Source organism: Agrobacterium sp. 22094 (genome assembly GCF_052046015.1).
GTDB lineage: Bacteria > Pseudomonadota > Alphaproteobacteria > Rhizobiales > Rhizobiaceae > Agrobacterium > Agrobacterium cavarae.
On the sequence record NZ_JBQEPX010000001.1, the window covers coordinates 56,539 to 281,385 of the forward strand.

Sequence of the window (224,847 nt, forward strand, 5' to 3'; positions counted from 1 at the left end):
CGATTTTTTCGAGTATGGACTCAACGGGAATACCCTCCGCGAGCTTGTCTTGATCAATCTCGTATATTCGCGCGAAAGCCACGTCAGCTGTCAGCAGGTTCGTTGCCAATGACCAGGAATAGAATCCCGCACCTTCCAACAGGCCTTTGATCAAACGTCTCTGCATCGTTTCCATGGTGACTCCACATTCCCTTGTCCTTATTAAAGACGATGAGATGGTCTTCGCCAATGGGTTGCGCAGGCAGTCTGCCGGATGTTGACGGTACAAATTCGATCACATTTGTGTGTTCTCTTTTGCTAAAATAAGGTGACTACCAATTGCTGACGGAAGGGGCCGTGATACTCTTACAAGAGAGCCAATCGAAAGTTCGGAGATGCCATGACGAAAGAGCCTGTGAAAGGTCCTGCTTCCTATTTTCCGTCCATTGAAGCCAAGTACGGCCGCCCCATAGCGGACTGGAAAGACCTCATCAAAAGTCAAAGCGGCAAGAAGCACATGGAGCTGGTTTCCTGGCTGAAGCAGGAGTATGGCTTGGGCCATGGTCATGCGAATGCGCTGGTTGCGGATACGCTTCGCGAGTAATCTGAAACTTCGGTTAATTGACCCGACCAGGCGCAGGACGAAACACGCCATGTGGGTTTTGACCGTTTCGTGCTAACAATATCCGGGTCGTCATACCCGGATGTGCCGAGCAAGAAGCATCCCAGTCCATACCAGGAGAGATTACCCCATGGCCCGAAAGAACAGGGATGAGCAGGCGTCGTGGGACGAGCCGAAGCCGGAGCCGGTGATCTGTGCGCTGTGCGAGCGCGTCATACCCGACGATCAGATGGACCAGCATCATCTCGTTCCCAAGAGCAAGGGCGGAAAGCAAACCGTGAGCCTGCACCGGATTTGCCACGACCAGATCCATTCGATCTTCACCGACGCCCAACTCGCCAAGAAGTTCTCCACGATCGAGGCCATTCTGGAGGAGCCTGCGGTGCAGACATTCGTCGCCTGGATCAAAAACAAGCCTCCGGGCTTTGCGGATTCCGCCAAGGGATCACGGCAGTCCTTCGGGCGAGGGCGCTAGTCTTAAAGCAAGGTCCACGCAAAAGTGGGCAGCGGTTTTGCGATAACGACATGCGACAAAACAAGGACTTGAAGCGTAGGGAGCGAATCTGAAAGATCGCGACACGCTTTAAAGCGGCGTGCGTCCTATTGGACGCACAAAGGAGGCTTGTCTTATGACTATCCTTGCCTCAGACGGATAGGTCGAAGATATCCGCCTCTTCCTGGGTCGCGAAAGTGAATGTCACCAGTTCGCTGTCGTCACTCTGGCGAATGCCGATGGCCGTCACGATCAGCCGGGCGATCTCGTCCTGCGCTTCGCTTCCCGATCGCGATGACCCGACCGCCTTCTCGATGGCGGGAGCGAAGAGTTCGCTGATCACACCAAGGCGCATATTGTAGCGCATGATGATATCGCGGTCCTCGATGATCGCGGCCTGTTCTTCCTTCGGGATATCGGCATTGTCCATGGCGGTGATCGTCGCATTCGTCGCCAGCTTGATCGGGCCTTCGGCCAGCCAGCGATCGACCATCTCATCGAACTGGCGCATGCGCTGCGCGGGGATTGTCTTCTGTACCGTGATCGACATCTGCGTTCCTTTGTTCGCTGCCATGCTTGCTGCCCCACGCTTCCCGATGAGGGGTCGGCGATCGCCAGCATGAGATCTTTTGCGAGCTGGCTTTATGGCGTCAGGCCACAAGCTTCAATGGTTTTGTGGCGAAAGCCTGCCCGCCGATAGGCGTGATCTTGACGAGTGAGCGCAGCGGCCGGACGAAGCCACGCCCTTAACGACCATCTTTCGCATCGTCATAGGTTTTTGCTGCCGCGTCGATCCTGTCGCCATTTTCAGCTGCCCATGCGCACAGGGCTTCGAATGGCTGCCGCAGGGAGTGGCCGAGCGGCGTGATGGCATATTCCACGCCGATCGGCTGCGTCGGCAGAACCGTGCGCGTGACCAGCCCGTTGCGCTCCAGCCTCTTCAGCGCATCGGCCAGCGCCTTGTGCGTGATGCCATCCAGACGCCGCTTGATTTCGTTGAAGCGCGATGGTTTGGGGCAGATCACCGTCAGGATCAGGATCGTCCATTTGTCGGCGATCTTGTCCAGCACCGGGCGGACTTTTGGCATATCGCAGAGCGCCTGCTGAGAGAGGGTTTCCAGGTCGGTATACTCGTCCATATCTAGGCTATCCAAGGTGCGTAATTGATATCAGATATCCACCGTATATCATGGCGGAACCATTGATTGAAAGGAATTACGATGGCTCGCATGAACAATAAGGTGGCTCTGGTCGTAGGCGGCGCGAAGGGCATCGGCCTAGCCATAGCAGAGCGGCTTTCTGCCGAAGGCGCAAAGGTCTTTCTCACCAGCCGCAAGCGGGAGGAGGCCGAAAAGGCAGCGCACGGCATCGGCAATGGCGCGGTCGGCATTGCCGCCGATGCAAGCTCTCCCGAAGACATGCTCGCGGCTGTCGAAACCGTCCGCCAAGCCCATGGCCATATCGATGCGCTGGTCTTGAATGCCGGTCTTTCCGAGTATGCACAGATTGCCGAGATCACGCCGGAGCATTTCGACCGCCACTTCGACGTCAACGTGAGAGGGATGGTCTTCGGCTTTCAGGCCGCTCTGCCTGCAATGAGAGAAGGAGGCTCAGCTGTCCTTATCGGGTCGATTGCCGGTAGCGCGGGCTATGCAGGTTACGGAACCTATTGCGCCACCAAAGCGGCCGTCCGCTCCTATGCACGAACCTGGACGGCGGAGCTCGCCCCCAAAGGCATCCGCGTCAACGTCGTCGCACCCGGACCGACGGATACGGACATGATGGCCTCAGTCGCAGACGACGTGCGCGCGGCCATCGTCGCGCCGATCCCCATGGGCCGCATGGGACGGCCCGCGGAAGTGGCCGCGGCGACGCTGTTTCTGCTGAGCGATGAGGCGAGCTATATCGCCGGCGCCGAGCTCTGCGTCGATGGCGGGTTGCGGCAGGCTTAAGCGCGGATGGAAGATGCTGCCCGACCGCGAAGGGGTCGGGCAGCCACGATCACCATCCCGAGCCTGCGGCTCACGATGGTTGGCGACGTGGAGCCGTCAGGCTGTGGTGTGGACTGGACGCTGCGGTGTCGTCTGCCGCCGGCTGGTCAGTGTCAGGATCAGGGCTCCGCTCAAACCGGACACGAGCGATCCCATCAAAATCCCGATCTTGACGTGATCCTGCACCGCCGGATCGTTGAACGCCAGCAAGCCGATGAACAGCGACATTGTAAACCCGATGCCACAGAGAAGTGCCGTTCCTGCCACCTGTCCCCAGCTTGCCTGCGCGGGAAGTTGTGCGAGACCGAGCTTCACGAGCACGGCGACGATGCCAAACACGCCGATGAGCTTGCCGAAGAAAAGGCCACCAGCAACACCCATTGTCAGTGGCTCGGTAAACACCGACAGGCTCAGACCCGAAAGGGAAACGCCTGCATTGGCGAAGCCGAAGATTGGCACGATGATGAAGGCAACAGGCTTGTGCAGCGCGTGCTCGAGACGATGAAGCGGCGACTCCTCCGGCGTCGCTTCCGGTGTGCCGGGCGTCAACTTGAGCGGGATCGTCAGCGCCAGCATCACGCCAGCCAGCGTTGCGTGAACGCCGGACGCAAAGACGAGCACCCAAAGCACAGCGCCAAGGACGAGATAGGGCCACAGCACCTTTACCTTCATCCTGTTGAAGATGAAGAGGTTGCCCCAAACGAGAGCGGCGCCGACAAGCGCAACCAGGTTCAGGTCTGCCGTGTAGAACAGAGCGATGACGATGACCGCACCGAGATCATCGATGATGGCGAGGGCTGCAAGAAAGATCTTCAGCGAGGTCGGGACGCGCGATCCGAACAGTGAGAGCACCCCAAGGGCAAAAGCGATGTCCGTCGCGGTCGGTATGGCCCATCCCTGCAAGGCGGCTGGATTGTCGCGGTTCAGCAGGACGTAGAAGAGTGCCGGAAACACCATGCCGCCCGCTGCGGCAGCACCCGGCAGAACCCTGCGGCTCCAGCTGGAGAGTTGACCGTCAAGCATTTCGCGTTTGATTTCCAAACCCACCATCAGGAAGAACACCGCCATCAGGGCGTCGTTGATCCAGTGCTGGATGCTCAGCGGTCCGATATAGACGTGGAGGATATGGAAATAGTCTTCAGCCAGAGGCGAGTTGGCCGTGATGATGGCAAGAAGTGCAACTGCCATGAGCACGAGGCCACCCGAGGCCCCGTTGTCGAGAAACTTGCGAAGTGTGGAATTGATGCGACCTGGATTTGATGTCGAAGACACAGGCTCACCCTCCCTTAGTTGGAAGTTGATCTTAGTCTCCGTCGATTTCGGGGGAACCCGCAGCGCACGCAGCACGCGCTGTCAGGTTCAATCATAGCGCAGTTTGGTGCGTTTTTCTACCAAAACCGGCATCGTGCGCGTCCGGTTTAAGGCTTTTTCGCCGGCCAAGTCGACGTTTCAGCGCCGCGCTTGTTCATCCTCCACCCGTCCGGCAAACCAGTTGGCGAGAAGTGCGCCGGATATGTTGTGCCACACGCTGAAGATGGCGCTGGGCACGGCGGCAAGTGGCGAGAAATAGGCCGTTGCAAGTGCGGCACCGAGGCCGGAATTCTGCATGCCGACCTCAATGGCGATGGCTTTGCGCTTGGCAAGCGTCAGGCCGAAGGCCTTCGCCGCAAAGAAGCCCAGCAGGTAGCCGAGGCCGTTGTGAAGGATAACGACGGCAAAGATCATCAGGCCGGATTGGACGATGGACGCTTTGGACGCGCCGACAACCGCCGAGACGATGAGCACGATGCCGATGACGCTGACGAGCGGCAGAGCAGGGACGGCGGCCTTGACGAAAGCGGGCAGAAGCTTCTGCAGGATTGCGCCGAGCGCCAGCGGCACCAGCACCACCTTGATGATGCTCATGAACATCGCCCAACCATCGACGGGCAGGTACTGGCTGGCAAACAGCCAGACGAGGAAGGGCGTGACGATGGGAGCCACAAGCGTGGTGACCGACGTGCAGGCAACCGAGAGCGCCACGTCTCCCTTGGACAGATAGGTCATGACGTTGGAGGATGTGCCACCGGGGCAGCAGCCCACCAGGATCACGCCGGCCGCTACTTCCGGCGGCATTGGAATGAACTTGGTCAAGAGAACCGCCAGAAGCGGCATGATGAGGAATTGGCCAAGAACGCCGATCGTCACATCGAAGGGCCGCTTCACGACCTCGCGGAAGTCATCAAGCGAAAGGGTAAGACCCATGCCGAACATGATGATGGACAGCAACGTCACGATCCATGGGCCGATCTGCTTGAACGTATCGGGAAAGAAGAAGCCGAGGACCGCAAACAGCACCACCCAGGCCGCGAATGTCTTGCCAACGAACGACGATATCTGCGCCAGTGCCTTCATGATCTGTCCCTCCAAAGAAATGCTAGCGGGACGTCTAGATGCGTCAGCTTGACTGTCAAGGTCAGTTTGGCAGGGTTGTTGCGTGTCTGCTAATATTGCGGTTGCCTGCTTTCAGAAGGCATGTGGACGCCAGCTGCAGTCGGAGACGACGCGCGTGCACCCATCGGCGAGCCCATCCGCCGCCCAGCAGAAGACATCAAGGGCGCGCTTTTGTCAGCCTGATTTGATCGTCCTAAACCTTTAAGTCTTCATCGCTCCTCAGCCATAATGTGTCAGCTTGAAATGTATCGTGGTAGATGGGCTGCAGTGTATTTTCCTCAGCGACGTGCTAAGAATCGATGTCGAAAACTCGCGCGCTAAAGCAACTTTGAGAAATTTACTTTCGATAATGAAAGATGCAAAATTCGAGAATACAATTTTGTATCAGAAGTCACGGTATGAGCTTCTGCCTGCCGACCAATGTGCGGGCGAGTTTCCCGATACTCGAATTTCCATTGAAACTATCGACGCAAATGACGAAAGACTAAAGCAAATTGGTTGGACCGGCGCGCATGTGCTCGCTTCGGTACCATGGCCGACAAAACCACATCTTGTAGAATTTCGAGGCTTCCAGTTATTTCTCTTGCCGTCTGACAAATCACTCCTGCCGGCAATTTTCGTTAGGGATTCAACTGGGACGGACGGCCTTGCTCGGTCAACGATTCTCAGGTTTTTGAGTATTTGGAGTTGGATTGAAGGGTATGGGATAAAAGTTGAGAGTTGGACGGCAGGTTCGCGTCCTTTCCGTGTACAAGGACAAAATATAAATTTAGTCTCAAATTTTCCTTTGAAGTTTTCCTTTTGGCCAAAAAATCTCTCTCGCGAAGCAGAGATCGCCATTGCACTATTTCGCGAAGCCAAAAGCCTGGGCCATATTCCATACAGCCTGCTAAGTTATCTCAAAATTATCAACCTCCTTGAGAAAGGACATAACGGTCAGCGTAAGGTTATAGAAAAGTACTTGAGGGAAATATCTGAACCTAGGGCTGTGAAGCGGCTTGATGAGCTTGGAGCGAACCCAGACGGTATGGCTCGCCCAGACTATATCCTGAATGCATGCCGACATGCGGTTGCGCATGCCAATCTTGATAAGGGATACATCTTCGACCCAGATAGTCCTGAGGACATTAGTCGACTAATCAAAGATGAGCCAATCATCGAGGAACTTGCAAGTCTAGTAATCAGGCGCGAGTTTGGTGTTCCGTCTCGGAGCGATAACTGGAAGTCGAAAACGCACTACATATCCGGGGTGATCTGGTGGATCGGCAACACGACCTATCAAAAAGTTCTCTCTTCGGGCTATGTCGGCCGACGTTCTCTTCGGCTACCAAAAAGTGTGGATTTATTGATCGAGGGAAAGCCGAGAAAGGAAGCACTCACGCACCTCCAAATGAGGGTGCAACAAGTAAAGGACGGCATCGCGACTTTAAGGTTGTCATCCGAGGACATGCTTTTACATTTGGAAGCCGCGATTGATTTCAACACCGGTCGACTGGTTTTCGACCCGATGCTACAGCGACATAGTTTTGACGACGGTACTGTTCGAGCGGCAGAAATTGCAGCCGACCTCAACGAATTTTGGGCTGAAATGTTTATGAATGGAGTCTGCCAGCTGTGGGACTCAGACAATTCTAGCTTACTTGCCGAAGCAAACGCCTACATACCGTTCAATTGTTTCTTTGATCCAGAGCGTCACCGAAAATCGGTGGAATCAATCCAGGCCGAAATAGCGCGTAGACGTCTCCTAGTCGCGCAGCTTGAATAAGCTGCCAACTCCGTGACGTTGAAGGCAATCCTTACGCAGTCCAAACCCCGACTTAATCGTTAACTAGATCCTCACGCCTGCAACGACGCTCCCAACAATGCCAGCCCCATCAACAGCACCACAAGCGCCCCGGCAATCTCAATACCATTGGCGATCCTTGAAGCGCGGCGGCTGCCGGTTCCGGCGTAGCGGATGGCGGCGTCCTTGGCGGTGACGGCGAGGATGGCGAGGAGCGAGACGGTGATGGCGGTGCCGATGGACATGGCGAGCACCGAGAGCATGCCGCCGAGCAGCAGGCCGTTCAGCATGGAAAAGCTCATGACGATGATGGCGCCGGAGCAGGGGCGTAAGCCCACCGCCACAATGGCCGACCAGGCTTCGGTGAGGCTGAAAGTGCGAGACTGGAAGAGCAAGGGGTCCGGCGCATGAGCCTTGCCGCAGGCATCGCAGAGATCGCCGCTGCCGCTTTGGGCGTGATCGGCAAAGACCGGTTGGCCCTGGAAGCGCAGGCCGCTGCCCATGCCGGTGCGGCGGGGCGCCGAGCTTGCGGGCTCTCCGAAGCCGGTCGTTCCGTTTTCGGCTGCCTTGAACGAGAGCGCGGGGCTGGCGGACAGGCTGGCGCTTGCGACAGGCGAGGCCGATGAGGATGCGGCAAGCGCCGGTGCGGGCGTCTGCGGGGATGCGAGCGCGTGATGATCAGAGCGCCGATGCAGCATGCTCCAGATCTTGCGCGCCAAGAGCCAGGCGCCGAAGAGCGCGACCATGGCGAAGCTGGCAATTTCCATCGCCTGCGTCGCCTTGGTCATGGTGATGGAGGTGCCGCGCAGCACGAAATAGGCGGCGACGACGAGGCCGATGGCGACGACGCCCTGGATCAGCGCCGAGACGAAGGAAATCAGGATGCCGCGCTTCAGCTGCGTCTCGTTGGCGATCATGTAGGAGGAGATGACGGCCTTGCCATGGCCGGGGCCGGCCGCGTGGAAGACACCATAGGCAAAGGAGAGGCCGATCAGCGAAGTCAGCGCCCATGGGTCTTCGCGCATGGCTTTCAGCGCGCCGGTCAGTGCGCGGTAGAAGCTCTGCTGGTGGACGTTGATCCACTGGAAGAAGGGTGCCAGCGGCCCGCCGACGGAAATGGAGGGTTCGGCCGAGCCGATGCCGAGCGGCGATTGGGCGTGGGCGACGCTGAGCGAGGCGAAGAGCAAGGTGAGGGTGGTCAGCGCGAGGAGAAGCTTGCTTCCCTCATTCCTGTCCTTGTGACAGGAATCCAGTCGTCGCGCGTCTGCGCGGCGGGAGGAGTCTTGCCGACCCAACGACCTCTCCGGCGTCATGGTCGGCCCCCAGGTCACTTCCGAGGGTGACCTGACCATCCATGAGCCGTTGAAAACATGGATCCTCGGGTCAAGCCCGAGGATGACCCAAAGCGAGCGTTTCAGGGTAATCATCAATCCCTCAGCCTGCCGGGCTCCCTGCGGTGAAACGCCATCCTCTAGCATTGCAGTTCCAGTCTTGTGGCAAAGAGCTTGGTCATGTCGGTGCCGGTCGGGTCGTTGAAGAAGGCGTCGGTCAGGCTGCTCTGGTTCTGGGCGATGATTTCATCCGGGTCCGGGCGCACCACCTTGTGCTTGCAGGCGGCCAGATGCGGACCCTTCACCACGATGTCGGTGTCCTTGGCAAAATCGATGGCCGTATACATCGTCGGGTCCCAGGCGCCGAAGGAGAGCTTGCCCTTCACCGGCAGCGGGTTCTTCGGCTTGACCGAGAAGAACATCAGGATCTGGCCGTCCTTGTAATCCACATGGATGACGTCCGGCTTGTTGAAGTCGATGTTCTTTCCGTTCACCGCGATGAAGGTGTAGTAGGAATATTCCGCCAGCGATTCATGCACCGTGTTGCCGATTTCGGCCAGCTCTTCCTTGTCGAGCTTGGCGTCGCTGTTCTTGTCGTAATCCAGCACGACGCTTGCGGAGAACATCTCGTCGAAGCGCCAGATGTTGCGCACTTCCTGCACATTGCCATCCGCGCCTTCGATGATTTCCATGCGCGCTTCGGCAAAGATATGCGGATGGGCGAAGGCGGTGAGCGGCGCAAGACAGGCGGCGGCGCAGGCGGCCGTTGGCAGAAGGAGTTTTTTCATGGGCCGCGTTTATCCTCGGGCGAATCTGCGGTTACTCTATAACAAATTGGGTCTGAATTTCGGCGGCCAGCCGATCAACCGTTCTTTCGGAACCAGTTGGACAGATAATCGACGAAGCTGCGCACCTTGGCCGGCAGATAGCGCCGGTGCGGATAGACGGCGTAAATGCCGCGATCGCGGGAAATATAATCATCGAAAAGCGTCACAAGCTCGCCCGACTGGATATGCGGGCGGGCAATAAAGTCCGGCACGATGGCAACGCCTAACCCAGAGCGCGCCGCACGCAGCGTCGCCTGCGGGCTGTTGACTTCGATCGGCCCGCGGGTTGCCACCGAATTGGTGCCGCCGCCCGGTTCGAAATAGCGGATGTGATTCTGGAAGCGGGAATTGGTATCGATAATGCAGGGGACTTTTCCGAGATCCTGCGGGTTTTCCAGCGGCCCATGGCGGGCGACGAAATCCGGTGTCGCCACCGCGTGGACGCGAAAATCCGACAGCTTGCGGGCAATAAGACCGGAATCCTCCAGCTTGGTGATGCGGATGGCGAGGTCGAATCCTTCCTCGATCAGATCGACGAAGCGGTCGTCGGCGACGATCTCCATCGAAAGCTCGGGGTTTTCGCGGGCGAAATCGATGAGGCTCTGGCCGACATCGGCATCGATGAAGGTGCGCGGTACCGAAAGTCTCAGCTTGCCCTTCAGATCGGAATTCTTCTCCCGCACCAGATCGGCGAGATTGTCGATCTCTTTCAGAATATCGGAGGCGGTGCGGTAATAGGTATGGCCGGCTTCCGTCAGCGAAAACTGCCTTGTGGTGCGGTTGAGGAGCAGCGCGCCGAGATCGTCTTCCAGTTCGCGGACATATTTGGACAGCAGCGCCTTGGAGCGTCCGGTCTTGCGCGCGGCGGCAGAAAAACCCTCCGCTTCGACGACGTCGATAAAGGCGCGAATGCGCGTCAGCGTGTCCATCCAAAAACTCCTGTTCGTTCCATATAATTGAACGATTGGAATCCACTGTCCAACAGGAAAAGCACTGCCGAAAAAATTCGCGACATGCTGAAAAAATCCTCTTGATTATGACGGCGAATATTCTTATCTCCCTGTCTGCCCAAAGTCGCACGTGCCCATGTGTGTCCGCCGACCCTCGATGTGGTGAGGAGTTCGGTAAGGTACCTGGAATTAACCCCTCCAGTCGCTGTTCCGGCCAACCGGATATGCGAGGACATACGAAGCAACGACGGTGCGGGCCTTTCTGGTTCTCTGCCGGCTTTCCATCAGCCGGGGTACTGAAGAGGCACACCATCATTGCCGTAAGTGCGGTTGGGTATGATTCCCTCCAATCCCATGGCAGACAAAGCCGAATAATGCTCCTGGCAGGGCGTTGTTCACATTTGCGCCTTGAGCGTATGCGAATGAATCTGCGCCTCCACCGGCTGATTCGTCTTGCATATCTCGAGCGTTCTTTGTCCTCCGGAATTTTCCGGAGCCGGATCAAGTTAGGGAACACAACGATGACGACTGCTCGCATCCTCGACTTCATCAATACCCGCCGTCCCGAAGGTCCCTGCCTTGTGGTCGATCTCGACGTCGTGCGCGATAATTTCCACGCGTTCCGTCACGCCCTGCCGAACAGCGCGATCTATTACGCCGTTAAGGCCAACCCGGCTCCAGAAATTCTGAAGCTGCTCGCTTCCATGGGCTCCAACTTCGATTGCGCCTCCGTGGCTGAAATCCAGATGGCGCTCGATGCCGGTGCGACCTCCGACCGCATCTCCTTCGGCAACACCATCAAGAAGGAACGCGATGTTGCACGCGCTCACGCGCTCGGCATCGATCTCTTCGCCGTGGACAGCCATGAGGAAGTCGAGAAGGTTGCCCGCGCAGCCCCAGGTGCCCGCGTATTCTGCCGCGTTTTGACCGATGGCGAAGGTGCCGAATGGCCGCTGTCTCGCAAGTTCGGCTGCGTGCCGCAGATGGCTGTCGACGTTCTGGTCTATGCACACCAGCTGGGTCTCGAATCCTACGGCGTGTCCTTCCATGTCGGTTCGCAGATGATGAACCTCGACGCATGGGATGCAGCCGTTGGCGATGCCAAGCGCGTTTTCGCCTCTCTTGCCAAGCAGGGAATCCACCTGCAGATGGTCAATATGGGCGGCGGTTTCCCGACCAAGTATCTTCGCGACGTTCCCGCCGCTGAAGAATACGGCCAGGCGATCGACACGGCGCTGCGCAAGCACTTCGGCAACCAGATCCCGAAGACCATCATCGAGCCGGGCCGCGGCATGGTTGGCAATGCGGGCGTGATCAAGGCGGAAGTCGTTCTCGTCTCTCGCAAGTCCGACAATGACAACCATCGCTGGGTGTTCCTCGACATCGGCAAGTTCGGCGGTCTGGCCGAAACCATGGACGAAGCCATTCGTTACCCCATCCGCACCACGCGCGATGAGGACACGATGGAGCCTTGCGTTCTGGCCGGTCCGACCTGCGATAGCGCCGATGTGCTCTACGAGAAGAACATGTACCCGCTGCCGGTCTCGCTGACCATCGGCGACGAAGTTCTGATCGAAGGAACGGGCGCCTACACGACCACCTATTCGGCGGTCGCTTTCAACGGCTTCGAGCCTTTGAAGGCCTATGTGATCTAAACCCGTCTCAGGGTTTTTACTGATCCAAAGCAATGTGATCTGCGCGAGACGCCACCCGTTGGGGCGGATGGCGTTTTCCCGGATCTTCCCGTTCCGGCCCGGCTGACGCCCGGGCCTGGCGCAAACCCTGCTTGCCAAGCCCTCTGTCCAGCCGAGGGAAAGCTTGCGGCGCGCGCCGGGCCGGAACGGTTCAATCCTTGTCGTTGCAGGTTTTGATCAAAAACGGGCGCGACATGTTCTTTCGCAGGTGCCGCTTTCGTGGGCGGCTTGGTAACGGGAGGCCGGGATGGCCGCTGTTCTCAATTCGGTTCGTGCATTCTTCACGCCGCAGACATTCTTCATCGATACCGAAAACGCCAGCGACGTCGTCGCGCGCGAAAACCTGCTGGACCGCGCCATGGGCCCTGGCCGCCGCCGCAAGTCTTCCGAGAAGCTGCGTGCTGGCCGTGTGCCTGCTGAAGGTCTGGCGCTGGTTGCCCGTGATGAGGATGGCCATGTCATCGGCACCGTGCGCCTGTGGAACGTCGAGGCGGGCGTGACCCGCGAAGGCCGCCCGGTTGCCGCCCTGCTGCTCGGACCGCTCGCCGTCGATGCCGCGCATGAGGGCAAGGGTATCGGCTCGGGGCTGATGCGCGCGGCAATCGCTGAAGCTGCCCGCCGCGGCCACGGCGCAATCCTGCTTGTCGGTGACGCGCCGTACTACGAACGCTTCGGCTTCTTCGCGAACAAGACCCAGCACCTCGTCATGCCAGGCCCCTTCGAGCGCAACCGCTTTCTGGCGCTGGAACTGAAGGCGGGTTGGCTGGATGGTGCCGCTGGCATGCTGGTGGCGAGCGGTCGTCGCTTTTCCTGATGGACAGGCAGTCTTTTGGGTCTGCCATGTAACTCTGTGAACCAAGAGAGCCGTTCCCGGTATGGGGGCGGCTCTTCTTATTTGCGGGTGGGCTGCTGCTTTCCGGCCAATCCTGCAATCTACTCACGAAACGATCGGTATCCAGATTTCCACCTCGCCGCGACCGGTGCGCCCATCGAAGCGGTGATCGTAGCGTTCGAAGTCCGGGGCCTGTGCGCTGTTCAGGCCAGCGTCGGGCAGTGCCTTGTTCCAGATCGTATAGACTGTCTTGGCAAAGTCCGAGATATGGCCGCTATGGGTGAAGACGGCATATCGGTGTGCGGGGATATCGATATGCTCCATCCCGGATGTCGAGCCTTTTGCCTCTACTCCCGCGATATAGCGGAAATTGCCGGCGCCGTCCCCCATGCAGCAGACCCCATATAAGGCTCCCGGCACGGCGTTTTCCACCTCGTTTTCGCGGGCGTTGAAGGCCTGCCAGAGTGCCGGTATCGCGCCGGTGTTGCCAAAGGCGCAGTCGATGCCAAGTCCCACCACCCGCAACGCGCCGCGTTCTTCCAGGCGGGGGGCTGCAACCGGAACAATCATATCCTTGTTCATTTCAAAAGGCTCCATGAGATCGAGAGTGGTGATGGATCGATGGCTTCGCAGAGCGCTTGGCGTGATGCCGAAGCAATGTGCGAAGGCACGTGTGAATGCCTCGTGAGAACCATAGCCAGCATCGAGTGAGATGGCGATGATGTTGTCCTGACCATGGGCGACGGCGCGTGCCGCCTTGGATAATCTGCGGGCGCGCGCGTAGCTCATGATCGACATGCCTGTGGCCAGTTGAAAGATCCGGCACATGTGATGGACATTGACCGCGCAACGCTCAGACAGCGAGGTCAGGGACAGGTCTGTGTGCAGATCCGTTTCGATCTGCCAGATCAGTCTTTCAACAACGGCCATGGGCTCTCCCGTGCTTCACCCGGTCCTTATCGCGGATCGGAGGCTGGTGCGCTTGATCGTATTTGACTTTGCGATGACGGCAAGGGTGCGTCGAGAGCGTGCTTTATGGGACGCAGAAAAGGCTGAAGCGTGTTGCGGCGTTTCAAAACCGCTCCACGCTTCAGGTCGATATCTCACTTGTGGGGGCAGGGCGGAGGGTGCCGCCATGCCATCATACCATCCGGATTACGCGGCGCGCTGGACCTGCGCCTGGTCGTTGCCGGCGATCTGGAACCGGCCTGCGAGCGAGGCGAGCGTGTGGGCGGCATCTGCCAGCGTCTGGGTGGCGGCGTTGGTTTCTTCCACCATGGCGGCATTGTGCTGCGTCATCTGGTCCAGCGTGTTGACGCTGGTGTTGATCTCGGCAAGACCGACGGATTGTTCGCGAGCGGCGGTTGCGATGGCGTCGATGTTGAGATCGATGCGCGATACCACGGCCTGGATTTCGGCCAGAACCGAACCGGTCGACTGAACGAGATCGACGCCGCCTGCCACTTCCTGGCTGGATCTGGCGACCAGCTGCTTGATTTCCTTGGCGGCGGCGGCAGCGCGTTGCGCCAGATCGCGCACCTCCTGCGCCACGACGGCAAAGCCCTTTCCGGCATCGCCCGCACGCGCCGCTTCAACACCGGCATTCAGCGCCAGAAGATTGGTCTGGAAGGCAATGCCTTCGATGACGCCGATGATGGAGCCTATTTCACCCGATGCCGTCTCGATGCGGCTCATGGCCGAAATCGCCTCACCAACGACAGCGGAGGAATGGACGGCGGAGTTGCGCGCATCCTTGACCAGATTGCGCATGTCTTCCACGCGCGATACCGAGGCCTTGCCGGTAGAGGTGACCTGCTCCAGGGCTGCGGCGGTTTCTTCCAGCGCGGCTGCCTGCTGCTCGGTGCGGCGCGCCAGATTGTCGGCGCCGCCACGCAGTTCCTGCCCCTGTCGGTTCAATTGGACGGTCTCCGACAGAACCTCCCGAAGCGTCGAGCGCAACGTTGCGACCGACTCGTTGAAATTCTGTCGCAGGGTATCGAAGCGCGGATGGAAGGGCTGTTCGAGATTGCGGCTCAGATCGCCATTTGCGAGCTGGCTCAAGCCACCGCCCAGTTGCTCGACAGCAAAACGAAGCGCGTCGGCATCGGCAAGACGCTCACGTTCGCGCTCCTGGCGTTCGGCATCGCTTGCCTGGCGCGCCTCCTCGGCTTGCGCTTCCAGCCGTCTTTTCTCCAACCCCGCATCGCGGAAGATGGCAAGCGCCTTTGCAATGGCGCCGATCTCGTCCTTGCGGCCAAGGTGCGGCGGAGCGTTCGTCAGGTCGCCACCTGCCATCGTCGTCATGGCGTGGGTCATGTCGCCCAGCGGGCGGATGGCGCGGCGTCTGGTAAAGAGCGTGGAGGCGATGCACAGAAGAATGAGGAAGAACCCAAGGCCATAGCTTGCGCCCTGTAGCAGGGTGGTCTGCGAAGCAGCATAGGCCTCCTTCTCCGTGCCGAAGACATTGCCCATCTCCACCAGTTGGTTGACGGCAGCTTCATGCAGATGGAATTTCGCCCGCAGCGCGCTCAAGGATGCGGTAATGGCCGCACGATCATTGGCAAAAAGGGCAGGGAGCGTTGTGGTTTCCATTTCGCGCCAGAAATCGTCGCCCTTGACCAGCACATCATCGAAAAGCTTGGCCTTCAGGGCATCTGGCAGAGTGGTCGTCTTCCAGTATTGGCGACGGTCTTCATATTGGTCTTTCAGAACCTTCATTCGTGCTGCGTTGGTGTTCAGCGTATCGGTATGCAAGGCGCTTTCATTGGCAAGCGCATAGCTTTCGATGACATACAGCGGCGGCGGCAGAATATCGGCGATCAGGTCCTTGCTGTAGATGATGTCCTGATAGATCGGGCCATTCACCTTCAACCTGTTTAGCGCCTCAGCGCCTGTCAGAAGTGTCAGAAGCACGCCTGCAATCAGGGCAATGCCTGTGGCTGTGATGGCCGCTGAAATGGAAACTCGCATGGTTGTCTTTCTCCGGGCCCTCGATCGCCAGATGCGGCATTAGGGTCATAGCTTGAGTCCGGGAAATAACGTCGCGAAGATAGGTTTAGATCGAACTAATTATAGTTAATAATAATAATCTGTTTTAGCGTGGTTAAAGGTTTCTTAAATCTCTGGCCTCCCAGAGCAAAAGGCGCCAGGGCTTGCGCCTTCCCATGCGATTTGATCCACCTCAAATGCCTCAGTCGTTCGAAGAGATAGGAAAGGCGCGACACACCTTCTCCGCTCTTTTGCGCCGAGTCCAAGCTTTGCGGGCGCGAAGCGAAGACGCGTGTTCATCGATCTGATCAAGGAGAGAAAACGTGTTTGCGACCATCCGAAAAGCCATCCTTCCGCTTTTGTGCTGCGCTCTGCCCGGCATTGCCTTCGCGGCGGACCTGGCACAAATTGCGCCGGCCCCCACGGCTGAAGAAGCGATCGCTGCGGCAAGCCCGTGGATGATCCGCGTTCGGGCGCTCGGTGTTCTCACCCATGACAGCGGCACGATCAACGGCGTGCCGGGTGCTGGGCTCTCCTATTCGGACACGGTGATCCCGGAATTCGATATCAGCTACTTCTTCACCGACAACATCGCTGCCGAACTCATTCTCGGCACGACCTTTTCCAGGATCAACACGACAGGCGCGCTCGGCGAAATCGATGTCGGCAAGACCTGGCTTCTGCCGCCGACCTTGACGCTGCAATATCACTTCACCGATTTCGGCGCCTTCAAGCCCTATGTGGGTGCGGGCGTGAACTACTCGCTCTTCTATCACCAGAGCGAAAAGCCGGGCTTCAGCAATCTCGACGTCAAGAACGACTTCGGCGCAGCACTTCAGGTGGGCTTCGACTATATGGTGACGAAGAACTGGGGCGTGAACTTCGACGTGAAGAAGATTTTTCTCGATACCAAGTGGACGGCGACGAGCGACGCCTTCGGTGACATCAGCGGCAAGGCGAAGATTGATCCATGGCTGGTGGGTGCGGGTGTGACCTATCGGTTCTGAGGCCTGGGAGGGCTGGGGGTGCCGCGCAAGTTCTGCGGCGCCCCTTCGTCATTCGGGTGCTCGACCAGACCCAAATTGACCGCTTCTCACAAATCGGCTAAACACTGCGGCAGGTTGAGAGTGCCTGCCGTCCGCGAGCATCATTGCTTTGGTGAAACTCTCTGTCAAACCTCCGATACGGTCATTCCTTTTCAGGCATGCAGACGGTGGCAATGTGGACCCCTCCTCGACACTGTATGCCGATGCAGGAGAACCGCCATGCGGAACACGACACCACCTCTACCCAGTCTCGATACGCTGAAGGATCAGGCGAAGCGTCTTCGCGCTGGCCTTGCTGACGAAGGCACGACAATCGGCCATTCACGCGCGCTGGAACTGATCGCGGCGCAATATGGCTACCGCGACTGGAACACGCTGCATGCCGCCGTCGGCAATCGCCCGCCCTTCAATCCTTATATGCTGGGCTCACGGGTCAGCGGCTACTATCTCGGCCAGCCTTTCACCGGTGCAATCCTTGGCGTGCAATCGCTTGGCGGCGATCCGGAGCGCTATCGTCTGACGATGCATTTCGACGATCCGGTGGATGTCGTCACCTTCGACAGCTTCTCGGCCTTTCGCCAGCGGGTTCATTGCAATGTGGATGCGAGCGGTCGCACCACGGAGCGGACCTCCGATGGACGGGCGCAGGTCGAGCTCACCTGGTAAAAGCGCAGGCGGGCGCATCTGGCGCTGATCTCAGCACCGGATGCGCCATTGCTACAGGCATCTTGCTTTTAAGCGGAAATATCGACGATGCCGCAATCGCCAGCCTCTGAAGCGAAGGCGAGCAGCTTGCCGGTGGCGCTCCAGGAGAGGCCGGAGATCGCACCCTTGCCGGGGCGGCGCAGCAGCGCTTCCTTGCCGTCGGCCATGCGCACGCCAAGGATCATGCCATCGATGAAGCCGATGGCGAGCACGTCGTCGCTGGGGTGGAAGGCCACCTGGGTGGCCATGATGTTGCCGCGTGTGCCGAGTTCTTCCGGCGGCTTGCCCATCGGGCCATCCTTTCCGGAGAAGGGCCATACGATGGCGGCCGGTGCGCCGGAAGAGGCAAGCCATTTGCCCTTGGGCGACCAGGAGAGCGATTTGACCTTGGCCGGATAGCCCGTCATACGCATATGGCGGGCGTCGGCACCTTTCGGCGCGTCGAGCTTCCAGCCGTGCAGCGCATTTTCCTGCATGGTGGTGACGAGGAAGCGGCCATCGGGGGAGTAGGTGACGCCGGTATGGGCGCCCTTCCATTCCAGATCGACCGGATCGCCGGCGGTCGCGACCCAGTGCAGCGTCACGCCATTGTAGCGGGCCGCGGCGATACGCAGGCCTTTTGGTGCAAAGGCAATCGCCTCGACCGTGCGCTCTTCCTTGAATTCCTTGGTGGTGCTGTCCGCAAGTTTGACGAAGCTTGATTTTCCAACGGCATAGGCCACGGCATTTTGCGGGCCACCTGCCACCACGCTGATCCACTTGCGCGGCACATGGGCGATTTCGGTCACCGCGCCATCATGACCGATGCGCAGCACCTTGCCGTCCTCGCCGCCCGTCAGAAGCGTTGCGCTATAGGGATCGCGAATGCAGGTGAGCAGGCCTTCATGGGCCTGCGTCACCTTTTCCCCGCCATCGAGGCGATGAATAGTACCGGCGGCGGTGGCAAACAGCGGGATATCGCCCAGAAAATGCGCCGCGACGACGTGGCCTTCAAGGTCAAGAGGAGCAACGGTTGGCATGGGCGATAAGTCTTTCGTCTGTATGGGTTTTGGCTGCGGTATGGGGTGGTGTGTTTTCGTCCACCCTGTGCGGCGTGGATCCTCGGGTCACCCTCGGGCTTTACCCGAGGGCCGAGGATGACGCGAAGGAGAGGGCGGAGCCCAAGCTTCCCTTGGTCGGCCCAGGTGGAACTTGACCGGCCCGGAAGGGGGATGCTTACGCCTTCGCTTCACACGCGTGGAAGCTCGCTTCCAGCTTTGCACGGTCCAACTCGCGGCCGATGAAGACGAGGCGGCTTTCGCGCTTCTCGCCGTCCTTCCACGGGCGCTGGTGATCGCCCTCGATGATCATGTGCACGCCCTGCACCACGTAACGCTCGGCGTCGCCCTTGAAGGCGATGATGCCCTTGAGGCGCAGAATGTTCGGGCCATCGGTCTGCGTCACCTTCTGGATCCAGGGGAAGAAACGCTCCGGGTTCATCTCGCCGCCGCGCAGCGAAATGGACTGAACCGTTACGTCATGGATGGGAGACGGTGCCGCATGGTCATGATCGTGATGATGGTGATCATGGTCATGCCCATGGTCATGATGGTGGTGATCGTGGCCGTGATGGTCGTGATCGTGCCCATGATGGTGGTGGTCATGATCGTGGTGGTGATGATCGCAATCCGGGCCGCAGGCATGGTCTTCATGGCCGTGCTCCAGGAAGTGCGGATCGTTTTCCAGCGCACGCTCCAGGTTGAAGGCACCCTGATCCAGCACGCGGGCCAGATCGACGCCGGAGCGTTCGGTCTTGTAGATGCGGGCGGACGGGTTGATGGCGCGCACGATGTCTTCGATGCGGGCCAGCTCTTCCTTGGTGACGAGGTCGCTCTTGTTGATGACGACCACATCGGCAAAGGCGATCTGGTCTTCGGCTTCGCGGCTGTCCTTCAGGCGCAGCGGCAGGTGCTTGGCATCGACCAGTGCCACGACGGCGTCGAGCTCGGTCTTGGCGCGCACATCGTCATCCATGAAGAAGGTCTGGGCAACGGGGACCGGATCGGCAAGGCCGGTGGTTTCGACAATGATGCCATCGAAACGGCCCGGACGGCGCATCAGGCCTTCCACGACGCGGATGAGGTCACCGCGCACCGTGCAGCAGATGCAGCCATTGTTCATCTCGTAGATTTCCTCGTCGGATTCCACGATCAGGTCGTTGTCGATGCCGATTTCGCCGAACTCGTTGACGATGACCGCATATTTCTTGCCGTGGTTCTCGGTCAGGATGCGATTGAGCAAGGTGGTCTTGCCGGCACCCAGATAGCCGGTCAGCACGGTGACGGGAATGGGCTTTGCAGCAGCAGCGGTGTTTGCTTCGGTCATTGTTTCGGTCATGGGAAACCTCGATATGCGGCGGGGTGCCGCGACAGACAAAAATGTTGCCGTTCATATAGGCTTGCGAAGAAGGCAGTTCAAAGAAATTCTGTTCAAGAATTTTGATGCTGGGGCCTCAAGACCGATCGAAGTCGCGCACATCGAAGGCGCGCACGTCTTCCAGAAGCGCGATCAGACCGCGCACCGAGTGGGCGATGATCTGCTCGCCCTTTTCGGCGGTGGCGGCGGCTGCGTTTCCGGCGACGCCCAATGAGTTCAGGTCGCTCATCATCCAGCCGAAGGCGTGTGGGCCGTAGGCGCGAAGATGGGTGAAGCGGTTTGTAAACTCGCTTTGGCGGGAGGGAAAGCTTGCTGCCTTGTCCATGGCGACGTCATCAGGGTTGAGCGCCAGCATGACCGACGTTTCAATATCGCCGCCATGAATATCGACCGCCTTGTCCTCCGGCGCGATCAGCCCTTCCGGCAGGCCAAAGCGCGTCCAGCTGGTGGCAACCGCCAGCATGGCAAAGCGCTTGCGCGCCTCGGTCGCGACGATCGTCATCAGCGGCGCATTGCCACCATGGGCGTTCAGCATGACGAATTTGCGGATGCCCTTCTCGTGCTGGGTGCGGGCGATCTGCAGCCAGCGATTGACGGCCTCATCGAAGGCGAGCGTCTTGGTGCCTGCCACATCCATATGCTCGATGGAGTAGCCGACCGGCTCTACGGGTAGGAAAGTAACGGGGAAGTCTTGCGGCAGGGCTGCCTTCAGGCGCGCGACGATGCCTTTGGCAATCAGCGTATCGGTCTCAAAGGGCAGATGCGGGCCATGCTGCTCATGTGCACCGAGCGGCAGAACTGCGATTATCTCCGACGGTTGAAATCCGGCTGTTATCGTTTCGTCGTCAAATTGCGTGTATGTGTTTGGCATATGGCGATCCGCGCCTGTATTCGTTAGAAGTTACAATATCATATAGTCGTTTCGCGATCTGGCAAAAGGCACGGGCTGAATGAGCAAGGACAAGGCCTCGAAAAAGGACAAGGCGTCCAAGAAGGACAAGTCGCAGAAGAAGAAGGATATTGCCTTCAGCCCGGAAGAGCTGGCGCAATCCATCACGCAGGCCGCACGCTCCATGCGCACGGCGCTCAGCCACAATCTTGCGACGAGCGGCCTTTATGCGGGCCAGGACGGCGTGATCCTGGCACTTGCCCAGGAAGGCAGCATGACGCCCGGCCAGATTGCTCAGAAGCTCGGCGTCAAGGCGCCGACCATGACCCGCACCATCGGTCGCATGGAAGCGCAAGGCTTTGTCGAGCGCAGTGCAGGCGAAGGCGATGGTCGCCTGACCATGGTGAAACTGACCGAAGCCGGCCAGAAAAGCGTCGATCACATCAATACGTCGCTTGCGGCCTGCGGTGCGCGCGCAGTGGAGGGATTGTCCGCCAAAGACGTCAAAAATGTCGTCAAGCTCTTGCGCGCCATCGACGCCAACCTGCAGTCTCTCGATTTAATCGATTAAAAATTCAAGTGAAAGCTTTCAACAGTTCGCAAAACCCTTAAACCTGTTGCGCGTGTTGTTTAAATTGTTTAATCACGATTTAAACGTCGCGGGGGTGCGACGCGCGATCTCGGGGAGGGGACATGGCGCAGAAGGTGAAGCTTTCAACGATTGCCGAGAGCCTGGGGCTTTCGACGGCAACGATTTCTCTGGCGCTGCGTGACAGCCCGTTGGTGGCATCCGACACCCGCGAGAAGATCAAGGATCAGGCCCGCGCGCTGGGCTATATCTATAATCGCCGCGCTGCCAGCCTTCGCACATCCCGCTCCGGCATTATCGGTGTCGTCTTTCACGACGTGATGAACCCGTTCTACGGCGAAATTCTCAAAGCCATCGAAAGCGAACTCGATCGCAGCCGCCAGACCTTCATTCTGTCCAACCATTACGACTCGGTGGAAAAGCAGCGCACCTTTCTGGAGACGCTGCTGCAGCTGGGTAGCGACGGCGTGATCATGTCTCCGGCGATCGGCACGCCGACGGAAGATCTGAAGCTTGCGGAAGAAAACGGCATGCCAGCCATTCTGGTGGCGCGCTCCATGGATGGTGTCGATATGCCGACCTTCCGTGGCGACGACAGCTACGGCATCTCGCTTGCCACCAACCACCTGATCAGCCTTGGCCACCGCACCATCGCCATGGTGGGCGGTACCGACCAGACCTCCACCGGCCGCGATCGCTATCAGGGCTACGTGAATGCGCTGCGCAAGGCCGGTATCGAGGTCGATCCGAACCTGCGCATTCCCGGTGCCCGCTCCAAGCAGGGCGGCTTCGAGGCGGCGGTGAATTTCCTGTCGCTGCCGCAGAAACCGACAGCTGCCGTCTGCTGGAACGACCTCGTCGCCATCGGCCTGATGAACGGCGTTTCGCGCGCAGGCTTCGTGCCGGGCAAGGATATTTCCGTGACCGGCTATGACGATCTGGAAGAAGCGTCGATTTCCACGCCTTCGCTGACGACCGTGTCCAACGGCCAGGCGGAAGTGGGGCGGCTTGCGGCCCGCGCGTTGCTCGACAGGCTGGCAGGCAGCCATGAGCCGGACGGCATTCACCTGATCAAGCCGGAAATGCGCATCCGCCAGTCCACCGGGCCGTGCATTCCGCGTCAGTAATCCACGACAGTACCAATCTCGTCTATTCGCGGGTTTCGGTTTCGTCTCGCATCGGTTAGCTTTGCCTTCCGCATCACGGAGCGGTCCCGCCGCTTCGACATTTTTTGCATTTCCGGGTCTTGAGAGCGACTGGCTCTCCTCTCTGGAAATGCGTCTGTAGGAGGAATGACCGCCCATGTCCGATCAAAAACCCGTCGTTCTCGTTCCGGGGAAAATTCATCCGCGCGTGCTGGAGCGCTTCCAAGGCAAGGTGGAGGTGGTGACCGCACCTGTGGGGGCAAAGCCTGCCATCTCCGCCGAGGTGGCGGAGCGCGTTCGCGCCGTTGCCGTCTCCGGCAGCGTCAATGCGGACTGGATCGATGGATTGCCGAACCTTGAGATCATCTCCAATTTCGGTGTGGGCTATGACGGCGTCGATGCCAAGCATGCGGCCAAGCGTGGCATCATCGTCACCAACACGCCGGATGTGCTGAATGACGAAGTGGCCGATACGACGATTGCGCTTCTGATCAACACGGTGCGCCGCCTCTATCAGGCCGAGAGCTATCTGCGGGATGGCAAGTGGGTGAAGGAGGGGCCGTTTGCGCTCTCGCCCTTTTCGCTGCGCGGCCGCAAGGTCGGCCTCTTCGGCATGGGCCGCATCGGCCAGGAAATCGCCAAGCGTCTCGAGCCCTTCAAGGTGGAGATCGGCTATCACACGCGCAGCAAGCGCGACGAGCTCTCATACACCTATTACGCCTCGCTGAAGGAGATGGCGAGCGCGGTCGATATTCTGATCTGCATCGTGCCCGGCACGCCGGAAACCCACAAAGCCATCAATGGCGAGATCTTCTCCGCACTTGGCTCGAATGGCGTCTTCATCAATGTCGGTCGTGGCTCGAGCGTGGATGAGGATGCGCTGATCAAGGCGCTCGAAGACGGCACGCTCGGTGGTGCCGGTCTCGATGTGTTCTATTCGGAGCCGAATGTGCCTGAAGCGCTGCTGGCCTTCGACAATGTTTCGCTCTTGCCGCACGTTGCCTCCGCCTCGGTGCCGACGCGCAATGCCATGGCGGATCTGGTGGCGGACAATATTCTCGGCTGGTTTGCGGAGCGGAAGGTTTTGACACCGGTGCCGGAAACACCGGTGAAGGGATAACCGGCGAAGCGGTAATCGATGAAGGGAGCGAGGCGTTTTACGCCTTGCTCGCCTGATACGCCCGCACCGCTTTGCCGAAGGCTTCGAACAGCGCCCGGGACGGGCCATCGGTTTCGGCCCAATATTCCGGATGCCACTGGACGCCAATGGCGAAGCCCTTGGCGTCGATGACGGAGACGGCCTCGATGGTGCCGTCTTCGGCGGTCGCTTCCACCTGCAGCCGGGGCGCGGTTTGCGCGATTGCCTGGCGGTGGACCGAGTTGATCTGGATTTCGCCGGACAGGCCAAGATGCTCCGCAATGCAGGAGCCTTCGCGCACATGCACCGGCTGGCGGATGCTGAACATCACGTCGCGCTCGGTGGTCTCCGGCTTGCGATGGTCCCAGCGTCCCGGCAGTTCCTGGATTTCGCTGGCAAGCGTGCCGCCAAGGGCCACGTTCAACTCCTGAATGCCGCGGCAGATGGCGAGCATCGGAATGCCGCGATCGATTGCGCGGCGGATGAGTTCGAGGCTCGTCGCATCACGCCCGGCATCGAAGGGGCCATCGGCATCGGTGGCTTGCTCGCCATAGAGCGAGGGGTGCACATTGCTGGCCGAGCCCGAGACGAGCAGCCCGTCCACCCGGTCGAGAATGGCGTCAACCTCATTGCCGGTCTCGAAGGCGGGCACGATCAAGGACATGACGCCGGCCACCTTCAGCGCGGCGTTGAGATATTGCGTCTGCGCCGCGTGCCACTCGGCACCGTCCACCTGTTTGATATCGGCAGGGATCGCGATGATGGGCTTCGACATGATGGCTCCGAATGTGATGCGGTCTTGAAATAAAGCATGTTGCGCAAAACTGTGCAGCGGTTTTGCGATAACGACATGCGAAAAAGCAAGGGCCGAAAGTGTGTGCGCGAATCTGAAAGATCGCAACACGCTTAAGGCTGCCGTCAGTGAAGCCGGAGGGGCGGATTCGTCAAGCATTCTCTTTGCGTAAGTGACGCAATTTATTGGTCTAAAGTATAAGACAATGCCGCTTGGACGATCGACTTTCCCATGCGGCGATCAATTTTATCGCTCCCAAGCATGTCATGGGATTTATTCTTCCACCGGCCGCTTGTCAGTTGCCATGGCCCATGCTTTTCTCAGTTGATGTCGTGTGCGTGGAGGGATGCGACACGATGACAGGTTCGTATCTGGGAGGATAATATGGATCGACGTTCATTCATTAAAAAAGGTGCGCTTGCGGGCACGGGTGCTGCAGCAGCAACGGTTCTGGCGGCACCGGCAATCGCGCAGGAAAATGCCAAGATCACATGGAGGCTGACCTCCTCGTTCCCCAAATCGCTCGATACGATCTTTGGCGGCGCGCAGGATATCGCCAACCACGTGAAGAACGCGACCGACGGCAATTTCAACATTCAGGTGTTTGCAGCCGGCGAAATCGTCCCCGGCCTGCAGGCGGCGGATGCCGTCTCCTCCGGTACGGTCGAAATGTGCCATACCTGCTCCTATTACTATGTCGGCAAGGACCCAACCTTTGCGATCGGCACCGCGATCCCTTTCGGGCTGAATGCGCGCCTGACCAATTCCTGGTTCTATGAGGGCAATGGCAACACGCTGCTGAACGAGTTCTACGCCAAGCACAAGCTCTATGGCATGATTTCCGGCAATACCGGGGTGCAGATGGGCGGCTGGTTCCGCAAGGAAATCAACACCGTCGACGATTTCAAGGGCGTGAAGATGCGCATTGCTGGTCTGGCCGGCAAGGTGGTTGAAAAGCTTGGCGTCGTGCCGCAGCAGATCGCCGGCGGCGATATCTATCCGGCGCTGGAAAAGGGCACGATCGACGCGGCCGAATGGGTCGGTCCCTATGACGATCACAAGCTCGGTTTCCAGAAGGTGGCGAAATATTACTACTACCCGGCCTTCTGGGAAGGCGGCCCGGTCATCCACTCCTTCGTCAATCTGGACAAGTGGAACGACCTGCCAAAGAACTATCAGGCCGTGCTGCAGGACGCCTGCTCGTTTGCCAACACCAATATGCTGGCGAAATACGACGCCAAGAACCCCAAGGCGATCAAGCAGATCGTCTCCGAAGGTGCAACGCTTCGTCCCTTCAGCCAAGATATTCTGGACGCCTGCTACAAGGCCGCTCTCGAAGTCTACGCGGAAATCTCCGCCGTCAACCCGGATTTCAAGAAGGTCTATGACGACCAGGTGGCCTTCAAGCGCGAAGGCTATCTGTGGATGCAGCTCGCCGAGTACACCTATGATACGTTCATGATGATACAGCAGCGCAACGGCAAGCTCTGACGTTATAAGTAGGATTGATAGGACGCCCGGATCGAAAGGTCCGGGCTTTTTCGTTTGAGCTTAAACAGGGCTCTCGCGCGTTTATGGACAAGTAACGACGCGTGATTATGATCGGCAGCGTCGAGCAGCGAAGCAGCACATTTCGGAGACCAGCCGGAATATCGGCGAGGATCGGCCACGCCGACCTTGGCAAAGGCCTTGCTGTTCAACTGGAGGTACAGCATCGGCCCGAAAATCGAAGTCGATTTTCGGAAAAGCACGATGCGTACATTCAAAAACTTCGAGCGTCCTTTGCGCGTCCTAGAGGACGCGCGGCGCTCTAGTGTGATGCGCAAACCGCTGAGCATTACGTTTATCGTAAAGAAAAACCGGACAGGCTGGTCAATAGCTGTCCGGTTCAATTTCTTCAGATAAGCGAACCGGAAGGTGGGGCTGCAACCCCCCTTCCACTCCGTCAATATAACGCTTTCACCCTTATCAAACAAGTATTGCCAATCAAGGATTGATCTTCGGCGGTTCGTTGAGGTTCGGCATGCCGGGAAGGCCGTTGCCGCCGCCCTGGCCGGGCGCGCCGTCCATGGGGGGCAGGCCGAAATTCGGCATGGTGTTGCCACCCTGGTTGCCAAAGGCGGGGACCTCGATCTTGATGGTGTTGAGATCGACCTCCGGGGCCTTGTCCAGCCAGTAGGTAACGGATTCCGGCCAGAAGATGACGATGGCGACGAGGATAAGCTGCATGCCGAGCCAGGGGATTGCGCCCATATAGATGTCCGAGGTCTTTACCGTGCGCGGCGCGATGGAGCGCAGATAGAAGAGCGCGAAGCCGAAGGGCGGGTGCATGAAGCTTGTCTGCATGTTGATGCACAGCAGCACGCCGAACCAGATCAGATCGATGCCGAGCGACTGGGCGATGGGCGCTAGCATCGGCACGACGATGAAGGCGATCTCGAAGAAATCGAGGAAGAAGGCGAGGAAGAAGATGAAGATGTTGACGAAGATCAGGAAGCCGATCGGGCCGCCTGGAATGCCCGACAGCATGTGCTCGATCCACAGCGAGCCATCCATGCCCTGAAACACCAGCGAGAAGCAGGTGGCGCCGACCAGAATGAACACCACCATGGAGGTGATGTGCATGGTGGAATGCATGCCCTGCTTGACCAGATCCCAGGTCAGGCGGCGGTGGGCTGCGGCAAGCGCCATGGCGCCGACAACGCCAAGTGCGCCGGCTTCTGTCGGTGTCGCAAGGCCGAGAAAGATGGTGCCGAGAACCAGGAAGATCAGCACGATGGACGGGATCATGCCGCCCAGAACCTTCAGCACCAGCGCCCGGTTCAGCTCTCCACGGGCTTCCGGCGGAAGTGCGGGAACATCCTTCGGCCGGAATACCGAGAGAAAGAGGATGAAGAGCATGAAGATTGCGACCTGCAGGAAGGACGGGCCGATGGCGCCGAGATACATATCGCCGACGGAGCGGCCGAGCTGGTCGGCGAGAACGATGAGAACGAGAGAGGGCGGAATAACCTGCGTGATGGTGCCGGATGCGGCAATCACGCCCGTGGCGACGCGCGGATTATAGCCGTATTTCAGCATGATCGGCAGCGAGATGACACCCATGGTGATGACGGACGCTGCCACGGTGCCGGTGATCGCGCCGAGAATGGCGCCGACCAGAATGACCGCATAGGCAAGGCCGCCCGGGATCGCGCCGAAGAGCTTACCCGTGCCCTCCAGCAAATCCTCCGCAAGGCCGCACCGTTCCAGGATTGCCCCCATGAAGGTGAAGAAGGGAATGGCGAGCAGCAGATCGTTGGAGATGATGCCGAAGATGCGCAGCGGCAGCGCCTGCATGAAGGCGGGCGAGAAATGCTCGGTGAAGATGCCGATGACGCCGAACAGAAGACCGACGCTGGCGAGTGAGAAAGCGACCGGAAAGCCGTAGAGCATGAAGATGATCATGCCCAGGAACATGGCCGGCGGAAGAATACCGTATTCGAACATCAGAATATCCTTGAAATGGCGCCGGCGTTACTGGAGCGGTTTTTCGTATTTGGTGTCGAGCTGATAGAGCCCGTTCAGCGCACCGATGCGCTTCACCAGTTCGGATATTCCCTGAAGGACGAGGAGGGCAAAGCCCGCAAAGATGATGAACTTGACCGGCCAGCGGATGAGGCCGCCGGCATTGGAGGAGACTTCGTTCTGTTGCCACGAGAGCAGGAACACCGGCCAGCTCAGCCAGGCGAGATAGAAGCAGGCGGGAAGCAGGAAGAGAACGAGGCCGATGATATCCACCCAGATGCGGGTGCGCGGTGCAATGGCGCCATAGATGATATCGACGCGCACATGCTCATTCATCCGCAGCGTATAGGACGCGCCGATGAGCACGATGAAGCCGAACATGTACCACTGGATTTCCAGGAGGCCGTTCGAGCTGTAATTGAACAGGTAACGCACGATGGCGTTGCCGGCGCTGACGAGGCAGCAGATGAGAACCAGGTAGCCTGAGAATTTTCCCAGCGCCTCGCTCAACATGTCGATGGCGCGGCTCAGTTTCAAAAGCGCGTGCATTGTTTTCCCCTTTCGATCCCTTTGCGGGTTTTCGAGGAGGAATGTTTATGGCGGAAACCCCTCAGGCGAATCGTCCTCCCACGCCTGTTGTCCCCACCAGAAATCCTCCCTGCGTCCATCGTTATGGGCAGGATTTACCAAATGCAACTAGGAAGAAGGTCGACCATGCGCCATCCCGGTCTTTCCTGCGCGCCGGTGGCGTCGATGTGACAAATGCCAAGGTTTTCCAGTGGCGCAAGCCCGGGATAAATTGCCCGAATTCAGAGCGATTTTGCCGGGCAAACAGCGCGTTACCCGCGTTGCGTCGGCTTCAAATTTTGTGTAGGTCTTGACGCGGAGCGTTCTGCCGCTTGCTTCGTTATCAGGGAAGACATCCATCGGATGATGGGACGATGACGGTGAGCGCAGATCAATAGAGGGGAAAAAAGCATGAGCGAACACCATAGCGGTCCAGTCGAAGTCGGTGCAAAGATGGACCTTGCCGAGCATCAGAAGACCTACAATCATTTTCTGCTGGCTTCGAAATACGGCACGATGCTGGTGTGCATGCTGATGATCGCCATGGCCGTTGGTTTCTTCACGACGGGCGGTTTCTTCGGCGGATTGCTGGTTTTCATCATCCTGTCGGCTGCGGGTTTCTTTATTCTGTAAGCCGTTTTGCCGTCATCCACGACAGCGCGGCATCCGTCCCGCTTCATCTCGCTCAACGTCATAAGACCGATGAGAGGCACGTGTCATGAAGGCTCTTTTCCTGTCGCTGTGTCTGGCTGTCTGCCTCTGGCAGGGTGCTGCGGCGCGTGAATTCACCGCCGAGGAAAAGGCTGACCTTCAGGCGCAGATCATGCGCTTCGAAACCGCGCTGAAGCAGGGCGACTTCAGCGTTATTACCGACTCGGTCCCGCCTAAGGTTCTCCAGCATATCGCCACGACGGCAGGGATCACTCTGGAACAACTTCGGAGCGCGATGCAAAAGCAGATCGCCCTCACCTCCGTCAAGTTTCTCGATGCCAAGTTGGATACCGACAACGCCACCTATAATGAGGCGCCAGATGGCACCTCTTATGTGTTGGTGCCGTCACGCAGCCTGATCGAAAGCCAAGGCCAGAAGATAGAAGTGAAGAGTACGGTTTTGGCGCTGATGGATGAGGGCAAATGGTATTTGCCCAGGATCGACGACGCACGGCAGATCAACCTCCTGCGTGAGGTTTATCCCTTCGTTACCACCATTGAGTTTCCGACCAGAACGGTGACGCCGGTGGAGTAAGCGGTGCTGCTATGGCGAGAGCGATGCGGGTGTTCAGCCAGTCAGCCTCAGCAACCTCTCATCACGCCGGCGTTGTGAGATCCTGAACCTTGGCGCGGTTGGCGTTGCCCCAGTCGCACAAGGGAACGAGGGCCTGGACCAGCGTATCCCCGAAGGGCGTCAATTCGTAATCGACCACCGGCGGCACGCACTGGTGATCGCGACGCGTCAGCACCTCCATGCCGACCAGATCGCGCAACTGCTGGATCAGTACCTTCTCGCTGATGCCGCCAACGCGTCGTTTCAATTCCGAGAAGCGGGTGGGGCCACCTTGCACATGGTAGAGGATCAAAGGTTTCCACTTGCCGCCGACGACCCTCAGCGACACGTCCAAACCGCACTTCGTCTCCATCCTGTCCATAAATTCACACTTACCTTTTTGTAGGTTCTACCCATAAGGTAATTGCTTGCCTATGTGGAGGTCAAGCTGCGGCGCGACAGCGTCTCGGCTACGACATCGGCCCTGTGAACAGAATCCGTTCAGGAACGCACGATGTGGTCAATTCCAACAGTTGGAGCAGCTCTCTCTTGCGTCAAATGCGATGAAGGGCGCTCTCATAACAACCAGAAGCAAAGGTTCAACCATGAGCGACAATATCCAGACAATCAGGAGCCTCTACGCCGCAGCCGAAGGGCATTCGCTTGATCTTGAGGGATTTCTCTCCTGCTTCTCCGAGGATGCCTACGTTCGCAACGTCCCGACAGGAACGGATTTCCGTGGTCCGGATATCGCGCTCGTTGCCAGCGGCATGGCCGATGCCTTTCCGGACATCCACCGAGAGATCTTCGATCTATACGCGATGAACGACGTGGTGGTCGTCGAGCTTGCCATTCGCGGCACGCAGGATGGGCCACTTTTAACGCCCGAAGGGACGGTCTCTGCGAGTGGAAAGACCATCGATGTTCCTTGCTGCGACGTCTTTCGCCTGAAGGACGGCAAGGTGACCTCCTTCCATTGCTACAACGCCGCATCCATCATGATGCAGCAACTGGGTCTCGCGGGCTCCAAGCCTTGATGATGCAGCCGCATCGGGCAGTCGGCGCAGGCTTCAATCAAACATTCACCTTCGTTCTTCATGAGATATCAAAACCTCTCATGCAAAAGTTCGACCCGGTCGGGGGCGACTAGAGCATCGGCTAAGCCGCTGCGTAGATTTTAAGAAGAGCGTCCTTTGTGCGTCCAGAGGGATGCACGGCGCTCTATCGCTCAAACAAGGGACCTGAAGGTCGATGCTTGCATTCGTTGAACGCCATATAAAGCAGGCATGCGCCACGGACCGCTTTGAAACGAAGAGCAAGGTCCTGTCCTTTGCCCTTCGCACGGCTTTGGTCGTGACGCTGATTGCCGACATATTGAATATCGTCGCCCACCATCTGATGAACGCATTTGGCTTGCTGCCCTACGACGTCTGGCAGGGGGCAACCGTTGGCGTGATCATATCGACCGTGGTGGCCTCGTCGTTGACGTTTTCCATCGTGTATCTCGTGGGTCTCGCCATCCATCATCTATCCATCTCGCGCGCGACATTCGAACGGCTGAGCCGCACCGACATGCTGTCTGGGCTCCTCAATCGTCGTGCCTTTATGGAAGAGGTGGCGAAGGCGGACGAGAATGCGTCGCTCATCCTGTTCGATATCGATCGCTTCAAGCGCATCAATGACGAGTTCGGCCACGATGTCGGAGACCATGCGATCGTGACGGTGGCACGGCACCTGATGTCTGCCTTCCCGCAACCCCATGTCGTCGCCAGGATCGGCGGCGAGGAATTTGCCGTTCTGGCGGTTCAACTCACCGCCCAGAAACGTTTGACGCTTGCACAGCGGTGCAATGAAATGCTGGCGGCCCGGCCCGTGAACCTCAAGGACAGGCTTGTTCATATCACGCTGTCGGGCGGTGTGGCCGATAAGGAATCCTACGCGTCCTTCGAGGATCTGTTCAACGCCTGCGACAGGGCGCTCTATCTGGCGAAATCATCCGGTCGCAATCAGATCCTCCATAGCGACCTGCTGCCGGAGGACTTTAAAGCGAAAGCCAGCGTGGCTGTGTAGCGCCTTGTATTATTGCGTGTTGCTATCGCAAAGCCGCTGCACATTTTTGATTGGACCATGCTTCCGGTGACTGCTATTGGCCCAAAGCCGTCATACCCGCCCTCTCAGGCCGCCATCATGGCCGGGGTGTAGCACAAGATAGCTCAAGGCAAACATCGGCGTAAATGTGCAATGAGTGCACCTTCCCCTTCTCGACTGCTACTTCAACACCGTGGGTTCCTGAGACCGGCGGACGACGCCCGTCCGAAACTGACAATTATCAAATCACTGAACTTCTTGATCTTTTCGAGAGATTTGATACCGATCAATTGGAATCTGAGGCGACAAGCCTCAATGTTGCAGGCGGACCGACGACATGAACCAATATGCGACGCAGCTCGGCGAAGGCCGCATGGGCAAGCTTATTGCGGCATACGACTGGACCTCGACGTCACTAGGGTGCCTGGAGACCTGGCCAGCGGCTCTTCGCTCTGTCGTGGAACTGATTCTGGGGCAAAGGCATGCGATATGCGTGTTCTGGGGACCTGACCTCACTCTGCTTTACAACGACGCCTATGCGCCGATCCTCGGAGCGAAGGAGGAAGGGGCACTAGGACAGCCTGCGGCAGAAATATGGTGGGATGTGTGGAATGACATCAAGCCCTTCGTGGATCAGGCGCTTTCCGGCGAAGGCACGTGGTCAGAGGAGCTTCCGCTCGTCATGACGCGGAACGGCTTCCCCGAGCAAACATATTGGACCTTCTCCTACAGCCCGCTTTACGACGGCGGCAAGATTGTCGGAATGATCAATGTCGCGTCGGACGCCACGCCGACGGTTGTCGCACGCGAAAGGGAAGCGGCGCTGCACAACGAGATGATCCATCGCCTCAAGAATACGCTCGCGGTCGCAAGCGCGATCGTCTCGTCGACATTGCGTAACGCCTCCGATCTCAATGAAGCACGAACGATCGTTATCGATCGGATCAATGCGTTGGGTCGAGCCCAGGACCTGTTACACGGTGATGCCAGAGAGGTGTCGATGCGCGAAATGATTGGCGTCGCCTTGAGTGCCCACATCGATCATCCCGGACGTGTCGGTATCCACGGACCCGACCTCACGCTCGCCGCCCAACAGGCAATCGGGTTGTCTCTGGCTGTGTACGAATTAGCCACGAACTCGGTGAAATACGGGGCTCTATCGAGCGACAAAGGAAAAGTCTTCGTTTCCTGGAATTGGAATGATGCGGGCGCGTTGCGCTTCGTCTGGCGAGAAACCGGTGGCCCACCTGTCAAAGCGCCGGTCCGAAAGGGATTCGGATCGCGGCTGACCAACAGCATAGTAGCGGGATATTTTGAGGGTACCGCTGCCACCCACTTCCATGAAGACGGCATCGAGTATGAACTCGAGGGTAAGCTCAAACCCCTTGCTGCGGGCTAGCGTGAGAGAGTGTAGCAAGGTTATTGGCGTGGAACTTAACATACGTGGCGGTCATCGATTGCGGCCGCGACGCCTCCACTAACTGTTGACTGTTCAAACTGTGTTCCGTGGCCCATTTCTGGCTTGTTAGACTAAACCTCGGTACGTCACCATGACCGCTTCTGACGCAAAGCCGCAGACAACTCACTGTCGGCCGGTGCAAACCGAGCTGATTGCCCCTCAACCGCAGGCCATGGAAGACGCTTTGGTCTCATATGGCGTGCAAGTCGAGCGGGCATTGGCGAGACACCAGACGGAGGTGGAAAAAACCTTGCGCGATCGCGCACGATCCGTGCTGCGCTTCACCCATTTCGACTATATGATGCTGTCGACGAAGTGGCGAAGCGTACAATATCTCAGAAACAGCTACTGGAAATTTGCGGGGCGATTCCCCCGCAGTGCAGCCTGGTTTTTCACGCTTATTTCCGGCGTGTGGTGAAGCGGTCAGTGTGTCTTCAGCGGCGAAGCCCCGAAGCAACCGATCTCATGAAGCGCGTCATCCATCCATGATGTCACGTTCGTTGAACGCGTCGTATTTTCGGATCTCGCCGCGCATCTTGCCGCTCCAGCGGCGGACGAAGGCGATAGTGTCGGCTGCCTGCAAATGCGCGCTGAGTGCTGCCTGATCGGCCCAGCGTTCCGATATCAGCAATCGCCCCGCGTGCGGATCATCCACCGCCGCATCATAGCTGATGCATCCTGATCGCTTTCGTGTTTCGGTTGCCAAAGCTTGGAGGTCTGCGGTGAATGGCGCCAGATCGGCCGGATCGACATGCATATGGCCGGTTATGATCAACATGGATATTGCCTTCCACAGGTGCCCCGACCGCGTGTTTGCGACGACCGGGGCATTGACTGGTCAAGTGGATGATCAGGCGGCGGCCAGCACGATCTTGCCCTGGATGCTGCCTTCGGACGCACGGCGATGCGCAGCGGCAGCCTCGGCCAAGGGGTAGGTGCTGTCGATCACCACCCGCACGGTGCCATCATCGAGCAGGCGGCCAGCCTCTGCCAACTGCGCTCCGTTCGAGCGCACCTGCGTCGTCGAGACGGTTATGTTGCGCCGGGCGGCTTCCTCGTGGGCTGAAAAGCCCAGCGGGTTGACGAGGAACAGTGCGCCATTCGGCTTGATCAAGGGGAGGAAGCGTTCCATGTTCGCGCCGCCCACGGCATCGAGCACCAGATCGACATCCTTCACCACGGTTTCGACATTCGTCTTCCTGTAGTCGATGAAGAGATCCGCACCGAGGTCTTTGAGAAGTGCCTCGTGCTTGCCGGAAGCCACGGCAATCACCTTGGCGCCTTGCCATTTGGCGATCTGGACTGCGAGATGCCCGACGCCTCCGCCCGCGCCATTCACCATCACCGTCTTGCCTCCAAGCGGAATGGGTGCGTGCGGGAAGGTCTGGAAGGGGTTCGGCACATCATGCCCGAGGTTCACCAGAAATTGCCAGGCGGTCAGCAGCGACATGGGTGCGCCGGCGGCATGGACATGGTCGATGCCCGCAGGTTTCAGCGCCAGGTCTGACGCGGGAATCCGGACATAGTCGGCATAGGCGCCGCTTCCGGTCATCAGATAATGCGGGAAGCGGACCATGGCGAAGACGGCATCGCCAACCTTGAACTGCGAGACCTTTTCACCCACCGCCGAGACGGTGCCGGAAATATCCGTGCCGAGGATCAGCGGGAAGATTGGATTGGGCTGCCATTCCGGCGGAAGTGCGCGATAACCGTCGCGCAAATAGAGATCCGGCGGGTTGAGGCTTGCGGCGTGGACCCGAACAAGCACCTCATCCGCAGAGATTTGCGGCCGTGGCGCATCCTCATAGAGAAGGACATCCGGTCCACCGAATGCGTGCAATCGCACGGCTTTCATCATCTCAGTCATCATTGCCTCACTTGGATTGTCGTCGTGTGAGGGAAGATAGGACTGCGGGTTTTATTTGAAAATCATGCGGTAATTCGCTTTAATAGTGCCATGAAGGAACAAATCGGAATTGACAGGCTGACGGGGCTGATTGCATTTGCGCGCGCCGGTTCGCTTGGAAGCTACACCGCCGCCGCCCGCTCCCTGGGCATCTCACCGTCCGCGGTCAGCAAAAGCATCCAGCGGCTGGAACAGCAGCTCGGCGTTTCGCTGTTTGCGCGCACGACGCGTTCTCTGACGCTGACGAGCGAGGGGCGTGATCTGCATGATCGGGCGCTGAGGCTGCTGCACGCCGCCGAAGAGATCGAGCAGGCGGCAAAGGCAGCGCGCACCGAGCCAGCCGGCACATTGCGCATCGCCGCATCCCTGCCGATCGGCCTGCATGTCATCACGCCGGTGCTGCCGCAGTTTCGCGCGCTCCATCCGAAGGTGACCATCGATCTGCGTTTGAGCGATCACATGGTGGATCTTATCGACGGCGGCTTCGATCTTGCAGTCCGCATCGGCGACCTCTCGGACTCGCGCCTGCTGTCCCGCCGCCTGATGCCGCACCGGCTATGCTGCTACGCCTCGCCCGACTATCTGGCGAGGCGCAGCCCGCCAACCCATCCGAACCAGCTGGAGGAGCACGAGACCGTCAGCCTCCGCTACCAGAGCAGCGGCCAGCTGTTTCGCTGGCCTTTCCGCATCGGGGAGAAGGAAGTGGAGATCGTGCCATCCTCCGGCATCATCGTCGATGCAAGCGAAGCCGTGCTGGCGGCAATCTCGGCGGGTGCCGGGATCGGAATGGCGACGAGTTTCATGGCCAACGCCTGGGTGAAGCGTGGCGCGCTCGTGCCGGTTCTGTCCGATTACGCGGTGGACCGGCACAATATCACGGCCCTATGGCCCGAAAGCCGACGGTCCAACCCCGCCATGCGCGCCTTCCTGAACGCGCTGGTGGAGCTGTCGTGAGGGGGGCAGGAGCCTTCGCAACTCGCGGAGGCTCCGCGTTCTATCAGCGATATCAGCCAGCCACCTTCTCCAGCTCCGACAGTGCCTCCGAGGGAAGCTCGATCGTCGCTGCTTCAAGGTTTTCCCGCAGATGGCCACGTGACGAGGTGCCGGGGATCAGGAGAATGTTTGGCGATCGCTGGAGAAGCCAGGCAAGCGCCACCTGCATCGGCGTGGCGTCGAGCTTTGCGGCCACGTCGGACAGGGCGGAGGATTGCAGCGGCGAGAAGCCGCCGAGCGGGAAGAACGGCACATAGGCGATGCCGCGGGCAGCGAGCGTGTCGATCAGGGCGTCGTCGTGGCGATGCGCCAGATTGTACTGGTTCTGGACGCAGACGATGTCGGTGATCTTTCCGGCATCCTCGATCTGCTTTGCCGTGACGTTGGAAAGGCCGATATGCCGGATCAGGCCCTGCTGCTTCAAATCCGCCAGCACATCGAGTGCTTCGTCCAATGACCCTTCCGCAGGGCCGTGCACGTCGAACATGGCGCGCAGATTGACCACATCGACCACATCGAGCCCGAGATTGCGCAGATTGTCATGAACGGCCTGTGTCAGCTCCGCACGTGAGAAGGCCGGCTTCCAGGATGCGTCCGCGCCTCTGCTTGCGCCGACCTTGGTGACGATCAGAAGGTCGCTTGCGTAAGGATGCAAGGCCTCGCGGATGATTTCGTTCGTGACATGCGGGCCATAGAAATCGCTGGTGTCGATGTGGTTGACGCCGCTTTCCACCGCTTCGCGCAGCACGGCTATGGCCTCTGCACGATCGCGCGGCGGCCCGAAAACGCCCTTGCCCGCAAGCTGCATCGCGCCATAGCCCAAACGGCGCACCGTGTGGTCGCCAAGCTTGAATGTTCCCGAATTTGTTATCGTGCTCATCGCCTGTCTCCTTGTGTTGCTGGAAAATAGGCAGGTGGCATATGTGCGACAAGGCGCTATAATCAGGACAGGTTGTCCGTCAGGCTGGACAATGGCGACGGGCGTCAGGAGAGCAGGGTGGCGGATTTAACGGATCTGAATGCGTTTCTCCTGGTGGCGCGATCCCAAGGGTTTCGGCAGGCGGCGCGCGAAAGCGGCATCAGTTCTTCGGCGTTGAGCGATGCGGTGAAGCGGCTGGAAGACGAGCTTGGGGTACGCCTGTTCAATCGCACCACAAGGAGCGTGCTGATGACGGATGCAGGACGTCTCCTCATGGAGCGCACCGCACCCGCATTCGCAGAGGTCGCCTCGGCGCTGAACGAGGTCAAGAGCAGCCGCGGCCGCACCTCGGGCGAGCTTCGGCTGAATGTGCCGATGAGTGCGGCAAAGCTGGTCCTGCCCGCGATCGTGCCACCGTTTCTCGCGGCCTATCCGGACATCAGCCTGGAAATCGTGACCGATGAGAATTTCGTCGACATCATCAAGAGCGGCTGCGATGCGGGCATCCGTTATGACGAAAGGCTGGAGCAGGATATGCTCGCCCTGCCGATCGGCCCACGCCAGCAGCGCTTTGCCCTTGCCGCATCGCCGGATTATTTGGCACGAAGAGGCACGCCGCAACACCCACAAGACCTGCTTTCGCATGATTGCATTCTCGGCCGTTTTTCAGGGCGCGCCATTCCGCCCTGGGAATTCGAACGGAACGGGGAAGAGGTCGTCATCAATCCAAAAGGCAACCTCATCGTCCAGTTCGGCGGCGGCACCGATCTCGGCATAGACGCCGCGATTGCCGGCTGCGGTATGTCTTACATTTTCGAGGATTGGCTGAGGCCGCACTTCGAGCGAGGCGATCTGGTGCCGGTGATGGAAGAATGGTGGCTACGGTTTCCCGGCCCGTTTCTTTATTACTCCGGACGGCGGCTTGTACCTGCGCCTTTGCGCGCGTTTATCGATTTCGTGCGGCAAATGAATAGGGATGCAGGGAAGGGTTTGGGGGCGGACCGGTGAAAAGCACCGAGAGGATTCTCAACATCATCTTTCCCGAGCATCCTCATGCTTGCTTACGAAGGTCGTCATTTATCGCACCAAGCCGAATGGGAATAAGATGTCGCCGTGAAGCGCCGATGCTAGACTAGTGAACTGGTGAAAATCTATCCGTTCTTCTTGTATCTGATGCGGAGGGGCGCAATTGTAAGTCTCAAGGAGACTAACAATGCAATTTGTCAAAGATGGGCCCGAAGTTCCGGAGCGCTTGCTGCTGGCACACGAAGAGGGGCGGGTCGTGTTCTTTTGCGGTGCGGGTATTTCTTATCCAGCTGGTCTCCCAGGTTTCGGCGGCTTGGTCGCAAAGCTCTATGACGAGCTTGGTACGACACCGACACCAGTTGAAGAGGTGGCGTTGAAATCCAAACAGTATGACACGGCAATTGGCCTTCTGGAAAGCAGGGTTGTCGGCAACAGGTTTGGCACCCGAACCGCGATTGCGAAAATCCTGACCCCTAAAAAACGCATGAAGAATGCCACTGCTACTCATGAGGCCCTTCTCACTCTCTCTCGTAATGGCGACGGCCGTATCCGGCTAATCACGACGAACTTCGACAGATTGTTCGTCAAGGAGATCGAGAGGCAGAAGCTGCCCATCCCTCATTTTTGCGCGCCGCTCCTGCCGGTTCCGAAAAAACGATGGGATGGACTAGTCTATCTCCACGGCCTTCTCCCAGCCAAGGCCACCGCCGGTGAACTAGACAGACTAATCGTTTCCAGCGGCGATTTCGGACTCGCGTATCTGACCGAGCGGTGGGCGGCACGATTTGTTAGCGAACTCTTCCGCAGCTACACGGTGTGTTTCGTCGGGTACAGCATCGATGATCCCGTACTGCGCTACATGATGGATGCTCTTGCCGCCGATCGCCTTTTGGGCGAAAGCCCACCAGAGGCATATGCGTTCGGATCCTGCAAGGTGGGAAATGAGACAGAGACCGACAGTCAATGGCGCGCGAAAAATGTAACGCCGATCCTTTATCCTGAGGAAGACGGCCATCCGCTTCTCCACGCGACTCTCAAAGCGTGGGCGGAAACCTATCGCGACGGCGTGCGCGGGCAAGAAGCAATCGTCAGCCGATATGCTGCTACCCGGCCACTCGGCAGCACGAAGCAGGACAATTTCATTGGACGGATGATCTGGGCTCTGAGTGACCCTTCCGGACTACCGGCCAAGAAATTTGCTGACTTCGATCCCCCGCCGCATATCGATTGGCTGGAGGCGCTCTCATTGAGCCGGTTCAATCAGCATGATCTGCCGCGCTTCAAGGTACTAGCAGAGAGTGAGGTTGACGATAAATTTTCGTTTAGTCTGACGAATCGTCCGAGCCCATATTCGCTTGCCCCGTGGATGTGTCTGGTTTCCCCAGCATTTGCGCGACGCGGTGGGCTCGACAAAGTCATGGCGCATCTTGCAAGGTGGCTAGTCCGTCATCTTGATGATCCGCGCCTTCTTCTCTGGGTCGCGGCCAGTGGTAGCAAGCTGCACGACAATTTCGCGTACATGATAGTCGAGGCATTAGGGGAGAATCCGCCGTCGCCGTTGACCCCGTTCTGGCGGATCGTGTTGTCCGGGCGCCTCAAGGACTCGTCGATCCACCCGGATCTTTTTTCGTGGCGCAAGCGGCTGGCCAATGAAGGCCTTACATCAAGCCTGAGACGCCAGCTGCGAGACAACCTTTCACCTCGAATACAGTTGCGAAAGGCACATCACTACGAGGAGGATGGTGATTGGGACATCAGGGATGAAATCCCGCAGATCGACTGGGAACTCGTGCTGGAGGCTGACCACGTTCACTCCCTTTTCAAGGATATTGCCAAAGGAGATGCATGGCAAAATGCCCTGCCGCTTCTCTTAAATGATGCAACTGATTTATTGATCGAGACACTGGAGCTCTTGCAGGAGCTTGGCAAAGCCGATGAAGATAGAGACGGATCGTTCTGGCAACAGCCGTCCATTAAGCGGCATCCCCAAAACCGCACCTACCGAGACTGGACTGCGTTAATTGATTTTGCGCGCGATGCCTGGTTGGCGGCAGCTGATCAGATGCCCGCGCGCGCTGTTCGCGAGGTCTTTCGCTGGAGCGAACTTAGATTTCCGTTGTTCCAGCGGCTGGTGTTTTTCGCAGCAACGGAAATGTCGGAACTCTTCAGCGTCGATGAAACACTGGATTGGCTTCTGGCTCGCGATCACTACTGGCTCTGGTCCGTTGAAACTCAGCATGAAGTAATGGAGCTGATTTCCAGGTTGGCCACGAGGATGAATAAGAAGCAGCGCGCTCGGCTTGAAGCAGCCCTACTCAAAGGCCCATCGGCGTCCGATGCTGACGCTGAACGACACATGAGGCGGACCAACAGAGAAGTCTGGCGTAGGCTTTTTCTATTAAAGAATTCCGGTGCCAACCTTTCGAAGAAGGGTGATGATCGAATCAACTCGATACTCTCGACAAATCCTGAATGGAGTGAACCGAGCGAAGAGGATTCGTTCCCGATCTGGATGTCGAATGGTGACATTGGCCGGACGTATCGGTCAGCGCCGGCGTTGAGACGGGACCTTGAGCAATGGCTTCTGAATAATCCCGACACCGATGATTTCGACAACGCCGACGATTGGCGCGACCGTTGCCGAAACGACTATCCCCGCTGTGCCGTGGCGCTGGTGTCGCTTGCCTCGCAGGGCCATTGGCTGACAGGCCGATGGCGGCAGGCTTTGCAGGTCTGGTCCGAGGAACAACTTTCCTCGAGGTCTTGGCGGCATCTCTCGGCGCAGGTCGTCAGGGCGCCTATCGAAGTGATCGATTCCTTGCTGCATTCTATCGCTTGGTGGCTCAAGGCGTGCGCAAAACATGTCTCAAACGACGATAGCATTTTCTTTATTCTTGTGCAGCAAGTCTTGCGATCTGCGGTCGTTGAGTCCTCCGAGCAAAGCACCGACACGATCTCTGCAGCCATCAACCATCCTGTCGGGTATGTGACCGAGGCATGTCTGACGTGGTGGTATAAGCAGGGCTTGGAGGATGGCCAGCGCCTTCGAAGCGAGATCTTTTTAGCTTTTTCTCTTTTGATTGATCCGACGGTCGCGGCGTTCCGGCACGGACGGCTGCTCTTGTGCGCCCACGTGATCACCCTGTTTCGCGTCGATCCCGAGTGGACGACGCTGCATATTTTGCCTCTGTTCGATTGGGCGGACGAAACGGAGGCACGCGCCGCTTGGAGCGGTCTCCTGTGGTCACCGCGTCTCTATTGGCCCTTGCTCAGAGCTATTAAAACCCCATTCCTCGCAACAGCGAGTCATTACGCCGCCCTAGATGATCTGAAAGAGCAATATGTCGGTCTACTCACATATGCCGCTCTCGAAGGTAACGGGGCGATCACGCAGAAGGAATTCGCCACTACATTCCTTGTGCTGCCTGCTGATGCGCTGGAGAATGCGGTGTTGAATGTAGCAGACGCCATCGAAAGCGCGGCTGACAAAAGAGAGGAATACTGGGAGAACCGAGCGAAGCCGTATTTTCAGAAGATATGGCCTAAATCACAGCAACTGCGAACTCCTAATATGGCAGCTAATTTTGGGAGACTGATTGTCAGTTGCGGCGAAGCGTTTCCGGATGCCCTGGCTCTCCTGAATGGATGGCTACAACCTACCGATCACATAGATATTGCGATCCATAAGCTCAATGAATCCGGACTATGCGAGCGCTTTCCGGACGAGGCTCTGACGTTTCTCTCACTGGTTGTCTGCTCCCAGCCTGTGTGGTCGGCGCGCGATATGCGGGACTGCCTTAACAAGATCATGTCTTGCAGGCCAGCTCTGACGACAGACTTAAAATATGTGAGGCTCGACACCTCTCTGCGTGGGTCGGGCCACTAGCGGAAGTCAGAGTGACCCACAAACGCACTCGCCTCAAATAGGCCTCATTACAGCTTTCGACTGCGGCGCATCTTTCGTCAGCGCGACCCTCTGCTGGCCGACCCGCCCTCAACCTTCCCCAGTCTTCTTCGCCAGAAGCCCGTTAAGAAGCAGATCGAGATGGGCGGCGCGGTAGCCTTTTATGTCGATGTCCATGGCTTCTTCGAAGATGATCCTCAGAACGGTGAGCGTCATCAGCGGCGCGATGACGAGTTCGGGGAAGGCGATGTAGTCGCTTTTCAGTTCTCCCGCTGCGGCACCTTCCTTGATGAGCTCGATGATCCTGTCGATCAGGGGCTGGAAGACGCATTGCTCATGCCGGGCGACGATGTCGGGGAACTTCTGGCCCTCGGCGATGATCAGCTTGAGGATTTCGCGGTTCTGGCGGTCTTCGTCGAGATGATCGTAGAGTGCGCCCAGAAGCGCCCTGATCTTTTCGGAGGCGGTGCCGGTGCGGGTGTCCTCGCTCTTGACGATGTCGGCGAAGGATGTCGAGGCGTGGCGGATGGTGGCTTCGAAGAGAATTTCCTTGGTTTCGAAGTACACATAAATGGTGCCCTTGGTGACGCCGACATGTTTGGCGATGTCCTCAACCCGTGTTGCGGCGTACCCGTTCTTGACGAATTCGGTAAAGGCCGCGTCCAGGATCTGCGCGGGGCGGAGCTCTTTCTGCTCGGCGCGCGTCAGTTTCTTTCCCGCCTTGGAGTGGCACAGCTTAAACATCGGTGATCGGCATCCCATTCCTTTGGCATCGATAGTGCTGAAGCAAGTCGCGCTCTTTCAGATTCGCGTCCCCGCTTCGTTCTTTGTTTTATCGCATATCGTTATCGCAAAACCGCTGCATAGTTTTTCGTGCAGCAGGCTTAAGAAGTTATCATTGACTTTCCAGTCAGTCAAATATACGCAATCACGATATCTCGATGATAAGGCCCACCCATGAAGCAGATTTTGAGCGTGCTCCTGATTGCGAGCGCCGGTTTTTTGACCGCGTGCAGTCCAAAGGAAGGCGAAGGAGAACCGGACTTGCGCCAGGTCCGGGTGGTGACGGTTGAGAACAGCCAGGTGGTGTCCGGCGGAGCCGTGACCGGCGAAATCCGCGCGCGTATCGAGACCGATCTGTCCTTCCGTGTGGGCGGCAAGATCATTGATCGTCAGGTCGATGTTGGAGACCATGTGAGAGCGGGCCAGGTTCTGGCGCGCATCGATGCGGAAGAGCAGCAGGCGGATCTGGCGGTTGCCGAGGCCAATCTCGAGGCCGCTGTGGCGCAGCGCATCCAGGCAGAGCTGGCCTTTGCCCGCCAGCAGAAACTTTTCGAAACGCAGGTGACGCCACGCTCGGCACTCGATCAGGCGCAGGAAGCGCTTTCCACCGCGCAGGGCAGTGAGCGGTCGGCGCAGGCGCAGCTTGGCAGCGCCAAGGAAGCGCTCTCCTATACCGAACTGAAAGCCGATCAGGATGGGTTGATCACCGCGCGCAATGCCGAAGTGGGGCAGGTGGCGCAGGCGGCATCGCCCATCTTCACGCTGGCGCAGGATGGCCCGCGCGACGCGATCTTCGAAGTGGTGGAAACGCTCTTCCTCGGCCGCGAGATTCAGCCGGAGGTGAAGATCACGCTTCTGACCGATCCCGACCGGCAGGTGATGGCCAAGGTCCGCGAGATTTCCCCCACCATCGATTCCTCCACCGGAACGGTGAAGGTGAAGGTCGGGCTTGGGGTGGACGTTCCCATGCCGCTCGGCGCTGCCGTGCAGGGCAATTTCCTCTATGAGCCACAGGCCGCCATGGTGCTGCCTTGGTCGGCGATTTCCTCCAAGGATGGAAGGCCGGCTGTCTGGGTCGTCGATCCCGCCTCGTCGAAAGTGGCGCTGCGCGCCATCGAGGTCGAAGATTATGAAACAGGTCATTTCATCGTCAAGCAGGGGCTGAAGCCCGGTGAGAGCGTGGTGGCCGAGGGTGGCAAGTTCCTGCGCCCGGATGAAAAGGTCGCTTTCGAGAAGGTGGCAGCACAATGATCAGAACCCAGATTGCTACCCTCCTTCTATCGGGGCTGCTGCTTTCCGCCTGCAGCGAGGATAAGTCCGAGGCCCCACCGCCGCCGCGCCCCGTGCTTTCGGTGGTGGCCAAGGAAATGCCCGTGCAGTCTCTCAGCTTTGCGGGAACGGTGTCTCCGCGCTTCGAGGCCGAGCTTGGCTTTCGCACGCTGGGGCGTCTCACCTCGCGCACCGTCAGCGTCGGCGATCTCGTGGAGAAGGGGCAGGTCATTGCCACCATCGATCCGACATCGCTGGAGCTTGCCGTGCGCAGCGCCCAGTCGGATCTTTCCAATGCGCAGGCGCAGCTTCGCAATGCGCAGAGCACGCAGCAGCGCCAGTTACAGCTTGCCGAAACGCGCTCCGGCACCCGGGCCGCACTGGAAGAGGCGGAACAAGGGCTGAAGACCGCAAGCGCCTCCGTGGCGCGGGCGCAGGCCAATCTCAACAAGGCCAATGAACAGCTGAGCTATGCGCAGCTTGTCGCCGAATTCGACGGCGTGGTGACGGCAACGTCGGCAGAACTCGGCCAGGTCGTGACCGTCGGCCAGGTGGTGGTGACGATTGCCAAGCCGGACGAGCGCGATGCGGTGATCGACGTGCCGCAGTCCATTGCCGAGCAGTTGAAGCTTGGCACGCCCTTCGACGTGGCGCTGCAGCTCGATCCGCAGGTGCGGGTCGCGGGAACGGTCCGCGAGATCGCGCCGCAGGCCGATACGGCCACGCGTACGCGCCGCACGAAGATCGCGCTGGACCACCCGGGTGATGCCTTCCGGCTGGGTGCGGTGATCCGCGCTTCGGCCAGCATCGCCTCCAAACCCAATCTGATGCTGCCGGCCACCGCCATCCGCACGCGTGACAGCCAAACTGCCGTGTGGATTGTCGATGAGGCCGCCGCCAAGGTTACGCTTCGCCCGGTCGTGCTGGAGGGTCCGCCGAACGCCTATGGCTATGTGGTTGTCAAAGAGGGCGTGAAGCCGGGGGAGCGCGTCGTTATTGCAGGCGTCAACTCGCTTGAGGACGGGCAGTCCATTCGCATCGATCAGGAGCGCGTACAGTGAAAAAGTTCAATCTCTCCGAATGGGCATTGGCGCACCGCTCGCTCGTCTCCTATTTCATGATCGTCTTCCTGATTGCGGGCGTGTTTTCCTATCTCAATCTCGGGCGCGAAGAAGATCCGAACTTCACCATCAAGACGATGGTGATTTCCGCCGCCTGGCCGGGGGCGACGGCCGAAGAGGTCAGCCGTCAGGTAACGGACCGTATCGAGAAGAAGCTGCAGGAGCTGGAATCGCTCGATTATACCCGCAGCGAAACGACCGCCGGCAAGACCACCGTCTTCCTCGAACTTCTGCCCACCACCAAGGCGCGGGATGTGGAGCCGACCTGGCGTCGCGTTCGCAACATGATCAGCGATATCAAGGGCGAGTTTCCCTCCGGCGTGCAGGGTCCGTTCTTCAACGATCGCTTCGGTGATGTGTTCGGCAACATTTTTGCCTTTACCAGTGACGGGCTGTCTCAGCGCCAGCTGCGCGATCTCGTCGAAGATGCGCGCTCCAAGATCCTGACCATCGAGAATGTCGGCAAGGTCGATATTATCGGGGCGCAGGACGAGGCGATCTATCTGGAATTTTCCACCCGCAAGATCGCAGCGCTCGGTATCGACCGCCAGTCGATCATCGCCACGCTGCAGGCGCAGAATGCGGTGACGCAATCCGGCTTCGTGACCGCCGGGCCGGAGCGCATCGCCATCCGTGTGGGCGGACAGTTCGCCTCGGAAAACGCGCTGGAATCGATCAATCTGCGCGTCAATGACCGCTTCTTCCCGCTGACGGATGTGGCGACGATCCATCGCGGCTATGTCGATCCGCCGACGGCACTCTTCCGCTACAACGGCAAGCCGGCCATCGGTCTTGCCATCGGCATGCGGGCCGGTGCCAACCTGCTGGAATTCGGCGAGGCCGTCGATGAACACATCAAGGCGGTCGTCGCAGACCTGCCGATCGGCGTCGAGGTCAACCGCGTGTCCGACCAGCCGGCGGTGGTGGAGGAGGCGGTGTCCGGCTTCACCCGTGCGCTGTTCGAAGCCGTCGCCATCGTTCTCGTCATCAGCTTCATCAGCCTTGGTCTTCGCGCCGGTCTGGTGGTGGCGGTGTCCATTCCGCTCGTGCTCGCCATCACCTTCGTCTACATGGAATATACTGGCATTTCGTTGCAGCGCATCTCGCTTGGCGCGCTGATCATTGCGCTCGGTCTTCTGGTCGATGACGCGATGATTGCGGTGGAGATGATGGTGGCGCGGCTGGAGGAGGGCGACGATCTGCGCAAGGCCGCGACCTATGTTTACACGTCCACCGCCTTCCCCATGCTGACCGGCACACTCGTCACCGTCGCGGGCTTCATCCCGATCGGCCTCAACAGCAGTGCGGCGGGTGAGTTCACCTTCACGCTGTTTGTGGTGATTGCGGTTTCGCTGCTGGTCTCCTGGATCGTCGCGGTTCTCTTCACCCCGCTTCTCGGCGTGTTGATGCTGCCCAAGACGATGAAGCAGCACCACGACAAGAAGGGCCGGGTTGCGACGATCTTCTCGCGTCTATTGACGACAGCCATGCGCTGGCGCTGGGTGACCATTCTGTTGACCATCGGCGTCTTCGGCGTGTCCGTCGCGGGCATGGGTCTGGTGCAGCAGCAGTTCTTCCCAAGCTCCGACCGTCCGGAACTGATCATCGATTGGAACCTGCCGCAGAACAGCTCGATTGCCGAGACCAACCGGCAGATGGCGAAGTTCGAGCAGGACAAGCTCGCCAACAATCCCGATATCGACCACTGGACCACCTATGTAGGGCAGGGCGCGCCGCGCTTCATTCTGTCCTTCGACGTGCAGAACCAGAACGTCTTCTTCGGCCAGACGGTGATCGTGCCGAAAAGCCTGGAAGCGCGTGACCGGGTGCGGGGCGATTTCCAAAAATATCTGAACGAGACGTTTCCCGGCACCGATGCCTTCGTAAAACTGCTCGATATCGGCCCGCCAGTCGGCAAGCCGGTGCAGTACCGCATCAGCGGACCCGATATCCAGAAGGTGCGCGATATCTCCATGCGCTTTGCCGGTGTCGTCGGTCAGCATCCGCTGCTCACCAACATGATCTTCGACTGGAACGAGCCATCGCGCGTGGTCAAGGTCGATGTGTTGCAGGACAAGGCCCGCCAGCTCGGCGTGAGCTCGGAAGATATCGCCACTGTGCTGAACAGCATCGTCGAAGGGGCGAGCGCCACGCAGGTGCGCGACAATATCTACCTCATCGATGTGATCGGACGCGCGGATGCTCAGGAGCGCGGCTCGATCGAGACGTTGCAGAACCTGCAGATTGCAGGCTCCGACGGAAAGCTCATCCCGCTCTCGGCGGTGGCAAACCTGCGCTATGATGTGGAACAGGCGATGATCGCATCGCGCGATCGTATCCCGACCATCACGCTGAAAGCGGCGATCAAGGGCCCGACACAGCCGGCGACGATCGTCACCCAGCTTCAGCCGCAGGTGGACGCTTTCAGCAAGACGCTGCCGGTCGGCTACAAGGTCGAGATCGGCGGCGCCGTGGAATCGAGCGCCGAAGCGCAGGGACCGATTGCCGCTGTCGCACCGATGATGCTGTTTGCCATGGCGACGATCCTGATGATCCAGCTGCAGAGCTTCAGCCGCCTGTTCCTGGTCTTTGCGGTGGCACCGACGGCGCTGATCGGCGTGGTCGCGGCACTGCTTCTCAGCAATGCGCCCATGGGCTTCGTGGCGATCCTCGGCATCCTGGCACTGATCGGCATCCTCATCCGAAACTCGGTCATTCTGGTGGTGCAGATCGAGCATCTGCGCATGGAGGGCGTGCCTGCCTGGCAGGCGGTGATCGAGGCGACCGAGCACCGCATGCGCCCGATCATGCTGACCGCGGCGGCTGCGACACTGGCACTGATCCCGATCTCGCGCGAAGTCTTCTGGGGGCCGATGGCCTATGCGATGATGGGCGGTATCGTGGTCGGCACGGTGCTGACGCTGCTCTTCCTGCCGGCGCTTTACGTGACGTGGTTCCGGATCAAGCCGGAGGAGAAGACGGCCGAGCCAGAGGTGAAGGCCGAAGGCGACGCCAAGCCGGTATGACAAAACAAGCTGGAGGCGATCCCTTTTAAGTTCTGAATCTGGGGCTTACCCCCCTCTGTCCTGCCGGACATCTCCCCCTCAAGGGGGGAGATCGGCAAGAGGCGCTCTTCGCGTTTCACATCTGACTGCAGTGTGGGGCAAGACGGAGCAACAGTTCGATCTCCCCCCTTGAGGGGGAGATGTCCGGCAGGACAGAGGGGGGTGGGACCTCTCGGGCAGGGCTATCGGAAAAAACCGAAGTGGGGCGACCGAAAGAGAAAGCCTCTTGCCCAAAAAAGGCTGTCTCAATTTAAACAAGACAGCAGGGGCTCGACGTCCTCACACCACTGAAAACCGCAATGCGATCTTACGACGCGCCGGCGCCGCGCATGCGGGCGAGGCCGTCGACGGCGGGCTTGTATTTGGGGTCGAGGCGGGCGGCGTGGTTGTAGGATTTCAGTGCCTTGTCGCGTTCGCCGCGGCGCTCGTACACCAGCGCCTGGTTGGCCCAGGATTCCGCCCGGCTGTCATCCAGCGCAATGGCGTGGTTGAAATCGGCAAAGGCGTTTTCGTCGTCGTTCAGCGCCACATAGGAAATGCCGCGGCCGTTATATGGCTCGGGCGAGTTGGGCGAGAGCGAGATGGCCTTGGAGAAATCTTCGATCGCCTGGCTGTGCTGGTTGCGCAGCTGGTAGATCAGGCCACGATTGTGATAGGCGCGGCCATCGGTGGTGTCGGTGTTGATGGCGGCGGTGAAGTCGTTGAAGGCTTCGTTGGTGCGGCCCGTCTGGCGGTAGAGATTGCCGCGACCGATCAGCGCCACGTCATAATTCGGGTTGATCTGCAGCGCGCTGTTATAATCCTGCAGCGCCTGCTGCTGCTGGCCCATATTACGATAGACGAGCGCGCGGTTGGCGTAAGCCTGGTAGAAGCGCGGATTAAGCTGCAGGGCCTGATTGAAGTCGGCAATGGCGCGCTTGGAGTCACCGGCGCGGCCGTAAGCGGAGCCACGGACGTTATAGCCTTCCGGATCCTGCGGGTTGGCATTGATGACCGAAGTCAGCGAGGCGATGTTCTGTTCAGACCCTTGCGCGCGGTCGATCTGGAACACGTCGTTCGTCGTGTTGGTGGTGGCGCAGCCGGCAAGAGCCGCAACCATGCCGCAAAGGATGAGAGTGGAAGAAAGCCGCATGGTTTTTCTCTGAGATACGCCGTGGAACAGGGCGATAGGACGTCTTGATTCACCGGTATCAACAGCGTTCATGCGGTATGGGTTCCCTCTCAAGGCTGATCATGCAGAGCCAATTATGCAGGCTCGATCGTGCAAAGCGAATTCAGACATGCTAAACCGTGTCGCGATCTTTCAGATCCGCTCCTTCACGCTTTAGGCCTTCTTCTTTCGCATGTCGTTATCGCAAAACCGGTCACCACTTTTGCGCGACATGCTTTAGAGCGCCGTGCGTCCTATTGGACGCACAAAGGACGCTCTATCTTCTTTGAGCTACGCATCGTGCTTTCCGAAAACCCTGTCCGATTTTTGGGCCGATGCTGTAAAACTCAAAGAGCGGCGGCGAAATAATCGCCCCCGCCCCATAAGCATTCAAAAACGTCGAAAAGACGGCCTATTAGCGGCTCGCAGCACGTGGAGCAGCAATCAGACCTTCGCGCTGCATGCGCTTGCGAGCAAGCTTGCGAACGCGGCGAACGGCTTCAGCCTTTTCGCGAGCGCGCTTCTGCGAAGGCTTCTCGTAATAATCGCGCATCTTCATTTCGCGGAAGATACCTTCGCGCTGCATTTTCTTCTTGAGAGCGCGAAGCGCCTGATCAACGTTGTTATCGCGGACTAGTACCTGCACGTGAATCCCGTTCCTTTAGGTTGGTTATCTTGCCATGCGAATAAAGGCATTCGCAGGCAAACAAAAAAGCGTTCGTGTGGCCGGGTTGGCCGCGCGATTGGTGTGGTGCAATATCAGATCGTTTCCTTGAAGTCCAGCCGTTAACTGTGTCTCTCGGTGAAAATACAAGGGGTGCCGAGAAAGTTATGACGCATGTCAAAACAATCATGTCGCGGCGTCGCAAAATGAACACTGAACACTGCGCATATTTGCCATTCATAGGTCTCAGCCGGAATAATCCAGCGTGTCTTCAGGGAGTTGCTTGCGAATGCGCAAATTTTCTGTTTTTGCCGTGGCTCGCGAGGCAATGCGGGCCCACAAGGGATGGGATGCCCAATGGGCGTCTCCCGAGCCGCGCAAGGAATATGACGTCATCATCATTGGTGGCGGCGGCCATGGTCTCGGTGCCGCTTATTATCTGGCCAAGGAACATGGCATCACCAACATCGCCGTTCTGGAAAAAGGCTGGCTCGGCGGCGGCAATACCGGCCGCAACACCACCATCATCCGCTCGAACTATCTCTATGAAGAGAGCATGGATATGTACGAGCATTCCCTCAAATTGTGGGAAGGCTTGAGCCAGGATCTGAACTACAACGTCATGTACTCGGCACGCGGTGTGATGATGCTGTCGCACAATGTGCATGACCAGCAGTCCTTCAAGCGCCATATCAATGCCAATCGCCTCTATGGCATCGACAATGAATGGCTGACGCCCGAGCAGGCGAAGGCCTACTGTCCGCCGCTCGATATTTCTGCGAACGCCCGCTACGCCATCAATGGTGCTGCCTTGCAGCGTCGCGGTGGTACCGCGCGTCACGATGCGGTGGCCTGGGGCTATGCCCGTGCGGCGTCCGATCGCGGCGTCCATATCATCCAGAACTGCGAAGTCACCGCGATCCGTCGTGGTCCCGATGGCGCAGTGACGGGTGTGGAAACCAATCGTGGCTTCATTGGTGCGAAGAAGATCGGCGTATCGGCGGCCGGTCATTCCTCCGTCATCATGAAGATGGCCGATGTGCGCGTGCCGCTTGCCTCCAACCCGTTGCAGGCGCTGGTGTCCGAACCACTGAAGCCGATCTTCCCTTGCGTGGTGATGTCCAACACCGTGCATGCCTATATCTCGCAGTCCGACAAGGGCGAGCTGGTCATCGGTGCCGGTACCGACCAGTACAACTCCTATTCGCAGACCGGCGGCCTGCAGATCATCACCCATACGCTGGACGCCATCTGCGAACTCTTCCCGATCTTCCGCCGTGTGAAGATGATGCGCCAGTGGGGCGGGATTACCGACAACACACCGGATCGTTCGGCGATCCAGAGCGTGACGCCGGTTCCGAACCTCTTCGTCAATTGCGGCTGGGGTACGGGCGGCTTCAAGGCGACGCCTGGCTCTGCGCATCTCTTCGCGCATCTGATTGCGCGCGGCGAGCCGCACCGGCTGGCGGCGGGGCTGAACCTCGACCGGTTCCGCACTGGACGGTTGATCGACGAGGCGGCAGCCGCAGCGGTTGCCCATTGAAGAAACCAGCCGCTCTCCTTGCAGCTGTGTGCATGGCCTCTGCGGCCGAGGCCGGTCCGGTTGTTCCCGAGGCTGGCGATTTTCGAGTGCAGGCCATCCGCAAGGTGCAGGGAGAGGACAACTGGCCGTTTCTGGCAGAAGAGGGCTTCCTGATGTGCGCTCCAAGCCTTGGCCAGAAGCTCGTCTATTTCGTGCCGAAGGGTGCGGATGGCGAGAATGAATATCCCGTCGCTCTCGACAGCAATCTGATGTCGATGGCGGTGGTCAATATCGGGCGCGGCAACGCGTTTCGGCCCTATGCGAATTTTGAAGATCTGACGAACAGGCTCTCCCCCTACATCACCATGGGAAAGCGCCTGTGTGACCAACCCGCCGGAACGGTGATTCCGGAAAGCTCTCTTTGAGGGAACATCATGCTGCTGATCCGTTGTCCATATTGCGAAGAAGAACGCTCCGAGCTGGAGTTCCGCTGGGCTGGCGAGGCGCATATTGCCCGCCCTGAAAATATTGCCGGGATCTCCGACGAGGAGTTTTCCGAATATTTCTTTATGCGCGATAACGACAAGGGCATGGTCTATGAGCGCTGGCGCCATATCCATGGCTGTGGCCGCTTCTTCAACGCGGCGCGCCATTCCGTGACCGACAAGTTCCACCTGACATACAAGGCGGGCGAGCCGAAGCCGGATGAGGCTTCGCTTCTCTCCTCCAGCGAAGGAGCAGCCCGATGAGTGGCGCTTACCGTATCAAGGGTGCCGGCCGCCTGACGCCCGCCCGCACCGCCCGCTTCAACTTCGACGGCAAGAGCTATACCGCGCTTCAGGGCGACACGGTTGCTTCCGCACTGCTGGCAAACGGCGTGCACCTGATCGGCCGCTCGTTCAAGTATCACCGTCCGCGTGGCTTTCTGTCTGCCGGTCCGGAAGAGCCGAATGCGCTGATCGACGTGTCGCGCGATGCGTCGCGCCGCCAGCCGAACGTGCGCGCCACGGTGCAGGAAGTCTTCGATGGCGCGATCGTGTCGTCGCAGAACCGCTATCCGTCGCTCTCCTTCGATGTCGGCGCGATCAACGATTTCTTCTCGCCCTTCTTTGCGGCGGGCTTCTACTACAAGACCTTCATGTGGCCGAAGGCGGCATGGCACAAGCTCTATGAGCCGATCATCCGCCGCGCCGCAGGTCTCGGCAGCGCGCCGAGAGAGGGCGATACCGATCAATATGCCAGCCGCTTTGCCCATTGCGACGTGCTGGTGGCCGGTGGCGGCGCTGCCGGTCTGACGGCGGCGCTTTCTGCAGCCAAGACCGGCGCCAAGGTCATGCTGGTGGATGAGAACCCGACGGTTGGCGGTGCCCTGCGCTTCGAAAGCGGCACCGTGATCGACGGCAAGAACGGCTATGACTGGGCGCAGTCGGTTTTGGCCGAGCTGAAGGCCATGCCGAATGTGGAGGTTCTGACCCGCACCACCGTCTTCGGCTACTACAACCACAACTTCATCGGCCTGGCCGAACGCGTGACCGACCACCTGGCAAGCCCGGCGCTGCATGAGCCGCGTGAGCGCCTGTGGCAGGTGCGCGCCAAGAAGGTAGTGATGGCGACCGGCGCCATCGAGCGCCACATGGTGTTTGCCAATAACGACCGCCCCGGCATCATGCTGGCGTCTGCTGCACGCATCTATCTCAACCAGTATGGCGTAGCCGTGGGCCACAATGTTGGTGTCTACACCGCCCATGACAGCGCCTATGAGGCCGCCTTCGATCTGAAGCGCGCGGGTGTGAAGATCGCGGCGATCGTCGATTGCCGTCCGAACCCGAGCGCGAAGCTTCTGGACGAGGCACGCGCACTTGGCATCGAGGTTCTGGCAGGCCAAAGCGTCTTCGATACGGCGGGCCGTCTTCGCGTCACCTCCATGACCGTTGGCCGCAATGGCGGTTCGGGCAAGCGCAAGATCGCTGTCGATGCGCTCATCGTCTCGGCCGGTTGGACGCCATCGGTGCATCTTTTCTCGCAGTCTCGCGGCAAGCTGAAATATGATGCGCCGAACCAGCGCTTCCTGCCCGACGTGCACGTGCAGGACTGCGTTTCTATCGGCGCCTGCAACGGCACCGACGATCTCTCCGCGTTGCTTTCCGAAGCGGCTGCGGCTGGCGGCGGCGACGTTGCCGTTTCCGGCAGCAATGCCAACACCTGGACGGGTGGCATGATCGGCGCTGCCGAGGGTGCGGGTGCCGACCACAGCGTCAAGGCGTTCATCGACTTCCAGCACGATGTCTGCGCCAAGGATATCCGCCTTGCGGTGCGCGAAGGCATGCACTCCATCGAGCACATCAAGCGCTTCACCACCAACGGCATGGCCTCCGATCAGGGCAAGATGTCCAACATGCATGGTCTTGCCATTGCATCCGAAGCGCTTGGACGCGATCTGCCGAAGGTTGGTCTCACCACCTTCCGCGCGCCTTACACGCCGGTGACCTTCGGTACGCTGGTTGGCCATTCGCGTGGCAAGCTGTTCGACCCGGCCCGCAAGACGCCGATGCATGCCTTGGAAGAGGCAGAAGGTGCGGCCTTCGAGGATGTCGGCAACTGGAAGCGCGCCTGGTATTATCCGCGTGCGGGCGAAGACATGCATGAGGCCGTCAACCGCGAGTGCAAGACGGTGCGCGAAAGCGTCGGCGTCTTCGATGCCTCCACGCTCGGCAAGATCGAGGTTGTCGGCCCGGATGCGGCGAAGTTCCTCAACCTGCTCTACACCAATGCCTGGGATACGCTGAAGCCCGGTCGCTGCCGCTATGGCATCATGACCCGCGAAGACGGCTTCGTTTATGATGACGGCGTTGTCGGTCGTATGGCGGAAGATCGCTTCCATGTGACGACGACGACGGGCGGCGCGCCGCGCGTGCTGCACCACATGGAAGACTATCTGCAGACGGAATTCCCGCATCTCAACGTCTGGCTGACCTCCGCCACCGAACAATGGGCGGTGATCGCGGTGCAGGGACCGAAAGCGCGCGAGGTGATTGCGCCGCTGGTGGAAGGTATCGATCTGTCGCCGGAAGCCTTCCCGCATATGGCGGTGGCCGAGGGCAAGATCTGCGGTGTGCCGACGCGTCTTTTCCGCGTGTCGTTTACCGGCGAACTCGGCTTCGAAGTCAACGTGCCCGCCGATTACGGCCCGGCCGTGTGGCAGGCCATTGCCGAGCGGGCGAAAGCTGTCGGCGGCTGCCTCTACGGCACCGAGACGATGCACGTGCTGCGCGCCGAAAAGGGCTACATCATCGTCGGCCAGGATACCGACGGCACGGTGACGCCCGACGATGCCGGCCTTGGCTGGGCCGTCTCCAAGAAGAAGACGGACTTCGTCGGTATTCGCGGTCTGCAGCGCCCGGATCTGACCCGCAGCGGCCGCAAGCAGCTCGTCGGTCTGTTGCCGAAGAACGCGCATGATGTGCCGGAAGAGGGCGGCCAGATCGTCGTCGATCCGAATTCACCAAAGCCGATGACGATGCTCGGTCACGTCACGTCGTCCTACTGGTCCGAAAATCTCGGCCGCTCCATCGCCTTCGGTCTGGTGGCCGATGGCCGGGCGCGGATGGGTGAGACCCTCTACATTCCGCTTGCCGACAAGACGATTGCAGTCGAGGTGACGGACATGGTGTTCTTCGACAAGGAAGGAGGCCGGATCAATGGCTGATTTGGCGACAGCAAAGCGTACATTCGTTCTCGACGGCGTGCATGGCGGCTCCGCCGGCACCTCCATCAAGCCTGCGGCACCGGCCTACCGGCTGGTGCTGCGCGCGCGGCCAGAGGCAATCGAGGCGGTGTCTCAGGCGCTTGAACTTGCCCTGCCGACACGCCCGAAAACCTCTGCGACATCGGGACTGCGCTCGGCCTTGTGGATCGGCCCGGATGAGTGGCTGGTCATCGACCAGGGCGAAGCCGACCTGATGGCAGCCCTTTCCGGGACCACGGGCCTCTTCTCCGCCACCGACGTCTCGCACCGCAATCTCGCGATCATCGTCTCCGGCCCCGGTGCGGAAACGACGATCAATGCTGGCTGCCCGCAGGACCTGTCGCTTGCCGCCTTCCCGGTCGGCGCCTGCACCCGCACGGTCTTCGGCAAGGCGGAAGTGGTGCTGCTGCGCGTGGCGGATGACACCTTCCGCGTGGAATGCTGGCGCTCCTTTGCGGACTATGTGTTCGGTCTGCTGGACGAGGGTTCGCGGGACGCTTGAGGCGCGCGCCTAAGTCACTCAGGCGCCCTCAGCCGTTGAAAAGATGGATCCTCGGGTCGAGCCCGAGGATGACGCAGGTTGAGTTTTGCCCGTGATCCTGACGAGCATCCCTTTCCCGTTTTTCCTACTGCCTTGATCCCAGCGCCAGACGGCAGGCGAGCCCGGCAAAGACGCTTGCCAGCAGATATTGCGGCAGTCTGGGAAAGCGGCTGATGCCGGAAAGCCGCTGGCGGATGTTGCTGCCAAGAAGAATCACGGTGCCATTCACCAGAAGACCGATGCCGTTCAGGATGGTGGCGAGGACCACCATCTGGAGGACGAGCGCATTGCCATCCGGATTGATGAACTGCGGAAAGAGCGCCAGAACGAAGAGCGCCATTTTCGGGTTGAGGATGTTGGTGGCGAGGCCTTCAAGAAAAATTCGTCTTGAGGACAGCCGTTTCAGTCCGGTTGTGGGCGAAAAGCCCGCGCCCTGTGAGCGCACGGTTTTGACGGAAAGATACAAGAGATAGGCGCAGCCCGCCCAGCGGACGATCTCGTAGGCGACCGGCACAGTCAGAAACAGTTGCGAGAGGCCCAAGGCCGCGGCAATCGCGTGACAATAGGTCCCGGCGGCTATTCCGGCATAGGTTAGAAAACCTGCGGACCGGCCCTGGCTGACACTGCGCGAGGCGATCAGCAGCATATCCGGACCGGGTGTTGCCGTCAGCACCAGGGCTGCGGCGGCAAAGAGCATGAGGGTGGGGAATTCCGGCATGGTATTTTCCTTTTGAAAATGAGGCCGGAATTCCGATCTATCATGGGCGACGCAGATAGCAAGCGCCGTTGTGCCGCTATGCCGATTTCGCCTGTGCCCGCATGAAGCCGACTGTCGCTGCCCAGAGGACGACGCCGATCAGGAGCAGGACGCCCGCAATCGAATATTGCACCGGATCGCGACCTGTCCATGGGCCGACGAGGAAGAAGCAGCTGACGGCGCCGAGCACCGGCAGGATGGTTGGTGTGCGGAAGTGCTTGTGCGCCACCTTGTCCTTGCGCAGCACCAGCACCGCGACATTGACGATGGTGAAAACGCCGAGCAGCAGCAGTGCCGTTGTACCACCAAGCGCTGGAACACCACCGGCAAAGGCGATGAGGCCGACCGCGATCAGCGAGGTGAAGATGATTGCCACAAAGGGCGTGCGGCGGCCGGAATGGACCTTGCCGAGGGCTGGCGGAAGCACGCCTTCACGGCTCATGCCATAGATCAGGCGGCTTGCCATCATCATGTTGATCAGCGCCGAGTTGGCGACGGCAAACATGGTGACGACGGCGAAGATGCCGATCGGGAAGTTTGGCGCGCCGGCCTGTACCACCTTCAAGAGCGGCGTTTCGCCTTCGCCGAGTTCGGCTGCGGGCACGAGGGTGATGGCGGAGATGGCGACCAGAATATAGATGACGCCGGTGATGACGAGGCCGCCGAGCAGCACTTTCGGAAAGATGCGGGCGGGCTGCTTGCATTCCTCGGCCATGTTGACCGAATCCTCGAAACCGACCATGGCGAAGAAGGCAAGTGTGGTGGCGGCCACCACCGACCAGATGACGCCGTGTTCACCCGCAGGCTGGAAGGTCCAGGCGCGCGACACATCGCCCTGACCATTGCCGATGGCCCAGAAGCCGATGCAGATGATCAACAGCAGGCCGGTCAACTCCACCACCGTCAGCACCACATTCATCTTCACGCTTTCACCGACGCCGCGGAAATTGATCAGTGCGACGGCAACGATAAAGGCAATGGCGGTGCCGGTGACACCGAAGCCGCCGAAATCGAAGCCGGTGACGGTGGCGAAATTGGCGGCAAAGGCGCGCGAGGCTGTCGAGGCGGAGGTGACACCGGACGACATGACGGTGAAGGCGACAAGGAAAGTGATGAAGTGAACGCCAAAGGCCTTGTGAGTATAAAGGGCAGCGCCTGCCGCGCGCGGATATTTCGTCACCAGTTCGAGATAGCTGCAGGCGGTCAAAAGTGCCACGGCAAAAGCGATGAGGAAGGGGAGCCAGACCACGCCACCCACTTCGGCGGCGACCTGACCGGTCAGCGCGTAGATGCCGGTGCCGAGAATATCCCCGACGATGAACAGAAGAAGCAGCCCCGGCCCCATGACGCGTTTAAGCTCAGTGCTTTGCTCACCTGCATCATCCGGTTGTGTGATGTTTTGCGCCATATAGAGTTCCCCCAAATAATATCGGCTCCAACGTGAGGGCTGGAAGAAGGTTCCCGCAGGAGAAGAGCAAATGGCGCCAAGTGCTTGCGCTGGAATTGGCTGGAGGAATGGCGATGGTGTCTGCTATAGAGGATACAGCTTTTGGGCGAAGGGCTGAAGCCGCGACCTACCCGTCATGGTCGGGCCGGGCCCGACTACCCATGAGCCATTGAAAGCAGGGACCCTCGTCGCCGAGCCCCAGGACGACGAGGAACAGGTTAGCACTTGTTTGCAGCCTGGGAGCCTCGGCTGGAGCCTTGTATAGAGGATATGATGCAGATACAGGTCGGCCATTATCCGCAATTGCAGATGCTCTGCTGGAGCAGGGACGCGAACGCGTGCTTGACTGGCGAAGAAGCGTTCTCGATCTACGAGCGCAATTGGCGCTTTGTCGACACTGAGGCACTGACCACAGAAGAGAAAGCGTTGATCGACGATCTGGTTGAGCGATACGGCCCTTTGCTGATAGCATCCTGACGTATGAGTACTTTCCGCCGTCCGCACCATAACGCTGTCCTGACCGTGCTGAACTCTCTCGACGGAGAGTTGCTGAAACGCGCTGAATGTTTTTTCGGCGGCGAGCCGCGATCGTCCTTAGCCTCGACGAGTATCGTGAAAGCGTCCATATCGACTTTCTCTGTTCGTCTCAGGAAGGCTACAGGATGCTCCGCGAATCGGTGTGGAGCAGAGGATTTCCGGGGCTTACCAAATCGACTGGGAAGTCGATTGGCCGAGTTTCAACTCTGCGAGACATGCGGGCCGACCAATACGGTATTCGGACCTTTGTGCAGGTGGACGATACCCGCATCAAGTTCGAGATTGTACGCGAGGGTCGTATCGATCTTTCCGGGCAGATGGATGAGCGCTACGGCATCCCGGTGCTGAGCAGAAGCGATATGTTCGCTGAGAAGCTTTTGGCAAATGCGGACCGCTGGCCTGATAAGGCCGTTTACAGCAGAGATATTATCGATCTGTCGATGATGATTGCTGCGTGGGGCGATGTTCCTGCTGCGGCTTGGCAGAAAGCTCGAGACGCTTACGGTGAAACGGTTACGAGCGCGTATTCCAAGGCTGTCGCGTTGATTCAGGACAGAGAATGGCTCCACACCTGTATGGATGGCATGCAGATGGACCGGCAGCTTGCGTCGCGGATATTGGGAGCGCATGCGAACCCAACGGTCGATCAGGAGCCGGATTGAGCTTCGAACAACGGCTTGGCTTTGAGCACGCGGCCCATGTGACCGTCACCGCACCCAGCCCTTCCAATCCACCCAGCGCCCGTGAAAGTCCGCGCGGCCGATCTCCTGCTTTTCACCCGTGGGCCAGATTTGCAGGGTCAGTGCGGCACCGCGTGGTTGGCCGTCGCCTTCCATCTGGAGACGGGCGAGCGGGGCGTCCGGGGTGGCGCGGCATCCGGCCTCTGCGATCAGCGCTTCGCCCTTCTGCTTGAGGCTGTCTGGAAAATACTGCCAGGCGACGGAGTGGAAGATGACATGGGTGGCGCCGGGCTTCGAGGTTTCGAGCCGTCTTGTCAGCCAGTCGATCGCGTCTGCCTTTTCCACCTGCAGGTGATTGTCGGCGGCGATGGTGAGCGCATTTTGCGTGCGCTCCAGGCGGTCCGTCTGGTCCGCCCAGATGTAGGAGAGCTGGCGCAGGCGGTCGTCGGGGGAGGATGGGTTCAAGGGGTGGAGGTCGCAGCCGGCGCGTTCGAGGACGGTGAAGCTGGGCGGCACGGCTGGCGCTTCGCCGCGCCATTCCGGCGAGAGGAAGACGGGACTGTCCGTTCCCCATTCCGTTTCGCCAAGGCGGTAGCGATAGCGGTCGAGCTGGAGGTTGAGGCCGGCGCTGGCGCCAACCTCTGAGAGGATGAGCGGCTTGCCGGTGCGCTCGGCGACGATGAAGAGGCCGGGCAGGAGGGCTGCGGAGCGGCGGACTTCGTTGGTTTGCGGCGGGGACTTCAGCCGCTCTAGGATGAAGGCCTCGTGCGCCAGAAAGGCGTGCTGGCAGGCGGTCCAGAGGTCGGTGTCATCGAGTTCGGTCAGCGGGCTGATACGGTTTAAGCGAACCAGCGCATGCAGGGAACCCGCGGTTCGCAGCGGCACGGAGTCGTCGCTGGGACCGGGCGGGCCGGGCCATGTGAGGATGGTGTGGGCAACCGCACTTTGCGCGCTGTCCAGCTTTTCGGCGAGTAGCCGACAGAGCCTGGCAGTGAAGGGAGAACCCAGCGCATCGCACGCTTGCGCCTGCGTCTGGAATGCTTCTCGAACGATTGCTTCCGGCATGGTGCCCTCCCGTCGTCTGCCTGTTCTAAGACGTGTCGCGATCTCTCAGATACGCGTCAAACGCCTGAGGTCTTTGCGATCGCAAACCGTCGAACCGTTTGCGCCGACCATGCCTTACGCGTCCTCCGGCCTATCCTTTGGATCGAATTGCGAGATGGTGGTCCAGCGGGCGGTGAGCGCCGGTTTGCGTTCGTCTTCGATTTCCACCGTCACGTCGTAGGTGTTGGTCAGCATCGATGCGCCGCGAAAGCGGGCTTCCGCCAGGGTGAAACGGCCGCGCACGCGCGCGCCGCTCTTGACCGGGGCGACGAAGGTGACTTTGTCGAAGCCGTAATTGATGCCCATGGTCTGTTCGCGGATTTTCGGCAGCGCGCTGTAATTCATGGCCGACAGCAGCGAAAGCGTCAGGAAACCATGGGCAATCGTGCCGCCGAAAGGGCTCTCGGCCTTGGCACGTTCAGGATCGGTGTGGATGAACTGGTCATCCAGCGTGGCCCCCGCAAAGGCATTGATCATTGCCTGATCGACGGTGATCCAGTCGGATACTCCCACTTCCGTGCCGACCAAACCCTTCACTTCACTAAGCGATACGTCTTTCACAGCGCGTGGTCCTTTTCATGATGGAGACTCTACAGTTTCGGCCCGAAAGTCGGAATCGATTTTCGGAAAGCACGATGCGGTGAGTCTACGAGATAGAGCGTCTTTATGCGTCCAATAGGACGGTGACGCGCTATAGGGCAGGTGAATGCGTGTCATCAACGGCTACATCATCGGACGGGAAATCGGAACCGATTTCGCAAAGCCGATGCTAAAAGAATGAGGGCCTCCCCTAAAGGAGGCGCGGCGCATCCACATAGAAGACGACGGAGCGGGGTGGCAACCAGGCGGGAACGCCGAAATCGACGCCGAGCGGCTTCCAGCCTTCGCCCTTCAAGGTAAAGGGAATGGCGTTGCGGCTGCGGTTGAACAGGATGGCGAGGCGAACCGTCTTGCCGGTCTCCCTGTCCAGTGTGTTCAGCACCATGGCGAAGGTCGTGGCATCCGGCCGGTTCCAGTCCTCGTCGCGCATGGCGTCGCCCAAGGGCGACAGCCATTCGATCTCGCCGCTGTCGGGTGAGAAGAACGTGGTTTCGCCGAAGACTGCGAAGCGCTGGCGGAGCTTTGCCAGAAAGGCGGTGTGGTCGATCAGATCCGGGGAAAGGGCTTGCCAGTCCACCCAGGTGATCTCGTTGTCCTGGGCATAGGCGTTGTTGTTGCCGCGCTGGCTGCGCCCGCCTTCATCGCCCGCCGTCAGCATCACCGTGCCGCGGGTGACGAAGAGGGTGGCGAGCAGCGCCTTGACGTCGGCGATCCGGGCCGCGTTGACCGCCGGATCGTCGGTCAGGCCTTCGATGCCATTGTTCCAGGAGTGGTTGTCATTGTGGCCGTCGCGGTTCTCTTCGCCATTCGCCTCATTGTGCTTATGGGCGTGGGAGACGAGATCGAAAAGCGTGAAGCCGTCATGGGCGGCGATGAAGTTGACGCTGCGGGTTTCGGTGCGCGCGTTGCGTGAGAAGATCGGGGCAGAACCGGCAAGCGCATCGGCGAGTGCGCCGATCGTATAATCGTCGCCACGCCAGTAGCGGCGGATATCGTCACGCGCCCGGTCGTTCCATTCGAGGAAAGAGGCCGGAAAGTTGCCGAGCTGGTAGCCGCCGGGACCGATATCCCAAGGTTCGGCGATCAGCACCCGGTCGGCCAGAAGCGGGTCTTCATGCATCTGGCGCAAGGTTTCGCTTTGCGGATCGAAGCCCTCCGCTGTGCGACCGATAACGGGGGCGAGATCGAAGCGGAAGCCATCGATGCCGGCGTGGGCGACGAAGTGGCGGAGCGTTTCGATGACGAGATGGCGGACCTGTGGGTGATCGCAGGCGAGCGTATTACCGGTGCCGGTGTCGTTGATCAGCGTGCCGGGATCGTCGGATGCGTGACGGTAATAGGTGAGGTTGTCGAGACCGCGCAGCGACAGCGTCGAGCCGAAGCGATCGCTCTCACCCGTATGGTTGAAGACGAGATCGAGGATCACGCCAATGCCTGCATCATGCAGTTTGGCGACAGTGTCGCGCAGTTCGGCGATACCGCCAGGGCAGAGCCGCGGATCAAGCGCCATGAAGCCGACCGGGTTGTAACCCCAGCCATTGGCAAGGTTCAGCGGCGGCAAATGCCGCTCGTCGATCCAGGCGGTGATCGGCATCAATTCCACGGCGCTGACGCCGATCTTTTTCAGATGCGCGATGATGGCGGGGTGGGCAAGCGCCGCGACCGTGCCGCGAATGGCTTCCGGCACGTCGGGGTGCAGCATGGTGAAGGGCTTGACCGCAACTTCATAGATCAGGCCGGTGCGGGTGAAGCGGGGTGCTTCCTTGGTGACGATCGGGGCCTCTGAAACGACTGCCTTCGGCATGACCGCGGCGGTGTCTTCGCCGAAGGTGAACAGCGACGAGTGGTTCTGGAAGGGCCGGTTGATCGTGGTTGCGTAGGGGTCGAGGAGGAGTTTCGCGGGGTCGAACCATTGGCCGTGGTCTGGCGCGTAGGGGCCGTGGGCGCGGTAGCCGTAGCGGGTGCCTGTGGTGGCTTGCGCAACGGTGAGGCGGTGAATGCCGTCCTCGTCACGCTGCATGGGCAGGCGCGCGGTTTCGGTGTTGCCGCTGGCGTCGTAGAGGCAGAGTTCGATTTTCGTGGCGTTCTGGGAATAGACGGAAAACTGGGTGCCTGTCGGCGTGGGGACTGCACCTTGGGGGAACGCTGGGTGGGTTGGCATGGGCTGGTCCCTTTGGTGGTGTGTGGGTGGGGCTTGCGCCGCCGTCTTGTTGGTCGAAGACCAGAGCATTTTGCGAGGGCGATGGTGCGGCTTGTCTAGCTTGTCAGGGGCGCTGGTGGTCTTTTTGTGAAGGACCCCCCTCTGTCCTGCCGGACATCTCCCCCTCAAGGGGGGAGATCGGGTTGGGGTTGGCCGCTCCGTTTTCTCGCTACCTCCGTGAGGAGGTTTCTTCAGCACCAAGCTTGATACGAAGCGGGAGCTTGCCTCTGGCCGATCTCCCCCCTTGAGTGGGAGATACCCGGCAGGGCAGAGGAGGGTGCCCACCTGTCATAACGGCAGAGGGGCGTGCCAACCCTGCCAGCCTTGGATCAGGTAATCACCGTCGGCGCATCGCGGCCCGTGTGCTTCTTGATGCCGGCAATCGTGTCTGCCGCAGCAATGAGGTCGGCCAGGGCTTCCTGGGTTTCGATAGTGTGGCGGGCCGCATCGGCCTCGTAGCGCTCGACATAGAGGCGCAGCGTCGCGCCGGATGTGCCGGTGCCCGAGAGGCGCAGCACGATGCGTGAGCCGCCTTCGAAGAGGATGCGGATGCCCTGGTTCTTGCTGACCGACTGATCGACCGGGTCGTGATAGGCAAAGTCGTCGGCCTTGGCGACCTTCAGATTGCCGTAGGTTGTGCCGGGAAGCGTCGCGAGCTTCTCGCGCAGTATGGCGACCAGCGTGTTGGCGGCGTCGCTGTCGACTTCTTCATAGTCGTGGCGCGAGTAATAGTTGCGGCCATATTCGGCCCAGTGCTTGGTGACGATGTCCTTGACGCTTTCCTTGCGGGCGGCGACGATGTTCAGCCAGAAGAGCACGGCCCAGAGACCGTCCTTTTCGCGCACATGGTTGGAGCCGGTGCCGAAGCTTTCCTCGCCGCAGACGGTGACCTTGCCGGCATCGAGCAGATTGCCGAAGAACTTCCAGCCGGTTGGCGTTTCGTACATGCCGATGCCGAGCTTTTCCGCCACGCGGTCTGCGGCCGCACTCGTCGGCATGGAGCGAGCGATGCCGGAAATGCCGGATGCGTAGCCGGGCGCCAGCTTGGCATTGGCGGCGATGATGGCAAGCGAATCCGAAGGGGTGACGAACATGCCCTTGCCGACCACCATGTTGCGGTCGCCATCGCCATCGGAAGCGGCGCCGAAATCCGGGCCTTCCGGGCTCATCACGTCGTCATAGAGTTCCTTGGCGTGAACGAGGTTCGGGTCCGGGTGATGGCCGCCGAAATCCGGCAGCGGTACGGAGTTGCGAACCGAGCCTGCCGGTGCGCCAAGGCGCTTCTCGATGATTTCGACCGCATAGGGGCCGGTCACCGCGCTCATGGAATCGACCACGACCTTGAAGCCGCCTGCGATCAGATCGCGGATCGCGCCGAAGTCGAAGAGTTCTTCCATCAACGTGGCGTAATCGGCCACCGGATCGATGACTTCCACCTGCATGCCGGCAACGTCGCTTGTCCCGATCCGGTCGAGATCGATATCGGCGACATCGGCGATGCGGTAGGTTTCGATCGACTTGGTGCGGGCGAAGATGGCGTCGGTGATCTTTTCAGGGGCCGGGCCGCCATTGCCGATATTGTACTTGATGCCGAAGTCTTCGTTCGGGCCACCGGGATTGTGGCTGGCCGACAGGACGATGCCGCCGAAGGCCTTGTATTTGCGGATGACGTTGGAGGCGGCCGGCGTGGAGAGGATGCCGCCCTGGCCGACGAGAACCTTGCCGAAGCCAGCGGCTGCGGCCATCTTGATCGCCTTCTGGATGACCTCGCGATTGTAGTAGCGGCCATCGCCGCCGATCACCAGTGCCTCACCGGCAAAGCCTTCGAGGCTGTCGAAGATCGACTGGATGAAGTTTTCCGCATAGTTCTCCTGCGCGAAAACCGGCACCTTCTTGCGAAGGCCGGAGGTTCCGGGCTTCTGATCCTGAAACGGCGTGGTCTGGACGGTCTTGATCGACATTCAATGGCCTTTCGACAAAAGTTGGGTGTAAAGCGCGGCATACAGCCCTGCGCTCTTTTCCCAGGAAACATCCGATTTCATCCCCTGCTTCTGCATCTGCGTCCACAGCTTCGGGTCTCGGTAATATCGCATAGTGCGGCGGAGCGCCTGGCGCAGTCCTTCCGGGGTGACGGAGGAGAACTGGACGCCGGTGGCGACCTTGGCGGAAACAGCAGCGTGATTGGCATCGATCACGGTATCGTTCAAGCCCCCGTTGCGGGCAACGACGGGCACGCAGCCATAGCGCAGCGCATAAAGCTGGGTCAGGCCGCAGGGCTCGAAGCGGGAGGGAACGATGATGGCATCGCAGCCGGCCTGCATCAGGTGCGACAGCGGCTCGTTATAGCCGACGGCAACGCCGACGCGTCCGGGATGACGGGTGGCGGCGGCCATCAGCGCGCCTTCCAGCGCAATCTCGCCGGCACCCAGCACCACCAGACGACCGCCCATTTCGACGATATCGTCCGCAACCTCGGCAATCAGGTCGATGCCCTTTTGCCAGGTGAGGCGGGAGATGACGCAGAAGAGCGGACCGTTGTCGTGATCGACCCGGAAGTGGTTGGCGACGGCGGCCTTGTTGATGGCGCGCAGCTTCAGGTTTGCAGCCGTATAGTTTTCCTGGATCAGATGGTCGATTGCCGGGTTCCAGACCTCGGCATCGATACCGTTGACGATGCCATGCAGCGCCTGGGCGCGGGCGCGGATGACGCCCTCGAGACCCATGCCGTAATCCGGGGTCAGGATTTCCTCGGCATAGGACGGGCTCACCGTGCTGAGCGCCGTTGCCGTCTGCAAGCCGCCCTTCAGGAAGCTGATATCGTTGTAATATTCAATGCTTTCGGTGGAAAAGGCATGGGCCGGCAGGCGCAGTTCGGAAAAGATATTGGCGCCGAACTGACCCTGGAAGGCAATATTGTGGATGGTCAGCAGGCTTGGAATTTCCGGCGTCTCGGCATAGCGCATATAGACCGGGGCCATGGCGGACTGCCAGTCATGCGCATGCAGGAGATCCGGCTGCCAGCCGGCAAGCTTGCCTGCGGCAATTTCGGCAGCGGCAAGCGAAAGGGCGGCATAGCGCTTCCAGTTGTCGGCGAAATCCTTGCCGGTGGAATCGAGATAGGGTCCGGCGGGGCGGTCATAGAGCGAGGGAATGTCGAGGATCAGGAGGTCCAGACCTTCGTGCTCGCCTGCCAGAATATCGGCATGTTCGCCCAGAAGATCGGGAAATTCCCCGACCTTGTGGGCGTCCTTGACCGCCGATTTGACGGCGGGGTAGCCGGGGATGAGCGAGCGGGTATGAACGCCGCAGGCTTTCAGCGCGATGGGGAGCGCGCCGGAAACATCCGCAAGCCCCCCGGTCTTGATCAGCGGATAGATTTCGGATGTGACCGAAAGAACATTCATGAGGCTCACAGGTCCAGCTTGTCGATCATCGATTGGGTTATCAGGCAGATGCCGTTGTCCGTGCGGCGGAACCGCTTGGCATCGAGGATCGGGTCCTCGCCGACGATCAGCCCTTCCGGGATGACGACGCCGTGGTCGATCACGACATTGCTGAGCTGCGCGTGGCGGCCGATCTTCACGCTTGGCAGCACGACGGCATTTTCGAGGCGCGAATAGGAGTTTGCGCGCACGCCGGTAAACAGCAGGCTGCGGTTCAACGATGCACCGGAGATGATGCAATCACCCGAGACGACGGAGGAGACCGCCGAGCCGCGGCGGTTTTCGTCGTCATGGACGAATTTTGCCGGCGGCGTGATCTCGGCATAGGTCCAGATCGGCCAGGACTTGTCGTAGATATCCAGATCCGGAACGATATCGGTCAGATCGATATTGGCCTGCCAGTAGGCATCGATGGTGCCGACATCGCGCCAGTAGGGTCCATGTTCGAAATCAGAGCGGACGCAGGAGGAGGCGAAGCGGTGCGCGACGGCCTTACCATGTTCGACGATATAGGGGATGATGTCCTTGCCGAAGTCGCGGCTGGAATTCGGGTCGCTGGCATCGCGGCGCAGGCATTCCATCAGGAACTTGGTGTGGAAGACGTAGATGCCCATGGAGGCGAGAGCGTTTTCCTCATCGCCAGGAATGCCCGGCGGGTCGGCCGGCTTTTCGATGAAGGCGATGATCTCGTCCTTGTCGTTGACATGCATGACGCCGAAACCGGTGGCTTCCATGCGCGGCACTTCCAGACAACCGATCGTCACGTCTGCGCCGGAGTCCACATGCTGCTGCAGCATGTATTCATAGTCCATCTTGTAGATATGGTCGCCGGCGAGGATGACCATATATTCGGGGCCATGAGACTCGATGATGTCGATGTTCTGGTAGACGGCGTCTGCGGTGCCTTCATACCATTGCGTTTCGGAAACGCGCTGGGAGGCGGGCAGAATATCGAAGCTTTCGTTACGTTCCGGGCGGAAGAAGTCCCAGCCGCGCTGCAGGTGGCGGATCAGCGAATGCGCCTTGTACTGCGTGGCGACGCCAATGCGGCGAATGCCGGAGTTCAGCGCATTGGAGAGCGCGAAATCGATAATGCGTGCCTTGCCGCCGAAATAGACCGCAGGCTTTGCGCGGCGGTCGGTGAGTTCCTTGAGGCGGCTGCCGCGCCCGCCAGCCAGCACATATGCCATTGCATCACGTGCCAGAGGCTGAATTCTCTTTTCACTCATCGGTCCTGTCCTCCCATAAAATTCCACGGTTCCCTTGGTCTCAAACGTGTGGGGAGATTTTAAGGTTTCCCATCACGTGTTCATTTTCCTCTGCCTCATGTCCCTGCGACGAGAGGCGGATTAGTTTTCCAGCTCCAGCATGATGACGGCGAGCGGCGGAAGTGTGAGCGTCGCGCCGATGCTGCCTCCGGCATCCACCGCCTGCACGCGCCCGCCATTGCCCTTGCCAGTGCCGCCATAGATCTCGGCATCGGTGTTGAGAATTTCGCGCCAGCGCCCGGCGGCGGGAAGCGGCACATAAAAATTCTCGCGATAGACCGGCGTCAGGTTGGAGATGACCGCCACCGGCTTTTCGCCCGGTGCACGGCGCAGCCATGCCAGCACGGAATTGTCGTGATCGTCGGCCATCAGCCACTCGAAGCCTTCCGGCTCGCAGTCGCGGGCATGAAGGGCGGCCTTGGAGCGATAGGTGAAGTTGAGATCGCGCACTAGGCGGCGCATGCCCTCATGCATGTGATATTGCAGGAGGTTCCAGTCGAGCGAGACCTTCTCGCTCCATTCGCTCCACTGCGCAAATTCCTGACCCATGAACAGCAGCTTCTTGCCTGGATAGCCCCACATGAAGGCGTAATAGGCGCGAAGATTGGCGAATTTCTGCCAGTCGTCGCCCGGCATCTTGGCAATCATCGAACCTTTGCCATGCACCACCTCGTCATGCGAGATCGGCAGCACGAAATTCTCGGTGAAGGCATAGAGCAGACCGAAGGTCAGTTCCTGATGGTGGAACTTGCGATGCACGGGTTCGCGGGCAAAATAGCTCAGCGTGTCGTGCATGAAGCCCATGTTCCACTTGAAGCCGAAGCCGAGACCGCCTTCATGCACGGGCTGGGAGACCTTCGGCCAGGAGGTGGATTCTTCCGCAATCGTCATGACGCCCGGATGGTTGCCATAGATCAGCGTGTTCATCTTCTGCAGGAAGCGAACCGATTCCAGGTTCTCGCGCCCGCCATATTCGTTGGGAATCCACTCGCCTTCCTTGCGGGAATAATCGAGATAGAGCATCGAGGCGACCGCATCGACGCGCAGGCCATCGAGGTGGAATTTTTCCGCCCAGTAGAGCGCATTGTTGATGAGGTAGGACATGACCTCGACGCGACCGAAATTGTAGATCGCGGTGTTCCAGTCCGGGTGGAAGCCCTGGCGCGGATCGGCATGTTCGTAAAGCGCGGTACCGTCGAACCATTTCAAGCCATGCTCGTCGGTCGGGAAATGGGCCGGCACCCAGTCGAGGATGACGCCGATGCCGACCTTGTGGGCGCCATTGACGAAGCGGGCAAAACCCTCCGGCTCGCCGAAGCGGGCGGTCGGCGCATAAAGGCCGGTCGTCTGGTAGCCCCAGGAGGGATCATAGGGGTGTTCGGTGATGGGCAGGAATTCGATATGGGTGAAGCCCATGTCGGCGCAATAGGGGATGAGCTGGGCGGCCATCTCGTCCCAGGTGAGCATGGAGCCGTCCTGGTGCTTGCGCCAGGAGGCAGCGTGGACCTCATAGACGCTGATCGGCTGGCGACGCTGATCGATGCTGGCCCAATGCTTGCGGTGCGCGTCGTCTTCCCATTGCTGCACAAGCTCCGGCGTGGTGACGGAGGCATTCTTCGGGCGAAGCTCGGCGCGGCGCGCGTAAGGATCGGCCTTCAGCGGCAAAAGCTCGCCATGGGGGCCGATGATTTCGAATTTGTAGGCGCAGCCGGCATAGACATCCGGTGCGAAGATTTCCCAGATGCCGGTGTCCTTGCGAAAGCGCATGACGTGGCGGCGGCCATCCCAATTGTTGAAATCGCCGACGACCGAGACGCGGCGCGCATTCGGGGCCCAGACCGCGAAATGGAAACCCTCGACGCCTTCAAGCTTCAGGGGATGGGCGCCCATCTTGTCGAAGAGACGTAAGTGCGAGCCTTCGCGCACCAGATAGTCGTCCATTGGGCCCAGCACCGGGCCGAAACTATAGGGGTCGGTTACCGCCCATTCAGCGTCGTCGCGCAGCGCGCGGTAACGCACGGGCTGGCGCTTGGTAATCGTGATCGGACCTTCGAAGAAGCCGTCGTCATCGACGCGGGTCAACTCTCCGGCAACGTTGCCGTCCAAGGTCATGACCGTCACTTCTTCGGCGCCCGGGATAAAACAGCGGGCGACAAGAGTGCCCGGCGTCTGGTGGACGCCGAGCACTGCAAAGGGATTTGAATGCAAACCGCTCTTGATTGCCTCGATTTCGGCCGTGGGTATGGAGTTGAAAGTCTTCTCTTCAGCCGAATTGAGCGGTTTTTTCATCAGGCTCTCCAGATTTCCGTGGCGTATTGGCGGATCGTCCGGTCGGACGAGAACCAGCCCATGCGCGCGGTATTGCGAACGGTTTTTTCAAACCAGCTGGAGGGGTTGCTCCAGATGGCATCGACATCGCGCTGGGCTTGCGCATAGGCATCGAAATCGGCGGCGACCATGAACCAGTCATTGTTGTAGAGACCGTCCATCAGCCCGGTGAAGCGCGAGCGGTCGTCAGGCGAAAACACGCCGGACGCGATCGAAGAGACGGCTTGAGCAAGCTCGGCCGAATTTTCGATGATGGCGCGCGGATTGTGGCCTTCGGAACGCGCCTTGGCCACCTCGTCGGCGGTCTTGCCGAAGATGACGATATTGTCTTCGCCGACATGCTCGAGCATCTCGACATTGGCGCCGTCGAGCGTGCCGATGGTGAGTGCGCCATTGAGCGCGAATTTCATGTTGCCGGTGCCCGACGCTTCCATGCCCGCGGTGGAAATCTGCTCCGACAGGTCAGCGGCCGGCACCATGATTTCGGCCAGCGAGACGTTATAATTCGGAATAAATACCACTTTCAGAAGCCCACGCACTGCCGGATCGTTGTTGATGACGCGGGCGATATCGTTGGCGAGCTTAATGATAAGCTTGGCGTTGTGATAACTCGGCGCGGCCTTACCGGCAAAGAACTTAACGCGCGGAACCCAATCCAGTTCCGGGTGCGAACGAATTTGGTCGTACAAAGCGACCGCCTCGATCAGGTTCAGCAGCTGGCGCTTATATTCGTGGATGCGCTTGATCTGGATATCGAAGAGCGCGGAGGGATCAACGCGGATGCCCATGCGCTGCGCCACCGTATTGGCAAGGCGCACCTTGTTCTGCCGCTTGATCTCGGCGAACTTGTCGCGGAAGCTGGAATCTTCGGCAAAACGGTCGAGATCGAGAAGCTTCTCGGCATCGTCCATGAAGGCATCGCCGATGGCGTCGCGGATCAGGCTCGTCAGGCCGGGATTGCACTGCATCAGCCAGCGGCGTGGCGTAATGCCGTTGGTCTTGTTGTTGATGCGGTTTGGAAACAGCATGTGCAGGTCGGAAAAGACCGTTTCCTTCATCAGCTCGGTATGCAGCGCCGACACGCCGTTGATGGAGTGCGAGCCGATAAAGGCGAGATTGCCCATGCGCACGCGGCGCTCGCCGCCTTCGTCGATCAGCGAGATCGAGCGGATCTGGCCATCCGAAAGCTTCTTTTCCTTGCGGGCGAAGATCAGCGTGTTGGCATTGATCGCGTAGATGATCTGCATGTGGCGCGGCAGAAGCCGCTCAAGCAGCGGCACCGGCCAGCTTTCCAGCGCTTCGGGAAGAAGCGTGTGGTTGGTATAGGAGAAGGTGCCACGGGTGATCGTCCAGGCCTCTTCGAAATCCATGCCATGCACGTCGCAGAGAAGGCGCATCATCTCGGCAATGGATATGGCCGGATGGGTATCGTTGAGCTGGATGGAGACCTTGTCCGGGAGATTGGTGAAGTCCGGATATTGCTGCAGGTGGCGGCGCAGAATGTCCTGCAGCGAGGCGGACGAGAAGAAGTATTCCTGGCGCAGGCGCAGTTCCTGGCCGGCAGGGTTCGCGTCGGCCGGGTAGAGAACACGGGTGAGGGACTCGGCCTTGTTGCTTTCACGCAGCGCGCCGATGTGGTCGCCGGCATTGAAGGCATCGAGCAGGATCGGATCGATGGGCTGGGCGGACCAGAGGCGCAGCGTGTTGACGCGGGTGCCGCGCCAGCCGACCACCGGCGTGTCATAGGCCATGGCGATCATGCGCTCGGCGGGTTTCCAAAGGAAGCGCTGCGGATCTTCATAGCCGCCAATGGTTTCCACCGTGCCGCCGAAGCCGATTTCATAGGCGCTTTCACGCCGCTCGAATTCCCAGGGGTTGCCGTGGGCAAGCCAGGTCTCGGGCAATTCCACCTGCCAGCCATCGGCCATCTGCTGTCGGAACAGGCCGTGGACGTAGCGGATGCCGTAGCCATAGGCGGCGATATCGACGGTGGCCATGGATTCCATGAAACAGGCGGCGAGACGGCCAAGACCGCCATTGCCGAGGGCCGCATCCGGCTCCAGTCCGGCGATCACGTCGAACTCGACGCCGAGCGAGGTGAGTGCCTGGCGAATTTCCTCCATCAGTTCCAGATTGGAAATGGCGTCACGCATCAGCCGGCCGATGAGGAATTCCAGCGACAGGTAATAGACCCGCTTGGAATCGTTCTGATAGGCCTTGCGGGTGGATTCCATCCACTTGTCGATGATGCGGTCGCGAACGACGAGAATGGTGGCCGTCAACCAGTCATGCGGCTTTGCGACCTTGACGTCCTTGCCGATGCGGTAGGTGAGGCGCTCGATGATTTCAGAGGCAAGCACATCCGGTTCGGAACTGCGCGGGGCGGGGCGGGGAAGGTCGTTGGTGGCAAGTTTGTTGATCATGGGTCGGTCAGCACCTTGATGGGAGGAGAGGGCCTGAGTCTATCTGTCGATCAAAGTGCGTCGCGATCCTTGGGAGCGGCTCGTCACGCTTTCAATCCTTTCATTGTTGCATGTCACGATCGAAAATCGCCTTGCTGTTCGCAGACATGCCGCACTGCTTCGATTGCAGTTTATGCATCGATAAGCGGCTGTGGCAACAGCCCTTTTTGCAAGAGGAGCGATTGCCCAGAAAGGGGCCGAGGGAGGCGTTAAAATGCTTTCTTAAAAGGCAAAGAGCGCGTAGCTTTCGCCACGCGCTTGGCAAACTTATCGAGTGAACTGGAGGTCAGTTGAGCAGGCGTGTGGGGAGGCTTGCGGCCTTTCGGGCGATCTCGCCGAAGGCGGCCACGATCTCTTCCATGTTATTCGGATCATAGTAGTTATCCGCGCTGCTAGCGCAATATTGCAGCAGCGACTTGCCCTTTGCGGGAGCCATGAATGCGACGGTGAAGATCTGGATGCCGTCTGCCTTGACCGCAGCGCAGGTGGAGCGCACCTGGCTGTCGATCGCCGTGCTCGTCATTTCGCCGTCCGTCATCAGCACGACATAGCGTTGAAACGCGTTGTTACCGTTTTTGTCGTGCTCTCTCTTCTCGTTGGAATTGCTGCTTTTCAGCGCCGTGAAGGCTGTGTTGAGCGCGACGGCCGCATTTGTACCACCGGTCGGATATTGCGGAATGGCATTGACATAGGAGCGGGCAGAGGACGTTCCCCAGCTCAACTGGCGCGCCGCGAAGGGCACGTCGTTATAGGCGATGGCACCAGTGCGAACCAGCTCCGATTCCGGATTGCCGTGATCTTTATAAGATGGGTCGGACTTGTTCAGCGTGTCCATCAAATAAGACACTGCCTCTTGCAACGACTGCATCTTGCTGACGTAGCACGGCTTGTTGGATTCTGCTCTTGGCCAGGACTTTTCCGAATAGTTGGAGCAGGTATCCTTGCTCTTGTTCACCGTGTCCGTTTTGAAGGACATGGAGCCGGAGCGGTCCAGCACCAGATAGAGAGACAGGGCCGCACCTTTACTGAAGGAGCTTTGGGCGGTGCTGCTGACTCTCAAGGTTATGGTCTGAAAGCCCAAGAAACCCATCAGAGGGTTGAGTTCGACTTGCCGGCTGATGGTACCGGAAATTTTGAAGGCGGTTCCCTTCTTGTTGTCGGAGCGTTCCGCGATCGCGTCGACTTCAGGTTTCTTCTTCTTCGATTTGCCCTTATCCGCCCCGTTCCCGTTCCCGTTCCCTTTTCCGTTTCCACTGGCGCTTGCGTCGTCATCGTCGTCGACCCCGTAGTTCTCCAGGCGCTGCCTTACCTCGGCGGCATATTCTGCATCGGACTTCTTGCCCTCGTCGATGCGGGCATGGGTGGCTACAGCAAGCGTTGCGCTGTCGAGCACGGTCTGCATGTCGTTTTTCACCTGCATGACGCGGGTGGTTTCCATGCCAGCGCCAACGGCACCAAAGAGGAGCGGCAGACCAAGTGCAGTCAGAATTGCGAAGTTGCCGCGCTTGTCGGCAATTAACCTTTTAAACGTCCGTCCCATCATCATTCGGCCAACACCCAGCTATCGCCTTGTTTTATAAGGGGCAGGCTTACCGACGCTTTATTGATGATTTGCTAACTTACACACTCGAGTTTGAGTGATGAGGCGTTTTATTTGATAATAGTTATATTTTTGACGCTTTTTACTTGCAGCTGTTCTACCGCAGACAACTCTCGATCGGTGAAGGATGGCATAGGCGGTTGAAAGGGTGATGATCAACTGACCGGGACGACATCGACCGCTTGTGTAATCTTCTGGTTGCCGTAGCTTTTCAATACGCCGATGACGGGTGCCACATCGGCATAATCACGGCCATAGCCGACGACGATATGATCGCTGCCGGCAAGGATATCGTTGGTCGGGTCCAGTTCGATATAGCCGTCCGCTTCGCCGCACCAGACGCGCACCCAGGCATGCATGGCGTCAGCGCCTTCCAGCCGCTCCTTGCCGGGTGGGGGAATGGTGCGCAGGAAGCCGCTGACATAGCCGGCGGGAATGCCGAGGCTGCGCAGTGCTGAAATCATGATGTGGGAGAAATCCTGGCAGACGCCACGCTTCAGCTTGAAGGCCTGGCCCGGTGTCGTATCCACCGTGGTGGCCTCGCCATCATATTTGAAGTCCTTGTAGATGCGCTTGCATAGCGCAAAGGCAATTTCGCGCACCGTCATGCCAGGCTTGGCCGTTTCACGCGCGTAAGACGCAATCGCCGCATCTTCGCCGATCCGGGGGCTGGCTCCTGCCAGATGGTGGGGGGCCTCAGCGTCCAGCGAGTTGATGCTGGAAAGCTCCGCCTGCAGCCTGTCGAGCGGCGGCGAGAGATCCGCCGTAAGCGACGGGCTCTCCACCGACACGCGGGCCTGCATGCGGATGTCGAGCTTGTCGTGGGATGCGCGCAGATAAATCGAGGTGGCGCTCTGGTGGAAGAAGTCGTCGAAGACGGTACGCTCTTCGGGCGTCGGCGAGACGGTGAGAGCAGACGCGACCAGCCTTTGCCTGCCTTGAATGGAAAGCGGCGTGACACGGATGATGTGGCGCGCGCCGGAGGCCAGCGTGTCGTAGACATAACCCATATGCAGCGAGAGATCGTAGAGCATCGACTATCCGAGATAGGTTTGCGCGAGAATATCGGAAAGCCGTTCGAGATCCTTCTCCAGCTGACGGAAGACATCGCCGGAGAGATTTTCCGACGTCATGACCGCAAGCGTGGACTGAATGCGCATCGCCTCTCGGCAGAAGGGCGACATCTGGCCGTTGACGGATGCGTTGGGCAATTGCTCGACCTCGGCGTGGATCTCGTTCAGCTGGAAGAGGATCGAGCGGGGGTTGAGCGGGTCGAGCGCCAGAAGATCCATGACGGTCAGCGCGGCGGTATTCACATTGTAGCGGCGGCGATGGGTCATGACGCTGTCGCCGATTTCGAGCAGCATGTCGTAGGAGCCGTCGGGTGCTTCCGGCCCGCCCATATGCGCCAGCAGCCGTGTCATGTGCAGGCCACGTTCGAGATAGCGCCCGATCGCCAGGAAGCGCCAGCCGGTGAAGCGATACATGTTTTCATGCACGAGACCCGCAAAGCCCGCGACCTTGCGCAACAGAATGGTCATGGCATGGGTGGCGTCGTCGCCCGCATGGATCTTGCTGTGAAAGCGGCGTGCGGTCTTCGCCAGATCGTTGAGTGCCAGCCAGCCATCCGGCGAGAAACGGTCGCGGATGTTGCTGGCGGAATAGATGGCGCTGTTGATGTTGGCGATCAGGCTGGAGGGGACGGGCTCCTCCACGTCGATATCGACGGTTTCCAGATAGTCGGTGACATGGGCAAGCAGCGGCTGCTTCGGATCGGCGGATTCGGCATAGCGTGCGTGCCAAGCGCGCAGGATGCGCAGCGCGCCTTCGGAGCGTTCGATATAGCGGCCGAGCCAGAAGAGATTATCGGCCGCACGGCTTGGCAGGCTGCCGGGGATATTGCGGATGAAGTTTTCTTCCGGGGGCAGAAGCGTGGTGCGCTCCACCGGCTTGTCGCTGACGATCCAGACGTCCGCCGCGCGACCTCCGGCCTGCATGGCGATGGCCGCGACATCGTTGCTGCGGCCGATGCGGGCAAAGCCACCGGGCATCACCTGCCAGCCATCCTGGGTGCGGGCAACGAAGACGCGGAGGCTCATGGGCCGTGGCACAAGCTTGCCATCGACGAAGGCAGGCGTGGTGGACAGCGTGACGACTTCCTGGCCGACGAGCTTGTGGCCGTCGGTTGCGAGCCAATCGCTGATCGAATCCCTGGCGGTTTCGCGCAGGCTCGAACCCAGCACCGACTGCCCGTTGTCGTCGAAGAAGGGCAGGCGCGAGTAAGCGGGGCCGATGACCATGCGCTCGATATTGCTGGCCACCTGCTGACGCTCCGTCGGCTGGCCGCACCACCATGTGGCAATCGACGGCATGGCGAGATCTTCGCCGAGGATATGGCGACAGATGGCGGGCATGAAGGCAAGCAGTGCGCGGGTTTCCAAGATGCCGCTGCCGAGCGCATTGACCATGTTGAGCGAACCGGCGCGCAGCGCCTGCACCATGCCGGGCGTGCCGATATGGGAGTTCTGGTCGAGCTCCAGCGGATCGGCATAGGACGCATCGAGGCGCCGCCACAAGACGCCGACGGGCTTGAGGCCGGCGACGGTGCGGACCATGACGCGGTTGTTGACGACCGTCAGGTCTTCGCCTTCCAGGAGCATGAAACCGAGATAACGGGCGATATAGGCATGCTCGAAATAGGTTTCGCTGGCCGGACCGGGGGTCAGGACCGCGATACGCTCATCCATATGCTGGCGGTGCGATTGCAGCGTATCGCGAAACGCGCCGAAGAAGGAGGCGAGGCGATGGACATGCGCCTCCGCATAGATATCGGAGAAGGCGCGGGTGGTGGCGACGCGGTTTTCGAGCGCGAAGCCCGCGCCGGAGGGTGCCTGGGCGCGATCGGCCAGAACCCACCAGTTGCCGTCGGGGCCACGGCCGATCTCGAAGGAGCAGAAGTGCAGGTAATGGCCGTTGGCGGGTTTTACCCCGACCATGGGGCGCAGAAATTCCGGATTGGAGGCAATGAGGGCTGGCGGCACGTAGCCCTGCTGCACCAGCGTGTTCTCGCCATAGATATCGGCGACCACGGCTTCGAGCAGATTGGCGCGCTGGACGAGGCCTTTGGTGACGACCTGCCATTCGGCATCATCGATCAGAACCGGGACATGCGAGATCGGCCAGTTGCGTTCGCTGCCGCCACCGCCGACGCCTTGAGCGCTATAGTCGCGATAGAAAACGCCGGCATCGCGCAGATACCGGTCGGTACGCGAGAAGCGATCTTGCAGTTCACGCTCGTCCATGCGCGAAAGAGCATTGACGAAGGGCTGCCAGACGGGGCGGATGCGCCCGTCTATATCCAGCATTTCATCGGCAACGCCCGGCAACGCGCGATAGCCCAGCATGGATCCCATGCCGGTTTCTCCGGTCTTGCGTTCCGTTGCAGGTGCCTTCGCCACCTTATACTCCTTGCGGGCGTCGCAGATCGAGTGTCAGCGGAAACTCCGGCGACACCGCTTCCGGCCAGACGGTATATTGACCGGCCGTGTGGCCCCAAGGCTCGAAACGCGCCAGGCGACGCGCTTCCGCCTCGTTTCCATTGACCGGAAAGGTGTCATAGTTGCGCCCGCCCGGATGGGCAACATGATAGATGCAGCCACCGATCGAACGGTTCGACCATGTATCATAAATATCGAATGTTAAGGGCGAGTTGACCGGCAGCACCGGGTGCAGGCCGGCTGCCGGCTGCCACGCCTTGAAGCGCACGCCTGCGACCGAAACGCCGGATTCGCCCGTTGGCTTCAAGGGCACGGCGCGGCCATTGCAGGACACGGTGTAGCGGGCCGGATTGGTGGTTTCGAGGCGCACCTGAAGGCGCTCGACAGAGGAATCCACATAGCGCACCGTGCCGCCGATGGCACCCTGTTCGCCCATGACATGCCAGGGTTCCAGCGCCTGGCGCAGTTCCAGCTTCGAGCCCTCATATTCCACCTCGCCGAAGAAGGGGAAGCGGAATTCGAGCTGGGCGACGAACCACTCCGGCTTCAGGTCGAAACCGTTTTCTCTCAGATCGGCGAGAACGTCGAGGAAATCCGTCCAGATGTAGTGCGGCAGCATGAAGCGGTCAGCAAGCGCTGTACCCCAGCGGACGAACTTGCCACCGATCGGGTTCTTCCAGAAACGGGCGATCAGCGCGCGCACCAGCAATTGCTGGGCAAGCGACATGCGGGCATTCGGCGGCATTTCAAAACCGCGGAATTCCACAAGGCCGAGACGACCCGTCGGGCCATCGGGCGAAAACAGCTTGTCGATGCAGATTTCCGAGCGGTGGGTGTTGCCGGTGACATCGACCAGAAGATTGCGGAACAGACGGTCGACCAGCCACGGCAGGGGCGGCACGCCTTCGCCCGGTGCCGGCACCTGGGCCATGGCGATTTCCAGCTCGTACATGCTGTCGTGGCGCGCTTCATCGATGCGCGGTGCCTGGCTGGTGGGGCCGATGAAGAGGCCGGAGAAGAGGTAGGAGAGCGAGGGGTGGCGCTGCCAGTGCAGCACGAGGCTCTTCAACAGATCCGGACGGCGCAGGAACGGGCTGTCATTGGGGTTTGCGCCACCGACGACCACATGGTTGCCGCCGCCGGTGCCGGTGTGGCGACCGTCGATCATGAACTTGTCGGCGCCAAGGCGCGACTGGCGGGCATCCTCATAAATCGCGGTGGTGATATCGACGCACTCCTTCCAGCTTGCGGCCGGATGGATGTTGACCTCGATGACGCCGGGATCGGGTGCGACGCGAATAACGTTCATGCGCTCGTCATGCGGGGGCGCGTAGCCCTCGATATGGACGGGCAGGCCAAGATCGGTGGCGGCAGCCTCGGCGGATGCGATGAGGTCGAGATAATCCTCGATGCGTTCGACCGGCGGCATGAAGACGCAGAGCCTGCCATCGCGCGCTTCGACGGACAGCGCGGTGCGGACCGTTCCGGCGATATCGCTGATGACCTGTTCGTTGCGGCCGAGATTTGGGGCATCGCCTGCCTGGAAGGAAGCTTCCGGCATACTGCGTGCCGAAGGCGATGGGGCATGCGCCGAAGGCGGCAAGGCGTCCGGCAGAGGGCCGCGGGGAATCGAGGGATCAGCCTCGTGAATGTAAGGGAAGGCGGACGGCGGAACGTAAGGCAGGGTTCCAAGCGGCAGGCGGTAGCCGACGGCACTATCGCCCGGCACCAGGAAGATCTTGCCGCGCCGCGTCTTCCACCGCTCGCTGACCCAGCGCTTGTGGCCGGAGCTTTGCGCATTCCACGCCTGCACGGGCAGAATATAGCCGGTCGGCTCCGTCAGGCCGCGCTCGAAGACGCGTGCAAGGCGGCTGCGCTCTTCCGGGTCCTTGAGCTTGGAGTTTGAGGGATCGACATTGTCGGGAAGGTTGGCTTCCTTGATCAGCCATTCCGCCGTGTCTTCATAGGCGGGTAGCACGAGATCGGGCTCGATGCCGAGATGGCCGGCAATCGAGGTGAGAAGACGTTCGGCGTCCGTGGAGCTGACGCCGGTATCCTGACCTTCCTGGGCCACCAGATCGGGATTGCGCCAGACAGACTTGCCGTCCTTGCGCCAATAGAGCGAGAAGGTCCAGCGCGGCAGAGTTTCGCCCGGATACCACTTGCCCTGGCCATAATGCAGGAAGCCGTTGGGGGCAAAGCGCTCGCGCAGTTTGCGGATGAGGATATCCGCCTTCTGCCGCTTGGTCGGGCCGACGGCGCCGGTGTTCCATTCCTCGGATTCGAAATCGTCGATGGAGACGAAGGTCGGCTCGCCGCCCATGGTGAGGCGCACATCCTGTGCGATGAGCGCGCGATCGACGGTTTCGCCAAGCGCATTCAGCTCTTCCCAGCTTTCATCCGAAAAAGGCTTGGTGATGCGCGGATGTTCGGCAACGCGCGTGACCCTCATGTCGAAGGCGAATTCCGTATTGGCCTCGCCGAAATAGCCGCCGGAGATCGGCGCTGCGTTGCGATAATGCGGGGTGGCCGACAAGGGAATATGGCTTTCGCCGGTCAGAAGCCCCGATGTCGGGTCAAAACCGACCCAGCCGGCACCCGGCAGATAGACCTCCGCCCAGGCATGCAGATCGGTGAAATCCACTTCCGTGCCGGACGGTCCATCGAGCGCCTTCAGATCCGGCGCGAGCTGAATGAGATAGCCGGAGACGAAGCGGGCGGCAAGCCCGAGGCGGCGCAGCACCTGCACCAGAAGCCAGCTGGTATCGCGGCAGGAGCCCTTGCCCGACAGAAGCGTTTCTTCCGGGGTCTGCACGCCGGGCTCCATGCGGATGACGTAACCGATGGCCTGCTGAAGTTTGGCATTGATGCCGACAATCATATCGACCGTTGTCTGGCCGGGCGTCTTGTCGATGGTGGCCATCAGCGCATCGAAGAGCGGACCCGTCTCTTCCGGTTTGCGGTAGATCGACAGATCGTCCTTCAGCGTTTCCGGATAGTCGAAGGGCCATTTGGTGGCGCTTTCTTCGACGAAGAAATCGAAGGGATTATAGACCGTCATATCCGCGACGAGATCGACCTCGATCTTGAACTCGGTGACCGGATCGGGAAAGACGAAGCGGGCCTGGAAGTTGCCGTAAGGATCCTGCTGCAGATTGACGAAATGATTGGAGGGCGTGACCTTCAGCGAATGGCTGATGACCTTGGTGCGGGAATGCGGCGCCGGTTTCAACCTTATGATCTGGGGTCCGAGGCGGACTGGCCGGTCATATTTATAATGCGTCAGATGATAGATGCTCGCCTTGATCGACATGTATTACCTTATATTTCCGGCATTTGCGGATTGTTCCGCCCCCTCTATTGCCCTGACTTTGTGCAATGCACGCGCATAATGCAAGGAACATTTCGGTCCCGTCGTGCATTCGTCGCCGCTGTATTTCAAAGGGCGCGTCAGGGGTGTTCTTGAGGTCGTGTAGACAAGTATCAGCTTAGTGATATTGCTGTCATCGCTAGGGCACAGACTTGGTCTTTGTCAGTCAGCGCGATTCTGTGATTTGGGAAAGTGGTAATGAATTGAAAACGCAAGGAAATTCTCCTGAGGAGATGGCTGCCTACGCGCGATTCGATCTCAATTTCAGAGCGCAGATGCGGATGATGGGCAGTGCCTTCTGGACATCTCCGGTGCGATCCCGGCTGATCCTTCTGGCCTGCGGTCTGCTGACCATCATTCTCGTGACCGCCTACGGGCAGGTGAGGCTGAACGAATGGAACGCGCCCTTCTACAATTCGCTGGAGCGGCGCGACCTCAATGCCTTCATTCACCAGTTGGAAGTCTTCACCATCATCGCCGGGTGCCTGCTGCTTCTCAACGTCTTCCAGACATGGCTGAACCAGATGACCGCGCTGAACATGCGCGAAGGGCTGGCGAAAGACATGGTGGAGCAGTGGCTGAAACCCGGCCGCGCCGCCAAGCTTGCAAGCTTCGGCACCATTTCCATCAACCCCGACCAGCGTCTGCATGAGGATGTGCGCAACCTGGCCGAAAGCAGCACCGCACTTGCCATCGGTCTCGTCAACGCCACGATAATTCTCGTCAGCTTCATTGGCGTGCTCTGGGGGCTTTCGGCGGGCTTTGCCATCGAGATCGGCGGCAAGATGGTGGCGATCCCGGGCTACATGGTCTGGGCGGCCCTTCTTTATGCGGGATCGGCCTCGCTGCTTTCCAACATTGTCGGCTACCGGCTGGTGCCGCTGAATGCCGAGCGCTATTCCAAAGAAGCGGAGCTGCGCTTCTCATTGATGCGGGCGAGCGAAAATCTGACGGCCATCACCCTTTCACGCGGCGAGAAGAACGAGCGTCACCGCATTCGCCAGGATATCGACGCGGTGCTGGTCGTCATTCGCGGGCTCGCCATGGGACTGACGCATCTGACATGGGTGTCTGCCGGTTATGGCTGGCTTGCCATCGTCGCGCCGATCCTGATTGCCGCGCCCGTCTACTTCTCCGGCAACCTGACGTTTGGCGGGCTGATGATGGCGGTGGGCGCCTTCAACCAGGTGAATGTGGCGCTGCGCTGGTACATCGACAACTTCGGCCCGATCGCCAGCTGGAAGGCGACGCTGCAACGCGTGTCGATCTTCCGCAATGCGCTGATCCAGATGGACAGCGTCGAGAGGCACGAAAACGCCATCGATCTCGAACGTTCCGCGACCGATGTCGTGCGGTTTTCATCCGTCGAAATCAGTCCTGAAGCGGGAGGCAAGGAGATGGCGCGCAGCTTCAGGCTGCGCGAAGCTCCTGTCGAGATCGCCATTGGCGACCGTGTGGTGATCGACGGAGACCAGGGCGTGAACCGACGGCTGTTCTTTGCGGCGATTGCCGGGCTCTGGCCCTGGGGGCGCGGCAAGATCACCATGCCGCCGCGCGACGAGACGCTGTTCATTGCTCAGCACGGCTACATGCCGGCGGCGCCATTGCGCGAGATTCTCTCCTATCCGCGTGCGCCGCAGAAGTTCACGGAAGAAGAGTTTCTGGCCGCGATGGAAGCCTGCGGCCTAGGCCATATCATTCCGCGGATGAACGACAATATTCGCTGGGACCAGAAGTTCGATTCCGACGAGCAGGCCTGTATTCGGGTGGCCAACGCGCTTCTGTTAAAGCCGCGCTGGTTGTTCATCGACGATCTGCTGGAAGGTCTGGAGAAGCATACGATCGACCGGCTGGTGGGAGTGCTGAGCGGCATGAAGGACACCGCCGTGGTCTATATCGGTCGTTCGGATGCGATGATGCAGGTGCTGTCACCGCGCGTTCTGCATCTCGAGCTGGTTACGAGCGCGCAAGCTGGATAGCGTGCGTGTCTTCCATGACCACCGGTGAGCGGATTTCGATCCGCTCTCCTTTCATCGTCTGTGTTTCGAAACGAAGCATAAAGGGCGCCGTCACCGCAATCGAGACGATGGCCAGCAGAGCGACCACGATCAGGCGGTCGTAATGCCTCTGTTTGATGTCATTCCCACTCCAGTCATATGCCATTTTCGAGCCTCGCCCTGCATCTGGAAGTATATGAAATTAACCTAATAAATTAAGAGACTGAGCCGTTATAGTTAACGAAGCATTACCGAAGCTTGGTAATTTGTTGTATTGTGGTTTTTTGACTGTGTTTGACATGACTTGTTGTTGTTTCAAGCCTCAGCTTCCTCATTTCAAGCGACATGCTGGAAATGAAGACCAGCCAAGACGAAATCGCTCTTTTCCAATGGTCGGTGAATAGGCTATCGCGACACCGGGAGGTGCGCGATCAAGAGGTATGCTGATGGACAACCAACCACCCTCCGATATGGAACTGACCCTTCGCACGCTGGCCATGCCGGCTGACGCCAATCCCGCCGGAGATATTTTTGGCGGCTGGGTGATGTCGCAGATGGACCTTGCCGCCTTCGTGCGCGCCAATGACGTGGCGGGCGGACGCACGGTCACCGTTGCCGTCAACGAGATCGTCTTCAAGAAGCCGGTGAAGATCGGCGATACGCTGTGCGTCTATACCCGCATCGAGAAAGTGGGGCGCACATCGATCACGCTGAAGATCGAAGCCTGGACGCGCCACTATTCGCAACACTCCCGCGACAAGGTGACGGAAGCCGTGTTCATCATGGTGGCGGTGGATGATGCGGGCAACCCGCGGCCGGTGAAGGGGTGAGGAGGCGCCACACTCTCCTGCGTCATTCTCGGCCTTGTGCCGAGAATCCACGTCCTTGCGAGCCTACCGTGCGGGTGGATCAGCGCCGAATTGCGGTTAAGTCTTTGAAAAGGTGGATCCTCGGGTCAAGCCCGAGGATGACGGCAGTGGGTGGGGCAGAGCGCGCGCGCAACAGGCAAGCTCGTGGATAAGGCCCAGATTGTCTCGCGTCTTTTGGTATGCCGCGGTTCCACTGAGAGCATCCGCTACCCAGCCCGCCTCGTGAGCAATCGAGGTGGATTAAAACTTCACGCCGAGGCCGAGGCGCACACCGTGCTGGTCGATGTCTGAGTTGAGCAGTGGGCCAGCGTCGTAATCGAAATTCTGGTCGCCGAAATTGGTGTAGCGATATTCGACGCGGCCGAAGATCATGTCGGTAAAGGCGTAATCGACGCCGGCGCCGACGGTGAAGCCGTAGAAGTTTTCCTTCTGAGTACCGGCACCTGGAACCGTCAGGTAGCCGCGGCCGATGGCCCAGCCGGCCGTGCCGTAGACCAAGGCGCGATCAACCGCGTAGCCGACCTTGGCGCGGACCGAGCCCTGCCAATCGAACCCGTATTCGTAAAAATCCGGTGCGAGAACCGTGAGCTTGCCGCCGCCCAGGTTGCCTTCGAAATCACCTTCGACGCCTGCGACCCAGTTGTTGGAGAACTGATAATTGTAACCGGCAAAACCGCCGATCAGGCCGTCGTCGAAATTGGCATTCACTGTGCCGACCGGGGCGATGCCCAGAATATCGTTCTTGTTCCAGCCATATCCAACCTGAATACCCGCGTTAAAGCCGCTCCAGGAGAAGGAAGAGTTGTCGATCGCGACCGGTGCTGCGGGAACGTCCGAGACAGCGTCCGCGGCAATTGCGGAAGTTGTGGCAAGAATAAAAGCGGCGGCGGCAAAGACAGTGGGTTTCATCGGAAGCACTCTGAGGTTCAATGGCGCTATCGATAGCGTATTGGCAGCAAAATGCTGTAACTCCGAAGCAACAACAGAAACATCTTGCGGCCTGCAGCTTGGAGCGCGGTGGCGTGGCATTCGGCTCTTTGAGGGCTACAGCATCGGCGCGAAAATCGGGCTCGATTTTCGCAAAGGCACGATGCGTCGATTCAAAACGGTAAAGCGTTCCGGCGATACCGGGCGCATGGCACTTCATGGCTCATGGACTTCACGCTCGCGACTGGATGCCCTGCTGCGTATGGTTCAGCGTGTTGTAGAGACCGGTGCCGTGTCGCAGCCGGCGTTGCTCGGCCATCTCGTCGCGCGCGTCCTGTTCCTTTCGGTCTTCCTCGTGCTCAGCAAAAGGGCGGATATCGAAATCATCGGCGATGGACATGCCCTTCTTGGCGGTGACGTCGTAGAGATCGACGCTGATCACCGTGCAGTTTTGCGAGGTGGTCTCATCGATCAGGGCCTGGATCTCCTCCGCCTTATAGAGGCGCACCGGCATTTCCAGAAGAACCGTATCGCCATCGTGCCAGCGGGTGGCAATCAGCAGCATTTCGTCTTTTCCGATGATGTAGCCAGGTGTGGTCATGGGAGATGATCCTCATCGTCGCTGTCTTCTCGGGAGCCAGGTTGCTCCGCTTGAAGCGGCTTCACCTGTTCGGACCTAGATCCATTTCTACTATTATACTTGTATCCAAGTCAACAAGAAAACTAGTAACTGTGGGAACAAAGAGAGAATCAGTTTGCTGATGGCCTAGTGGCCAAACGGATCGTTGCTGTGATGATGGGACGTCGACTGGCGGCGAGGTGATGCTCGGCAGCAGGCTTACATATTGATGATCGAGCGGCGGACGCGGCCGACGATGATGGGGTCGTTGTCCGGGAAGATCGGTTCGTGCTGCGGATTGGTGGAGACGGGCTCGAAGCGCATGGGGCCGGAACGATAGCGCTTATAGGTGGCGTTGCCTTCCACGTCCGAGATGACGTAGCAGCCATTGGGAACGAGGTTGCGATCGTTGCGATCGACGAAGATGATGGAGTCGGGCGGAGAAATCCTGTCCATGGAATCGCCGCTGACTTTCAAGGCAATCCAGTCTCCCGAGGCCGGTAAATCCGCCACGCGGATGAGGCCAAGGGCTTCGTCGGCGATGTCATCGCGGATCATGGCGCCGGCGCTGACCCAGGCGAGATAGGGCACGATCAGGGTGGGAACGCCCTCCGCATCCGGCGTGTAGGATGGGTCGAGTTCATGGACGCTGACGCCGAGCGCCTGGGCAAGGGCGGGAAGTTCAGTGGTCTTTTCAGTCAAGCCGGTCTCGAGCTGCGAGATGAGCTGCTGGCTCACGCCCGACAGTTCCGCAACTTTCGCCTGCGAAAGATTTTTGATCTTCCTGATCGATTTCAGATTTTCGCCAATAATTCCCATGGCTTAGTTTCTACCAGAACACTTGTGGAAACGCACACAAGGAAACTAGTTGACGGATGTCCCAATTTTTACTAGTTTTCTTGTATGAACAGATTTCGTCATCACATCGCACAGGCCGCTGAGGCTGGCGGCTTCCGGGTCGGACCCGGCTCGGCAGGGAGCGGCTTCAAGCCGTTCGTTTGCCGGTTACGGGTGGCGGCCCGAGAGGTCTGCGCCAGAGGGGCGGTTGCGGTTGAGACGGTGCCTGTCTTGCGAATGGCGAGGGATGGGTTTGTCCCTCGTCTGGACCTGCGCCCCGATGTCCTTGGTGAGCGGCAGGCAGCGAAGCGGAGGACCGATATGGCCTTTGCAGCGCTGGCCGCTCCCGGCATCGGGGCGAGGCAAAGACGGGCTTTGACCTTTATGGAGGATCGGCGCGCATGAGTTCTGTCCGTATCGAAGCATCCGCGCAGGCGCGCCGCGCTGCGTTTCAGACAAGCTATATCGGCTGCCGCGAATGCCGGCGCCCGCTTTCTATCGAACACCAGATCGAGCGGTTCTGCGACAGGTGCGGAACGGTGACGCCGGTCGAAATCCGGGAAGGAAAGAATGATGACTGATGTTCTGGACAGACCCGGCTTCGGCGTGGCGCGCTGGAAGGCGGTTGCCGAATACCGAAGCCAGGCCGGTATCGTCGATGTCGAGCATGCGATCGAGGAACTGGACGAGCTGCACGACCTGATCGAGCGCGGGCCGGATTGGAATACGCTGGTCAAGATCACCGTGACCTTTGCCCGCCCGGTTTGCGGGTTGCTGACCATCGAGGAGGCCGCGCGGCTATGACCCAATGCAACGGCAACATGCAGCTCGTGGCAACCGATGATGATGAGGATGTGAACCTCGATGTCGAGGCTTTCGAGGCCGAGCTTCTTTGCGAGGTCAACCGCATCAATGGCGAGCGACTGGCGGCCTGATGGCTGCAGTGTTTGCCCCATGAGTGAGTTCGAGATTTCGGCGGTTCTGCCGCTGGATCGAAGGTTTTGATCGCATCTCCTCCCTGGCGATCAAAAACGGGCTGACGGCTTGTCCTCCCGGGCCGTCAGCCCAACCCTCCAATCCTTGAAGTCTTTGCCGTCTCGAGAAGACGGTTCGAGGCGCTTGTCGGGAAGATCCTGCGCGGGAGCGCCGGCCTTTCGGCCCGAAAACTCTCAGCCGTATCCTGAAGGCACGGCCGATATCACCATTGCCAATACCACGCCTCACGTCTGCGCCTGCGGTGCAGACGACAGGCGAACTTTGCCGCCTGATGGCGAGGAAGCGGGAACACGCATGAGCAAGGCACTGACACTTTTTCGCTCCGGCTATGACACGGCCGAGATCGCCTACATTCTGGGGCGCACGGAAGCGGATGTTTACAACGAGCTTGCACGGCTTCGCGAAGAAAGCCTGGCGGCGAATGTGGCGGTGATCAAGTATCACCCGGCCAAGGATGCCTGGGGCACGCCGCCGATGCGCGCGGAGAATGCCAATGGCTAACCTGCCTTTCATGCCGTTCTGGACCGATGCCTATCTGGCCGACACGGTGCATCTGACCACCGAGCAGCATGGCGCCTATCTGCTGCTGCTCTTCCAGGCGTGGCGCTCCCCCGATTGTTCGCTGGCCGATGACGATGAACTTCTGGCGCTGCAGGCCAAGGTTTCGCCGGCCAAGTGGCGGGCGATGAAGCCGGTGGTGATGGCGTTCTGGAAGCTCGACAAGCGGCGGAAGAAATGGGTGCAGAAGCGGCTGCGGATCGAGCGTGAAAAGGCCATGGAGCGCAAGGCGAAAGCCAGAGATAGCGCCGTAACCCGCTGGAAGGCTGAGAAAAACAGCGATGCGAAGGCATTGCCAAAGCACAGCGAAGGCTCTGCTTCCAGAGTCACACCCATAAAAGAAAAATCTGGCGATTTTTCCAGACGCGCTCGCGCGCCAAAAAAATCATCCCGCGATTTGTTGATGGAGGCGTTTCAGGATGTTTGACCTCATTGCCAAGGATCAGTTCGACCGGCTGCCGGAGCGGTATCGTGAGCGTGCGCGGCAGATTGCCCTGCGGGTGCAGGAGATCGACCGGCTGCTTGCGCCTGCCGCGCCGGAGACCATTCGCGATACGGCGCTTCGGCTGATCGGCCAGTTTCGCCCGCAGCCGGGCGTGGATGTGGCGGCGTTTGGACGCGAGTTTCGCGGCGTCTGCGCCGATCTGCCGGAATGGGCGGTGTGCGAGGCGGCCAATGACTTCATTGCCGGGCGAGTTGCCAACCATACCGGCCAGTTCGTGCCGACCTGTGCGGAGTTCGGCAAGCAGGCCAGAGCCATTATCGCGCCTTTTCATGCCGAACGCTATGCGCTGCGCATCGAAGCTTCGCGGCTTTTCGACCGTGCGGCGGATGAGAAGCGGCGGGCAATGATTGCCATCGAGCGGGCTGATCCTGCGGTGAAGGCGCGGGTGAGGGCGATTGTGACGGAGGCGCGTGCGGGGGCACCGGCGAGGGTGGGGTTCCTGCATGGCTCTCTCGACCCGCAGGTGCAGGCGACGCTGGATGCGATGAAGAAGACGCCGCAGCACCCTTCGAAGATTTCAAAGACACGTATCGGCAAGGACGACAGACGATGAGCCTCTATCCTCAGACACAGCTGAATTTCACCCTGATCCAGACCAACCGCGTGGACGGCTTCATGCGGCTTGTCAGCCCGCTTGAATACCGCGCGCGTGACAGCATGGCGGACGCGGCGCGTCACCTTCTTCAGAAATACCCAGACGCCACGCTGCATCTGGTGCGCAGCGATGTGCGGGCGCGCTGGCTGGTCAGGATCCGGATGGAGATGGTGGTGCATTTTCGCGATGCGCTGGGCAAGACCTACCCGCAGATCGCCCGCTTCATGCGCCGCGACCACACCTCCATTCTGCATCTCTACCGCAAGGCGAAGGCACAAGCTTTGGAGGGCGGGGCGTGACCGGCACAATTCCAGAAGCGATCCACCAGGCAAAGGCGGCGGCATCGCAACGCAAGAAGCGGGAAACGGCGATCCACCGCATTCTCGATCAGTATCAGCAAGGCCGCGGCGCATCGGCCTGCATGGACGACATCAAGCGTATCCTGGCGCGCAATTAACAACGGAAAAGGACCAGCATCATGACCAGCAAGGCCGAGAAACTGAAGCAGAAGCGCGGACGGCGCAAGGTGATCAATGTGGCGCGCGAGCCGAATGGGCGCATCTCAAGATCCGGCCGTGCCCATGCGCCCGCAGACAGCGTGGCGCTGAAGGCGCGGGCAAGCCGCATGGGAGTAACGGTCGAGGAAGCGCGTGATCCGCGGGCCGCAACCTATATCGGCACGCTGAACATGCTCGGCAAACGCGATGGTCTGAGCGACGACCAGTATGAGGGCGCGGTGCGGTTTCTGGAACTGCGCCAATCCTACATGATGGCGATCAAGGCGCCGGATGGCGAGCGCGACAAAAGCGAGCGCGGCACGCCCTCCCAGACGATCAGCGAGGATTACGAGAAATGGTGCAAGGCGGTGATTGCCCGCTATGACGGATGCCGCAAGACCATCCAGACCGCACAGAACGAGCTACGCCAGAACCTCTGGGCGGCGCTGGATTTCTGCGTGATCAAGGGCGAGCGGCAGCACCATATGCTGGGGGACTTGCGCGTGGTGTGCAATGTGCTGGCGCGGTTTTTTGGGGTGTGATTGGGGTGAAAAGCCTTGAAGGCGGCGGCGTTCGCGCCGCCCTCGCCACGCCAATTTTATGGGCTATGCGAGAAGCCCTTACATAGCTTCAAGTGGCTTCCCACGCCTGATGAACAATGATCCGGTGCATAGAAGAAGTTGATTTTCAAAATTGCCGCTTTTTGAAAGACAAACCGGTTTGTCTCGCATGCGTGATACGCAAAAGGATTTGACTATCAATAATCAGGTATTTTGAAAATCAAATGGGTTTGAGTGATACAGATGCACATCAAACCGCGTTGTCTATCAAAAATAACCATTCTTGATAGACAACGGCTCCGTGATCAGGCATGACATTGTAGCTCGTACGTCAAAAATCCTGAAACTCGGACATCACAATGGCGCTGCGCCCAGGCTTGGACCTCTCTGAAGCGGTCGAATATCACTATGATCAGTTTCCACCGCGGTACATCGATGCTGGCAGACTCATTACGCCGGTGGCATCGGCATCCGCTGCTCTGGCGCGCTACGATCAAATGCTCAAGAGCATGCATAATAGCGAGATTCTGCTGGCGCCCTTGAGAAATCAAGAAGCCGTTGTGTCTTCACGTATGGAAGGCACGGTCAGTACGCTCGACGAAGTGTTGCGATATGAAGCTGATCAGGAAGAAAGCGGTGACGAGACGGGTGGCCACTATCGTAATGAAGCGATTGAGGTCTTTTTGTACACTCGCGCCCTGTCAGCCGCCCAGCGCAGTATGGAGCAAGGAGCGCCACTGTCCGGCTTTCTTGTAAAAAGCGCGCATCGCGTTCTTCTTGGTTTCGGTCGCGGCGCGCATCTATCCCCCGGCGAGTATAAGACGGAGCAAAATTATCTCGCCGATCGAATGCGCCGCAAAGTTCATTTCGTGCCAATGCGACCCGAACAACTTCAAGACGGGATGGATCGTCTTTTCGCATTCATCGAATCGGATGACTGGCAGATTCTCATCAAGACAGCAGTCGCTCATCTAGAGTTCGAAGCCCTGCATCCATTCAAGGACGGCAATGGCAGAATTGGGCGGATGTTGATCACCCTCATGCTTTGGAAAGCCGGAGCGATCTCCGCGCCGCACTTCTATATCAGTAGCTATTTTGAAGATCGCCGCGATGAATATATCGATCTTATGCGTGAAGTGTCCAAGTCGGGGGCTTGGACCGAGTGGATCATTTTCTTTCTTGAAGCCCTGGAATCCCAGGCGCAAAAAAACCTGGCAACAGCCGAACGGATTCGCGACCTTTACGAAGAACTGAAAAAAGAGTTTCCGCAACTCCTGACATCGCAGTGGAGCACAGCGGCTCTGGACTTCCTTTTTTCGCGTCCGGTTTTCAGGAATAACGTTTTTACAAAAAAATCCGGAATTCCTGGACCCTCCGCTCACCGGTTCACGCGCATCTTGTCCGAACGCGGGCTTATACTGACTCTTGAGCCTGCTGCCGGTCGACGGCCAGCGCTCTACAGTTTCGAGCCGCTTTTGCAGATCGTTCGTGACTAATGGTCTGCTTTTGACCTTTGCTACCGCTAGCAGAGGCAGCAATAGCAAAGGTCAAAATCTGAGAGGATAGGTGCTCATGTTGATTGTCTTCTTCTCGTCAATTCCGCCACGAAATCTCCGGCTCTGATCATCGATATGCCGAACGCCTGGACGGCGGGATGCTCGAAATGTCAGTCGCTACTGACGATGAATGTCGCACCAGCCGTCAAAGCGGATTCTATATACAAATCGTCCTTTGGATCAGTGGATTTTAAAATATATGTTTTAGGGCTTTAGACGATTTTTGAGTTTTGAGGATTTTAGCGTTTGACTTTTCTTCCCGAAACAGCGATAAGTGACATGTCTTCATATTCGAAGAATTGTATTTGGGAGCGGCCTTCGGGTCGCTTTTTGCGTTTCTGGGCTAATGCCATCGATACGCAGTTTTTGCACCGGCGTTCTTCGTGCTCCCGCACTTAATTTCCATCAACCCGTTGATCCGGCCTTACTGCTGTCCGCGACTGCGTCAGTCATCGCAGCCTCAATATTCACGCTTCGATACGCAGCGATGCGACCCCCCACTCTGAGAGATCTTCCATGACATCACCACGGCCCCTAAGCGCGAGGCAACAGGCCTTCGTTGAGGAATATCTGGTCGATCTCAACGCTCCCCAGGCTGCGATGCGGGCAGGGTACAGCCGTTCGTACCCCGTCCAGATAGCGTGGAAGCTCATGCGGAATACGGCGGTCAGAGACGCGATCGACACGGCAAAAGAGCAGCGGTCGAGGCGTACGCAGATCCATGCGGATTGGTTGCTGTCGCGCCTTGCCGAAGAGGCGCTGGCGGATATTGCCGATCTTTATGATGAGAATGGCGGGCTGAAGCCGGTCGATCAGTGGCCGTTGATCTGGCGGCAGGGGCTGGTCGCGGCGGTCGAGGTCAAGGAACTGTTCGAAGGGCGCGGCGAGAGCCGCGAGGCGATCGGGCGGGTGTCTCAGGTGAAGCTCAGCGACCGGATCAAGCGGCTGGAACTGATCGGCAAGCATATCGATGTGCAGGCCTTTCGTGAGAAAGTCGAGGTCGAGGTTAGCGGGTCGCTGGCCGAGCGGTTGGCGCGGGCCAAGGCCCGGGTTTTGGACTGACGGGTTTCGCTGCTGCCGGCGACGATGCGGGTCTGTCGGGGTTTTGGCAGGGAGTATACTTCAAGCTGCTTCGTGTGTGACTTCGATACGTGATGCATCTGATTTTCTGGCGCCGTGACGCCAGGTAGGAACTTGGAACGACAGCCTTTTGGTCGAAGGCGGAAAACCTCTCGGAGTCATCCTCGCCCTTGAGGCGAGGATCCATCTTTTCACGCGCTTAAGAGTACGGCTCGTGGATCCTCGGGTCGAGACCGAGGATGACGGAGTAGGAGAGGTTTGACCTCATCGCAACGTCGTGCGGAAGTGATAAGTGGCAGAGTGTCCGGCTGAATGGCTGTGTATCCAGCTAAACCGCCGGGCGTCCTATTGGACGCACAAAGGACGCTTTGCCTTTTTTGAATCTAGGCGATGCTGCAGCGGATTATTTGCGCCGTGTGATCGGAAAGATCGCGACCCGCTTCAATCGGGCGAGTGCGCGCCGATTACGACATTCAATACGAGACATTGCAGGCTTTGCCGGGAGATCGTTCATGGGCAATGCCAAGCAGGCGAGCAAGGGCCGTGTGGATACCGATCTCGATGCGGAGATTATCGAGGCGGCGGCTCGGTTTCAGTATGATCCGCAGGCCTGGGCGCGGTTTGCCTGGGACTGGGGGGAGGGCGAGCTTGACGGTATCGCGGGGCCGCGGGATTGGCAGGCGGATATCAATGATGAAATCCGACAGCATCTTAACAGCGAGAACCGCTACCAGCCTTTGCAGATTGCGGTGGCGAGCGGCCACGGGATCGGCAAATCGGCGCAGATGGGGATGATGGCCAATTGGGCCATGTCGTGTTTTGCCGATTGCAAGATCGTCGTGACCGCCAATACCGAGACGCAGCTGCGCACCAAGACATCGCCGGAAGTGGGCAAGTGGTTTCGCTCTTCGATTACCAGCCACTGGTTCGAGACGCAGGCCATGTCGATCAAGTCGCGCGATCGTGGCCATGCGGATCTGTGGCGGCTGGATTTCGTCGCCTGGTCTGCCAACAATACCGAGGCTTTTGCCGGTCTGCACAACAAGGACCGGATCATTGTGCTGATGTTCGACGAGGCGTCGAAGATTACCGACAGTGTCTGGGAAGTGGCCGAAGGCGCGCTGACCGACGAAAACACCATCATCATCTGGATCGTCTTCGGCAATCCGACGCAGAATACCGGGCGGTTTCGCGAATGTTTCCGCCGGCATCGCCGGCGCTGGATCAGGCGGCAGATCGACAGCCGCATGGTGCCCGGTACCAACAAGAAGAAACTTGCCGAATGGGTCAGCGACTACGGCGAGGACAGCGATTTCGTCAAAGTGCGAGTGCGCGGCATGTTTCCATCGACATCGGCAAAGCAGTTCATTTCCACCGAGGATGTGGATGCTGCCCAGAAGGTGCATCTGCGCAAGGAGCAGTATGATTTCGCGCCGAAGATCATCGGTGTCGATCCGGCCTGGACGGGTGACGACGAGCTGGTGATCTATCTGCGCCAGGGGCTCTATGCCCGGCTTTTGATGACCATGCCGAAGAACGACAACGACATTCTGGTGGCAAACCATGTGGCGCGCTTCGAGGATGAGTTGCAGGCCGATGCGGTGTTCATCGATCTTGGCCATGGCACCGGCATCTATTCCGCCGGCGTGACGCTGGGGCGCACATGGCAGCTCGTCAGCTTCGCCGAAAAGAGCATTGATCGCGGCTGTCTCAACAAGCGTGCCGAAATGTGGAAGGGCATGCGCGACTGGCTGAAACAGGGCGGCGCGCTCGATGCGCGCGACGATATCCTCTACCACGACCTGATCGGCCCTGAGCTTGTGGCCCGCGTGGATGGCAAGCTGCAGATCGAGAGCAAGGAAGACATGAAGGCGCGGGGGCTTCCTTCTCCCAACCGTGCGGACGCGCTTGGACTGACCTTTGCCCGGCCTGTCGTGCCTAAGGGGCGGGGGGATGAGCGGTATAATCATAGCCGGGAGACCGGGTATGGTGGTGATGGGGATGGGTATAATCCGTTTGGGTGAGGGGTGCGCGTATTGTGATGCGCGGGGGTGTTGCGGCGGTAGGAACGATGGAGGCGACGCCTTTTACGTTCTGGATCTGCCGTTCACCCCCCTCTGCCCTGCCGGGCATCTCCCCCTCAAGGGTGGAGATCGGCAAGAGGCGCTCTTCGCGTTTCACATCTGACCGTAGTTTGGGCCAAGACGGTGCAACACTCCGATCTCCCCACTTGAGGGGGAGATGCCCGGCAGGGCAGAGGGGGTTCTTCTAGCCAACTCATTGTTTCCATGAAATTTAAGCCGAACGGCCTGCGGTGCGGGTTGGCTCTGTCTGTCTTCAATTCGAGGTTTTGCGATGTGTGTTTTCAAGTCTCCCAAGGTGGCGAAGCCGGAGGATCCGAAGTTGCCGATCGAGTATGCGGCGCAGCGCGAGCCGGACAGTCAGACGGTGAATGGTGCCGGGCGCCGCACACGGGATCGGTTGCGGGCGGCGACGTCGACGATGTTGACCGGGGTTCAGGGCGTGGGCGCGCTGGATACGAGCGGCAAGAAAAACCTGTTGGGAGGCTGATATGGCCGATACGATCCGCGAACGGCATGAGCGGCGCCTGAAGGCGTTGCAGAAGGAGCGCAACCCCTATGAGGCGCAGTGGCAGGAGCTGAACGATTTCATCGTTCCCGGCCGCTACCGCAAGGGGGATGCCCGTGATCCGAAGGGGATCAACGGCAACAAGAAGATCATCGACAATTCGCCGAAGCTTGCCCACCGCGTGGCGCAATCGGGCATGCAGGCGGGGCTGACGTCTCCCACGCGGCCCTGGATGCGCTACAGCATTACCGACAAGGATCTGCGCGAGTTCGGCCCTGTGAAGGATTACCTTTATGAGGCGACACGCCGGGCGCGCGAGCGGCTGGCGGTCTCGAATATATATAATTGTCTTCATTCCGGTTATGGCGACGAGCTTCTGTTCGGGCAGTTCTGCCTGATCCTGACGCGTGCCGGGCGGCGCCTGCACGGCATCTTGCCGCCGGTCGGGCAATATTGGCTGGCGCAGAGCCAGTATGGCATGCGGGTGGATACCTGTTATCGCCGCGTGTGGATGACGGTGGAGCAGATCGTCGGGCGCTGGGTGGCAAAGCCCAATTCCCGCGATATGGACTGGTCGAACGTGTCCTCCACCATCAAGAACCTGTGGGACCGGGGAAATTACGACGAGGTGGTGGAGGTGTTCAACGCCATCGAGCCGCGTTCCGCCCGCGATCCCGCCCGCCCGACCAGAGCAAACAAGCCCTTCATGTCCAACTATTGGGAAGCAGGCCAGGACCGCGACAGGATGCTGGAGGTGAGCGGTTTCGACCGCAATCCGCTGATTGCGCCGCGTTGGGATGTGGTGGGCGAAGATGTCTATGCCGCCACATGCCCTGGCATGGATGCGCTGCCGGATGTGAAGATGCTGCAGACCGAACAGCGCTGGAAGGGCATGGGTATCGAACACCAGGTGCGCCCGCCGCTGGTGGCGCCGACCTCGCTTCGCAACAAGCGCAATTCCTCGCTGCCGGGCACCGTGACTTTCGTCGACGAGCAGAGTGTCGGGACTGCCGCTTATCGCCGCGCCTTCGAGGTGAATGTGCCGCTCGGCGATCTGGCCGCCGATATCGATGAGGCGAAGCGCCGGGTGGACCGAGCCTTTTACGCCGATCTCTTCATGGCGATCAGCACGATGGAAGGGGTTCAGCCGCGCAACCAGTTCGAGTTGACGCAGCGCAAGGAAGAACAGCTTCAGCAGCTGGGACCGACGGTGGAGCGACAGCATCACGAGCTGATCCAGCCCTTGGCGGACTGGGTATTCTACCAGCTGGACGATGACGACGAGCTGCCGGACGCGCCGCAGGATCTGCAGGGCGAGGAGCTGAATGTCGACAATATCTCGACGCTCTACCAGGCGCAGCTTGCGGTTTCGACCGGCTCTATCGAGCGCATGGTGAGTTTCGTCGGCAATCTTGCCGGTGCGCGACCTGACGCGGTGGACAAGCTCGATGTGGACCAGGCGATCGATGAATATGGCGATGCGATCGGTGTTGTCTCCACCATCGTGCGCTCCGACGACAAGGTGAAGGCGATCCGCGACGAGCGGGTGCAACAGCAACAGGCGGCGCAGGCGACGGAAGCCGCCGCCAAGCTGGCGCCGGCACTGCGCGATGGTGCGCAGGCGGCACAGGCGCTTTCCGCCACCGACGACAATGGCGGGCCGGTGGAACTGCTGCGCAAGCTTGGAATTGCCGGATGACAGCCAAAACAATGCAGGAACAGGCGCTCGATCTCGCAACCGAGTTCGTGCTTGCGGAGCCGCGTGCGCGCGAATTTCTCTGGTGGGTGCTTTGCCAGTGCAACGTCTACGGTGCCCCGCATGTGGTGAATGGCGAGACCGGCATTCACATCGGTCGCCGGATCATCGGCGTCACCATCATCGACCAGCTGAACCAGATCAAACCCACCGCCTATGCCGAGATGATGATCGAGGCCCACAGACGCGCGGAAAAGCGCAAGAGGGAAGAGCATGCTGAGACAGTGGATGAATAGCGCCACCTTTGCGCCGGAAGGCCATACCGATTGGGGCGTGAGCCCGGATAGCGGCGGCAGCGACAATGCCAACGCCAATGACGATGCGCCGCTTCTGAACGGGACGGCCGAGAAGCTTTCTTCCGGCCAGAATGGGGCCGGGCGAGAGGGTGGCGAAGGGGAGGGTGGCAGCCTGTCTCCCGAGCCGGGCGATGCCGCCGATCTGGTGCCCGAAAATGGTCAATACGACATCAAGCTCGATGGCGGCATTGAACTCGACCGGGCGCTGCTGGACCGCGCCTCTCCGGTGATGAAGGAGCTTGGCCTGACGAATGGCCAGGCGAGCCGTCTGGCCGGCGTGATCGCCGAGCAGCGCAAGCTTGAATATGACGCGCTGAGCGAGCGCCACCAGAAGATTACCTCCGACTGGCAGCAGGAAATCCGCGCCGACCGGGACTTTGGCGGCGACAACCTTTCGACCAGCCTCAACAACGCAAACCGCGTGATCGCGACGTTCGGAGACGATGCTCTCCGCCGCGATCTCGTCGAAATCGGGATTGGCAACCATCCCGGACTTTTCCGGCTATTGGCCCGTGTCGGCAACGCTCTCAGTGATGACAAGCCCGCATCGTCGGAAACCGCAGCAGCCCCTCCAACCTCGCCCGAACAGGCGATGTATGGAGCGACAACATCAACGACACGAGGTTAACACATGGCCACTATCGGCAATATGTATCCCACCCTTTCCGACCTGAAGAAGCAGGGCTGGGGCGACGATATCTCCACCATCATCGACATGCTGGTGCAGTTCAACGCGATGTATGAAGACGCGCCGATCTTCGAATGCAACATGGGCTCGTCGCATCTGACGACGGTGCGCACCGGCCTTCCCGTTCCCACCTGGCGCAAGCTCTACAAGGGCGTTCTGCCGACCAAGGGCACGACGGCGCAGGTGAAGGACGCGACCGGCATGCTGGAAGACTGGTCCGAAGTCGATGCCAAGCTGGTCGAAATCGCCAAGAACCCGGCGCGCTTCCGGCTCAATGAAGCCAAGGCCCATATTGCGGGTATGGCGAACATGCTGGGCTCCACCGTCTATTACGGCGATATCGACGTGAACCCGGAGCGCTTTACCGGCCTGCATGCACGCTTCAATTCCAAATCCGCAGCCAATGGCCGCCAGATCGTCGATGCCGGCGGCACGGGCTCTGACAACACCTCCATCTGGTTCGTGACCTGGGGTGAGGATTCCGTGCACCTGCTTTATCCGGAAGGATCGAAGGCCGGTCTGCAGCGCGAGGACAAGGGCAAGACCACCAAGGAACTGCCCGACGGCTCTCTCTACGATGTGTACCGCGAGAAGTTCCAGCAGGACATCGGCCTTTCGGTCCGCGACTGGCGCGGCGTGGCGCGTATTGCCAATATCGATATTTCCGATCTGCGCGCCAACCCGACGGCCGGCGGTGCCGATCTCATCAACCTGATGATCGACGGCTATTACGCGCTGCAGAACCCGAACCAGCCGAACGGCAAGACGGTGATCTATGCCAGCAAGACGGTGCAGACCTTCCTGCACAAGCAGGCAATGAACCGTACGAACGTGAACCTGACGCTCGACCAGAGCCAGGGCAAGCCGATCGTCTCCTTCCTTGGGCATCCGATCCGCCGCGACGACAATATTCTCGAAACAGAAGGGCAGATCGTCTGAGGACGGTCTGGAACAGGTGACACTCCATGATTTTTGACGCACAGAATCTCTTCTCGGATGCGCAGGCGATCACCGCCTCGACCGTATCCACCAATGTCATCGACTTCGGCGCATCCGGCAAACCCGTGGGTGCAGCTGCTGCGATCCGCAAGGATCTTGGCCGCGGCAAGAAGGTCGATCTTCGCCTGCAGATGGTGGAGACGGCGCTTGCCGCCGGTGCGGCGACGCTGACCGTCGACCTGCAGACCGACGACAATGAGGCGTTTTCGTCGCCCCGCGTGGCCTGGACCTCCGGCGCGATCCCCAAGGCGGCCCTTGTGGCCGGCTATGTGTTCCCTCTGGAGTTCTTTCCGCGTGGCGCAGACGAGCGCTTTGCCCGTCTTGCCTATACGGTCGCCACCGGTCCGCTGACGGCGGGCAGGATCACCGCCGGTGTGGTGGCCGCCTCGGAGGACAATAATTATGACTAAGACCGTGATGGCGACCCGGGCCGGTGTCTACGGGCATTTTCGCGAAGAGGGCGAGGTTTTCGAGATTGCGACCGAAAACCATTTCTCCGCCTTCTGGATGAGCGAGATTTCGCCGGAAGAAGCGCTCGCCCGCCAAGCGACAGCGCGCAAACGAGCGGAAGCACAGCGCCATGGGACCGAGACGTCCCGTGTCGACAATGTCGAGATCGAGGCTCTGCGCGCCGAGATTGCCGAGAAGAACGCCGAGATCGAGCGGCTGATGCGCAACGCTCCCGTTGCTTCTGCCGAGAAGACCGCGGCGGATGTGGTGAAGATGGCGAGCGATCCGGGCGTCGAGTTCATGACCTTCAAGGCGGCAGCGCGCAAGCTTCTGGGCGAGGCGACGCCTTCGACCAAGGCGGAGATTATCGCGGCACTTGAGGACAAGGTGAGCCAGGTGTGATGGTTGCGGTCAGTTGAAAGACTGGCCTGCCTCCGTAAGCCATTGAAAGATGGGTCCTCGGGTCAAGCCCGAGGATGACCCAAAGTGAATGCTGCATACCGCATCCTGAACCCGGCTCAATCCAGAGCCGGGTTTTCTATTTTGGAGAAGCGAATGTCATCCGTCACCAGCATCTGCAACATTGCGCTGTCCAACATCGGCAAGAAGACCATTTCCGACATAGACGAGCCCTCGACCGAGGCGCGCACCTGCAAGCTCCACTATACGCTGACGCGCGACCGGTTGCTGCAATCCTATGAATGGGAATTTGCCAAGACCATGGTCGATCTGGCGGAGGTGGCCAATCCGCGCCCTGAGCGCTGGCGCCACGCCTATGCGCGGCCGCAGAATTGTTTGAAGCCGCTGCGCATCGTGCCGGCCGTGCTTTTGCCAGGTGACGGCGATGACGTTGCCTATCAAGCGACCGAAGGGCTGATCTTTTGCGATCAGTCTCCGGCGAAGCTGGAATTCGTGCGGCAGTTCGATGACCCGGCGCGTTATCCGCCGCTTTTCGAAGAGGCGTTGAGCTGGGCGCTGTCTGCCAAGATCGCCATTCCGCTGACCTCCGACCAATCCACCCGCAAGGATGCCTACCAGATTGCGGCTTCGTCTTTCGAGGCGGCGAAGGAGGCGGATGCGGATGAAAATCGATCGAGCTGGAACGACAGTTCCACGCTGATGACGGCACGGGGTTGAGGCGATGGCGATTTTGCGCGTGATGCAGCCGGCCTTTACCTCCGGCGAGTTGAGCCCGGCGCTGTGGGCGCGGGTCGATGTGGATAAATATCGGTCCGGTCTCAAGGTGGCGAAGAACATTTTCATTCACCCGCATGGCGGAGCGTCCAACCGCAGCGGGCTGGAATTTATCGGCCGGACGCGGGGGTCGGGCTTTGCCATTCTGCTCCCCTTCATCTTCGATGCGGAGACGGACCAGACCTATAATCTGGAGTTCTCCCACCTGAAGATGCGCGTCTATCGCGCCGGAAGCCCGGTGCTGGAGGCGGCAAAGGCGATCACCGGTATTTCTATTGCCGCAAATGGCGTGGTGACGTCCGCAGCGCATGGCTTTGCGAATGGCGATGAGGTTTTCATTTCCGGTGTGGCCGGCATGAGTGCGCTGAACAATCGCAATTTCATTATCCGCAATGTCACGGCCAATACGTATCAGCTGGACGATCTGCTGGGTGTGGCTCTCTCCACGCTTGGCATGCCGGCCTATGCGGGTGGCGGCACGGCGCGGCGCGTCTACGAGATTTCATCGCCCTATACGGCGGACGAGTTGCGGCGTGTGGTTTTCGCCCAGGAAAACGACGTGATGTATCTGACGCATCAGGCACATCCGCCAATGAAGCTTTCCAGGCTTGGCGATGCCAACTGGCTGTTTTCGCCGCTGACCTTTGTGCCGCAGATTGCCAAGCCCGCGGGGGTGACTGGCAATGCGGTGTTCAAGAGGAAAGGTGGGGCAACCGCAAACGTGTCCTATCGGATCACGTCGGTCAGCGCCTCGGGGGCAGAGAGCGCGCCCTCTGCCACGGTGACGGTCAACGTGCAGTATGAGAACGAGGATGGCCGGCGCATCCGGCTGACTTGGAACGCCGCGACGGGTGCCAGCCTCTACAGGGTGTACCGCACCGACAGCGGCGACGGCTTGCTGGCGGAGACGCCGGTTCTCGAAGCCGAATTCGGCCAGACGGAAAATAGCGGCAGTGGAAAACAGCCTCCAGCAAGCTCTGCCGCTGGCGCGCCGCCGGTGCCGACGGGCGTGACGGGTGCGATCGTTTACGGCAAGGAGATGAAATATGTGGTGGCGGCCATCTCCGATGAGACAGGAGAAGAAAGCCTGCCATCCGAGCCTGCGACGCTGCGCAACGACATGGTCTATCGCGGCAACCGCAATGCGCTGTTCTGGACAGCGACGCCGGGGGCAGGAAGCTATGTGGTCTACCGGCTGGACAATGGCCGCTATGGCTATGTGGGCAAGACCGAGACGACGAGCTTTACCGACGAGAACATCACGCCGGATCTGGCGAGCGGCCCGCAGGAGGGATACAACCCGTTCGACAGTGCTGGCAATTATCCGGCTTGCGTGAATTTCTACGAGCAGCGGCTGGCCATGGGCGGCACGGCGAATGTGCCGGCGGGGCTTTGGCTCGGGCAATCGGCCAATTACGAGAATTTCGGCGCGGCCTCGCCGGTGAAGGCGAGCGACGCCATCACCTTGCGCATCCGTTCCAAGGAGAAGAACCAGATCCGCGCGATCAGCGAGTCTCGCGGCATGGCGGTCTTCACCACCGCCAACGAGTTCAATGTGGCCGGTAGCGGTGAAGAGATCATGACGCCGACCAATATGGTGGTGAAGAAGCAGAGCAACCGTGGCTCATCCTGGTTGCAGCCGATTGCAGTCGGCGACGTGATGCTTTTTGCGCTGGCGCGGGGCGGGGTTATTCGCGACTATTCCTATGAATTTTCCAACGACAATTTTACTGGCCAGGATCTGACGATCATGTCGCGCCACCTGTTCGAAGGTCGGCAGGTGGTGTCCTGGGCTTTTGCGCAGTCGCCCTATTCCATCGTCTGGGTAGTGCTGGACAATGGGCAATGCGTGAGCCTGACCTATATGCGCGAGCATGAGGTGTGGGCCTGGACGCGGCATGAGACGGACGGTCAGTTCGAGGCGGTGAATGTGGTGGCCGAGGGCGACGAGGACGCGGTCTATTTCGTCATTCGCCGCACGGTGGATGGCAAGTCGCAGCGTTACATCGAGCGCATGCATTCGCGCCTCTTTGCGATGTCCGAAGATGCGTTCTTCGTCGATAGCGGGCTTTCCTATGAGGGCGCGCCGACGAAGACGATGCGCGGGCTTCACCACCTGGAGGGCAAGATGCTGGTGGCGCTGGCGGATGGCAATGTGGTGCGCGATCTGGTGGTGACGAATGGCACGGTGACGCTGCCGATTGCGGCTTCCAAGGTACATGTGGGCCTGCCTTATGAGGCGGAACTGAGGACGCTCGACGTCGATCTTGGCAATGTGGGCGAGCTTGGCACGGTGCAGGCGAGGAACAAGGCGATCGCCAATATCACGCTCAGGGTGGAAAAGACCCGCGGTATCTGGGCCGGGCCTGCCGAGGATGCGCTGGTGGAGCTGAAGCAGCGCGAGTTCGAGAACTGGAGCGAGGCGATCCGCCTTGCGACCGGCGATGTGGAACTGACGCCAACGGCGGACTGGACGAAGGGTGGGACGATGATCATCAAGCAGTTCGATCCGCTGCCGATGACGGTTCTGGCCATCATGCCGGATCTCAGGGTGGCAGCGTGACGGTTCGGGTGATCGAGGCCAGCATCGACCATGTGGATGTGATTGCGCCGCGGATGCGTGAGGCCGACCGCGAGGAGGTGTTCGCCGCCGTGGGACGCGGACCGGCCTCTGCGCTTTTGCACTCGGTGGAGCGGTCCGACTTTGCCCATACCGTGTTGTTCGACGATGTGCCGGAGCTGATGTTCGGCTGTGGCACGACGAATATTCTGACCCGGACCGGTGCGCCGTGGCTGCTGGGGACCGATGCGCTGGAGCGGCATGCGCGCGATTTTCTGCGTGGCTCGCTCCACTGGGTGGCCGAGATGCGGAAGCGCTACACGCTGCTACAGAATGTCGTCGATGACCGGAATGTGGTTTCCAAACGGTGGCTGCAATGGCTGGGCTTCACGCTCTCCGATCCGCAGCCTTTTGGCTATGAGCAGCGCCCTTTTCGTATTTTTGAGATGAAGGCTTGAGGCATGTGTGATTTTGGTCTGATCCTTGGCGCCGCCTCGACCGTGATTGGTGCGGCCGGCGCAAAACAGGAGGCGGAGGCAAGTGCCGCCGCATCCGAATATAACGCGAAAGTCACGGACATGAATGTGCGGCTTTCCGAGAGGCGGGCGCGTGATGCGCTGGACCGTGGCAAGCTGGAAGAGCAGAAGAAGCGCCAGGAGACCGCGCAGATTACCGGCCAGCAAAGGGCAGCCATGGCCGCCAATGGCGTGGACCTGACATTCGGCTCTCCGCTTGATCTGTTGGTCGATACCGCGACGCTTGGTGAGATCGACGCGCTGACCATTCGCCGCAATGCCGCAAACGAGGCCTATGACTTCGACGTGGCGGCGGCCAATGGCCGGGCGGAGGCCAGCCTTGCGCGGGCGAATGCCAAGAACACCCGCAAGGGCGGCAACCTGAAAGCGCTCGGCACTCTGCTGACCGGAGCGAGCAAGACGTTTGGCGATAGTCCGTTGTTCAAGGCGAAATCGGGGACGTGATGAGCGCCCATCGTTGGTCGGGGCTTTTCGAAGCCCTTCAGCCGTCAAGGCGTCTTGGCGAAGGGGTCTTGCGGCTTTGCATCTTCGGCGCTTTTGCGGAGCATTTTTTCAGTCTCGTCCTGGCAGGCGCGCATTTCATAAATCGCCTGGGTCGCTCCCTCGAGCTGAAAGTTTGCGACGTCCTTCTCAGCATAGGTCACGCGCAACTGAGTGCTTTTTTGGGCCTCCAGCATGAATTTGCCGCCCATCTTCCCGATGCTCAGGTCTTGCAATGTCTCGCTCACCGATGCGATGGCGTCCACCTCCAAAGGTGCCTTTGAATCGAAGGTGAAGAGCAGCGGGTAGACCTTCTCGTCTTCCAGTGATTTCCACTTCTCGTTCCTCAACAGAAAATAGAATCTTGGAAATTCCGTTGCGAGATCCATGCCGAAATGCAGGCTCGTATCACCCTTGGAGCGAAGCGCCACATAGCAGCCAAAATTCCGATCGGGCTCCACGGCCACCGACCAGTTACCAAAGGTTCCCCATTCAACAGGAGCGGCATTGGGGCTGAATGGCACATAGAGAAGGCATGCGGCGAGGAGGGTGTGTTTCAAGAGCCTATACATGTCTTTTGCCTGATCATGCTGGATGGTTGTTGTGCCGGATGCGGTTGTGACAGCTCTGTTCGACCATCGCTCTTATCGACTGCCAAGAGGCTATTGCCACCCGATTACGGTTCGAAGGGGTCGTCTGAGGCCTGTATAGACGGTTTCTTGGCAAAGGGATCGGATGTGTCGGACTCCGTTCTGGAGATTTTCAAGAGTTCGTCCGTCGTCTGCTGACAGGCGTCCATTTGTTCTAAAGCCTTTTGGACGCCGCTCAGGGAAAGTTTGGCGATCTCCTTGCCCTCGTAAAACATCTTGACGGTCTTGCTGGACTTGAACTCATCAAAAAAAGCGCGCGCGACTGTTTTCATCGCAAGTCTACGGGTGGATCCCTGGACGTAGGCTCCGCTCTCTGTGTCCCAGGTTTCTTTCTCATCAAAGCCAACACTGACGGAGTACACTTTTTTATGCACCAATGACTTCCATTTCTCGTTCTGAAAGGAAATGAAAAATCCGGGCTTACCCGGTTTGAAATAGCGTCCAAAAACCAGAATATGACCGGTGTCAAACTCGGATGCGACGACACAAGCATGACCAAGGTCCGGTTCCATCTGAACCGTCCAGGTGCCAAATTCGCCCCAAAGGATCGGGTCTTTTACCTTTGATGCGTCCTGCGCGGCGGCGGCGAAAGGCATGCAGGCCAGGAGGAGGGTGGCGATTGCCTGTTTCATGCGAGGGCCTGCTTTATGTTGGCTATCGGCAAGGTGGTGAGACTTGCGCATTTGTGCATGAGTCGAAATGCCTGTCGAGTGGTTTTGCCTTGGAAGCGTCTTGCGTCCGATAGGTTGCGCAGATGATCTCACCCGTCAGCTCAAAACTTCCGGGCTGAGGGTGTCAGCCAGATTGCGCGAGTATCAGCGTCGCGTCAGCTGGTTACTGCTTCATGGCTTTTTGGCGAAAGGGTCGTCAGATGCGCTTGATGCAGGCGGCTTGGCGAAAGGATCGTCCGGGGGAGTCTTGGATGTGGGCTTGGCGAAGGGATCATCTTGTGGCTCGGCCGATGGCGTTTTGGCGAAAGGATCGCTACCCGCTTCCAACGATCTTTTGGTGCCTTCCGTCATCATCGTCTGGCAGTCTCGCACTTCGGAAAACGCATCCGTGGCGCGATCAAGCTTTAGCGTTGCGACATCCGAGCCGTCGAGATTGATGCGCAAAGTGTCGTGCTTCTGGAATTCGTCCAGAAAATCGAGCCTATCGATAATCGCCAAAACCTGCGGAACCCCGCCTGCAACGATCGTCTTTGCGCTCAACTTTATTGTTGGACTGGAACCGAACTTAAGGCGCAGCGTGTTGGCCTTGTCCTCTTTGAGAAACGTCCATTTCGCGTTCGCCAAAGTGAGGTAGACGTAGTGATCTCCTGCCTGACGGGAGAGGCCGACGGTCAGGAATGTAGCATCCCTATAGGTCCGTTCGGCGTAGCATCCAAGGGTGTCGACTGCGTCAGTGTAAACGGACCAATGACCGACGAATCCCCAAAGGGTTGCTTCCGCCCGCGCCTTGACGGGTTGGAAGGCAAGGGCGGCGATTGTTGCCATTTGCAGGGCTCGGAGTAGAATTGGCGCTTGCAGCCATCGCGGTTCAAACATCACTGGCTGCTCTTTGGTAGCGACGGCTGCATGTATTTCTGGCACTCGAGTACGTCCGCCATGGCACCCGAGACGCCTTTCAGTTCAAGCCTTGCAACGATCTTGTTGTTGTAAGAAATGCGAAGAACGTCGCTGTTCTTGAGCTGATCCATAAATTTCTCGCTGCGGGTCAGAGAGCCGAGCATATAGATCGGTTTGGCCACGCTCGCTATTGCATTGAATTTCCAAGGATTGTGATCGCCGAGCTGGACGATGATCGGATAGTGTTGACGGTTCTCGATTGACGTCCAGTTTTTACTGTGGATCGTAAACATGTATCCCGACTGCTCCGCCTGAACGTAGGTTACCACGCGCAAAAACAATGCTCCTTCAAAGGGTGCCTCAAAATAGCAACCGCCGGTCTCCCTCCATTCACCGATGTTCCAACCCTTCAATCTTCGTGCAGGGGTATCGTTTTCGCCGGAAGAGGCGGCCCATGCAGGGCCGGCGAGAGAGAGGCAAACAAGCAGTGCTGCCACGGATCTGGCTGCGATGCTTAAGGTTTTTCTGGCCAGATTTGAGTGCATCGGTACCTTGGAGCTTTGGTTGAGGAAATGCTCGCCCCCGTCGGGGCGACATCGAAAGCTGGTGTTACAGCTTAAAAGGATCATCCGATGCTTTGACGGACGGGTCTTTTGCGAAAGGATCGATGTCTTCAGCCTTCGATTTCAGCTTATTCAAAACTTCGTCGGTCTTCTTCTGGCAGGCGTTCATCTCGCTCACGGCCTTGGGAGCACCGTCTAGCGAGAGATTGGCGATCTCTTTGCCTTCATAGAAAAGCTTTGTGGTGTCGCTCGTCTTGAACTCTTCAAGGAAACTCTCATCACCCGTGGAGATCGTAAGTGCGCGTGTGACATCATTATCCTTCACCAATGCCGACGCTTTTGCATCCCAAAGTTCGTGATTGCCGAACTGGACGCTGACCGGGTATTCCTTCTCGTCCTCCAACGACTTCCACTTGGGATTGTTGAACGAAAGATAAATTCCGGAGCCTGTCTCATTGCGGAAGCGTCCCAGTCTTATGAAGACGCCCGCATTGTAGATATGCGCTACGTAACAGGCGTTGCCAACGCTAGGGTCCATGAAAACCCGCCAGCCTGCGAATTCGCCCCAAGGAACAGGTGCGTCCGAGGGCGCGTCCTCTGCTGAAGCTACAAAAGGCATGCAGGCCAGAAGAAGGGCGGCGGTTGCCAGTTTCATGCGCGGGCCTGCTGTTCGGGTGCGGTATTGGTTTGAGACCTGGATATTTGCGCAGGAGTTGGAAGGGCTGTCGAGTCGTTTCTTCCAGGCATGCGTGTGTTCTCACAGGTGAGAATGCGCATTCCAGCCGCGAGTGACGGCTCGGCCATTGGCTGCGGCCTGCTCTGACAAAATCACGAGATTAGATGTTGCCAGGCGTTCTTCGGGGCGCCTTTTTTATGGAGTGCGCCATGGCTGAGGTTCCGGTCAAACAATATTTTCGCCAGGCTGCCGTGCCTGTTTATCAGGGCAGCGTTGTCCCGCGGCCGATCCTCCAGCAGCCACTGACGGTGAAGGCGACGGAGAATGATTTTGGTGCGCAGGTGGGCAAGGGCATGCAGTCTCTTGGCGAAGGGCTCGGCAAGATGGCCGAGTTTGCCAGCAAGCTGCGCGACCTTCAGGCCGACACCACCGCCAAGGACAGCAAGACCGCTTTCGAGCGTGCAAAGCTTGCGTTGGAGCATGGCGAAAATGGCTATCTCAACACAAGCGGTCAAGGCGCTGTCGAAGGCTATCCCGGCTATGAAGAGGCGCTTGCCAAGCTTCAAAAGACCTTTGAGCCGAAAGATCCGCTGGCGGCGGGACGATATGAGGCGATGGTCGCTCCTGTGGTGACGACCAGCCTGGAAGCCGCCATCAAGCACAAGGCTCAGGGGCAGAAGGAGTGGGTTGGCAAGTCCGCTGAAGGCAGGCTTTCTCTTGCAAAGGACCAGGCGATCGCAGGGTACAACAAGCCCGAGCAGATCAATTCCGCGGTGGCGTCCGGCGTCACCGAAATCCACAATCTCGGTAAGCTGAACGGCTGGACGCCGGAGGTGATAGTGGCCAAGGCCATGGACTTCATAACGGGACTTCACACCGGGGTAGCCATGACGATGGCCGGAAAGCCTGGTGGGGCGACCGCGGCGATGGAGTATCTGAAGGCCAACAGTGCCCAGGTGGACCCGAAGGCGCGGGCGGACCTGGAGACCAAGATCAGGCCCTTGGCAATCGACGAGAAGGGCAAACAGATGGCCACGGAGATCGTGTCCGAGAAACGAAACCCCGCCGGTGCGGTTGACAAGGTTGTGACGGGCGCTGTGGATAAGGCTCCGTCCGGCAAGGCTGAGACTGGTTCTGGTAAGGATGTTGGCACGCGAGGCGGTGCCAATGCCGCTCAGAATCCAACCGCTGGTGCCGGCAAGGATACGGTCGTCGGAACGGACAGGAATAGCAGCAACCCTGACGGGGTTGGGGATGCGAAAGCTGAGCCCGGCCAGGCATCCGCAAGTGGCGTGAACGGTGCGGCGGAGGAAGAACCGCAACGCGGCGGACCAACGCGGGCGAAAGCATTTCTCGTTTCAATCTCGGCAAAGCCCGATCGACCCGGTGACGCGCTTCCGCTTGACAATGCCCTTGCCGAAAACACCAAGGCCTTAATCGAGGATGCGCCAGAGGACATTCGCAAGGGATTGGGGGTGAGCTTTGTAGACCCGACATCACGCGCCTCTGCTGCCTCAGCGTCTTCCGTTTCAAGTGGGCGAAGCATCCAGTTGACCTATGAGGGGCGGCCGCTGGATCAGGCTCCGGCTCAGGTTCTCGACTGGCTTCACGATAATGCGGAGAAGTATCATCTGCGCTTTCCGTTTTCTCTGGGAGTATCCACGGATCCGGCACTGTTTGGGCGTGAAGGCAGCGTGATTGTTTCGGCCTACGACGGGGTTGCTGCGCGCACTTCCATGATCTCCGAGGCGGAAGCTATCAGTCGTATCAACCAGATCGCAGATGCGGACCTGAGAGCAGCGTCTCAGAGGCATCTAGCGAAGGAAATAAGCAGCGCATCGCAAGCCGAAATTGCGGAGGCCAAGAAAGCGTCTGACCGGATATGGACGCTTATGCAGAACGGGACGCCCTTGTCGCAGATTCCGGTGGAACTGAAGATTGCTGCAGGGGAACCTAGGGTTTTAGCTTTTATGGAGTATGAAGCTAAGGCCGACGAACTCAAGACCGATCCTGTGATTTACAGTAAGCTGTCGACCTATTCCCGCCTTGAGCCCGTGGCTTTCGCGAAGCTAGATCTGACCAGTCCGGATTTTATCAACCGCCTTTCACGCAGCAGTTGGAAGGAACTGCAGGATCGCAAAAACGCCATTCTCGCCGATGAAGCCCAGGCTGAACGTGATGGTACCATTTTTAAGGAAGCCAATGAACAGGCGAAGCAGGCACTCAGTGCAGCGGGATTAACAATCGATGCCGTTTCCCGCCGCGGGACGAGAGATATGCAAGCCGAAGCACGTAGGGAAATGCATGAGAGGATCCTCTTTTTTCAACAGGAATTGCAGGTAAGGATTCAGGAATTTCGCAGCCAGAACAATGGTAGAAGACCTGATTACGTCGAGATGGACAAGATCATCAGTCACTTGTTGGTACCAATAGTCATCACGACGAAGTCTGGTTTTGGATGGTTTACCCACAATGACAACGGACATTTTTTGTTTGAGGCCAATAGACGAAAAGCAGATTCCACCTTTGAAATAAGTGTTGCCTTCGACGACATCCCACACGACGTGCGCGAAACGATTCGCTCCCAACTCCGCTATGAGAGGATGCCTTCGAGTGGGTCCGTTAGACCTCCAGAGCCCACGGAGGAGGAAATCGTCAGGGAGTACATCAAGTTCGTTTCGCGATAGCCGTTCTATGTCCTTTGGTCACAAGCTTAGGATCGGTGGCAGCGCAACGATAGAGTGATCGCTCCTGATCTCGACGCGGGTATCCGGCTGATATGCATTCAGCTGGACACACCATTTCTTTTTAACCGCAGATAGCTATCCAAAGGTGAAAGTAAACAGTTCACCAGCGATTGTTCCCGAACCGGTACCGCGCAAGCCGGTGGAGACAAACTTGAAGTCCCCACTCTTGCCGTCCTGGCAGGTGAAGGTCCCTTCTCCGTTGCGCTTGGTAACGTAGACAAATGTGCCAGTGCATTTCCTGCCTTTGCTGCTGGTCAATTCTATGGTGCCTGCCCCGTCCACATATCCGGTTGCCTTTCCGGAGAAAGTTTCGGCGCCGCTTGCTGTCTGCCCCTTCAGTGGCAACGTCATCCCGCAACCAGCTAGGGCTGAGCAAAGGAGTGTGATGAAGGTGATTTTCTTGAAATGCCTGTTTCCCCGTTCCCCAAACGAATGATTGGAAAGCCTTAACGTCACCGAGTCTCACGACACTGCCGACAATCGACTCGACACCCAGCGATACTAAAATACAGCTGGTGAGATGAACAGACAGAGAACAAGAAAAATCGCGGATTTGATCAAGTTCTTCCTAATCAATTTGAAGCGATGCTTGCTGGCAGCGATTGAGCGCACCTAATGGAGCACCAATGCCAACACCTGACGAGTACCTAGAATGGAAAAGATACCAGCGAGATTCTGTTGGCAACACTACTAACCTCATCCTGAACAATGCCCAACAGGTCAATCCGGATGTTTTCGCGAATGACATGAAGCTTGGCAACGCCTTCGGGATCAGTGCCGACGTAGCAGCCGCCAGTCGCGACATGCTGCTAGAGCGGCTGCAACGTTCGCATAACCAAGCGATGCTCAAAGGTTCGCCCCGTACTGCACAGTGGCTTAAGAATTCGGACAACATCAGACTTGCGTGGGACGATGTCGAAAACCTCACCTGGCTCGAGTACACTGTCGGTAACCTGGGGGAAGCCGTCAAAAGGCCGACCGGTAAAGTAATCTCCCAGGTTGGGGCGGTACTGAATGGGGCGGGACAGTTGATGCATCCGCCTGTATGGGAGCCACCGGAGATTGTGGTCCGAATTGCACATGCCAAGAGCATGTCGCCAGAGGATGTCGCGAAGTTGCGCGCTGACATCCCGAAGCAAGGGCAGATCAAGGACACTTGGGCACAGTACGTTCTCTCCAATGTACTCTCCGGCTATCAGACCGAAGACCAAGTATACGAGTTTTTCCGCGCGCGTCGTCTAGAAGCGGAAAACGATCCTGTGGGCGGTATCGAATGGGCGTCAAACAATTTGCAGTTCGCCGGTGAACACGTACAGGATTTCGGCGACGAGCTTTTTCCCGCCTATCCGGGTCTGAAAGATGGCATTGGCCAAAAGGTCGGTGACGTGATTGGCGAAGTGGCTTTTGAGGCCATAATCTACAGGCTAGTTGGGCCTAAAGGTGCGAAGGTTATCAACACGCTCAAGAGTGCTGGAGAACAAACTAGAGACGAGAAAGAGCGCGGTGGGAATGAAAATGACCAGAGCAAGGCAGCCATTGGAGGTGTTGTACTGGAAGGCCTCGATTTTATTCCGGGCGATAAGAAACTAAAATTCGCTTTTTTAGAAAAGATACTGGGAAAGCGAGCGGGGGAGTTACTCCCTGAAATGGTTGTCGAGGGCACAAAGGAAGCTCTAAAAAAGGTAGGGGAAAACTATATAGCGCAAAACCTCTCCGACCCTCAGCGATCCCTAGCAGACGGAACAGTGGAAGCATTTTTTACCGGTGCCGGTCAGCACGCTCTTGGAGAGAGTACCAAGAAACTCTTCGGTCTCCCGGACGGTGCCGATGAGGTGCCGAAGCCAGTAATATCAAGTACAATGATTGAAGATATCGGGCAGCGGGCTTCAGAATCAAAGCTACGTGCTCGGAGCTCCACTACATATAGGGACCACGTTGATGCCATCACACGAGGGGGCCCTATGGAGACAATCTACATACCCGTTAGCCCCTTCGATGCGTTTAATCGAAGGTTTGCAGGCAAGGTACAACTTGAAAACCTGCCAGGCATTGGAAAAGCGCAGGTTGACGTTGCGCGGGTAACGGGTGGCGACGTCGGAGTACGCACGAGTACCTACACGACAGATATTGCAGGGACCGAGATTGCACCCTTGTTTTACGACTACGGGCGCTTCGATCCAAAGGCCAAGACCCCTGCTGAAATCCGAAACTTGAAGTTGAAGCACAGCGAGCCTTCTACCCAAACCAATGGTGAATTAGAGGCAGCGCGGATTGCCCAGGAAAAAAACAAAATTATTTCTGAACAGGAACGTCAGCAGGACATCCAGCCTCAGCAGGCTTCCAGTGTCACTCCGGCGCAGTCTCAGGCTGTGGCGCTGGATGCAACGCGCGGCGTGAGATCTGCCAAGACCGGTCAAACGCGTGAAGACTATTCGCGAGACAATCCGCCTGCCGGCGCTTCCTCGGGTAACCAAAAGCAGCCTCCTGCGGGCAATGGGGCTTCGGGGCAAGCTGCTGTCGCGCCGGCCGATGGGCAGGGTGGTACGAACAGCTCCGGTGCTACCGTTCCCGCTGCCGGCGGGAATGATACGTCGTCGAGGATTGATCGGTCTGGGGCTTCTCCGGTCTCGATACCGCCACGGACGGCTTCCAATGGCGACATCGCCACGGAAAGGTTCAAGGCAATGCTGCAGTCATCCACCGCACCTGCCGGCCGGCTGGAATCGCCCAGTCCTTCACCTGAGATTTTCAACAGGCAAGGTCCCGCAATTCCGACAGAGACGCCTTGGTCAGACCGTCGAAAAACGCTGAACCGTAACGGACGATAAATCCAAGGAGGGATTCGATGGATATTGTTGAACCCGATAAAAACCCATCCCTCATTCGGCTTTTTGAGAGTGCTGAGCTTTCCGCCTTTCTTCGCGGGACGAGCCGGTATTTTTTGGAAACGCTTCCTGAAATTGGCCGGACGGATTCCGATGTGCGGGAGATGGGTGAGACCCTGCGCGACTGGGGGCGGGAGGTTTCTGGTGCTGGCGAAAGCGCGATCCACGCGCAGTTTGCCCAGGCCTTCGAGGTGTATCTGCTGGAGGGTGAGACGCCTTCGGTGGCTCTTCGCACTGTTTTCGAGCATTTCGCCGAGTGGCTTCTGCATGTCTATGAAGCATTGCGCGGTCTTGATTTGACGCTTTCGCCCGATATTCGCGATGTGCTTTTGCGGATGCTGGCAACACATGCGGCAATCGAAGAGGCGCGCGATGATATGTCTGCGGGCATGTTGTTTACGGGTGGGAAAACGGTGGGGGTTTCCGCGGATGAGCACCGACGCTTGCGTCGGCTTCATGAAGCTGCGGATGATGAGGCGCATCAAAAACTGCGGCGTCAGGTGATGAAGCCGATCTTTCTCGCGCGCCAGGATTGGTATCGCAAGGAGCGCGAGACGGTGAAGGCGATATCGAAGCGGACCTTGCAGGCCGTGCCGATCTATCAGGCCATTCAGGCATTGCGCTTCGGCACCGATTTCGATGGCAAGCCGGTGGGGCGGATCAAGCTCGACCGGGATATTCTGGAGCGGGACTTTGGTTTGAAGCCTCTTTCTTCCAAGGCGGATGGAGGTGAGGATGAGCTGGACCATGCCCATGCCTTTGCCGGACGCGATGGCATTCACCCCGACATTGCCGCCGGCATGTATGGGTTTGACAGTGGCCGGACGTTTCTGCAGGCGCTGGTGCGGGCGCGTCCTATCGAACTTGCCATCGAGCTTCTGACCGAGCGGACGATGGTTGAGCGTCATGGCGATCTTTTGCTGGACGGCCAATTGGAAGAAGAGGCGCTGAAGGTGCTGCATGGGGACAAGCGGCGCGCGTTTCTGCTGGCGGAGCTGAATGCGCTGAGCAAGCTTTCGGGCGGTGAGGCGACGACGCGTTACGAGGTGGAGGGGAATGTCTACCGGCTGTTCAGCGCGCTGAAAGTGTCCAGCGCGACGGATTCCGACCGCCACCTTGCGGCCGAGCGCAAGGGCGCCGCCGAGGCGGCGGAGGCCTTTGCCAAGGATGATTTGAGCCAAGCGGCGGAGGCGAAACGGCGACAGCTGATGGCGTGCCATTTCTACATGGCGGCCTCTGCCAAGGCAGACGAGCTTGAGGCGCTGATCGACCGCATGGCGACCTTGGATGCGATGGATGACGAGCGGGCGGGCGGCGCTGAGGCGGATGATCGCCAAGCCGTGCGTGCGCTTGCCGCAAAATTTGGCCTGGCGAGCGAACCTGTCCGGTTCGACATGGATGGTTGGCTTGAGCAAATGAAGGAGGACGATCTTGTCCTATGACGTGCTTTCACAGGCGACGGAGGTTTACGCCAACGCAGATGAAAAGGTGTCTGGCGATCTGACCGTTGCGGAATTCGATGCCGTTCACGATGCGATCGACAATGTCACGGAGGTTGGCCAGAACGCGAGGAAGATCGAGATCGATGGCGAGCGGCATGATCTGGACACTGTTCTTGGCTTGGTTTCGGCGGCTGTGGCTGAGCGCAGCGAGGGCCAGAACGCGGACCTGCGACGCAGGCTGAAGGCGCTTGGAGCGGGGGCCGTGACGCCACTTTCCGTTGAGGCGGCCCAGCGGCCGGTTGAGCTCTGGGCACAGGATATGGATGGGGGCGAGGCGGGGCCTTGTTCGCGTTTCATCATCGAGCCGGTGCGGCAGGCGTTTGAGCGCTATGAACAGGACAGGGCTGCTCATCTTCGCGCGCTTCACGCCATTATCGCGCCGCGCAGGGTGGAATTTCTGGGGCCGGCGATTGGCGCCCCGGAGCTTGGATATACATTTGAGAACAAGGGGCAGCTGTTTCATGCGCTTTTGCACACCGGCAATGACAGCAATAAACGTAAGCTTCTGGCCGGGCGCGGCTGGCAGGCCGGATGGGAGCGCTTTCTCGCAAGGATGTGGCGCGAAGGCATTTTGACCAAAGCGGATTATGATGCGGCGCAGGCCATTTGGGATGCGATGGAGAGGCTGAAGCGCCCGGGGCAGGAGGCGCACCGCAAGATCTGCGGCTTCGCTTTCAGGGAGGTGGTGCCTGCCGCGATGAAGACGCCGTTCGGCACCTATGCCGGCGGTTTTGTGCCGGCGGTGTTTGAACACGCGGCTGGTGTGGATGATGGCGGGCGGGACCCGGCGGAGATGTTTCCGACCATTGCTCCTGCCTTCACCGGACAGGGTAACGCGAGTGACGCGCGACCGCTGGAGCTGGAGTGTTCGATGCTTGCGGCGCATATGGATCAGCTCTTGAGATTCATCCATCTCGAACCCGTGGTGCAGCAGATTTGGCGGATCCTGAACAGGCCGGAAATCCTGGTGGCGCTGGAAGAGATCTCGCCCGATATGATCGACACGGTGATAGCGCCTTGGCTGCGCATGGTTCGCCAGCCGGTGGCTGAGGTGCAGCCAACAACGGCGGAGGGGCGGGCGTTGTCTCATGGGTTGCGGGCAATCCGTGGGCGTGCGGGGGTTCGCAGCATGATGCTCGATATCGTCAATGCGACCGCCGCGGCCTGCTCCCGCTCTTCCACGCTGGCAGACATGTCGTCCCGCCGTCTGGAGGCTGCGCTGCTTCGCTTCGGTAGAAAAGGAGAAGGCGCAGCCATGCGAGACGAGGCGGCGCAGTTGTCTTCCGTGATGCAAGCGCGGATGACGCGTGGCAGCCGGGAGATGGAGAGACGTGTCCAGCATGCGATCCTCAAGCCGAGTGATCGCGGGTTGATCAGCGAGAAGGCCGGCATCTATGGCGACATTTTGCTGCAGGGGACGCGGAGTGCCCTTGAGCTTGTGCTCTGGCATGCCGCCTATGACGAGGCAATTGGGCAAGGCTTGGCGAAGGCTGTGGCGGCGGCGGACGGCCTCGTTATCCAAGGTATGGAAAGCCCTTTCGCAACAGAGACCGGGACGGCCTTCGCCCGCCTGTTCACGCTGTTCTACAGCTACTTCAATGGCCAAGCCAAAATCTTAGGTGGAGATCTTCAGCCTATCATGCAAAGCTTCGGCTACATGGGGGCGCCGCGCCTGTTTGCCATCTATCTGGCAGGGATTGCTCTTCCGGCGGTTCTGGCAAGGGTGATTATCGAGGCTGGGAAAGGCGGGTTGGCGGGGGATGGAAGTGCGGCCGGGGAGCTGGCCGGGTTTTTTCTGGGCGACCAGGCGGAGGGAGGCGCGGGGATGGCGCCGGTTGCGGACCAAGCCTTCGACGCTTTCCTGAAAAACTGGAATGATGCCTCTCAAAGCAACAGCAGCTTGAAAAGCGTTGATGCCGCGGAGGGTGACGGATTGGCGGCGGTTGCCATGGTGCTCGGTATCTCTCGCGATCGCCTGGCCAAGGCGGCAGGGTTCGGTGATACGGAAGACTTTGATCCGATCCTTGCGCTTGACGAGGCCTCGCCTGTGTCAGGTGGTGGGGCACCACGAAGTGAGCCAGTTCAACTTCAGGCGCCGCTCTAAGAGCGATGTCGATAGAGTTGTGCGTGCTCGCGGGAACCACGTCCAAACTTGAATTTGCGCATCGTGCTTTATGCGAAAATCGATACCGATTTTCGAGCCGATGCTGTTGCGGATAATCCGCCACGACGGTTGCCTCGGTATGACCAGAGCCACCAATCCCAACGTCCGAAACGATGGCGGAGATCCGGTATTCCCTACGCCGCGGCGATATTGGGCGGATCATTTCGATTTTATGCCCACACAGCCCACACTGACAAGCGCCTTCAGGGCGCTTTTTCTATGGAGTGAACAATGACGGTTTCAAGCGAAGTCAGCGTCGCCGGGCCATTTTATGGCAACGGCACGACGACGACTTTTCCCTATAGTTTCAAGATACTCGATGCCAAGCACATCCGCGCCGTGCTGATTTCGGCGTCCGGCGACGTGTCCGATCTTTCTCTCGACCATGGCGATTATAGTGTCACCGGCGTCGGCAGCGAGACCGGCGGCGACGTCATCAAGGCGACACCGCTTCTCGCCGGCCAGACGCTGACGCTCGTTCGGCGGCTGCCGCTGACGCAGGAGACGTCGCTGGAAAACCAGGGAGCCTATTATCCCGAGGTGGTGGAGCGCCGTCTTGATCAAATGGTGATGCAGATCCAGTCGGTGAAAGAGACGACGGAGCGATCGCTGACCGTCGAGCCTGGGCAGGAAAAGCCCTCCATGACGCAGATCGCGGCGGCGCAGGGTTATTCGCAGGCTGCGAAGACAAGCCGTGATGAGGCGGCAGGGCTGGCTTCTGCTGCGGCCGGAAGTGCTTCGAATGCATCAGGATATGCAGTGTTGGCAAGTCGGTGGGCGAGCGAGGCCGAAAACGTCCCGGTGGCTGGTGGGCTGTTTTCTGCCTTTCACTGGTACCGTAAAGCATACGCGATTTATCAGACGATCACGCAAGGCTTTCTTGAAAAGGTCGGCGGTATTCTCACGGGCGATGTGCTGTTTGGCCCTGGCACAGGGGGCAAATATTCCAAGCTTCAAGCGAACGGTGATGTGCAGCTTAATCGCGGGGATAACACCGGGTACAACACGTGGAATGCCGCCAACGCTTATTTTGGGTGGGACGGCACGCGATACGTCTTTGGGTCAGGGGGCCCTGTTAGAGCATTTGGTCCGGAAATCGGCGTGGAATTTGGTGGCGCAAGTGCTTCATACTACGCCAACGGCAATATTCGGTTCGGTGGCGATATGGCCGTTGAGTTTGGGGATTACCTACAACTTTTACTTAGGGGCTTTAAAAGTGGCAATCAGCCATACGTGATAAACGGCTTAGGCTCGATTGGCCACGGCTTGGGTCGTAAGCCCTCTAAGCTATCCGCCTATCTGGTTTGCACAGCCGCGATTAACAACTGGAATGTAGGTGACGAAGTCGAGTTGGCGTCTACCGCTCAGCCATGGTCGGGTAGCGGCCACTATGGTTTCTTGCTGTGGGCTGATGCCATCAACATCTACTGGAAGGTAGCAGCCCAGGGGATAATAATCCTTGATAAGTCGGGAGGGGGGAATGTGCTCGCGCCGTCTGCAAATTGGGCTCTGAGAGTTAGAGGAGCGCTGTAATGGCAGAAGAATTTTTAGTTAACGAAAACGCTGATTACCTTGAGCCGCGCCCGCCAACTATACCGCGCTTCTACGTGGGTGCAGACGGAAAATATCTCGGTTCGTTCGACGGCCTGGATGAGGAGATTCCGGCTGAAATGGCGAATCGGATTGAAGTTTCTACAGCGCCACAAGACGGGCGTCAGCTATGGGACGGGCAGAAATGGCTTGCTGCCGTGCCAACACCGGAGATGCTGACCGCAGAAGTCAACCGCCGCCTTTCTCTCGGCTTCGATTACGATCTCGGCGACGGTCGCGGGATCCATCATTTCGGCACCACCGACGCCGACATGAAGCGATGGATGCAGGAGGTGACGCCTCTTGCGCAAGCGGCTGTAAACATGGGTGAGCCGACCCGGCAGATCGGAATCAAGACCGATACCGGTCCGACTTTCGTCACGGCCTCCGAGTGGTGGCGTGTTCTTGATGCTGCGGCCGATTGGCGCCAGCCGCTCTATTCAGCGTATTTCACGCTGAAAGCTCTACCGGAGATCCCGGCGGACTACGCCACCAATCCCGCTTATTGGCCATAAGACGAAAGGTCACATCATGAGCCTTAACAAGAAATTCGACACCGTCGTTTACCAGGGCGCCGGCGGCGAAGAAGCAGGTGCGCCGGTTGTTGTTTCCGTAACGCTTGATTCCTCCGGCAACCCCGCCGCGCCGCTGCCCTCTGGCCGTGCGTCAGCTTCAAACGGCGTCCCTGTGACGCTCAGCCTAGAAGACAAGGACGCTCTCGACAAAGCAAGTACCGGCTACACCGCCGCAGGCGCTTACGTCGACAACACCGCTCGTGCAGCCGGGAGAGCGTTCCTTGCCAACATAACGACGTCTGGCACGGCGACGCTCACGGTCGGTGGCACGACTATGCAACTGAATTTCATTGCAGGGCAGCCGATTATCTTGCCACTTGCCGTCACGAAGACGGTTATGGGCACGGCTGTCGGCACGTTCTTCGCGCTATCATAACGGGCATTTGCGATGGCTGGAGAAGTTACCACAAACTCTTTCGCGCGGGGCCGGGGTGTTGTTTCGTTACCGCCCGCGTGGGTGCCCGTTGGTTCAGCCGGATATCGAGATTTTCAGCAGAACCGAGCTTACATGTCTGGAGGCGTCCTCTCGTCGAGCTTGGAGGGACTGGTGGCGTCACGCGCCAACGCTGGATTTGATTTAGACGTGCTGACGGTCTTTGCGTCTAATCAGCCCCGCAGGAATGGAGCAGGGTTGCTGATAGAGCCATCCGGCTCAAACAGGCTGCTCAGGTCTACCGATCTCACTCAGGCGTGGAGCAAGAGCAACACGCTTATTGGCGAGACGCAAGACGATGGAACGCAGCTCGTTACTGAAGGTGTGGGCTCTTCTGAAGTCCTTCAAACCGTCACTGGCGTCACGGCCGGGGCCGCATTCCTGTTCAGCGTGGTTCTAAAACGGGGGAACCATAACTGGTGCCGAATACGAATTGACGAAGGCGGCGTTGGCGAGTTCGGACATTGCTGGGTCAATCTCGCAACGGGCACGGTCGGAACCGTCAGCACGTCGGGGGGCGGCTGGATGGTGTTCCCGGGAATGATACCGCTAAGCGGTGGCCGGTTCCTTTTCTTCGGCGGGTATCTTCCCAACGCTTCAACGACAACGCGCCGAGTAAGAATCTCATCCACTGCTGGAGATAACAACCTGACGTCCGTTGATAACGCGACACGGTTTCAGGGCTTTCATCAGTTGGAGCCACCAAGTTCGTTGCCACGATCTCATACTGTGACGGCTGCAAGCGCTGTAACACGCGCTGCCGACGTGATCACCGATTCTGTCCCTGCCGTGGCATCTCAATGCACGCTTACCTACAGCAATGGTTCAACTGCCTTAATCACAGACCTGACGCCGGGTGGAAGTCTACAACTGCCGCCCAACCCACTTCGGACTACGCTCCTCTCAATGGACTTCCGCCCATGAACATCACTCATCAAACAAGGAAAGTATTCTGATGGCAGGAGAAATCACGTCACGTTCTTTGGCTCTCGGCCGGGGAATTGTCGCTGCTTTGGTGCAGCCCGTGCTGGTTTGGCTTCTAGCGACCGGTGCATGGAACGATGCTGGTGCTTGGGACGACACAGCATCATGGAAGGATAGCTAATGGGTCTTTCATTGATTTCAAACGAGGACAAGGGCGCGAGCATCCGAGAGAAGCTTAATCGTCTCCTCGCGATGTTTACAGAAAACCGATACGCCACCGATACCGTCCCTGGCGCGACCGACGATAGCGCAGCCGGTTTCGAGGTCGGATCCAAGTGGTTCAACCAGTCCACAGGCATCGAGTATATTTGCCGCGACGCGACTGCCGCAGTTGCTTCTTGGGTGCGCCAGGATAATGCCGATTTCTTCGGCTATATCTCGGGCAACTATTATCAGGGTCTCAACACACTCGTCTCTGCCGGCGCTGCTGTCGTCGGCGGGCAAATCAAGTTTCATCCGATCGTCATCAAAGAGCGGGTGACGATCTCTGAACTCGCGGTTCGCGTAACCACTGCCGAAAGCGGCAAAGCCTTTCAGCTTGCGATCTATGCCGCTGACCCTGCCACCAAACTGCCTTCGGGCAATGGTCTTGGCGCTACGGCAAGCATGTCGGCGGGAACGACTGGCGCAATGAGCGCCGCAATCGTCGGCGGGAACCTGACGCTTAATCCGGGGCTCTATTGGGTCGGGATAAACGGTGACACCACGACAGCCATCTTTCAGGCCTTCGGTTCCAACTCAACCTTCATCGCTGCCCTGATTGGCGGCACAGCGTCACAGGTGGCGTCCGGAACGGCTTCCTCCGTTTCGTTCCTGGGCAATACGCAGACTTTCGGCACGTGGCCCGATCTCACAGGCCAAGGCTTCAGCCGAGGCAACAACAGCGGTTACGCCGGCATTTTCTTCAAGGTGGCATAAATGGAAGACGTCGAGCTTTACTTGCAGTACGATGCCCAAGGCAACATTACGGTTTCCGTGGTGTATCCTCAGGGAAACGTAAACACGCTTCACGTTCCGCATGATGTCCCGCCGATCGAGCGTGACGATCGCATCAATGCCTTCAAGGCAGAGCAGCAGGCGCTGTAAGACGCCTCGTAACGTTTCGCCTGTAGCAGCATAATCCAACAATCAGGGACATCCCCATGCTCATCTCAAATTGGTGGCAGGTGCTCAAACGCGCCTGGTCCATTCGATGGATCGTGCTCGCCGGACTTCTGTCCGGCCTAGAAGTCTTTCTGCCGATCATCGATGGTTCCGTCGAAATTCCGCGCGGGTTGTTCGCCGCGCTATCTGGTGCCGCGACTTGCGCGGCCTTTATCTCCCGAATTCTTGCTCAAAAAGGTGTATCGGATGCCGATCAATAGGATTGTGCCGACGCGGCGTGGTCGGGCGGCTGTTGCGGCTGTGCTGGCCAGTGTCGCTGCGGGTGGTTATGCGGCTTATGACCTTTATTCGGATGCGGGGCGGATGGACCCTGCGGTCATTCTGGCAGTGGAGAAGGCCATCATTCCCTGGGAAGGGCTGGTGTTGACGTCGCACTGGGACCCTTTCGCGAAGATCTGGGATATTTGCTACGGCGAGACCCAGGGTGTGGGTCCGGGCATGAGGAAGACGAAGGCGCAGTGTCGCGATATGCTGCTGCGCCGGGTGCATGACGATTATTATCAGTCGATCATGCAATGTTCGCCGAAGCTTGGGGCGGCACCCGTCAGCGTTCGTGCGTCGATGATTTCCGGGTCCTATAATTTTGGCGTCGGGGCCTGGTGCCGGTCGACCGCGAAGGCGCGGATCGAAGCGGGGCAGTGGCGGGCGGCGTGTGAGGCGCAGACGGCGTTTAACCGGGCGGATGGGCGCATCGTGCGTGGGCTTGTCAATCGTCGGGAGATGGGGGACGCGCAGCGCATCGGTGAAGCCGAACTTTGTGTGAGCGGCCTATGAGTGTCTTCTTTCCGACCTCGCTTGTGGCGCGCCTGGCAGCGCTGATCCTTTTTGTCTTGCTGGTCCTGGGCGGCTTTCGGCTGTGGCTTTCCGCGCATGATGCGGCGCTGCTGAAAGGCTATGTGCTGCTCTCCGAAAAGACCGCGGCCGAGGCCAAGGCGGCCGAACTCGAACGACAGCGCAATGCCGCAGCGCTGGCGCTGGAAGATTATCGCAAACGTGCGGCGGCGGACGCGCTGGCGCAGCAGGCGCTTGAAGCCCAACTCGAAAAGGCGATCCGCAATGACAATCAGAAGATGGATGATGGCGATTACCGCTGGAGCGATGCTGATCGTCTCTGGCTGTGCCGGCAAAGAGGCGCGGCTGATTGCGGCCGCTGATGCGACAGGACGGCTCGCGGCAGGTGTGCGCCTGCCGGATTTGCCGGACGAATGTCGCCAGAAGATGCCGAGGGTCGTTCCGAAATACGGCATCGAAAAGCCGCGCAACACGCAGTTGCGATGGGAGGTGGCTGCCGAGCTTGCCGATCAGCGCACGGGGCGCTGCGCTTCCTTTTACGATGGCGTGAGAACGCGCTTCGACGGAGCGGCACCGCGCCGCGGAGAAAATGATGGGACCTGACGAGATGAATGGCAACGATGCCCACCGGGCCTATAGTGACGCCGCGACCGCCCAGCTCGGCGAGCGCGTCACCAATCTTGGGCGCCGGCAAAGCGATCTTGAAACCGAGATGCGCTCCGGTTTCAAGCAGGTGGAAAACACCATGTCGGCGATTGCCAACGAGATGCGTTCGTCGATCTCGGGGCTGTCCGCCAGCCTTGCGGAGCGCAGCCGCACGCAGTGGCCGGTCGTCTGGTCGGCGGTCGGCGTCTCCTTCACGATTTTGGCGGCGCTGAGCGCTTTCGTCTATGGCACGCTCAGCAAGGATCAGAGCCGGCTGGATACCGCGATCCTGAAGAACTCCGAACTGGCGCAGACAGCGGTCGCGAAACTCGCCGACACCACGCAGCAGAGCATCATTGCGATGACGGAGCGAATGGTAACGCGGCAGGAGATGGAGTGGCGCCAGCAACGCAGCTCCGAAGATCGGCTTCGCATGGAAGCCGAGGTCAAGGATCTGCGCGATGCGCAGGTTCCGCGCCCCGAGCTTGAGCGCGCCTTTGCAGGATATGATCAGCGGTTCGAGGATCAGCAGCGACAGATCGACGAGCAGAGGCGGCAGACAAGCGCTGGTGCGTTGCCTGTGCGGTGATCGTCCTCCTCACGCCGCTTATGTTTTCTCCGATGACCGGATGTAATGATGCGCGCCGAATGCGATGGCGGCGATGATGACAAGGGCTGGAATGATGGCGACAGCCATATGGTGGCCAAGCCCGAGCCTGCCGATGAGGGTCTCGACGGCCTGTCCCAATCCATAGCCGATAGCTGTGATGACGGTGCCCCAGGTGGCGGCGGAGACCAGGTTGATGGCAAAGAAGCGAAGCGGCGAGATGGACGAGAGGCCGATTGCGACCGGGCTGATGGTGCGAATGCCATAGACGAAGCGGAAACAGAAAATGAAGGCGTTGGGATGCTTTTCGAGCCATGACGTTACCCGCGTCATGGCGGGTTTTGCAGTCAAGCGTTTGACGGCTTTGACGCCGCTCGCGTAGCGGCCGAGATAAAACAGAATTTGATCTGCCAGGAACGAGCCCGCCGCAGCGGCCACGGCAGCCTGCCAGTAGGGAAACACGCCCTTGTGGGCAAGCACGCCGCCCAGAAACGCCACGGTCTCTCCCTCCACGCCTGAGCCAATCAGGACGGCGGCTATGCCGTAATCGGTGACGAATTGTTCAAAAGCCATGATGTCTTCCAGATGATCGATCGGTGGTAAGACTGTCATGATGCATAATTGGTTGCCATCAAGGAATGCTTGATGCGGAGATTCTTGCCCGATGCTCGCCGATCCGACGCTCCGATGATCCAGGTGGCAGTCCTTGCCGTAAGCTGGAAAAACACCAGAGGCGTTTCAATGCCGAAACAACGCAAGAAATCCGAATTGCCGTCCAAGATATGCCCGGTGTGCGGGCGGCCCTTCGTCTGGCGGAAGAAATGGGCGAAAGACTGGGAGACTGTGAAATTCTGCTCCCAGCGGTGCCGCGAAGCGAAATGAGGCGTCGCTCCTGATATTCGTGTTCGTGAGAAGCTGCTCGCGCTTACGAAGCGAAGCGATGTCCTGCCTCTTCAAGCAGGCGCGCCGCTCGATCCCACTCTTTCTCCGGCACAAGGATATGCTCGCCATCAAAGGTGCAGAGCACGAAGACGCCGATGCCCTGTTCGGAGATCGGCTGTATCAGCGATTGGAGAATACCCGTAGCATTAAACGGGATCGGGCCGAGGCTGCGGAAGCAGCGCCAGTTTGGTTCGACTTCGACGTTTGTTGGTACCCGGTCCTGCAGGCAGACGAGGGTCAGTTCGTCGTCGCTTCTGACCATGGCGGAAAAGCCGGGGCCGTCAAACCATGCAGGCAACGTGGCATCGGGCGAAAGGCGCGCGACGCTGAAGACGCCCGGAACGGCCCGTAGATTTATTGCGTGTGGCACGGCGCCTTCTCCTTCACGGTTTTGTTTCAGTGTTGATCAAGGTCGTTGGTCGCACGGCACAATGGGCGACGCATTTTTCGATCTGCGAGAAATCCGTCAGGCCGCACCAGAACACTTTCCACCGCTCCTGTTTGAAGCAGCCATCGGACTGGGCGTAGTAGAAGATGTTGACCTGATTGTTGTGGCGCGAGCGCCAGAACAATTGCGGCGTCTCTTCGCGCATGACCTTCCAGACCGCACGGCCGAGGCCTTCTCCCTGTGCTTCGTCCAGCACTGCGAATTTGTCGAGATAGGGTACGCCATCCTCTTCCGTCAGGATGATGGCGGCGCGGTAGTGCTCGCTGATATAGGCGCGCAGCAGCCGAGTGCGCTGGAAATAATCGTCGACGACGCGTCGTCCGAAACTCGATTCAATCAGCGCCCGCAAGCGGGTCAGGTCGAGTTCTTCCCATGATGTGGCGCGCAGCACCCGTTCACCACGGCGGATCAGCGTGCCGGAGCCCTTATGGGTGAAAAGCTCTTGCGCCAGGTTGGCCGGGTTGGTGATGGAGATCGAGGATTCCATTGGCAAGCCATCGAGCAATTGCTTCATCCGCTCGATCTTGAAGGTGAAGCCGCTGTCCGAATAGGCCTTCTCTGCGAACTGGTCGTATTCTGTGGAGAGGTTGATCGAGTCGATCCTGCGACCATTGTCATGGCGCAAGCCGCCAGAGCTCGTGAGAAAGATCACCTTGAAGGGCTGCAGCGCGCGCACCAACTCGTTGGTCGCGTCATCGCTGCCGATCTCTATTGTCTGGCCGGATGGGGTTTCGCCAACACTGCTGATGACAGGGATCGATCCTGCATCGAGACTGGCTTCGATCGGCGCCAATCTCACTGCGCTCACTGTTGCGAGGCGAGAGCTGGCATTGCTTGTCGGAACGTCTGCTGCAAACACGCCTGCCGTGATCGAGGTGGCGCGCGTGCCTTGCTCCTGCAGCAATTGAACGAGCTTCAGGTTGAGGCCATCAAACGTCTCGCCATCGGCAGTCTCTTGTGGCTCGCCATCGGCGCTGGCTGCCCTCTCGTGCGTGGCGCTCTCATCCTCTGCCCCAGAACTACGTCCCAACAGAACAATCGGTGTCAGCCCCACTTGCTGCAGAAACGACAGAGAAGAGGCGGTGGCCTCTGCCTCCTGCGCATCGCGCAGAATGGCGCCATCGATGTTGACGAGCGCGAAGCGCTTGGCATCGAGCTGGGAGAAGCGTTTCAGATACTGGTCGATCTCCTTGGCGCTTGCCATGGTGGAGAGAAGACGCACGATTGTCTGGCGGGTGTCGCTTTGCATTCTAGGCACGGTCGTTAACTGTCTCGGGCGATGAAGTGGGCTTCACCCATAGGACCAAGAGTGGTCTTTTCCAAATCATATCGACCACAAGGGTGAAAAAGAGGTCGCGCTCTCCCTCAAACAAAATCTCGCGCCTCGCCCCCGGGAGGGTAGGCGAGACGCGAGAGACCGCAGCAAAGGGCTGCAGCCGGCAGATCAGAGGTTGGCGAGAAGCTCGTTGACGCGGCTTTCCATGTCGGCGAGCGCAGAATCGACGTCCTTCTGGCCGGTGATGGCCGCACTCATTTCCTCGCCGACAATGTCTTGAATGGCGAACTGGCGCTGGACGGCAGAGGGCAGCGGCTTGCCGAGCGTGGCGATCGGCGCAATCGTGTCGCGATGCGGCAGCGCCTTGAACTCGGCGGAGTCGATGACCGCCTTGTAAGCTGGCAGGTGACCTGTGCGCGACCATTCAAAATCATTATCGGCAAAGAATTTCAGGAACTTGGCGATGGCCGCTTCCTGCTCCGGCGTGCGATCCTTCTTGGAAACCGCCCAGCTGTGGCCATCGGCATATTGCGCCTTGGCGCCAGGGAAGAGCTGCGGATAGGGATAGACCGCATAGCCGCCCTTGTTCAGCGCAGTGCCCGGCTTTTCAGATTGGGCATTGTAGTCGCCGACCATCCAGGTGCCGTTCAGGTGCACACCGCCTTCACCGCCGAGAAACGCGTTGATGGAGCCGCCGTAATCAAGGTCCTTCGTCGTGTCGTCCTTTTCGAAGATGGTCTTGTACATCTCCACGATCTTGCGTGCTTCCGGCGTGTTGAACTTCACCTTCTTCGGATCAGCGAAGAAATCGGAATTCTGCTGGAAGAGGTAGGTGTAGAGATTGCGGGCATAGAGCGCCGTCTCGTTGGCAAGGTTCTGGACGAAATAGGGCTTGCCGGTCTTCTGCTTGAACTGCTCGGTTTGGGCCAGCAACTCTTCCGGCGACTTTGGCAGGATCGGCGTGCCATCGGCATTGACGAGGCCTGCGGTTTTGAACAGGTCCATGTTGATATGATAGAGCATGGTCCAGTTGTCGATCGGCAGGCCGTAGATCTTGCCGTTCTTGGTGACACCTTCCTTGGCGGCGTCGGTAAATTTGTCCGGCGTCACGCCGACCGTCTTCAGCATGTCGTCAAGCGGGACCAGCAGATCCTTGGACTGATAGTCGGACAGGACAGATTCATGGATGGTGACGATATCCGGTGCGTCGCCCGAGGCGAACTGAGCGGTCAACTGGTCGTAGCCCGGCCATTCCACCGTGGTGACATTGATCTTGATATCGGGATTGTCGGCAGCGAATTTGTTGATCATCGAGGTGATGATGCCGCATTCGCCCACCGCCTTGCTGACATCGGTGTTCTTGCCAAAGTCTGCATCGCAAGCGCCGAAGAAGCGCTGCACCTGCAATTCGGTCTCGGCAAAGCTTGGTGATGCGACCAGCACCGCGGCTGCGGATATGGTGGCGAGAAACAATGTCCTCAAAGTCATGATAGTCTCCTCCTCCTCAGGTTTCGCCGTCGCTGGGCGAGCGGCGTCTTTTCCTCATTCGTTCAGGCCTTGCATCTTGGCCGGAGCGTCATGCATCACCGCACCGCCGCGCCAGAGACGGCGGTGACGATATATTTCTGGAAAAACAGATAGATGATCAGGATCGGTGCGCCGGCGAACACCGCCTGCGCCATCAGAAAGCCGATGCCCTGCGACTGGGCAAAGTTCATTTGCGTCGAGGCAATGCCGACGGTGAGCGTGAACATTTCCTTCTTCGTCGCAGAGATCAGCGGCCAGAAGTAATCGTTCCAGGCGCCGAGAAAGGTGAAGATGCCAAGTGTCGCTTGGGCCGGAACGGTCAGTGGCAGAAGCACCTTCCAGAAGACGCGGAAGCGGCTGGCATTATCCAGGATCGCCGCCTCATCCAGCTCCTTTGGAATGGCGCGGAAATATTGCGTCATCAGGAACACGCCGAAGGCGGACGACAGACCGGGCAGGATCAAGCCCGGATAGGAATTGTGCAGGCCAAGCCAGCTGAAGATCTGATGGCGGGCAATCAGCACCGCCTGTTCCGGCACGGCGAGACCCAATAGCACGAGGACGAATAGCACGTCGCGACCGGGGAAGTTCAGCCGGGCGAAGCCATAACCCGCTAGCGACGACAGGATCAGCGTCATGATCGTCATGCCGCCCGCCACCACGATGCTGTTGAACACCCAGAGGAACACGCTGGAGGTGCCGATCGTGTCGATATAGTTCTTGATCGTGTAGGGCAGATGGAAGACCGAATGCGGATCGACCATCAGCGCATTGTTGTCTTTCAAGGACAGCGCGATGACGTAAATGACAGGCGCTGCCATGACGATGGCCAGAAGGATGACGAGGCCGTAGAGAACGCGGTCGCCGAAGGATCTGCCGATGATGTTGGAGTTTTGCGAAGCCATCACGCATCTGCCTTTCTGCGGGACACCAGAAATTGCACCATGGCCGCGATCAGGATCAGCACGAAAAGCACTTCGGACGCGGCGGCACCGAGGCCAAGATCCCAGCGGCGGAAGGCGGTTTCGTAGATATAGAAGACGATCGGCTTGGTGAGGTTGTTCGGGCCACCGCGCGTCATCAACAGCGCCTGGCCGAAGAGCTGGAACTGAAAGACGATCTGGATGATGACGACGAGCACGAAGGTGCGCTTGATCGAGGGCAGGGTGATGGACCGCAGCGTCTGCCAGCGGTTGGCATTATCGAGGGCTGCGGCCTCGTAGATATCCTGCGGGATCTGTTGAAGGGCCGAGAGAAACAGCATCATCGGCAGGCCGATGCACCACCAGACGGTGGCGATAGCGATGCCGATCATAGCAAGGCTCGGGTCCGACAGGAAGGCAGGGGCACGAGCACCGAACAGGCCGAAAATCATCGACAGAAGGCCGATATCGGGAATGTAGACGATCCGCCAGATCAGCGTGACGATGGTGACGGAGAGAACCGACGACGAAAAGAACAGGCCTCTGAGAACGGCGGCGCTGCGGGTGCGCTTGTTAAGGCAGAGCGCCAGAAACAGGCCGAGCAAGGCCAGCGACGGGACGGTCAAGAGAACGAAATAGAAGGTGTTCCAGATCGACTGCAGGAAGATCTTGTCATTGAACAGGCGGACATAATTTCCGAGGCCGATGAAGCGGCCGGAGGAGAATGTATCCGCCTTGTGGAAGGACAGCCAGATTCCCCAGAAGAGCGGAACGACAAGCAGCGTGACGAAGAAGACGAGATAGGGCGCGACGAAGACGAAGTTTCGCCATTGCGGCGCGTAGATATCGACGCTTTTTCTTCGCTTGATTGGGGCTTTATTTGCTGCGGTCAGTGCTTCAGCCATGACCCACCTCCCGCGCATGCCAGGCGCGGCCTGACGCATCGAAGAGATGCGCCTTGGCGCTATCGAAGGAGAGGGCCACCCGGTCGCCGACCGTAACACGGCTATCGCCGCTATCGGAGCCGACAAGCTGCTGGCCGTCGGCAAGGCGCACATAGACCAGCGTGCGCTCTCCCAGCCGCTCCACCACATCCACAATGCCTTCGGCAGAGCCGCTGCCGGGTGTGGTGATGCGCACGTCTTCCGAGCGCAGGCCGAGTTCGAATGCGCCGGGCGCGATGCCTGCGGCGGGAATGGCGGTTGCGATCTTGATGCCGGAGGCGGTTTCGACGCTCACCAAGCCAGCATCCGTGCCGATGGTGACGGGCAGGAAATTCATTGCCGGGGCACCGACGAAGCCGGCGACGAAGCGGCTGGCGGGACGATTGTAGATCTCCATCGGAGTACCGATCTGCTCGATCTGCCGGTTGTTCATGACGACGATTCGGTCTGCCAGCGTCATGGCTTCGATCTGGTCATGGGTGACGAAGATCATCGTTGATTTCAGCCGCTGGTGCAGTTGGGCAAGCTCGATGCGGGTGCGGGTACGCAATGCAGCATCGAGATTGGACAGCGGCTCGTCGAAGAGAAAGGCTTTCGGCTCCTTAACCACCGCACGACCGATGGCGACGCGCTGGCGCTGGCCTCCGGACAGCTGGCCGGGCTTGCGCTCCAGCAGATGGCCGATCTCCAGCATGCGTGCGGCTTCGGCAATACGGGCATCGATGACGGAGCTGTCGACGGCGATGTTCTTCAGCCCGAAGGCCATGTTGTCGCGCACCGTCATATGCGGATAGAGCGCATAGGACTGGAAGACCATGGCGACGCCGCGCTTGCCGGGCGGCTGGTCGTCGATGCGTTCGCCATTGATGCGGATTTCGCCGTCATCGACACTTTCCAGCCCGGCAATCATGCGTAAAAGCGTGGACTTGCCGCAGCCGGAAGGGCCGAGGAAGACGACGAATTCATGCGCCGGAATGGAAAGCGACAGCCCTTCGAAAACGGTCAGCCCGCCGAAGTGCTTGCTCACATTGTTGATATCGATACTTGCCGTCATTGTCTCTCCTCCCATGACCCGTCTGGCATTCCCGGCTCAGCCGGTCAGACCTTGATGCGGAGCATCTGGTAGGAGTAGGGAGCGCAACGCGCCGAAAGCCGCCCGTTGGCAAGCGTTGCAGTATCGGCCTTTTTCGGCGCGACGTTGTTCATATTCGCTTGCGTGTTGACGGCCTTCAGATCGGCATGGGTCATGACCTGGTGATCGGCGATGCTGCTTTCGCTGCCGAAGGCTGCGACGTCGAAGTCGGCCTCGATCTCCTTGTCGGAGCGGTTGACAATGAAGAAGCTGACGAAGCGGCCTTCCTCGTCATGCACGGCGGATACGTCGAGGCAGGATACCTCGCCCGCCACATCGCTCTTATAGGTGGGGCTGTCGACCTTCAGATCCAGCGCCTTGCCGCGACCGTAGCGGGAGGCAAACAGGAAGGGATAGAAGATCGTCTGGCGCCAGGCCGGTCCGTTCGGCGCGGTCATGATCGGCGCAATGACGTTCACGAGCTGCGCCAGGCAGGCAATGCGCACCACATGCGAACGGCGAATGAAGGTGTTGAGTATCAGGCCGACCTGCAGCACATCCTCAAACGTGTAGATGTCTTCCAGAAGCGGTGGGGCAAAGGGCCAGCCATCGGCACCGGCAAGCGTCTTCTTGTCCTGTTCCTTCGAGTGATACCAGACGTTCCATTCGTCGAATGAGATATAGACCTGGCGCGAGGAGCGTTTCTTGGCCTTGATGTAATCAATGACGCCTGCGACCGACATGATGTAGTCGTCGAGCTTCTGGTTCATCGCCAGATAGTTGCCGACATTATTGGCGTGATTGTCGAAATACATATGCAGCGAGATGTAATCGACCTCATTATAAGTGTGATCGAGAACGGTTGCTTCCCACTCCGGATAGGTCGGCATCTTGGCGTTGGACGAGCCACAGACGACAAGTTCGAGCGAGCTGTCGAAGGCGCGCATGGCCTTGGCGGTCTCATGGGCCAGGCGGCCATACTCATCGGCTGTCTTGTGGCCGATCTGCCAGGGGCCATCCATCTCGTTGCCGAGGCACCAGAGCTTGACGTCGAAGGGCTCCTTGCGCCCATTGGCAATGCGCTTGTCGCTCCACTCGCTGCCGCCGGGGTGATTGGCATATTCCAGTATATTGCGCGCTTCATCCAGACCACGTGAGCCAAGATTGACGGCCAGCATCATTTCGGTGTTGGCGGATACGCACCAGTCGGCAAATTCATGCAGGCCGACTTCGTTGCTCTCAGAAGTATGCCAGGCAAGATCGAGGCGTACGGGACGTTCTTCCTTCGGGCCAACACCATCTTCCCAATTGTAGGCGGAAACGAAGTTGCCGCCGGGATAGCGCACGATCGGAACATCCAGTTCCTTGACGAGATCGATGACATCCTGACGCATGCCGTTCTGATCGGCCGCTTCGTGGGCTGGCTCGTAGATGCCGGTATAGACCGCGCGACCGAGATGCTCGATGAAAGACCCGTAGAGTCTTGGATCAATATCCGCCACGACAAATTGCGGATGCGCCACAACCGACACCTTCATGCATTCCTCCCATTAATATCATAAAAAACGATATGTATCGCCATTGCTGATAATAAATCGGAAAATCCGGTAAGGGTCAACCGGAAGAGCGCTGATGCCGCGTGAAGAAGCTACCCGTAATTTCTAACAACTTGATGTCGCTTTCTTATTTTAAATATCGGAATTCTTGATATTATTCGATTTTCAGGCGCAGAACGATGTCCTGATCGTAATTGCCAAAGCCCTTGCCGAAGATATTGATGCCGCCTGGATGGGAAGCGTCGTCCTCGATACCGATGCGCACGCGAATGGAGTGATGGCTGGCGAGATCGAGGTCGGCCAGCGTCACATCGGAAATCTGCACGCCATCGACGAAGGTGCCGTCCGGTCCGACGCGCCAGTTCTTCAGCTTGCCATATTGCGAGCCCTTGAGCTTCCACCAGTCTGGCGTATAGACGCCACGCTTATCGCCGAAATCTCCGGGCGAGGTCCACACGCCGACCTTCTTGCCGTTGATGGTCAGCGTTATGTCAGACGGCCAGTCGGCGCTGGTTCCTGGCACTTCCGAGCTCAGCTCCACCGCCACTTCAAGCTCGCGAATTGCGGCGTTGGAGAGTTTGGCATTGTTGGGGAACTGATATTCCACATGGCCACGGGTAAACCAGATCAGCCCGGCCTTCATCCGGTCCGGATCCAGAAGCGCATTCGGCACATCGAGAAGCCCGATAATGCCGTCTGTGGAGCAGAGCCCGCAAGGCGCCGTTACCTCGAAGCCGGTGTAAAGACCCACTGGCATGGCCACCTCGATCATGTCCTTGCGCGGCTCACGCACCTCGCTTTTGAAGACGACAACAACCTCTTCCACCGTGGCGCGACAGATTTTCTGGCTGCCCTTGCGCGCCTTCTGCGTTTCGCTCTGCAGCAGGCCGGCATCTTCCAGAATCTGGATATGGGTGGAAACAGTCGATTGCGGCAGTTCCAGAGCCGCCGCCATGTCGTTGACATTCATCGGGCCGCGGTCATGCAGCATTTTCAACATGGTCGCTCGCGTCGGCGAGGCAATGCCCTTCAACACGGTGTGGTCGGTCTCGGGATCGATGATGAGGAATTTTTTCGTCATGGCGCTTTTACATTCGGATTTTCCGATTTGTATCGCGCTTTCTGATAATTGAAAAGTCGCTACTTCCTGTCTGCCCGATCCCGTCTAGAGGCGGTGAGGCTGAAATAGGCTTGCAGGAGCACGGATACGAAAAATCCGACGGCAGCGAGAGCGGTATAGGCTACGAGGCGATTGGAGAGCGTGTACCATCCGCACAGGATCGCTACGGCATTCATTGCCATCAGAGCTGCAACGACGCCAAAAAAGCAGATTGCTGCTTTCCACGGACCTGAGGCGGCGCTGACGAAGCGCCTCAGCCCAGATGAGGTGCGATTGCTCATTCGTCTACCTTTATCACATAGTCCTGTTTCTATCGCGCCCGGACTCATCCTCGGAGCGAAGGGAACTCATGCCGCACTGGCTCTTCGCCACGGTGCGTTCTGGCTTGCTGTTTCGAACGCCAGCGACGTGGTCCTGTGTGCGTTATATTGCTGTCTGGGGAAGGGCGGGACAATAAAGAAAAAGGCCCTGCAATATTTTGCAAGGCCTTGATTTCTTTGAATTCGGATGGTGGGCGTGACAGGGATTGAACCTGTGACCCCTACGATGTCAACGTAGTGCTCTCCCGCTGAGCTACACGCCCTCCGTTGCGGCGCATAAATCACATAACCGAATGAAGCGTCAACTGCCTTTTTCGATTTTGTGACAGGTTTTTTTGAAACCCTTACGCCACAAGGAGTTTGTTGACCTCGTCGACGAGGTCGCGAAGGTGGAATGGCTTGGAAAGCACCTTGGCATCCTTCGGCGCCTTCGAATCAGCATTCAAAGCAACCGCTGCGAAACCGGTGATGAACATGACCTTGAGGTCGGGATCGAGTTCGGTGGCGCGGCGCGCAAGCTCGATGCCGTCCATTTCCGGCATGACGATATCGGTCAAAAGCAGTGAGAAAGGCTCTTCGCGAAGCCGATCATAGGCGCTTGCACCATTATCGAAGGACGAGACCTTGTATCCGGCCTTTTCAAGCGCCTTCACCAGGAAGCGGCGCATGTCATTGTCGTCTTCGGCGAGAAGAATTTTCTGAACCATATAAGTGACCGTAACTACAGAATTATTGGGATACCCTATCGCGATTGTACCATTGTCGGAGTAAATATCATGTGAATGGTAGAATCACGAGAGGGTGACTGCCTGCCAGTATGGACTTGCACTGGCGCAACTGGCAACATGATGCGTCTGGCAGAATTATGACATGGTAAACGGGACGGCATGGACTGGGTGACGGGCGAATATGAGCTGTTCGAGGTGTGCGAGCCAGCGGTGCACAGCATTCCCTTCGTCTATAATTCACCCCATAGTGGCCGCTGTTACCCCGTTTCCTTTCTTGAATCCTCGCGGCTCGATTCCTACGAAATCCGCCGCTCGGAAGATTGCTTCGTCGATGAGCTTTTTGCGTGCGCTCCTGATATCGGCGCGCCGCTGCTGAAGGCCAATTTTCCCCGCGCCTATCTGGATGTCAACCGCGAGCCCTATGAGCTCGATCCTCGCATGTTCGACGGCGCACTGCCATCTTACGCCAATATCGGCTCCATGCGCGTTGCAGGCGGTCTTGGCACCGTGCCGCGCATCGTGGCGGAGAACATGGATATCTACGCGCACCGCCTATCGGTGGAGGAGGGGCTGTCGCGTGTCGAGGGCATCTATAAGCCCTATCATACGTGCCTGCGCCGGCTGGTTTCACGCACCCATGCCAATCACGGCATGGCTGTCTTGATCGATTGCCATTCGATGCCGGGCAATATTCGCCTCGCGGGCTCGAACATCCGCCCCGATATCATTATCGGCGATCGTTACGGCACGAGTGCTTCCGCCGAGATTTCCCGTGCCGCGCTGCATTTCCTAGAAGAACTTGGCTTCACCGCCGTGTGCAACAAGCCCTATGCCGGCGGTTTCATCACCGAGCATTATGGCCGGCCGATCCGCTCGCTGCATGCGTTGCAGATCGAGGTCAACCGTGCGCTCTATGTGGACGAGAAGACGTTTCTGAAGGCGGCGGATTTTCCGGCCATGCAATCGGCCCTGGAAATCTTCATGCGCCAGTTGGCGGCTTTCGTGTCGGAATACGCGATCGACATGGCGCTTGCCGCCGAATAAGTCGCTTAACACCCTCTCATTGTTCAACTGTTTCTGCCTTGCGGCTATCGCATGGGCAAAAAAAACCGCGCCTTCGCGCGGTTAAGTCTAGGGAGGAAACACCCAAGGAGGGTATTTACAGTCAAAGACTGTGACCTTCAGAGTAGAGAAATCTGCTTAATTGTCAATCATTTTTATTTTTGATTAAAAAATGCACACCAATAAGGCGTTTGCTTTTCTGCTGTGCGAATTCTCAGATAATATGCCCTGCGCCTGAGCAATTTCGCGTTTTGTTTGGGAGTGGACGACAGACGGTCCGGCGCGCTATGTCTCTCTTCCAAAAGAGACGCCGGGGACTTCCATGCTGCCAGATCGCAATTTCTTCTTCCGCCTTGCCGATGCCGCCAAGGCCGAGACGCTGCCCCGGTTTCGCACCGGCATCGCCGTCGATAACAAGCAGGCTGGCGGCTACGATCCGGTGACGGAAGGCGACCAGGCGGCGGAGGCGGCGATCCGCGCTCTGATCACCGAGCATTTTCCCGATCACGGCATTCTTGGCGAAGAGCATGGCAGCATCGGCCTTGACCGTGAGCATATCTGGGTGATCGACCCGATCGACGGCACTCGCGCCTTCATTTCCGGCGTGCCGGTCTGGGGAACGCTGATCGGCTTCCAATCGGGCGGGCGCGCCAAGATGGGCCTGATGGACCAGCCCTTCACCGGTGAGCGCTACTTCGCCGATGGGAAAAAGGCCTGGTACAAGGGGCAGGAAGGTGAGAAGCAGATCAAGACACGGGCGTGCCAATCGCTATCGGACGCCGTGCTCTTCACCACCTCGCCGCATATCTTCACGGCCGCCGAGGCCGAGCGTTACGGCCAGATCCAGGACAAGGTGCGGCTCTTCCGTTATGGCGTGGATTGCTACGCCTATGCGCTGCTGGCCGCCGGTCATGTGGATCTCGTGATCGAATCCGGCCTGAAGCCCTATGATGTCGGTGCGCTGATCCCGATCATCGAACAGGCGGGCGGCATCATCACCACCTGGGATGGCGGACGACCGGAAGGGGCGGGGCGTATTATTGCTGCCGGCAGCAAGGCTGTGCATGAGGAGGCGCTGGCGCTGCTCTCCGGCCTCTGAAACTTTTGGGGCTGGGACGACGCTATTCTTCCGGGGCGAAGAAAGCGTCGATCGCCGCAAGCGCCTGGGCACGGTAGATGTCGCGTTCCTGAAACAGTTCGTGGCGCGCACCGATGACCGGGATCAACTGTGCCGCGCGGAAATTGCGCGACAATTCCTCCTGCACTGCATAGGGCGTGATGGTGTCGAGAACCGGGGCCAGCAACAGGGTGGGAATGGTGATCCGGGTCAGGCGATCCTGACGCGTCACTTTCGGCATGATCTTCATGACTTCGTAGAGCCAGCGCGCCGTAGGCCTGCCGATGAAAAGCTCCGGATGGCTGTTGGCGATCGCAATGTTTCGGGCAAAACGGTCGGAATCGGAGGTCAGCGGATTACCATCGAAATCCCGTTCGCGATTATCCCTGCCCAATTGCTTGCCGCCAAAACCCGTCCATGTCAGCGCCGTGGCGACGGTCTTGATCCAGCGTGGCGAAACGGATTGGCCCCCAAGCCCGACAAAGGGCGAGCAGAGCGCCATGCGCTCGATGCGGTTGGACAGTTCCGGCGCCATGGAAAGCGCGATCAGCCCGCCGGTGGAGTGTGCCACCAAGAAGAAGGGCAGGCGGGTATCCGGCAGCACCACCTGTTCCAGAAAGAGCGATACATCCTTCTGGTAATCGGAAAAACGGCGCACATAGCCGGCGTCCGCCTTTTTCAACAGCCGCGCCGAGCCGCCCTGGCCGCGCGTGTCGAAAGTGGCGACCCAGAAGCCCTTGGCCGTCAGATCGCGGATCGTCTCAAAGTATTTCTCGATCGTTTCATTGCGTCCGTGCAGCAGCACGATGGTGCCGCGTGCAACCGGTCTTTCGGAACGGAAGATTGCGTAGCGCAGGCTCTTCTTGCCATGGCCTTCAAAGGTTCCGACATGGCGGTTGTCGGGCACGGGGTTGCCTTTGGTCTCATGGAGAATGGCTTCGGTCATCGATATCCTGCCTCGGGGCAAATCGTGGTCGTGCGGAGAGGTGTTTGAAGGGGATAGGTTGAGCGGTTGTGTCCGTCAAAGGAAAACATGCGCAAAACGGACAAGGCGGGAAAAATTGCCGGAACCGTCGGTTTAGCAGTCGCGGTTCCGGCCAGTCGGACAAAGAAGAAGGGACGATGCTTCTCTGCCCTCGAAGTTGCCTCCGATAGGGTGGTTCTAGCGGTCGCTCAATGAACGGATCTGGAACCTGCCATTCAGAAATCGTTCAGGTGAAATCGAATGCCTTTTTCCCTCTTGAACTGCCAAAACACCATTCCCACCTATTGCTCACGGTCGCCAGAACGGGGCCGTGTCAAGGTTTCTTTCATCGCCAGAACGGGATGGAGAGCCACACTCGCAAACAGTCGCTTCTAAGGAGGACACCATGCGTCACGTTGATTTTTCCCCACTTTATCGCTCCACCGTCGGTTTCGACCGTCTGTTCTCGATGCTCGACAGCATCGGCCAGCCGGAGCAGGCTCAGGCCTATCCGCCCTATAATATCGAGCGGACCGGCGAGAATGCCTATCGCATCACCATGGCGGTTGCCGGCTTCGACGAGACTGAACTCAGCATCGAATCCCGCGCCAATGTGTTGACCGTCAAGGCCGAGAAGGCTGAAGACACCAAGGCATCCGAGGGCGACTTCCTCTATCGCGGCATTGCCACGCGCGCCTTCGAGCGCCGCTTCCAGCTTGCCGACCATGTGGAAGTGCAGAATGCTTCGCTGAAGAACGGTCTTCTGCATATCGACCTTCTTCGCAACATTCCCGAAGCCATGAAGCCCCGCCGCATCGCGATTGCGACCGACGCATCGGACGCGCCGAAGCAGATCGAGGCACAGGTAACGCCAACCCAGGTGAACTAACCTCGAGGTTAGCGCGTGAATGAGAAGACGGCTCCCGCGAGGGGGCCGTCTTTTTGCGTTTATGGATGGGCGAGGCTCACTCTGGCGTCAGCCTCGTGCCGCGCTCAGCCGCCTTACGATGCCGTCTTGGCGGCGATGGCAGCGGCCTCGGGCGCGTCTGCCGCCGGTGCAGCAATCTTCGCAGCCTCCGCTTCCTTCGCCTTCTTGGCATAGCGCTGCGCAATCACGGCGCAGGCCATCAGCTGGATCTGGTGGAAGAGCATGATGGGCAGGACGATGGCGCCGATGCTTTGGCCGGCAAAGATGGCGCCAGCCATCGGCACGCCGCTTGCGAGGCTCTTCTTCGATCCGCAGAAGGTAATGGTGATCTCGTCTTCCTTCTTGAAGCCGAGCAAACGGCTGCCGAACATGGTGACGCACAGCACGAGCGTCAGGAGCACGATGTTGATGCCGATGACGACGGCAATATCGCGCAGCGTAAACTGATGCCAGATGCCTTCCACGACGGCGTCACTGAAGGCGAGATAGACGACCATCAAAATTGAGCCGCGATCGACGGGGGCCAGAAGCGTCTTGCGGGCGCGTATCCAGTTGCCGATCCACGGTTGAAGAGCCTGACCGGCAATGAAGGGAAGCAGCAGCTGCAGGAAAATCTGGCCAAAGGCATCGAGCGAAAAGCCGCCGCCGTGGCCGCCGACGGTAAAGAGGAAGCCGACGAGCAAAGGCGTCAGGAACATGCCGAAAATATTGGAAGCCGAGGCTGCGCAGATCGCCGCTGGGACATTGCCGCCCGCCATGGAGGTGAAGGCAATCGAGGACTGCACTGTGGACGGCAGAACGCATAGAAACAGCACGCCCATATAGAGCGGCTGCGGCAGTATGCTGTCTGGAATGTAACCGAGCGAGATGCCGAATAGCGGGAAGATACCAAAGGTGACGAGAAGGATGACGAGGTGAAGCCGCCAGTGCAGCATGCCCGCCAGTACCACATCACGTGACAGACGTGCGCCATGCAGGAAGAAGAGTAGCGCAATGGCGCATTTCGTCGCGATGGAGAAATAATGTGCAGGCTCTCCGCTGATCGGCAGCAGCGAGGCGAGGATGACGGTGGCGACCAGCATCATGGTGAAGCGGTCTGGCAGGAAGCGGCTCATGGCGCGGCCTTTCTAGAATGTGGTGCGCCGAGGGGCTTGGCGCTCTGCAATCGTTTGATCCGTCGTAACCAACCTAAAGCGTGAGGACCGTGAAAGATCCCGCACCCTCCAAGCCGGTTTGCGGATTGAAATCAGCCCCACTATCGCTCATCATGAAACTAGATGCAAAAACTAACAGTTATCATGTTTCGAGATAGCCATGCTGAACCTCCAACATCTTGCAAGCTTCGTTACCCTCGAGCAGACGATGAGTTTCACCCAGACCGCCGAACGGTTGGGGATCGGCCAATCGACCGTCAGCCAGCACATCCAGCGGCTGGAAGCGTCGCTCGGCCAAAAGCTGATCGCCCGTGACACCCATCGGGTGCGCTTGACGCCGGAGGGCGAGGCGCTTCTTGGCTATGCCCGCAATATGCTGGATCTCAACAATAAGGTGGCGGCTCTCTTCGGCGAGAGCAGGCTGCGCGGTCGCCTGCGTCTCGGCGTTTCGGAGGATTTCGTCGCAAGCCGTCTCACCGTCATTCTGGAAGAGTTCACGAGGCTTTATCCGCTGGTCGATCTGGAGCTGACGGTATCGCTTTCCGGCGTGCTCTATCAGATGCAGGACAATGGCGAACTCGATGTGGTGCTGGCGAAGCGTCGGCTTGGCGATCAGCTCGGCCATTTCCTTTATCGCGAGCCGTTGATCTGGCTTGCCAAGGACCCGGATGCGATCCTAGCCCGCAAGGAAGCGCTGCCGCTCATCGCCTTCCCGCCGCCCAGCATCACGCGCAAAGCCGCGCAAGAAGCGCTCGATCGGGCTGGCGTTGCCTGGCGGATCGTCTGCACCTGCGGAAGTCTCAGCGGGCTGACGGCGGCTGCCCGCGCCGGCATGGGTGTTCTTGTCCAGCCTCGCAGCATGGCACCGTCCGGCTTGCGGGAGTTACCGCAAGGCAGTCTGCCCTCGCTGGAAGACGTGGAGTTCGTGCTGCAGCCGCGCAAGGGCGCGGATGCAGAACTGGTGCGGGCACTCTCCTCGCTGGTTACGGCGAAGGGGATGGTGCCGGGCAGTTATGCGTGAGCGTGCAGCGCCTTACGCCCGACCGCAAATACGCAGAAACGAATCCACGTCGCTCTCTTCCGTCGCAAAGCTGGTGACGAGGCGGATCAGCTGTTCGTTTTCGCCGACAGGCTGCTGCATGTCGTGCGGAACCGGCCAGTCATAGAAGCTGGCACCGGCATCGCGGGCAGCCTTGGCAGATTGCTTGTCCAGGACGACGAAGAGTTCGTTGGACTGTGTGGGCCAGGCGAGGCGGGCGCTGTTGGAGGCCGAGAGCCCGTCGCGCAGGCGGTTTGCCATGGCGTTGGCATGGGCGGCAAGCTCCAGCCACAGGTCGTTCTGGAAATAGGCGTCGAACTGGGCCGCCATGAAGCGGGTCTTGGAGAAGAGCTGGGCGGAGCGCTTGCGGATGAAGGGCAGGTCTTCTGCCATTTTCGGATCCATGTAGACGATGGCTTCCGCGCACCAGCAGCCGTTCTTCGTTGCGCCGAAGGAGAGGATATCGACGCCGCGCTTCCAGGTCATTTCGGCTGGCGTGGTATCGAGCGCGGTCAGCGCATTGGCAAAGCGCGCACCATCCATATGCAAGGGAACGCCGGCGCTCTTGGCGATTTGCGAGATCGCCGAGATCTCATCGAGATCGTAGATCGTGCCCTGCTCGGTCGCCTGGGTCATGGTCACCAGCATCGGCTGGCCCTGGTGAATGGAGCCGGGCGGAAAGCGGTCGATGGCAGCCTTCAAGTTCTTTGGCACCATTTTGCCGTTTGGCCCTGCCACCGGCATCAGCCGCGAGGCATTGGAGAAGTAGATCGGCGCGCCGCACTCGTCCTCGATCACATGGGCTTCGGAATGGCAAAAGGCGATGCCGCCGGGGCGGGCGACGCTTGCGAGCGCCAGGGAGTTCGCCGCCGTGCCCGTGCCGACGAAGAAGACAGCGACTTCGCGTTCGAAGATTTCATTGAACTTCTTCTCAATCGCCTGGTCCAGTTCGCTGGTGCCGTAAGCGGCGGCAAAGCGGGTGGATTCCTTCATCAGCCGCTCGTTGATGGCCGGGTGGGCGCCAGCCCAGTTATCAGAGGCAAAAATCATCGTCAGCACTTTCAAGCATGTTGCGGGCAGAAATGTCGCGCGGTTGGCACGGTTGGCAAGACTAGGCCCGTGGTTTTACGAGCATATTTCAGCCAAGGCAAATCCGGTAATGAAAGCAATTATTCCGACGCCGGCGGAGAAGAAAATTACGCGTTCCTTTGTTCTGTTGAAATTTCGCGTCACAATGGTTCTCTATAAATTAACGGCATCCCCTTGCGGAAGGTGGGTGTTTCTGTCATTGTTCAGACAGAATTAAGACAGCATTGCTGTCCTAAATTGAAATGCGGAGACGGATTTGGCTTTCAGGATTGAAGCCGGATCGGCCTCCGCCTCTCTGCGTGACACCATGCAACGAGTTTGCAGGAGGGATGAAAATGACCATACGGCTGGAAGGCGAAAACGCCCAAGGACTTCAGACCCTGGCACTTCAGACGAATGACTGTCCGAGCGACGCGCCGATGGCGATCGCGCCTCGCGCCACGATTGGCGGTCTTCCGGCCAAGCAGGGTCTTTACGATCCGCGCAATGAGCACGATGCCTGCGGCGTCGGCTTCGTCGCGCATATGAAGGGTCAGAAGTCGCACCAGATCGTCAAGGACGGTCTCTTCATCCTTGAGAACCTGACGCATCGCGGCGCTGTCGGTGCCGACCCGCTGATGGGTGATGGAGCTGGCATCCTCGTGCAGATCCCCGACCGCTTCTTCCGTGAGGAAATGGCAAAGCAGGGCGTGACGCTGCCCAAGGCCGGCGAATATGCCGTTGGTCACATCTTCTTCCCGCGCGATCCGGAACGCATCGAACATTATAAGAAGGTGATCGTCGATGTGATCGGCGAAGAGGGCCAGCAGTTTCTCGGCTTCCGCGACGTGCCGGTGGACAATGCCTCGCTCTCCAAGGCGGCGGACATTGCCGCGACCGAACCGCATCACGTGCAGGTCTTCATCGGCGCGGGTCGCGAAGCTGCGACCAATGCCGAATTCGAACGCCGTCTGTTCCTGATCCGCAAGGTTCTGTCCAACCGCATCTATGATGCCGGCGGCGGCAAGGAAGCGCAGGATTTCTATCCGGTGTCGCTCTCCTCCTCAACCATCGTCTACAAGGGCATGTTCCTGGCCTATCAGGTCGGCGCTTATTATAAGGACCTCTCCGACCCGCGCTTCGAAAGTGCTGTGGCGCTCGTTCACCAGCGCTTCTCCACCAACACCTTCCCGTCCTGGAAGCTGGCGCACCCATACCGCATGGTTGCCCATAACGGCGAAATCAACACGCTGCGCGGCAACGTCAACTGGATGGCGGCGCGTCAGGCTTCGGTCTCGTCCGAACTCTTCGGCGACGATATTTCCAAGCTCTGGCCGATCTCCTATGAGGGCCAGTCGGATACCGCCTGCTTCGACAACGCGCTGGAATTCCTGGTGCGCGGCGGCTACTCGATGGCCCATGCGGTCATGATGCTGATCCCGGAAGCGTGGGCTGGCAACCAGTCCATGTCGGCTGAGCGCAAGGCGTTTTACGAATATCACGCGGCGCTCATGGAGCCATGGGATGGCCCCGCTGCCGTTGCCTTCACCGATGGCAAGCAGATCGGTGCGACGCTCGACCGTAACGGTCTGCGTCCAGCCCGCTACCTCGTCACCGATGATGACCGCATCATCATGGCTTCCGAAGCCGGCACGCTGCCAGTGCCGGAAGAGCGCATCGTCAAGAAGTGGCGTCTGCAGCCTGGCAAGATGCTGCTGATCGACATGGAAAAGGGCGAGATCATTTCGGATGAGGACGTCAAGCACGAACTTGCCGCCAAGCACCCGTACCGCACCTGGCTCGATCGCACCCAGCTGATCCTGGAAGACCTGAAGCCTGTTGAGCCGCGCGCGCTGCGCCGCGACGTTTCGCTGCTCGATCGTCAGCAGGCCTTCGGCTATACCAGCGAAGACACCAAGCTTTTGATGTCTCCGATGGCGACCACCGGCCAGGAGGCCGTTGGCTCCATGGGTACTGACACGCCGATCTCGGCCATGTCGGAAAAGTCCAAGCTGCTTTACACCTATTTCAAGCAGAACTTCGCGCAGGTCACCAACCCGCCAATCGATCCGATCCGCGAAGAGCTGGTGATGAGCCTTGTGTCCTTCATCGGCCCGCGCCCGAACCTTCTGGACCATCAAGGTGCAGCCCGTGCCAAGCGTCTGGAAGTGCGTCAGCCGATCCTGACCAATGGCGATCTGGAAAAGATCCGCTCCATCGGCCACACGGAAGACCGTTTTGACACCAAGACGCTCGACTTCACCTATGATGTGGAGCGTGGCGCCGAAGGCATGCCGGAAATGCTCGATCGTCTGTGCGAGCGGGCGGAATCGGCCGTTCGCGGCGGTTACAACATCATCGTTCTGTCCGACCGTCAGGTGGGTCCGGACCGCATCGCCATCCCGGCGCTGCTTGCAACGGCTGCCGTCCACCATCACCTGATCCGCAAGGGTCTGCGCACCTCGGTCGGTCTCGTTGTCGAAACCGGCGAGCCGCGCGAAATCCATCACTTCTGCCTGCTGGCCGGCTATGGTGCGGAAGCGATCAACCCCTATCTCGCCTTCGACACGCTGCTCGACATGCACAAGCATGGCGCCTTCCCGAAGGAAGTCTCCGAAGATGAAGTGGTCTATCGCTACATCAAGGCGGTGGGTAAGGGCATTCTCAAGGTCATGTCCAAGATGGGCATTTCCACCTACCAGTCCTATTGCGGCGCGCAGATCTTCGACGCCATCGGCCTGTCGTCGGAATTCATCGAGCAGTATTTCTTCGGCACCGCCACCACCATCGAAGGTGTGGGCCTGAAGGAAATTGCCGAAGAGACCGTGACACGCCACATGGCGGCCTTCGGCAAGGACCCGATCCTTGCCAACACGCTCGATATTGGCGGCGAATATGCCTATCGCATGCGCGGCGAAAGCCACGCCTGGAGCCCGGATTCGGTTGCCACCCTGCAGCATGCCGTGCGCGGCAACAGCCAGGAGCGTTACCGCGAATTCGCCGAGATGGTGAATGACAGCAACCTGCGCATGAACACCATTCGTGGCCTGTTCAAGCTCAAGAGCGCCGAGCAGTCCGGTCGCAAGCCGATTTCCATCGATGAGGTCGAGCCGGCGGTCGATATCGTCAAGCGCTTCTCCACTGGTGCGATGTCCTTCGGTTCGATCAGCCGTGAAGCGCATACCACGCTCGCGATTGCGATGAACCGCATCGGCGGCAAGTCCAACACGGGCGAAGGCGGCGAAGAGTCCGACCGTTACATGCCGCTTCTCAACGGCCAGCCGAACCCGGAACGCTCCGCCATCAAGCAGATCGCCTCCGGCCGCTTCGGTGTGACGACGGAATATCTCGTCAATGCCGACATGCTGCAGATCAAGGTTGCGCAGGGTGCCAAGCCCGGCGAGGGCGGTCAGTTGCCCGGCCACAAGGTGGATGCAACGGTTGCCAAGACCCGCCACTCGACGCCGGGTGTCGGCCTGATTTCACCACCGCCGCACCATGACATCTACTCGATCGAAGATCTGGCACAGCTGATCTACGACCTGAAGAACGTCAACCCGGAAGCCGATGTTTCCGTCAAGCTCGTCTCCGAAGTGGGTGTGGGTACGGTTGCTGCCGGTGTCGCCAAGGCACGCGCCGACCATATCACCGTGTCCGGCTTCGATGGCGGCACGGGTGCATCGCCGCTCACCTCGCTGAAGCATGCCGGTAGCCCATGGGAAATCGGTCTTGCCGAAACTCAGCAGACGCTGGTGCTGAACGGTCTTCGTTCGCGCATCGCGCTGCAGGTGGATGGCGGTCTGAAGACCGGTCGCGACGTCATCATCGGTGCGCTTCTGGGGGCCGACGAGTTCGGTTTCGCCACCGCGCCGCTGATTGCGGCGGGCTGCATCATGATGCGCAAGTGCCATCTCAACACCTGCCCTGTCGGCGTTGCCACGCAGGACCCGGTTCTGCGCAAGCGCTTCAAGGGCACGCCAGAACACGTCATCAACTACTTCTTCTTCGTTGCCGAAGAAGTGCGCGAAATCCTCGCTTCGCTTGGTGTTTCCAGGCTGGACGAGATCATCGGCGCTTCGGAGCTTCTGGAGAAGGATGAGATGCTGGCGCACTGGAAGGCACGTGGGCTCGATTTCAGCCGCATCTTCCACAAGGTGGAAGCGCCGAAGGAAGCGACCTACTGGACCGAGCGCCAGAAGCATCCGATCGACGACATTCTCGACCGCAAGCTGATCGAGAAGTCCATGCCGTCGCTGGAAAACCGCGAGCCGGTGGTCTTCGAAGTACCGATCAAGAACGTCGACCGCTCCGCCGGCGCGATGCTGTCCGGCGCGCTTGCCAAGCGCTGGGGTCATAAGGGCCTGAAGGACGATACGATCCACGTGACGCTGCGCGGCACGGCTGGTCAGTCTTTCGGCGCGTTCCTGGCGCGTGGCATCACCTTCGATCTGGTCGGTGACGGCAACGACTATGTCGGCAAGGGTCTGTCTGGTGGTCGCATCATCGTGCGTCCGCCGGAAAATGCCCGTATCGTTGCGGAAAACTCGATCATCGTCGGCAACACCGTGCTTTACGGCGCGATCACCGGCGAGTGCTACTTCCGCGGCGTGGCCGGCGAGCGGTTTGCCGTGCGCAACTCGGGTGCGATTGCCGTTGTCGAAGGCGTGGGCGACCATGGCTGCGAATATATGACGGGCGGCATCGTCGTGGTTCTGGGTGAAACCGGCCGCAACTTCGCAGCCGGCATGTCCGGCGGCGTGGCCTATGTTCTGGATGAGACGGGCGACTTCGCCAAGCGCTGCAACATGGCGATGGTCGAGCTGGAGCCGGTTCCGGAAGAAGACGACATGCTGGAAAAGCTGCACCATCACGGCGGCGATCTCATGCACAAGGGACGCGTCGACGTTTCCGAGGACATGACACGCCACGACGAGGAGCGCCTGTACCAGATGATCTCCAACCACTTCCACTACACCAACTCCACCCGCGCCAAGGACATCCTTGACCGCTGGAGCGAGTTCCGTCCGAAGTTCCGCAAGGTCATGCCGGTCGAGTACCGCCGTGCGCTTGAGGAAATGGAGCGGCTGAAAATGGGTGTTGCGGCGGAGTAAATCCGCCGCGTGGCAACGGTTCATCGACTGATTTTGCAGCTCATCGCACTCGCCCCACCAGCGGCGATATGGGTAGCCAGCGGCGAAATCAGATTTGAGTTTATCGTGCTGGGGGCGATCATGGGCATCGCTTACTGGTACTGGGGTCCGAGCGGGACCCTGCTTTGATGTGAGGAAAGTAACATGGGCAAGGTTACAGGTTTTCTGGAGATCGATCGTCAGGTTGGCAAGTATCAGCCGGCGTCGGATCGTATTCGCCATTTCCGGGAATTCACCATTCCCATGTCGGATGCCGAGGTGCAGAAGCAGGCCGCGCGCTGCATGGACTGTGGCATTCCCTATTGCCATGGCCCGACCGGCTGCCCGGTGCACAACCAGATCCCCGACTGGAACGATTTGATCTATAACAACAATTGGGAAGAGGCGATCCGCAACCTCCATTCCACCAACAACTTCCCGGAATTTACCGGCCGTGTCTGTCCGGCTCCTTGCGAGGAAGCCTGCACGCTGAACCTCGAAGATGCGCCGGTTGCGATCAAGACGGTGGAACAGGCGATTGCCGACAAGGCCTATGAGCTGGGCTTCATCGTGCCCAAGCCCGCCACTGTCCACACCGGCAAGAAGGTTGCGATCATCGGTTCCGGCCCGTCCGGTCTTGCCGCTGCCCAGCAGCTTGGCCGTGCCGGTCACGAGGTGCATGTCTATGAGCGCGAAACCAAGGCCGGTGGCCTGCTGCGCTATGGCATTCCCGACTTCAAGATGGAGAAGAACTTCATCGATCGTCGCGTAGAGCAGATCAAGGGCGAAGGCGTCACCTTCCATTACGGCGTCAATGTCGGCGTCGACATGAGCGCAGAACAGTTGATGGCCGAGCATGATGCCGTGCTCTATTGCGGCGGCTCGGAAACCCCGCGTCCGGCAGGTATCGGCGGCACGGAGTTCCATGGCGTTCACGATGCCATGCCCTATCTGGTGCAGCAGAACCGTCGCGTCGGCCGCGAAAACATCGACAGCGTCGGCTGGCCTGCCGATCCGATCCTCGCTGGCGGCAAGCATGTCGTCGTCGTCGGCGGTGGCGATACCGCGTCTGACTGCGTCGGAACCGCCTTCCGCCAGGGTGCCGTCAAGGTGACCCAGCTCGACATCCGCCCGATGCCGCCGGAGAAGGAAGACAAGCTAGCCGTCTGGCCCTACTGGGCAACCAAGATGCGCACCTCGTCCTCGCAGGCCGAAGGTGCCGCGCGTGAGTTCCAGGTGGCGACGCTTGAATTTGTCGGTGACGAGGATGGTGTTCTGACGGGCGTGAAGTGCTGCCAGGTGGATGAGCGCCGCAAGCCGATCGCCGGCACGGAGTTCATCATCAAGGCGGATCTCGCCTTCATCGCCATCGGCTTCTCCGGCCCCTTCACCGATAGCATTTTGAAGGAACTGGACGGCAAGCTGACGCTCAACACCGACCGTCGTGGCTCCACCAACGTCGTTGCCAACGATCGTGACTACAAGACCTCGATCGACAAGCTCTGGGCAGCCGGCGACGTGCGCCGTGGCCAGTCGCTGGTCGTCTGGGCCATCCGCGAAGGTCGCCAGGCGGCGCGCGCCATCGACGAAGCCCTGATGGGAAGCTCGGTTCTGCCGCGCTGATCAGCGGCTTACCTGTCAGATTGTCAAACGCCCGGGACATCGTTCCGGGCGTTTGTGTTTTACTCCGCCGCCATGAACCGTTCGCGATAGGCCTGCGGGCTGACGCCGAAGCGGCGCTGGAACAGGCGGCGTAGCGTTTCCTCGCTGCCGAAGCCGGCGCGGCGGGCAGCGCGCGAGACCGGTTGCGCCTGTTCCAAGAGGCGCCTCGCCGTTTCTAGACGCATTTTCTCCAGCGCTTTTACCGGTGTCACGCCGGTTTGCTCGCGGTAGTGGCGGGAGAAACTGCGCAGGCTCATCCCTGCCTTGTCGGCAAGATCACCAAGTGACAAGTCCTGCGTGATGTTTTCCATCATCCAGGCATGCAAGCCGTCGAAGCGACCACCTTCATCCTGAAGCGTAAGGGCCGCGCTGAATTGTGACTGCCCGCCGGGGCGCTTGAGGAAGACGACGAGCTGGCGTGCGACGGCGAGCGCAACATCGCGTCCGAGATCGTTTTCCACCAGCGCCAGTGCCAGATCGATGCCGGCCGTCACGCCGGCGGAGGTCCAGATGCTGCCGTCCTGAATGAAGATCGGGTCGGGATCGAGCCGGACCTTGGGGAAGCGTTTCCGGAACTCGCCACAGCGCTGCCAGTGCGTGACTGCGCGTCTGCCGTCCAACAGGCCGGTGCTGGCCAGCAGAAAGGCACCGCTGCAGACCGAAGCCGTCCGTCGCGCCAGCTTGGAGCGCTCCGCGATCCAGCTGATCAAAGCCTGATCCTCGCAGGCACGGTAGACGCCCCAGCCACCGGGAACGATCAGCGTGTCTATCGGCTGGTCGCTTACGGAAAGGGGAGAAGTGCCGATCGGCAATGCGGAGGAAGTGACGATCGGATTGTCAGCGCCGACTGCGACCGGCTGATAGGGCGCTGGCTTTCCAGCGTGCAGATAGAAATCATTGGTCGAGGCGAAGACCTGCAGGGGGCCGGCGACATCCAGAAGCTGGACGTCCGGGAAAGCTAGAATTTCGATGCGGCGGGTCATTTTGGCCTGAAGCGTGGGATGAATGGCAATCTCGCCAAACGATGCGCGCCTATCATGCTCTCGTCAACAGGAGAGTTCACATGACCTATCGCTTCGGTTTCCTCGTCTTTCCGAATATCCAACAGCTCGATCTGACCGGGCCTTACGAGGTCTTTGCGTCGGCGCAAGACAGCGCGGTGCATCTGGTCTGGAAGGACAAGAGCCCGGTTCGCTCCGTGACCGGGATCAGCTTCACGCCGGATGTCGATTTCGACGATAGCCCGCAATTCGATGTGCTCTGCATTCCGGGCGGCGGCGGCGTCAATGCGCTGCTAGGCGATGAAGAGGTGCTGGAGTTCATCCGCAGCCAGGCAAAGGGCGCGCGCTTCATCACCTCGGTCTGCACCGGTTCGCTGGTGCTTGGCGCTGCCGGACTGCTGAAGGGCAAACGGGCGGCGACGCACTGGAACGCGATGGATTTCCTGCCGCATTTCGGCGCGACGCCCGTTCATGAGCGCGTGGTGAAGGACGGCAATCTGATCACCGCTGGCGGTGTGACCTCCGGTATCGATTTCGGTCTTTCGCTTCTGGCCGAGTTGATGGGCCGGGAGGAAGCCGAGATCGTGCAACTGTCGCTGGAATATGCGCCGGCGCCGCCCTTCCACTCGGGCACCCCGCAAGAAGCGTCGCCCGATGTCCTGGAAAAGGCGAAAGGTCGGATCGCGCGTTCGCGTCAGGAACGGGAACGGCTGGTCGCCCAGATCGCTCGATAGCGGCGGCTTACCAGCGCATGCCCACAAAAAAACGGCCCCCGTGCATCTGCGCGAGGGCCGTTTTCCACATGTGTGGACATCAATGCTTGTTCTTGTGGCTCTGCTGGCCGGCCTTCATGTGCTGCTCCGGCGAGCCGCCCTGCTTGCCGCTGCTCTTGCTGTCCGCTGAGGACTTGGAAGATGCGCTGCGGGTTGACTTGTCGTCGCTGTTCTTGTGCGACTGCTTGCCGGCTTTGACGTGCTGTTCGTGCGTGCCACCTTGATTGGCCATGACGGTATACTCCTCATATCCATCTTTTTAAGCAAGGCCTCATGCCTTGCCGGGCGTTAACACGAGGCCAGCATTGATCGTTCCGATTTTAATATTTCGTGAAGACAAAGATCGTCGTTCGGGTAGCCGACTACCGGTTTTCTCGCAAAACGTTCATTTCGCGGCGGTTTCATCCTTTGGCGGCATGCGATAATCATCCACGCGGCCAAGCGGCGCATCTTCCATCAGCCCGCGCTTCGTCAGTCTTTCGCGTGGTGTTTCGACGACGGAGAATTTCGCAGGCGCCTGCTTGCCACCCAGCAGCGCGTCGCCACCGTCGAGGTCAGGGTCGGTCAGGCTGATCGGTTGGGTGCGCACCTGCTGCGCATCGATGCCGAGAGCGGGCAGCGAGGTGAGGGAGGGCAGGTTGCTGCCGTCCAGCGTGCCGAGGCCGGGCTCGGCACCATCCAGATGGCGGCGGACGAATTTTTCCACATAGAAGGCAAGCTTCTGCTTGCCGGCCTGCGTCATGCCGATGCCATCCGCTTCACGCAGACGGGCCTGCTGGCCGTTCACATCATAGCCGGTGGTCACGTATTTGCCGCCCTCATCGACGAAGCCATCCCAGACATCGACGAACTCGCCGCCGAGCTTTTCGATATGGCTGCGGTAAAGCCGGTTGAAGCCGACGAAGTCGGCCGTCAGCGATGGCGACTGGAAGGCGGGCAGGCCAACCCAGAGCACCGGCACCTGCTGGCGCTTGGCAAGCGTGATCAGCGCATCGATGCGCCGCTCATATTCCTTGAACCAGATCTCGCTACCGTATTTCTCCTTGGTGCCGCCAATGTCCATGGCCTGACGGTCGTTGGAACCCATCATGATGATGATGGTGGCGGGCTTGGTGTCCTTGATGAATTGCGGAAGATTGGCGAACCAGTCGTAGTAATCGGAGCGCACGAGGCCGGATGAGCCATTGGCGCGGACATCGATGGCAATGCTTGCCGAGGTCTCGAAGGTGGAGACCAGTGCCTCGCCCATGGCGCCGGCGAGGAAATCGCCGACGACGAGAACACGTCGGGCATTCTCCAGCTTCTCAACGGGTGCGGGCTTGGCGGTGCGCATCTGCACCACCGAGGGTGTGCTGCGGGGTGCGGGAGGCCTGGTGACGGAGCGGCTGGAATTTTGCCGCTGCGGCGCTGCCTGCCGGCGCTGCTCGCGGCGTTCGGGCGCATAGAGACGATCATTATACTGGTTGGGGCCGCCGAAGAGCATTTCCATCAGCGTGCGGCGCTCGCGATACTCCTGCGCAATGGCAGGTGCCGTCCAGGAGGGCAGGCTGAATGTCACGACAAGAAGCGCGACTCTGCCGCGCTTCATGATCTTTGCAAAGGGTCCTGCTTCTCTTGTGGTCATGGCGTGATGTTCCCGAGACGGTCCCATTGATTATATTCTAATGTACGAGGCTCGTCAGGACTTTTATCCGCTAGGCGATCGGTTGCCCGATCAGTTACGAAGCGCTCTCAGCAAGGTCTGCGATGGCTCGCCGTCATTTTGCAGGCCCATGCGCTTCTGGATGGCGCTGATCGCCGCTTTCGAGCCGGAGCCGAAATTGCCGTCGATTTCGCCATCATAATAGCCGAGTTCCTTCATGCGCGTCTGGAGCTCGAACTTCTCCTTGATGTCGAGCGTGCCATTCGGGCGCGGCCACTTCTGCTGCATCCCGCCGAAACCGGCAATCTCGTCGGCCAGAAGGCCGACGGCCAGCGCGTAGCTGTCCGACGCGTTGTAGCGCTTGATGGTGAAAAAGTTCTTGGTCATCAGGAAGCCCGGACCGTTCGAACCACCTTCGAGCTTCAGCGTCGCGCGGTCCGAACCGCGCGGGAAACCCTTGCCATTGGGGCGGAAGAAGCCGAGCTTCTGCCATTCGGCCAGGCTCTTCGTCTGGTCCGCATAGCGCGCACCACCCGCAGGCACCGCCGTCTCGTAACCCCAGGTGCGGCCGGGCTCCCAGCCGTTCTTGGCCAGAAGATTTGCAGCGGTTGCCAGCGCATCCGGCACGGAATGCCAGATGTCGCGCTTGCCGTTACCGTCGGCATCGACCGCATAGAGCAGGTAGCTCGTCGGGATGAACTGGGTGTGGCCCATGGCGCCCGCCCAGGAGCCGGTCAGCTGCTTTGGCGTCACATCACCGGACTGCAGGATCTTCAGTGCGGCAATCAACTGAGTGCGGGCAAACTTGGCCCGCTTGGGATCGGAATAGGCGAGCGTTGCCAGTGCCTGGGGAATATTGTGCAGGCGTTCGGGCTTTTCCAGCACCGCGCCGTAATTGGATTCCATCGACCAGATGGCGAGGATGACGTGCTTGTCGACGCCGAAATTGCGCTCGATCCAGTTGAGCGTCGTGGCGTGCTTCATCTTCATCTCGCGGCCGATGCGCACCGTATAGGGGTTCACGCGGCTATCGAGATAATCCCATATCTGAGTAGTGAATTCTGGCTGGAAGGTTGCCTTGCGCAGCGCGTCCGGATCAGGTTCAGTCACGCCTGCAAAGGCTTTCTGATAGGTCGCGCGCGAAATGCCTTCCTTGGCGGCTGTGGCATAGAACTGGTTGATCCATTGTTTGAAACCCGCATCTGCACTTGCAGTGACGGGCGTCAAAGCAATGGTCAGGCCTGCGAGTGCCACGCAGCCAAATTTACGGACGCCGGAAAGGATCATCTTTTTCATCGTCAGTCTTTCGTTTCTCTCGAATGTCAGTTCGATTGCGAGATACGCATCGGGCTTCACGATGGGGTACCAAATTAAAGTCAACAAATTCTTTACCATTAACGATAGGTAAGGTCACGCTTTGCAAAAACTTGCCACTTTTGTCATAACAAGTTCGTGTGCGTTACTTAAATGCCGTTGAAATCTCTGAGGAGGGATGTGTGGTAGAAAAAAAGAAAATTCGGAAAGCGGTCTTTCCGGTGGCTGGCCTTGGCACCCGTTTCCTGCCGGCAACCAAAGCTGTTCCGAAGGAAATGCTCACCGTCGTTGACAAGCCGGTCATCCAATATGTGGTGGACGAAGCGGCTGAGGCTGGTATCGAGCATTTCGTATTCGTGACCGGACGCGGCAAGGGCGTGATCGAAGACTATTTCGATATCCAGTTCGAACTGGAGCAGATGCTGCGCGAGCGTAACAAGAACGCCGAACTGACGCTGCTGACGAACATTCTGCCCAAGGCCGGTACGGCCAGCTTCACCCGCCAGCAGGTTCCGCTCGGTCTTGGCCATGCGGTCTGGTGCGCCCGTGACATCGTCGGCGACGAGCCTTTTGCCGTTCTTCTGCCCGACATGATCATGACCGGCGACAACAAGTCCTGCCTCAAGGGCATGGTCGAGCTCTATGATCAGAGCGGCGGCAACGTTCTGGCGGTCGAAGAATGCGCACCGGAACTCGCCCATCGTTACGGCATCGTCGCGCCTGGCGAAGAGATCGGCAACGGTTTCCGCATCACCGACATGGTGGAAAAGCCTGCCAAGGGCACGCAGCCATCGAACTACTTCATCAACGGCCGCTACATCCTTCAGCCGGAAATCTTCACGCTTCTGGAAACGCAGGAGCGCGGTGCCGGCAATGAGATCCAGCTGACCGACAGCATGCTGAAGCTCTTGAAGCAGCAGGATTTCACCGCCTATCCGTTCCGCGGCGAGACCTACGACACAGGCGCCAAGGATGGCTTCATTCTGGCAAACCTGGCTTTCGCCCTGCAGCGCGAGGACATCCGTCCGCTGATCGAAGGCCCGCTGAAGGACATCATCGCCAAGATGGGCTGATGACGAGATCGCTCTTGCCCTGCCATGTCGGACTTGGTCTCAGGTGGCGGGGGAGGCATCGGTTCTAAAAAACGTCAATCCCGGCCTCGTGCCGGGATTTGTTTTTGTGGCATAGGCCCACACTTGTCAGGTGTAATGGTCGGGCTCGCGGACCTTCCATAAGGCTATGAAAGCTTGACCCACTGCTGGCCGGGTTCGTTTGCGAAGTGCGATTTATGTCGCTGATAAAGCTCCTCATTCCTATGCTTGTCGCAGAAATCCAGTCAGACCAAGTCTTTGGTCTGAAAAGACCTTTCTCGCCGCGCAGACGCGCGTCTGCTGGATTTCTGTGACAAGCGCGGGAATGAGGGTGCAAACGATAGCTATGGCTCATTAAACCGGACAGCAGTGGGTCAAGCTGAAGGATCACCCTGACAGCACCAACATCCTATCGCTTGAGCGTCAGGCCAGCACCGATGCGCCAATTGTGGTTGTTGGTCACGGGCGTGGTGTCGTAGCTGACGTCGGTGGTGAAATCGAGGTAGCGGTTGATGTTCCAGGTCAGGCCGGCGCCAAGCGTATATTTCGTCTCGTCCCTGATGCTGGAGGTCTGGAAGTTGCGGTGTTCCAGTCCGGTCGTCAGCCGTGCCACGAGGTCATAGCGCAATTGCTGGATCAGGCCGACGGTCAACTGACGCGTCACCCAGCCGCCCTCCGGGCCGCCGGCAAAGTCTTCTATGTCTGTCTTCAGGCCGAAGTTGACGTCCGTTCCGCGCATCGGCGACCAGGTGAGGGTGCCATCGGTGGTCAGCGCGTTGACGGAAGCCAGGCGGCTATCGTCATAGTCGCGCCTCAGAAGACCGACGGCGACTTCGCCGCGCCACTTCTCGCCAAGATCGATCTGCGTTCCGACCTTCGCGCCATAGGAGACGGAGGAGCGCTGATAGCCGGTTCTGTCTGTCTTCTGGTCGTAGGAGCTGAGCGCCCCTGTCGCTTCCAGGAAGGGAATGAGGGCGGGCGACACTTCGTAGCCGACACGTCCGCGGATGGCCACGCCTGCGCGATCGCGATCGGAGAGGCTGATCGGCTGGCCGTTAAGGCCCTTGGCGTCGGTATAGACGGTGCGCGACAGATCGAGTGCGGCGAGCGTCTTGACGAGGGCGACATTGTGCTCGACCGACGCGCCAGTGGTGAAGAGGTGCTCGCCACCCTGCACCGCCGCACCGGTAATGGCGTTCGGATCGGTGGTGTCCTCGCGGCTGAAGGTGTAGCCGGCTTTCAGCCTGGCTGTCGTCTGGTCGGCCAGATCGAGCCTCAGTTCGGCCTGCACATTGGCGCTCGGACTTTCGCCCGCGCTGCTGCCGCCGAGATTGCGCTCATAGATCCCTTCGCCGGTGACGGTGAGCGCGTGGCGAGACCAGTCGCTCGTCAAGGTGCCGCGAATGCCGGTCGCCAGATAATTGCGGTTGGTCGATCCTGTGGCGAATGTCTTGTTCTCGTGGTTGATCGTCTGGCTGATGGACGGGCGCAGCGTCAGTGTGCCGATGCGGATGCCGGGCGCGGTGCCATCATCGATCGCAACCTTTTCACCGCCATCGAGCGTCGTCTCATAGGTGTTTTCCCGCCGATCGACCGGCTCAATCGCCTCATCGACAGGCTCCGCCACGGCGCTGCCAGGATCGACGCTCGTGCGCGTACCGTTTGTGGTCGTGGTGCCGGTGGTTGGTCTCGGCGTCGGAACGACGGTCGCGGCAGGCGTCGGGTTCTGACCGGAGGCTGGATCGTTGGCATAAGGGTCGGCGCTTTGCAGCCCGGCAGGCTGCACCGGCGTGTTCCGATCCGTATTCTGTCCGGCATTCTGGCCCGTGTTCTGGCCTCTATTCTGCCCGAGCGTCTGCGCTTGCGCGGGCAGGGGCAACGCGAGGGAGAGAGACGCGCACAGCGACAGGCAGGCCGGCAGAGCGGCGGCTGCTCTGCGCAACGTCTTTTGACGTAGCGCGGTGCTGTGAGAGGTCATGCGTTTCACCCGGTTCGGTATCTTGGTTACTCAAAGGTAAAATCGCATGGTTAATATCTGGTTGATTATGCGCCTTCTTTCGGCTGATCATCAGGGGTAGGAGCGGATTTCGCCAATGGACAGGCAAAGGCGAAAATAGTAACAGTCCCGCCATGACCACGAGATCTGCTGCCCTGACCGAAAACAACGCCATCGAGTCTGCGCTGAGAACCGTTTCGATCGAGCGGAACGGGCTGGCGGCGCTGGAGACTGCGCTTTCCGAAGAGCTTGGCGACGCCTTTGCCAAAGCCGTCGATGTGATCGGCAACATCACCGGGCGGCTGATCATCACTGGCGTTGGCAAAAGCGGCCATATCGGTGCCAAGCTTGCGGCGACCTTTGCCTCCACCGGCACGCCCGCCTTCTTCGTGCATGCAGCAGAAGCCAATCATGGCGATCTTGGCATGATCGGTGGCAATGATGTGGTGCTGGCGATCTCCAAGGGCGGCGAGAGTGCCGAGCTTCGCAGCATCATCAATTACACCCGCCGCTTTGCCATTCCGCTGATTGCGCTGACCTGCGCCAAGGGCGGATCGTTGGCGAAAGCCTCCGATATCGTGCTTCTGATGCCGGATGAGGAAGAAGCCTGCCCGCACCGGCTGGCGCCGACCACCTCCACCTTGATGCAGCTTGCCCTTGGTGATGCGCTGGCGATCGCGCTTCTGGAAGCACGTAAGTTCACTGCAGGCGATTTTCGCGTGTTTCATCCCGGCGGAAAGCTCGGTGCCAGCCTGACGCTTGTCGGCGACATCATGCACACCGGCGAGCGCGTGCCGCTGGTGGCGCAGGGCACTCCGATGGCCGAGGCGATCCGGGTTCTGGCGCAGAAGCATTTCGGCTGCGTGGCAGTGCTGGATGAAGATGGCCGCCTTTGCGGCATCGTCACCGAGGGCGACATGGCGCGCAATCTGACGCGCAATCTGGCGGAACTGACGGTGGACGACATCATGACACGCACGCCGAAGACCGTGACGAAAGAGGTTCTGGCGACGGCGGCACTCGCCACGCTCGAGAAGCACCATATCGGCTCGCTGATCGTCATCGATGCCGAGAACCGGCCGATCGGCCTCGTTCACTTCCACGATCTGCTTCGGATCGGCGTGGCCTGATCTATGCTATCGCAGGCTTGCGTCTGTTGCCGTAAAGGGTGAGCACGAGACCCGCTGCGACAATCAGCGTCGCCCCCATCACGGTTTGGGGGGTGGGCACGTCTCCAAATATCAGAAAGCCGAGGATGCTGACCCAGATGAGGCTCTGATATTCCAACGGCGCCAGCAGAGACGCCGGCGCAAGACGATAGCCTTCCAGGAACAGCATCTGCGCGAGCACGATCTCTATCCCCAGTATCACGCACATGCCGATTTCGAACCAACTGGCGGGCATGGTCCAGTCCATCAGCAGGCCGCTGACCAGACAGAAGACGAGCCCCGTCGTCAGCAACTGCGCCTGCGTGCTCTCCCTGGTCGCCGCCTTGCGGGTATAGACAACCGTAAGAGCCCAGAACAGGCCGGAAGCAAAGGCAAGGAGCGTTGGCGCGAGGTTGAGGGACCCGGCCGGGTTGGCGGCGATCACCGTGCCGATCATCCCCATGACAACCGCTGCCCAGCTTGCCCTTCCGACCTTTTCGCCGAGGATCGGTATGGAGAGGACGACGATGATCAGCGGGGCTGTGGCGTAAAGCGTCGTAACCTGTCCAAGCGGCATAAGCTTGGCCGCGGCGAAGAAACAGAAGGTGCAGGCGATTTGAAACAGCGCCCTCAGCGCCGTCGCCCACTTATAGGGGCTCTTGATGACCTCCCGGCACGCGGCAGGCTTTATCAGGAGGGTGGCAACCACCATCACGAAGCTGCGGATGAAGATGAGCTGCCATACGCCGAACAGGTCTCCCATCCACGCCATCGTGGCATAGTGCAGTGAGTACATCATGTAGGAGCCGCAAACCAGGATGATGCCGAGTGCGGTTTTCTCGCGGGTGATGGTCACCGCTGACGGCGCGGCGTCTTCTTCGTGCACCTGCAGACATTGCGGCGCGGCAGGACCTTCGCGAGGGGTGCTGGGTATGATGGTTTCATTTGACATCGGCCACCCACAAACCCCTTAATGCCTCAATATGAATCAGATAGTAGACCGGTCGTCTAGTTATGGCTCGAGAGAATGCGACACGACACAAGCTTATTTGCGAAGGGCTGAAAGGCCTTATGGCGCATGGCTATGAGGGGGTGGGTATAGGGCCTATCCTTGCCAGTGCGGATGTCCCAAAGGGATCGTTCTACCACTTCTTCAAGAGCAAGGACGATTTCGTCGGCGCAATCATCGAGCATTACGCCGAGATTTGGGACGCGCGGCGCAAAGACATCTTTGCCGATGAGAGGCTGAGTTCGCTGGAACGTCTCGATGCCTATCTTGCGGTGCTGGAAGGTACGATCCAGGAAGAGCACCCAGCAGGCGGTTGTCTGCTTGGCGTCTTGGGACAGACCATTTCAGGCCGAAGCACCATGCTGCGGGCGAAGCTCGCTGAGGCTTACCGTTCCTGGGAAAACAGCATCGCGGGTCTTCTTCAGGAGGCGGAGAAGGCTGGAGAGTTGAGGGCGGGTGTCGAGCCGCAAATGGCTGCCGTGGAGCTGATCGACGCTTATGAAGGTGCGATCATCCGCGTCAAGCTCAACGACGATCTGGAAGCCTTTGCGCGGTTTCGAAAATTGGCGATCGCCAAATTGCGTCGTGACCGCGATGAGCAGGTCCGCAGCGCATAGAGCCAGCCGAAGGCGACAAATCGGTCGGCACTCGCCTTACGTCATCGCCCGAGAGCGTTTCCTTACAACACCGAAACGCGCTGGTAGCTTAACCCATTGAACGGCGTCAGCGCTTAAGCCTTCTCCACCGTCAGGGTGCGGCCATGGGCCGAGGCGATGCGCACGCGTGTGCCGGCGGGCTGGTCGGTGCCTTGCACGGGCCACCAAGTGTCATCCAGACGAATGCGGCCGCGGCCTTCGGTGATCGGCTCCTGAAGGGTTGCCGTGCGGCCGATGAGGCTTGCCTCGCGCTGGTTGAGGAAGGGTTCGTCGGTTGTCGCGTGCTTGCGGTCGTAGTAGCGGCGACCGGCAATGGCGAAGACGACGGAAAGTGCTGCAAAGAGCAGGAGCTGGATCTGCCAGCCCCAGAAGCCCATGTCCCACAGCGCCAGAGACAGCGCGCCGACCACCAGTGCAGCCGCGCCGATCCAGATCAGGAAAACGCCGGGGGCCGCCAGCTCCGCCACCAGCAGGATGGCCGCCAGCAGCCACCAGCTCCAGGGACCGAGATCGGCGACGAGTTTCTGGATCATGTCACTTGTCCGTCGGGCCGGCGAAAGGGTTGGGAACGGTCACGTTGATCGTCTGGCCGCTGGGGCGGTTGGATGGCGGAACGGAGGAACGGCCTGTCGTGGCGCGTGGAGCAGGCGGCGGTGTCGTGCCGTCATTGTCCCTGCCGAAGACCTCACGGGCAATGGCGCCGATGCCGCCGAGCGAGCCGATCAGCGAGGAGGCTTCCATCGGCATCAGCACGATCTTGGAATTGGTCGCCTTGCCGATATCGGCCAGCGCCTCGGTGTATTTCTGGGCGATGAAGTAGTTGATGGCGTGGATATCGCCGGCGGCAATCGCTTCCGAGACCATGCGGGTCGCATTGGCTTCGGCTTCTGCCAGACGTTCACGCGCCTCGGCATCGCGGAAGGCGGCTTCGCGCTGGCCTTCTGCTTCCAGAATGGCCGATTGCTTGGCACCTTCGGCGCGCAGGATCTGCGCATTACGCGAACCTTCGGCCTCCAGGACCTGAGCGCGCTTCTCACGCTCGGCTTTCATCTGGCGCGCCATGGACGTCACAAGATCCTTCGGCGGCGCGATATCCTTGATTTCGATGCGGGTCACCTTGATGCCCCAAGGACCCACGGCTTCATCGACGACACGCAGCAGGCGGTCATTGATCGCATCGCGGTTGGACAGAAGCTCGTCGAGATCCATGGAGCCCATGACGGAACGAATGTTGGTCATGGTCAGGTTCTGGATGGCGAATTCCAGATTGGCGATCTGGTAAGCGGCCTGGGCGGCGTTCAGCACCTGATAGAAGGCCACCGCATCGGACGACACGCTGGCATTGTCCTTGGTGATGACTTCCTGGGTCGGAATATCCAGCACCTGTTCCATCACATTCATCCGTGCGCCGATCCGCTCGATGAAGGGGGTGATGATGTTGAGGCCGGGTTCCAGCGTGCGGGTGTAGCGGCCAAAGCGCTCCACTGTATAGCGGTATCCCTGCGGCACGGTCTTGATACCGGCAACCAGCGTCAGGATGACAAGAACAACCGCCGCAATGACAAAAATATCGAAACCGCTCGAGTCCATTCCTGCTCTCCTGTTCAATCACCGGGCGAAAGAGAGGGCGGGATCAGACCCAGCCCTGCAACTCCTTGCGCACAACTTTTTCGAGAACCCGCATACCATCCGCACTGTCGTTGAGGCAAGGAACATGGGTGAACTTCTCGCCGCCATGGTGGAGGAAGCTCTCGCCCGCTTCGCCGGCAATTTCTTCCAAAGTCTCAAGACAATCGGAAACGAAGCCGGGGTTCATGACGGCAATGCGCTTGACGCCTTCGCTTGCGAGCTTCTCCACCGTCTTGTCGGTATAGGGCTGCAACCACTCTTCCGGTCCAAAGCGGGATTGGAAGGTGATGAGGAAGCGGTCCTTGTCCAGCCCCAGCTTTTCGCGCAGCAGGCGACCGGTCTTCATGCACTGGCAGTGATAGGGATCGCCCTTCCTGAAATAGGATTGCGGAATGCCGTGGAAGGACGCAATCAGCTTTTCCGGCTCCCAATCCAGTGTGGCCAGATGGGCCTTCACCGAGCTGGCCAGAGCATCGATGTAGGTTTCGTCATCGTGATAGGGCGGCACGGTACGAAGTGCGGGCTGCCAGCGCATCTTCATCAGATGCTCGAAGGCCTTGTCGTTGACGGTGGCCGTGGTCGCGGCGGCATATTGCGGGTAGAGCGGGAAGAGCAGGATCTTCTCGCAGCCCTCGGCCTTCAGCGCATCGATCTTGGACGCGATCGAGGGCTGGCCATAACGCATGCCCCAATCGACCACCACATTCGGCAGGTCGGTCAGCGCCTTCGCCATCAGCTCGGACTGGTTGCGGGTATAGGTGCGCAGGTAGCTTTCGTTCTTCTCGTGGTTCCAGATTTCCTCATAGGCCTTGCCGACTTTTTGCGGGCGCTTGTTCAGCACGATGCCGTAGAGGATCGGGTACCAGAAGACGCGCGACCACTCGATCACGCGCTTGTCGCTCAGGAACTCCGCGAGGTAGCGGCGCATGGATTTGTAATCCGTGCCATCCGGTGTGCCGAGATTGACGAGAAGAACGCCGACCTTGCCGAAGGAAACCTTCGGATGGTCCTTGGGCAGGTGGCTTGCGGGGAAAGCGGTGATATCTGCGGCCATTAACTTGTCCTGAACTCTCATGAATCGCGGAAGACTACGTCCGCTTTGATCTCTTGGATCAATCTTTAGACCATCAATCCCCTGATCTGAATTGATTTTTGACAAAGCGCGCGTGGCATATCAGCGCGATGCGGAATGATTGAGCGGTTGACGCCCCGTTGCGAGGGCCGCGACCTTGGCATTGTCCCTTCCGGGCACTCGTAAGCCGGTGGAAAGATGGATCCTCGGGTCAAGCCCGAGGATGACTCGGAGGAGGGGTTGAATCCCGCTTGGCAAAATCGGCGAAACAGGCAATCCGGTTAAAGATCCCAGGATCGGCGGATGGTCCATTGTGAATCTCGGACGACGAAAACCTCTCGACCGTCACCCTCGGGCTTGAGCCGAGGATCCATCTTTTCAACGACTTAATGCTTGTGGCATCAAAGCCGAGCGTGGTGATAGCAAACATACAGCTCAGATCATAAAACCAAAAGCCGGCCCGCAATGCGAACCGGCTCTTGTCATCCATCAACCAAAGATCAGTTGGCCGGAATGGTCAGCTCTTCACCCACCTCGATGTGGTTTGGACGACGCAGCTCATTGGCTTCGGCGATCTTCTTCCAATCGATGCCCTTGCCGTATTTTTCTTCGGCGATCTTCCACAGCGAGTCGCCCTTGGTGACGACATATTTTGCTGCCGCGGTGGCGGCTGCCGGTGCGGATGGCGTTGTTGTGGAAGGAGCTGCAGGTGCGGCGGTAGACGGCGCTGGTGTGGCCGGTGCTGGAGCTGCCGGTGCTGGCGTGGCGGGAGCCGGGGTAGCAGGAGCAGCAGGAGCCTGAGCCGTGGTGGCCGGAGCAGGTGCTGCCGGTGCCGGTGCGGCGGGCTGCTTTGGCGGGGCGACGTAGCCGGCAGGCGTTGCGTCTACGATACGGCCATCGGTATAGGGCTTGTAAGGGCTGTGCGCGCCGATATAGGCGGCGACCGCATCTTCCAGGCTCGGTCCGAAGTCATAGGGGTTGATCGCCTTGGTGGCGAAGGTCTTGAAGCCGTCGCCGCCGGTGCGGGTGTAGTTGTTGGTCACGACGCCATAGGTCTTTTCCGGGTCCAGCTTGACGAAGTTGTCGCCTTCCTTGACCTCGACGGAGACGATGCGGCTTCCAGCAGGCTTCGAGCGGTCGAAGGTGTATTTCAGGCCGGACGCCTGAACGAAGCGACCTGCACCTTCCTCGATCTGGCTTGCGCCGTTTTCAAGTGCGGCCTGCAGGTCCGCACCCTTGATCTGGAAGGTAGCGATGGAATTCTGGAACGGCAGTACCGTCAGAACCTCGCCCATGGTTACCGGACCGGCATCAATGGAGGCGCGAAGACCGCCACCATTCTGGATGGCGATGGTGATGCCCTGATCCTTGACGCGATCAAGCAACGCATCGGCAACAAGATTGCCCATTGTGCATTCCTTGACGCGGCAAACCTCGCGCGAACCGTCAATTGCAGCTTCGCTGACGCCGATCTCCTTCTTCTTCATTTCTTCCAGCGGCGCGGCCAGTTCCGCCACGCGCTTGTTGAAACCTTCATCCTGCGCCACGGCGGCATCCAGCAGCTTCGGCGCGCCGGTTGCGGATTTCACCACGCCGTTGTCGTCGAAGGTGACGGAGAGATCGCCGAGATATTTGGAATAGGCATAAGCGGTGACGACAGGCACATCGACACCGGACGGGTTCTTGACGAGCGTCGGGTAGGGACCGGCAGCCTTCGGATCGGTGCTGGAAAGCAGCGTGTGGCTGTGGCCACCGACGATCACATCGATGCCATCCACTTCTCTGGCGATTTCCTGGTCGCGCACATAGCCGACGTGGGAGAGCAGCACGATCTTGTTGACGCCCTGATCCTGAAGTTCCTTCACCGCGCCCTTGAGGTAGGTGACTTCGTCTTCGAAGGAGACCTTGTCACCCGGCGAGGAGGTTTCGCCGGTGTCGGTGGCGAGAACGGACACCACGCCCACCTTCTGGCCGCCCATTTCCTTGACGACGTAGCCCTTGAACTTATCCTTCAGTTCGGAGCCATCGGCAATCTTGGTGTTGCCGGAAATGATCGGGAACTTGACGGCGTTGATCAGCTTCAGAAGTTCTGCCGGGCCGTCATCGAACTCATGGTTGCCGATCGCCATGGCGTCGAAGCCGATGCCGTTCATGAATTCGGCAACCGGTCCGCTTTTGTACTGCGTGTAGAACAGCGAGCCCTGAAACTGGTCGCCGGCATCAAGCACGAGAATATTGGCGTTCGGTCCAAGCTCGGCGCGGCGCGCATCGATCGCACCCTTCACGCGGGCGATACCACCGAAGCATTCCTTCTTTTCTGCGTCGGCAGCCGAGCAGGTGGAGTCAGATTTGTTGATGGGCTCGATGCGGGAGTGAAGATCGTTGATGTGCAGGATGTTGAGTTGATAATCGGCGAGTGCTGCGCCTGCCGAAAGAGCGACCACGGAGGCGGTCATCAGGCCAAATCTCAAAATCCTGTTCATCAGTCTCTCTCCAGTTGATGTCGTGCTTTTCGTTTCAGACCGTCCACATTCACAGCTAATGCAACACTGTGACAGCCATTCGAAGGCATGTTTCCATCTTGAAGCATCTGCCGCAAGTAGAATTCTTGTGGTGGAGAGACAATAAAAAACGCGCGCTACACGCGCGCGTTGAATAAGAGATCGCTCTTTATTCGGTGGGGCCTCTCGGCTCAGCCCTGGCGGTTCAGGGTGAACTGGCTGTTGGTATCCGTCGTGCAGTTCAACTGACCGGGGGAAATCAGGGCGCAATTGACGCGCGACTGGGTGTTGCGCACCAGCGAGGTCATGTTGATCTCATAAAGGGTGGGAGAGATCGCCACGTAGGTTCCGGATGCCAGAAGCGTGTTGGTGTCGGAGGAACGGGTGGAGAAGGACCCGTTCTGGAACGTGGAGACGATGCCGTTACGGTCGATCCAGCGGCCATCCACTGCGGGGCGCTGCGAAATCGACGGCATGGGCCGCATGGGGCTTGAGGCTGGAGCACAAGAAGAAACGGCAACTGCAGCCAACAGCAAGGCAACACTTGTCTTGAAATACATTATTCTTTTCTCCTGCGATTCTTCAGCCAATGGTTAATGACCATGGCGCGAGTTCCGGTTTATTGCAAGCGAACGACAGGCGATACACACCGGTTCCGGCATCGCACGACAAAACCGCAAGCGTGGCAAAACTGCATCAATGCGCAGCGGGACGCGCTCAGGGTTGGCCTGAGCGCCGTCCTTCCGTCAGGGCTCAGCGCACCAAAATGTTGCGGAACTGCCAGGGGTCGTCCTTGTCGATATCGTCCGGGAAGAAGCCGGGACGACCGTCCAGCGGCGTCCAGTCGGTGTAATGGCCTTCCACAGGGCCGAGATAGGGCTTCTGGATTTCGAGGCAGCGGCGATAATCCATCTCGTCAGCCTCGACGATGCCGACCTCCGGATTTTCCAGCGCCCAGACCATGCCGGCCAGAACCGCGGAACTGACCTGAAGACCGGTGGCATTCTGGTTGGGGGCAAGCTTGCGTGCCTGTTCGAGTGTCAGGCGCGAGCCATACCAGTAGGCGTTCTTCTCATGGCCGTAGAGGAGCACGCCGAGTTCATCGGCGCCATCGACCAGTTCGTCCTCCGTCAACACATGCTGCACGGCTTGCGCCTGTCCGCCATTGCCGAACATTTCATAGAGGGACAGAACCGCGTCGTTGCAGGGGTGGTAGGCATAATGGCAGGTGGGGCGGAAGGCGACCTTGTCATCCTCATCGCGCACGGTGAAGTAATCGGCAATCGAGATCGCCTCGTTATGGGTGACGAGCAGGCCATATTGTGCGCCATGCGTCGGGCACCATGTGCGCACGCGGGTATCGGCACCGGGCTGCTCCAGATAGATGGCGGCCTTCGATCCCTTCTTGTGCTTCCGGGCGTTTTTCGGCTTCCACGTTTCGTGGCTGCCCCAACCCAGTTCGGCGGGCTGCAAACCTTCGGCGATGAAGCCTTCCACCGACCACGTGTTCCAGAAGGTGCCGAAGGGTTTTGGTTCGCGGGCGCGCTGCGTGTCGCGCTCGGCCACATGCACGCCCTTGACGCCCAGGGTCTGCATCAGCTTTGCCCAGCCTTCGCGGTCGCCGGTTTTCGGCTCCTCGATCTCAACGCCCATATCTTTCGCCAGATTGACGAGCGCCTGCTTGACGAACCAGGAAACCATGCCGGGATTGGCGCCACAGGTGGAAATGGCCGTCGTGCCGCCGGGGTGTTTTTCCTTGGCTTTCAGCATGGTCTGGCGCAGCCGGTAATTGGTGCGGGCGGAATTGTCGGCCTTGTCGTCGAAGTAAAAGCCCGGCCATGGCTCAACGACGGTGTCGATATAGAGCACGTCATGCTTGCGGCAGAGCTTCATCAGATCGACGGAGGACGCATCCACCGACAGGTTGACGCAGAACCCGCCCTTGCCGCCTTCGACCAGCGGCGTCATCACGTCCTTGTAATTATCCTTGGTCAGATGGGTGCGGATGTGGCGAATGCCTTTCTCGGCCAGATCATCGGCGATGTCCTCGCGCGGATCGATGACCACGAGTTTCGTCCGGTCGAAGGTAAAGTGCCTTTCGATCAGCGGAAGCGTGCCACGGCCGATGGAGCCGAAACCGATCATGATGATGGGGCCGTTGATCTCCCCGTAGATCGGGTATGCAGCTTCCGTCATTTCAATTCCCTTCGTAAACTATGGTCTAAAACCAGATTATCCATTCGTATCAATAAAGTACAACCACATGACGCGAATATGAAGCACGTCTTCATTCTCTCTTTACTATCGAGAATGATGCATCCTTTCTCGCAATCGCAATTTTGACACGAGCCGATATAATTGTCTGCTAAATAAGCGGCCATGAGGGACGCTGGCCGGATTTCAGGTGACGAATGTTCCGTCATGATGAGCAGTCTTATATCGGCGGTCTTCTGGAGCGCGTGGCGGCGTTGCAAGACGTAACGCCTGTTCTTATCGCGCTCTACGATACGGAAGACCGTGTTCGCTATGCCAACCGGGCCTTTCGCGAAGCCTTCCATCTTTCCGAAGACAGCTTTCCCACCTGGGCCGAGATCATCCGTTTGAACTATCAGAACCGTCAGGGCCTGATCATCAACACGAGGGATTTCGAGGCCTGGCTTCTTTCCGCTCAATCGCGGCGCGGCAAGCAGGCCTTTCGCGGGCTCGAACTCGACATGCATGACGGGCGCTGGATCTGGATGACGGAGACGGTGGAAACGGATGGCTGGATGCTGTGCGTCGGCACCGACATCACCGCACTTCGCCAGAACCAGCGTAGCCTGCGGCAGGATCGCGACCTTGCACTGCGCGCCGCGCAGACCGATGAACTGACCGGAACCTCCAACCGCCGTTTTGTTTTCGCTCGCCTGGCAGCTCATGCCGAAAATGTCGACAAGGACATCGAGCCCCCGTTCGGCGTTTCCATCATCGATATCGATCTGTTCAAGGGGGTCAACGACCGCTTCGGTCATCAAGGTGGCGATGCGGTGCTGCGCGACTTCGTCAAGCTTGCCCATTCGACCATTCGCCGGCCGGATTATTTCGGCCGTGTCGGGGGTGAAGAGTTCATGCTCGTGATGCCACGAACCGGACTGGAAGAATGCGCCTCGATCGTCGGACGCATTCTGGAAAAAGCGGCAGAGTCACGGCCCTTCGCAGACCATCCCGAATTTTCCTATAGCTGCTCGGCCGGCATTGCGCTCTACAAGGCGGGCGAGGGCAGCAACGAACTCTACCACCGCGCCGATCGGGCGCTCTATCTCGCCAAGCAGAATGGCCGCGCCCGGCTGGAATGGATTGTTAATTAGTGGACGGATGGGGTCTTGGGCAGGCGTAGACCTCTCCGCCGTCATCCTCGGGCTTGACCCGAGGATCCACCAGCTCAAGCCGTAAGCATTTGAAAAATATGGATCCTCGGGTCAAGCCCGAGGATGACGAGGAGGAGAGGTTTTGCCTCGCAGGAGTGGCTAGCGGAAGGAGGTTCGATTCTCAAGTTGCGACGTAAGCAACTGATACATTGTCGCGGGGACCATTGTGATGACGCGCAATTTACGCTCTGAATCTTTAACCAAGTCGATCGGCGACCAAGGCTCAAACCAGTTCGGCCGGCACCAGCCCATGCAGCGAGTTGCCGACAAAAATCTTCCTGCCTTGCAGATCTTCGGGCTTCAGCGCTTGGCCGCGCGCCTTGCGCTCGCGGATAAGATCGGCGCGAAGGACGCCGGGCAGAATGCCACTATCAAGCGGCGGGGTGAGCAACTGGCCGTCCGGGCCTTCGACGAAAAGGCTGGTGGCAGAGCCTTCGCAGATTTCGCCGCGCTCGTTGAGAAGCAGGACCTCGTCGGCCTCCTTGGATGAAAACTCGGAACGCGCGGCATCATAGGGTTCGCGCCGCGAGGATTTGTGCCGGTAGAAGGTGTCGCTGGAATCGAGCCTGGTCTTTTCGGCGATCTTCAGCCGCCAGACGGCGTCCGGCGCAATCGGCTGAAAGGGCTCTGCGGCAATCTCCAACTCGCCCTTGTAGTTCATCACCAGGGCGACCTTCATGGGGCCGTCGCCGTTGACGGTTGTCTTGAGCGCTGAGGCCGGATCTTTCGGCGGGCGAAAGCCCAGCGCATCGGCAGACCGCAGCAGACGGCGCAGATGCTGTTCCAGCCGCTGGAAACCGCTTTGCGGCTCCCATCGCAATGTTTCCCTCAAGGTAAGGTCAGCGGGCTTGCGCTTCATGCTCCTGGTCCGTCTTCTGCATCTGTTCCGACGGGATATAAAAACCGGCGAAGCTTGTCCGAAATGGGAGCGTCGCCGATTTTTGTTGTCACGGTCTCATTTTGACGGCGCGTCGAGGGCTTCCAACTCGTCGATCAGGCCTTCAATCATCGACAGGCCCTTGCTCCAGAAGGAGGGGTCGGTCGCATCAAGGCCGAAGGGTTTCAGAAGCTCCGAATGGTGCTTGGTGCCGCCGGCCTTCAGAAGCTCGAAATACTTCGCCTGGAAGCCCTCGTCGGCATTCTGATAGACGGCATAGAGCGAGTTCACCAGGCAGTCGCCAAAGGCGTAGGCATAGACATAGAAGGGCGAGTGGATGAAGTGCGGGATATAGGTCCACCACGTCTCGTAACCTTCCGAAATGCGGATCGCCGGCCCGAGACTTTCTTCCTGCACCGATAGCCACAATTCACCGATCTGTTCGGCGGTTAGTTCACCCTCCTTGCGGGCGGTGTGCACCTTGCGCTCGAATTCGTAGAAGGCGATCTGTCGAACGACGGTGTTGATCATGTCTTCCACCTTGCGCGCCAGCATGGCCTTGCGCTCACGCGAATCGGTGGTGGCTTCCAGAAGCTTGCGGAAGGTCAGCATCTCGCCGAAGACCGAGGCCGTCTCGGCAAGGGTCAGCGGCGTGGCGCACATCAGCGCGCCCTGCTCACCGGCCAGAACCTGGTGCACGCCGTGGCCGAGCTCATGGGCAAGCGTCATCACGTCGCGCGGCTTGCCGAGATAATTGACCAGAACATATGGATGGGCGGAGGGCACGGTCGGATGGGCAAAGGCGCCCGGCGCCTTGCCGGGACGGGCGGGTGCATCGATCCATTCCTCATCGAAGAAGCGGCGGGCGATATCGGCCATTTCCGGGGCAAAGGCACCATAGGCAGAGAGCACCATATCCTTCGCGTCACCCCAGGGGATGATGGCGTTGGACGTATCTGGAAGCGGCGCGTTGCGATCCCAGTAGTTCATCTGCTCCATGCCAAGCCAGTTGGCCTTCATCTTGTAATAGCGATGTGACAGGCGCGGATAGGCCTCGCGCACGGCAGCCGCAAGCGCATCGACCACCTCGCGCTCAACGCGGTTTGCCAGATGGCGGCTATCGGCAATGTCTTCGAACTTGCGCCAGCGGTCGGAGATTTCCTTGTCCTTGGCGAGCGTGTTGGTGATCAGCGTGAAGACGCGCAAGTTGTCCTTGAAGGTGGCGCTGAGTGCGGCCGCCGCCTTGCGGCGCGTTTCCGGGTCCGGCTCCTGCAGCATGTTGAGCGTCGGCTCCAGAGCCAGGCTTTCGCCATCGATCTCGAAGCGAAGGTCGGTCATCGTTTCGTCAAAGAGGCGGTTGAAGGCGGCTGCACTCGTCATGGATTTCTCCAGGAACAGCTGCTCCAGGCTGTCATCCAGCTGATGCGGCTTATCCTTGCGCAGGTCCACCAGCCAAGGCTTGTAGTGCGCCGCAAGCGCATCCTTGTCGAATGCGGCATCGATCAGCGCATCATCGATGCGGTTGAGTTCCAGCGGGAAGAACAGAAGGTGCGAGGCAATATCGGTGAGCTTGGCCTGGGCATCGCCGTAGAGCTTTCCATTGGCCGGGTTCGACGTATCGGAAAAGTAGGTGAGGCCCGCAAAGGAACCGATGCGGCCGAGAATGTCGTCCAGCGCTTCATATTCCTTCAGGGCCGCACCGATGCCCTCATCGCCGGAACGGCTGGCGGCAGCTTCAAGCTTGCCCTTCCATTTCGTCTCGAATGCCTTGGCATCGCTCTCAGCCTTTTTCAGGTCGCCCTTGTATTCGGCAGAATCGACCGAGGGGTAAAGATCGGAGAGCTTCCAGACCGGCAGGTCGCCAAGGGCAGCGCTTGCGCTTTCGGCGGGAGAGAAGGCGGGCATGGGGGTCGATGTCGTCAAGGTCATGAAACGCGTCCTTTTTGTCTTCGCATCGAAGCATATGGGTGCCTTTGTTTCCTGTGGCAATGCTTAAAATGCAAGCAATTCTTACAACCCGATGTTGAAGTCTTGCGTGGCAAAGTCGAGCCAAAGAGCCTGCATGAGGCAGGTTCATAAACCGGAAACCGGAGCTCGAAATGACCGTTCACGTTCTCATTGTCGAAGATGATCCCGTCCAGCGCCGTGTGCTGAAACAGGCCGTGGAGCAGAATGGACATGCGTGCCTGCTGGCCGAGAGCGGCAAGGCGGGCCTTGGGATCTTGAAAACACGTGGGCCCGAGATCGGTGTCATCGTCATCGATCTGGCGATGCGCGGGCTGGACGGTCTTTCCTTCATTCAGGCGGTTCACGATCTCGGCATGGACGTTCCCGTTGTCGTCCAGACCGGGCAGGGCGGCATCGACGCGGTTGTGGAAGCCATGCGGGCGGGCGCCTTCGACTTCGTCGTCAAGCCAGTTTCGCCCGAACGTCTTGGAACGGCGATTGCCGGTGCGCTGAAATCCGATGATCCAAAGGGGCGCTCCCTGCGGCGCGCGCGCCATCAGCCGGTTGGGCTTGCCGATATCGTTTCGGCCAGTCCTGCGATGACACGCGTGGTGGATCTGGCAAAACGCGCCAGCCACTCCACCATTCCCGTGGTGCTGGAAGGCGAGGCGGGGGTCGGCAAGGAGATGATTGCACGCGCCATCCATGCGGGCAGCGAGCGGGCGACGAAGCCATTCGTGATTTTGAACTGCAGCGCGATTGCGCCTGAACTGATCGAGAACGCGCTATTTGGCGGCTCAACGATGGATGAAGGTGAGGCTGGGGAACGCCAGCAGGCCAAGTTCCTGGAGGCCGATGGCGGCACGCTGTTTATCGATGAGCTTGGCGACCTGCCGCTTGAGGTGCAGGTGAAGCTTCTGCGGGCAGCGCAAAGCGGAGAGATCGAAGCCGCCGGATCGTCCAGGCGCCGCAAGGTGAATGTGCGGCTGATTTCCGCCACGGCGAAGAATCTGATCGAAGAGGTGAAGGAAGGCCGCTTCCGCGAAGACCTCTATTACCGCCTCAATGTCTTCCCCATCACCATTCCGGCACTGCGCCGCCGCAAGGAAGACATTCCCTTCCTGGCGCGCACCTTTGCCGAGCGGTTCTCGCTTGAGCAGAAATTGCCGCAGTCGGTCGGCGTCAGTGCCGCAGCACTTGCGCTGCTGACCGCCTATGACTGGCCGGGCAACATCCGCCAGCTGGAAAATGCCGTCTTCCGTGCAGCCGTGCTGGCGCAGGGCCGTGAGCTGGCACCAAGCGATTTCGTCCAGATCGCCGCGCAGGTTCCAGGCTTCGAGGGCGATGCGCGAGAGACAGGCGCACACGCCGCGGATCGATCCGTGGCGGGAACCGCGCCTTCGCTGGTGGAGGTCAAGGCATCTGAAGCACCGGGTACGCATGGGACTGCAACCGAGGAGGCAGACGTGGAGAATGATGGCGTTTTTCCCAGCGGCAGTCTAATCGCCAGTACCGATGAGACCGGCAATGTGCGCACCATTGCCGAAATCGAAGAAGAGCTGATCCGGTTTGCCCTGCGATTCTACCGCGGACAGATGAGCCAAGTGGCGCGAAAACTCGGCATCGGGCGCTCGACACTCTACCGTAAGTTGAAGGATTATGGCATTGATCCCGACAATCCGATGCATGACGCGGCATGACGATGAGGGTTGAAGCCTAAATTAGGCGTTGGCATTTTTGTTAACCCCTGAGCAAGGATATTCGCTTACCCTTCATAAACCTCTTGTTAGTTGTCTGTTCACTATATAGAGGAAGGTTGTATGTGTGTGGCAAATTTGCCATCGTGTCACCGTAATTGAGGTTCAAGTGGGACAATGTGACAAATTGTCTGCCAGGCGGGGATCGAATTGCCATATCTGAATCGGAATAACGCGCATGCGGGCAAGTCTGCGCGCGGCTTGATCAAAGATATATGCACGAAGCTGTCGGCACGCGTTGTCACCGTTGCGTGCCTGATGTTAGCCGCAATGCCCATCTTCAGCGTTTCAGCGACGGAAGCCGCCGCCGAGACACGCAGTTTGAAGCTCTATTATATCCACACCAAAGAAAAAGCCGTCATCACATTCAAGAGAAACGGCAAGTACGATCAGAAGGGCCTGCAGGAGCTCAATCGCTTCCTGCGCGACTGGCGTCGCAACCAGCCCACCAAGATGGATCCGCGCCTTTTCGATCTGGTCTGGGAAGTGTATCGCCGCTCCGGCGCCACGGACTATATCAACGTCGTTTCCGCTTTCCGCTCGCCCGAGACCAACGGCATGCTGCGTTCGCGCACCAAGGGTGTTGCCAAGCACAGCCAGCACACGCTCGGCAAGGCGATGGACTTTTTCATTCCCGGCGTGAAGCTCGCCCGCTTGCGTGAGATCGGCATGCAGATGCAGATCGGTGGCGTCGGCTTCTACCCGACCTCCGGTTCGCCCTTCGTCCATATGGACGTCGGCAATGTCCGTGCATGGCCACGCATGAGCCGCCAGGAACTCGTTCGCATCTTCCCGAACGGCAACACCATTCACCTGCCTGCCGATGGCAAGCCGCTGCCGGGTTACGATCAGGCTCTGGCCGACTACAAGAAGCGTGTCAGCTCCTCGTCGATCCAAGTGGCGAGCACCGCTGGCTCCGGACCTGCGACATCCTCTTCCGGCGGCAAGCGCAAGACCCTTCTTGCAGCCCTCTTTGGCGGTGGCGACGAGGATGAAGATTCCGAAGAAATCGCAACACCCGCACCGGCCGGTCGTTCGCCAGCCCCTGCTCCTGTAGCAGAAGAGGCAGAAGAAGCCCCGGTCGCTGTGGCATCTGCGGCGCCCGTGCCGAGTGCCGTAAATGCACCGCTGCCGACCGCACGCCCGGCCTTCCGCGGCGAAGAAGCTTCGACTGGCCTTGCGACGGCGCTTTATTCGCCAGGTCGCAATGCCGCTCAGGATGCGCTCCAGGCTGCGACCACGCCAACTCCAACCGCCGCACCGGCTGAACAGAAGTTCGCCGATCTGGCCGAGGTCTCGGTTCCGGTTCCGACCCTGCTTGGACCGCGCGGCATGCGTGGCGATGCTCAGGGTTCGGTCATGACGGCGTCACTCGACTCTGAAAACGCACCGGCCGATGCGCTGGTCGCCCATGTGCCGGTTCCGGCCAATCGTCCGGCTGTTGCAGAAGCACTGATCGCCTCTGCCAATGCCGATACGGAAGGCCAGGATGACGTAGCCGACAGCCAGGCCTCTCTGTCTCCGACGGTCATTGCCGCTCTGGAACAAAGCGGGCAGGATGCACGCTCTGCCGTGACGGCGGCTGCCATGCCGACGGCTGCACCATTCCCGTCATCGGCTGCTGCCTATGCTGCACCGACCCCGGTTGAGGCGCCGCGCCAGGTCGCCAAGCTTGATCCGATGGTGACGCCGAAGGCAAAGAGCTTTGGTGACGAGTTCGATCCAAAGCCAGCGGCTGCCAACAATAGCGGTCTCAATGCCGGCCTGCCGACCAAGGGTGGTCGCCCGAGCAAGCAGGATGCCGTCGTATCGCAGCAGGCCATGGTCAGCGGTGGACGCCTGACGCAGGAAGCGATTTCCGATTGGGCGCTCAGCCAGAACAAGGGTGCGACTGTTCGTGCGGTGAAGGCACCACGCGTCAGCAACCGCATGCTGAGCCACGATATGTCGGCCTCGAATGCGAGCTTCCGCCAGGGCGCCAAGGCGATCGACTCCAGCCGCTTCAGCTCACCGGTCAGAATGCCTTAATCAGCTTCTGCAGAGCATAAGAGAAATGAACGGCCCGGAAATCGACATCGATTTTCGGGTCGTTTGTTTTTTCAGGCATCCTGAGGTGTGGCATTTTTCCAGAGTTGCTCTTCAGGCGACCACGCTGTGTCTCACCAAAGCGCCGGGCGTCCTCTTGGACGCACAAAGGACGCTTTCCCATTTTGAATCGACGCACCGTGCTTTGCGAAAATCGGGTCCGCCATTCGGGCCGATGCTGTTGAGAGTCGTCCACGGAGGGGGCGTCTCAGGCGATTGAGACCATCTCTGTTCTTGCCGAAGCGTGCGCGGAGCTTTCGTCAGCCACGCCATCACCTTGACGGGCGCTGATGGCGCTGTTAACGCTTTTTTCATTGCTTTGTTTGTCGCGGCGAAAGTTATGCGTGTATCGCCGCACGTCATTTGTTTTAGGTCGCGCAAAGGCAGTGGTCTTGAGAGACGCTGCACGCATGAAGCTCTTTCAATGCGCCGGTTCTGACGAACCATGTCCCTGATGAATTCCGTGTTCCTGTGTCGATAAAAGACGCGCCGTAAGGCCGTTTTGAATCTCGCCTCAACGCTCTTTCCTTCTGCCACGGGCCGAAGCGCGCTGAGGCTGGTTCGTCGTCACATGGGCATGCCACTCGACGGTATACGCGCCATGACCACGATTTCCCTGCTCGCCACACGCCAGATCGCCATGCTCTCCACCTCCGTGATTGCGGGGTTGACGAGTGCCGATGTCGATGCGCTGAGTTCGGCGCAGATCAAGGCGCTGAGCAGCACACAGATCGGCGCGCTCAACACCTCCGTGATTTCGTCGCTTTCCTCTGCCGATGTCGGTGCCATCGCGCCAAAGTCGATCATCGGTCTGACCCTGTCGCAATTGATGGCCATCGGCACGACGCAGGTATCCGGGCTGACGACCGCGCAGGTTGCATCGCTCTACAGTAGCCAGATCGATAATCTATCGAGCGCGCTCATCGAAGCGTTGAACTCGGCCCAGGTGGGTGCCTTGAGCAGCGCGCAACTCGCGACGCTCTCGTCTGCCGAGATCAATAGTTTCACCACCGATGAACTGGCCGCCATAAAGAAAGCCAATATTGGCGGACTGTCGAGCGCCGTCATCGCCGGGTTGTCGACGACGAAGTTTGCTGCGCTGACGCCTGCCCAGCTTGCCGCATTCAGTTCAACGCAGATGAGCGCCTTGACGAGTGCGCAGCTCGCAGCGCTGACGCCGGCGCAGATGGGTGCATTGACGCCGAAGCAGATCGCCGGGCTTTCGACTGACGTCCTCCATAGCCTCAGTTCCGGGCAGGTTGCCGGCCTGACAAACCGTCAGATGTCGGCACTCTCCGCCACCCAATTTGATGCTCTCAGCAGTGCCGGCCTTGCAGCCCTTGGCAGCCAGCAGGTGAGCGGATTGACAGCCGCACAGGCGGCAACGCTGACGGCCGCCGAGCTCAACAGCTTCTCAGCCGATGAGATCGCAGCGATCAAGAAGAACGTCGTGGCGGGCATCAGCACCGCCGCGATTGCCGGTCTTTCCACCAGCCTTGTCTCGGCAATCACGACGGCGCAGATCGCCGGCCTGAATTCTGCGCAGTTGAGAGCCCTGACGGCAGCCCAGCTTGCCACGCTTTCGAGCGGGCAGATCGCCGCGCTGAAGCCGGACCAGATCGCCAGCCTCACCACGGACGCGATCGCTGCTCTGAATGACGCGACCCTGTCGGCGCTCACCACGCGCCAAATCTCTTCGCTGACCGCTGCGCAATTCGACGTCTTGAGTTCCGACGACATCGCGCTCTTGAACGAAAATCAGGTCGCCGGCCTGACCTCCGCGCAACTCGCCACGCTGTCCTCTGCGGAACTCAACCGCTTCACCACGGCAGAGATCGCCGCGCTGAAAAAGGGTGCTTTGACAGGGCTGTCCACGGCGGCGATTGCTGGGCTCTCCACCACTCTGATCGCGTCAATGACGACGGCGCAGATTTCTGCCTTGACCTCCTCGCAGTTCCAGGCGCTGACCTCCTCCCAGCTTGCGGCGCTCACTGCCACACAGATCTCCGCGCTGAAGCCGCAGCAGGTCGCCAACCTGTCGACCGCGGTGATCGCGGGTTTGAGCGACGCGACGCTTTCGGCGCTGACCACACGCCAGATTTCGGCGCTCACCACAGCGCAGTTCGGGTCGCTCGACAGCGCGGATATTGCGCTTCTTAGCGCAGCACAGGTCGCTGGACTGACCTCGGCGCAGCTTTCAACACTGTCTGCGGCAGAACTCAACAGCTTTACCACGGCGGAGATCGCAAGCCTGAAGAAGAATGTGTTGGGCGGCTTGCCGACAGCCACCATTGCCGGCCTTTCCACCACCTTGCTGCAGGCAATGACGACAGCGCAGATTGCGGGCCTCTCCAGCGCACAGGTCAACGCCTTGACCTCTGCTCAGATTTCAGCGCTGACGCCGAGCCAGTTCGCGTCGCTTTCGACCGCTCAGATCGCGACGCTTTCCACCGCAACGATCGCCAATCTCACCACTGCGACGCTTGCGGGCATGAGCACACGCCAGATTGCCTCCCTGACGACGGCGCAGTTCGAAGCGCTGAGTTCGGCTGGTATCGCAGCGCTGACCGAAACTCAGGTCGGCGCTCTCAACAGCACGCAATTGGCGACACTCTCGGCTGGTGAACTCAACAGCTTCACCACCGCCGAAATCGCCGCCATCAAGAAGAAGGCGATTGCCGGGCTGAGCACAGGTGCCCTGAGCGGCCTCGACACCAGCCACCTTGCTGCCTTCTCGTCCAGTCAGGTGGACGGGATGAGCCCCGCGCAGGTCGATATCGTGATCGCAGCCTATCGGAGTGTGTGATCGAGAGATGGGCCGATGCTGTACCGATATCGCTCTCGGTTGCGCGTCCGGCCTTAAAGCCGCTCTTATCAGACGGATTGTTGGCGTCGATGAGGATCGGCTTGGTGCAGATAGACTGCAAAGGTATCCCATGGCGGCGTTATGGAGAGTTGCCACAGCAGGCGGCCCACTTCACCTCGATGATAGCCCGCATGGAGGGCGACGTGAGTCAGCATCTCCTCGCGGCTCATATGGCCCTTGTCACCATCGGTAAACGTAAAGGCCACTCTCTCTGCTAGAATCGGGTAGGTGGCTCTGCTTGTGTAGTCAACATACCACGTGTCGGAGAGGATCACTGAGGTCCGCAGCTCATTGAGGGTCGGTATTTCTTCTAGATTGTCTGACGAGAACGTGTGCGGAATAGCCTCCAAATGCGCGGCAAAGATCCTTGAAACCACATAGTAGTGGCTGATGAGACGAAGCGCAGCCTGTAATTCCGTGCGATAGCTTTCACGATCCAGTTTTTCCAGCGTGTCGAACAAATCGACGTTGGCCCATGCATGATAACGGAAAAGAGTGTGGAGAAGCGTGCTCATTGCCAGTGCTCCTTTTGAGCGCTACGAATGTGAGTAAGTTCTTCACATTTTCTTCTGAGGCACGTTTTTGTCTACTCGCGTTGCAAAACGGCAATCGGTGATGCGCAAGGAGCCAAAGCAGGCCCGTTCCCGCGTTACGGTTGAGGCGATCGTAGAGGCGGGTGCTCGCATTCTTGCGGAAGAGGGGTGGGCAGGTTTCACCACGAACCGGATAGCGGAGGTGGCTGGCGTCAGCATAGGTTCCCTTTACCAGTACTTTCCTGACAAGCTCGCCTTGGTCGATGCGATCCGGCATCGTCATCTCAATGATAGCATGGAGGTGATGCGGCGCGTGCGGGCAGATGGCATCTCGCCCGAGCAGTTCGCCACGCAACTCGTCGCCGCCGTGGTCGCGATCCATAGCATCCATCCAGGCCTTCATCGCGTCTTACTGGACGAAGCCCCCACCTTCGAAAAATATCGGGCCCCTCACAGCGACTTTGAGCGTGAATATCTCACCTACTACGCCGAGGCGGTCGCCACGTTTCGAAAGCGCGCGACGAACGAGGCAGATCATGTTTCGGGTCGTGTGATTTCAGACGCAATCGATGGAGTGATCCACAACGCGGCGCGACGAGGCGCCCTCAGTGATCCCATGATGCAGCTTGAACTTGTTCGGTTGGTGCGCTCGTACCTCGCAGATGACCGATATTCCTAGCGCAGACGCCAAAAATCCCTTGATCAAAACGGATACTTTAGTGGCCCCTCTGGGCCGGATTGGGAGTTTCCCTCACCATCCATAAGCCGTCGAAAACGTCGATCCTCGGCACAAGGCCGAGGATGACGCCGAGAGGGCGGCACGCGCTCCCTTTTCCATGTCGATGCTATTCTGCTTAAACGCCGCTCTGGCCGTCCTGGGCAATATAGGCGATGCGGACCATGTTGGTGGCGCCGGGCGTGCCGAGGGGGACGCCGGCCGAGATGATGATGCGGTCGCCGGGCTTGCCGAAGCCTTCGGCCACGACGATGCGGCATGCGCGGTTGACCATGTCGTCGAGGTCGCTGGCATCACCGGTGACGACGCAGTGCAGACCCCATACCACCGACAGACGACGGGCCGTCTGAATGATCGGTGAGAGTGCAATGATCGGAACCTGCGGGCGTTCACGCGCGGCGCGAAGGCCGGTGGTGCCGGACGAGGTGTAGGTGACGATGGCCGCGAGGCGCAGCGTCTCGGCAATCTGGCGGGCAGCGAGCGAAATGGCGTCGGCACCGGTCGCCTCCGGCTGGGCGCGCTGCGCGTAGATGATGTTGGAGTAGTGCGGGTCCTGCTCCACGGTGCTGGCAATGGAGGCCATGGTGGAGACGGCTTCGACCGGATAGTCGCCGGAGGCGGATTCGGCAGACAGCATGATCGCATCCGCGCCTTCGAAGACGGCGGTCGCGACGTCGGAGACTTCAGCGCGGGTCGGGACCGGTGCCGAAATCATCGATTCCAGCATCTGGGTTGCAACAACGACCGGCTTGCCGGCGCGGCGGCAGGCGCGGGTCAGCTGCTTCTGGATGCCGGGAACGGCTTCGAGCGGCATTTCCACGCCAAGGTCGCCACGGGCCACCATCAGCGCGTCGGAGAGTTCAATGATCTCTTCGATGCGTTCGAGCGCCTGCGGCTTTTCGATCTTCGACATCAGGCCGACACGGTTGCCGGCAATCTTGCGCACTTCCGCCAGATCTTCCGGGCGCTGCACGAAGGAAAGCGCGACCCAGTCGACTTCTTCGGTCGCGAGAACTGCGGCGAGGTCGGCGCGGTCCTTGTCGGTCAGAACGCCAACGCCGAGCAGCGTGTCGGGCAGGCTGATACCCTTTCGGTCGGAAATCTTGGTGCCGGAAACGACGGTGGTGACGATGCTCTTGCCGTCGCACTTTTCGGCGCGCAGATGCAGCTTGCCGTCATCGATCAGCAGGCGATCGCCCGGCTTGACGGATTCGAGAATTTCCGGATGGGGCAGGAACACGCGGTTCTTGTCGCCAGGGGCTTCGTTGTTGTCGAGCGTGAAGGTCTGGCCAGCGACGAGATCGACCTTGGTATCGGCAAACTTGCCGACGCGCAGCTTCGGTCCCTGCAGATCCGCCAGAATGCCGATCGGACGGCCGTTGCGGCTTTCGACAGAGCGGATGCGCTGAATCAGCGTACGCATCACGTCATGGCTCGCATGGCTCATATTGATGCGGAAGAGATCGGCGCCGGCAAGATGAAGCTTCTCGATCATCGCCTCTTCTGCCGAAGCGGGGCCAAGAGTTGCAAGGATTTTGACTTTGCGGTTACGCTTCATCAGTTCTGACTTTCCTGTGTTCCTGGCGTGTCCGAAAGCTGGACCATCCAGCTTCCCTGTCGGCCAGTATCGTATTCCTTGAAGCCCATGCGCTGGAAGCTGCGGGCATAGCAATCATCGACGCCGTTGATCTTGAACTCGTTTTCGGCCACGCACATGTTGACGTCGCCGGTCCAGCGGCCGCCGCGGGCCGCATCCTCGGCGTAGAGATAGTAGTAGCGCGATTGCAGCTCACCCTCGATCAAAGTGGCGCATGTGGAGGCAGGCACCTGCCACCAGCCTTCGCTGACCCAGCCTTCCTTTGCGCGATAGCCGATGGCAACGCCGACAAGGTTCTGCGTGCTGTTGCAGACGCGGAAATCCGCCAATGCCGGCTGCGCTATCAAAAGGGGAGAAGAGAGGACGGCGGCTGCGGTGAAAATGCGGATCGCGCGCCGATGTTTCTCGAGGAGAGCGGGGAATGTGTATGTCACGGCGTCCATCCGGATTCCATGGTTATAGTGAAAACACTTCTAGGCGCGGAGGCCCAAGAATGTCAACGCGAGTTTAATCGATTATATTGTCAGGTCGGGTCTCTGGTGCGGTGCTGTCGATGGCCGTTTACCCGTGCAAACTTGCGCGTGGCGTCAAGCCATGCCATCAAGCGTCTCTCCCTTAGCTGCCCCAGAAATCAATTATGCCAGACTTTCAGCCATACGAAATCATAGAAGGCGATTATGACAAAGGCATGGTTTTGCTTGCAGACCATGCCATGAACCTTCTTCCACAAGCTTACGGCAATCTCGGTCTACCGCAAGCCGCGTTCGAGCGCCATATCGCTTATGACATTGGTGTGGAAGGTTTGACCAGAAAGCTTGCGGCGAGTCTTGGCGTGCCTGCCGTTCTCGGCCGCTTTTCGCGTCTGTTGATCGATCCCAATCGCGGCGAGGACGATCCGACGCTGATCATGAAGATTTCCGATGGCGCGATCGTGCCCGGCAACCATCCGATCACGGACGAGGAGTGGGATAGGAGGGTCGAAACCTATCACCGTCCCTATCACAATGCTGTTGATGCGGTTTTGACGAGAACGGCGCAGACGTCTGGCAAGGCACCACTGGTGTTTTCGCTGCATTCCTACACGCCCTTCTGGAAGTCCGTGCCGCGTCCCTGGCATGCGGCGGTTCTGTGGGACACGGATCACCGTGCCGTTCACCCGCTGATTGATCATCTGAGGGCGAGCGGCGATATTCTGGTGGGCGATAACGAGCCTTATGATGGCGCGCTGAAGGGCGACACCATGTATCGCCACTGCATGATGAAGGGCATCCCGCATGCGCTTCTGGAAGTGCGCCAGGACCTGATCGGCGATGAGGCGGGCATTGCCGCCTGGGCGGATCGTCTCGCTCCCATTTTTGCCGCAATGAATGACGATCCCACCCTGCATGAGTACAAGCAGTTCGCCTCGCGGACTGGTCCTTATTGAAAGGCGACATCGATATGAGCGAGCTTGACGAGAAGCAGAGAACCGAGTTCGAGGCAGCCGCCTTCCGCAGGCTGGTCAACCATCTGCGCAATCGCCCAGAGGTGCAGAATATCGACCTCATGAACCTCGCCGGCTTCTGCCGCAACTGCCTGTCCAACTGGTATGCGGATGCGGCAAAGGATGCCGGTACCGATCTCAGCAAGGACGAGGCGCGCGAGATCATCTACGGCATGCCCTATGAAGACTGGAAGCGTCTTCACCAGAGCGAAGCGAGCGATGGCCAGAAAGCCGCCTTCGAAGAAAACCGCCCGAAGGAATAGCTGCCTCCCACCCGATTAGGCTTGACGTGAGGCCTTTCCACGGGCAGTTCACCAGCCGGGAATTTTGGCTGCCTTTGATGCGCAGCAGGCGAAGATTTCGCCACACGTAAAACGGGCTCGAAGCGAGCCGAACTATTGAAGGATCATGGAATGGACGAAACAGCCACAACCGAAACCGTCGCCGCCGCCGAACTTCGCCAGTTCATCGAGCGCGTCGAACGCCTCGAAGAAGAGAAGGCGGCAATCCAGGGTGACATCAAGGATGTCATGGGCGAAGCCAAGGGCCGCGGCTACGACACCAAGGCGATCCGCACCATCATCCGCCTTCGCAAGAAGGACGCCAATGAGCGCATCGAGGAAGAGACGATCCTGCAGACCTACATGGCCGCGCTCGGCATGGAGTGAGCTTCGGGCTTGCTTGATGATTGATCTGTTTAATCGCCGCTTCTGCGGCGATTTTGCTTTTTGGAAGGCGCATGGATTGCTGCGGCGCCAACCTCTCTGTCGTCATGCTCGGGTTTAACCCGAGCATCCATCTTCCTTGCATTCGCGTCGACGGGTTTGAATCCTCGGGTCAAGCGCGAGGAGGACGGCAGAGTGTGGAGCGGCGCCGTCACCAGTGGCGCTGACCGCACCGACCAGGCATCAACGACGCCCCATCCCGAGGGCAAAAGAACCAGGCGGATCAGCTGCGCGTGCCAGCCAGCTTTTCGGAAAGCTCGCCCATTTCCTTCTGCGCTTCCTTGTCGGCGGGGTAGAGCGTCAGGTAGCGCTCCCATACCTTCATCGCGGTCTCATTGCGCTCTGAGCTTTCCAGAATATTGGCAAGGCCGGCAAGGGCGGGGAAGAAGCGGGGTTCTTTTTCCAGCGTGCTGTTGAGGTCGGCCATGGCCTTGCGGGTGTCGCCGTCGGCCAGATGTATCATGGCGCGGCGGTACCAGGCGCCGGCGTAGTCCGGGTCGAGGAAGATGGCCTGGTCGAGGAAGTCGTAGGCTGCGGCGCTGCGCTTCTGTTCATTGGCCTCTTCGGCCCACTGCATCAGCAGATTGATAGTCGGGCTGCCGGAATCGCTCCACTGGCCGACGATTTCGGTGGCGATGCCGCGGGCCTTCTTGGCGTCGCGCTCCTTCTTCAGATTGTTGAAGAGATCGCCGACGGGGTCTTTGGAAGCAGGCTGCTCAGGCTGCGGCGCTGCCGCTACCGGCTCCGCAGCATGGGCGGTAAGCGTCGTGGCCGGGGCAAGTGGGCTGAGCGAGGCGAGGAGGAGGGCACAAAAACGAAATTGGCGCATGTGGATCACGATAATCCGTATGCGCCAATTAGGAAATCGAATTCTGTCTGCTATCAACAAAGTGATCCGCCTTTTCAAACGGAGCACTGCAGAAACGCAATCAGCCCTGACGAGCCTTGAAGCGTGGGTTCTGCTTGTTGATGATGTAGACGCGGCCCTTGCGGCGAACCAGACGGTTGTCGCGGTGACGAGCCTTAAGCGCTTTGAGCGAGTTCTTGATCTTCATTTTTCTGGTCCGCAGTTTGGCGGGCTTTCGCACGCATAATCTAAACAATCAAAAGCGCGCAACGGGGCGCGCCTTTTTCGGTTGGCAGGCAGATACCCTTTCGGCACCGGCCTGTCAACACGCTCCGCAAGCTTTTACCGGGAAAACCCCGGCTTTCCAGCCTTGGTGAGTTGCGTCACATGGCCCATCTTTCGGCCCGGACGGGCCTCCGTCTTGCCGTAAAGATGCACGAGGCAGTCTTTTTGGCTCAGCCATTCCGGCACGCTGTCGATGTCGTCACCAATCAGATTGGTCATCACGCAATCGGAATGGCGCGCGGTGCTGCCGGGCGCCAGGCCCGCGACTGCGCGGATATGCTGCTCGAACTGCGAGATCACACAGGCCGCTTCCGTCCAGTGGCCGGTATTGTGGACGCGGGGCGCCATTTCATTGGCCACCAGCGAACCATCCGCCAGCACGAAGAACTCTATGCCGACGACGCCCACATAGTTCAGCGCGGCGAGCAGTTTCTGCGCCGATTCCACCGCAACGGTTCTTGCTGCGTCGGAAAGATCGGCGGGAATCGTCGACGTATGGAGAATGCCGTTCAGGTGAACGTTTTCGGCCGGATCGTAACAGGTGACGGTGCCATCCTGGAAACGCGCGGCGATGATGGAAATCTCCCGCTCGAAAGGAATGAAACTTTCGAGAATCAGCGGCACCTTGCCGAGCGCATCGAAGGCGCCGGTCGGATCTTCACCGCCTTTAAAGACGCGCTGCCCCTTGCCGTCATAGCCCATGCGCCGCGTCTTCAGCACGCCCTTGCCGCCGAACTCCGCAAGTGCTGCTTCAAGACCCGCCTGATCGTCCACGGCGCGGAAATCGGCCGTTGGAATGCCGCAGCCATTGAGGAAGCGCTTTTCCGTCAGGCGGTCCTGCGAGGCGCTCAGCGCTTGCGCCGGCGGGTAGACCGGCACAGAGGCGGCAAGCGTTTCGGCCGCGACGACGGGCACGTTTTCGAATTCATAGGTCACGACATCGCAGAGGCTTGCGAGTTCGGCGAGCGCCTTCTCGTCATCGTAAGCCGCAACGATCTGGCGGTTGCAGACCTGCGACGCCGGACAATCGGCCTGGGGTTCCAGCACCACGGTGCGGAAGTTGAGGCGGGCGGCTGCCATGGCCAGCATGCGGCCAAGCTGGCCGCCGCCGATAATACCGATGGTGGAGGATTTCATTGCGGGGCGTCCATGGGATATTCGGCAACGATGGCCGTCTGGCGGGCGCGGTAATTATCCAGCCGGTCGGCCAGATCCTCGTCGGAAAGCGCCAGCACGGCGGCGGCCAGAAGGGCGGCGTTGATGGCTCCCGCCTTGCCGATGGCAAGCGTGCCGACCGGAATGCCCGCCGGCATCTGCACGATGGAATAGAGGCTGTCCTGGCCGGACATGGTTTTCGACTGAACCGGAACGCCGAAGACGGGGAGAGGGGTCAGCGCTGCCGTCATGCCGGGAAGATGGGCAGCACCGCCGGCACCGGCGATGATGACCTTGAAGCCCTCGTCCTTCGCATTGGTGGCGAAATCGAACATCCGCTCCGGCGTGCGGTGGGCGGACACGATGCGCGCCTCATATTCGATATCGAGCGCATCCAGCGTATCGGCGGCGTTTTTCATGGTCTCCCAGTCAGACTGGCTTCCCATGATTATGGCGACGGGCGGCGTTTCAGTGGTCAAGCGGCCTCTCCTTGTCCAGAGGGTTGTCAGGGTCCAGAGCTTATCAGGCGATGATATCCGGGATGATCTGATCTTCGATCTGGGTCATCTTGTCCTTGATGGCCAGCTTCTTCTTCTTCATCCGTTGAATTCTGAGCGCTTCGCAATTGGTCTGAATCATGGCGTTGATGGCCGTGTCATAATCCTCATGCTCCTGCCTCAGCCTTGCCAGCGTAAGCCGGACGTCCGCCTGTTCCTGGTCGGCCATCTCGTCGTCCCCATTGTAATGAACCGGACCGCCATCCGGCATCTCTGTTGTTGGTCTTCGTGCCTGTACCATCAAATGGCGGTAACGGGAAGTTTCCCGTAATAGCATTTTTGCCGCACTATTGCCCCGATTTCGCCTTCGACAAAGCGCGCTTTCCGTGTCACAGTGCTGTCGTAAACCTGAAACTCCAGCGATGGAGAGCTGGAGGTAGGTTCAACAAGGAAGGACGTGCCGCATGACCATTCAGGCTCATATTGCATCGCTCGAAAAGAAACACGGTGCTCTGGAGGAGGAGCTCGAAAGTATTCTTGCTTCCCCATCTTCCGACGACCGGGAGATCGCAGACATTAAACGCAGAAAGCTGCGCCTTAAAGACGAGTTGCAGAGGCTGAAAGCGACCACGAAACATTGATTATCAATGATTATTGAGGCCGCAGGGCGCTAACAGCGCCTGAGAAGCGGCAAAAGTTCGAGGCCCTGGCTGCATAGCGCGATCAGGGCCTTTTTGCTGGCGACGTCTTAAAGAAAAACCCGCTTTTTCCAGTCGCTGCACCATCAGGCAGCCAGGCCATCCCACAAGAGCTTCAGGGCAGCGATGAAGGCCATGCCGTACATCAGCGGGTAGAAGACGGCAGGCTTCATATATTTGACCACTTTGGCGCCGGCAAATGTGGCAATCATCGCCACCGGCAGAAGCGTCGCGGAGGTGGTGAGGTTGGTGGAATCCAGCGCGCCAAGCGCAAAATAGGGGATGAGTTTGACCGCGTTCATGATGGCGAAGAAACGCACGCTCATGCCGGTATAGGTCTTCGGATCCAGCTTGAGCGGCAGCACATAGATCTGGAAGGGTGGACCACCCGCATGCGCGACAAAGCTTGCATAGCCCGAAAGTGACGACCAGAGCGTGGCGGCAGCCGGTCTCTGCGGCTTCGGTGCAATCTCCTGTCCGCGGCGGGCGCGGAAGGTCTCGTAGAAATAGCGCAGCACGAAGAGGATGGTGACGGTTGCGACGACGAGGCGCATCGCGTCGGGTGAAATCAGCGTCGAGGTGGCCCAGCCGAGCGCAATGCCAGCAATGGCGCCCGGCAGCATCAAGAGCAGCGTTTCCCGGTGGTTGTGGTGGCGCCATGCCCAGAGTGCGACCAGATCCATGACGATCAGAATGGGAAGGAAGATTGCCGCCGCCTGCACCGGCGGCACGGCCAGCGCCATCAGCGGCACACCCATCAAGGCCAGAGCACCGCCCAGCCCGCCTTTCGACAGGCCGACCAGAACGACAGCGGGAATGGCAACAAGGAAGAAATGGAGATCGAGCGACATGGTCAGGACTTGAGATGAGCGTGTGAGACGACCATTGGAACAGGCCGCGCGGGGAAAGGACGACAAAGAGTCCAGCTATGAACTGTTGATCCTTCGTGCAGTCCGGTTTATCGGAAACAGTATGTGAAAACGAGTGCAGATTGGCGATGAAGCGTTCTTTCTGCGGAAAATGGAAAAATCATGGGTTCTCCTGAAGATCGCTGCCGTCTGGTTCTGATCGTGCCGCAAGCCGAAGATGCTGACCTGCAAGCCAAGGCGCTGGAGGATGCCCTGAGGGGCGGCGATGTCGCCTCCGTCATCATTCCTCAATACGCTCTCGATGACGACAGCTTTCAGAAGCGCGCGGAAGTGCTGGTGCCGATCGTGCAGGCGGCCGGTGCCGCAGCGCTGGTGGCCGGTGACAGCCGTGTTGCCGGCCGCGTGAAGGCCGATGGCCTGCACGTGATCGGCGGCGTGGAGCCGCTGGCGGAAGCGGTGGAAAAGTTCACGCCGAAGATGATCGTCGGCGGCGGCAATGCCGATGACCGGCACAAGGCGCTGGAGCAGGGCGAAGCGAACCCGGACTATATCTTCTTCGGCAAGCTGGAGGGTGATATCAAGCCGGAGCCACACCCGAAGAACGTCGCGCTTGGCGAATGGTGGGCGTCGATGATCGAAATTCCGTCGATCGTCATGGGCGGTTCGGATGTCGCCTCGGTGGTTGCCGTTGCCGAAAGCGGCGTGGAATTCGTGGCACTGCGCCAGGCCGTCTTCGCTCACGCGGGCGGTGCGGCGCAGGCCGTTGCCGAAGCCAATGCATTGCTTGACGAAAAAGCGCCACGGTTTGGCGGTTGATACGGGCGATGATCCTTCGCTTGCTCCGCCTTTCCCCATCGATCTCGCTTCTGGCGATGGCTTTTGCCATCACCGCGGCCCCTGCCTTTGCGCAAGGCCAGGCTCCAGCTGCCGGACAACAGTCTGCGCCGCAGCAGGCCGAGCCGCAGGCAAGCCCTGATCTTCTGCCGGGCCTTCAGCCGCAGGCGCAAGGTACTGATGGCGCGGGCGAGGAAGACACCGATTTTGGACCGGTGGTGAACCAGGGACCGGACGTGCTGTCGCGACCGACGGACCAGGATGCCGATCCGCTGCGAAAAGGCCGGGTGACCGGCGGCGATCAGAAGGATCTCCAGCCTTCGGAAGGCGTCACCGTCTATCAGCGCATGGGAGCCGAGCTTCCGCCGCTGCCGAAGGAAAAGGAATTCAAGGGCAAGATCGACGAGGCCTATGGCCATTACCAGCGCGGCGAATATGTGCAGGCGCTGGACAAGGCCCTGACCCGCGCGCAGGACGGCGATGCCGCAGCGCAGACGCTGGTCGCCGAAATGATGAGCCGCGGTCTCGGCATTGCCCGCGACGACAAGACCGCCGCCTTCTGGTACGAGCAGGCCGCCAAGAATGGCGATGCCGTCGCCATGTTCAAATATGCGCTGATCCTGATGGAAGGCCGGCTCGTCAAGCACGACAAGACGCTTGCCGACGACTACATGCGCCGTGCGGCCGAGGCAGGCAATCCGGAAGCCGAATTCAACTGGGCGCAGATCCTCGTTTCCCAGACGCCCGGGCCAAAGGGTCTGATGGCGGCGCTGCCCTTCTATGAACGATCGGCGGAAAAAGGGATTGCGGATGCCCAATATGCCGTGTCGCAGATCTATTTGAACGTGCCGGAGGTGCCGAAGGAAAAGAAGGCAAAGGCGCGCGAATGGCTGACGCGGGCCGCGAAGGCTGGCTTCGATACCGCGCAGGTCGATCTCGGCATCTGGCTGGTTAACGGCACGGCCGGCGAGCGCGATCTGGAAGAAGGGTTCCGCTGGCTGAATGGCGCTGCTCAGCGCGGCAATGTCGTGGCGCAGAACAAGGTGGCGCATCTCTACATCCAGGCGCTCGGAACGCGCCCCGATCCGATCGAGGCGGCCAAGTGGTATGTGCTGTCGCGCCGCGCAGGGCTAAAAGACCCGGGGCTTGAAGATTTCTATCTCGGCATCGAGGACAGTCAGCAGAAGCAGGCGATCGACGCGGCCAACAAGTTCCGGCCCAACTGAGGGCGAAACCGCTGCACACTTTCGCGCGACTATGCTTCTTGCGATCGCGTGTCGTAAGCGCAAAACCGCTCCACACTTTTGCGCGACAGTGCTTTAGCCTTGAATTTCGGTGCGTTTTGTGGTCTTGAACCCGCAACCCTAAAATAGAAACCAATATGCCTGCCTGCCCCAATCTTGCGCGGCCGGTTCAGCCACCTTCCAGGAATGTTTTCATGGCCCGTTCAGCCCTTCTCAATGTCATGGTTCAGGCCGCCTTGAAGGCGGGAAAATCTTTGTCGCGTGACTTCGGTGAAGTGCAGAACCTGCAGGTATCGGTCAAGGGACCGAGCGACTTCGTGTCCCAGGCCGATCTGAAGGCTGAAAAGATCGTTCGCGAGGAGCTGATGAAGGCTCGTCCGACCTATGGCTTCCTCGGCGAAGAGGGCGGCGAGGAAATTGGCACCGATGGCGCCCATCGCTGGATCGTCGATCCGCTGGACGGCACCACCAACTTCCTGCACGGCATTCCGCAGTTTGCGGTCTCCATCGGTCTGGAGCGCAGCGGCGAAATCGTCGCCGGCGTCATCTTCAACCCGGCAACGGACGAGCTTTACACCGCAGAGCGTGGCGGCGGGGCGTTCCTCAATGACCGCCGCATTCGCGTTGCGGCCCGCAAGCAGCTGTCCGACAGCGTCGTGTGCTGCGGCGTTCCGCATCTCGGCCGCGGCAACCATGGCAAGTTCCTCGTCGAGCTTCGCCATGTGATGGGCGAGACCGCAGGCGTGCGCCGCATGGGTGCCGCTGCTCTCGACCTCGCTTACGTCGCGGCCGGTCGCTTCGACGGCTTCTGGGAAGCGGAACTGTCCCCCTGGGACATCGCCGCAGGCATCGTCCTCATCCGCGAAGCCGGCGGCTTCGTTTCCGATATGGGCGGCGCCAACAGCATGCTCGAAAGCCGCAGCGTGGTTGCCGGCAACGAGTACATCCAGAAGGCGCTGCTGGACGTCGTCAACCGTCCGGTTCCTGGCCGCTGATGGGGCTCAAATAGAGCCAGAGTAATCCGATCAAGGGGTGTCACAATGGCGCCAATTCCTTTCCTATCATCCCGGACTTGATCCGGGATTGCGTATGATCAGGTCTTTGATCAAGAGAATAGGTTTTGCTTTGCAGACGACAGGTGTTGGATGTGTGGTGACGGTAGTTGCGTGCACGCAAACGTCGGCTAGTGCACGAGTACTTTGACAGCGATTTGCCCCCCCCTCACCCTGATTTGATGCGACTAGAGCTAGATTACGCCCACGACCATTCGCGGAATGGAGACACCCTAGTAGGCACAGAGTGATGCCGCCTGCTAGGTCAGTGTTGGCGCCGCCTTGAGCTAACTTTAAAGTTCTATGTCAAACCGTTGGAACTATAGGTGCTGGAGCTAAATCTCTGTTTGATATTAATAGGGAAGCTGATGTCCAACGCAGATAACTTGGGGAACTTTCAGTTACAGCGGTAACGCTCGCTTTAAGTGCGTGATGTGTCGCCGCGTAAGGCAGAGGGAAAACAGCGCACACGATTGCAACGAAGTTGCAGGTCAGCCGGTTGATAGCCTTCTTTAGCATTAAGCGAAGATCAAAGATGCTTCGGCCGCGGGCGCGATTGCTTACAGCGCACATAAGTCTAACATGAGCTATCATTAGTATTAGTGTGCATTGAAGAAAATTTTCGGGAGATGATGTTGACCTATCATCATTAGAAACGCAACACAGTTGTCACCAGGAGGATTGAAAGAATGCGGGTGACAACAATAAACGAGAACACATCATATGATGTGGTATGGCGCAAACTCCGCAAGTATCATGATGAGCAGCTGTCAGTTAGCAGACTTATGAGGTTGCATAGTGTTAACAAACAGCAAGCAGCAAACGTCAGAAAGCAGGCTCAACAGATATCCTATTCTCTGACACAAGCGCTCGAATTCTCACGTGCTGCGCTTAGTGCCGGGGCCACAACAAAAGCCCTGCTAGCGTACTACTCATTGACGGCGCTAGCGAATGTTGAAATACTTTGGAAAGGTGATGGAAGTACTAGCTTCGATAGGAGGGGTGCCGAGTACAACAGCCACGGTTTGGAGTTAGTTAAAGACGAAAATTTGTTGCAGTTTAGAGCGCATACCAAAAGACGAAATGGAAAGCTTATGGGATTGTTTGGCTTATGGCGAAACAAAGCAACTCATTTTCCCTACTATGGACTCCAGACAAACCAATTTTTCACCGATAGACATGAGGGCTACCACACCTTGAGCAGTATGGAGCATCTGAACAACATAGAATATCCCGATGCTCCCCTCTCTCTGTCCGATTGTTTCGCGCACATCCCAGGACTTTACAGATCCGTTGCGGATCACTCTATTAAAAGTAAGTTGGCTCGGGGAAAAATTAGCAGCGTTAATCGATATAGTGCGGAACGAGAGTTTCAAGACACAACAACTAGCCTGATTATTCACCCGTGCACTGCTGATATCACAGAGGCTGTGCTGGAGGACTTCAAGGTTCCTCCTCAATTGGTCCCGAATATCAGCTTTTTAGAGCCCACACGTGGCGCCATGATAAGTTGGGTCACTTCACCGCCGTACAGCGATCGATCAATCACGTTGCCAGAGTCGTTCGCTTGGACCGCGGATGAAAACTTCTTTCTCGCTGATGGAAGTTACTTGAACGAATTCGGCTACTTTTATGTGGGTCTCTACATAGCCGGAATGATCACAAGGTATCATCCTCAGAGTTGGATCAGAGAATTGAGGACCATGACGCATGCCTCATCGCTAGTGGACGAATTTGTTGATCAATCGCTACAAAGAGTACCATTACTGACTCTCGCTGCCCTAGATGAGGAATTACTTGTTTACTCATAGACTCGCCGACAATTCCAGCCCGGCTTTTTAGACCCAGCAGCTTTGCCGGTCAAAATGCTAGCGGCGTAGTCAGCGTATCGGTGCCGCAATCAAGCTCGAGGATGATGATGTATCCAACTGGTGCACAGTGGTGCGAAGGTCTCGTTGCGAACTTCGTGCCGCTGATCAAACCATCAAGGAAGCCGACAATCTCGTAAATGAGGAGGACGGCAGTGCCACTTAATCCTTCATTGAGACCCGCGACGGAGCATCACTAGATTTAGGGTGTCTAGCGTCTCCTCCCGTCCTCGAAAAAGCTTTGTTCTCAAAAGGCTTTTCACTTCAATTCGTCGTAATTTTACTCTAGCTTCCGCTCCGAACCATGCTGATGCCCCAGTCTTGAGGGCAAGGTCATGGCAGCATTAGAGGAACGGGCCCTATGGCGGATACGGAACTGCTCGATGTCGGCGTCGAGAAACCGCTGACGAAAGAATATCATCACAAGCTGTCCAGCCCGACGCCGTTCTTATGGACGATGATGATTTTCCTCATCATCGTGTCCTTCCTTGCCGCCATTCTCTTCCGGCAGGCCCAGTCAGCCTTCATGACCAATCCGGGTCTGAACGGCTTCATTCTCGGCGTTCTCGCCATCGGCATCGTTCTGGTGTTCATGCAGATCTTGAGCCTGCGCCCTGAAGTGCGCTGGTTCAACAATTTCCAGGCAGCCGGAAGCGTCGACAAGGCCGGGCGTCCGCCCAAGCTCCTGGCGCCGATGCGGGCGCTGATCGGCAAGCGCGGCGAGGTGCGGGTCTCGACCGTCACGCAGCGCTCCATTCTCGATTCCATCGCCACGCGTCTCGATGAATCGCGCGATACGTCGCGCTATCTCATTGGCCTTCTGGTTTTCCTCGGTCTGCTCGGTACCTTCTGGGGTCTGATCGGCACGATCGGCGCGATCAGCGACGTCATCCAGGGCCTCGATCCGACATCGGGCGACAGCAGCGATATTCTCTCCTCGCTGAAATCCGGCCTGACGGCGCCGCTGTCGGGCATGGGCACGGCGTTTTCGTCCTCGCTGCTTGGTCTTTCCGGCTCGCTGATCCTCGGCTTTCTCGATCTCCAGGCAGGCCGCGCGCAGAACCGCTTCTATACCCAGCTGGAAAACTGGCTGTCTTCCGTTACCGATCCGGGCGTCGATCTGTCCGTTGACGGCAAGCCCGTTGCGGCGAGCGGTGCCGCGGGTACCGAGCGTTCGCTTGCCGCCATGCACAATCTGGCGGAAGGCATTCAGGGGCTGGTGAAGAATATGCGCGGCGAGCAGCAGATGCTGCGCGACTGGATCGAAGCGCAGCAGGAGGAATCCAAGGCGCTCCGTCGCACGCTTGACCGCCTCACTGCGCGAATGGATGCCGACCAGAAGGCGGCCAGGCGATCCACTCCCCACGATAACGGGAGCGCGTAGCCATGGCGCTTGCGCGCAACCGCCGTCGCGACAGAGGTATCGATTACTGGCCGGGCTTCGTCGATGCGCTGTCGACGCTGCTGATGGCGATCATGTTTCTGCTCACCGTCTTCGTTCTTGCACAGTTCGTGCTCTCGCGCGAAATCTCCGGCAAGGACGAGGTCATGACGCGCCTCAACAACCAGATTGCCGAGTTGACCGAATTGCTGGCGCTGGAAAAGGGCAGCAAGCAAGATATCGAAGACACGCTTGCCAACCTGCAATCGACCCTTGCCCAATCTGAAAACGAACGCTCGCGTCTGCAGGCGCTACTCGATTCCGGCGCGGGCAACAGTTCCGCCGCCAATGCACGTGTCGGGCAGTTGACCGGCGAGCTTGAGGATGCGCGCGAGGCCGGTGCCAGAGCCTCAACGCAGATCGAATTGCTGAATCAGCAGATCGCCGCACTCAGAGCCCAGATCGCTTCCGTCGAGGCGGCACTGCAGGCGTCGGAAGCCAGGGACACATCCTCTCAGGTGAAGATCGCCGATCTCGGCCGTCGTCTGAACGTGGCGCTGGCGCAGCGTGTGCAGGAGTTGAACCGCTATCGCTCCGACTTCTTCGGACGCCTGCGCGAAATCCTCTCGGACCGCGAGAACATCCGGATCGTCGGCGACCGCTTTGTCTTCCAGTCGGAGGTTCTGTTTCCGTCGGGCGGCACGGATCTCAATCCGGAGGGGCAGGTGGAGATGGCGAAGCTTGCCGCAGCACTGATCGATCTTGCCAAGGAAATTCCACCGGAAATCAACTGGGTGCTGCGTGTCGATGGTCACACCGACAATGTGCCGCTGTCGGGCTCCGGACGTTTTCGTGACAACTGGGAGCTATCGTCGGCCCGCGCCACATCGGTCGTCAAGTTCCTGATTTCCAAGGGCGTGCCGGCCAACCGTCTGGTCGCAGCCGGTTTTGGCGAGTATCAGCCTTTGGCGGAAGGCGAGACGCCGGAAGCCCGTTCGCAGAACCGCCGTATCGAGTTGAAGCTGACGGAGCGCTGATCCTGTCGGGAGCGATGGGGGCGCTTTGCGCTCGCATCGTGATCACGGCCTTTAAAGCGTGTCGCGATCTTCAGATTCGACCCCACGCTTTGGGTCATTCTTGTCGCATGTCGTGATCACAAAACCGCCGCGCAGTTCTGCGCGGACCATGCTTCACGCCGCGTCGTTGGCGTCTGTGTTAAATTGCAGGCGTGCCAGCTTGGCATAGAGGCCGCCCTGGCGGATCAGGCTTTGATGCGTGCCTTCCTCGATGATGCGGCCTTCATCCATCACCAGAATGCGGTCGGCCTTGAGCACGGTGGCGAGGCGGTGGGCAATGACGATGGTGGTGCGCTTGGCGATCAGTTCGTCCAGTGCCTTCTGCACCAGCGTTTCGCTTTCGGCATCCAGCGCTGATGTTGCTTCGTCGAGCAGCAGGATCGGCGCATCGCGCAGAATGGCGCGGGCAATGGCGATGCGCTGGCGCTGGCCACCGGAGAGCGTAACACCGCGTTCGCCGGCCACGGTGTCGTAACCTTCCGGCAGTCTGGCTATGAAGCCATCGGCCTGCGCGGCAACCGCTGCAGCCCGCACCTGGTCCCGCGTGGCATCCGGCCTGCCAAAAGCGATGTTGTCGTGGATGGAGGAGGCGAAAATCGCCACATCCTGGGGCACGATGGCGAGCCTGGAGCGCAGCTCCTTCAAGGTGACGGAGCGGATATCGGTGCCGTCGATGGTGATGCGGCCGGATTGCGGATCGTAAAAGCGCATCAGAAGCGAGAACACGGTGCTTTTTCCAGCACCCGACGGGCCGACGATCGCCACTGTTTCGCCAGCGGCGACGTGGAAGGAAAGGTCGGAGATAATCGGTTTGCCTGCACCCTTCGGATAATGGAAGGCCACATGCTCGAAGCTTGCCTCGCCGCGCGCCGGGACGGGCAGTAAAACGGGTGCGACCGGTTCTTCGACGGGGGACTTTTCCTCCAGCAGTTCGGAGAGGCGTTCGGCCGCGCCACCTGCCTGCGACAGCTCGCCCCAGACTTCCGAGAGCTGACCAAGCGAGCTTGCGGCAATGACGGAATAGAGAACGAACTGGCTGAGCGTACCGGCGGAGATCGCGCCGGTCAGGACGCTATGCGCGCCATACCAGAGAATCGCGACGACGCTGCCGAAGACCAGACTGATGGCAACGGCCGTTAGAATGGCGCGGGCGCTGATCGCGGCGCGGGCGCCATGATAGGCCTTCTCTACGGCGGCATCATAGCGGCTGTTTGCCAGCATCTCAGCATTGAAGGACTGGATGGTGCGGCTGGCGGAAATCGTCTCGGAGGCGAAAGCGGACGAGGCGGCAAGCGTATCCTGTGTGGTTCTGGAGCGCGAGCGCACCGACCGGCCAAAGGCGATCAATGGAAAGACGATGAAGGGAATGGCAAGAAGAGCAAGGCCCGCAAGCTTCGGGCTGGTATAGACCATCATTGCCACGGCGCCGAGACAGAGCAGCGTGTTGCGCAGCGCCACGGAAGCCGACGAGCCGAAGGCGGAGCGGATCTGCACCGTATCGGCGGTAAGGCGCGAGGTCAGTTCGCCGGAATGGTTGGTATCGAAGAAGGCCTGCGACAGCGAGGTGAGATGGGCGAAGACATCACGGCGCAGATCGGTCACCACACGCTCGCCGATGATCATCACATAATAATAGCGCATGGCGCTTGCGAGCGCGAGAATGATGGCGATCGCCAGCAGCATGGCAAAATAGTTGTTGATCATCGCGCCATCGGTCGCTTCAAAACCGTGGTCGATGATGCGGCGCACGGCAAGCGGTAGCGCAAGCGTGGTGGCGGAGGACAGCACGAGCGCAAATAGGGCCGCGGCAACCAGGCCGCGATAGCGCTTCAGGTAGGGAAACAGGCTTGCCAGAGGTTTCAGCGTCCTGCGCCCTGCGGGCTTGTGTGCCTCAATGTCTGCCACGTGCATTACTCCTTCGTGCCGCAGGATCAACAGGTCCGGCGGCGACGCCGTTTTGGCGTCCTGATATGTGTCTTGCCGTGATCGGCAGGCACTTGTTATCTCGGCGCCCTTCATGTATAGGCTCCGCATCAAATTGGGAAGCCATGGCCTAAAGGGCTCAGGTTTCATTTATTGAATCGGCTCAGTTGACGCAATTGCGGCAAATGGTCCGCACCCACTTACGCAGGAAGATTGTCATGAAGGCTGAAATCCATCCCGACTATCACATGATCAAAGTTGTCATGACCGATGGTACCGAATACGAAACCCGTTCGACCTGGGGTTCCGAGGGCGCAGTTATGAACCTCGAAATCGATCCCAGATCCCATCCGGCCTGGACTGGTGGCAACCAGCAGCTGATGGACCGCGGCGGTCGCGTTTCCAAGTTCAACAAGCGTTTCGGCGGCCTCGGCCTCTAATCCGTTTGATCATGGACTGCAAAATAACCTCGGAGCGATCCGGGGTTTTTTGTTGTCTGGATGGCGGAGCGTGGGTTTTGGCTTCGTGTAGGACGGATCGGCGCGCTGCACTCTGCTGACAGCGCCTGCTCTTAAAACGCTCTTTTGACGTTCTGGCCTAGTGACGCAGTCCATCCCAGACAACAAAAAAGCAGGCCGGAGCCTGCTTCTTCAAAATCATGCGTCGGGAATAGCGCGTTCAGTTGCTGTTGAACGCGGTGCGCAGCAGGTTGAGCTGCGCCTGGACGCTGTTTTCGTTGTCCGGGACCTTTGCTTCCGACGGGCGATAGATTTCGCGGTCGAGAAGGGCAACGCGGTTTTGTAGGCGAAGCGAACGTTCGACGAGATCGCGAAAGGATTCCGGCAGGTCATTCCAGCCTGGAGCGTTGCGATCGACGTTGAAGTTGTCGAGGCGGACCTTGTTCTTTTCGTTGAGAACCTGATCGCGGGTCATCTCGCCATTGTTGACGGCGCGCTGCAGCAGCAGCCAGGAGGCCATCTGCATCAGGCGGGTGGTGAGGCGCATGGATTCAGCAGCGTAGAGAACCGATGCCATACGCGGCAGCACCTTGGAGGCAGCACGACCGGAGCCATCGAGATAGCTTGCCGTTTCTTCCACCAGGCCCATGCCCTCGGCATAGAGAGTCTTGAACTGGTTCGAGGCTGCGGCGCGGCCGGCGAAGCTGATGGTATTCAAAACCTGTTCCGACATTTCTTTAATCCCTGCTTACGCATGATACGGTGAGGCAACGGAGTTAGCGGGTGAATTGTTCCGGCCTTTGTATTTTCAGGATGATACCAATACCGCAAATGCGCAAGCTGATTATTAAAGAAAGGTTAATACCCACAGTTTTGCAGGTTTTCCAACAGAATAAAAAAAGAGCCGCAAAAGCGGCTCTCAAGGTAAAACAGGGAGAAAAATCAGACCAATTCGCCGATAGGAGAAACTGCCTGAGGTTCAGCAGAACTGAACATGTATAGTAATCTCTCAGAAAGCTTAATATTTGGTTAATGATAAACGAAAAACTGTCTCGCGGGGTAACGTTTGCTCGGCATTCTTGATCTCATCTGGTGCGAAACAGATTTTCCGCAGCCTTCCGGCCCGCCGACTTCTTCTCCTTTTCGCCCTCCAGCCGTTCGATTTCGGCTGACAGAATATTGATGCGTGCAGTCAGCTCATCCACCGAAAGCAGCGTCAGGTCGGCGCCAATGATGTGCGTGGTGTTCTGCTTTTGGGGAAGATCCTCGTCAAAGATACTCATATTCCTGCTCCCTTCTGCAAATCTGCTTCCTCTTCAGGATATTGCGGTGCTCTGGGGTCAAGCGAAGCGCTTTCCGGTGTCAGTAGCGGCGCAGGGGCCGTCGGCATGGTGGAGAAGTTATCCTTCTCTGCGGTGGTGAGCGCGGCGCGCTGCCTCGAGCGGAAGATAGAATAAGCGGTAATCAGAAGATGCGAAACCGCTGTCACCAGAAACAGCGCGTAAGGACCAAAGGAGGTCATGATCGGGCCGCCAAGCGTCGGGCCGATAATGGTGCCGATGCCATAAAGCAAAAGCAGGCCGCCCGAGACTTTGACGAAATCTTCCGAGGAGGCGAAGTCGTTGGCGTGTGCGACCGCGATCGGGTAGAGCGCATTGGCGGCGGCACCATAAACGCAGATCATTCCGATCAGCACATAGACATGTGTCGGGTGGATGATCGCGATCGCAAGGCCCGCGACGGCGGCGAGCGCCGAGAGGCCTGCCAGCACGAAACGACGGTCGATACGGTCGGACAGCTTGCCAGCCGGAAACTGCGCGAGCGCGCCGACGAAGATGGTGGAACTGACCATGATGGCGATGGTGGTGGGATCGAGCCCCGCACGCGCGCCGAAGACGGCAGCAAGCGTACCATAGGCGCCATTGGCGATGCCGACCAGCAGGATGCCGACGAAGGATACCGGCGAATTGCGGTAGAGCGCCCGAAGATCGAGCTTGACCTTCTTCAGCGGCTGCGGGCTTTCCGCTTTTGACAACATGGCGGGAAGGATGGCGACGCAATAGATGATGGCGCAGACCATGAAGAGCGATGTATTGCCCACATGGCCAAAGGGAATGACGAGCTGTCCGGCCACCACGCCGAAGAGCGTAATGGCAATATACAGCGAGAAGATCGCGCCACGGCTTTCATTGGTGGCGCGCTCGTTCAGCCAGCTTTCGATAATCATCGAGGTTCCGGCGGTGCAGAAGCCCGTCAGGGCACGCAGGGCAACCCAGGAGACGTCGTCGATGAAGAGGCCGGTCAGGAGAACGGTGAGGCAGATGACGGCGACGAAGCTGCCGAAGGCACGGATGTGGCCGGCCCGGCGCACGATGGCGGGTGCTACAAAACAGCCGATGACGAAGCCCGCCGCCCAGGAGGTGCCGAGAAAACCGAGCACTTCGTTGGAGTAGCCTTCTTCCGAACCGCGCACCGGCAGAAGCAGGCCCTGCAGGCCATTGCCAAGGAAGAGGAAGAGGGTGCTGGTGAGAAGAGCGAATACGGGAAGAATATTTCTGCTCATAAAGTCTCTCTCATGCTGATGCTATTGCCGGTATCATGCGGAAGATGGTGCGAATAAGACGCCGCCATGGTGAGCATAAAAATGTCCACCCTGTGACGATGTAGAATGAGTTTGACATTTGGCTCACGGATGCGGCAAGCCCTTTAATAGACATTTGCAGTTGAACCGGCGGCAGCTGCCAAGGGTTCCCTAAGAAGATGGCAGAAACGGTGGCACCCAGCTTGCCCGATTGAGCCAAAAGGTTGCGTGATGACGAAGGCGATCGGCCTTTTGCTACTTTTGGCCATGGGTATCCAGCTCATCTGCCCGCTCGGATTCCCGGGCTTTAGACGACGCGCTGATTTCTGGAAGATCGCCGTGGTGGCCTTCGTTCTTTGGACGCTGGTGCTGCTCCTGCGGCCATGAATTTTGGCGCTCCCATCGATGACGGAAGCGCCTGCAGCATCGGCCCGAAAATCGGTCTCGATTTTCGGAAAGCACGATGCGTAGCTTCAAAAAGCTAAAGCGTCCTTTTTGCGTTTAACAAAACGCACGGCGCTTTAGATGATCAGAGCTTGCGCCCGAGATAATCCTCGACCTTCTTGCGCTCCCATGCGGCATTGAGGAAGGGCACGAGGTCGAAGGTGGTCATGCCGTTCATCGCAAGGGCGACACCCCAGCCGAGGGCCGGCCATATGGCCCAGAAGTAATGGGGGCTGGTAACAAGGTTGATGACGACCAGCATGGCGATGACCAAGACATATTGCGCGACATGCAGGTAGAACTTCTTGATCTTTCGCACGCGCTCGAACGCGAGGGCTTCTTCGGCTTCTCTGGAGTCGATAGCAATGCTTTGCATATCCGTTTCCTTTTCTACGGTCAGTTGCGACACGTCGATCTCGAAGACGGATGTTAGAGCGTTTCCTTGTTAAATAGAAACGTTCTGCCGGAGCAGGTTTTCGTCAGGGCAAAGGCGATTGGCGAAGGGCATACCCAAGGGTACGGTCGAGCCGATCGCCTTTGAGCCTGGCGGAAAGATGCCCGGCCCTTCGGGTTGGTTGAAACGGGCCACCTGCTTGCCCGGACGGCTTGGCCGTATGCTTTGGCTACGGCACGCGCCGCCCGGACAATCAGTCGATCCCGTTTGAACCAACAGAACTGTTTCTATTTAACAAGGAAACGCTCTTACGTTGCGAGCGTTTCCAGGCTCGCGGATTGGCCGCGTTCTATGCGCTGAATGGTGCGCACGCTCAAGCCACTGACGATTGCCAACTGCTCCTGCGACCAGCCACGCTGTAGCCTGAGTTTCTGTACCAGCATCATTCTCTCCAAGGTTCGACGCGGCCGACATTTCCGCAAACCGCCATCGATCACCACGCCATCCGCCCGACTGTCGGGTTGCTGTCGGGAGGGTGACGGGCCTGTCATGACGGCATACTGCGCCGGGCGAGCGTGAATTTGAAGAGCGGCGAGCCGCCGCGAAAAGAAAAAGCCGCTCAAGGGGAGCGGCTTTTCAGTACAGTCTTCGATAGGGCTTACGTAGAGAGAAGCGACGTCAGGCCGCCTTCTCAAGCTCCTGCTTCCAGTTGCCGCGCGCTGCCAGAGAATTCATCTCGGCGCGGTGGCGGAAGGCGCGCTGGCCGGCTGCGACATTTTCCTGCTTGCCGCCCCAGGCATGGAGTGCTGCTTCCTGCAATGCGCGGCCATAGGAGAAGGTGACCGACCAGGGCAGGTCATAGCCGGCATTGATGGCCGAGAGGTGGGCTGTGGCTTCTTCCGATGACTGGCCGCCGGAGAGGAAGGCGATACCGGGCACAGTGGATGGCACGGTGGCCTTCAGCACCTTGACGGTCTTTTCGGCGACCTCTTCAACGCTTGCCTTGCGGGCATTCTTGCCGTCGATGACCATGTTGGGTTTCAGGATCATGCCTTCCAGATCGACGCGGGCATCGTAAAGATCGGTGAAAACGGTGCGCAGCACCCATTCGGTCACCTCGGCGCAACGATCAATGCTGTGGGTGCCGGGCTTGCCGTCCATCAACACTTCCGGCTCGACGATCGGCACGATACCGGCCTGCTGGCAAAGGGCTGCATAGCGGGCAAGCGCCTGGGCATTCGCCTTGATCGATCCCCATGTCGGAATCCCATCATCGATCGCGATAACACCGCGCCATTTGGCAAAGCGCGCACCGGCCTCGTAATAGGTCTTCAGGCGATCCGCCAGGCCGTCAAGGCCCTCGGTCACCGTCTCGCCGGGGAAGAAGGTCTGCGGCTTGGCGCCCTTATCCACCTTGATGCCGGGAACGGCGCCCGCCGCCTTGATGATCTCGACGAAAGGCGTGCCATCGGCTGCCTTCTGGAAGAGGGTTTCCTCGTAGAGAATGACGCCGGAGATGCACTTGGTCATCGCCTCTTCTGTGCGGAACAGCATTTCGCGATAATCACGGCGGCTGGTTTCGGTCGATTCCAGACTGATCGTATCGAAGCGCTTCTTGATTGTGCCGGTGGACTCATCCGCCGCCAGCAGTCCCTTGCCGTTCGACATCATTTTTTGTGCAATAACTTGAAGACGTTCGGTCATTTGCGGTTCTCCCAATACATAATCATACTCAGATACCAGACAGAGGCAGAAAGATGGCAGGCTAAAGCCTTGAATCGTTTGAAATAGTTTTAGTAAGTTGACGTTCCTGAAGTTCTAGTTTGCGCAAGTTGGTCGTCGCGATCAAGTCATTCGGTTGCTTGATTGATTGTAGTTTTTAGACTACATATGCAGAATGTTCGAGCTGAAACAGACCTCCGTCTTTGCCAAATGGGAATCAAAGCTCCGAGATAAACGCGCCAGGACGATTATCGCTGCACGTCTGATGAGGCTAGCTGCAGGCTTGCCCGGAGACGTCGAAGCTGTCGGAGACGGCGTCAGCGAACTACGAATTCACTATGGGCCGGGATACCGGATTTACTTTCAAAAGCGAGGAAGCATTCTGATCGTGCTGCTGTGTGGCGGGGACAAAGGATCGCAGCCGCGCGATATCGCGCTTGCCAAAACGCTGGCCAAGGAATGGAGCGAACGAGATGAGTGAGAAACTAACGACCTACGACCCTGCCGCCGCTCTCATCGACGATGAGGAAATTGCCGCATTCATGGCCGACGCCTTTGAGACTGGCGACGCGCTCTATGTGGCGAAGGCGCTAGGGGTTGTCGCACGCGCCAAGGGGATGACAGAGATAGCCCGCAAAACCGGCCTATCGCGCGAGCAGCTCTACCGCTCGTTCAGTGAGAACGGAAACCCCACGCTCAAGACGACATTTGCCGTGATGCGCGCGCTTGGCATTGAGATGACTGCCAAGACGCACGTTTCACAATAAGCAGCCGCTTACTTCTGTTCCTGCAGAATGGCGACGCCGGGCAGGACCTTGCCTTCCATCCATTCGAGGAAGGCACCGCCGGCTGTCGAGATGTAGGTGAAGTCTTCGGCAACGCCCGCATGGTTCAGCGCTGCGACCGTATCACCGCCGCCGGCGACGGAGACGAGCTTGCCGGACTTGGTGCATTCGGCGGCATGGCGGGCGGCAGCGACCGTTGCGGTGTCGAAGGGTTCGATTTCGAAGGCGCCGAGCGGGCCGTTCCAGACCAGCGTTTCGGCGCGCGAGATCCAGCCCTTGATGGCTTCGACCGATTTGGGACCAACATCGAGCACCATGGCGTCTTCAGGGATGGCGTTGATATCGACAATCTCGTTGGCGGCATTGGCCTTGAACTCGCGGGCAACGACGCCGTCATCCGGGAGCACGATGGCGCAGCCAGCCGTCGCGGCTTCGATCATGATCTGCTTTGCGGTTTCGGCGAGATCATGCTCGCAGAGCGACTTGCCAACCTGCGTGCCGCGGGCGGCGAGGAAGGTGTTGGCCATGCCGCCACCGATGACAAGTGCGTCGACCTTCTTGACGAGGTTCATCAGGAGATCGATCTTTGTGGAGACCTTGGCACCGCCGACAATGGCAACGACCGGGCGGGCAGGGGCGCCGAGACCCTTTTCCAGCGCTTCCAGCTCCGCCTGCATGGTGCGGCCGGCATAGGCCGGCAAATAGCGTGCGAGACCTTCGGTCGAGGCATGGGCGCGGTGGGCGGCGGAGAAAGCATCGTTGACGTAGACATCGCCGTTCTTGGCAAGCTCGGTGACGAAGGCCGGATCGTTCTTTTCCTCGCCCTTGTGGAAGCGGGTGTTTTCCAGAAGCAGGATATCACCATCATTCATCTTGGCGATGGCGTCCGCAGCAGCCGGGCCGATGCAATCGGTGGCGACGTGGACGGCGTGGTCGAGAACCTCTTCAAGCGCAGGCGCGATCAGCGACAGCGACATGTCAGCAACCGGCTCACCCTTCGGGCGACCGAAATGGGCGAGAAGAATGACCTTGGCGCCCTTGTCCGAGAGTTCCAGGATTGTGGGTGCCACGCGTTCCAGGCGGGTCTTGTCCGTCACCTTGCCGTCAGCAACCGGCACATTGAGATCGACGCGAACGAGAACGCGCTTTCCGGAAATGTCGGTGAGGTCGTCAAGGGTCTTGAAGGCGGGCATAGATCAATCCTGTAAAACGTGTTTGAAACAATGTCTTCGGGCGCGACCATACTATGCCTGACTGACGACGCAAGGCGTTTTCGTTACGATGCCATGACGCGCTTTCACTTCGCGTTCAGGTGGGCACGGCGCCTTTCCTTGCGGTGCTCGCGGGCGCGGTGGATGATGTCTTTCAGGCTGATGAAGATCGGTAGCGTGGTCGCCGGTTCGACCGGTTCCAGCGAAATGCCGATGCTGGAAATCGCGTGGTTTTCATCGAGATCGCGGACGATCAGGATCAGCGAGCCGAGACGGATGCGATCGGCATATTCGGCCTTTCCGCCAAGGCGGGTCTCGATCAGTTCGCCAACGGTGAGGGACTGCTCCTGGGGCGTGATGAGCCCCGGCCCGTAGGATGCATCCAGTTCCGTCGCCGGGCGTTGGGGCGAGATGGCAAAGGTGCCGAAAATGTCCTCGTCATCGGCGGTCACCGGCTTGGCACTGGCAAACAGGCGGTCGAGCAGCCTTGCATTGCTGGGGATGACGAAGAGATAGACGAGATCGTTCTCTCGAAGCCTGCCGGCATATTGATAGCGGATCGAGGTGCCGTCGCGCACGACCAGAGACGGCATGGCCCAGCGGGGAATGCGTTCGCCCTGCAGGATCGCACTGCCCTTGGCAACGCGGTAGGAGATCAGCTCGTGGGTGGCCGTGCCGGGCAGATCCACTTCCAGCTTGTCCACCTCACCCATGCGCGGCGGTACCACGAGGCCAAGACGGGTTGCGACAGGCTTGATCGTCCAGCCCTGCAGGAGAAGCGAGACGAGCACGATGATGAAGGCAGCGTTGAAGTAGATCTCGGCATTGTTGAGCCCCCCAAGTGCGGGCAGGATGGCAAGCAGAATGGAGACGGCTCCGCGCAGACCGACCCATGCAACGAAGCTCGTTTCCTGCTGGGTGTAGTTGAAGGGCATGAGGCTCAGCCAAACCGCAAGCGGCCTTGCAACGAAGATGAGGAAAAGCGCAAGCAGGATGGCGGGGATGATGACGGCCGGGAACTGCGAGGGTGTGGCCAGCAGGCCGAGCATCAGGAACATGATGATCTGCGCCAGCCATGTCATGCCTTCGTGGAAACGGCGGATGGCGCCCTTGGCGAAAATCTTGCGGTTGCCGGAAACGATGCCCGCAACATAGACGGCCAGGAAGCCGCTGCCGTTCAACGCGCCGGTGAAGGAGAAGACGAGGAGCGCGAGCGCCAGAACGAGGATGGGTGCGAGCCCGCGATCCATGGTGAAGCGGTTGACGACCTTGACGATCATCAGCCCGCCGAGCACGCCGAAGATCAGGCCAAGTCCCATTTCTTCGAGGAACATCAGCAGGAAGCCGGTGTCGAAACCCGCCAACCCCTTGCCGCGACCAACGACCTCCACCAGTGCGATGGTCAGAAAAATCGCCATCGGGTCGTTGGTGCCGGATTCCACTTCCAGCGTCGAGCGCACCTGGTCACGAATATGGATGCCGCCGATGCGCAGCAGGAAGAAGACGGCTGCCGCATCGGTGGAAGCGACGATGGAGCCGAGCAGCAGGCCCTCCAGCCAGGAGAAACCGAGCAGCAGCGCAGCGGCCCCGGCAAAGAACACGGCCGTCAGGACGACACCGACCGTGGCAAGTGTGAGGGCGGGCCGGGACGAGAGCCGAAAGGTCTGTAACGGCGTGCTGAAACCGGAATCGAAGAGGATGACTGCCAGCACCAGCGAGCCGAGCATATAGGCCAGCGCACTGTTGGTGAATTCGATGCCGAGACCATCCTTGCCCGCGGCAAGGCCGATCATCAGGAAGAGAAGCAGCAGGGGCGCGCCAAAGCGGTAGGCGATCAGGCTGGAAAAGGCGGCTGCAAGAACAAGGACGTTGGCGACCAGCAGCAAGAGATAAAATGATTCCAATGCCCTAACCTTTGCAAGCGATGCTTTGAAGCTGGCGCACAGCCTCCCGTCTGCGACTACCGAATCTTGTCAGTGATTGTTCAGATTGAAAATGGACCAGAGCAAGGCGGGATTGCCGGCGCCGGTGACGGACCCATAAAAAAACCGGCGGGATTGCTCCCACCGGTTCTTTGGATTGTCACTGACCGTCGGATCAGATGGTCTTGGCGAAAGCCACCGCCGTGTCGGACATGCGGTTGGAGAAGCCCCACTCGTTGTCGTACCAGGAGAGCACGCGCACGAAGTTGCCTTCCATGACCTTGGTCTGGTCGGTGGCGAAGATCGAGGAGTGGCTGTCGTGGTTGAAGTCGCGCGAAACCAGCGGCTCGTCGGTGTAGCCGAGAACGCCCTTCAGCGCGCCGTTCGACGCAGCCTTGATGGCTTCGTTGATTTCAGCGACCGAGGTTGCCTTCTTGGCGACGAACTTGAAGTCGACGACCGAGACGTTTGGTGTCGGAACGCGGATCGAGGTACCGTCCAGGCGGCCCTTGAGGTGCGGCATGACGAGACCGACGGCCTTGGCAGCGCCCGTCGAGGTCGGGATCATCGAAAGCGCTGCAGCGCGGGCGCGATACAGATCCTTGTGCATGGTGTCCAGCGTCGGCTGGTCGCCGGTGTAGGAGTGGATCGTCGTCATGAAGCCATGGTCGATGCCGATCAGGTCATCGAGAACCTTGACGACCGGCACCAGGCAGTTGGTGGTGCACGACGCGTTGGAGATGACGAGGTGATCCTTCGTCAGCTGGTCGTGGTTCACACCGAAAACAACCGTCAGGTCGGCGCCGTCGGCCGGAGCCGAAACGATGACGCGCTTTGCGCCAGCGGTCAGGTGAGCGGCAGCCTTGTCACGGGCGGTGAAGATGCCGGTGCATTCCAGCGCGATATCGACGCCGAGTTCGCCATGCGGCAGCGTTGCGGGGTCGCGAACGGCGGTGACCTTGATCGGCTTGCCGCCGCCAACGGTGATCGTGTCGCCTTCGACCTTCACCTCGGCCGGGAACTTGCCGTGAATGGAGTCGTAACGCAGCAGGTGTGCATTGGTCTCGACAGGGCCAAGATCGTTGATGGCGACGACTTCGATGTCGGTGCGGCCGGATTCGACGATGGCGCGAAGGACGTTACGGCCGATGCGGCCGAAGCCGTTAATGGCTACTTTTACAGTCATTTACAGTCTCCCGATCAATAATTTACGTCTGAATGGAATAGCTTGGGCGCGAAGTGGCGAAGGCGTGAGGCGCGCTCCACCGCTTGCGGCGGTCGACGACCGAAGATCATGGCGTGCAAGATGCCCTGACCTTCGGCCAATGGGATCAGCCGAGCTTTTCTTCGGCTGCGGCGACAACCGCTTCCGCGGTGATGCCGAAGTGTGGGAAGAGGTCCTTGGCCGGTGCGGAGGCACCGAAGGACTGCATGCCGACGAAAGCGCCGTCATTGCCGATGAAGTAATCCCAGCCCTGGCGAATGGCCGCTTCGACGGCGATCTTGACCGGCGCGTTGCCGATGATCGCCTGACGATAGGTTTCCGGCTGCTCCTTGAAGAGTTCGAAGCAGGGCACGGACACGACGCGGGCGGAAATACCCTTGTCCTTAAGCGTGGCGGCGGCCTTCAGCGCAAGCTCGACTTCCGAGCCGGAGGCGAAGATCGAGACCTTCGCATCGCTTGCCGAAACCAGTTCGTAGGCACCGTAGGCAACGAGGTTCTTCTCCTCATAGTCCTTGCGGGCCGGCGTCAGGTTCTGGCGTGTGAGTGCCAGTGCGGAGGGACGATGCTTTTCATGCAGGGCAAGCTGCCAGGCTTCTGCCGTTTCCGTCTCGTCTGCCGGGCGGAAGACCAGAAGGTTCGGAATGGCGCGAAGTGCTGCGATCTGCTCCACCGGCTGGTGGGTCGGGCCGTCTTCGCCAACGCCGATCGAGTCATGCGTCAGGACATGAACGACGCGGATGCCCATCAGTGCGGCAAGGCGGATCGACGGACGGCAATAGTCCGAGAAGATCAGGAAGCCGCCGGAGTAGGGGATGAGACCGCCATGCAGCGAAATGCCGTTCATGGCCGCGGCCATGCCGTGTTCGCGGATGCCGTAATGCATGTAGCGACCGGAGAAGTCGGTCGGCGTGATCGACACCATCTGGCTGGTCTTGGTGTTGTTGGACGGTGTCAGGTCGGCAGAGCCGCCGAGCATTTCCGGCACAACGCCGTTGATGACTTCGAGTGTATCTTCCGATGCCTTGCGGGTGGCAACCGTCGGGTTGTTGGCCGCAACCTTCTTCTTGAAGGCGTCGATGGAGCTGTCGAAGTTGCCGGGCAGATCGCCGGCGAAACGGCGCTTGAACTCGGCCTTCTTCCCACCCTCGATCGCTTCCAGGCGGGCTTCCCACTCCTGGCGGGTCTTGGTGGAACGCAGGCCTGCCAGACGCCATGCGTCGAGCACGTCTTCAGGGATGACGAAGGGTTCGGCTTCCCAGTTCAGATGCTTGCGGGTTGCGGCAATTTCTTCTGCACCGAGCGGCGAGCCGTGTACCTTGTGGGTGCCGGCCTTGTTCGGCGCGCCGAAACCGATCGTGGTCTTGGCGGCGATGAACGTCGGACGATCCGACTTGTGGGCTTCTTCAATGGCCGCGGCAATCGCTTCCGGATCGTGACCGTCGATCTCGATCGTGTGCCAGTGAACGGCCTTGAAGCGTTCGATCTGGTCGGTGGAGTCGGACAGGCCGACTGCGCCGTCGATCGTGATGTTGTTGTTGTCCCAGAAGAGCACGAGCTTGTTCAGGCGCAGATGGCCGGCAAGCGCGATCGCCTCATGGCTGATGCCTTCCATCAGGCAGCCGTCGCCGCACAGAACGTAAGTATAATGGCTCTGCAGATCGGAGCCGAATTCTTCTTCCAGCTTGCGCTCGGCAATCGCCATGCCGACAGCATTGGCAATGCCTTGGCCGAGAGGACCGGTGGTGGTTTCGATGCCGGTGGCATGACCATATTCCGGGTGGCCGGCGGTCTTGGAGCCGAGCTGGCGGAAGCGCTTGATCTCGTCGATCGTCATGTCTTCGTAGCCGGTCAGATACAGGCACGAGTAGAGCAGCATGGAGCCGTGGCCGGCAGACAGCACGAAACGGTCGCGGTCGGGCCAGTGCGGCGCCTTGGGATCGAATTTCAGGTAGCGGGTAAAGAGAACGGTGGCGACATCCGCTGCTCCCATCGGCAGGCCGGGGTGGCCGGAATTGGCCTTCTCCACAGCATCCATGGCAAGAAATCGGATTGCATTGGCCATCCGGTCGTGTTTGTCGCGAGAAATCATGGCTTTTCCGTTTGTTCCGGGTGAAAGGAGATAGTCGTTCTAACTATCCAAAAAGCGGGTTGATCCATAGCAGGTAGGGCGGCTCTGTCAATAAATCCAGCCTGATGTTGCGGTTCGATCGGTCACAAAAATCGTTTCGCATCAAAAGATTCGCTCGCCGCCCATGGCCACATTCGATCTCGCGCAAGCTTCGCGCCGCGCTGTGGCCATAATCAGGCAGGGATGGTGAAGCCCATGTTTGCGACTTTGCATTCATCCACAGCCCAAAGTGCTTGAATGTATTGGTTTGATTGACGCGGGCGCAAAACGGGTAATATCGTATCAATGCCTTGAGTGACATCGGGCGGCAACGATTCGGGCTTGCCGCTTATGCGGTTTGGAAGAAACGATGACGGCGGAAAAAACAATACAAGTCGCGCTGTCGGAGCTCAGCTCCGCAATCACCAGCCTTGAAAACGCCCTCGACATGCGCCTGGAGCGCCAGCGGGAAAGTGCCGAGGTGGAGGGTGAGGTCAAGCGCGTGCACGTGGATCGTGCCCGTCTTGCCCAGGAGCTCGACCAGTCGCAGTTCCGCGCCAATCGCCTGGAAGAGGTGAACCGCGAGGTCTCGCGCCGTCTGGTGACCGCCATGGAAACCATCCGCGCCGTACTGGACAGATAAGAGGAGGCCCGCATGGCTCAAGTCACCGTGATGATCGACGGCAAGGCCTATCGCATGGCCTGCGAAGCCGGGCAGGAAGACCACCTGACCGATCTCGCAGCGCGTTTCGACCGCTATGTCGGCCATCTGAAGAGCCAGTTCGGCGAGATCGGCGATCTGAGGCTGACCGTCATGGCCGGCATCATGATCACCGACGAGATGTCCGAGTTGTCGCGCAAGATCGAAGCGCTGGAAAACCAGGTGGCGACCTTGCAGCAGAACCGCGACGGCATGGCCGAAAGCAAGGCGAAGGCCGACGAGCAGATCGTGCTCGCGATCTCCGATCTCGCCATGCGGCTCAACGGCATTACCGAGAAGCTGGTGGAGAGACCGAAACCTTCGGTCAATTGAGCTTGCGACCGTAGGCTGCTATCAAGATTGTCTTCGATAGCCTCTTTCGAAACGGACCGATCCATCATATATAGAGCGTGCGTTCTGCGCTTCTCGACAGGAACCACAATCCCTGGGGCCATACTCGATCCAAAGGGAGCTGTCCCTGGCCAGCCTCGTGGGGCTGGACACACGGTGCCCACCTACGTTTGTAGGCACCCAGGATCGTAAACATCCATCGGTCGTCGCGGACGCACTTTATCATTTTAGCCTTATGCTGCCGTGCTCATTTCTGGCGTGGCAACAAACCTTCGGTTTCAAATCGCGTCCTTCTGCTCGAACGTAACGCCCACGATTATTTTATCCGCTTTACGATGAAAGCTTTGCAATGGCGCTATGTTGTCATTGCATTGGTGGAACAAATCTTTATTATTCGGATTGGTATGTCCGTTCAGCCTGTCCTCAAGGCGAATGCGGTTGCAACCGCGACGTGCCGTTCAACAGCCCAAAGAGCTAAACTTGTTTACTGAAATTATGATCGTGGTCCTGCTCACCGTATTGAACGGGGTGCTCGCCATGTCCGAGCTTGCTGTCGTCTCTTCCAGACCGGCGAGACTTAAAGTGCTGGCCGCGCAAGGCAGCAAGGGCGCCACGATGGCGCTCAATCTTTCTGAAAATCCCGGACGGTTTTTGTCCACCGTGCAGATCGGCATTACGCTGGTCGGCGTTCTTTCCGGTGCCTTTTCCGGCGCCACACTTGGTGCCCGCTTCACGCTTTGGCTCGCTGAACAGGGCGTGCCGGACCGTGCCGCCGATGCGCTTGGCGTCGGCGTCGTGGTTGTTGCCATTACCTATCTGTCGCTGATCGTCGGCGAACTCGTGCCGAAGCAGATCGCGCTACGCGACGCTGAAAAGGTCGCTGCCCGCGTCGCGCCTGCCATGGTGTTCCTGTCGAAAATCGGCGCGCCCGTCGTCTGGCTTCTCGACAAGTCGGGCAGGATCGTGCTTGCCCTCCTCGGTCATAGCGGTGAATCAAACGCCTCTGTCACAGACGATGAAATCCGCACGGTTCTGGCCGAGGCGCACAGTGCTGGCGTGATCGAAACCGAGGAATCGGCGATGATCACCAGCGTCATGCGCCTCGCCGACCGCAACGCCCGCGGCCTGATGACGCCGCGCCGCGATGTGGAGGTCGTCGATATCGAGGACACCGCCGAGGAGATCCGCGAGCAGCTTCGTGCCACCCAGCGTTCGCGCCTTCCGGTGCGCAACGGTGCCTCGGATGAAATTCTCGGCGTTCTCTTCGCCAAGGATGCCTTCGATGCGCTGGCGTCCGGCAAGGAACTCAACATTCGCGAGCTGCTGCGTGAAGTGCCGGTCGTTTCCGACCTCACCAGCGCCGTCGACGTGATCCAATCGCTGCGCCGTTCCACGGTTCATATGGTTCTCGTCTATGACGAATATGGCCACTTCGAAGGCATCATCAGCTCCGGCGACATTCTGGAGGCTATCACCGGTGCCTTCCAGGAGGATGACGGCGAAGAGCCTGCGATGGTGGAGCGCGAGGATGGCAGCTTCCTGGTTGCCGGCTGGATGGCGGCCGATGAGTTTGCCGATCGCATGGGCTTCCAGATCGACGAGGATGCCGAATTCGAAACCGTCGCCGGTCTGGTGCTGGACGAATTCCGCCGCCTGCCGGAACTGGGCGAGCACATCACGCGCAACGGCTGGCGCTTCGAGGTCATCGATCTCGACGGCCACCGCATCGACAAGGTCCTGGTCAGCCGGGCTGCGTGATGAACGAAGCCGGTTCTCTGACAAAAGCGCAATTGCGTCTCGAGCGTCTCGCCCAGCGGGACGCTCTTTCCGTTGAAGACCGCCAGACAAAAAGTCTTGCGATGGCGCAGTCGGGTGCGCAGGCTCTGTCCTTTAGCCCTGGGACTATTGTTTCCGGTTTCATGCCGATACGCTCCGAAGCCGATACCCGGCCGCTGATGGAAGCCCTGCGCGACAAGGGCGCCACGCTTTGCCTTCCGGTGATGCTCGACCGCGAGACCATCGTCTTTCGCGCCTTCGCTCGCAACGCCCAACTGGTGAAGACGGGCTTCGGTACGAGCGGGCCGGATGAAAGCGCTGCCGTCCTTGACCCGGATATCCTGCTCGTGCCGCTTTCCGCCTTCGATGGCCACGGGCAGCGCATCGGCTATGGCGCCGGGCATTATGACCGCGCCATTGCTCGCCTGCATGCAAAAGGACTGGAACCACTGTTGATAGGCATTGCATTCGATTGCCAGGAAGTGCCATCAGTGCCGGATGAAGCGCATGACGTTGCGCTGGACGCAATTTTGACCGAAAGCGGCTTGCGGCATTTTTCTGGCAGGGCAGGGGCATGAGACTACTTTTTCTCGGAGATATGGTGGGCAAGACCGGACGCACGGCCGTCTGGGAAAAATTGCCGGGGCTGATCTCCGACCTGAAACTGGATTTCGTCATCGTCAATGGCGAGAACGCCGCTGGCGGCTTCGGAATCACCGAAGACATCTATCTGGAAACCATCAATGCCGGCGCGGATGTCGTCACCACCGGCAACCATGTCTGGGACCAGAAGGAAGCGGTGTCATTCTGCGAGCGCCACGACCAGTTCCTGCGGCCCGCCAACTACCCGAAGGGTACGCCCGGCAAGGGTTCCGGCCTGTTCTATGCCCGCAATGGCGCGCGTGTGCTGGTTGCCAACATCATGGGCCGCGTCTTCATGCATCCTGAGCTGGATGATCCCTTCAGCTCGGCGGAGAGCATTCTGGCGGCCTGCCCGCTGAAGGAGCAGGCGGACGCGATCATCTTCGATTTTCATGCGGAAGCGACCAGCGAGAAGCAATGCTTCGGCCATTTCGTCGACGGTCGCGCGAGCTTCGTCGTCGGCACGCATACGCATGTGCCGACCGCTGACGCCCAGATCCTGAACGGCGGAACCGCCTATATGTCGGATGCCGGCATGTGCGGCGATTACGATTCCTCGCTCGGCATGGAAAAGGAAGAGCCGATCAACCGGTTCATTTCGAAAATGCCGAAGGGGCGGTTCGAGGCGGCGAGTGGTCCGGCGACGCTGTGTGGCGTTGGGGTCGAGATTTCCGATAGCACCGGGTTGGCTGAGAAGATCGCGCCTTTGCGGATCGGACCGAGACTGGCGGAGACTGTGCCGGCGTTTTGGAATTGATGGTTTGTGGGCGGATTTGGGGGTTGTGGGTCACCCCCCCTCTGCCCTGCCGGGCATCTCCCCCTCAAGGGTGGAGATTGGCCAGAGGGAGGCTCCCCATTTCATCATCAAGGTTGAAGACGTTCGAGCGTTCGCCACGAGTCGATCTCCACCCTTGAGGGGGAGATGCCCGGCAGGGCAGAGGGGGGTAAAGCCCCATCCACCAACGCCGGATGACAACAATGTGAGCGCGCCCCAACGCTTATACCTAGACGAACCCCCATCCTTGCCGCATCTTTTCGTCCATTCGCCTTTCCGGGGAGTGGTGCCATGCCTCGCATGTTCATGCCTGCATTGATCGCCATGCTGTTCAGCGCCGTGTCTGTCGCGGCGCAGGAGCCTCCCGATCGACCGCCCGTCAGCCAGTGCCAGGCGATTGCGCAGGCGCTTCCCCGCGTCACGTTTGCGAGCTTCAAGCCGACCGATGTCAAGAAGGCCCAGTTGAGCGACCGCGAAGAGGTGAAGATCCAATATATCGGGCATTCGACCTACACCATCGATTCGCCGGAAGGTGTGGTGATCGCCACCGACTATAATGGCGTTTATCGCCCGCCGGTCATGCCGACCGTGGCGACGATGAACAATGCGCACACCACGCACTACACCCTCTCGCCAGAGCCCGAGATCAAATATGTGCTGCATGGCTGGAGCGATGTGCCTGGTGAAAAGGCCGTGCACAAGCTGGAGGTGGGCGACGTCTATATCCGCAACGTGACCTCGGATATCCGCAACCGCTGGGGTGGCGGCGGTCTTTTGACGAAGGACGGCAATTCGATCTTCATTTTCGAGGTGGCGGGCCTTTGCATCGGCCATCTCGGGCACCTGCATTACGAGCTGACGGAAACCCAATATGCGGAGATCGGCAGGCTGGATGTGCTGATGGTGCCGGTGGATGGTGGGTTGACAATGGGCGCCGACAGCATGGGCCGGATCGTCAAACGGCTGCGTTCAGCGCTTATCCTGCCGATGCACCAGCCGAGCGCGCTGGAGCGGTTCCTCGTCGCCTTCGGCCCGCAGTTCAAGATTGCCTATGCCAGCGATCCGGTGATCCGCGTTTCGATGCGCAATCTTCCCAAGCAGCCGCAAATCCTCGTGCCACAGGGTATGTAGCCGCATTGGCGCAGATGAGTCATACATCGATGCAAAAACGCCGCGCGTCCCAAGGATGCACGGCGTTTTTCCAGACAGGTATAGATCAGGATCAGGCGAAGGTCAGGTGCTGACGAACGCCGACATCCGGCATCTTTTCGTCGGACATGTTGGCCTTGGCGATTTCCCAGCCGAATTTCAGCGTGCTGTCGGTGGAGGCCCAGATATCGGCATCATCGACGTGGAGGGCCAGCATGACGAGCTGCGGGTCGCTCTTGCCGTGCTCATACCAGGCGGCGGTGACGGAGTTCCAATATTCGTCGAGCTTGGTCTTGTCATCGCGCACTTCGAGCTTGCCGGACAGGCAGGCGTGGTAATCATGATCCTTGCCGATGACGCAGAAGTGGGCACGCGAACCGGACTTCAGCGACTGAACAAGGTCGGTATCCTTCTTGGAGAAGAACCAGATGGTGTTGGTCTTCGGGTCGGCATGCGGTGCCATGGGCTGCATGTGGTTGTGGAGACCTTCCAGACCCAGCATGCCTGCATGGACGGAATTAATCTCGTCCCAAAGCTGACGGGCGGGTTGTTCGCGTGCTTCAGTCAGACTTACCATTCAGTGATCTCCTTGCGGTTCCTGTTCCTTCCGGCAGCGATCCGGTCATGATCGCGCCGCCTGTGATCACAACGGCGGGAGAGGATTTCTGTTCCTTGCAGCGCTGTCATGTGGATGCGAGAAGAAGGGGGTTACGGGCTTGAACAGCCGCGCCATCGCACTTATAAGGCCCACAATCCAAACAAACGATCCGATCAGGGGTGCCATGGCTGGCCATTCACAGTTCAAGAACATCATGCATCGCAAGGGGAAACAGGATTCGATCCGTTCGAAGATGTTCTCCAAGCTTGCGCGTGAAATCACCGTTGCAGCCAAGTCCGGTCTTCCGGACCCGACCATGAATGCTGCTCTTCGCCTGGCCGTGCAGAACGCCAAGGCGCAGTCCATGCCGAAGGACAATATCGACCGCGCCATCAAGAAGGCGTCCGGCGCGGATGCGGAAAACTACGATTCCGTTCGCTACGAGGGCTACGGCCCCGGCGGTACGGCGGTTATCGTCGAAGCGCTGACGGACAACCGCAACCGCACGGCATCCAACATTCGCTCGATCTTCACCAAGGCCGGCGGCGCACTTGGCGAAACCGGTTCGGTCTCCTTCTCCTTCGACCGCGTGGGCGAAATTACCTACAAGGCTTCGGTTGGCGATGCGGACAAGGTAATGGAAGCGGCGATCGAAGCCGGTGCCGAAGACGTGGAAAGCAGCGAAGACGGCCACACGATCATCTGCGGCTTCGAAGACATCAACGAAGTCTCCAAGGCGCTTGAAGCGACCCTCGGCGAAGCCGACAGCGTCAAGGCTGTCTGGCGTCCGCAGAACACCGTTCCGGTGGATGAGGAAAAGGCGCAGTCGCTGATGAAGCTGATCGACAACCTGGAAGACGATGACGACGTGCAGAACGTCTATTCGAACTTCGAAGTGTCCGAAGAAGTCATGGCGAAGCTGTCAGCCTGATACTCTCGGGTTCCGTTCGATTTGAGGACGGCAATCGAAAGCGACAAATCCTAAGTACAAAAGGCCGGATTTGCTCCGGCCTTTTTCAATTTCAATGATGATAGTGGCAGAGGGGTGTTAGAACACAGTCGGCTCAGGCCGCCTTTTTCACACCTTCCCGTACCTCGGCGAAAACCTCGACAGACCGCAGCCGCTTGTTGATGTCGTGGATTGGCATGGAGACGATCAATTCATCCGCGCCGGTCTCGCCCAGGAACTGCTGGAGTTTGCGATCGATGGTCGCGTGTGAGCCTACGGCGGCGTAACGCAGCGTATGTTCGACGGTGATGCGCTCCATGTCGTTCCAGTAGCCGTCCATGCTCTCGACCGGCCGCGGGAAGGGCGTGCGGACGTTCTTGCGCAGATTGACGAATTGCTGCTGGGCCGATGTGAACAGATGACGGGCTTCCTCATCCGTATCCGCACCGACGCCCATGATGCCCACCATGACATAGGGCTCCGAGAGCGTAGCAGAAGGCTGGAAGCGCTCGCGGTAGATGGCGATTGCATCCATCAGCATATCCGGCGCGAAATGCGAGGCGAAGGAATAGGGCAGGCCAAGGGCTGCGGCCAGATGCGCGCTGTAGATGCTGGAGCCCAGCAGCCAGATCGGCACGTTCGAGTTCACGCCCGGCACGGCAAGGATCGCCTGATCCGGTTCGGGCGCGCCGAGATAGCGCTGAAGCTCGACAATATCATGCGGGAAGTTTTCGGCCCCGGCATCGAGATTGCGGCGAAGCGCGCGCGCGGTGCGCATATCCGTTCCGGGTGCGCGGCCAAGTCCGAGATCGACACGACCCGGCAGAAGAGCGGCAAGCGTGCCGAACTGTTCAGCGATCACCAGTGGCGAGTGGTTGGGCAGCATGACGCCGCCCGAGCCGACGCGGATGCGTGAGGTTGCAGCACCCACATGGGCAATCACGATCGATGTGGCGGCACTTGCGATACCCGGCATGCCGTGATGCTCGGCCAGCCAGAAACGCTCATAGCCGTGTTCCTCCGCCTTGATCGCCATGCGGCGCGAATTGTCGAGCGCCTGGCTTGCGTTCTCCCCATCGCCAATCGGCGATAGATCGAGAATGGAAAAGGGAATCATGGCATGCTCCTTCCGGCCTTTATTTAGGACCTTATTTAATGTGTGGCGTCGTGTTTGCCATCCTCGTCGCAGCGAATTGATCCATGGTTCAAAAAAACTGACGGCCTGAGCGTGGATGGCGATCCGCTGGCGCGGCGCATTTTCTCATCGAATGTTTTTGTTTTGTTCACTTATGGCTGGCAGGTTTCCTGACCAGACGATAGGGTGAGACATGCAAAACGCGATTCGAATTATCGGCATTGATCCGGGCTTAAGGCGTACGGGCTGGGGCGTCATTGAGACGATCGGCAACAGCCTGCGTTTCGTGGCGTCCGGCACGGTAACGTCGGATGGCGACATGGACCTCGCTTCGCGCCTTTGTCAGTTGCATGACGGGCTGGCGGATGTCGTTCATTCCTATCAGCCGGATGAGGCGGCGGTGGAGCAAACCTTCGTCAACAAGGACGCGGTGGCGACCCTGAAGCTTGGCCAGGCGCGTGGCATTGCCATGCTCGTCCCCGCCCGCGCTGGCCTGCCCGTATCCGAATATGCGCCGAATGCCGTGAAGAAGGCGGTGATCGGTGTGGGGCATGGTGAAAAGCAGCAGATCCACATGATGCTGAAAATCCTGATGCCAAAGGCCGAGTTCAAGGGTAATGACGCCGCCGATGCCCTGGCGATTGCCATCTGCCACGCGCACAACCGCGGGGGCGACCGGATGCGCCGGCTTCTTGCTGCGGGCTAAGCGGGCGTTCTTCGGCTTTTCACCTCTTTCTCAAATATCACGGACGTGACCATGATCGGCAAACTCAAAGGCACCATAGAGGAAATCGGCGACGACTACGTTCTCGTTGACGTTCATGGCGTCTGCTACGTGGCGCATTGTTCGGCGCGCACTCTGTCCAGGCTTGGTTCCGCGGGCGAGGCTGTGGTGCTATTCATCGAGACCTATGTGCGCGAGGACCAGTTGAAGCTTTTCGGCTTCATGAGCGCTCTTGAGCGCGAGTGGTTCAATCTGTTGCAGAGCGTGCAGGGTGTGGGCTCCAAGGTGGCGCTTGCGGTTCTCTCCACCCTCTCGCCTTCCGAACTCGCCAACGCTATTGCACTGCAGGACAAGGCTGTTGTCTCCCGCGCACCCGGCGTTGGCCCGAAGGTTGCGATCCGCATCGTCACCGAATTGCGCAACAAGGCGCCTGCTTTTGCCGGAGAAGCGGCAGGTGCCATCGGTCTCAAGCAGGAGATCGGCGAAGGCGCGGCGCCCGCGCCTGTGGCCGATGCCGTCTCGGCTTTGACCAATCTCGGCTATTCGCGCGATCAGGCTGCCAACGCCGTGGCCGCCGCCTTGAAGAATGGTGGTGAGGGGGGAGACAGCGCCAAGCTGATTAGGCTGGGTTTGAAGGAGCTTTCGCGATAAATCGTGCATTTGTGTTTCTGGCGGATGAATGATAAGATTTCCGCCATATGAAGTTTTTTTTTACGGGTGCTCATAATGGGATGGGAAGTTGTCGTTTCGTCGAAGGGGCAGGTGACGTTGCCGAAAGACATGCGTGAAGCGCTCGACCTCAGGCCCGGTGATCAGGTCGTCTACTCCATCATCGATGGCGAAGTGGTGCTGACGCCAAAGAATGTTGATTTCAATGATCTCGCTGGCCTTTTAGGTAAGCCTCCCAAGGGCCGTGCCACCTTGGAAGAAATAGACGAGACCGTCAGCAAGGCTGCAGGCCATAACGTCGTCGATACCGATGATGATCAGGCGGATGCCGCTGCATGATGGTCTATGGCGTGGATACGAACGTCGTTCTTCGTCTTTTCGTTGATGATGAGCCAGGCCAACGGGACGCAGCACTGCGTTTCGGAGCAGGGATTGGCCGCGACTACACTGTCTTCGTAACGCTTCTCACTCTGATCGAGCTCAGTTGGGCTTTGAAGTCACAATACGGTTTCGATCGACGACAGATCAGCTTGGCCATTCGCAAGTTGCTGCACACGAGGGGTTTGGTCGTTGAAGGACACGATAAGGTCGTCAAAGCCGTCCGTCTGGTTGAGCGCCATAATGCCGACTTCACGGACGCGCTTATCGCGTGTCAGTCGCTCGGCGAAGGCTGCAAAACGATTTATACCTTCGACATCAAGGCAGCGCGAAAAATACCCGGAATGGAACTTTTGACATGAGTGAGGCTGCACGGCTGATTTCTTCCGAGAAGCGCGGCGAGGATATCGACACGACGCTGCGCCCGCAGACGCTGGATGATTTTACCGGCCAGGCGGAGGCGCGCGCCAATCTGAAGATTTTCATCGAGGCGGCAAAAAACCGTGGCGAGGCGTTGGATCATGTGCTCTTCGTCGGACCGCCAGGCCTCGGCAAGACGACGCTGGCGCAAATCATGGCGAAGGAGCTTGGGGTTAACTTCAAGTCCACCTCCGGCCCGGTTATCGCCAAGGCGGGCGATCTTGCAGCGCTTTTGACGAACCTTGAAGAGCGCGACGTTCTGTTCATCGACGAAATCCACCGGCTGAGCCCGGCGGTGGAGGAAATCCTCTATCCGGCGATGGAAGACTTTCAGCTTGATCTGATCATTGGCGAGGGGCCAGCAGCACGCTCGGTAAAGATCGATCTGTCGAAATTTACCCTCGTTGCCGCCACCACGCGCCTTGGCCTTTTGACGACGCCTTTGCGCGACCGTTTCGGCATTCCGGTGCGGCTGTCTTTCTACACGGTGGATGAGTTGGAGCTGATCGTGCGCCGTGGTGCGCGGTTGATGGGGTTGCCGATGACGGATGAGGGCGCGCGCGAAGTTGCGCGCCGCGCGCGTGGGACGCCGCGTATTGCCGGGCGCCTGCTACGCCGCGTGCGCGACTTTGCCGAAGTGGCCCGCGCCGAAGCCGTGACCCGCGAAATTGCCGATCAGGCGCTGACGCGGCTTTTGGTCGACAATATGGGTCTCGATCAGCTGGATATGCGCTATCTGACGATGATCGCGATGAATTTCGGCGGCGGGCCAGTCGGTATTGAAACCATAGCAGCCGGTCTCTCCGAGCCACGCGACGCGATCGAAGATATCATCGAGCCCTATATGATCCAGCAGGGATTTATCCAGAGAACGCCGCGTGGCCGTATTTTGACCGCGACAGCGTGGAAGCATCTCGGTATGCAGCCGCCTAAGGATCTGGAAGCGGCGCAGTTTCGCCTATCTCTCGAGGACGAGTAAATTTGATCACGCGTCGAGCGCTTCTTAAAATGGCCGCGACTGCCAGCGCAGGCTTCTTTTCTCTTGGGGCCTATGCAGGTGGTGTCGAACCTATGCTGCGACTTGCCACGACGCGTTATCGCCTCACCCCACCCAACTGGCCGGCCGGGCAGAGCCTGCGCCTCGTCATCCTTGCCGATGTGCATGCCTGCGAACCGTGGATGTCGACGGAACGGATTTCGGGCATCGCCAACTATGCCAATACGCTTGGCGGGGATATCATTCTGCTGCTTGGCGACTACGTCACCGGCATGCAACGCTTCATCACCGATATCGTCCCGCCAGCGGAATGGGCAAAGGCGCTTTCGGGGCTCACGGCACCCTATGGCGTTCACGCCGTGTGCGGCAATCATGACTGGGCGCAGGATGCCGAAGCCCAGAGGCTGCGGCTGAAGGAAACCGTGTCGCACAGGGCGCTTCGCGCGGTCGGTATTACTGTTCATTCCAACACCGCGATCCGAACGGGGAGCGAAGAGCACCCCTTCTGGATCGCTGGACTTGAGGATCAGTGGGCCTTTCGCGAAAGTGGCGAGGCTGCCGGGCTCGACGATCTTCCGGGAACGATGGCGCAGATTACCGATGACGCGCCAATCATCATGATGGCTCATGAGCCGGACATTTTCCCGACGATCCCGGAGCGCGTCTCACTCACCCTGTCAGGTCACACGCATGGCGGGCAGGTCAATCTCTTTGGCTGGCGACCGGTCGTTCCGTCGCTCTTCGGCGAGCGATATGCCTATGGACACAAGGTCGAGAACAATCGCCACCTAGTCGTGTCGGGCGGACTTGGCTGTTCCGGCGCGCCGATCCGCTTCATGTCGCCGCCGGAGATCGTCGTGATCGATCTGGTCGGCTGACGGAACCAGATCGTGGCCGCCGCCTTTTCCCGTTCTTTCAATGGGAGAAGCCGCATGACGACATATCGCAAAGGCACCAAGGTCAGCTGGAAGTGGGGCAATGGCAAGGGTGAGGGCAAGGTGGCCGAAAGCTTTACCGAGGATGTCGAGCGCAAGATCGACGGCTCAACGATCAAGCGCAAGGCGAGTAAGGATGAGCCTGCCTATCTGATCGAGCAGGAAGATGGCGGCAAAGTTCTGAAGAGCCATTCGGAGCTCGACAAGGCGAGCTGAGCCGACGCCTCGCCGCCACTGATGAAAAAGGCTCAAGGCGCGATCGCCTCGGGCCTTCGGCTGATATGCAAAAGGGGTGGCGAGATGACCTATGATTCAACGCGGATATTCAAAAAGCTGGCGCGCAACAACAGGCTTGCCAATCTGCGCCTGCACCACGCCTGTCTTCAATTAACGGTTGACGAATTGGTCGCTCCGCGCACCAGCTTCTTTCCGACGATCCGCAAAACGCTGAACCACATCTACCTGGTGGATCTCTTCTATCTCGATGCGATGGAGGGCGGGTCGTTGGGGCATAATGTTTTCGGCGAGCCTGAGCCCTATAGCGACATGTCCTCCTTGGCAGAGGCGCAAGCGGCACTCGACATGGATCTGATCGCTTTCGTCGACGGTCTCGACGAGGGCGGGCTTGCCGCCACGGTCCATGTTCACCGGGGTGAGCGGGTGCAGGACGATCGTTGCGACGATATTCTTTCGCACCTCTTTCAGCACCAGACGCACCACCGGGGGCAGGTCCATGCGATGCTGTCCGGCACGCGCCTCAAGCCGCCGCAATTGGATGAATTTATCGTCGGTGACGATGCGCCTGTTCGCAAAACGGAATTACAGGCATTAGGATGGACGGAAACTGATTTGATGTTTCCTGTTTAATCCTTTGGACACCTGATGGTCGAAGACACTCGCATTCGCATGAAATTCAAGCCGAAGCGCATTTTCCAGATGCGCGTCGCAGGCATCGCCTTTCGCAACGGCCATGTGCTGGTGCACCGCGCCACCCATGAGAAATTCTGGACCTTTCCCGGCGGACGCGCCGAGATGGGCGAGCGATCTGAAGAGACGCTGGCGCGCGAAATGGTGGAAGAACTGGGTGCCGAGGTTTCCGTTGGTCGTCTGCTGTGGGTGGTAGAGAACTTCTTCCACTACGAGGGCAAGGACTGGCACGAGCTTGGTTTCTATTACCTGATGGACCTGCCCGAGAGCTTCCCCTTCGATGAGGAAAAGATCGTCCACCGGGTTCAGGACGGCAAGAATGCGCTGGAGTTCCGCTGGGCCAAGGCGACGACAGAGGCATTGACGGCACTCGACATCCCGCCCTATTTCATCGCCGCAGAGATCGAAAACCTACCCGCCTCCACGCGCCACGTGGTCTGGGAAGACGGCAATCTGGACGACAAATGAGCAATCCTCAACCGCGCCACATGATCCGGCTGGACCACAAGCCGCAGCTCTTCAGCTTTCGCGTGGCAGCCCTGATCTTCCATCAAGGTCATCTTCTGGTGAACCGGAGCGTGGTCGATCGTTACTGGGCGCTGCCCGGTGGTCGTGCCGAAATCGGGGAAAGCACCGAAGAGACGATCCTGCGCGAGATCGAGGAAGAGCTGCATGTGAAGGCGCGCATCGAGCGTCTCGTCTGGTCGGCAGAAAACTTCTTTACCTACGGCGACTATCAGGCGCATGAGATGGCCTTCTATTATCAAATCCGGCTGGACGAGGCTTTTCCGTTTCATGAGAATGATATCGTTCACCGCGTCGCCGATGGCGGCGAGGTGGAGTTCCGCTGGTTGCCTGCAACTGCGAAAGATTTGCGCGAGAACGATCTGCGTCCGCTCTTCATTGCCGATAGTATAGAGGCGCTGCCGGAGCGGCATCAGCATGTGATCGTGCGCGAAGGCAATCAACCCAGGACAGACAATGACTGACATCACCGTTTCCCTTTCCGGCGAATTGATCGAGCACGGCCACAGGCTGGTGCAGCGGGTCTATTATGAGGACACGGATTTTTCCGGACTCGTCTATCACGCGCGCTACCTTCATTTCCTCGAGCGCGGCCGCACCGACTATCTGCGCTGCCTTGGCTGCGAGCAGAGCGCACTCCTGACGGCGGATGAGGAGGGGCTGGTCTTTGTCGTCCACCGCATGGAGATCGACTTCAAGACACCGGCGCGGATGGATGATGTGCTGACCGTCACCACCATCACCGAAAAGGCGGGTGGGGCAAAGATGGTGCTGAACCAGGAGATCCGTCGTGGCGAGACGCTGCTGGTTGCGGCGAAAGTGATCATTGCCGTCATCAACGCCAAAGGAAGACCAAGACGTCTGCCGGAGACGGTCGCGGAGAAGTTTTTGAAGTAAACCGGAGGGCGGGACAGAAAACCCGCCCGCAGCCCTATGTTTCGTAACACTCCCTTAACCATAATGTAGTCTTACTGAAACGCCCGGTATTTGTGGGCTATGCGCCTTCCTTTTACCAAATTTACCGGCGAATAAGGCGTACTGGCACTTATCGGGGCAAAGGCGACGGGCTGGCGGATTTCAACCGCGACGCTTAACGCATCAATGCGTGTTTGAATCGCCCGGTCATGCACCGGGCGTTTGGATTCGGGGATTGGAATATTTATGGAACAGGCAGGTTTGGCAGCGGCAACGCATGATGTGAGTCTTTGGGCACTGTTCATGCAGGCAGGACTCATCGTCAAGCTGGTGATGATCGGCCTCTTAGCCGCCTCGGTTTGGACGTGGGCCATCGTCATCGACAAATATATGAGCTTCACCAAGGCACGGCGCCAGTTCGATCAGTTCGAGCAGGTGTTCTGGTCCGGCCAGTCGCTTGAAGAGCTCTACCGCACCCTGGCCGAACGCCAGAATGGCGGCCTTGCGGCGATCTTCGTGGCCGCCATGCGCGAATGGAAGAAGTCCTTCGAGCGCGGCGCGCGGTCTCCGATCGGTCTGCAGATGCGTATCGACCGGGCCATGGATGTGACGATGTCACGCGAAGCCGAGCAGTTCGAAGCGCGTCTCGGTTCGCTGGCGACCATCGGTTCTGCCGGTCCGTTCATCGGTCTTTTCGGTACGGTTGTCGGTATCATGACCTCGTTCCAGGCGATTGCCGGTTCGAAGTCCACCAACCTTGCG

218 protein-coding genes, 1 tRNA gene and 1 other RNA gene (2 of these 220 cut by a window edge) are annotated in these 224,847 nt (G+C 59.3%); 121 read left to right on the top strand and 99 right to left on the bottom strand.

Annotated elements, in window-relative coordinates:
* Positions 1–175: the 5' portion of a PAS domain-containing protein gene (locus ACTJK5_RS00265; RefSeq protein WP_112956487.1), read on the bottom strand. 329 nt of this gene lie to the left of the window's left edge; only the first 175 of its 504 coding nucleotides appear in the window; it begins with the start codon at positions 173–175; its stop codon lies beyond the left edge, outside the window.
* Between the two features lie 204 nt (positions 176–379).
* Here ACTJK5_RS00265 and ACTJK5_RS00270 point away from each other — a divergent pair, with 204 nt between their 5' ends.
* Positions 380–583 carry a DUF4287 domain-containing protein gene (locus ACTJK5_RS00270; protein ID WP_112956486.1) on the top strand — a complete coding sequence of 68 codons (204 nt, stop codon included), beginning with the start codon at positions 380–382 and terminating at the stop codon, positions 581–583.
* Between the two features lie 148 nt (positions 584–731).
* Positions 732–1,076 (top strand): HNH endonuclease, encoded by a 345-nt coding sequence (locus ACTJK5_RS00275; protein ID WP_343107679.1) that lies wholly within the window; start codon positions 732–734, stop codon positions 1,074–1,076.
* A 169-nt stretch (positions 1,077–1,245) separates the two neighbouring features.
* Here the strand turns inward: ACTJK5_RS00275 and ACTJK5_RS00280 are convergent, their stop codons facing one another.
* Together ACTJK5_RS00280 and ACTJK5_RS00285 are read right to left on the bottom strand one after the other, a co-directional pair.
* On the bottom strand, positions 1,246–1,668 hold the full coding sequence (locus ACTJK5_RS00280; protein WP_112956484.1) for a hypothetical protein: 423 nt from the start codon (positions 1,666–1,668) through the stop codon (positions 1,246–1,248).
* A 172-nt stretch (positions 1,669–1,840) separates the two neighbouring features.
* On the bottom strand, positions 1,841–2,233 hold the full coding sequence (locus tag ACTJK5_RS00285) for a winged helix-turn-helix transcriptional regulator (RefSeq protein ID WP_062427792.1): 393 nt from the start codon (positions 2,231–2,233) through the stop codon (positions 1,841–1,843).
* 81 nt (positions 2,234–2,314) lie between these two features.
* Here ACTJK5_RS00285 and ACTJK5_RS00290 point away from each other — a divergent pair, with 81 nt between their 5' ends.
* Positions 2,315–3,046, top strand: a complete 732-nt coding sequence (locus ACTJK5_RS00290; RefSeq protein WP_113271749.1) for an SDR family oxidoreductase — start codon at positions 2,315–2,317, stop codon at positions 3,044–3,046.
* Positions 3,047–3,142: 96 nt separating this feature from the next.
* On the opposite strand, the gene nhaA is transcribed toward ACTJK5_RS00290, so the two are convergent.
* Both nhaA and ACTJK5_RS00300 read right to left on the bottom strand, forming a co-directional pair.
* Complete coding sequence (nhaA, locus tag ACTJK5_RS00295) at positions 3,143–4,357, bottom strand: Na+/H+ antiporter NhaA (protein WP_440611591.1); 1,215 nt, start codon at positions 4,355–4,357, stop codon at positions 3,143–3,145.
* Between the two features lie 177 nt (positions 4,358–4,534).
* The gene (locus ACTJK5_RS00300) at positions 4,535–5,479 is read right to left on the bottom strand and encodes a bile acid:sodium symporter family protein (protein WP_440611592.1); all 945 of its coding nucleotides are present in this window, start codon (positions 5,477–5,479) and stop codon (positions 4,535–4,537) included.
* 289 nt (positions 5,480–5,768) lie between these two features.
* Between ACTJK5_RS00300 and mauJ the strand changes: the two genes are divergently transcribed.
* Positions 5,769–7,283 carry a methylamine utilization protein MauJ gene (gene mauJ, locus ACTJK5_RS00305; protein WP_440611593.1) on the top strand — a complete coding sequence of 505 codons (1,515 nt, stop codon included), beginning with the start codon at positions 5,769–5,771 and terminating at the stop codon, positions 7,281–7,283.
* A gap of 71 nt (positions 7,284–7,354) precedes the next feature.
* Here mauJ and ACTJK5_RS00310 read toward each other — a convergent pair whose 3' ends face one another.
* From ACTJK5_RS00310 to ACTJK5_RS00320, 3 genes are all read right to left on the bottom strand, one after another.
* The gene (locus tag ACTJK5_RS00310; RefSeq protein WP_440612547.1) at positions 7,355–8,503 is read right to left on the bottom strand and encodes a nickel/cobalt transporter; all 1,149 of its coding nucleotides are present in this window, start codon (positions 8,501–8,503) and stop codon (positions 7,355–7,357) included.
* 269 nt (positions 8,504–8,772) lie between these two features.
* Positions 8,773–9,420 carry a DUF1007 family protein gene (locus tag ACTJK5_RS00315; protein ID WP_113226468.1) on the bottom strand — a complete coding sequence of 216 codons (648 nt, stop codon included), beginning with the start codon at positions 9,418–9,420 and terminating at the stop codon, positions 8,773–8,775.
* A 74-nt stretch (positions 9,421–9,494) separates the two neighbouring features.
* Entirely contained in the window at positions 9,495–10,388 is an 894-nt protein-coding gene (locus ACTJK5_RS00320) for a LysR family transcriptional regulator (protein ID WP_062427799.1), read from the bottom strand.
* Positions 10,389–10,930: 542 nt separating this feature from the next.
* Between ACTJK5_RS00320 and odc2 the strand changes: the two genes are divergently transcribed.
* Positions 10,931–12,064 (top strand): ornithine/lysine decarboxylase, encoded by a 1,134-nt coding sequence (gene odc2, locus ACTJK5_RS00325; RefSeq protein WP_113180914.1) that lies wholly within the window; start codon positions 10,931–10,933, stop codon positions 12,062–12,064.
* A gap of 286 nt (positions 12,065–12,350) precedes the next feature.
* On the top strand, positions 12,351–12,917 hold the full coding sequence (locus ACTJK5_RS00330; RefSeq protein WP_113180913.1) for a GNAT family N-acetyltransferase: 567 nt from the start codon (positions 12,351–12,353) through the stop codon (positions 12,915–12,917).
* Positions 12,918–13,040: 123 nt separating this feature from the next.
* Here ACTJK5_RS00330 and ACTJK5_RS00335 read toward each other — a convergent pair whose 3' ends face one another.
* Together ACTJK5_RS00335 and ACTJK5_RS00340 are read right to left on the bottom strand one after the other, a co-directional pair.
* Positions 13,041–13,865, bottom strand: coding sequence for an AraC family transcriptional regulator (locus tag ACTJK5_RS00335; protein ID WP_113180912.1), 825 nt, complete (start codon positions 13,863–13,865; stop codon positions 13,041–13,043).
* A 225-nt stretch (positions 13,866–14,090) separates the two neighbouring features.
* Complete coding sequence (locus ACTJK5_RS00340) at positions 14,091–15,905, bottom strand: methyl-accepting chemotaxis protein (protein WP_113180911.1); 1,815 nt, start codon at positions 15,903–15,905, stop codon at positions 14,091–14,093.
* A gap of 341 nt (positions 15,906–16,246) precedes the next feature.
* Here ACTJK5_RS00340 and ACTJK5_RS00345 point away from each other — a divergent pair, with 341 nt between their 5' ends.
* Both ACTJK5_RS00345 and ACTJK5_RS00350 read left to right on the top strand, forming a co-directional pair.
* Positions 16,247–16,930: an OmpW/AlkL family protein gene (locus ACTJK5_RS00345; RefSeq protein ID WP_062427803.1), complete on the top strand. Its 684-nt coding sequence runs from the start codon at positions 16,247–16,249 to the stop codon at positions 16,928–16,930.
* A 258-nt stretch (positions 16,931–17,188) separates the two neighbouring features.
* Positions 17,189–17,635: a glyoxalase superfamily protein gene (locus tag ACTJK5_RS00350; protein ID WP_062439409.1), complete on the top strand. Its 447-nt coding sequence runs from the start codon at positions 17,189–17,191 to the stop codon at positions 17,633–17,635.
* A gap of 68 nt (positions 17,636–17,703) precedes the next feature.
* Here the strand turns inward: ACTJK5_RS00350 and ACTJK5_RS00355 are convergent, their stop codons facing one another.
* From ACTJK5_RS00355 to ACTJK5_RS00365, 3 genes are all read right to left on the bottom strand, one after another.
* Positions 17,704–18,693: a WD40 repeat domain-containing protein gene (locus ACTJK5_RS00355; protein WP_113180910.1), complete on the bottom strand. Its 990-nt coding sequence runs from the start codon at positions 18,691–18,693 to the stop codon at positions 17,704–17,706.
* Between the two features lie 196 nt (positions 18,694–18,889).
* Positions 18,890–20,050: a CobW family GTP-binding protein gene (locus tag ACTJK5_RS00360; RefSeq protein WP_440611594.1), complete on the bottom strand. Its 1,161-nt coding sequence runs from the start codon at positions 20,048–20,050 to the stop codon at positions 18,890–18,892.
* 115 nt (positions 20,051–20,165) lie between these two features.
* Positions 20,166–20,960, bottom strand: coding sequence for a creatininase family protein (locus tag ACTJK5_RS00365; protein WP_440611595.1), 795 nt, complete (start codon positions 20,958–20,960; stop codon positions 20,166–20,168).
* 79 nt (positions 20,961–21,039) lie between these two features.
* Between ACTJK5_RS00365 and ACTJK5_RS00370 the strand changes: the two genes are divergently transcribed.
* From ACTJK5_RS00370 to ACTJK5_RS00380, 3 genes are all read left to right on the top strand, one after another.
* Complete coding sequence (locus ACTJK5_RS00370) at positions 21,040–21,549, top strand: MarR family winged helix-turn-helix transcriptional regulator (protein ID WP_062439424.1); 510 nt, start codon at positions 21,040–21,042, stop codon at positions 21,547–21,549.
* 122 nt (positions 21,550–21,671) lie between these two features.
* Positions 21,672–22,694 carry a LacI family DNA-binding transcriptional regulator gene (locus ACTJK5_RS00375; protein WP_062427810.1) on the top strand — a complete coding sequence of 341 codons (1,023 nt, stop codon included), beginning with the start codon at positions 21,672–21,674 and terminating at the stop codon, positions 22,692–22,694.
* A gap of 175 nt (positions 22,695–22,869) precedes the next feature.
* Positions 22,870–23,832 carry a 2-hydroxyacid dehydrogenase gene (locus ACTJK5_RS00380; protein WP_062427811.1) on the top strand — a complete coding sequence of 321 codons (963 nt, stop codon included), beginning with the start codon at positions 22,870–22,872 and terminating at the stop codon, positions 23,830–23,832.
* A gap of 37 nt (positions 23,833–23,869) precedes the next feature.
* On the opposite strand, the gene ACTJK5_RS00385 is transcribed toward ACTJK5_RS00380, so the two are convergent.
* Complete coding sequence (locus ACTJK5_RS00385; protein WP_440611596.1) at positions 23,870–24,625, bottom strand: gamma-glutamyl-gamma-aminobutyrate hydrolase family protein; 756 nt, start codon at positions 24,623–24,625, stop codon at positions 23,870–23,872.
* Between the two features lie 402 nt (positions 24,626–25,027).
* On the opposite strand from ACTJK5_RS00385, the gene ACTJK5_RS00390 reads away from it, so the two are divergent.
* Entirely contained in the window at positions 25,028–26,134 is a 1,107-nt protein-coding gene (locus ACTJK5_RS00390; protein ID WP_062439429.1) for a TRAP transporter substrate-binding protein, read from the top strand.
* 2 nt (positions 26,135–26,136) lie between these two features.
* Here the strand turns inward: ACTJK5_RS00390 and ACTJK5_RS00395 are convergent, their stop codons facing one another.
* The 3 genes from ACTJK5_RS00395 to ACTJK5_RS00405 form a co-directional block, all read right to left on the bottom strand.
* The gene (locus ACTJK5_RS00395) at positions 26,137–26,481 is read right to left on the bottom strand and encodes a hypothetical protein (RefSeq protein WP_440611597.1); all 345 of its coding nucleotides are present in this window, start codon (positions 26,479–26,481) and stop codon (positions 26,137–26,139) included.
* Between the two features lie 148 nt (positions 26,482–26,629).
* Positions 26,630–28,132: a TRAP transporter large permease gene (locus tag ACTJK5_RS00400; protein ID WP_113180905.1), complete on the bottom strand. Its 1,503-nt coding sequence runs from the start codon at positions 28,130–28,132 to the stop codon at positions 26,630–26,632.
* Positions 28,133–28,159: 27 nt separating this feature from the next.
* Positions 28,160–28,699, bottom strand: coding sequence for a TRAP transporter small permease subunit (locus tag ACTJK5_RS00405; RefSeq protein ID WP_062439430.1), 540 nt, complete (start codon positions 28,697–28,699; stop codon positions 28,160–28,162).
* 429 nt (positions 28,700–29,128) lie between these two features.
* On the opposite strand from ACTJK5_RS00405, the gene ACTJK5_RS00410 reads away from it, so the two are divergent.
* Both ACTJK5_RS00410 and ACTJK5_RS00415 read left to right on the top strand, forming a co-directional pair.
* Entirely contained in the window at positions 29,129–29,350 is a 222-nt protein-coding gene (locus ACTJK5_RS00410; RefSeq protein ID WP_062427815.1) for an aa3-type cytochrome c oxidase subunit IV, read from the top strand.
* Positions 29,351–29,435: 85 nt separating this feature from the next.
* The gene (locus ACTJK5_RS00415) at positions 29,436–29,963 is read left to right on the top strand and encodes a hypothetical protein (RefSeq protein WP_440611598.1); all 528 of its coding nucleotides are present in this window, start codon (positions 29,436–29,438) and stop codon (positions 29,961–29,963) included.
* A gap of 61 nt (positions 29,964–30,024) precedes the next feature.
* Here the strand turns inward: ACTJK5_RS00415 and ACTJK5_RS00420 are convergent, their stop codons facing one another.
* Entirely contained in the window at positions 30,025–30,363 is a 339-nt protein-coding gene (locus ACTJK5_RS00420) for a winged helix-turn-helix transcriptional regulator (RefSeq protein WP_062439435.1), read from the bottom strand.
* A 223-nt stretch (positions 30,364–30,586) separates the two neighbouring features.
* On the opposite strand from ACTJK5_RS00420, the gene ACTJK5_RS00425 reads away from it, so the two are divergent.
* The 4 genes from ACTJK5_RS00425 to ACTJK5_RS00440 all read left to right on the top strand — a co-directional run bounded on the left by ACTJK5_RS00425 (position 30,587) and on the right by ACTJK5_RS00440 (position 33,946).
* A complete protein-coding gene (locus ACTJK5_RS00425; RefSeq protein ID WP_113271734.1) occupies positions 30,587–31,018 on the top strand; it encodes a nuclear transport factor 2 family protein in 432 nt (143 codons plus the stop codon).
* A gap of 214 nt (positions 31,019–31,232) precedes the next feature.
* Entirely contained in the window at positions 31,233–32,051 is an 819-nt protein-coding gene (locus tag ACTJK5_RS00430) for a GGDEF domain-containing protein (protein WP_062427819.1), read from the top strand.
* Between the two features lie 355 nt (positions 32,052–32,406).
* Entirely contained in the window at positions 32,407–33,468 is a 1,062-nt protein-coding gene (locus tag ACTJK5_RS00435; protein ID WP_440611599.1) for a sensor histidine kinase, read from the top strand.
* Positions 33,469–33,619: 151 nt separating this feature from the next.
* Positions 33,620–33,946, top strand: coding sequence for a hypothetical protein (locus tag ACTJK5_RS00440; RefSeq protein ID WP_440611600.1), 327 nt, complete (start codon positions 33,620–33,622; stop codon positions 33,944–33,946).
* Between the two features lie 57 nt (positions 33,947–34,003).
* On the opposite strand, the gene ACTJK5_RS00445 is transcribed toward ACTJK5_RS00440, so the two are convergent.
* Positions 34,004–34,306, bottom strand: a complete 303-nt coding sequence (locus tag ACTJK5_RS00445; RefSeq protein WP_274103000.1) for a putative quinol monooxygenase — start codon at positions 34,304–34,306, stop codon at positions 34,004–34,006.
* Between the two features lie 72 nt (positions 34,307–34,378).
* The gene (locus ACTJK5_RS00450) at positions 34,379–35,395 is read right to left on the bottom strand and encodes an NADP-dependent oxidoreductase (RefSeq protein WP_440611601.1); all 1,017 of its coding nucleotides are present in this window, start codon (positions 35,393–35,395) and stop codon (positions 34,379–34,381) included.
* A 90-nt stretch (positions 35,396–35,485) separates the two neighbouring features.
* Between ACTJK5_RS00450 and ACTJK5_RS00455 the strand changes: the two genes are divergently transcribed.
* Entirely contained in the window at positions 35,486–36,388 is a 903-nt protein-coding gene (locus tag ACTJK5_RS00455; RefSeq protein ID WP_440611602.1) for a LysR family transcriptional regulator, read from the top strand.
* Positions 36,389–36,440: 52 nt separating this feature from the next.
* Here ACTJK5_RS00455 and ACTJK5_RS00460 read toward each other — a convergent pair whose 3' ends face one another.
* The gene (locus tag ACTJK5_RS00460; protein WP_440611603.1) at positions 36,441–37,307 is read right to left on the bottom strand and encodes an aldo/keto reductase family oxidoreductase; all 867 of its coding nucleotides are present in this window, start codon (positions 37,305–37,307) and stop codon (positions 36,441–36,443) included.
* A gap of 117 nt (positions 37,308–37,424) precedes the next feature.
* On the opposite strand from ACTJK5_RS00460, the gene ACTJK5_RS00465 reads away from it, so the two are divergent.
* Positions 37,425–38,354 carry a LysR substrate-binding domain-containing protein gene (locus ACTJK5_RS00465; protein WP_440611604.1) on the top strand — a complete coding sequence of 310 codons (930 nt, stop codon included), beginning with the start codon at positions 37,425–37,427 and terminating at the stop codon, positions 38,352–38,354.
* Positions 38,355–38,559: 205 nt separating this feature from the next.
* Positions 38,560–42,258 (top strand): anti-phage defense-associated sirtuin Dsr1, encoded by a 3,699-nt coding sequence (gene dsr1 / locus ACTJK5_RS00470; RefSeq protein WP_440611605.1) that lies wholly within the window; start codon positions 38,560–38,562, stop codon positions 42,256–42,258.
* 108 nt (positions 42,259–42,366) lie between these two features.
* Here the strand turns inward: dsr1 and ACTJK5_RS00475 are convergent, their stop codons facing one another.
* Positions 42,367–43,020: a TetR/AcrR family transcriptional regulator gene (locus ACTJK5_RS00475; RefSeq protein WP_440611606.1), complete on the bottom strand. Its 654-nt coding sequence runs from the start codon at positions 43,018–43,020 to the stop codon at positions 42,367–42,369.
* Positions 43,021–43,233: 213 nt separating this feature from the next.
* Between ACTJK5_RS00475 and ACTJK5_RS00480 the strand changes: the two genes are divergently transcribed.
* From ACTJK5_RS00480 to ACTJK5_RS00490, 3 genes are read left to right on the top strand one after another with little or no spacing between them, the layout of a single operon-like run.
* Entirely contained in the window at positions 43,234–44,310 is a 1,077-nt protein-coding gene (locus ACTJK5_RS00480) for an efflux RND transporter periplasmic adaptor subunit (protein WP_440611607.1), read from the top strand.
* Entirely contained in the window at positions 44,307–45,389 is a 1,083-nt protein-coding gene (locus ACTJK5_RS00485) for an efflux RND transporter periplasmic adaptor subunit (RefSeq protein WP_440611608.1), read from the top strand. The genes ACTJK5_RS00480 and ACTJK5_RS00485 overlap by 4 nt, the downstream gene beginning before the upstream one ends.
* Entirely contained in the window at positions 45,386–48,475 is a 3,090-nt protein-coding gene (locus ACTJK5_RS00490) for an efflux RND transporter permease subunit (RefSeq protein ID WP_440611609.1), read from the top strand. The genes ACTJK5_RS00485 and ACTJK5_RS00490 overlap by 4 nt, the downstream gene beginning before the upstream one ends.
* A 346-nt stretch (positions 48,476–48,821) precedes the next feature.
* Here ACTJK5_RS00490 and ACTJK5_RS00495 read toward each other — a convergent pair whose 3' ends face one another.
* The gene (locus ACTJK5_RS00495) at positions 48,822–49,646 is read right to left on the bottom strand and encodes a tetratricopeptide repeat protein (RefSeq protein WP_236760235.1); all 825 of its coding nucleotides are present in this window, start codon (positions 49,644–49,646) and stop codon (positions 48,822–48,824) included.
* Between the two features lie 433 nt (positions 49,647–50,079).
* Positions 50,080–50,310 carry a 30S ribosomal protein S21 gene (gene rpsU / locus ACTJK5_RS00500; RefSeq protein WP_062427830.1) on the bottom strand — a complete coding sequence of 77 codons (231 nt, stop codon included), beginning with the start codon at positions 50,308–50,310 and terminating at the stop codon, positions 50,080–50,082.
* Between the two features lie 307 nt (positions 50,311–50,617).
* Here rpsU and ACTJK5_RS00505 point away from each other — a divergent pair, with 307 nt between their 5' ends.
* From ACTJK5_RS00505 to ACTJK5_RS00525, 5 genes are read left to right on the top strand one after another with little or no spacing between them, the layout of a single operon-like run.
* A complete protein-coding gene (locus tag ACTJK5_RS00505) occupies positions 50,618–51,871 on the top strand; it encodes a sarcosine oxidase subunit beta family protein (protein WP_112520933.1) in 1,254 nt (417 codons plus the stop codon).
* A 32-nt stretch (positions 51,872–51,903) separates the two neighbouring features.
* Complete coding sequence (locus ACTJK5_RS00510; RefSeq protein WP_333631993.1) at positions 51,904–52,275, top strand: hypothetical protein; 372 nt, start codon at positions 51,904–51,906, stop codon at positions 52,273–52,275.
* A 9-nt stretch (positions 52,276–52,284) separates the two neighbouring features.
* Positions 52,285–52,599, top strand: a complete 315-nt coding sequence (locus ACTJK5_RS00515; RefSeq protein ID WP_062439490.1) for a sarcosine oxidase subunit delta — start codon at positions 52,285–52,287, stop codon at positions 52,597–52,599.
* Positions 52,596–55,556 carry a sarcosine oxidase subunit alpha gene (locus tag ACTJK5_RS00520; protein WP_440611610.1) on the top strand — a complete coding sequence of 987 codons (2,961 nt, stop codon included), beginning with the start codon at positions 52,596–52,598 and terminating at the stop codon, positions 55,554–55,556. The genes ACTJK5_RS00515 and ACTJK5_RS00520 overlap by 4 nt, the downstream gene beginning before the upstream one ends.
* The gene (locus tag ACTJK5_RS00525) at positions 55,549–56,097 is read left to right on the top strand and encodes a sarcosine oxidase subunit gamma (RefSeq protein WP_112520936.1); all 549 of its coding nucleotides are present in this window, start codon (positions 55,549–55,551) and stop codon (positions 56,095–56,097) included. The genes ACTJK5_RS00520 and ACTJK5_RS00525 overlap by 8 nt, the downstream gene beginning before the upstream one ends.
* A 124-nt stretch (positions 56,098–56,221) precedes the next feature.
* On the opposite strand, the gene ACTJK5_RS00530 is transcribed toward ACTJK5_RS00525, so the two are convergent.
* Both ACTJK5_RS00530 and ACTJK5_RS00535 read right to left on the bottom strand, forming a co-directional pair.
* Positions 56,222–56,854 (bottom strand): LysE family translocator, encoded by a 633-nt coding sequence (locus ACTJK5_RS00530; protein ID WP_440611611.1) that lies wholly within the window; start codon positions 56,852–56,854, stop codon positions 56,222–56,224.
* A gap of 76 nt (positions 56,855–56,930) precedes the next feature.
* Positions 56,931–58,301 (bottom strand): APC family permease, encoded by a 1,371-nt coding sequence (locus ACTJK5_RS00535; protein ID WP_440611612.1) that lies wholly within the window; start codon positions 58,299–58,301, stop codon positions 56,931–56,933.
* A gap of 312 nt (positions 58,302–58,613) precedes the next feature.
* On the opposite strand from ACTJK5_RS00535, the gene ACTJK5_RS00540 reads away from it, so the two are divergent.
* Both ACTJK5_RS00540 and ACTJK5_RS00545 read left to right on the top strand, forming a co-directional pair.
* Positions 58,614–58,817, top strand: a complete 204-nt coding sequence (locus ACTJK5_RS00540; protein WP_062427972.1) for a hypothetical protein — start codon at positions 58,614–58,616, stop codon at positions 58,815–58,817.
* An 86-nt stretch (positions 58,818–58,903) separates the two neighbouring features.
* Positions 58,904–59,539, top strand: coding sequence for a nucleotidyl transferase AbiEii/AbiGii toxin family protein (locus tag ACTJK5_RS00545; RefSeq protein WP_440611613.1), 636 nt, complete (start codon positions 58,904–58,906; stop codon positions 59,537–59,539).
* Between the two features lie 45 nt (positions 59,540–59,584).
* Here ACTJK5_RS00545 and ACTJK5_RS00550 read toward each other — a convergent pair whose 3' ends face one another.
* The 12 genes from ACTJK5_RS00550 to ACTJK5_RS00605 form a co-directional block, all read right to left on the bottom strand.
* On the bottom strand, positions 59,585–60,622 hold the full coding sequence (locus ACTJK5_RS00550; RefSeq protein WP_440611614.1) for a DUF2332 domain-containing protein: 1,038 nt from the start codon (positions 60,620–60,622) through the stop codon (positions 59,585–59,587).
* A gap of 114 nt (positions 60,623–60,736) precedes the next feature.
* Complete coding sequence (locus ACTJK5_RS00555) at positions 60,737–61,222, bottom strand: MaoC family dehydratase (RefSeq protein WP_116491914.1); 486 nt, start codon at positions 61,220–61,222, stop codon at positions 60,737–60,739.
* A gap of 229 nt (positions 61,223–61,451) precedes the next feature.
* Entirely contained in the window at positions 61,452–63,422 is a 1,971-nt protein-coding gene (gene glgX, locus ACTJK5_RS00560) for a glycogen debranching protein GlgX (protein WP_440611615.1), read from the bottom strand.
* Positions 63,423–63,790: 368 nt separating this feature from the next.
* Positions 63,791–65,422 carry an alpha-D-glucose phosphate-specific phosphoglucomutase gene (locus ACTJK5_RS00565; protein ID WP_111849406.1) on the bottom strand — a complete coding sequence of 544 codons (1,632 nt, stop codon included), beginning with the start codon at positions 65,420–65,422 and terminating at the stop codon, positions 63,791–63,793.
* Positions 65,423–66,865 carry a glycogen synthase GlgA gene (gene glgA / locus ACTJK5_RS00570; RefSeq protein WP_062427973.1) on the bottom strand — a complete coding sequence of 481 codons (1,443 nt, stop codon included), beginning with the start codon at positions 66,863–66,865 and terminating at the stop codon, positions 65,423–65,425. It abuts the gene before it with no gap.
* Between the two features lie 5 nt (positions 66,866–66,870).
* Complete coding sequence (gene glgC / locus ACTJK5_RS00575; RefSeq protein WP_062427843.1) at positions 66,871–68,133, bottom strand: glucose-1-phosphate adenylyltransferase; 1,263 nt, start codon at positions 68,131–68,133, stop codon at positions 66,871–66,873.
* 120 nt (positions 68,134–68,253) lie between these two features.
* Positions 68,254–70,461, bottom strand: a complete 2,208-nt coding sequence (glgB, locus tag ACTJK5_RS00580; protein WP_062598901.1) for a 1,4-alpha-glucan branching protein GlgB — start codon at positions 70,459–70,461, stop codon at positions 68,254–68,256.
* Positions 70,461–72,923 carry a glycogen/starch/alpha-glucan phosphorylase gene (locus ACTJK5_RS00585; protein WP_111849410.1) on the bottom strand — a complete coding sequence of 821 codons (2,463 nt, stop codon included), beginning with the start codon at positions 72,921–72,923 and terminating at the stop codon, positions 70,461–70,463. Before ACTJK5_RS00585 ends, glgB begins: the two co-directional genes overlap by 1 nt.
* Before the next feature lie 325 nt (positions 72,924–73,248).
* Positions 73,249–74,508 (bottom strand): vWA domain-containing protein, encoded by a 1,260-nt coding sequence (locus ACTJK5_RS00590; protein WP_440611616.1) that lies wholly within the window; start codon positions 74,506–74,508, stop codon positions 73,249–73,251.
* A 209-nt stretch (positions 74,509–74,717) separates the two neighbouring features.
* On the bottom strand, positions 74,718–75,596 hold the full coding sequence (locus ACTJK5_RS00595) for a transglutaminase-like domain-containing protein (RefSeq protein ID WP_112520944.1): 879 nt from the start codon (positions 75,594–75,596) through the stop codon (positions 74,718–74,720).
* A gap of 3 nt (positions 75,597–75,599) precedes the next feature.
* Positions 75,600–78,020 carry a circularly permuted type 2 ATP-grasp protein gene (locus tag ACTJK5_RS00600; protein ID WP_440611617.1) on the bottom strand — a complete coding sequence of 807 codons (2,421 nt, stop codon included), beginning with the start codon at positions 78,018–78,020 and terminating at the stop codon, positions 75,600–75,602.
* A gap of 1 nt (position 78,021) precedes the next feature.
* Positions 78,022–81,372 (bottom strand): transglutaminase family protein, encoded by a 3,351-nt coding sequence (locus tag ACTJK5_RS00605; protein WP_112520945.1) that lies wholly within the window; start codon positions 81,370–81,372, stop codon positions 78,022–78,024.
* 290 nt (positions 81,373–81,662) lie between these two features.
* On the opposite strand from ACTJK5_RS00605, the gene ACTJK5_RS00610 reads away from it, so the two are divergent.
* Positions 81,663–83,408 carry an ABC transporter ATP-binding protein/permease gene (locus ACTJK5_RS00610; RefSeq protein WP_440611618.1) on the top strand — a complete coding sequence of 582 codons (1,746 nt, stop codon included), beginning with the start codon at positions 81,663–81,665 and terminating at the stop codon, positions 83,406–83,408.
* On the opposite strand, the gene ACTJK5_RS00615 is transcribed toward ACTJK5_RS00610, so the two are convergent.
* Positions 83,386–83,592 carry a hypothetical protein gene (locus tag ACTJK5_RS00615; RefSeq protein WP_062427850.1) on the bottom strand — a complete coding sequence of 69 codons (207 nt, stop codon included), beginning with the start codon at positions 83,590–83,592 and terminating at the stop codon, positions 83,386–83,388. The two genes, ACTJK5_RS00610 and ACTJK5_RS00615, sit on opposite strands and share 23 nt — an antisense overlap.
* Positions 83,593–83,872: 280 nt before the next feature.
* Here ACTJK5_RS00615 and ACTJK5_RS00620 point away from each other — a divergent pair, with 280 nt between their 5' ends.
* Complete coding sequence (locus ACTJK5_RS00620) at positions 83,873–84,256, top strand: acyl-CoA thioesterase (protein ID WP_062427977.1); 384 nt, start codon at positions 83,873–83,875, stop codon at positions 84,254–84,256.
* A 279-nt stretch (positions 84,257–84,535) separates the two neighbouring features.
* Here ACTJK5_RS00620 and ACTJK5_RS00625 read toward each other — a convergent pair whose 3' ends face one another.
* From ACTJK5_RS00625 to ACTJK5_RS00635, 3 genes are all read right to left on the bottom strand, one after another.
* The gene (locus tag ACTJK5_RS00625; protein WP_440611619.1) at positions 84,536–85,204 is read right to left on the bottom strand and encodes an outer membrane protein; all 669 of its coding nucleotides are present in this window, start codon (positions 85,202–85,204) and stop codon (positions 84,536–84,538) included.
* A 250-nt stretch (positions 85,205–85,454) separates the two neighbouring features.
* The gene (locus ACTJK5_RS00630) at positions 85,455–85,823 is read right to left on the bottom strand and encodes a hypothetical protein (RefSeq protein WP_440611620.1); all 369 of its coding nucleotides are present in this window, start codon (positions 85,821–85,823) and stop codon (positions 85,455–85,457) included.
* 237 nt (positions 85,824–86,060) lie between these two features.
* On the bottom strand, positions 86,061–86,660 hold the full coding sequence (locus ACTJK5_RS00635) for an XRE family transcriptional regulator (RefSeq protein ID WP_062427854.1): 600 nt from the start codon (positions 86,658–86,660) through the stop codon (positions 86,061–86,063).
* Positions 86,661–87,079: 419 nt separating this feature from the next.
* On the opposite strand from ACTJK5_RS00635, the gene ACTJK5_RS00640 reads away from it, so the two are divergent.
* The 23 genes from ACTJK5_RS00640 to ACTJK5_RS00750 all read left to right on the top strand — a co-directional run bounded on the left by ACTJK5_RS00640 (position 87,080) and on the right by ACTJK5_RS00750 (position 104,537).
* Positions 87,080–87,259 (top strand): hypothetical protein, encoded by a 180-nt coding sequence (locus ACTJK5_RS00640; RefSeq protein WP_062427856.1) that lies wholly within the window; start codon positions 87,080–87,082, stop codon positions 87,257–87,259.
* Positions 87,252–87,482 (top strand): hypothetical protein, encoded by a 231-nt coding sequence (locus tag ACTJK5_RS00645; protein ID WP_274103030.1) that lies wholly within the window; start codon positions 87,252–87,254, stop codon positions 87,480–87,482. Before ACTJK5_RS00640 ends, ACTJK5_RS00645 begins: the two co-directional genes overlap by 8 nt.
* A complete protein-coding gene (locus tag ACTJK5_RS00650) occupies positions 87,479–87,613 on the top strand; it encodes a hypothetical protein (RefSeq protein ID WP_440611621.1) in 135 nt (44 codons plus the stop codon). The genes ACTJK5_RS00645 and ACTJK5_RS00650 overlap by 4 nt, the downstream gene beginning before the upstream one ends.
* A gap of 355 nt (positions 87,614–87,968) precedes the next feature.
* Positions 87,969–88,175 carry a hypothetical protein gene (locus tag ACTJK5_RS00655; protein ID WP_440611622.1) on the top strand — a complete coding sequence of 69 codons (207 nt, stop codon included), beginning with the start codon at positions 87,969–87,971 and terminating at the stop codon, positions 88,173–88,175.
* Positions 88,168–88,659 (top strand): DUF1376 domain-containing protein, encoded by a 492-nt coding sequence (locus ACTJK5_RS00660; protein ID WP_440611623.1) that lies wholly within the window; start codon positions 88,168–88,170, stop codon positions 88,657–88,659. Before ACTJK5_RS00655 ends, ACTJK5_RS00660 begins: the two co-directional genes overlap by 8 nt.
* Positions 88,652–89,290 carry a hypothetical protein gene (locus tag ACTJK5_RS00665; protein WP_440611624.1) on the top strand — a complete coding sequence of 213 codons (639 nt, stop codon included), beginning with the start codon at positions 88,652–88,654 and terminating at the stop codon, positions 89,288–89,290. The genes ACTJK5_RS00660 and ACTJK5_RS00665 overlap by 8 nt, the downstream gene beginning before the upstream one ends.
* Positions 89,287–89,631, top strand: coding sequence for a hypothetical protein (locus ACTJK5_RS00670; RefSeq protein WP_062427861.1), 345 nt, complete (start codon positions 89,287–89,289; stop codon positions 89,629–89,631). The genes ACTJK5_RS00665 and ACTJK5_RS00670 overlap by 4 nt, the downstream gene beginning before the upstream one ends.
* Positions 89,628–89,789 carry a hypothetical protein gene (locus ACTJK5_RS00675; RefSeq protein WP_440611625.1) on the top strand — a complete coding sequence of 54 codons (162 nt, stop codon included), beginning with the start codon at positions 89,628–89,630 and terminating at the stop codon, positions 89,787–89,789. Before ACTJK5_RS00670 ends, ACTJK5_RS00675 begins: the two co-directional genes overlap by 4 nt.
* A gap of 21 nt (positions 89,790–89,810) precedes the next feature.
* Positions 89,811–90,371: a hypothetical protein gene (locus ACTJK5_RS00680; protein WP_440611626.1), complete on the top strand. Its 561-nt coding sequence runs from the start codon at positions 89,811–89,813 to the stop codon at positions 90,369–90,371.
* Between the two features lie 377 nt (positions 90,372–90,748).
* Positions 90,749–91,885, top strand: a complete 1,137-nt coding sequence (locus tag ACTJK5_RS00685; protein ID WP_440611627.1) for a Fic family protein — start codon at positions 90,749–90,751, stop codon at positions 91,883–91,885.
* Between the two features lie 576 nt (positions 91,886–92,461).
* Positions 92,462–93,007, top strand: coding sequence for a terminase small subunit (locus tag ACTJK5_RS00690; protein WP_296078497.1), 546 nt, complete (start codon positions 92,462–92,464; stop codon positions 93,005–93,007).
* Positions 93,008–93,537: 530 nt separating this feature from the next.
* Entirely contained in the window at positions 93,538–95,049 is a 1,512-nt protein-coding gene (locus ACTJK5_RS00695) for a terminase (RefSeq protein ID WP_440611628.1), read from the top strand.
* A gap of 331 nt (positions 95,050–95,380) precedes the next feature.
* Positions 95,381–95,596, top strand: a complete 216-nt coding sequence (locus ACTJK5_RS00700) for a hypothetical protein (protein ID WP_112358593.1) — start codon at positions 95,381–95,383, stop codon at positions 95,594–95,596.
* 1 nt (position 95,597) lies between these two features.
* Positions 95,598–97,313, top strand: coding sequence for a portal protein (locus ACTJK5_RS00705; protein WP_440611629.1), 1,716 nt, complete (start codon positions 95,598–95,600; stop codon positions 97,311–97,313).
* On the top strand, positions 97,310–97,606 hold the full coding sequence (locus ACTJK5_RS00710; protein ID WP_062439578.1) for a hypothetical protein: 297 nt from the start codon (positions 97,310–97,312) through the stop codon (positions 97,604–97,606). Before ACTJK5_RS00705 ends, ACTJK5_RS00710 begins: the two co-directional genes overlap by 4 nt.
* The gene (locus ACTJK5_RS00715; protein WP_440611630.1) at positions 97,584–98,294 is read left to right on the top strand and encodes a hypothetical protein; all 711 of its coding nucleotides are present in this window, start codon (positions 97,584–97,586) and stop codon (positions 98,292–98,294) included. The genes ACTJK5_RS00710 and ACTJK5_RS00715 overlap by 23 nt, the downstream gene beginning before the upstream one ends.
* A gap of 3 nt (positions 98,295–98,297) precedes the next feature.
* Positions 98,298–99,293 carry a major capsid protein gene (locus ACTJK5_RS00720; RefSeq protein ID WP_062439585.1) on the top strand — a complete coding sequence of 332 codons (996 nt, stop codon included), beginning with the start codon at positions 98,298–98,300 and terminating at the stop codon, positions 99,291–99,293.
* 26 nt (positions 99,294–99,319) lie between these two features.
* Positions 99,320–99,763 (top strand): Bbp16 family capsid cement protein, encoded by a 444-nt coding sequence (locus ACTJK5_RS00725; RefSeq protein ID WP_112520960.1) that lies wholly within the window; start codon positions 99,320–99,322, stop codon positions 99,761–99,763.
* A complete protein-coding gene (locus ACTJK5_RS00730) occupies positions 99,756–100,205 on the top strand; it encodes a hypothetical protein (RefSeq protein WP_440611631.1) in 450 nt (149 codons plus the stop codon). The genes ACTJK5_RS00725 and ACTJK5_RS00730 overlap by 8 nt, the downstream gene beginning before the upstream one ends.
* A gap of 153 nt (positions 100,206–100,358) precedes the next feature.
* Positions 100,359–100,940, top strand: coding sequence for a hypothetical protein (locus ACTJK5_RS00735; RefSeq protein WP_440611632.1), 582 nt, complete (start codon positions 100,359–100,361; stop codon positions 100,938–100,940).
* 4 nt (positions 100,941–100,944) lie between these two features.
* Positions 100,945–103,560, top strand: a complete 2,616-nt coding sequence (locus ACTJK5_RS00740) for a ubiquitin-activating E1 FCCH domain-containing protein (RefSeq protein ID WP_440611633.1) — start codon at positions 100,945–100,947, stop codon at positions 103,558–103,560.
* Positions 103,557–104,015: a hypothetical protein gene (locus ACTJK5_RS00745; protein WP_440611634.1), complete on the top strand. Its 459-nt coding sequence runs from the start codon at positions 103,557–103,559 to the stop codon at positions 104,013–104,015. Before ACTJK5_RS00740 ends, ACTJK5_RS00745 begins: the two co-directional genes overlap by 4 nt.
* Positions 104,016–104,018: 3 nt before the next feature.
* Positions 104,019–104,537: a virion core protein, T7 gp14 family gene (locus tag ACTJK5_RS00750; protein ID WP_274103047.1), complete on the top strand. Its 519-nt coding sequence runs from the start codon at positions 104,019–104,021 to the stop codon at positions 104,535–104,537.
* A gap of 44 nt (positions 104,538–104,581) precedes the next feature.
* Here ACTJK5_RS00750 and ACTJK5_RS00755 read toward each other — a convergent pair whose 3' ends face one another.
* From ACTJK5_RS00755 to ACTJK5_RS00775, 5 genes are all read right to left on the bottom strand, one after another.
* Positions 104,582–105,145, bottom strand: a complete 564-nt coding sequence (locus ACTJK5_RS00755; RefSeq protein WP_440611635.1) for a hypothetical protein — start codon at positions 105,143–105,145, stop codon at positions 104,582–104,584.
* Positions 105,146–105,249: 104 nt separating this feature from the next.
* Complete coding sequence (locus tag ACTJK5_RS00760) at positions 105,250–105,855, bottom strand: hypothetical protein (RefSeq protein WP_440611636.1); 606 nt, start codon at positions 105,853–105,855, stop codon at positions 105,250–105,252.
* A 210-nt stretch (positions 105,856–106,065) separates the two neighbouring features.
* A complete protein-coding gene (locus ACTJK5_RS00765; RefSeq protein WP_343107619.1) occupies positions 106,066–106,719 on the bottom strand; it encodes a hypothetical protein in 654 nt (217 codons plus the stop codon).
* Between the two features lie 50 nt (positions 106,720–106,769).
* On the bottom strand, positions 106,770–107,288 hold the full coding sequence (locus tag ACTJK5_RS00770; protein WP_343107618.1) for a hypothetical protein: 519 nt from the start codon (positions 107,286–107,288) through the stop codon (positions 106,770–106,772).
* A gap of 112 nt (positions 107,289–107,400) precedes the next feature.
* A complete protein-coding gene (locus tag ACTJK5_RS00775) occupies positions 107,401–108,009 on the bottom strand; it encodes a hypothetical protein (RefSeq protein WP_116491939.1) in 609 nt (202 codons plus the stop codon).
* 404 nt (positions 108,010–108,413) lie between these two features.
* Between ACTJK5_RS00775 and ACTJK5_RS00780 the strand changes: the two genes are divergently transcribed.
* Positions 108,414–110,717, top strand: a complete 2,304-nt coding sequence (locus ACTJK5_RS00780) for a hypothetical protein (RefSeq protein WP_440611637.1) — start codon at positions 108,414–108,416, stop codon at positions 110,715–110,717.
* Between the two features lie 135 nt (positions 110,718–110,852).
* Here the strand turns inward: ACTJK5_RS00780 and ACTJK5_RS00785 are convergent, their stop codons facing one another.
* Complete coding sequence (locus tag ACTJK5_RS00785; RefSeq protein ID WP_440611638.1) at positions 110,853–111,128, bottom strand: hypothetical protein; 276 nt, start codon at positions 111,126–111,128, stop codon at positions 110,853–110,855.
* 275 nt (positions 111,129–111,403) lie between these two features.
* Here ACTJK5_RS00785 and ACTJK5_RS00790 point away from each other — a divergent pair, with 275 nt between their 5' ends.
* The 14 genes from ACTJK5_RS00790 to ACTJK5_RS00855 all read left to right on the top strand — a co-directional run bounded on the left by ACTJK5_RS00790 (position 111,404) and on the right by ACTJK5_RS00855 (position 124,100).
* The gene (locus ACTJK5_RS00790) at positions 111,404–113,605 is read left to right on the top strand and encodes a hypothetical protein (protein WP_440611639.1); all 2,202 of its coding nucleotides are present in this window, start codon (positions 111,404–111,406) and stop codon (positions 113,603–113,605) included.
* A gap of 17 nt (positions 113,606–113,622) precedes the next feature.
* The gene (locus tag ACTJK5_RS00795; protein WP_440611640.1) at positions 113,623–115,104 is read left to right on the top strand and encodes a hypothetical protein; all 1,482 of its coding nucleotides are present in this window, start codon (positions 113,623–113,625) and stop codon (positions 115,102–115,104) included.
* Entirely contained in the window at positions 115,094–117,268 is a 2,175-nt protein-coding gene (locus tag ACTJK5_RS00800) for a hypothetical protein (protein ID WP_440611641.1), read from the top strand. Before ACTJK5_RS00795 ends, ACTJK5_RS00800 begins: the two co-directional genes overlap by 11 nt.
* A gap of 291 nt (positions 117,269–117,559) precedes the next feature.
* Positions 117,560–118,861, top strand: a complete 1,302-nt coding sequence (locus tag ACTJK5_RS00805; RefSeq protein WP_440611642.1) for a hypothetical protein — start codon at positions 117,560–117,562, stop codon at positions 118,859–118,861.
* Positions 118,861–119,433 (top strand): hypothetical protein, encoded by a 573-nt coding sequence (locus ACTJK5_RS00810; protein WP_335322095.1) that lies wholly within the window; start codon positions 118,861–118,863, stop codon positions 119,431–119,433. The genes ACTJK5_RS00805 and ACTJK5_RS00810 overlap by 1 nt, the downstream gene beginning before the upstream one ends.
* A 16-nt stretch (positions 119,434–119,449) precedes the next feature.
* Positions 119,450–119,869 carry a hypothetical protein gene (locus tag ACTJK5_RS00815; protein WP_440611643.1) on the top strand — a complete coding sequence of 140 codons (420 nt, stop codon included), beginning with the start codon at positions 119,450–119,452 and terminating at the stop codon, positions 119,867–119,869.
* A gap of 171 nt (positions 119,870–120,040) precedes the next feature.
* A complete protein-coding gene (locus tag ACTJK5_RS00820; protein ID WP_440611644.1) occupies positions 120,041–120,850 on the top strand; it encodes a phage head spike fiber domain-containing protein in 810 nt (269 codons plus the stop codon).
* 180 nt (positions 120,851–121,030) lie between these two features.
* Positions 121,031–121,828: a hypothetical protein gene (locus tag ACTJK5_RS00825; protein WP_274103067.1), complete on the top strand. Its 798-nt coding sequence runs from the start codon at positions 121,031–121,033 to the stop codon at positions 121,826–121,828.
* Positions 121,829–121,996 carry a hypothetical protein gene (locus tag ACTJK5_RS00830; protein ID WP_440611645.1) on the top strand — a complete coding sequence of 56 codons (168 nt, stop codon included), beginning with the start codon at positions 121,829–121,831 and terminating at the stop codon, positions 121,994–121,996.
* A gap of 56 nt (positions 121,997–122,052) precedes the next feature.
* The gene (locus tag ACTJK5_RS00835) at positions 122,053–122,274 is read left to right on the top strand and encodes a hypothetical protein (RefSeq protein ID WP_112953583.1); all 222 of its coding nucleotides are present in this window, start codon (positions 122,053–122,055) and stop codon (positions 122,272–122,274) included.
* Positions 122,261–122,848, top strand: a complete 588-nt coding sequence (locus ACTJK5_RS00840) for a lysozyme (protein ID WP_153311671.1) — start codon at positions 122,261–122,263, stop codon at positions 122,846–122,848. Before ACTJK5_RS00835 ends, ACTJK5_RS00840 begins: the two co-directional genes overlap by 14 nt.
* Entirely contained in the window at positions 122,845–123,228 is a 384-nt protein-coding gene (locus ACTJK5_RS00845) for a hypothetical protein (protein WP_153311672.1), read from the top strand. The genes ACTJK5_RS00840 and ACTJK5_RS00845 overlap by 4 nt, the downstream gene beginning before the upstream one ends.
* Entirely contained in the window at positions 123,173–123,469 is a 297-nt protein-coding gene (locus tag ACTJK5_RS00850) for a hypothetical protein (protein ID WP_153311673.1), read from the top strand. Before ACTJK5_RS00845 ends, ACTJK5_RS00850 begins: the two co-directional genes overlap by 56 nt.
* Positions 123,459–124,100 (top strand): hypothetical protein, encoded by a 642-nt coding sequence (locus ACTJK5_RS00855; RefSeq protein WP_153311674.1) that lies wholly within the window; start codon positions 123,459–123,461, stop codon positions 124,098–124,100. The genes ACTJK5_RS00850 and ACTJK5_RS00855 overlap by 11 nt, the downstream gene beginning before the upstream one ends.
* 18 nt (positions 124,101–124,118) lie before the next feature.
* On the opposite strand, the gene ACTJK5_RS00860 is transcribed toward ACTJK5_RS00855, so the two are convergent.
* Complete coding sequence (locus ACTJK5_RS00860; protein WP_194286729.1) at positions 124,119–124,691, bottom strand: DedA family protein; 573 nt, start codon at positions 124,689–124,691, stop codon at positions 124,119–124,121.
* Between the two features lie 168 nt (positions 124,692–124,859).
* On the opposite strand from ACTJK5_RS00860, the gene ACTJK5_RS00865 reads away from it, so the two are divergent.
* The gene (locus ACTJK5_RS00865) at positions 124,860–125,000 is read left to right on the top strand and encodes a DUF2256 domain-containing protein (protein ID WP_082447324.1); all 141 of its coding nucleotides are present in this window, start codon (positions 124,860–124,862) and stop codon (positions 124,998–125,000) included.
* Between the two features lie 43 nt (positions 125,001–125,043).
* Here ACTJK5_RS00865 and ACTJK5_RS00870 read toward each other — a convergent pair whose 3' ends face one another.
* The 11 genes from ACTJK5_RS00870 to cpdR all read right to left on the bottom strand — a co-directional run bounded on the left by ACTJK5_RS00870 (position 125,044) and on the right by cpdR (position 134,953).
* On the bottom strand, positions 125,044–125,430 hold the full coding sequence (locus tag ACTJK5_RS00870) for an ACT domain-containing protein (RefSeq protein ID WP_210251741.1): 387 nt from the start codon (positions 125,428–125,430) through the stop codon (positions 125,044–125,046).
* Positions 125,431–125,443: 13 nt separating this feature from the next.
* The gene (locus ACTJK5_RS00875; RefSeq protein WP_440611646.1) at positions 125,444–126,757 is read right to left on the bottom strand and encodes an acetylglutamate kinase; all 1,314 of its coding nucleotides are present in this window, start codon (positions 126,755–126,757) and stop codon (positions 125,444–125,446) included.
* Between the two features lie 195 nt (positions 126,758–126,952).
* Positions 126,953–128,272 (bottom strand): ABC transporter substrate-binding protein, encoded by a 1,320-nt coding sequence (locus ACTJK5_RS00880; protein WP_440611647.1) that lies wholly within the window; start codon positions 128,270–128,272, stop codon positions 126,953–126,955.
* A 95-nt stretch (positions 128,273–128,367) separates the two neighbouring features.
* On the bottom strand, positions 128,368–129,216 hold the full coding sequence (locus ACTJK5_RS00885) for a carbohydrate ABC transporter permease (RefSeq protein ID WP_296076324.1): 849 nt from the start codon (positions 129,214–129,216) through the stop codon (positions 128,368–128,370).
* Entirely contained in the window at positions 129,216–130,139 is a 924-nt protein-coding gene (locus ACTJK5_RS00890; RefSeq protein WP_440611648.1) for a carbohydrate ABC transporter permease, read from the bottom strand. The genes ACTJK5_RS00885 and ACTJK5_RS00890 overlap by 1 nt, the downstream gene beginning before the upstream one ends.
* Complete coding sequence (locus ACTJK5_RS00895; protein ID WP_296102133.1) at positions 130,132–131,232, bottom strand: ABC transporter ATP-binding protein; 1,101 nt, start codon at positions 131,230–131,232, stop codon at positions 130,132–130,134. Before ACTJK5_RS00895 ends, ACTJK5_RS00890 begins: the two co-directional genes overlap by 8 nt.
* Positions 131,233–131,276: 44 nt before the next feature.
* Complete coding sequence (gene arfA, locus ACTJK5_RS00900; protein ID WP_440611649.1) at positions 131,277–132,788, bottom strand: arabinosylfuranosidase ArfA; 1,512 nt, start codon at positions 132,786–132,788, stop codon at positions 131,277–131,279.
* Between the two features lie 172 nt (positions 132,789–132,960).
* Positions 132,961–133,887 (bottom strand): ArsR/SmtB family transcription factor, encoded by a 927-nt coding sequence (locus ACTJK5_RS00905; RefSeq protein WP_440611650.1) that lies wholly within the window; start codon positions 133,885–133,887, stop codon positions 132,961–132,963.
* Between the two features lie 59 nt (positions 133,888–133,946).
* A complete protein-coding gene (locus tag ACTJK5_RS00910; protein ID WP_440611651.1) occupies positions 133,947–134,207 on the bottom strand; it encodes a hypothetical protein in 261 nt (86 codons plus the stop codon).
* 227 nt (positions 134,208–134,434) lie between these two features.
* A tRNA-Val gene (locus tag ACTJK5_RS00915) sits at positions 134,435–134,509 on the bottom strand.
* A gap of 81 nt (positions 134,510–134,590) precedes the next feature.
* Positions 134,591–134,953, bottom strand: a complete 363-nt coding sequence (gene cpdR, locus ACTJK5_RS00920; protein ID WP_027675545.1) for a cell cycle two-component system response regulator CpdR — start codon at positions 134,951–134,953, stop codon at positions 134,591–134,593.
* A 180-nt stretch (positions 134,954–135,133) separates the two neighbouring features.
* On the opposite strand from cpdR, the gene ACTJK5_RS00925 reads away from it, so the two are divergent.
* Positions 135,134–136,018 (top strand): N-formylglutamate amidohydrolase, encoded by an 885-nt coding sequence (locus tag ACTJK5_RS00925; protein ID WP_440611652.1) that lies wholly within the window; start codon positions 135,134–135,136, stop codon positions 136,016–136,018.
* Between the two features lie 340 nt (positions 136,019–136,358).
* A complete protein-coding gene (gene hisN, locus ACTJK5_RS00930; RefSeq protein ID WP_112953600.1) occupies positions 136,359–137,135 on the top strand; it encodes a histidinol-phosphatase in 777 nt (258 codons plus the stop codon).
* A 22-nt stretch (positions 137,136–137,157) separates the two neighbouring features.
* Here hisN and ACTJK5_RS00935 read toward each other — a convergent pair whose 3' ends face one another.
* Positions 137,158–138,099, bottom strand: coding sequence for an alpha/beta fold hydrolase (locus ACTJK5_RS00935; protein ID WP_440611653.1), 942 nt, complete (start codon positions 138,097–138,099; stop codon positions 137,158–137,160).
* Between the two features lie 424 nt (positions 138,100–138,523).
* Here ACTJK5_RS00935 and ACTJK5_RS00940 point away from each other — a divergent pair, with 424 nt between their 5' ends.
* On the top strand, positions 138,524–139,006 hold the full coding sequence (locus ACTJK5_RS00940) for an Hsp20 family protein (RefSeq protein ID WP_062598884.1): 483 nt from the start codon (positions 138,524–138,526) through the stop codon (positions 139,004–139,006).
* Between the two features lie 113 nt (positions 139,007–139,119).
* On the opposite strand, the gene ACTJK5_RS00945 is transcribed toward ACTJK5_RS00940, so the two are convergent.
* Positions 139,120–140,160 (bottom strand): bile acid:sodium symporter family protein, encoded by a 1,041-nt coding sequence (locus tag ACTJK5_RS00945; RefSeq protein ID WP_062598883.1) that lies wholly within the window; start codon positions 140,158–140,160, stop codon positions 139,120–139,122.
* Positions 140,161–140,359: 199 nt separating this feature from the next.
* Between ACTJK5_RS00945 and ACTJK5_RS00950 the strand changes: the two genes are divergently transcribed.
* On the top strand, positions 140,360–141,220 hold the full coding sequence (locus tag ACTJK5_RS00950) for a LysR substrate-binding domain-containing protein (RefSeq protein WP_062427882.1): 861 nt from the start codon (positions 140,360–140,362) through the stop codon (positions 141,218–141,220).
* A 12-nt stretch (positions 141,221–141,232) separates the two neighbouring features.
* Here ACTJK5_RS00950 and ACTJK5_RS00955 read toward each other — a convergent pair whose 3' ends face one another.
* Positions 141,233–142,288, bottom strand: coding sequence for a threonine aldolase family protein (locus ACTJK5_RS00955; protein ID WP_112953604.1), 1,056 nt, complete (start codon positions 142,286–142,288; stop codon positions 141,233–141,235).
* A 374-nt stretch (positions 142,289–142,662) separates the two neighbouring features.
* Between ACTJK5_RS00955 and gltB the strand changes: the two genes are divergently transcribed.
* Positions 142,663–147,417, top strand: a complete 4,755-nt coding sequence (gene gltB, locus ACTJK5_RS00960) for a glutamate synthase large subunit (protein ID WP_440611654.1) — start codon at positions 142,663–142,665, stop codon at positions 147,415–147,417.
* Between the two features lie 183 nt (positions 147,418–147,600).
* Complete coding sequence (locus ACTJK5_RS00965; RefSeq protein WP_062427885.1) at positions 147,601–149,058, top strand: glutamate synthase subunit beta; 1,458 nt, start codon at positions 147,601–147,603, stop codon at positions 149,056–149,058.
* Between the two features lie 59 nt (positions 149,059–149,117).
* Here the strand turns inward: ACTJK5_RS00965 and ACTJK5_RS00970 are convergent, their stop codons facing one another.
* Positions 149,118–150,080 carry a GlxA family transcriptional regulator gene (locus tag ACTJK5_RS00970; protein ID WP_440611655.1) on the bottom strand — a complete coding sequence of 321 codons (963 nt, stop codon included), beginning with the start codon at positions 150,078–150,080 and terminating at the stop codon, positions 149,118–149,120.
* Positions 150,081–150,160: 80 nt separating this feature from the next.
* Here ACTJK5_RS00970 and ACTJK5_RS00975 point away from each other — a divergent pair, with 80 nt between their 5' ends.
* On the top strand, positions 150,161–150,832 hold the full coding sequence (locus tag ACTJK5_RS00975) for a DJ-1/PfpI family protein (RefSeq protein ID WP_440611656.1): 672 nt from the start codon (positions 150,161–150,163) through the stop codon (positions 150,830–150,832).
* A gap of 79 nt (positions 150,833–150,911) precedes the next feature.
* Here the strand turns inward: ACTJK5_RS00975 and ACTJK5_RS00980 are convergent, their stop codons facing one another.
* The 3 genes from ACTJK5_RS00980 to ACTJK5_RS00990 all read right to left on the bottom strand — a co-directional run bounded on the left by ACTJK5_RS00980 (position 150,912) and on the right by ACTJK5_RS00990 (position 153,809).
* Complete coding sequence (locus ACTJK5_RS00980) at positions 150,912–151,103, bottom strand: hypothetical protein (RefSeq protein ID WP_440611657.1); 192 nt, start codon at positions 151,101–151,103, stop codon at positions 150,912–150,914.
* Positions 151,104–151,256: 153 nt separating this feature from the next.
* Positions 151,257–152,495 (bottom strand): DUF459 domain-containing protein, encoded by a 1,239-nt coding sequence (locus ACTJK5_RS00985; protein WP_440611658.1) that lies wholly within the window; start codon positions 152,493–152,495, stop codon positions 151,257–151,259.
* A gap of 90 nt (positions 152,496–152,585) precedes the next feature.
* Complete coding sequence (locus ACTJK5_RS00990) at positions 152,586–153,809, bottom strand: lytic murein transglycosylase (protein ID WP_062427985.1); 1,224 nt, start codon at positions 153,807–153,809, stop codon at positions 152,586–152,588.
* Between the two features lie 200 nt (positions 153,810–154,009).
* Between ACTJK5_RS00990 and galU the strand changes: the two genes are divergently transcribed.
* Positions 154,010–154,900, top strand: coding sequence for a UTP--glucose-1-phosphate uridylyltransferase GalU (galU, locus tag ACTJK5_RS00995; protein WP_062427889.1), 891 nt, complete (start codon positions 154,010–154,012; stop codon positions 154,898–154,900).
* Positions 154,901–155,327: 427 nt separating this feature from the next.
* Here the strand turns inward: galU and ACTJK5_RS01000 are convergent, their stop codons facing one another.
* Positions 155,328–156,896: a surface lipoprotein assembly modifier gene (locus ACTJK5_RS01000; RefSeq protein ID WP_440611659.1), complete on the bottom strand. Its 1,569-nt coding sequence runs from the start codon at positions 156,894–156,896 to the stop codon at positions 155,328–155,330.
* Positions 156,897–157,048: 152 nt separating this feature from the next.
* Here ACTJK5_RS01000 and ACTJK5_RS01005 point away from each other — a divergent pair, with 152 nt between their 5' ends.
* Positions 157,049–158,044: a KpsF/GutQ family sugar-phosphate isomerase gene (locus ACTJK5_RS01005; RefSeq protein ID WP_440611660.1), complete on the top strand. Its 996-nt coding sequence runs from the start codon at positions 157,049–157,051 to the stop codon at positions 158,042–158,044.
* 1 nt (position 158,045) lies between these two features.
* On the opposite strand, the gene ACTJK5_RS01010 is transcribed toward ACTJK5_RS01005, so the two are convergent.
* Positions 158,046–159,014, bottom strand: a complete 969-nt coding sequence (locus ACTJK5_RS01010; RefSeq protein ID WP_440611661.1) for a DMT family transporter — start codon at positions 159,012–159,014, stop codon at positions 158,046–158,048.
* 62 nt (positions 159,015–159,076) lie between these two features.
* On the opposite strand from ACTJK5_RS01010, the gene ACTJK5_RS01015 reads away from it, so the two are divergent.
* Positions 159,077–159,688, top strand: a complete 612-nt coding sequence (locus ACTJK5_RS01015) for a TetR family transcriptional regulator C-terminal domain-containing protein (protein ID WP_440611662.1) — start codon at positions 159,077–159,079, stop codon at positions 159,686–159,688.
* Between the two features lie 113 nt (positions 159,689–159,801).
* On the opposite strand, the gene ACTJK5_RS01020 is transcribed toward ACTJK5_RS01015, so the two are convergent.
* The 6 genes from ACTJK5_RS01020 to ACTJK5_RS01045 form a co-directional block, all read right to left on the bottom strand.
* Positions 159,802–160,260, bottom strand: coding sequence for an NfeD family protein (locus ACTJK5_RS01020; RefSeq protein ID WP_116491975.1), 459 nt, complete (start codon positions 160,258–160,260; stop codon positions 159,802–159,804).
* Position 160,261: 1 nt separating this feature from the next.
* Complete coding sequence (locus ACTJK5_RS01025; protein WP_440611663.1) at positions 160,262–161,317, bottom strand: SPFH domain-containing protein; 1,056 nt, start codon at positions 161,315–161,317, stop codon at positions 160,262–160,264.
* A 43-nt stretch (positions 161,318–161,360) separates the two neighbouring features.
* A complete protein-coding gene (gene hemH / locus ACTJK5_RS01030; protein WP_440611664.1) occupies positions 161,361–162,410 on the bottom strand; it encodes a ferrochelatase in 1,050 nt (349 codons plus the stop codon).
* Positions 162,411–162,928: 518 nt separating this feature from the next.
* On the bottom strand, positions 162,929–164,911 hold the full coding sequence (locus ACTJK5_RS01035; protein WP_440611665.1) for a 5'-nucleotidase C-terminal domain-containing protein: 1,983 nt from the start codon (positions 164,909–164,911) through the stop codon (positions 162,929–162,931).
* 209 nt (positions 164,912–165,120) lie between these two features.
* The gene (gene omp10 / locus ACTJK5_RS01040; protein ID WP_062427898.1) at positions 165,121–165,489 is read right to left on the bottom strand and encodes an outer membrane lipoprotein Omp10; all 369 of its coding nucleotides are present in this window, start codon (positions 165,487–165,489) and stop codon (positions 165,121–165,123) included.
* A 193-nt stretch (positions 165,490–165,682) separates the two neighbouring features.
* The gene (locus ACTJK5_RS01045; RefSeq protein ID WP_440611666.1) at positions 165,683–167,125 is read right to left on the bottom strand and encodes a homospermidine synthase; all 1,443 of its coding nucleotides are present in this window, start codon (positions 167,123–167,125) and stop codon (positions 165,683–165,685) included.
* A gap of 242 nt (positions 167,126–167,367) precedes the next feature.
* Here ACTJK5_RS01045 and ACTJK5_RS01050 point away from each other — a divergent pair, with 242 nt between their 5' ends.
* Positions 167,368–168,276, top strand: a complete 909-nt coding sequence (locus ACTJK5_RS01050; RefSeq protein WP_111849683.1) for a sensor domain-containing diguanylate cyclase — start codon at positions 167,368–167,370, stop codon at positions 168,274–168,276.
* A gap of 283 nt (positions 168,277–168,559) precedes the next feature.
* Here ACTJK5_RS01050 and ACTJK5_RS01055 read toward each other — a convergent pair whose 3' ends face one another.
* Together ACTJK5_RS01055 and ACTJK5_RS01060 are read right to left on the bottom strand one after the other, a co-directional pair.
* Positions 168,560–169,195 (bottom strand): aminotransferase class IV family protein, encoded by a 636-nt coding sequence (locus ACTJK5_RS01055; protein WP_335322126.1) that lies wholly within the window; start codon positions 169,193–169,195, stop codon positions 168,560–168,562.
* Between the two features lie 96 nt (positions 169,196–169,291).
* Entirely contained in the window at positions 169,292–171,142 is a 1,851-nt protein-coding gene (locus ACTJK5_RS01060; RefSeq protein ID WP_113266697.1) for a M3 family oligoendopeptidase, read from the bottom strand.
* A 170-nt stretch (positions 171,143–171,312) separates the two neighbouring features.
* On the opposite strand from ACTJK5_RS01060, the gene ACTJK5_RS01065 reads away from it, so the two are divergent.
* The 3 genes from ACTJK5_RS01065 (at position 171,313) to ACTJK5_RS01075 (ending at position 177,808) form a co-directional block, all read left to right on the top strand.
* The gene (locus ACTJK5_RS01065; protein ID WP_113266698.1) at positions 171,313–172,860 is read left to right on the top strand and encodes a sigma-54-dependent transcriptional regulator; all 1,548 of its coding nucleotides are present in this window, start codon (positions 171,313–171,315) and stop codon (positions 172,858–172,860) included.
* Positions 172,861–173,067: 207 nt separating this feature from the next.
* Positions 173,068–174,945 carry a DUF882 domain-containing protein gene (locus tag ACTJK5_RS01070; RefSeq protein WP_062427903.1) on the top strand — a complete coding sequence of 626 codons (1,878 nt, stop codon included), beginning with the start codon at positions 173,068–173,070 and terminating at the stop codon, positions 174,943–174,945.
* A gap of 658 nt (positions 174,946–175,603) precedes the next feature.
* Positions 175,604–177,808 carry a hypothetical protein gene (locus ACTJK5_RS01075; RefSeq protein WP_440598520.1) on the top strand — a complete coding sequence of 735 codons (2,205 nt, stop codon included), beginning with the start codon at positions 175,604–175,606 and terminating at the stop codon, positions 177,806–177,808.
* 68 nt (positions 177,809–177,876) lie between these two features.
* Here the strand turns inward: ACTJK5_RS01075 and ACTJK5_RS01080 are convergent, their stop codons facing one another.
* A complete protein-coding gene (locus ACTJK5_RS01080) occupies positions 177,877–178,383 on the bottom strand; it encodes a DinB family protein (RefSeq protein WP_116491986.1) in 507 nt (168 codons plus the stop codon).
* Between the two features lie 100 nt (positions 178,384–178,483).
* Between ACTJK5_RS01080 and ACTJK5_RS01085 the strand changes: the two genes are divergently transcribed.
* The gene (locus tag ACTJK5_RS01085; RefSeq protein ID WP_116491987.1) at positions 178,484–179,080 is read left to right on the top strand and encodes a TetR/AcrR family transcriptional regulator; all 597 of its coding nucleotides are present in this window, start codon (positions 178,484–178,486) and stop codon (positions 179,078–179,080) included.
* A 175-nt stretch (positions 179,081–179,255) separates the two neighbouring features.
* Here the strand turns inward: ACTJK5_RS01085 and pyk are convergent, their stop codons facing one another.
* Entirely contained in the window at positions 179,256–180,695 is a 1,440-nt protein-coding gene (gene pyk / locus ACTJK5_RS01090; protein WP_062427905.1) for a pyruvate kinase, read from the bottom strand.
* Positions 180,695–181,177, bottom strand: a complete 483-nt coding sequence (locus ACTJK5_RS01095; protein WP_062427906.1) for a DUF1036 domain-containing protein — start codon at positions 181,175–181,177, stop codon at positions 180,695–180,697. The genes pyk and ACTJK5_RS01095 overlap by 1 nt, the downstream gene beginning before the upstream one ends.
* A 194-nt stretch (positions 181,178–181,371) precedes the next feature.
* Between ACTJK5_RS01095 and ACTJK5_RS01100 the strand changes: the two genes are divergently transcribed.
* The 3 genes from ACTJK5_RS01100 (at position 181,372) to ACTJK5_RS01110 (ending at position 182,885) form a co-directional block, all read left to right on the top strand.
* A complete protein-coding gene (locus ACTJK5_RS01100; RefSeq protein ID WP_440611667.1) occupies positions 181,372–182,160 on the top strand; it encodes an N-formylglutamate amidohydrolase in 789 nt (262 codons plus the stop codon).
* 14 nt (positions 182,161–182,174) lie between these two features.
* A complete protein-coding gene (locus tag ACTJK5_RS01105; protein ID WP_062427908.1) occupies positions 182,175–182,480 on the top strand; it encodes a DUF1244 domain-containing protein in 306 nt (101 codons plus the stop codon).
* A 150-nt stretch (positions 182,481–182,630) separates the two neighbouring features.
* A complete protein-coding gene (locus ACTJK5_RS01110; RefSeq protein ID WP_062427909.1) occupies positions 182,631–182,885 on the top strand; it encodes a DUF2312 domain-containing protein in 255 nt (84 codons plus the stop codon).
* 280 nt (positions 182,886–183,165) lie between these two features.
* Here ACTJK5_RS01110 and ACTJK5_RS01115 read toward each other — a convergent pair whose 3' ends face one another.
* The 5 genes from ACTJK5_RS01115 to ACTJK5_RS01135 form a co-directional block, all read right to left on the bottom strand.
* Complete coding sequence (locus ACTJK5_RS01115; RefSeq protein ID WP_062427910.1) at positions 183,166–183,771, bottom strand: tetratricopeptide repeat protein; 606 nt, start codon at positions 183,769–183,771, stop codon at positions 183,166–183,168.
* A gap of 100 nt (positions 183,772–183,871) precedes the next feature.
* Complete coding sequence (gene ykgO, locus ACTJK5_RS01120; RefSeq protein WP_003497670.1) at positions 183,872–183,997, bottom strand: type B 50S ribosomal protein L36; 126 nt, start codon at positions 183,995–183,997, stop codon at positions 183,872–183,874.
* Between the two features lie 134 nt (positions 183,998–184,131).
* Positions 184,132–185,211 carry a 5-(carboxyamino)imidazole ribonucleotide synthase gene (locus tag ACTJK5_RS01125; RefSeq protein WP_440611668.1) on the bottom strand — a complete coding sequence of 360 codons (1,080 nt, stop codon included), beginning with the start codon at positions 185,209–185,211 and terminating at the stop codon, positions 184,132–184,134.
* Positions 185,208–185,675, bottom strand: coding sequence for a 5-(carboxyamino)imidazole ribonucleotide mutase (purE, locus tag ACTJK5_RS01130; RefSeq protein WP_207773727.1), 468 nt, complete (start codon positions 185,673–185,675; stop codon positions 185,208–185,210). Before purE ends, ACTJK5_RS01125 begins: the two co-directional genes overlap by 4 nt.
* A 76-nt stretch (positions 185,676–185,751) precedes the next feature.
* On the bottom strand, positions 185,752–185,955 hold the full coding sequence (locus tag ACTJK5_RS01135) for a YdcH family protein (protein WP_062427987.1): 204 nt from the start codon (positions 185,953–185,955) through the stop codon (positions 185,752–185,754).
* 235 nt (positions 185,956–186,190) lie between these two features.
* Here ACTJK5_RS01135 and ACTJK5_RS01140 point away from each other — a divergent pair, with 235 nt between their 5' ends.
* The gene (locus ACTJK5_RS01140; protein ID WP_296016512.1) at positions 186,191–186,367 is read left to right on the top strand and encodes a YdcH family protein; all 177 of its coding nucleotides are present in this window, start codon (positions 186,191–186,193) and stop codon (positions 186,365–186,367) included.
* Positions 186,368–186,510: 143 nt separating this feature from the next.
* Here the strand turns inward: ACTJK5_RS01140 and ACTJK5_RS01145 are convergent, their stop codons facing one another.
* Positions 186,511–187,275, bottom strand: coding sequence for a sulfite exporter TauE/SafE family protein (locus ACTJK5_RS01145; protein ID WP_440611669.1), 765 nt, complete (start codon positions 187,273–187,275; stop codon positions 186,511–186,513).
* 180 nt (positions 187,276–187,455) lie between these two features.
* On the opposite strand from ACTJK5_RS01145, the gene ACTJK5_RS01150 reads away from it, so the two are divergent.
* From ACTJK5_RS01150 to ACTJK5_RS01175, 6 genes are all read left to right on the top strand, one after another.
* A complete protein-coding gene (locus ACTJK5_RS01150; RefSeq protein ID WP_116491991.1) occupies positions 187,456–188,109 on the top strand; it encodes a thiamine phosphate synthase in 654 nt (217 codons plus the stop codon).
* Positions 188,110–188,117: 8 nt separating this feature from the next.
* Positions 188,118–189,353, top strand: coding sequence for a tetratricopeptide repeat protein (locus ACTJK5_RS01155; protein ID WP_440611670.1), 1,236 nt, complete (start codon positions 188,118–188,120; stop codon positions 189,351–189,353).
* A 212-nt stretch (positions 189,354–189,565) separates the two neighbouring features.
* Positions 189,566–190,366 carry an inositol monophosphatase family protein gene (locus ACTJK5_RS01160; RefSeq protein WP_062599050.1) on the top strand — a complete coding sequence of 267 codons (801 nt, stop codon included), beginning with the start codon at positions 189,566–189,568 and terminating at the stop codon, positions 190,364–190,366.
* 746 nt (positions 190,367–191,112) lie between these two features.
* Positions 191,113–192,234 carry a YaaC family protein gene (locus tag ACTJK5_RS01165; RefSeq protein ID WP_440611671.1) on the top strand — a complete coding sequence of 374 codons (1,122 nt, stop codon included), beginning with the start codon at positions 191,113–191,115 and terminating at the stop codon, positions 192,232–192,234.
* A gap of 418 nt (positions 192,235–192,652) precedes the next feature.
* Positions 192,653–193,675, top strand: a complete 1,023-nt coding sequence (locus ACTJK5_RS01170; protein ID WP_112521007.1) for a flagellar motor protein MotA — start codon at positions 192,653–192,655, stop codon at positions 193,673–193,675.
* A gap of 2 nt (positions 193,676–193,677) precedes the next feature.
* Positions 193,678–194,709: a peptidoglycan -binding protein gene (locus ACTJK5_RS01175; RefSeq protein ID WP_062427918.1), complete on the top strand. Its 1,032-nt coding sequence runs from the start codon at positions 193,678–193,680 to the stop codon at positions 194,707–194,709.
* A gap of 153 nt (positions 194,710–194,862) precedes the next feature.
* On the opposite strand, the gene ACTJK5_RS01180 is transcribed toward ACTJK5_RS01175, so the two are convergent.
* Positions 194,863–196,653, bottom strand: coding sequence for an ABC transporter transmembrane domain-containing protein (locus ACTJK5_RS01180; protein WP_440611672.1), 1,791 nt, complete (start codon positions 196,651–196,653; stop codon positions 194,863–194,865).
* Between the two features lie 236 nt (positions 196,654–196,889).
* Here ACTJK5_RS01180 and rpmE point away from each other — a divergent pair, with 236 nt between their 5' ends.
* Positions 196,890–197,111: a 50S ribosomal protein L31 gene (gene rpmE / locus ACTJK5_RS01185; RefSeq protein WP_062427919.1), complete on the top strand. Its 222-nt coding sequence runs from the start codon at positions 196,890–196,892 to the stop codon at positions 197,109–197,111.
* A gap of 238 nt (positions 197,112–197,349) precedes the next feature.
* Here the strand turns inward: rpmE and rcdA are convergent, their stop codons facing one another.
* The 3 genes from rcdA to ACTJK5_RS01200 form a co-directional block, all read right to left on the bottom strand.
* A complete protein-coding gene (rcdA, locus tag ACTJK5_RS01190; RefSeq protein ID WP_062427920.1) occupies positions 197,350–197,862 on the bottom strand; it encodes a protease adaptor protein RcdA in 513 nt (170 codons plus the stop codon).
* A gap of 352 nt (positions 197,863–198,214) precedes the next feature.
* Positions 198,215–198,412: a DUF1192 domain-containing protein gene (locus tag ACTJK5_RS01195; RefSeq protein WP_062427921.1), complete on the bottom strand. Its 198-nt coding sequence runs from the start codon at positions 198,410–198,412 to the stop codon at positions 198,215–198,217.
* A complete protein-coding gene (locus ACTJK5_RS01200; protein WP_062427922.1) occupies positions 198,409–199,692 on the bottom strand; it encodes an MFS transporter in 1,284 nt (427 codons plus the stop codon). Before ACTJK5_RS01200 ends, ACTJK5_RS01195 begins: the two co-directional genes overlap by 4 nt.
* A gap of 249 nt (positions 199,693–199,941) precedes the next feature.
* On the opposite strand from ACTJK5_RS01200, the gene ACTJK5_RS01205 reads away from it, so the two are divergent.
* Entirely contained in the window at positions 199,942–200,097 is a 156-nt protein-coding gene (locus tag ACTJK5_RS01205; RefSeq protein WP_440611673.1) for a hypothetical protein, read from the top strand.
* Positions 200,098–200,239: 142 nt separating this feature from the next.
* On the opposite strand, the gene ACTJK5_RS01210 is transcribed toward ACTJK5_RS01205, so the two are convergent.
* The 3 genes from ACTJK5_RS01210 to ACTJK5_RS01220 all read right to left on the bottom strand — a co-directional run bounded on the left by ACTJK5_RS01210 (position 200,240) and on the right by ACTJK5_RS01220 (position 202,252).
* On the bottom strand, positions 200,240–200,530 hold the full coding sequence (locus tag ACTJK5_RS01210) for a 2TM domain-containing protein (RefSeq protein WP_440611674.1): 291 nt from the start codon (positions 200,528–200,530) through the stop codon (positions 200,240–200,242).
* A 326-nt stretch (positions 200,531–200,856) separates the two neighbouring features.
* Entirely contained in the window at positions 200,857–200,991 is a 135-nt protein-coding gene (locus tag ACTJK5_RS01215) for a helix-turn-helix domain-containing protein (protein WP_236769615.1), read from the bottom strand.
* 235 nt (positions 200,992–201,226) lie between these two features.
* Positions 201,227–202,252 (bottom strand): class I fructose-bisphosphate aldolase, encoded by a 1,026-nt coding sequence (locus ACTJK5_RS01220; protein WP_440611675.1) that lies wholly within the window; start codon positions 202,250–202,252, stop codon positions 201,227–201,229.
* Positions 202,253–202,445: 193 nt separating this feature from the next.
* Between ACTJK5_RS01220 and ACTJK5_RS01225 the strand changes: the two genes are divergently transcribed.
* Both ACTJK5_RS01225 and ACTJK5_RS01230 read left to right on the top strand, forming a co-directional pair.
* The gene (locus ACTJK5_RS01225; RefSeq protein WP_062439780.1) at positions 202,446–202,751 is read left to right on the top strand and encodes a type II toxin-antitoxin system RelE/ParE family toxin; all 306 of its coding nucleotides are present in this window, start codon (positions 202,446–202,448) and stop codon (positions 202,749–202,751) included.
* Complete coding sequence (locus tag ACTJK5_RS01230) at positions 202,744–203,037, top strand: addiction module antidote protein (protein ID WP_440611676.1); 294 nt, start codon at positions 202,744–202,746, stop codon at positions 203,035–203,037. Before ACTJK5_RS01225 ends, ACTJK5_RS01230 begins: the two co-directional genes overlap by 8 nt.
* An 8-nt stretch (positions 203,038–203,045) precedes the next feature.
* Here ACTJK5_RS01230 and ACTJK5_RS01235 read toward each other — a convergent pair whose 3' ends face one another.
* The 4 genes from ACTJK5_RS01235 to tkt form a co-directional block, all read right to left on the bottom strand.
* The gene (locus ACTJK5_RS01235) at positions 203,046–204,248 is read right to left on the bottom strand and encodes a phosphoglycerate kinase (protein ID WP_113227388.1); all 1,203 of its coding nucleotides are present in this window, start codon (positions 204,246–204,248) and stop codon (positions 203,046–203,048) included.
* A gap of 104 nt (positions 204,249–204,352) precedes the next feature.
* Positions 204,353–206,170 carry a potassium/proton antiporter gene (locus tag ACTJK5_RS01240; RefSeq protein WP_113227387.1) on the bottom strand — a complete coding sequence of 606 codons (1,818 nt, stop codon included), beginning with the start codon at positions 206,168–206,170 and terminating at the stop codon, positions 204,353–204,355.
* A 193-nt stretch (positions 206,171–206,363) separates the two neighbouring features.
* Positions 206,364–207,374 carry a type I glyceraldehyde-3-phosphate dehydrogenase gene (gene gap, locus ACTJK5_RS01245; RefSeq protein ID WP_062439786.1) on the bottom strand — a complete coding sequence of 337 codons (1,011 nt, stop codon included), beginning with the start codon at positions 207,372–207,374 and terminating at the stop codon, positions 206,364–206,366.
* Positions 207,375–207,519: 145 nt separating this feature from the next.
* The gene (gene tkt, locus ACTJK5_RS01250; RefSeq protein WP_113271629.1) at positions 207,520–209,502 is read right to left on the bottom strand and encodes a transketolase; all 1,983 of its coding nucleotides are present in this window, start codon (positions 209,500–209,502) and stop codon (positions 207,520–207,522) included.
* A 388-nt stretch (positions 209,503–209,890) separates the two neighbouring features.
* Between tkt and ACTJK5_RS01255 the strand changes: the two genes are divergently transcribed.
* The 7 genes from ACTJK5_RS01255 (at position 209,891) to ACTJK5_RS01285 (ending at position 214,895) form a co-directional block, all read left to right on the top strand.
* Positions 209,891–210,163: a DUF4164 domain-containing protein gene (locus tag ACTJK5_RS01255; RefSeq protein ID WP_062427932.1), complete on the top strand. Its 273-nt coding sequence runs from the start codon at positions 209,891–209,893 to the stop codon at positions 210,161–210,163.
* A gap of 12 nt (positions 210,164–210,175) precedes the next feature.
* Positions 210,176–210,553 (top strand): cell division protein ZapA, encoded by a 378-nt coding sequence (locus tag ACTJK5_RS01260; RefSeq protein ID WP_113227385.1) that lies wholly within the window; start codon positions 210,176–210,178, stop codon positions 210,551–210,553.
* A 78-nt stretch (positions 210,554–210,631) separates the two neighbouring features.
* A non-coding RNA gene (gene ssrS / locus ACTJK5_RS01265) (6S RNA) lies at positions 210,632–210,789 on the top strand.
* A gap of 277 nt (positions 210,790–211,066) precedes the next feature.
* Positions 211,067–212,329, top strand: a complete 1,263-nt coding sequence (locus ACTJK5_RS01270) for a hemolysin family protein (RefSeq protein WP_062427934.1) — start codon at positions 211,067–211,069, stop codon at positions 212,327–212,329.
* A complete protein-coding gene (locus ACTJK5_RS01275) occupies positions 212,329–212,925 on the top strand; it encodes a 5-formyltetrahydrofolate cyclo-ligase (RefSeq protein ID WP_440611677.1) in 597 nt (198 codons plus the stop codon). The genes ACTJK5_RS01270 and ACTJK5_RS01275 overlap by 1 nt, the downstream gene beginning before the upstream one ends.
* A complete protein-coding gene (locus ACTJK5_RS01280) occupies positions 212,922–213,746 on the top strand; it encodes a TIGR00282 family metallophosphoesterase (RefSeq protein ID WP_062439795.1) in 825 nt (274 codons plus the stop codon). Before ACTJK5_RS01275 ends, ACTJK5_RS01280 begins: the two co-directional genes overlap by 4 nt.
* A 309-nt stretch (positions 213,747–214,055) precedes the next feature.
* Complete coding sequence (locus tag ACTJK5_RS01285) at positions 214,056–214,895, top strand: MBL fold metallo-hydrolase (RefSeq protein WP_440611678.1); 840 nt, start codon at positions 214,056–214,058, stop codon at positions 214,893–214,895.
* Positions 214,896–214,986: 91 nt separating this feature from the next.
* On the opposite strand, the gene ACTJK5_RS01290 is transcribed toward ACTJK5_RS01285, so the two are convergent.
* Positions 214,987–215,490 carry a pyridoxamine 5'-phosphate oxidase family protein gene (locus ACTJK5_RS01290; RefSeq protein WP_062439797.1) on the bottom strand — a complete coding sequence of 168 codons (504 nt, stop codon included), beginning with the start codon at positions 215,488–215,490 and terminating at the stop codon, positions 214,987–214,989.
* Positions 215,491–215,695: 205 nt separating this feature from the next.
* Here ACTJK5_RS01290 and ACTJK5_RS01295 point away from each other — a divergent pair, with 205 nt between their 5' ends.
* The gene (locus tag ACTJK5_RS01295; RefSeq protein ID WP_062427939.1) at positions 215,696–216,442 is read left to right on the top strand and encodes a YebC/PmpR family DNA-binding transcriptional regulator; all 747 of its coding nucleotides are present in this window, start codon (positions 215,696–215,698) and stop codon (positions 216,440–216,442) included.
* 133 nt (positions 216,443–216,575) lie between these two features.
* On the opposite strand, the gene ACTJK5_RS01300 is transcribed toward ACTJK5_RS01295, so the two are convergent.
* Positions 216,576–217,577, bottom strand: a complete 1,002-nt coding sequence (locus ACTJK5_RS01300; protein ID WP_440611679.1) for an LLM class flavin-dependent oxidoreductase — start codon at positions 217,575–217,577, stop codon at positions 216,576–216,578.
* A 211-nt stretch (positions 217,578–217,788) separates the two neighbouring features.
* Here ACTJK5_RS01300 and ruvC point away from each other — a divergent pair, with 211 nt between their 5' ends.
* From ruvC to tolQ, 12 genes are all read left to right on the top strand, one after another.
* Positions 217,789–218,301 (top strand): crossover junction endodeoxyribonuclease RuvC, encoded by a 513-nt coding sequence (ruvC, locus tag ACTJK5_RS01305; RefSeq protein WP_062427941.1) that lies wholly within the window; start codon positions 217,789–217,791, stop codon positions 218,299–218,301.
* A gap of 51 nt (positions 218,302–218,352) precedes the next feature.
* Positions 218,353–218,970 (top strand): Holliday junction branch migration protein RuvA, encoded by a 618-nt coding sequence (ruvA, locus tag ACTJK5_RS01310; RefSeq protein WP_111849624.1) that lies wholly within the window; start codon positions 218,353–218,355, stop codon positions 218,968–218,970.
* Between the two features lie 75 nt (positions 218,971–219,045).
* Positions 219,046–219,327, top strand: coding sequence for an AbrB/MazE/SpoVT family DNA-binding domain-containing protein (locus ACTJK5_RS01315; RefSeq protein ID WP_062439812.1), 282 nt, complete (start codon positions 219,046–219,048; stop codon positions 219,325–219,327).
* Entirely contained in the window at positions 219,324–219,728 is a 405-nt protein-coding gene (locus ACTJK5_RS01320; protein ID WP_335322141.1) for a PIN domain-containing protein, read from the top strand. Before ACTJK5_RS01315 ends, ACTJK5_RS01320 begins: the two co-directional genes overlap by 4 nt.
* Complete coding sequence (gene ruvB / locus ACTJK5_RS01325; protein WP_062427945.1) at positions 219,725–220,765, top strand: Holliday junction branch migration DNA helicase RuvB; 1,041 nt, start codon at positions 219,725–219,727, stop codon at positions 220,763–220,765. Before ACTJK5_RS01320 ends, ruvB begins: the two co-directional genes overlap by 4 nt.
* Positions 220,766–220,767: 2 nt before the next feature.
* Positions 220,768–221,661, top strand: a complete 894-nt coding sequence (locus ACTJK5_RS01330; RefSeq protein ID WP_162686396.1) for a metallophosphoesterase — start codon at positions 220,768–220,770, stop codon at positions 221,659–221,661.
* 54 nt (positions 221,662–221,715) lie between these two features.
* Complete coding sequence (locus tag ACTJK5_RS01335; RefSeq protein WP_062427947.1) at positions 221,716–221,934, top strand: DUF2945 domain-containing protein; 219 nt, start codon at positions 221,716–221,718, stop codon at positions 221,932–221,934.
* 84 nt (positions 221,935–222,018) lie between these two features.
* Entirely contained in the window at positions 222,019–222,585 is a 567-nt protein-coding gene (locus ACTJK5_RS01340) for a DinB family protein (protein ID WP_335322142.1), read from the top strand.
* Positions 222,586–222,600: 15 nt separating this feature from the next.
* Positions 222,601–223,113 carry an NUDIX hydrolase gene (locus ACTJK5_RS01345; RefSeq protein ID WP_335322143.1) on the top strand — a complete coding sequence of 171 codons (513 nt, stop codon included), beginning with the start codon at positions 222,601–222,603 and terminating at the stop codon, positions 223,111–223,113.
* Positions 223,110–223,634 carry an NUDIX hydrolase gene (locus ACTJK5_RS01350; RefSeq protein ID WP_112358516.1) on the top strand — a complete coding sequence of 175 codons (525 nt, stop codon included), beginning with the start codon at positions 223,110–223,112 and terminating at the stop codon, positions 223,632–223,634. Before ACTJK5_RS01345 ends, ACTJK5_RS01350 begins: the two co-directional genes overlap by 4 nt.
* On the top strand, positions 223,627–224,067 hold the full coding sequence (gene ybgC, locus ACTJK5_RS01355; RefSeq protein ID WP_112358515.1) for a tol-pal system-associated acyl-CoA thioesterase: 441 nt from the start codon (positions 223,627–223,629) through the stop codon (positions 224,065–224,067). The genes ACTJK5_RS01350 and ybgC overlap by 8 nt, the downstream gene beginning before the upstream one ends.
* Positions 224,068–224,331: 264 nt before the next feature.
* Positions 224,332–224,847, top strand: the 5' portion of a protein-coding gene (gene tolQ / locus ACTJK5_RS01360; RefSeq protein WP_062427952.1) for a protein TolQ. Its footprint extends 204 nt past the window's final position; 516 of the gene's 720 nt are visible here — the first part of the coding sequence; its start codon is at positions 224,332–224,334; its stop codon lies beyond the right edge, outside the window.

Excerpts from the sequence above, each read along its gene's own strand:
- ACTJK5_RS00270 (WP_112956486.1), top strand. The coding sequence starts at position 380 with ATGACGAAAGAGCCTGTGAAAGGTCCTGCTTCCTATTTTCCGTCCATT.
- ACTJK5_RS00275 (WP_343107679.1), top strand. The coding sequence starts at position 732 with ATGGCCCGAAAGAACAGGGATGAGCAGGCGTCGTGGGACGAGCCGAAG.
- ACTJK5_RS00280 (WP_112956484.1), bottom strand. The coding sequence starts at position 1,668 with ATGGCAGCGAACAAAGGAACGCAGATGTCGATCACGGTACAGAAGACA.
- ACTJK5_RS00285 (WP_062427792.1), bottom strand. The coding sequence starts at position 2,233 with ATGGACGAGTATACCGACCTGGAAACCCTCTCTCAGCAGGCGCTCTGC.
- ACTJK5_RS00290 (WP_113271749.1), top strand. The coding sequence starts at position 2,315 with ATGGCTCGCATGAACAATAAGGTGGCTCTGGTCGTAGGCGGCGCGAAG.
- ACTJK5_RS00300 (WP_440611592.1), bottom strand. The coding sequence starts at position 5,479 with ATGAAGGCACTGGCGCAGATATCGTCGTTCGTTGGCAAGACATTCGCG.
- ACTJK5_RS00315 (WP_113226468.1), bottom strand. The coding sequence starts at position 9,420 with ATGAAAAAACTCCTTCTGCCAACGGCCGCCTGCGCCGCCGCCTGTCTT.
- ACTJK5_RS00320 (WP_062427799.1), bottom strand. The coding sequence starts at position 10,388 with ATGGACACGCTGACGCGCATTCGCGCCTTTATCGACGTCGTCGAAGCG.
- odc2 (WP_113180914.1), top strand. The coding sequence starts at position 10,931 with ATGACGACTGCTCGCATCCTCGACTTCATCAATACCCGCCGTCCCGAA.
- ACTJK5_RS00330 (WP_113180913.1), top strand. The coding sequence starts at position 12,351 with ATGGCCGCTGTTCTCAATTCGGTTCGTGCATTCTTCACGCCGCAGACA.
- ACTJK5_RS00335 (WP_113180912.1), bottom strand. The coding sequence starts at position 13,865 with ATGGCCGTTGTTGAAAGACTGATCTGGCAGATCGAAACGGATCTGCAC.
- ACTJK5_RS00340 (WP_113180911.1), bottom strand. The coding sequence starts at position 15,905 with ATGCGAGTTTCCATTTCAGCGGCCATCACAGCCACAGGCATTGCCCTG.
- ACTJK5_RS00350 (WP_062439409.1), top strand. The coding sequence starts at position 17,189 with ATGCGGAACACGACACCACCTCTACCCAGTCTCGATACGCTGAAGGAT.
- ACTJK5_RS00355 (WP_113180910.1), bottom strand. The coding sequence starts at position 18,693 with ATGCCAACCGTTGCTCCTCTTGACCTTGAAGGCCACGTCGTCGCGGCG.
- ACTJK5_RS00360 (WP_440611594.1), bottom strand. The coding sequence starts at position 20,050 with ATGACCGAAACAATGACCGAAGCAAACACCGCTGCTGCTGCAAAGCCC.
- ACTJK5_RS00365 (WP_440611595.1), bottom strand. The coding sequence starts at position 20,960 with ATGCCAAACACATACACGCAATTTGACGACGAAACGATAACAGCCGGA.
- ACTJK5_RS00370 (WP_062439424.1), top strand. The coding sequence starts at position 21,040 with ATGAGCAAGGACAAGGCCTCGAAAAAGGACAAGGCGTCCAAGAAGGAC.
- ACTJK5_RS00375 (WP_062427810.1), top strand. The coding sequence starts at position 21,672 with ATGGCGCAGAAGGTGAAGCTTTCAACGATTGCCGAGAGCCTGGGGCTT.
- ACTJK5_RS00380 (WP_062427811.1), top strand. The coding sequence starts at position 22,870 with ATGTCCGATCAAAAACCCGTCGTTCTCGTTCCGGGGAAAATTCATCCG.
- ACTJK5_RS00385 (WP_440611596.1), bottom strand. The coding sequence starts at position 24,625 with ATGTCGAAGCCCATCATCGCGATCCCTGCCGATATCAAACAGGTGGAC.
- ACTJK5_RS00390 (WP_062439429.1), top strand. The coding sequence starts at position 25,028 with ATGGATCGACGTTCATTCATTAAAAAAGGTGCGCTTGCGGGCACGGGT.
- ACTJK5_RS00395 (WP_440611597.1), bottom strand. The coding sequence starts at position 26,481 with ATGCTCAGCGGTTTGCGCATCACACTAGAGCGCCGCGCGTCCTCTAGG.
- ACTJK5_RS00400 (WP_113180905.1), bottom strand. The coding sequence starts at position 28,132 with ATGTTCGAATACGGTATTCTTCCGCCGGCCATGTTCCTGGGCATGATC.
- ACTJK5_RS00405 (WP_062439430.1), bottom strand. The coding sequence starts at position 28,699 with ATGCACGCGCTTTTGAAACTGAGCCGCGCCATCGACATGTTGAGCGAG.
- ACTJK5_RS00410 (WP_062427815.1), top strand. The coding sequence starts at position 29,129 with ATGAGCGAACACCATAGCGGTCCAGTCGAAGTCGGTGCAAAGATGGAC.
- ACTJK5_RS00415 (WP_440611598.1), top strand. The coding sequence starts at position 29,436 with ATGAAGGCTCTTTTCCTGTCGCTGTGTCTGGCTGTCTGCCTCTGGCAG.
- ACTJK5_RS00420 (WP_062439435.1), bottom strand. The coding sequence starts at position 30,363 with ATGGACAGGATGGAGACGAAGTGCGGTTTGGACGTGTCGCTGAGGGTC.
- ACTJK5_RS00425 (WP_113271734.1), top strand. The coding sequence starts at position 30,587 with ATGAGCGACAATATCCAGACAATCAGGAGCCTCTACGCCGCAGCCGAA.
- ACTJK5_RS00430 (WP_062427819.1), top strand. The coding sequence starts at position 31,233 with ATGCTTGCATTCGTTGAACGCCATATAAAGCAGGCATGCGCCACGGAC.
- ACTJK5_RS00435 (WP_440611599.1), top strand. The coding sequence starts at position 32,407 with ATGAACCAATATGCGACGCAGCTCGGCGAAGGCCGCATGGGCAAGCTT.
- ACTJK5_RS00440 (WP_440611600.1), top strand. The coding sequence starts at position 33,620 with ATGACCGCTTCTGACGCAAAGCCGCAGACAACTCACTGTCGGCCGGTG.
- ACTJK5_RS00445 (WP_274103000.1), bottom strand. The coding sequence starts at position 34,306 with ATGTTGATCATAACCGGCCATATGCATGTCGATCCGGCCGATCTGGCG.
- ACTJK5_RS00450 (WP_440611601.1), bottom strand. The coding sequence starts at position 35,395 with ATGACTGAGATGATGAAAGCCGTGCGATTGCACGCATTCGGTGGACCG.
- ACTJK5_RS00455 (WP_440611602.1), top strand. The coding sequence starts at position 35,486 with ATGAAGGAACAAATCGGAATTGACAGGCTGACGGGGCTGATTGCATTT.
- ACTJK5_RS00460 (WP_440611603.1), bottom strand. The coding sequence starts at position 37,307 with ATGAGCACGATAACAAATTCGGGAACATTCAAGCTTGGCGACCACACG.
- dsr1 (WP_440611605.1), top strand. The coding sequence starts at position 38,560 with ATGCAATTTGTCAAAGATGGGCCCGAAGTTCCGGAGCGCTTGCTGCTG.
- ACTJK5_RS00475 (WP_440611606.1), bottom strand. The coding sequence starts at position 43,020 with ATGTTTAAGCTGTGCCACTCCAAGGCGGGAAAGAAACTGACGCGCGCC.
- ACTJK5_RS00480 (WP_440611607.1), top strand. The coding sequence starts at position 43,234 with ATGAAGCAGATTTTGAGCGTGCTCCTGATTGCGAGCGCCGGTTTTTTG.
- ACTJK5_RS00485 (WP_440611608.1), top strand. The coding sequence starts at position 44,307 with ATGATCAGAACCCAGATTGCTACCCTCCTTCTATCGGGGCTGCTGCTT.
- ACTJK5_RS00495 (WP_236760235.1), bottom strand. The coding sequence starts at position 49,646 with ATGCGGCTTTCTTCCACTCTCATCCTTTGCGGCATGGTTGCGGCTCTT.
- ACTJK5_RS00505 (WP_112520933.1), top strand. The coding sequence starts at position 50,618 with ATGCGCAAATTTTCTGTTTTTGCCGTGGCTCGCGAGGCAATGCGGGCC.
- ACTJK5_RS00510 (WP_333631993.1), top strand. The coding sequence starts at position 51,904 with ATGGCCTCTGCGGCCGAGGCCGGTCCGGTTGTTCCCGAGGCTGGCGAT.
- ACTJK5_RS00515 (WP_062439490.1), top strand. The coding sequence starts at position 52,285 with ATGCTGCTGATCCGTTGTCCATATTGCGAAGAAGAACGCTCCGAGCTG.
- ACTJK5_RS00520 (WP_440611610.1), top strand. The coding sequence starts at position 52,596 with ATGAGTGGCGCTTACCGTATCAAGGGTGCCGGCCGCCTGACGCCCGCC.
- ACTJK5_RS00525 (WP_112520936.1), top strand. The coding sequence starts at position 55,549 with ATGGCTGATTTGGCGACAGCAAAGCGTACATTCGTTCTCGACGGCGTG.
- ACTJK5_RS00530 (WP_440611611.1), bottom strand. The coding sequence starts at position 56,854 with ATGCCGGAATTCCCCACCCTCATGCTCTTTGCCGCCGCAGCCCTGGTG.
- ACTJK5_RS00535 (WP_440611612.1), bottom strand. The coding sequence starts at position 58,301 with ATGGCGCAAAACATCACACAACCGGATGATGCAGGTGAGCAAAGCACT.
- ACTJK5_RS00540 (WP_062427972.1), top strand. The coding sequence starts at position 58,614 with ATGCAGATACAGGTCGGCCATTATCCGCAATTGCAGATGCTCTGCTGG.
- ACTJK5_RS00545 (WP_440611613.1), top strand. The coding sequence starts at position 58,904 with ATGTTTTTTCGGCGGCGAGCCGCGATCGTCCTTAGCCTCGACGAGTAT.
- ACTJK5_RS00550 (WP_440611614.1), bottom strand. The coding sequence starts at position 60,622 with ATGCCGGAAGCAATCGTTCGAGAAGCATTCCAGACGCAGGCGCAAGCG.
- glgX (WP_440611615.1), bottom strand. The coding sequence starts at position 63,422 with ATGCCAACCCACCCAGCGTTCCCCCAAGGTGCAGTCCCCACGCCGACA.
- ACTJK5_RS00565 (WP_111849406.1), bottom strand. The coding sequence starts at position 65,422 with ATGTCGATCAAGACCGTCCAGACCACGCCGTTTCAGGATCAGAAGCCC.
- glgA (WP_062427973.1), bottom strand. The coding sequence starts at position 66,865 with ATGAATGTTCTTTCGGTCACATCCGAAATCTATCCGCTGATCAAGACC.
- glgC (WP_062427843.1), bottom strand. The coding sequence starts at position 68,133 with ATGAGTGAAAAGAGAATTCAGCCTCTGGCACGTGATGCAATGGCATAT.
- glgB (WP_062598901.1), bottom strand. The coding sequence starts at position 70,461 with ATGAAAAAACCGCTCAATTCGGCTGAAGAGAAGACTTTCAACTCCATA.
- ACTJK5_RS00585 (WP_111849410.1), bottom strand. The coding sequence starts at position 72,923 with ATGATCAACAAACTTGCCACCAACGACCTTCCCCGCCCCGCCCCGCGC.
- ACTJK5_RS00590 (WP_440611616.1), bottom strand. The coding sequence starts at position 74,508 with ATGATGATGGGACGGACGTTTAAAAGGTTAATTGCCGACAAGCGCGGC.
- ACTJK5_RS00595 (WP_112520944.1), bottom strand. The coding sequence starts at position 75,596 with ATGCTCTACGATCTCTCGCTGCATATGGGTTATGTCTACGACACGCTG.
- ACTJK5_RS00605 (WP_112520945.1), bottom strand. The coding sequence starts at position 81,372 with ATGTCGATCAAGGCGAGCATCTATCATCTGACGCATTATAAATATGAC.
- ACTJK5_RS00610 (WP_440611618.1), top strand. The coding sequence starts at position 81,663 with ATGGCTGCCTACGCGCGATTCGATCTCAATTTCAGAGCGCAGATGCGG.
- ACTJK5_RS00615 (WP_062427850.1), bottom strand. The coding sequence starts at position 83,592 with ATGGCATATGACTGGAGTGGGAATGACATCAAACAGAGGCATTACGAC.
- ACTJK5_RS00620 (WP_062427977.1), top strand. The coding sequence starts at position 83,873 with ATGGACAACCAACCACCCTCCGATATGGAACTGACCCTTCGCACGCTG.
- ACTJK5_RS00625 (WP_440611619.1), bottom strand. The coding sequence starts at position 85,204 with ATGAAACCCACTGTCTTTGCCGCCGCCGCTTTTATTCTTGCCACAACT.
- ACTJK5_RS00630 (WP_440611620.1), bottom strand. The coding sequence starts at position 85,823 with ATGACCACACCTGGCTACATCATCGGAAAAGACGAAATGCTGCTGATT.
- ACTJK5_RS00635 (WP_062427854.1), bottom strand. The coding sequence starts at position 86,660 with ATGGGAATTATTGGCGAAAATCTGAAATCGATCAGGAAGATCAAAAAT.
- ACTJK5_RS00640 (WP_062427856.1), top strand. The coding sequence starts at position 87,080 with ATGAGTTCTGTCCGTATCGAAGCATCCGCGCAGGCGCGCCGCGCTGCG.
- ACTJK5_RS00645 (WP_274103030.1), top strand. The coding sequence starts at position 87,252 with ATGACTGATGTTCTGGACAGACCCGGCTTCGGCGTGGCGCGCTGGAAG.
- ACTJK5_RS00650 (WP_440611621.1), top strand. The coding sequence starts at position 87,479 with ATGACCCAATGCAACGGCAACATGCAGCTCGTGGCAACCGATGATGAT.
- ACTJK5_RS00655 (WP_440611622.1), top strand. The coding sequence starts at position 87,969 with ATGAGCAAGGCACTGACACTTTTTCGCTCCGGCTATGACACGGCCGAG.
- ACTJK5_RS00660 (WP_440611623.1), top strand. The coding sequence starts at position 88,168 with ATGGCTAACCTGCCTTTCATGCCGTTCTGGACCGATGCCTATCTGGCC.
- ACTJK5_RS00665 (WP_440611624.1), top strand. The coding sequence starts at position 88,652 with ATGTTTGACCTCATTGCCAAGGATCAGTTCGACCGGCTGCCGGAGCGG.
- ACTJK5_RS00670 (WP_062427861.1), top strand. The coding sequence starts at position 89,287 with ATGAGCCTCTATCCTCAGACACAGCTGAATTTCACCCTGATCCAGACC.
- ACTJK5_RS00680 (WP_440611626.1), top strand. The coding sequence starts at position 89,811 with ATGACCAGCAAGGCCGAGAAACTGAAGCAGAAGCGCGGACGGCGCAAG.
- ACTJK5_RS00685 (WP_440611627.1), top strand. The coding sequence starts at position 90,749 with ATGGCGCTGCGCCCAGGCTTGGACCTCTCTGAAGCGGTCGAATATCAC.
- ACTJK5_RS00690 (WP_296078497.1), top strand. The coding sequence starts at position 92,462 with ATGACATCACCACGGCCCCTAAGCGCGAGGCAACAGGCCTTCGTTGAG.
- ACTJK5_RS00695 (WP_440611628.1), top strand. The coding sequence starts at position 93,538 with ATGGGCAATGCCAAGCAGGCGAGCAAGGGCCGTGTGGATACCGATCTC.
- ACTJK5_RS00700 (WP_112358593.1), top strand. The coding sequence starts at position 95,381 with ATGTGTGTTTTCAAGTCTCCCAAGGTGGCGAAGCCGGAGGATCCGAAG.
- ACTJK5_RS00705 (WP_440611629.1), top strand. The coding sequence starts at position 95,598 with ATGGCCGATACGATCCGCGAACGGCATGAGCGGCGCCTGAAGGCGTTG.
- ACTJK5_RS00710 (WP_062439578.1), top strand. The coding sequence starts at position 97,310 with ATGACAGCCAAAACAATGCAGGAACAGGCGCTCGATCTCGCAACCGAG.
- ACTJK5_RS00715 (WP_440611630.1), top strand. The coding sequence starts at position 97,584 with ATGCTGAGACAGTGGATGAATAGCGCCACCTTTGCGCCGGAAGGCCAT.
- ACTJK5_RS00720 (WP_062439585.1), top strand. The coding sequence starts at position 98,298 with ATGGCCACTATCGGCAATATGTATCCCACCCTTTCCGACCTGAAGAAG.
- ACTJK5_RS00725 (WP_112520960.1), top strand. The coding sequence starts at position 99,320 with ATGATTTTTGACGCACAGAATCTCTTCTCGGATGCGCAGGCGATCACC.
- ACTJK5_RS00730 (WP_440611631.1), top strand. The coding sequence starts at position 99,756 with ATGACTAAGACCGTGATGGCGACCCGGGCCGGTGTCTACGGGCATTTT.
- ACTJK5_RS00735 (WP_440611632.1), top strand. The coding sequence starts at position 100,359 with ATGTCATCCGTCACCAGCATCTGCAACATTGCGCTGTCCAACATCGGC.
- ACTJK5_RS00740 (WP_440611633.1), top strand. The coding sequence starts at position 100,945 with ATGGCGATTTTGCGCGTGATGCAGCCGGCCTTTACCTCCGGCGAGTTG.
- ACTJK5_RS00750 (WP_274103047.1), top strand. The coding sequence starts at position 104,019 with ATGTGTGATTTTGGTCTGATCCTTGGCGCCGCCTCGACCGTGATTGGT.
- ACTJK5_RS00755 (WP_440611635.1), bottom strand. The coding sequence starts at position 105,145 with ATGTATAGGCTCTTGAAACACACCCTCCTCGCCGCATGCCTTCTCTAT.
- ACTJK5_RS00760 (WP_440611636.1), bottom strand. The coding sequence starts at position 105,855 with ATGAAACAGGCAATCGCCACCCTCCTCCTGGCCTGCATGCCTTTCGCC.
- ACTJK5_RS00765 (WP_343107619.1), bottom strand. The coding sequence starts at position 106,719 with ATGGCAACAATCGCCGCCCTTGCCTTCCAACCCGTCAAGGCGCGGGCG.
- ACTJK5_RS00775 (WP_116491939.1), bottom strand. The coding sequence starts at position 108,009 with ATGAAACTGGCAACCGCCGCCCTTCTTCTGGCCTGCATGCCTTTTGTA.
- ACTJK5_RS00780 (WP_440611637.1), top strand. The coding sequence starts at position 108,414 with ATGGCCGAGTTTGCCAGCAAGCTGCGCGACCTTCAGGCCGACACCACC.
- ACTJK5_RS00785 (WP_440611638.1), bottom strand. The coding sequence starts at position 111,128 with ATGACGTTGCCACTGAAGGGGCAGACAGCAAGCGGCGCCGAAACTTTC.
- ACTJK5_RS00790 (WP_440611639.1), top strand. The coding sequence starts at position 111,404 with ATGCCAACACCTGACGAGTACCTAGAATGGAAAAGATACCAGCGAGAT.
- ACTJK5_RS00795 (WP_440611640.1), top strand. The coding sequence starts at position 113,623 with ATGGATATTGTTGAACCCGATAAAAACCCATCCCTCATTCGGCTTTTT.
- ACTJK5_RS00805 (WP_440611642.1), top strand. The coding sequence starts at position 117,560 with ATGACGGTTTCAAGCGAAGTCAGCGTCGCCGGGCCATTTTATGGCAAC.
- ACTJK5_RS00810 (WP_335322095.1), top strand. The coding sequence starts at position 118,861 with ATGGCAGAAGAATTTTTAGTTAACGAAAACGCTGATTACCTTGAGCCG.
- ACTJK5_RS00815 (WP_440611643.1), top strand. The coding sequence starts at position 119,450 with ATGAGCCTTAACAAGAAATTCGACACCGTCGTTTACCAGGGCGCCGGC.
- ACTJK5_RS00825 (WP_274103067.1), top strand. The coding sequence starts at position 121,031 with ATGGGTCTTTCATTGATTTCAAACGAGGACAAGGGCGCGAGCATCCGA.
- ACTJK5_RS00830 (WP_440611645.1), top strand. The coding sequence starts at position 121,829 with ATGGAAGACGTCGAGCTTTACTTGCAGTACGATGCCCAAGGCAACATT.
- ACTJK5_RS00835 (WP_112953583.1), top strand. The coding sequence starts at position 122,053 with ATGCTCATCTCAAATTGGTGGCAGGTGCTCAAACGCGCCTGGTCCATT.
- ACTJK5_RS00840 (WP_153311671.1), top strand. The coding sequence starts at position 122,261 with ATGCCGATCAATAGGATTGTGCCGACGCGGCGTGGTCGGGCGGCTGTT.
- ACTJK5_RS00845 (WP_153311672.1), top strand. The coding sequence starts at position 122,845 with ATGAGTGTCTTCTTTCCGACCTCGCTTGTGGCGCGCCTGGCAGCGCTG.
- ACTJK5_RS00850 (WP_153311673.1), top strand. The coding sequence starts at position 123,173 with ATGCTGATCGTCTCTGGCTGTGCCGGCAAAGAGGCGCGGCTGATTGCG.
- ACTJK5_RS00855 (WP_153311674.1), top strand. The coding sequence starts at position 123,459 with ATGGGACCTGACGAGATGAATGGCAACGATGCCCACCGGGCCTATAGT.
- ACTJK5_RS00860 (WP_194286729.1), bottom strand. The coding sequence starts at position 124,691 with ATGGCTTTTGAACAATTCGTCACCGATTACGGCATAGCCGCCGTCCTG.
- ACTJK5_RS00865 (WP_082447324.1), top strand. The coding sequence starts at position 124,860 with ATGCCGAAACAACGCAAGAAATCCGAATTGCCGTCCAAGATATGCCCG.
- ACTJK5_RS00875 (WP_440611646.1), bottom strand. The coding sequence starts at position 126,757 with ATGCAAAGCGACACCCGCCAGACAATCGTGCGTCTTCTCTCCACCATG.
- ACTJK5_RS00880 (WP_440611647.1), bottom strand. The coding sequence starts at position 128,272 with ATGACTTTGAGGACATTGTTTCTCGCCACCATATCCGCAGCCGCGGTG.
- ACTJK5_RS00885 (WP_296076324.1), bottom strand. The coding sequence starts at position 129,216 with ATGGCTTCGCAAAACTCCAACATCATCGGCAGATCCTTCGGCGACCGC.
- ACTJK5_RS00890 (WP_440611648.1), bottom strand. The coding sequence starts at position 130,139 with ATGGCTGAAGCACTGACCGCAGCAAATAAAGCCCCAATCAAGCGAAGA.
- ACTJK5_RS00895 (WP_296102133.1), bottom strand. The coding sequence starts at position 131,232 with ATGACGGCAAGTATCGATATCAACAATGTGAGCAAGCACTTCGGCGGG.
- arfA (WP_440611649.1), bottom strand. The coding sequence starts at position 132,788 with ATGAAGGTGTCGGTTGTGGCGCATCCGCAATTTGTCGTGGCGGATATT.
- ACTJK5_RS00905 (WP_440611650.1), bottom strand. The coding sequence starts at position 133,887 with ATGACGAAAAAATTCCTCATCATCGATCCCGAGACCGACCACACCGTG.
- ACTJK5_RS00910 (WP_440611651.1), bottom strand. The coding sequence starts at position 134,207 with ATGAGCAATCGCACCTCATCTGGGCTGAGGCGCTTCGTCAGCGCCGCC.
- cpdR (WP_027675545.1), bottom strand. The coding sequence starts at position 134,953 with ATGGTTCAGAAAATTCTTCTCGCCGAAGACGACAATGACATGCGCCGC.
- ACTJK5_RS00925 (WP_440611652.1), top strand. The coding sequence starts at position 135,134 with ATGGACTGGGTGACGGGCGAATATGAGCTGTTCGAGGTGTGCGAGCCA.
- hisN (WP_112953600.1), top strand. The coding sequence starts at position 136,359 with ATGCTGCCAGATCGCAATTTCTTCTTCCGCCTTGCCGATGCCGCCAAG.
- ACTJK5_RS00935 (WP_440611653.1), bottom strand. The coding sequence starts at position 138,099 with ATGACCGAAGCCATTCTCCATGAGACCAAAGGCAACCCCGTGCCCGAC.
- ACTJK5_RS00940 (WP_062598884.1), top strand. The coding sequence starts at position 138,524 with ATGCGTCACGTTGATTTTTCCCCACTTTATCGCTCCACCGTCGGTTTC.
- ACTJK5_RS00945 (WP_062598883.1), bottom strand. The coding sequence starts at position 140,160 with ATGAGCCGCTTCCTGCCAGACCGCTTCACCATGATGCTGGTCGCCACC.
- ACTJK5_RS00950 (WP_062427882.1), top strand. The coding sequence starts at position 140,360 with ATGCTGAACCTCCAACATCTTGCAAGCTTCGTTACCCTCGAGCAGACG.
- ACTJK5_RS00955 (WP_112953604.1), bottom strand. The coding sequence starts at position 142,288 with ATGATTTTTGCCTCTGATAACTGGGCTGGCGCCCACCCGGCCATCAAC.
- gltB (WP_440611654.1), top strand. The coding sequence starts at position 142,663 with ATGACCATACGGCTGGAAGGCGAAAACGCCCAAGGACTTCAGACCCTG.
- ACTJK5_RS00965 (WP_062427885.1), top strand. The coding sequence starts at position 147,601 with ATGGGCAAGGTTACAGGTTTTCTGGAGATCGATCGTCAGGTTGGCAAG.
- ACTJK5_RS00970 (WP_440611655.1), bottom strand. The coding sequence starts at position 150,080 with ATGACCCGCCGCATCGAAATTCTAGCTTTCCCGGACGTCCAGCTTCTG.
- ACTJK5_RS00975 (WP_440611656.1), top strand. The coding sequence starts at position 150,161 with ATGACCTATCGCTTCGGTTTCCTCGTCTTTCCGAATATCCAACAGCTC.
- ACTJK5_RS00980 (WP_440611657.1), bottom strand. The coding sequence starts at position 151,103 with ATGGCCAATCAAGGTGGCACGCACGAACAGCACGTCAAAGCCGGCAAG.
- ACTJK5_RS00985 (WP_440611658.1), bottom strand. The coding sequence starts at position 152,495 with ATGACCACAAGAGAAGCAGGACCCTTTGCAAAGATCATGAAGCGCGGC.
- ACTJK5_RS00990 (WP_062427985.1), bottom strand. The coding sequence starts at position 153,809 with ATGAAAAAGATGATCCTTTCCGGCGTCCGTAAATTTGGCTGCGTGGCA.
- ACTJK5_RS01000 (WP_440611659.1), bottom strand. The coding sequence starts at position 156,896 with ATGACCTCTCACAGCACCGCGCTACGTCAAAAGACGTTGCGCAGAGCA.
- ACTJK5_RS01005 (WP_440611660.1), top strand. The coding sequence starts at position 157,049 with ATGACCACGAGATCTGCTGCCCTGACCGAAAACAACGCCATCGAGTCT.
- ACTJK5_RS01010 (WP_440611661.1), bottom strand. The coding sequence starts at position 159,014 with ATGTCAAATGAAACCATCATACCCAGCACCCCTCGCGAAGGTCCTGCC.
- ACTJK5_RS01015 (WP_440611662.1), top strand. The coding sequence starts at position 159,077 with ATGGCTCGAGAGAATGCGACACGACACAAGCTTATTTGCGAAGGGCTG.
- ACTJK5_RS01020 (WP_116491975.1), bottom strand. The coding sequence starts at position 160,260 with ATGATCCAGAAACTCGTCGCCGATCTCGGTCCCTGGAGCTGGTGGCTG.
- ACTJK5_RS01025 (WP_440611663.1), bottom strand. The coding sequence starts at position 161,317 with ATGGACTCGAGCGGTTTCGATATTTTTGTCATTGCGGCGGTTGTTCTT.
- hemH (WP_440611664.1), bottom strand. The coding sequence starts at position 162,410 with ATGGCCGCAGATATCACCGCTTTCCCCGCAAGCCACCTGCCCAAGGAC.
- ACTJK5_RS01035 (WP_440611665.1), bottom strand. The coding sequence starts at position 164,911 with ATGAACAGGATTTTGAGATTTGGCCTGATGACCGCCTCCGTGGTCGCT.
- omp10 (WP_062427898.1), bottom strand. The coding sequence starts at position 165,489 with ATGTATTTCAAGACAAGTGTTGCCTTGCTGTTGGCTGCAGTTGCCGTT.
- ACTJK5_RS01045 (WP_440611666.1), bottom strand. The coding sequence starts at position 167,125 with ATGACGGAAGCTGCATACCCGATCTACGGGGAGATCAACGGCCCCATC.
- ACTJK5_RS01055 (WP_335322126.1), bottom strand. The coding sequence starts at position 169,195 with ATGAAGCGCAAGCCCGCTGACCTTACCTTGAGGGAAACATTGCGATGG.
- ACTJK5_RS01060 (WP_113266697.1), bottom strand. The coding sequence starts at position 171,142 with ATGACCTTGACGACATCGACCCCCATGCCCGCCTTCTCTCCCGCCGAA.
- ACTJK5_RS01065 (WP_113266698.1), top strand. The coding sequence starts at position 171,313 with ATGACCGTTCACGTTCTCATTGTCGAAGATGATCCCGTCCAGCGCCGT.
- ACTJK5_RS01075 (WP_440598520.1), top strand. The coding sequence starts at position 175,604 with ATGACCACGATTTCCCTGCTCGCCACACGCCAGATCGCCATGCTCTCC.
- ACTJK5_RS01080 (WP_116491986.1), bottom strand. The coding sequence starts at position 178,383 with ATGAGCACGCTTCTCCACACTCTTTTCCGTTATCATGCATGGGCCAAC.
- ACTJK5_RS01085 (WP_116491987.1), top strand. The coding sequence starts at position 178,484 with ATGCGCAAGGAGCCAAAGCAGGCCCGTTCCCGCGTTACGGTTGAGGCG.
- pyk (WP_062427905.1), bottom strand. The coding sequence starts at position 180,695 with ATGAAGCGTAACCGCAAAGTCAAAATCCTTGCAACTCTTGGCCCCGCT.
- ACTJK5_RS01095 (WP_062427906.1), bottom strand. The coding sequence starts at position 181,177 with ATGGACGCCGTGACATACACATTCCCCGCTCTCCTCGAGAAACATCGG.
- ACTJK5_RS01100 (WP_440611667.1), top strand. The coding sequence starts at position 181,372 with ATGCCAGACTTTCAGCCATACGAAATCATAGAAGGCGATTATGACAAA.
- ACTJK5_RS01105 (WP_062427908.1), top strand. The coding sequence starts at position 182,175 with ATGAGCGAGCTTGACGAGAAGCAGAGAACCGAGTTCGAGGCAGCCGCC.
- ACTJK5_RS01110 (WP_062427909.1), top strand. The coding sequence starts at position 182,631 with ATGGACGAAACAGCCACAACCGAAACCGTCGCCGCCGCCGAACTTCGC.
- ACTJK5_RS01115 (WP_062427910.1), bottom strand. The coding sequence starts at position 183,771 with ATGCGCCAATTTCGTTTTTGTGCCCTCCTCCTCGCCTCGCTCAGCCCA.
- ykgO (WP_003497670.1), bottom strand. The coding sequence starts at position 183,997 with ATGAAGATCAAGAACTCGCTCAAAGCGCTTAAGGCTCGTCACCGCGAC.
- ACTJK5_RS01125 (WP_440611668.1), bottom strand. The coding sequence starts at position 185,211 with ATGAAATCCTCCACCATCGGTATTATCGGCGGCGGCCAGCTTGGCCGC.
- purE (WP_207773727.1), bottom strand. The coding sequence starts at position 185,675 with ATGGGAAGCCAGTCTGACTGGGAGACCATGAAAAACGCCGCCGATACG.
- ACTJK5_RS01135 (WP_062427987.1), bottom strand. The coding sequence starts at position 185,955 with ATGGCCGACCAGGAACAGGCGGACGTCCGGCTTACGCTGGCAAGGCTG.
- ACTJK5_RS01140 (WP_296016512.1), top strand. The coding sequence starts at position 186,191 with ATGACCATTCAGGCTCATATTGCATCGCTCGAAAAGAAACACGGTGCT.
- ACTJK5_RS01145 (WP_440611669.1), bottom strand. The coding sequence starts at position 187,275 with ATGTCGCTCGATCTCCATTTCTTCCTTGTTGCCATTCCCGCTGTCGTT.
- ACTJK5_RS01150 (WP_116491991.1), top strand. The coding sequence starts at position 187,456 with ATGGGTTCTCCTGAAGATCGCTGCCGTCTGGTTCTGATCGTGCCGCAA.
- ACTJK5_RS01155 (WP_440611670.1), top strand. The coding sequence starts at position 188,118 with ATGATCCTTCGCTTGCTCCGCCTTTCCCCATCGATCTCGCTTCTGGCG.
- ACTJK5_RS01160 (WP_062599050.1), top strand. The coding sequence starts at position 189,566 with ATGGCCCGTTCAGCCCTTCTCAATGTCATGGTTCAGGCCGCCTTGAAG.
- ACTJK5_RS01165 (WP_440611671.1), top strand. The coding sequence starts at position 191,113 with ATGCGGGTGACAACAATAAACGAGAACACATCATATGATGTGGTATGG.
- ACTJK5_RS01170 (WP_112521007.1), top strand. The coding sequence starts at position 192,653 with ATGGCGGATACGGAACTGCTCGATGTCGGCGTCGAGAAACCGCTGACG.
- ACTJK5_RS01175 (WP_062427918.1), top strand. The coding sequence starts at position 193,678 with ATGGCGCTTGCGCGCAACCGCCGTCGCGACAGAGGTATCGATTACTGG.
- rpmE (WP_062427919.1), top strand. The coding sequence starts at position 196,890 with ATGAAGGCTGAAATCCATCCCGACTATCACATGATCAAAGTTGTCATG.
- rcdA (WP_062427920.1), bottom strand. The coding sequence starts at position 197,862 with ATGTCGGAACAGGTTTTGAATACCATCAGCTTCGCCGGCCGCGCCGCA.
- ACTJK5_RS01195 (WP_062427921.1), bottom strand. The coding sequence starts at position 198,412 with ATGAGTATCTTTGACGAGGATCTTCCCCAAAAGCAGAACACCACGCAC.
- ACTJK5_RS01200 (WP_062427922.1), bottom strand. The coding sequence starts at position 199,692 with ATGAGCAGAAATATTCTTCCCGTATTCGCTCTTCTCACCAGCACCCTC.
- ACTJK5_RS01205 (WP_440611673.1), top strand. The coding sequence starts at position 199,942 with ATGACGAAGGCGATCGGCCTTTTGCTACTTTTGGCCATGGGTATCCAG.
- ACTJK5_RS01210 (WP_440611674.1), bottom strand. The coding sequence starts at position 200,530 with ATGCAAAGCATTGCTATCGACTCCAGAGAAGCCGAAGAAGCCCTCGCG.
- ACTJK5_RS01215 (WP_236769615.1), bottom strand. The coding sequence starts at position 200,991 with ATGCTGGTACAGAAACTCAGGCTACAGCGTGGCTGGTCGCAGGAGCAG.
- ACTJK5_RS01220 (WP_440611675.1), bottom strand. The coding sequence starts at position 202,252 with ATGACCGAACGTCTTCAAGTTATTGCACAAAAAATGATGTCGAACGGC.
- ACTJK5_RS01225 (WP_062439780.1), top strand. The coding sequence starts at position 202,446 with ATGTTCGAGCTGAAACAGACCTCCGTCTTTGCCAAATGGGAATCAAAG.
- ACTJK5_RS01230 (WP_440611676.1), top strand. The coding sequence starts at position 202,744 with ATGAGTGAGAAACTAACGACCTACGACCCTGCCGCCGCTCTCATCGAC.
- ACTJK5_RS01235 (WP_113227388.1), bottom strand. The coding sequence starts at position 204,248 with ATGCCCGCCTTCAAGACCCTTGACGACCTCACCGACATTTCCGGAAAG.
- gap (WP_062439786.1), bottom strand. The coding sequence starts at position 207,374 with ATGACTGTAAAAGTAGCCATTAACGGCTTCGGCCGCATCGGCCGTAAC.
- tkt (WP_113271629.1), bottom strand. The coding sequence starts at position 209,502 with ATGATTTCTCGCGACAAACACGACCGGATGGCCAATGCAATCCGATTT.
- ACTJK5_RS01255 (WP_062427932.1), top strand. The coding sequence starts at position 209,891 with ATGACGGCGGAAAAAACAATACAAGTCGCGCTGTCGGAGCTCAGCTCC.
- ACTJK5_RS01260 (WP_113227385.1), top strand. The coding sequence starts at position 210,176 with ATGGCTCAAGTCACCGTGATGATCGACGGCAAGGCCTATCGCATGGCC.
- ACTJK5_RS01270 (WP_062427934.1), top strand. The coding sequence starts at position 211,067 with ATGATCGTGGTCCTGCTCACCGTATTGAACGGGGTGCTCGCCATGTCC.
- ACTJK5_RS01275 (WP_440611677.1), top strand. The coding sequence starts at position 212,329 with ATGAACGAAGCCGGTTCTCTGACAAAAGCGCAATTGCGTCTCGAGCGT.
- ACTJK5_RS01280 (WP_062439795.1), top strand. The coding sequence starts at position 212,922 with ATGAGACTACTTTTTCTCGGAGATATGGTGGGCAAGACCGGACGCACG.
- ACTJK5_RS01285 (WP_440611678.1), top strand. The coding sequence starts at position 214,056 with ATGCCTCGCATGTTCATGCCTGCATTGATCGCCATGCTGTTCAGCGCC.
- ACTJK5_RS01290 (WP_062439797.1), bottom strand. The coding sequence starts at position 215,490 with ATGGTAAGTCTGACTGAAGCACGCGAACAACCCGCCCGTCAGCTTTGG.
- ACTJK5_RS01295 (WP_062427939.1), top strand. The coding sequence starts at position 215,696 with ATGGCTGGCCATTCACAGTTCAAGAACATCATGCATCGCAAGGGGAAA.
- ACTJK5_RS01300 (WP_440611679.1), bottom strand. The coding sequence starts at position 217,577 with ATGATTCCCTTTTCCATTCTCGATCTATCGCCGATTGGCGATGGGGAG.
- ruvC (WP_062427941.1), top strand. The coding sequence starts at position 217,789 with ATGCAAAACGCGATTCGAATTATCGGCATTGATCCGGGCTTAAGGCGT.
- ruvA (WP_111849624.1), top strand. The coding sequence starts at position 218,353 with ATGATCGGCAAACTCAAAGGCACCATAGAGGAAATCGGCGACGACTAC.
- ACTJK5_RS01315 (WP_062439812.1), top strand. The coding sequence starts at position 219,046 with ATGGGATGGGAAGTTGTCGTTTCGTCGAAGGGGCAGGTGACGTTGCCG.
- ACTJK5_RS01320 (WP_335322141.1), top strand. The coding sequence starts at position 219,324 with ATGATGGTCTATGGCGTGGATACGAACGTCGTTCTTCGTCTTTTCGTT.
- ruvB (WP_062427945.1), top strand. The coding sequence starts at position 219,725 with ATGAGTGAGGCTGCACGGCTGATTTCTTCCGAGAAGCGCGGCGAGGAT.
- ACTJK5_RS01335 (WP_062427947.1), top strand. The coding sequence starts at position 221,716 with ATGACGACATATCGCAAAGGCACCAAGGTCAGCTGGAAGTGGGGCAAT.
- ACTJK5_RS01340 (WP_335322142.1), top strand. The coding sequence starts at position 222,019 with ATGACCTATGATTCAACGCGGATATTCAAAAAGCTGGCGCGCAACAAC.
- ACTJK5_RS01345 (WP_335322143.1), top strand. The coding sequence starts at position 222,601 with ATGGTCGAAGACACTCGCATTCGCATGAAATTCAAGCCGAAGCGCATT.
- ACTJK5_RS01350 (WP_112358516.1), top strand. The coding sequence starts at position 223,110 with ATGAGCAATCCTCAACCGCGCCACATGATCCGGCTGGACCACAAGCCG.
- ybgC (WP_112358515.1), top strand. The coding sequence starts at position 223,627 with ATGACTGACATCACCGTTTCCCTTTCCGGCGAATTGATCGAGCACGGC.